Here is a 230,686-nt window from a genome sequence, read left to right as displayed (position 1 = left end):
CCGCACGGCGGCGGACGGGCTGGCGGTGGGGCGCGCCTCCGGCTTTGTCGGCCGGGCGATGGAACGTCTGCTGAACGCGTTTTACACTCTCAGCGATGAAGAGATGTTTGCGCTGCTCGGGTTGTTGGACCGGTACGAGCATATCCAACTGGAGCCGTCCGCGTTGGCGGGCATGGCCGGACCGTGGCGCGTTGCCGCCCATGCGAAGGCGCTCAGCGAGCAAGGCATTAGCGCCGAGCACCTGGCGCAGGCGACGCATCTGGTGTGGGCGACCGGCGGCGGCATGGTGCCGTCGGCGGAAATGGCGACGTACCTCGCCGCCGGGCAGGCGGCGGAGTAAGGCACAGTAAAAAGGGGCGAAAATCGCCCCTGATTGTCTGTCGTGCGGTTACAGCTGTTCGCCGTTGCTGGCGATCACCTGGCGATACCAGTCGAAGCTTTTCTTGCGCGAACGTTCGAGCGTGCCGGTGCCGTCGTCGTGTTTGTCGACGTAGATGAACCCGTAGCGTTTGCTGTACTCACCGGTGGTGAACGACACGCAGTCGATGCAGCCCCACGGCGTGTAGCCGATCAGATCTACACCGTCTTCAATCACCGCTTTCTTCATCTCTTCGATATGGGCGCGCAGATAGTCGATGCGATAGTCATCGTTGATCTGGCCGTCCGCCTCCACCTTGTCGAAGGCGCCGAAGCCGTTTTCCACGATAAACAGCGGCTTCTGGTAACGTTCATACAGCACGTTCAGCGAATAGCGCAGCCCGACCGGATCGATCTGCCAGCCCCAGTCGGAGGCCTTGACGTGCGGGTTCGGCACGTTGCCCGGGAAGCCGAACATGCCGTCGCTGCCGTCCACCGCGTTGGCCTGCAGCGCATTGCTCATGTAGTAGCTGAAACCGATGTAGTCGGTGCAGCCCTCGCGCAGGATCTGCGCGTCCTGCGGCTGCATCTCGATCTTCAGCCCTTTGCGTTCCCAATCGCGCAGCAGGTAGCTTGGGTAGTAGCCGCGCATCTGCACGTCGGTATACAGATAGCGCTGGTGCATCGCTTCCACGGCGTACATCACGTCGTCCGGTTTACAGGAATAAGGATAGAACGGCACGCAGGCAAGCATGCAGCCGATTTTGAATTCCGGGTTGATCTGATGGCCGAGTTTGACCACCTGCGCGCTGGCGACGAACTGGTGGTGCAACACCTGGTACAGCGCCTGTTCCGGGTTGTCTTCCTGGGTGTAATCCACGCCGGAACAGCAGTAGCCGAACAGCGGGTAGCGGTAGTTGCTCTGGTTGTTGATCTCGTTGAAGGTCATCCAGTACTTCACTTTTTCGCGGTAGCGACGCATCACCACCTCGCTAAAGCGCACGAAGAACTCCACCACCCGGCGATTTTTCCAGCCGCCGTAAGCTTTCACCAAATGGTAAGGCATTTCGAAGTGGGACAGGGTGATCACCGGCTGGATGCCGTATTTCAGCAGTTCGTCGAACAGGTCGTCGTAAAACTGCAGGCCGGCCTCGTTCGGCGTCGCTTCGTCGCCGTTCGGGAAAATGCGCGTCCAGGCGATCGAGGTGCGAAAACACTTGAAGCCCATCTCGGCGAACAGTGCCACGTCCTGCTTGTAGCGGCCGTAGAAGTCCACCGCTTCGTGGTTGGGGTAACGATAGCCGTCGAGCACGCCGTCGGTCATCACGCGATCCACGCCGTGTGAGCCGCCGGACAGCACGTCGGCGATGCTTGGCCCTTTGCCGCCCCGATCCCAACCGCCTTCAACCTGGTGCGCGGCGACCGCGCCCCCCCACAGAAAATCCTTCGGCAACTGTTTCATCGTCAATGTCTCATCGGTTTATTTAATGAAGGGTAATAACGCTGCGTTGAGAACAGAGTAGCAAGACCGAAAGAAATGTCACGATATAACAAATCACCGTGAAAAGTGATTTGTCACAATAAAAAAACAGCCTGTTTTATTTTTCCGAATTAATATGCCCGAGCCGTTTGCCGATGGTTTCAATAATGTAAAGTACGGGGATCTGCGTGGTAATATTGTGATGCCCGCCGATCAAATGCTGCGGAACGTGGTAGGAGAGGTTGAAGTCCGCCAGCCGCGCCAGCGAAGAGGTTTCGTTGTTGGTGATGCTGATGATCTTGCAGTGGTGCAGGCTGAACTGGCTGGCCAAACGCAGGATCTCTTCGGTCTCACCAGAAACCGACAGCATGATCGCCACCGCGTTTTTATACATATCGCTGTTGACGGGATAATAAGGATCGTCGATATGGGTGCTGAATTTCCCGACGTTGGAAAAGAAACGCGCGCCATATTTCCCCAATGCGCCCGACGTACTGATGCCGACGAAAATAATTCGCTCGGCGGCGGCGATATGTTGCACCGCCTGATCGATCAGCTGATTAAATTCTTCGTTGCTGACGCTTTTAAAAAAGCTGAGGATTTCGCCGATGCCAGAATCGACCGGTGGCGCATCGGTTTGTTCCAGATACAGCTTGAAACGGATGCGAAATTCCGAATAGCCGTCACAGCCCATTTTCTTGCAAAACCGCAGCACGGTGGTGGTGGAGACGCCGGCGGCCTCGGCCAGCTCGCGGATGGTCATGTACATCACTTGATTCTTGTGTTTGCTGACGTAGGTATAAACCATCAGCTCCAGGGCGTTGAGCTCGGCGATTGCTTTATGGGTAAACATGAGTCGGTCCGGCGGCTGAAAACGGGAAGCTTATCTGCGGGTTAACATAGCAAAATTCACCGCCGCTGGCACTGCCGGGCAAAAAGAAAAGCCGCACCAGTCAGGCGCGGCCCAGGGTTCACGACGAACAAATTAAAGCAAAACGTTCCGGAAGACATGCCATGAAAACGCGTTTCATCACACAGGGTTAGCATAGGTCAGCTTATTCCGGTGGCAAAATGCCGGTTTCTGCTTTCTAAAGCCAAAGCGCGGCAAAGGCTATGGCGTCTCGGGTTTATCTTCGGACCAGCGGGCGGCGTTGACGTCCACCTTAACCGGCAGCAGCCCGATGGCGGTGAATTTATCCGCCAACTGCTGTTGCTGCCTGAACACCTCCGGCGACATGCGCTGGCTGCCGAACGGCATGCGGGCGATGGCTCTGGCCCAAATGGCCTGATCCAGGCCGGTGCTCTGCGCGAGGATCGCCGCCGCTTCCTGCGGATGGCCGTTGGCCCAGTCGCTCAGCACGCCGAGCTGTTGAATCACCTGCTTGGCGCTGTCCGGGTAGGTTTCGGCAAAGCGGCGGCTGGCGAGATAGAAGGTGTAGTGCGGCACGAGGCCTTCCGCGTCTTTCAGCCGACGGGCGTTGGCATGGGTTTCCACCTCGGCGTAGTAGGGATCCCAAATCACCCAGGCGTCGACGCTGCCGCGCTGGAAGGCGGCGCGGGCATCGCTCGGCGGCAGATAGACCGGCGTGATGTCCTTGTAGCTCAAGCCGGCCTGTTCCAGCGCGCTCACCAGCAGGTAATTGACGTCAGACCCTTTGTTCAACGCCACGCGTTTCCCTTTCAGATCGGCCACGGAGCGGATCGCCGAATCCTGCGGCACCACGATGGCTTCGGTTTTCGGGCTGGGCGGCGAATGCGCCAAATAAACCAGATCGGCCTTGGCGGCTTGCGCGAAGGCCGGCGGAGCGTCGCCGGTCGCCGCCAGATCGATGCTGCCGACGTTCAACCCTTCCAACATCTGTGGGCCGGCGGGGAATTCTATCCAGCGAACCTTGATACCCTGCGGCTCCAGGGTTTTTTCCAGCGTACCGCGGTATTTCAGCAGCGCAAAAATGTTGGCTTTTTGGTAACCGATGGTGATTTGCTGCAGTTTCTCCTGCGCGCCGGCCGGCAGGCTAAACAGCCCGAGCAGCAGGGCGGCGATCAGCGGCGTTGTGAGTTTTCTCATCATGATCTTCCGATAGGCGAAGTGAACGGTAGCGATGACGCGCTGGGCGTAACGCCATGAAACGGCATTTAAATTTTCCTGCGGCGGGATAAGGGCGATGATAATGAGCGGCGCAGTGGCGTGTAAAGCGCCCGCTTATGCTGAATAATGCCTTGCTTAGCCATAAATCAGCTTAATCGGGAGAGGGTGAGCTCGACGCTACGCCGCGTCACGCTCACGCGAACGCGCCAGCAACAGCGGAACCAACAGATACAGGGCGGCGGCCAACGCCCAGACCAGGCCGGGCCAGACATCGCGCGTGGCGGCGTACAGCGCCGTCGCGACCAGCGGCCCCGCGACGCCGATCAGGCTGCCCATGCTGGCCAGCGTCCCTTGCAGCTCGCCCTGATGATCGTCGTCCACCTTGTGCGCCATCAACGCCTGCAGCGCCGGCAGCGCCATACCGCCCGCGGCGAAGAACGGCAGCAGCGCAAAGGGCGCCCAGCCGCGGGTGGCGATCGATAACAGCACCAAACCCAGCGCGTCGGCCGCCAGGCCGATCAGCAGTGCCTTGCGCTCGCCGAGCCGTGCGACCAGCGGGCCGATGGCGAAGGCCTGCGACAGCGCGTGGCAGGCGCCGTAACCGGCCAGCGACAGGCCCGCCACCATCATGCTCCAGCCGAAACGATCCTGACCGTATAAAATCCACAGCGTGGCCGGCGCCTGTGAAACCAGCGCCATGATCAGGTAAATACCGGCCAGCGGCAGCAGGCCCGGTTTGCCGTGCAGCCGACGCAATGACGAAAACGGATTAAGGCGGATTTTCTCGGCGGCGCGGGCGCGGGGTTTACGCGATTCCGGCAGCAGGAAAAACGCCATGATCAGGTTGAGGGCATTCATCGCCGCCGCCGCCAGGAAGGGGGCATGCAGATGCCATTCGCCCAGCGATCCACCGAGCAACGGACCGACGATAAAACCGACGCCGAACACCGCGCCCACCAGGCCAAAACGCCGCGCGCGCTGGCCGGCGGGGGTAATATCGGTGACGTAAGCGGTGGCGACCGCCATGTTGGCGCCGGTGATGCCCGCCAGCAACCGGCCCAGATAGAGCCAGGCCAGCGTCGGCGCGAACGCCATCAGCAGATAGTCGGCCGCCGCGCCGGCGAGCGAAATCAACAGCACCGGACGCCGGCCGAAACGATCGCTCAGTGCGCCGAGGATCGGTGAAAACAGGAATTGCATCAACGCATACGCCGCCAGCAGTGCGCCGTAATGCACGCTGCCGGCGTCGAGGCCGCCCAGTGAGCGCAACAGCGCCGGCAGGATAGGCATGATCAGGCCGATGCCTACCGCATCCAGCAATACCGTCAACAAAATAACCAGCATAGGTTTTTTCAAAATTGCGACTCTAACAGTGATAGAGTATTGAGTATTCCATAGTAACCCTATCAGTGATAGAGAGATGAGCGAAAAAAATACCGCGACGCGTTTAACGCGAGAGACCGTCCTGCGCGGGGCGCTGGCGTTGTTGAATGACATCGGCATCGATGCCCTGAGCACCCGTCGCCTGGCACAACATTTGGGGGTGCAATCTCCCACGCTCTATTGGCATTTCAAGAACAAGGCCGAACTGCTGAAGGCGATGGCGGAAACCATCATGTTGGATCACCGTGAAGAGGTGCCCGCCGACATGCCCTGGCAGGATTGGGTCGTTACCAATGCGAGCCATTTCCGTCGGGCGCTGCTGGCTTACCGCGACGGCGCGCGTCTGCATGCCGGCACCCGGCCGCAGGAACCGCAATTCGCCATCATTGAGGCCAAGGTGGCGCTGCTGTGTCGGGCGGGGTTGACGCCGGAACGCGCCGTTAATCTGCTGTTCGCCGTCGGACGTTTCGTGGTGGGCTGGGTGCTGGAAGAGCAACAAATGCAGTCGGACGATGCGCTGAATGACGCCGATCGCCGGCGTTACCCGCTGCTGTGCGAAGGCTGGGAAACATTGCAGGATAAGGGCGCAGACGCGCTGTTCGAAGCCAGCGTGCGGCTGTTGGTTGACGGCGCCGAGGCCGAATTGACGATCGACAATAATCACGGCCAGCAATCATAAAACCGAGCTTATCTATAGGAAATTTATAGGAAATACCCACTTTTCGTTAAAGCCATGGCGGCTACATTCCCTTAACATCATCATGTCTTTTGATGATAATTATTAGCACGCTGCTCAATTGTTCTTCGCAGTGATGTTACGGATTAAATCCGTTTGTTTAAGGGATAGTTTCACCATGGAAATCAATGTTAATGGCCGGGTGGTTCCACTCGGCAATCTCGCGCCCGACACGCCGCTGCTGTACGTTTTACGCAACGATCTGCAATTGAATGGCCCCAAATACGGCTGCGGCCTGGGGGAATGCGGCGCCTGCACGGTGCTGATCGACGGCGTCGCCGCGCGCTCTTGTTCAATGCCGCTGTCCGCCGTAGGAAGCAAATCCGTCACTACCCTGGAAGGCTTGGGCACACCGGACGCGCTGCATCCAGTGCAGCAGGGGTTTGTCGATGAGCAGGCGGCGCAGTGCGGTTACTGCACCAACGGCATGATCATGACGCTGGTCGCGTTGTTCGAACGCGAGCCGGAGGCGGACGAGCAAACGATCAAGAAAGCGCTGGCCTACAACCTGTGCCGCTGCGGCACTCACCTTGAGATCTTGCACGCCGCCGAGCGCGCCCGCGATCTGTTGGCAGCACGGAGGCAAGCATGAGCCGCCTCGAACTGACTCGCCGCCAGTTGTTGCAGGCCGGCGGGGTGGTGATGGTCAGCAGCCTGCTGCCCGCGCCGTTTAACGCCTTCGCCGCCGAGGCGGTTGTAGCGCCTGCCGATCTGCCGCTGGATCGGGTGGACAGCTTTATCAGCCTCACCGCCGACGGCCGGGTAACGGCCTTCAATGGTCACGTCGATCTGGGTACCGGCATTCGCACCGCGCTGGCGCAGATCGTCGCCGAAGAAATTTGCGTGCCGTTCGAGCACGTCACGATGATCCTTGGCGATACGCAGCGCACGCCGGATCAGGGGCCGACCATCGCCAGCGCCACCATTCAGGTCACGTCGGTGCCGCTGCGACAGGCGGCGGCGCAGGTGCGGCACATGCTGACGGCGTTGGCGGCCAAAGCCTTCGAACTGCCGGCCGACCAGCTGACGGCGGCGGCGGGGCAGGTATTTGTGACCAAAAAACCGGGGCGCTCACTGAGCTATGCACAGCTGGCGAGTGGGCAGAATCTGCACGTGATGCTGGATAAAAACGTTCAGTTGAACAGCGAACACCAGAATCGCTACGTCGGCCGCGCCGTTGCCCGGGTCGACATTCCGGCCAAAGTGAGCGGTGGGCTGACCTACGTGCACGACCTGCGCTTGCCCGGCATGCTGCATGGCCGGGTGGTGCGCCCGCCTTACGTAGGCGCCGACAGCAGCGCCCCGCTGGGCGACGGCCTGCTGTCGGTGGATGAAAATTCGATCGCGCACCTGCCGGGCATCGTGAAACTGGTGGTGATCAACGATTTCATCGGCATCGTGGCCGAGCGCGAGGAGCAGGCGATCGCCGCCATGCGCCAGCTGAAAACCAAATGGCAACCCTGGGCCGGGTTGCCGGATCTGTCGCCGGAAGCGCTGCCCGCCGCGCTGGAAGCCAACCCGAAAACCGACCGCGTCCTGCGCGACGATGCGGGAACGGACGCCGCGCTGGCGGCGCTGCATACCGAAGTGCAGGCCGACTATGTCTGGCCCTACCATCAGCACGCCTCGATCGGCCCTTCCTGCGCGGTGGCGGAGGTTAAAGACGGACGGGCGCAGGTGTGGTCCGGCACGCAAAACCCGCACGATCTGCGCAAAGACATCGCCACGCTGCTGGAATTGCCGCCTGAGCAGGTGCACATCACCCGCATGGAGGCCTCCGGCTGCTATGGCCGCAACTGCGCCGACGACGTCTCGGCGGACGCGGCGCTGTTGGCACGGGCCACCGGCCGCCCGGTGCGGGTGCAGCTGATGCGCGAACAGGAATCTGGCTGGGAGCCGAAGGGCACCGGCCAGCTGATCCGGGTACGCGGCGGCCTCGACGCGCAAAACCGGGTGGCGGCCTACGAATTGAAAACCAGCTATCCCTCCAACAATGCGGTGACCTTGCCGCTGGTGTTGACCGGCAAGGTGGCCAACCGGGCCGACGTGCAACAGATGGGCGATCGCACCGCCATTCCGCAATACGCGTATCCGCACATGCGGGTGATCTGTCAGGACGCCGCGCCGATCGTGCGGGCGTCGTGGATGCGCGGCGTTTCGGCGCTGCCCAACGTGTTCGCCCATGAATCCTGGATCGACGAACTGGCCTGGCACGCCGGCGAGGACCCGATCGCGTTTCGCCTGCGTTACCTGAGCGATCCGCGCGCGGTGGCCTTGATTGAGGCCCTGAAGCGGCAAGCCAACTGGCAAGACGGCCCGGCGTACCGGTCGCACGCCGCCGGCGCCGAAGTGGTGAGCGGCCGCGGCTTCGCCTATGCCCGCTACTTCCACAGCAAATTCCCCGGCTTTGGCGCCGCCTGGGCGGCCTGGGTGTGCGATCTCAGCGTCAACCGCCTTTCCGGGCAGATCACGCTCGATAAAATCTTCGTGGCGCATGACTGCGGGCGCATGATCAACCCGGCCGGGGTGCGCCATCAGGTGCACGGCAACATTATCCAATCCGCCAGCCGGGTACTGAAAGAGTTTGTGACCTTTAACGAGACGGGGGTGACGTCATTGGACTGGGGCGGCTATCCGATCCTGCGCTTCGACGAATTGCCGCAGATCGATATCCAGCTGATTGACCGCCCGGACGAAGCGCCGATGGGTGCCGGCGAGTCCGCCTCGGTACCGAGTGCGGCGGCGATCGGCAACGCGCTGTTTGACGCGCTCGGCGTGCGTCTGCGCGAGGTGCCGTTTACGCCGGCACGGGTGCTCGCCGCGCTGCGCGTCCAGGCCGGCCATTAATCCCCCGTAACGAACAAGGACAGCAAAGATGAGTAAGATGAAAAAAATCGTCGGGTGGGGCGGCGTCACGGTGATCGCCGTTGTGGTGGCCGGCGTGGTCGCCAGTTGGCAGCCGGAAATCGCGCCGCTCGCCGCCGATGCGACCCACCGTTTCAGCGAGGCGCAGATCGCGCGCGGCAAAACGCTGGCCGACCTCGGCGACTGCGCCGTGTGCCACACCCGTGCGGGTGGTGAGCGCAACACCGGCGGGCTGGCGATGGAGATCCCCTTCGGCACCATTTACACCACCAACATCACGCCGGACGTGGAAACCGGCATCGGCAGCTGGAGTTACGCGGCGTTCGAACGCGCCATGCGCCACGGCGTCGATCGCCAGGGCCGCTATCTCTATCCGGCGTTTCCCTATACCGCCTTTACCCGCACTCGCGACGAGGATCTGCAGGCGCTGTATGCCTATCTGATGTCGCAGCCGCCGGTCAAGTACCGGCCGCCGGCCACCGATTTGCACTTTCCGTTCAATATTCGCCAGGGCATCTTTGCCTGGAACCTGCTGTTCCTGACGCCGGGCGCGATGCCGGAACAGGCGGCCCAAAGCGCCGACTGGAACCGCGGCGCGTACCTGGTCGAAGGGCTGGGGCACTGCAGCGCCTGCCATTCGCCGCGCAACGTACTGTTCGGCGAGAAAACCGGTGACGAGCACCTGGCCGGCGGCGTGGCGGAAGGCTGGACGGCGCCAGCGTTGACCGGCCGCTCACCCGCGCCGCTCGCCTGGACGCAGCAGGATCTGGTCGATTTCATGCGCACCGGCTACTCGGCCAACCACGGCGTCGCCGCCGGCCCGATGGCGCCGGTGATCGAAGAAGGGCTGTCGCGCTTGCCGCAGGCCGATCTGCAGGCGATCGCCGTCTATCTGCGCAGCTATCATCCTGAAACGGCGGCGGGCGCTACGGCGGCAACGTTAAACGCTCAGGCGGAACGGCAGGTGGAGCCTCTGAGTTCGGAAGGGGCACGGCTGTTTTCCGGCGCCTGCATGGCTTGCCATGCGCAGGAAAAAGGCGCGCAGATGGCGGGGGTGCGGCCGTCTCTGGCGCTGAACACCAACCTGTTCGCCGATGCGCCGGACAACGCCATTCGTGTGGTGCTGGACGGCATACAGCGGCCGGCGAACGCCGAGCTGGGCTATATGCCGGGTTTTCGCCATAACCTGAATGACGCGCAGATCGCCATTCTGCTCAACTACCTGCGGCAACATTACGCCGGTCAGGCGCCGTGGCCGGACTTGGCGGCGCAGGTCAGCCGTTTGCGCGCCGAAACCGCGCAGAAATAGCCGCCTGGGGCTGGACAGCCGCGCCGCGGTGACGACAATAGACCTTTTCACATGGACAGAGGCAGTAAAATGAATACGTTAGACGCAATCCGCCAGCGCCGCGCCACCAAGCAGTTCGATACACAGCACGTGATGACGCTCGAAGAGAAAAAAGCGTTGCTGACTATCGCGCTGCAGGGCGCACCCAGCGCGTTTAACCTGCAGCACTGGCGCCCGCTGCTGATCGAAGATCGCGCGCAGCGCGAGAAAATTCGCGAAGCGGCGTGGGGGCAGGCGCAGGTGACCGACGCATCGATGCTGGTCGTGCTGTGCGGCGATCTGTCGAGCTGGGAGTCACAGGTTAAAAACGTCTGGGCCGAGGCGGCGGAGCCGGTACAGCAGTTCATGATCCCGGCCGTCGATCAGTATTATCGCGGTAAGCCGCAGGTGCAGCGCGACGAAGTGATGCGCAGCAGCGGCATCTTCGCCCAGACGCTGATGCTGGCGGCCAAGGCGCAGGGCTACGACTCTTGCCCGATGGACGGATTTGATTTCGACGCGGTGGGTGAGATTATCAATAAGCCGGCGCACTATCAGATCGCGCTGATGGTCGCCATCGGCAAGGCGGCGGGGCAGCCTTATCCGCGCATCGGCAAACTGCCGTTCGACGACGTGGTGAAAACCGACCGTTTCTGATCTGAGCGGTGAATGACAAAAGGGAAGGCTTGCGCCTTCCCTTATTTTTTGGTGACGCACAGTTCGTTCCAGTAGCTGAAACGGATGCGCCGTTGCAGGCGGTGATGCCACATAGAAAACTCCTTCTACCCTACACGGTTTAAATAAATAGCACCGCGCCGGACACAAGGCGAATGCCTTATTGTGCATAGCTTGCCCGTCGGGCGGGATTAACCGATTTTACCGGCCCGATGCACGGCGAGCGTCCATCGCCAGCCGAAGTTCATGCCCGCTGCCGCGCCGAGAATGGCCAACGTGCCCAGCAATTGCAGCAGGCTGAGGCGGTGGCCGAACACCGCCCAGTCCACCACGATCGCCACCGCCGGGTAGATGAACGACAGGGCGCCGACCAGGGCCGTGGGGATCTTCTGAATGGCGCCATATAACAACGTGGACATCAAACCGGTATGCACCAGGCCGAGGGTCGCCAGCAGCAGCCAGTCGAGGGGGGCCGCAGGCGGCGTGGCCAGGCCGGCGAACGGCGCCAGCGCCAACGTGCCAACGGTCAGTTGAATCAACACGATGAGCTGCGGCGGCAACGCGGCCAGCCGTTTGACGATCGCCGCCGCAATGGCGTACATCAGGGCCGCACCGAGCGCCAGTACCACGCCGAGCAGGTAGTCATCGCCGCTGCCGCCGCTTTGCCGGCCGGCGACGATCAACACCATCCCCGCGAACGCCAGCAGAAGCCAGCCCAGCCGGTTAGCCGTTAGTTTTTCGCCGAACAGCAGCGCCCCTAGCGCCACCAACATAAACGGCTGAACATGGTAGGTCACGGTGGCGACAGCGATCGAAGCATGCTGGTAGGCAGCAAACAATAGCGTCCAGTTGAGCACCAGCGCGATACCCCCGAGGATGGCGACAGCCAGCTGCCGCCGGTTGATCGCGCCGAGCTCCAACTGACCGAGTGCGGCGCAGGTCGCCAGCATCGCCAGCGCGCCGAACGCGCAGCGCCAAAACACCACCGTTGTGGGCGGCTGCCCTAAAACGAGTACCGGCCAACCGACGGTGCCTGAGATGGTCATGGCGAGGATCATTTGCACTGCGCCGCGCGTCTTTGTTTTCATGTTGTTGCCCTCGCTGCCTGACCATGCTTGTGGTGAAGCCGCTTAATCATTAAAATGAACAATTGGACATTATGATGAACACACATGCGGCTGTTCGTCAAGTCGAACAAACGGATGATATAACGAACGATGAGCAATAACCTGATGCAGAACATCACGCCGATCGGCCTCTTGTCGGCGGCGATCCGCCGCGAGCGTGAGCGATTGAACCTGTCGGTGACCGAGCTGGCGAAGCGCGCGGGCATCGCCAAGTCCACGCTGTCGCAGCTCGAAGCCGGCAGCGGTAATCCCAGCCTGGAAACGCTGTGGGCGTTGGCGATGGCGCTGGACGTGCCGGTCAGCCGACTGATTTCGCAACCCAGCAGGCCGGTGCAAGTGATCCGCGCCCATGAGGGAACGCCGGCGCTGTCGGAGCAGGGCAACTACGCCGCCACGCTGTTGGCCACCTGCCCGCCGGGCGCGCAGCGCGACATTTACCGGCTGCGGGTGCAACCCGGAGAGGCGAAACTTTCCCGGCCACATCCCCCCGGCACCGTCGAGCATGTGATCATCAGCAGCGGGCGAGCGCGCCTCGGGCCGGCGGAGCAGCCGCTGGAGCTGAGCGCCGGCGATTACATCAGCTACTCCGCCGATCGCGAGCACGTTTTCGAAGCGCTGGAGCCGGAGACCACCGCCGTGATGTTGATAGAACAGGGTTAGCCCGGGCGTTGAAGGTCCGTTTATTGAAAATGATTCTCAATTATATTAGTGTGCCCGCCTGTTTTGACGCCGGGACGGGCGCGTAGCCCGGCGTCGCCGTTTATTGCCCTTCAAGGACCGAAGATGAAAATCGCTATTCCTTCCCTGCTGTTATTCGCCGGTTTGACGGCAACGCACCCGGCCACCGTGTTGGCCGCTACACCGCCCGTCGCGGCGGATCAGGGCCAGAACGACACGGCCAACAACGATTTCAGCTTCGTGCGCTATCGCGCGGATTACCGCGTCAACGCCAACGCCACCAACGTGAAGACGGAAAGCTACGAAGTGCTGCTGAAGACCAAGGCGGCGGTCGAAAAATTCAGCCAGATCCGCCTGAGCTACAGCGAAAAAATGGAAACGCTGGAGGTGGTCGCCGCCTACACGCTGACTGCCGACGGCCAGCGGCACGACGTGGCGCCCGATCGCATCTATACCCAGGAGAGTTACTCCAGCGCCACGGCCCCGCTGTATGCCGACCGCAAAGTGCGCGTCATCGTGTTCTCCAACCTGGCGCCGGGCTCGCGGGTGGTGTATGAGCTGCGCCGCACGCAAAACACCCCGTATTTCCCCGACTACTTCGGCCTGTGGGAGACGTTCAGCGTTTTCGATCAGTTCGACGACGCCGAAGTGACCCTGCAGGCACCGGCCAAGCTGCCGATGCATATCTTCACGCGTGGCGTGGAAGGCGGGGACAAGCCGCAGATCCGCAACGGCCAAGCGCACTGGCGCTGGCATTATTCGCGCAGCGCGCCGATGAAATCACAAAACTGGGCAGCGGACAGCTGGACCTTCAGCCCGACCATCATGGCGAGCACCTACCGCGAGTGGCCGCAGTTGGCCAAGGCCTATCAGCTGAAGGCCGGTGCGGCGGCGAAGGTGACGCCGGGCATCCAGGCACTGGCAGACAACATCACCGCCGGCATCAGCGATCGGCGCGAGCAGGCGGAGGCCCTCTATCGCTGGGTGGCGCAAAACATTCGCTACGTGGCGGTGTATCTTGGCAACGGTGGGCTGGAGCCGAATTCGGCGCAGAGCATTCTCGACAACCACTACGGCGACTGTAAGGACCACGTGGTGATCCTGGAGGCGCTGCTCGCCGCCAAGGGTATTGAAAGCTCACCGGTGCTGATCGGTATGGATGAAGGCCCGTTACTGCCTAAAGTGCCGCTGCTCAGCCGCTTTAATCACGCCATCACCTATGTGCCGGAGTTCAAACTGTACCTGGACTCCACCAACCCCTGGGCGCGGTTCGGGCAACTGCCGCAAGGCGATCTGGGGGCGCCGGTGCTGCTGACGCGCGACGCCAAGCTGGCGCGCACGCCGGGCAGCGATGAGCAGCCGGTCAAGAGCGCGCTGAGCGTCGATTTCGTGTTTGACAAAGCGGGCAATCTGCACGGACAAACCGAGCGTCGGCTGAGCGAAGTGGAAGAAATTGACCTGCGGGGCTATTTCTCGCAGATCAACCGGCAGAACCGGGCGCAGGCCGAAGCGTCGATCATGTCCGCCTCCGGTATCGACGGCAGCGGCGAAGTGGCGATGAACAGCGATCCGCTGGATCTCAAAAAACAGTTCGGTTACCGCTTCCGCTTCAAGGCGGACGACTACGTCGATTTCGGCGTGGTGGGCGGCATGACGCTGCCTAATCCGCCCGGTGGCAAATCGTTCCGCACGCTGTATACCACCACGACGGCACCGGACAACGAAACGCCGTTCTACTGCAGCGCACAGCGCTACGACGAAACCTACCGTCTGCAGCTGCCGGCCAACGTGCCGATCATCGCCATTCCGCAAGACAGACAGTTCCGCAATGCGGCGGGCGACTATCGCGTGGCGTGGCGGCGCGACGGGCAGCAGGTGACCGTCAATCACCGCCTGCAGGTGAACGCCATTCGCGGCAAGGAAGCGCTGTGCCAGGCGCAGGATTACCCGGCGTTCCGCGAGCTGTTCCAGCAGGTGCGGCGCGGTTTCCGCGGCCAGGTGGTGTACGGCGAATTGGCCAACGGCAAATAAGCCGCTGCCCCGTCGCGCTTAGCGGCGGGGCGCACGCCTCAGTTGAACTCGCCCGCGACCTCAGACCACAGGCTGACGCGGCAGCCGCGTGCGGCGAAAGCGTCCATCTCGCGCTTGATGCCGCCGCTCTCTTGCCAACCCGGCAAATCGAGCACGATCAACTCATCCATCGCCGCCATGAACAGGGCGTCGATCGGCGCCCACAGCTTGCCGATGGCGGTTTTGTCGAGCTCTTGCAAACACAGGTTGATCGGATGTGACATGCTGACCTGGCTAAAAACGGCGCTGCCGGCGCGTACGATAGCGGCGGCGACGTCGTTGCACGCGATAAAGCGTTGCTGCACGACGTTGGCGTCGGCGTGGCTGTAGGGGCAGGCTAAAAATATTTTTCTCATTAGCGTTTGTTCTCTCAATCATTGATGTCCGGGGCGAAAAAAGGGCGCAGCTTCCCCGTGAGGCCGCGCCCCGTTTATTTTTATGGCTTAGGGATAAATTTAGCGAGCGGCGGCGGCGATGGCCGTCGATTGCCTTTGCGTCTGTTCTTTTTCCAGCAATTCGGCTTCCGGCACCGAGATCTTGATGGCGATCAGGACAGCAATCATGCCACCGAGGAATTTGCCCATCATGATCGGCAACACCAGCGAAGGTTGGAAGTTGGCGGTAAAAGCTAGGTGATCGCCCAGCGTGGCCTGTGCGCAGATGCCGAAGGCCACGCACAGCACCTTATCGCGGGCGCGCATGCCTTTGAACAGGTGATAAACGGCGATGATATTGGCCAATACCATAATAAAGCCCAGCGCGCCGGTATCCGATAAACCGAGCTTTTTACCGATGAAATGCATCGGCTTGCGGCAATAGCGCTGGAATAAATAACAAATGGGGAATGTGCCCGCCAACATAATGCCGATATAACCGGCGATCTCGATAGCGCGGAATAATTCGTCTTTGTCGGCAAATAACGGATCGAATACCCAGCCGCCGAACACCTTTTTAAACACACCGGTGAAATGCTCGATGATGCACAGCGCCAACACCAGCTTGATAAAGGCATCCGCCGCCTTGCCGAAGATCAGGAACCCTTTCACCATCGCCGCCGGCCGCAGCTTCAGCCCCAACGCCAACAGGAAGCACAGGGCGAACAGCGGGGACAGCAGCCGCAGCGCCTGCAGCAAGTCCAACTGCAGATAGTGCGCGGCAGGTGACGTGGTGGAGATAATCTCCCTGACCGGCAGGTTGTTGAAGGTGATGGTCACCAGGGCGATCAGCACGGCGAACGGAATGCTGATCAGGCCCGCCATGGCGCCCAGCGCCAGATATTTATGGTCGTCGCGGTTCAGCATGATAAGCCCGACCGGGATCAGGTACACGATGCTGGCGCCGGAGGTGTAGCCCACCAACATGGCGACGATCCACATGTCGCGGTTGGCGGCGATGGCGTCAGCCAACTGATAGCCGCCCATGTCCACGGCGATCACCGCCAGCGCCGCGATCGAGGCGTCGGAGCCGAGCGCCGAGAAGAAGGGGCCGATGCTGTACATGATCAGGTAAGAGATGATTGGGATCGCCGCCATGATGCCCGCCTGGGCGAGAAACACCGGGCCGATGGCGTGAATGCCGTTGACGAACTCACGTCCCAGTTCGCCTTCCGGTTTGACGATCGACGCCAACGCCCCGATCAGAGTGCCGGCCATGATGATATAGATGATGAAATTACCGAACTCAGCCATGGTGTTCCTCCTGCGATGAACGTAAGCCGCGCGAACGCGCGATGATTTCCTGATAGCGGGCAAACCAGACCGCCATATCGACCTCGGTGGGCTCCGTCACTTCATAGCGGTTGAGCACCTTGAGCGGCTGTTCCACGCCCAGCCCTTTACGCGCCAACAGAGCCACGCCCTGAGCGGTGATCTCTTTATTGGCGGGCGTAACGATGCGCTTTTGGATCAGGTTGGCGAGGAACTGCGTGAAATAGCGGTTGGCGGACAGACCACCGTCCACCGAAATGCTGTCGCCGATCGGTTTCAACTTATCCATGGCGTTGATCACCTCGGCGGAACGCATGGCGATGCCTTCGAGTATTGACTGCAGCAGATCCTTGCGTTCGGTTTCCAGCGACAGCCCGGCCCACATCCCGGCGGCGGAGCGATCCCAGTACGGGCAGGCCAGCCCGGAGAGCGCCGGTACAAAGGCCAGGCCGCGCGCGATGGCCGGCTGGGCCGGGAAATCGCCGAATTCATCGAAATCGTTGAACAGGCCTATCTTTCTCGCCCAGTTAATGGCGGAGGCCGCGTTATAAACGCCGCCGTCCAGGCCATACACCGGCTCGCTGCCGGGCAGCTTCCAGCACAGCGTGGGCAACAGGCCGGACTCGCCGGCATCGATCGGACGCGGCCCGGTGATCGCCTGTAAAAAAGCGCCGGTACCGAAGGTGATCTTCATCTGCCCAGGTTGATGGCAGCCGTGGCCGTATGTACCGGCAAACTGGTCGACGATGCAGGCCGTCAGCGGCACCGGTTTGCCGTTGAGCACGACGTCGCCGAAGTGGCCGATGTTGTCTCTGACCTCGGGCAGGCTGTCGATCGGCACGCCGAACAAACGGCACAGCTCCTCGTCCCACTGCAGGGTATGAATGTTGAACAACGAGGTGCGCGAGGCCGAGTTATAGTCGGTGAGATGCCTGCCGCACAGGTGGAACAGGAAGAAGGCGTCCATGGTGCCGAGCCGCAGGCGGCCGCGTTGCGCCAGCTGCCTGGCCCCCGGCGCGTTGTTCATCAGCCAGCCCATCTTGCTGGCGGAGAAGTAGGTATCGAGCGGCAGGCCGGTTTTCGCCATCACCAGCGGTTCGACGCCTTCGCGTTTCAGGCGCTGGATCTCCGGCTCGGTGCGCTGATCTTGCCAAACGATGGCGTTGTACAGCGGCAGGCCGCTGTCGGCGTCCCAGGCCAGCAGACTTTCGCCCTGATGCCCTAAACCGATGGCGTCCACCATGTCGCACTGGCTGAGACAGCGGCGGATATTCGCCAGAATCTCCAGGGCGTCGTGTTCCACCCAGCCCGGATTGGGGGTGATCTGCTTGTGCGGCATGCTGGCCGGCGAATGGTGCCTGCCGTCTTCGCCGAACACCACGACCCGGGTGCCGGTGGTCCCCTGATCAATCGCGGCATAACGTTGATTCATCATTGCTTCGCTCTCTTATAGGTTTTGTTTTTTATTGTGCCTGGTGTTGGTTGTGTGACTGTTTTAATAATCTATCTTCAATTTCACACATTAAAGCAACATAAATCACAAGATAAAATAACCCCGCGTGATCGACCTCATACTTTTTGCTTATCACCGCGTTCTGCGGCTTTTTTTTGGGAGTTATGTTGTTTTTACCATTTCAAATGCGGTTATTGTGTGGTTTTATTGTGGTTATCACATCAAAACGGGACATCAGCATGATGGAAGAACAAACGGATTGGGACATTGTCGTGATTGGCGGCGGTGTGGTCGGGTGTGCGGTATTCCGCCAATTCTGCCTGATGGGCGCCCGAACGCTGCTGTTGGAAAAGGGAGGCGATATCCTGTCTGGCGCCAGCAAAGCCAACAGCGCGCTGCTGCACACCGGCTTCGATGCGCCCAGCGGCAGCCTGGAACTGCATTGCATGCAGGCCGGGTACCGGGAATTTATCGCCATCCGCGAACGGATGAATTTGCCGCTGTTACCCACCGGCGCCTTGGTTGTGGCCTGGGATGAGCAGCAGTTGGCGGCGCTGCCCGCGATCGTGCAGCAGGCGCACGACAATGGCGTGCTGGACGTGGCACAGATCGACGCCGCCGAGCTGTATCGCCGTGAGCCACAGCTGGCGCCCGGCGCGTTGGCGGCGGTCGAGGTGCCGGGAGAGAGCGTGATCGATCCCTGGAGCACACCGCTGGCGTACCTGACGCAGGGCGTCAAACACGGCGGCAACTATCGCTTCAATACCGAGGTGACCGGCGCCGAACGCTTACCGACCGGCTGGCGGCTAACCAGCAACCGGGGCGAGTTTCACGGCAAAATCGTCATCAACTGCGCCGGCAATCAGGGCGACCGGGTAGAAAGTTTCTGCCATCAGCCCGAGTTTGAAATCCGCCCGCGCAAAGGGCAGTTTCTGGTGTTCGACAAGGCCGCCGCCGGGCAGGTCAACGCCATTATCTTGCCGGTGCCGACGGCCATCACCAAAGGGGTGCTGCTGTCGAAAACCATCTTCGGCAATCTGCTGCTGGGGCCGACCGCCGAAGAACAGCAGGATCGAGAAACGGCAACGGTAGACGAAACCAAAATGCGCGAACTGATCGAACAGGGCACCCGGCTGCTGCCCTCGCTGGCGAATTACAGCGTGACCGCTAGCTATGCCGGATTACGCCCGGCGACCGAACAGAAACACTACCGCATTCAGCACTATCCCGAGCGGCAGTGGATCTGCGTGGCGGGCATTCGCTCCACCGGCCTGACGGCGGCGCTCGGCATCGCGCAATACGTGGAGCAGCTTTACCGCGACCATTTTACGCCGTGCTTCACGCCGACGGCGCCGCAAACCGTGCATTGGCCGCAGATGCCGATGCTCGCCGACTACGCGCTGCGCGATTACGCGCGCCCGGATAACGGCGGCATCGTTTGCCATTGTGAGCTGGTGACTCAGCGGGAGATTGAGGCGACGTTCGATTCCGCCGTGCCACCGGAGTGCATCGGCGGGCTGCGGCGCCGCACGCGCGTGATGATGGGGCGCTGCAACGGGTTTTATTGCAGCAGCCGGGTGGCGGAAATGGTAGGCGATCGTTTTGGCCAGACGCTGGCCGTAGGGAGCATTGATGAAAACTGAGTATCAGGTGGCGATTGTCGGCGCCGGGCCGGCCGGGATCGCGGTGGCGACCGCGTTGCGGCAGGCGGGCATCGAGGATGTGGTGATCCTGGAACGGGAGCAGCAAGCGGGCGGCGTGCCCAGGCACTGTCGGCACCCCACCTTCGGGCTGCAAACGTTTTACCGGCCGATGTTGGGCTCCACCTATGTCGATAAGATACTGGCGCGCGCCGGGCAGGTGGAAATCCGTACCGGCGTGACGGTGCTCGCCATCAAGCCGGACGGCGAGCTGACCATCACGGATCGCCGCGGCGTCAGCACCTTGAAAGCGCAGCGGGTGATCCTGGCGACCGGCGTGCGCGAGACGCCGCGCCATCCGCGACTGGTGAGCGGCCTGCGGCCGCAGGGCGTACTCACCGCCGGTGCGCTGCAGCAGTTCGTCTATCTGCGCGGGCTGCAGCCGGGCAAGGCGCCGGTGGTGATCGGCACCGAGCTGGTCAGTTTCTCCGCGCTATGGACGCTGCGTAACGCTGGCGTGCGCGCCGTCGCCATGATTGAAAGCGGCGGCAGACCCGTCGCCTGGCGTCTGAGCGCGCTCTATGCGCGTCTGATGGGGGTGCCGATCCACTACTATTCGCGCGTGACCGATATTGCCGGCCGCGATCGGGTTGAGTCCATCGAGGTGGAAAACCGTCAGGGGGAGAAGCAGCGCATCGCCTGCGACAGCCTGATCTTCACCGGCCGCTTCACCGGGGAGTATACGCTGATCCGCCAGAGCCACCTGGCGCAGCGGCCGGAGAGCGGCTGCCCGTTGACCGATCAGTTCGGCCGCTGTTCCGACGCCGCCTATTTCGCCGTCGGCAACATGCTGCATCCGGCGGACATGGGCGACCAGTGTTATCAGGAAGGGCTGCGCGTCGGCGAGGCCGTTGCCCATTCGCTGCAGTGCACGCTGCCGCCGGCGCGGCAAATCCTGCCGGTGCGGCACGACGAACGGATACGCCTGACTGCGCCCGCCCGTGTGGCGCTGATCGGCAAGCCCACCACGGTCACGATCAATATGCGCGTGGAACAGGCGGTGTCCGGTTCGGTGGTGGTGCGGCTGGGCGACGAAGTGCTGTATCGCAAAACGCACCGCTGCCTTCCGGAACGGCGGATCCTGCTGCGCAACATCGCCTTGCCGCCCGACGGCGAGCGTGACGCACTGCACATCAGCATAGAATCCGCCGGGTGAACGATGGCAACGGCTTGCGTCTAACGCCCTGAAACCCGTAGTATTCCGTCAGTTAACGCCGCAAGTCTCGGCGGAGGCAGTCACTCTTACTAAAGGCAGCGAGTGTAATGTGAATGGATATCTCTAATTCCGTGGAAAGGCGCAATGAAATACTGGCGCTGATCCAGGCCAACGGCCGGGTTTACGTGAATGAGCTGGCGGATAAATTCCAGGTTTCGCAGGAAACCATTCGGCGCGACCTGAACAAGCTGGAAGACTATCGGCTGATCAAGAAGATCCACGGCGGCGCGGTGAGCAGCCAGTTTAAATTCGAGCATGAATTCAACGAGCGGGCCAAAATCGCCGAGGCCGAGAAGCGCGCCATCGCGGAGAAAGCGGTGACGCTGATCCAACCGGGCGATACGGTGTTCGTGGATTTCGGCTCCACCACGCTGGAGTTTGCCCGGCAGTTGGCGACGGTCGATCAGTTAACGGTCATCACCAACTCGCCGTTGATTGCCAACGTCTGTCTGGAGAATGACTCCATTGACGTGGTGCTGATCGGCGGGCAGTTCATCGGCTCCAAAATGGCGTGCCTGGGTGCAATCGCGTTGAATAACATTGAGGCGTTTTTCGCCGATTACGCCATTATCGGTGCCGGCGCGGTCAACGTGCAGACCGGCGTAATGGATCAGAACGTCAATGAAGCGGCCATCGCGCGCAAAATGATGGCGCAGAGCCGCAAGTGCATCGTGCTGGCCGACGAAAACAAGCTGCGCGGGCATGCGATGACCCTGGTGGCCAAATGGCCCGAGGTCGATTATCTGGTGACCTCCGACAGCGGTAACGCATTAGAAGGCTTGGTTTTCCCCGCCAACGTTAATGTGTTGGTGGCGCAGGTCTAAAGGGGGAGAAGCCTTTCTCCATGCGGAGAAAGGCTCAAACCGCTTCCGTCAGGCGATATCGACCGCGCGCACCTCTTTGGATCTCAACTTCACGCGGATCGGCACCGATTTATACGACGGCGTGCCGCTCTCCTCATCGATGTAATGCAGCGGCACCAGCACGTTGGCCTCCGGGTAGTAGGCGCCGACCGAACCGGCTGAGATGTTGTAGGCGATCACCGTGATGCCTTCCAGGCGCTGGGTGCTGCCGGGCAGCGCCGTTTCCAGATCGACCACGTCGCCATGTTCCAGCCCCAAACGTTGCAGATCGCTGTCATTCATGAACAGCACGTCGCGCCGGCCGAAGACCCCGCGGTAGCGATCGTCCAGAGCATAGATGGTGGTGTTGTACTGATCGTGGCTGCGCAGCGTTATGAGCCGCAACGTGTCTTTGTCTGTCGTTATCTCGTCCTCATGCAGCCCGCTGAACACGGAAAACATCGCCTTGCCCGTCGCCGTCGGCCACTGGCGTTCGGTCGGCGGCAGCGGCATGCGGAAGCCGCCGGGTTGGCGAATACGCGCGTTGTAATCGTCGAAGCCGGGAATGGTTTTTTCGATCAAATCGCGGATCACGTCGTAATCTTCGATCAGCTCATCCCAGGGCACCTTGCTGGCGGGCATCACCGCTTTGGCCATGCCGGCCACAATGGCGGGTTCCGAACGCAGCAGTTCCGACGCCGGTTTTAATTTGCCGGATGACGCATGCACCATCGACATTGAATCCTCCACCGTCACCGATTGCCGCCCGCCGGCCTGCATGTCCAGTTCGGTGCGGCCCAGGCAGGGCAGAATGAGGGTTTCTTTTGCCACCAACAGATGGCTGCGGTTGAGTTTGGTGCCGATATGCACGCTTAACTCCAGGGCTTTCATCGCCGGGAAGCTCTGCTCGGGGTCCGGCAATGCTACGGCGAAGTTGCCGCCCAGGCAGATCAACGCCTTCGAGGCACCATCGATCATCGCCTGCATGCATTTCACGGCATCGTGACCGTGGGCTTTGGGCGGCGTGAAGCCAAACACCGTTTCCAGCTTTGCCAAAAAATCGGCCGACGGTTTTTCGGTGATGCCGACGGTGCGGTTGCCCTGCACATTGGAGTGGCCGCGCAGCGGGCAGATGCCGGCGCCCGGTTTGCCGATGTTGCCGCGTAGCAGCAGCAGATCGGCGATCAGGCGCACATTGGCCGTCCCTTTATTGTGCTGCGTAATGCCCATGCCGTAGGTCACGATGGTGGCGTTGGATTTTGCGTAGGCGGTGGCGACCCGTTCCAGGTCCTGGCGCGCCAGGCCGCTCTCCGCTTCGATAGCCTCCCAATGGGTGGCCGCCAGATCGGCGGCGAAAGCGGCAAAGCCTTGCGTGTGCTCGGCAATAAAGGCGTGATCCACGGCGTTGCCTTGTGTTTCATCCAGCTGCAGCAGCGCTTTGGCGATGCCTTTGAGCGCTGCGGCGTCGCCGCCGGCCTTGACCTGATAGTAGGTGGACGCGATAGGGGTCGAACTGTAGGTCGCCATTTCGATGACGTTTTGCGGATCGGTGAAACGCTCGAGCGCCCGCTCGCGCAGTGGGTTAAACACGATAATCGGCACCTTTTTACGCGCCAGTTCATGCAGCGTGCCCATCATGCGCGGGTGATTGGTGCCCGGATTGTGCCCGATGGAGATAATCAGCTCCGCGCTGTCAAAGTCGTCCAGCGACACGGTGCCTTTACCGATGCCGATCGACTGGGGCAGGCCAACGCTGGTCGGCTCATGGCACATATTGGAACAGTCGGGGAAGTTATTGCTGCCGAACTCCCGCGCAAACAGCTGGAACAGATAGGCCGCCTCATTGGACGCCCGGCCGGAGGTATAAAACTCCACCTGCTCCGGCGGCAGCGTTTGCAAAACGGCGGCGATGCGTTGAAACGCCTCATCCCAGGCCAGCGGGCGCAAGGTGTCCGTCCCGGCGTCATAGCACAGAGGGGTTGTCAGGCGGCCATAGTCTTCCAACTGGTAATCGGTTTTCTGCAGCAGCGACGTTACGGTGTTCTGCGCCAGAAATTCGGGCGTCACGCGCTTGCTGGTCGCTTCCCAGGTCACGGCTTTGGCGCCGTTTTCACAAAACTGGAAGGTAGATCGATGTTCTTTATCCGGCCATGCGCACCCCGGACAATCAAAACCGTCGGGTTGATTGGTGCGCATCAGCGTCACCGGCGCTTCTAAGGTGTCCATCTGCGTGCGCACGGCGATGGCCGTCGCTTTTAGTGCGCCCCAACCGCCGGCGGGCCCATCGTAGGGATGCACCCCGGGTACTGCTCGTCTTTTCGCCATTGTTGATTGCCTCCGACATCGCTTACGATAAATGCAGGTGATTGATTTACTGAAAATATTATTTTTATCGTCCAAGATGGAACGCAAGCGCCGTCGCCGTTAAACGCGAGCCTGTCGATTCAGTATAGATGAGTGAAAAAGGGAGCAACGTCAGTCTGTGCGGGGAGAACGGCGGCCCGGCGTGGCTGAAGCGGGCCGCCGGCGCGTTACTTTTTCACCACCAGTCCGACGCCGCGGCCGCGCGGATCTGATGCGGTTTCCGGCGTGCGGCCATCGATGCGGATAGCCTGAATATCCCCCATGTTCCAGCCCTGGTCTTCGAGGGTGTAACCCATGGCCTTCAGCTCGTCCGCCGGTTTGCCGGTCAGCGGCGCAAAGCTGTCATAGTAGACGGTGTCCTTCGGCAACAGCTGATGGTGCACGCGCTGGGCGGCCACCGCCTGCGCCAGCGGCAGGTGGTAATCGTAGAGGTTGTTGATCACCTGGAAGATCGACGTGAAGATGCGTGAACCGCCCGGGGTGCCGATCACCAGGGTGACGTCGCCGTCGCGGGTGATGATGGTCGGGCTCATCGAGGAGAGCATGCGCTTGCCCGGCTCGATGGCGTTGGCGTCGCTGCCCACCACGCCGAAGGCGTTGGCGACGCCGGGTTTGGCGCTGAAGTCGTCCATCTCGTCGTTAAGCAGGAAGCCGGCGCCTTTGACCACCACGCCGCTACCGAAGTCCCAGTTGAGCGTATAGGTGTTGCTGACCGCGTTGCCGGCGGCATCGACGATCGAGAAGTGGGTGGTTTGGTGGGTTTCCAGCCCCGGCAGCACCTTTTCGGTCGGCGAGATCGCCGTCGGGTTGATCTCGGCGGCGCGTTTTTTCAGGTAGTCGGGGGCGATCAGCTGCGCTTCCGGCACCTGGGTGAAGTCCGGATCGCCGAGGTAGTCGGCGCGATCGGCGAACACGCGTTTTTCGATTTCCGCCAGCAGGTGGATGTAGCGCGCCGAGTTCAGCGGCACGCCCTTGAAGTCGGCGGCGCGATCTTCTTTGATCCCCAGCAGCTGCGCCAGCGCGATGCCGCCGGAGCTGGGCAGCGGGGCGGTATACACGGTGTTGCCGCGCCAGCTGATGCGCATCGGTTCACGCCATTTCACCCGATAGTCGGCCAAATCCGCCGCGCCGATCAGCCCGTTGTCGCGCTGCATTTGCGCCACCAGCAGGCGAGCGGTTTCGCCGTGATAAAAATCGTCGGCGCCCGATTTGGCGATGCGCTCAAGGGTGGCGGCCAGCTCCGGCTGCTTGAACACCGTGCCGGGCTTCATGGCGCCGAAATAGTCGCCGAAGTTGGTTTTACCGGCGAACAGCTTGTTGGCATCTTCGCGGTACTGATACTGCTGATCCGCCACGATGAAACCTTGCCGGGCGTAACCGATCGCCGGCGTCAGCAGCTCGGCCCAGGGCAGCTTGCCGAAGCGTTTATGCGCTTCCCACAATCCCAGCACGGTGCCCGGCACGCCGGCGGCGCGGCTGCCCACCAGGCTGAGATTCTCGATCACTTCGCCTTTCTCGTTCAGATACATAGTTTTGCCGGCGGCCTTGGGCGCCACTTCGCGGTAGTCGAGGAAATAGGGTTTGCCGTCGACGTACAGCGTCATAAAGCCGCCGCCGCCGATATTGCCGGCTTCAGGGTAGGTAACGGCCAGGGTAAAGGCGGTGGCGACCGCCGCATCGACCGCATTGCCGCCGGCCTGCAGAATGTGCGCGGCGACCTTGGCGCCATACTGATCCGGGGCGGCGACCGCGCCGGCGGTCAGTTCGGCGGCAAAGGCAGCGGGAACGGTGCAGGCAAGGGCCACGCTCAGAGCTATCGTTTTCAATAAACCGGCAGACATAGAAGATCCTTTTAGCGATGTTCAGTTATCAGGTGAATTCAACTAATTATTTTGAAACAGCAGGTTAGCGCGTTTTCTTCGGGCTGTTGCGACGCTTTATTGAAAGTAGCAGCGGTCAGGCGGGGCCGCCTGACCAGAGTAGCAAATCGTGACGTGGCGCGTTATGCGCCGGCGGGCAGCGCCGACTGCAGCCATTGGCAGAAGTGCCGGGCGAGCGGATTGTGTTCGCTGTCGCGGTGCAGCAGCCACGCCCAGTTGGCGCCGCGCACGCGTTGCTCGGTTAACGGTTGCAGCAGCCCGGCGTCGCGCGCGTGTTGCGCCAGCAATTGGCTGACCAACGCGATGCCGAGGCCATTGCAGGCGGCGTCCAGCAGCAGACCAGGATCGGAGAAGTTCAGCCCGCTGTCGCGCTGGCCGACGTGCGCGCCGCCCGCCACTGCCCAGTGGCTCCAATCCATCTCGCGTTCGCCGTGCAAGGTCACGCGCTGCTCCGGCGTCAACGCCAGTAGGCTGGGGTGGCAGGCGGGGTAGAGTCGGTCGGTGCAGAGAACGTTAAAGGTGCAGTCCGCCTGCGCGCTGAGATCGTCACGGATCGCCAGATCGATGCTGTCCGTCGCCATATCCGGCGGTTCAAAGCTGGTGAACAGCCACAGATCGATCTGCGGATGCTGCCGATTGAAATCGCCCAGCCGCGGCGTCAGCCAGTGGCGGGCAAAGGCCGGGGTGGTGTTGACGATCAGCTGGTTGGGTTTGCGGTACTGATCCAAACGGCGAATGCCGACGGCCAGCTGTTGCAGCATCACCTGTGCGGTGCTGAACAGATCGTGGCCGGCGTCGGTCAGCGCCACGCTGCGGCCGGTGCGGAAGAACAGCGGTTGCTCCAGAAACGCCTCGAGGCTGCGGATTTGCTGGCTGATGGCCGACTGAGTCAGGTGCAGCTCTTCGGCAGCCTGATGAAAACTGCCCAGGCGCGCCGCCGCTTCGAAACCGCGCAGGGCGCTCAAGGGGGGCCAGTGTTTTAACATTATCGATAAGCCTGTCTAATCAGATATCCGCTAAATATATCGTTTGTCGCGGTGGCAGGGGAAGACTAGCATGGGATTCAAGCGCCGGAGCGTAAAAAAACCGGATAACAGTTTGAATTTAAATCAATTTAAAGAGGCTATTTATGTCAACGCGTCGCACCTTTATCAAGCAGCTTTCGGCGGTGGCCGGTGTGAGCTTGACGGCATCATTGGGCATCCCGTTACGCGGTCACGCGAAAGCTGCGCTTAATCCGACCTGGCGGATGCCCGACGAAGGGGAACCGCAACAGCGGGCGTTTCTCGCTTTCGGCGCGCAGCGTGCGATTTGGGGCGGGTTCACCGCGGACGTGCAGGCAGCGCAGGGGCGCATCGCCCGCGCCATCGCCGACTTTCAGCCGTTGACGGTTTTTTGCCGCGGCAATGAACGGCAATTGGCTGAGGCCACCTGCGGCAGTCACAACGTCAGCTATGTTGTCACTGAGCTGGATGATATCTGGATGCGCGACATCGGCGCCAATTTCGTCGTCAATGACGCCGGCGAACTGGGCGCGGTGGATTTCAACTTCAACGGCTGGGGCGATAAGCAGCAACATGCCAGGGATGCGCGTCTGGCAGGGTTTGTCGCCAGGCGATACGGCGTCGCTCAACCGCGCTGCAGCGCGCTGGTAGGCGAAGGCGGCGGCATCGAGGTGGATGGGCACGGCACCGGCATCATGACCGAGAGCAGTTGGGTGAATGCGAACCGCAACCCGGGCTGGAGCCGAGACCGGGTTGAGCAAGAGCTGAAGGCGATGCTCGGCCTGCGCAAAATTATCTGGCTGCCGGGCATTAAAGGCCGAGACATCACCGATGCCCACGTCGATTTTTATGCCCGTTTCGTGCGGCCTGGCGTGGTGGTGGCCAACCTGGATACCGATCCGGCCTCTTATGATCATGCGGTTACCCAAGCGCATCTGGCGATCCTCAGAGCAGCGACCGACGCCGACGGCCGCACGCTGCAGGTACATACGCTTTCGCCGCCGCGGGCACCGCGCGAAAGCCGATTCAGTCGCCGCAACCCCGATTTCGCGGCGGGCTACATCAACAATTTCGTCATCAACGGCGCGGTGATCGCCCCTGAATTTGGCGATCCGCAGGCGGATAAGGCGGCGTTTGCGCTGCTGTCGGCGCTCTATCCGCAGCGCAAGGTGGTGCAGCTGGAGATCGACGCCATCGCCGCCGGCGGCGGCGGCATTCACTGCGTGACCAGCCAATTGCCGGTGCATGGCAAGCCAGACCAGTGAATGTTCAAAAAATGCGCACGCGGTTGTTTGTCGCCATAGGGTGTGATTGGCTGAGTGGAAACATAAGGAGGCCATAATGAACGACTCACCCTTGAGCATTCCCACCTGGTATCGCGATCCGCACGCAGAACAGGCCATGGCCGAAGGCCATGCGCCCATCTGGCGGCATCTGCTGAGCCTGGTGCCGGAACACGAATTGTCCGGCGTCAAGGTGCTGGACTTCGGCTGCAATCAGGGCGGTTTTCTGCGTCTGTTGCACCAAATCCGGCCATTTCGTGAAGGACTCGGCGTCGATATCGCCCGCCAGTCCGTCGAACAGGCCAACCGCCTGAAAGGAAACCTGCCGATCGGTTATCAAACCGACACGCGGTTGACGGGTTATGAGAACCACTTCGATATCGCCTTCAGCCATGAGGTCATCTACCTGATCGAAGATATCGCGCAGCATGCCGCCGATATGCTGCGGGTGCTGAAGCCGGGTGGCGTTTATTATGCGGTGACCGGTTGCCACACCGACAACCCGCTGTGGCCGCAATGGCGTGAAAGGGTGGCTGAACAGACGCATACCGTGGTGCAGGATCGCGCTCTGGACGACTATGCGCGCATTTTCTCCGCCGCGGGATTCCAGGTCTCTGCCCGCCGGCTGGGCTTTTCCGGCTTCGTGCCCTATGAGCCGGACGGCTGGATGCCGAATATCGCGGCGGCGATCGACTACTATTGGCACACCAAAACGGTGTTTAGACTGGTTAAACCCTAAAAATCCCCACGCGGCGCTCGGTACGCCGCCGCTGACGAGATAAGATGGCGAGATTTATGATGGATGAGGATGCGAAAACAATGGACTTTCGTTTGAACACCCGGTTATCCCTGCTTATGGTCTCGCTCTTGGCGCCCGTTGTTGGGGCCAGTGCCGCTACGCTTACGCTCGATAATCAGGATCCGGCGGCGGTGTATCTCATTCCGGACGCGAAGCTGATTCAAGAACGCGAGGGGGTGAAAATCGCCGGGCAGTCATACCGTTATTTCGTACTTCAGCTCGCCGACAATCTCCAGTATGAAGGCTATATCACCCGATGCGCCGACGACGATGCCGATAAATTGAATGAACAAGCGCGGCGACAATTGAACCGTTGTACCGAACAGGTCATCGACGACCTGGATCGGTTGATGGAAAAGACCGCCAACTTGACATTCGACTACGGCGGTACGCAAAACGTTTATCGGGGCGAAGAACATTCAACGCCTTATTATTACTATTCATTCGCCCGCGTGGCCCACTATTATCAGACCGAAGACGGACGTCATCCCCTGTATGGTCTGGTTTATCGTTGCAAACAGCCGGCGAGCGATGCTCATCGGGAGCAAGAGCCTGATGCGACTGAAACGACGCAGCCGCCGGCTGAAGTGGAACGCTTTATTGCATTGGCAAAAAATCGCTGCGCCAATGTGCTGAAACCACGCTGAACGATATTGCTCCACCGTTTCCCGCTTCGACAAGATTTTACGCTATCCTTACGCAACCCTTTCAGAAGCGAATGTCTGCATTCGATATATTGAGAATAGTCATTCTCAATGGGATCGTATTGCAATGCAGAGAAAAACGCTTTTGGTGCTTGGGCTGTCGCTGTTGCTGGCTGCCTGCGATGGGCAAAACGCCGGTGCGCCGACGGGCGCAGGCGGTGAGCAGGAGGTCGGCGTCGTCACGCTGCGCGGCCAGTCAGTGACCCTGAGCAGCGAGTTGACCGGCCGGGTCAACGCCACCATGACTTCCGACGTGCGGCCGCAGGTCGACGGCATCATCAAGCAGCGGCTGTTCACCGAAGGGGCCGAGGTGAAAGCCGGGCAGGTATTGTACCAAATTGACCCCGCCAGCTATCAGGCCAACTACGATCAGGCCGCCGCCCAGCTGAAAAACGCCCAGGCCACGGTGCAATCCACCCGGCTCAAATCACAGCGCTATGCGGCGCTGGTGAAAGAGAACGGCGTTTCTCAGCAGGATGCGGACGATGCCAAAGCCGCCTATTTGGCGGCCGTGGCGTCGGTGTCCCAGTATCAGGCAGCGCTGGAGACGGCGCGCATCAACCTCGCCTATACCCAGGTGCGGGCACCGATCGGCGGTCGCATCGGCATCTCATCGGTGACGCCGGGCGCGCTGGTCACCGCCAGCCAGACCGATGCGTTGGCCACCATCCGCGCGTTGGATCCGATCTATGTCGATCTGACCCAGTCCAGCGCCCAGTTGCTTAAACTGCGCCGTCAGCAGGCCGCTTTGCAGCGCGGTGCGGTCACGCCGGTCGCCATCAAGCTGGAGGACGGCACGCCTTATGCCCACGCCGGCAAGCTGGAGTTGACCGAGGTGGCGGTGGATGAGGCCACCGGTTCGGTCACGCTGCGTGCGGTGTTCCCCAACCCCGAGCATGAGCTGCTGCCCGGCATGTACGTCCACGCCACGGTGGATAACGGCGTCGATCCCAAAGCCATTCTGGCGCCGCAGCAGGGCATCACCCGCAACGCCAAAGGGGAAGCCACCGCGTTGGTGGTGGACGAGCAAAACAACGTGGCGCAGCGCACCGTCAGCGCCGAACGGGTGGTGGGCAGCAACTGGCTGATCGGCAGCGGGCTGAACGAAGGCGATCGTCTGATCGTCGAAGGCACCGGCAAGGTCACGATCGGCGCCGCGGTGAAGCCGGTTGAGGTTTCAGTCGACAAAACCCAACGCGGGGAGCAGTGATATGGCGCAGTTCTTTATCCGGCGGCCGGTATTCGCCTGGGTGATTGCCATCATCATCATGCTGTGCGGCCTGATGTCGATCAATTCATTGCCCGTCTCGCAGTACCCGGATGTCTCACCGCCGCAGATTTCCATCTCCGCCACTTACCCGGGCGCGGACGCGGAAACGCTGGAAAACAGCGTCACGCAGGTGATTGAGCAGCAGCTCACCGGCCTGGACGGCCTGCTGTATTTCTCTTCGACCAGCAGCTCCAGCGGCTCGGTCAGCATCAACGTCACCTTTGATCAGGGCACCGATCCGGATATCGCTCAGGTGCAGGTGCAAAACAAGGTGCAGCAGGCGGAAAGCCGTTTGCCGAGCGCGGTCACTGCGCAGGGCGTGACGGTCAAGAAATCCCAGAGCAGCTTCCTGCTGATCGTCGGGCTGTATGACGAAAGCGACAAGGCGACAATGGCCGATATCTCCGACTATCTGGTCAGCAACCTGCAGGATCCGCTGTCGCGCATCGAGGGCGTGGGGGACGTGCAGGTGTTCGGCTCGGAATATGCGATGCGTATCTGGCTGGATCCGACCAAGCTGGCGAGCTATGCGCTGATGCCTTCCGACGTGCAGACGGCGATCGAAGCGCAAAACACCCAGGTGTCTGCCGGCAAGGTAGGCGATCTACCGGCCGCCGCCGATCAGCAGCTGACCGCCACGGTAAAGGCGCAGTCGCGGCTGCAAACGCCGGAACAGTTTCGCAATATCATCCTGAAAAGCGACAGCAGCGGCGCGCTGGTGCGGCTGGGTGACGTGGCACGGGTTGAGCTGGGCAACGAAGACTACTCCGCCAGCGCGCACCTCAATGGCCACCCGGCGGCGGGGATCGCGGTCAAGCTGGCGGCGGGCGCCAACGCCCTCAACACCGCCAAACTGGTTAAGGCCAAGGTGGCGGAATACCAAAGCGCGATGCCGCAGGGCTACAAGGTGGCCTACCCGAAAGACAGCACCGACTTCATCAACATCTCGATCGAGGAGGTGGTGAAAACGCTGTTTGAAGCGGTGGTGTTAGTGGTGGTGGTGATGTTCGTGTTCCTGCAAAACCTGCGCACCACGCTGATCCCGACCATCACCGTGCCGGTGGTGTTGCTGGGCACCTTCGGCGTCTTGGCGGCGTTCGGCTATTCGATCAATACCCTGACGCTGTTCGGCATGGTGCTTGCGATCGGGCTGTTGGTGGACGACGCCATCGTGGTGGTGGAAAACGTCGAACGTGTGATGCGTGAAGATAAACTGCCGCCGCGCGAGGCGACGGAGAAATCGATGCGCGAGATCACCGGCGCGCTGGTCGGCATCGCGCTGGTGCTGTCGGCGGTGTTTCTGCCGATGGCGTTCTTCGGTGGTTCCACCGGGGTGATCTACCGTCAGTTTTCAATCACCGTCGTCTCCTCAATGGTGCTGTCGGTGGTGCTGGCGTTGACGCTGGCGCCGGCGCTGTGCGCCACATTGCTGAAATCGACGCATGAAGAACAGACCGACAAAGGGCTGCTGGATAGATTCAACCGCGGTTATAACCGGCTGCAGGAGAAGTACGCCGACAAGGTCGGCGCAGTGATCCACCGGCCAACGCGCTATCTGCTGCTGTACGGTCTGCTGCTGATCGCCGCGGCCGTGATGTATCTGCGTTTGCCGACCGGTTTCCTGCCCAATGAGGATCAGGGTTCGGTGATGGTGCAGTACACCTTGCCGGCCGGCGCCACCAACGCGCGCACCTCGGCGGTGAGCGAGGCGGTGACCGCCTATTTCCTCGATCAGGAAAAGGCCAACGTCAGCACCATTTTCACCATCAACGGTTTCGGTTTCAGCGGCAGCGGGCAAAACGCCGGCATGGCGTTTGTCAGCCTCAAAGACTGGAGCCAGCGCAGCGGCAGCGAGAACACCGCCGACGCCATCGCCAAACGCGCCATGGCGCACTTCGCTTCGCTGCGCGACGCCCAGGTGTTCTCCATGAGCCCACCGGCGATCGACGGTTTCGGTCAGTCCGACGGCTTCACTTTCGAGCTGCAGGCCAAAGGGGCGACCACCCGCGCCGAGCTGCAGGCGATGCGCGACCAGATCGTCGCCGCCGCCGGCAACAATCCGGCATTGCTGGCAGTGCGCGCCAACACCTTGCCGGACACCCCGCAGCTGCAGGTGGAGATCGACAACGGCAAGCTGCAGGCGCTCGGCCTGAGCGCCGGTGACGTCAACAGCACCCTCAGCAGCGCGTTCGGCAGCACCTACATCAACGACTTTATCGACCGCAACCGGGTGAAAAAAGTCTATATGCAGGGCGACGTGCAGTACCGCGCCAAGCCGGAAGACCTCGACCGCTGGTTTGTGCGCGGCACCAATGCGTCGGGCGCCAGCAGCATGACGCCGTTCTCCGCCTTTGCGTCTTCGCACTGGATCTACGGGCCGGAGAACCTGTCGCGCTATAACGGGCTGTCGTCGTTCGAGATCACCGGGCAGGGCGCCGCCGGCGTCAGCTCCGGTACGGCAATGAGCGAGATGGAGAAACTGGCGGCGAAATACTCCGCCGGCAGCAGCTATTCCTGGAGCGGGCTCTCCTATCAGGAACGGCTGACCAGCGGCCAGGCGTCGTCGCTGTACGCCATTTCGCTCATCGTGGTGTTCCTGTGCCTGGCGGCGCTGTATGAGAGCTGGTCGATTCCATTCGCGGTGATGTTGGTGGTGCCGATGGGTGTGGTGGGCTCGCTGCTGGCGATCACGCTGCGCGGGCTGGAAAACGACATCTACTTCCAAGTGGCGCTGCTCACCATCATCGGCCTGTCGGCGAAGAACGCCATTTTGATCGTCGAGTTCGCCGAGGAGATGCACCAGCGGGGGGAAACGCTGATTGGCGCGGCGGTCCACGCGGCACGCATGCGCCTGCGGCCGATCCTGATGACCTCGCTGGCGTTCACCGCCGGGGTGCTGCCGCTGGCGGTATCCAGCGGCGCCGGCGCCAACAGCCGAATCGCCATCGGTACCGGCATTATCGGCGGTACGATCACCGCCACCGCATTGGCCATCTTTTTCGTACCGCTGTTTTATGTGTTGGTGCGCCGCATGTTTACCCGCCGGCCCGCCAACCCGCCGTCACAGGCAGGAGAATAACGTGTTGCAACGAGTCATGATGTTAACTTTACCGCTGCTGCTGACCGGCTGTCTGTCGCTGGATCCGCACTACCAGCGCCCGGCGGCGCCGGTGCCCGCCAACCTGCCGCAGGGCGAGGCCGCCGGCAAGCAGGCGTTGAGCTACCCGGACGTCGCCTGGCGCGACTATGTGCAGGACGCCAGGCTGCGGCAGGTGGTGGCGCTGGGGCTGGACAGCAGCCGCGATCTGCGCGAGGCGATCGCCAATATCGCCTCGGCGCGCGCCCTGTACGGTGAGCAGCGCTCGGCGCTGTTCCCGACGATCAACGCCACCGCCGACGGCAGCCGCGGGCGTTCGCTGACCGGTAGCGGCAATGCCACCGCCATCAGTCAGAGTTATGAAGCGCAGGCCGGCGTCAGCGCGTTCGAGCTGGATCTGTTCGGCAAAAACGCCAGCCTGTCGCGCGCGGCGTTCGAAACTTACCTGGCCAATTCGGAGGCGGCGAAAAGTACTCGCCTGACGCTGATCGCCGATATCGTCACCGACTGGGTGGCGGTGGCGGCCGAGCGCAGCAATCTGGCGGTGGCGCAGCAGACGATGGAAAGCGCCAAACGTTCGCTGGACGTGACGCGTAAGAACCAGCAGCACGGCATTGCGTCGCTGGTTGACGTGGCGTCGGCGGAGACCGTTTATCAACAGGCGCGATCGGACGCCGCCAGCTATGCGACCAGCGCCGCGCAGGCGAAAAACGCGCTGGATTTGGCGGTGGGGCAAAGCGTGCCGGAAAATCTGCTGCCGAGCGGTATCGATGGGCTCGGCGAAATCATGCGCAATCTGCCGGCTGGGGTGTCTTCGCAGGTGCTGCTGACGCGGCCGGACGTGCTGCAGGCTGAGCATAACCTGAAATCCGCCAACGCCAACATCGGCTCGGCGCGGGCGGCGTTTTTCCCGTCGATCAGCCTGACCGCCAGCGGCGGCGTGGGCAGCGGTGAACTCTCCTCGTTGTTCAGCCACGGCGCCGGCGTCTGGTCGTTCGCACCGAGCATCAGCCTGCCAATCTTCAGCGGCGGCTATAACACGGCTCAGCTCAACTACACCCAGGCGCAGAAAGACCTGTATGTCGCCACCTATGAGAAAGCGGTGCAGACGGCATTTCAGGAAACCGCCGACGCGCTGGCGCGCAAAGCCACGCTGCAGGAACAGCTGGCGGCGCAAACCGGCTATGTGGCGGCGGCACAGCAATATTATCGCCTGGCCGAGCTGCGTTACCGCCAGGGCGTGGACAGTTATCTGACCTTGCTGGACGCGCAGCGCACGCTGTACACGGCGCAGCAGTCGCTGATCGCCGCGCAGCAGACCGCGTACGACAATCAGGCCACCCTGTATAAAGTGTTGGGCAGCGGCGTTACCGCCGAGCGGCAGGGGGACGGCGTCATCGCCGATAAGGCGACGCTCAGCCGCTAACCCTGGACCGCGCGCGCCAGGTGTTTGGCTGCGCGCGGTTTTTTTATGGAAAGTGTAAAGAAACAGAAAACCCGGCCGGCGGGCAGAACTCGCTGCGGTGAGCAGAGTCAGACAGAGAACCGCATTCATCTTTTATTCATATCGGCTCGAGGTCGTCATGGCAGAAGATATTCAGCAACAGGTCATCGCGCTTATCGCCGCATTCAACACGCCAGGGCGGTTGAAGAAGGGCGTGGCCATCACCCCGGAAACCGAGATCAACACCGCGCTTCACCTGTCGTTCAGCGATTCCAATACGCTGATGCGCCGCTACTTCGATACCTTCGGCGTCGACAGCGGCAACTATAACCACGAGCTGTATTTCCAGCCGCCGGCCAACACCGGGCGCTGGTTTTCTCCCTCCGCCTGCAAAGAACACCCCCGGCCGCTGTGCGTGTCGATGTTGGTGCGCTCCGCGCGCGCCAAACGCTGGCTGTACGACATTCACTTCCTGATCGAGCAGCTCCGCTAGCGCCGCATTACTGCTCCAATACCTCGGCGAACTTCGCCAGCCACTGCGGGTGCGCAGGCCAGGCCGGGGCGGTGACCAGATTGCCGTCGACGTGCGCCTGATCGATGCCGATCTCCGCATAATGGCCGCCGCCGAGCCGCACCTCCGGCGCGCAGGCCGGGTAGGCGCTGCAGGTGCGGCCTTTCAATACTCCGGCCGCTGCCAGCAGCTGCGGGCCGTGGCAAACGGCGGCGATCGGTTTTTTCGCGGCGTCAAACGCCTGTACCAGCGCGATCACCTCGGGGTTCAGGCGCAGGTATTCCGGCGCACGGCCGCCGGGGATCAAGAGCGCGTCGTAGTGTTCTTCTTTGACGGCGGTAAAGTCGGCGTTCAGGATGAAACGGTGCCCGGGCTTCTCGCTGTAGGTTTGCGCGCCGTCAAAGTCGTGGATCGCGGTCTGAATGTAGTCACCGACGGTTTTACCGGGGCACACGGCATCCACCCAATGGCCAATCATCTGCAATGCCTGAAACGGCACCATGGTTTCGTAATCTTCGGCGTAGTCGCCGACCAGCATCAGGATCTTTTTCTTGCTCATGATCACAACTCCTGCGGGATAGGGACTGCCTAAGGTATAGCCCAGCGCTCCAGGGAATGCGAACCGCAAAGCGCCTATCTATACTCGTGATACTGCGGCGCTTTTCTCGCCGCTCATTCCCAGGGAGGATCCCCGATGCTGAATCTGGCTACCTTGCTTGAAGAGAGTGCGCGCACCTGGCCGGAACGGCCGGCGGTGATACAGGACGATATCCCACTCAGCTATCGGGCGCTGAACGAAATGGCCAACCGGGTGGCGAATTTGCTGGTCGCGCGCGGCGTGCAGCCCGGCGAACGGGTGGCGCTGGCCTGCCCAAATCGACCGGAGTTTGCGGCTATCTATTACGGCATTCTCAAAAGCGGCGCGGTGGTGGTGCCGCTCAATATTCTGCTTAAAAGCGCAGAGTTCGACTACTACCTGGCGGATTCAGCGGCGGTGGCGCTGTTCTGTTTCGAGGGCAGCAGCGGCTTGCCATTGGGGGAAGAGGCGCTGCGGGCGGCGGCGAAGGCGGAGCAATGCCGCGAGGTGTTTATCATCGGCGATCGGCTACCGCTTGAGGGGGAACGTTTCAGCGCGGCGATAGCCGAGCAGGCTACCGAATTCGCTTCGGCCGCGACGCTCGAAAACGACACGGCGGTGGTGCTCTACACCAGCGGCACCACCGGCCGGGCCAAAGGCGCGGAGTTGACCCACGCCAACCTGGTGCTCAACGCGCTGGGATCGGTACGGCTGTTCGACGGCTCAGAGACGGAGCCCGATCGCCATTTGGTGACCCTGCCGCTGTTCCATACGTTCGGCTCGACGGTGCAGATGAATGCCGGGTTTTCCGCCGCCGCTACCCTGGTGCTGGTCGAGCGCTTCGACGCCGCACAGGCCATCGCGCTGATGCAGCGGCACGGCATCACCTTCTTCGCCGGGGTGCCGACCATGTATTGGGCGCTGTTGAATGCGCTGGATGAGCACACGGATATCGAGCGCTTGCGCAGCACGCTGCGTATGGCGGTCTCCGGCGGTGCCAGTTTGCCGGTGCAGATCCTGGAGGATTTTTCGCGCCGCTTCGGCGTCAACATTCTCGAAGGATATGGGCTGTCGGAGACCAGCCCGGTCGCCACCTTTAACCATCCGCACCGCGTGACCAAACCTGGTTCCATCGGCCAACCGATCTGGGGCGTGGAGGTGCGCTTGCTCGACGTCACCGGGCAGCCGATCGACGGAGTCGATCAGGTGGGGGAGATCGCGGTACGCGGTTACAACATCATGAAAGGCTATCTGAACCGCCCCGAGGCGACGGCGGACGTGCTGGAAAACGGTTGGTTTCGCACCGGGGACCTGGCGCGCCGCGACGCCGACGGCTTCTATTTCATCGTCGATCGGGCCAAGGATATGATCATCCGCGGCGGGTTCAACGTCTATCCGCGCGAGATTGAAGAGGCGCTGATTCGCCATCCGGCGGTGTCGTTGGTGGCGGTGATCGGCGTCGAGCATCCGTCGCTGGGCGAAGAGATCAAAGCGGTGGTGGTATTGAAAGAAACGGAGGAGCCCATCGAGGAGGAAACGCTGATCGCCTGGAGCCGGGAGCGGCTGGCGGCGTTCAAATATCCGCGTATCGTCGAGTTTGTCGAACGCTTGCCGATGACCAGCACCGGTAAGGTGTTGAAACGCTGTTTGCGCTGAGGAGAATCCGGCCTGCCGGGGCAGGCCGGGATACGGGCATCAACCTGGGTAGATGCCGCGCTCTTTACGTGCGGTCAGGATGCGCTCACAAGCCACGATGTAAGCCGCGGTGCGCAGGCTGCACTCTTTCTCTGCGGCCTTGTTCCAGACGTGGACCATGGCGTCGGTCATGATCTTGTCCATACGCTCGTTGATCTCGGACTCGCTCCAGAAGTAGCTCGCCATGTCCTGAACCCACTCGAAGTAACTGACCGTTACGCCGCCGGCGTTACAGATAACGTCCGGAACCACGGTGATGTTACGGGAGCGCAGAATGTCGTCCGCTTCTGGGAAGGTTGGGCCGTTAGCCCCTTCCAGCACCAGCTTGGCGCTGAGGATTTCGGCGCGTTGACGGGTGATCTGGCCTTCCAGCGCCGCTGGGATCAGAATGTCCATGTCAACCGACCAGAACGCTTCGCTCTCGATCTCGCTGGCACCCGGGAAGCCGGCGATCTGCTTGTGCTTGGCCTGGTATTCGGTCAGCGCCACCAGGTCAATGCCGTCGGCGTTGAACAGGGTAGCGGAGTGGTCCTGGATGGTGACGACGCGCGCGCCGACGCCGACGAACAGACGGGCCGCTTCGCTGCCCACGTTACCGAAGCCTTGTACCGCCACTTTGGCGCCTTCGATCTGCACGCCCAGACGCTTGGCCACTTCGCTGCCGGTGACGAACACGCCGCGGCCGGTCGCTTTCTCACGGCCCAGGGAGCCGCCGAGGTGGATGGGTTTGCCGGTGACCACGCCGGTGATGGTGGTGCCGTGGTTCATGGAGTAGGTGTCCATCATCCAGGCCATCACTTTGGCGTTGGTGCCGACGTCCGGCGCAGGAATGTCTTTCTGTGGCCCGATGATGAAGCCGATTTCGCTGGTGTAGCGGCGGGTCAGTCGCTCCAGTTCACCTTCAGACAGTTTGAACGGATCGACGCGGATGCCGCCCTTGGCGCCGCCGTACGGCAGGTTGACCGCGGCACACTTGATGGTCATCCAGGCGGACAGGGCCATCACTTCGTTCAGATCGACGTCAGGGTGGAAGCGGATACCGCCTTTACCCGGCCCACGCGACAGGTTGTGCTGTACGCGGAAACCTTCGAAGTGACGGATGGTGCCATCGTCCATCTGCAGCGGGATATCAACAATCAAAGCGCGTTTAGGGTGACGCAGCGTATCAACCCAGCGTGAGAGGTCGCCGAGGTAAGGGGCGACGCGATCGATTTGTTGCAGATATGTAGCCCAAGCGGTGGTGCTGCTGTCTGAAGCGTAGGATAGCTTTTCCATAACCAACCTTTATATTTTAGAGGTATTTATTTCGTTTAACCGTGGATTAGCAAGCGCATAACACTTTGCGACGCTAAATTTACCACTAATTATGCCGGTTGTTAGCCCCCCTCTCATCGGGCCAGCGGACGGTTTTTCGCCGCCTGCAGGGCGGCAAATGAATAGTTAATTACTTTTTGTCGACGGTGAGCGAGCTCATGCATATTTTATGCATATAAAGCGCATAAAAACCATTTTTATCTATTTTTCAGAAGCTTGAATGTGATCAAAAAGTTTCATTTTATTTAACTGCCATGTTGACAATGGCATTTCCCCTCGCCAGAGTTAAATTAATGTTAAAACGACTCCGGCGTCGTTTTTTTGTTGCACAGGGGAAAGCATAACCATTTGATATTGTAGTGTTTACCCACCACGCTCAGGCTATGTTCGCCAAACGTGGGCGATACGACGGCTCACGAGAGCATTTTCTCGGTACCCATTATTATTACCTCCCTGTTACAACGGGGCGGGCAGCGTTCGGTCTCACTTTTTTGCCGGTTAGAACGCTCACGGGCGTTTCACTCCTGCTGCAGCCGCATATCGGTTGCTTAATCGCCTTAATGACGGACAGGTAACACCATGACAAAAAATCACTGCGATCGGCTGAACCCAGGTTCAGCCGAGGGGCCAAACTGTGCCCAAACCTTGCAGCGCGGGCTGAGCGCGCGCCACATTCAACTGATTTCGATCGGCGGCGCCATCGGCACCGGGCTGTTTATGGGCGCCGGGAAAACCCTCGCGCTGTCGGGCACCTCCATCGTACTGACTTACGCCATCGTCGGCTTTTTCATGTTCATGGTCATGAGGGCGATGGGGGAGCTGCTGCTCACGCGGCTCGATTACCGTTCGTTCGCCGATTTCGTCTCCGAATACCTGGGGCCGCGCGCCAGCTTTTTTCTCGGCTGGTCCTACTGGCTGAGCTGGGTCGTGACCTGCATTGCCGACGTGGTGGTGTGCGGCGGCTACGTGCAGTATTGGCTGCCTAACGTCTCGCCCTGGTTGCCGGCGCTGCTGACGCTGGGGTTTCTGTGTCTGTTCAACATGCTGTCGGTCAAGATGTTCGGCGAAGCCGAATTCTGGTTTGCGATGATCAAGGTGGTGGCGATCGTCGCGTTGATCGCCACCGGCGCCTGGATGGTGTTCAGCGGATGGACCTCGCCGGACGGCGTGACCGCTTCGCTGCATAACGTCACCGATCCCGCCATTTTCATGCCGCACGGCATCTTCGGCTTTTTCGCCGGGTTCCAGATCGCCATTTTCTCCTGTACCGGCATCGAGCTGCTGGGCACGATGTCGGCGGAGACCAAAAACCCGCAGAAGGTGTTGCCGAAGGCGATCAACGCGATCCCGGCGCGCATCATCGTCTTTTACGTGTGCTCGATGCTGACCATTATCGCCGTCACCTCGTGGAGCCACATCTCGCCGGACAGCAGCCCGTTCGTGATGCTGTTCGATCGGGCGGGGCTGCCGGCTGCCGCCGCGGTGATCAACTTCGTGGTGCTGACTTCGGCGATGTCCTCGGCCAACAGCGGGGTGTATTCCAGCACCCGCATGCTGTACAGCCTGTCGATGGAAAAGCACGCCCACGGTCAGTTCCGCATTCTGTCTCGCACCACGGCCATTCCGATCCGCAGCCTGCTGTTTTCCTGCTTCTGCATGGTGGCCGGCACCTTGCTGCTGATACTGGTGCCGAACGTCATGACGCTGTTCACCATCGTCTCTACCGTGGCGGCGATCCTGGTGGTTTACAGCTGGGGCATGATTTTGGTCGCCTACCTGGTGTATCGCCAGAAGCGACCGGATCTGCACGCCGATTCCAATTTCAAAATGCCGGGCGGGGTCGCGATGGCCTGGCTGACGCTGGCATTTTTCGCCTTTACGCTGGTACTGATGGTGTTCGATAGCGATACGCTGATCGCGCTGTGCAGCATGCCGCTGTGGTTTACCACGCTCGGGCTGATCTGGCGCTATCGGGTCCGTGACAGCGTGGCGCGCGAGAGCTACGTGTTTTATCGGCGTGGCGCCGAGGCGGAATAACCGGCGAAGGATACGCCGCTTGCCGCCGCTCCACTCGGCAAGCGGCGGCAACTGCGGTATGCTAAGCGGCTGAACAGCAAACCAAACCGGGCCATACGGAGACCCCCAGCGTGCCGAACTCTTCTTCTCAACTCGAACTTTTGCGCTCGGTCGCTGACGGCATCGCGGCGCTGTTTTTCCCGAATGCGGAAGTGGTGATCCACGATCTGGCCACCAACAAGATTGCCTATCTGGCGAACAACCTGTCGAAGCGTAAACCGGGCGACGACGCCGGGCTGGAAGACTTCGAGCTCGATGGCGGCGCCGGCGTGACCGGCCCCTATGAGAAGCTGAACTGGGACGGCAAAAAGATGCGTTCGGTGAGCATTGCCGCACGCGACGAACAGGGCAAGCCCAGCTATCTGCTGTGCATCAACCTGAGCACCGCGATGTTCGAGGACGCCCGCAACGCGCTGGACATGTTCCTGTCGGTCACGCGATTGCAACCTCAGCCACAAGAGCTGTTCAAAGACGACTGGCAGGAGAAGATCAACACTTTCCTGCACGATTGGCTGCGGCGCGAAAACGCCGCGCTCGGCGCGCTGAGCCGCGAACAAAAACGGCGACTGGTCAGCGATCTCTACCATCAGGGCGCGTTCAAGGCCAAAAGCGCCGCGGACTACATCGCCAACGTGCTGTCGATGGGGCGCGCCACGGTGTACAAGCACTTGCGGGAATTGAAGCAGGAGTAAAGGCGGCGGGAAAGGGCACGACGCCCCAGGGCGAATGCCGAGGTAGCGCAATAGCTGCGATGATCGTTTATGAACGGTCTGAGACGACGTCCTGAAGAAGCCAGTCGTGGAAAATTTTCACTTCATCACGCATGACATGTTGCTGCGGGGTGACCAGATAGTAGGACCATCTAAGTGGCCAGCGATGGTCGGGATGGAGATGAACCAACTGCCCGGTCTCGATAAGCTGCTTTACCAGAGCGTTTCGAACGATGGCCACGCCCCTGCCGCTCAGCGCCGACAGGATCACTGCTGAAGTAGAATTGATATGCAGCCCGCTTTCCCGCGTTTCGGGCGCACCGACCGCTCTCAGTGCATCACCCCATGATGGAAAATCGGCACCAGGATGCGGCGTGTCATCGTGAATGAGTTTTTGCGTGGCGAGCCATTCACTGCAGGCCATTTTCTCGGGGGGAGCCAGGCGTGGACTGCAGACCAGCACGGCTTCCTCATCCATTAGCCAGGTTTTACTCACGCCGGGCCACTCTCCCTGTCCACAGCGAATGCCGATATCTGCCTCGCCATACGACACGTCCATCAGCTTTTCCGTGACGTTAAGCCGCAGATCGATATTCTCATGCGTTTCCGCAAACCGGTTCAGGCGGTCCATCAGCCAGTTCATCATCAGTACCTGGGACGCCGTCACCACGACCACCGAGCGTGACCGGCGACCACGAAGCTTACTTAAACCGGTTTCCAGTTTATCGAGACCTTGAGTGATATCTTGTAGGGCCTCCTGCGCTTCGTCTACCAGCGTCAGTCGCTCCTTGCCGGAGCGGGTGCGGTGAAGAAGCGGGTGTCCGACCCAGTCTTCCAGCGAACGGACCAACTGACCCACGGCGGCGGGTGTGACACCCAGCTCCTGTGCCGCGCCGGTAAAACTGCCATGCCTGGCGGTGGCTTCAAAAGCGTGCAGCCATTTAAGTCGGTTTAACGATCGCATTGTGATCATCCTGATTCATTCTTTTCCTCAGTATACGCCGGCGAGAAAGATTTTCTTTCCTGTGTCGCAATTTCTTCTCAGTCGTCAATCGGTTTTCAGGGTGGCAATCTGGTTTCACACGATGAGAAGCCAGGCTTCTTATTAATGACAACCAGATGAATGTAAAGAGGTTAGCGATGAATACATCTTTTGCTGGCAAAAAACTGTTAGTGGTCGGCGGTACAAGCGGTATGGGCTTCGAAACGGCGAAGCGGGTCCTGAAAAGCGGCGGCAGCGTGGTGCTTGTTGGCCATCGTCAGGACAAAGCCGAGCAGGCCCGTCAGGCGCTGGCTGCAGACGGCCAGGTTTCCGTCATCGTTGCAGACCTGATGAAAGAAGAAGGTCTGCAGCATGTAGTGAACATCATTAACAGCGAACACAAAGATATCAGCCTGCTGGTCAATGCGGCTGGCGTGTTCTTCCCGAAACCGTTTATAGAACACGAAGCGTCAGACTATGACATGTACATGAGCATTAACCGCGCCACGTTTTTTATCACCCGCGACGTAGTGCGCAATATGGTCGAGGCCGATATCAAAGGCGCTATCGTCAATATTGGCTCTATGTGGGCACGACAGGCCATCGGTGCCACACCGTCTTCAGCCTACTCAATGGCCAAAGCCGGTCTGCACGCGCTGACCAAAAACCTGGCTATTGAACTGGGTGAAAAAGGGATCCGTGTGAATGCGGTTTCTCCAGCTGTCGTTCACACGCCGATTTATGAGGGCTTCATTCCGAAAGACGACGTCAAGGATGTGATGAACAGCTTCGACAGCTTTCATCCGATCGGACGCGTGGGTTCACCGGTCGACATCGCGGAAACCATCACTTTCCTGCTTTCTGACAAGACTGGCTGGGTGACCGGCGCTATCTGGGATATCGATGGCGGCGTGATGGCGGGGCGTAACGCCTGATGACCATGCCGCACGAGTTAACCCGCGGGCGGCATGGGGATTGGACAAAGGCGTGGGTTGCAAGGGGCAGCATCTTACGGCCCCTTGCTCATTTTCATTTATCGCCCGAAAACGTCATCAATACCTTCAGAAAAACGCTAACTGACAAACATTACGATGTTGGCCACCCCTTTTTGTTACCAGCGGTAGTTGACCGAAGCGATGATGCTGCGGCCGCTGCCGTAGAAGCAGGCGTACTCGCCGCTGCAGGATGAGACGTATTTCTTGTCCGTCAGGTTCTGCACGTTGAGCTGGAGCGCCGCACCGCGCAGCGCCGACGAAGCCTGGCCGAGGTCATATTTCACCATGGCATCGTACAGCGTGTAGTGCGGCACGTCGTACTGGCCGGTGGCGTCGGCTGGCGCATCGCCGATGTAACGCACGCCGCTGCCGACGGTCAGGCCGTTCAGCGCACCGCTCAGGACGCTGTAGCTGCCCCAGGCGGAGGCCGCGTGGCGCGGGATGCCCGCCGGGCTGTGGCCAATTTCATCCGCCGAGTTGGAGTCTTTGGTCACTACGTCGGTGTAGGTATAAGCGGCGGTCAGCGTGATCTCCGGCGTAGGCTGAGCGTGCACTTCCGCCTCAATCCCTTTGGATTTCACCTCACCGATCTGCTCGTAGGCGGAGGTGAGACGGTTGTAAGACGCCACATTGCGCTGGGTAATGTCGAACCAGGAGAGGGTCAGCAGGGTGTTGCCGCCCGGGATCTGGTACTTCACGCCCACCTCGGTTTGTTTGCCGGTGGTCGGCTTGAGCGGATCGGCGCCCGCGGCACTTGGGTACAGGTTAGGATCGAACGAGGTACTGTAGCTGACATACGGTGAAATGCCGTTGTCGAAGGCGTAGAGCAGGCCCGCGCGGCCGGTGAACTGGGCATCGTTATAGGTCTGCTCTTTGCCGCCGCTGGTGCGATCGCGGGTGTTGACCTGCGACCAGTCCTGACGGCCGGACAGCAGCAGGTTCCAGTTATTCCACTCCAGCTGGTCCTGCAGATACACCCCGACCTGATTCAGCGTCTTCAAATCGCTGGAAGCCAGCGCCAACGTGCTGCCATCGATGCTGGGGCGAACCGGATTGGCCCAGTCGATCGGGTAATCGTTACCGCGATCGCGATACATCTTCGAATCGATATGGCTGTAGCGGTAATCCAACCCGCCCAGCACCGTGTGCTTCACCTCGCCGGTGTCGAACAAACCCTTCAGCTGGTTATCCACGCCAAACTCGTTGGTCATCTGCGTTTCATGCTGTGCCATGCGGGTGACGGTGTGGTCGTTGACCGTCGAGTTTACGTTATAAACCAGATATTTATAGTCTTCATCACGGTGGGTGAAGCGCAGGTTCTGGGTAAACGACAGCGCATCGCTGAAGTTATGCTCGAGGCTGTAGCCGATCGACGCCTGTTCGCGCCGCGACTTGTTGAAGCTGGGCTCGCTGATGTTGAAGTCATAGGGTACATAGCCCGCGCTGGTCGGGAACAGCGTGCCGGCGCGCGGCAGGAAGTTGCGCGATCCGGCTTTCGGATCGTTCTGGTAGCTGGTCAACAGCGTAAAGCTGGTGTCTTCGTTCGGCAGCCAGGTGAAGGCCGGGGCGATGGCCACCCGTTGCTGCTTGCTGTCTTTGACAAACTCATGTTCGGTTCTGGCGATACCGTTCAGGCGGTAGAACAGGGTGTTGTCGTCGTTAAGCTTGCCGCCAAAATCAAACGCCGTTTCCGCCAGATGGCGGTTGCCGGTGCTGAATTTGACTTCGTGAATGCTCTGGGCGGTAGGGCGCTTGCTGGTCATCACCACCACGCCGCCGGGGCTGACCTGGCCGTACAGCACGCCGGCCGGGCCGTGCACCATCTCCACGCGCTCCAACAGCCAGGGATCGATCTGCCCGGCGCCGCCATTTTGGCTCGAGAGGCCAAAGTGCAGGCCGTCGAGCAGCTTGGGCGCATAACGGAAGCCGCGGCTGATCACTTCGTCATTGCGGTTGGAGTTGCCGCGGTAGGTGGTGATCACCCCGCTGGTGTAGTTCAATGCGTCGGCGACCGACGCCGGCTCCTGGTCGTTCATCTGCTCGCGCGTGACCACCGAGATGGCCTGCGGCGTCTTACGCAGAGCGGTGGCGGTCTTGGTGCCAGCGGCGCTCTCTTTAGCGACGATCCCTTTGGCCGGTGCGGTCACGCTGTTTTGTGCGTCGGCGGTCACCAGAATCGTCTCGTCCGCTGCGGCGGACGCGTGTGGCGCGAAGGGCAGTAAGGCCAGCGCCGATCCCAGCAACAGACGCTTGGCGGACATCGCCTCCGCACTTCCGTTTGCTATCCCTTTGTTTTTAATCTTCATTATCTCTCCTGAATACCTGCTTTTGTGTGTCATGCCACCCTGATAAACCCCGAAATGCCGGCAAGCGGTCTTCACCCGTCGACGCGGAGACGTCGTGTTTGCACGACGGTAAAAATCCGACAAATAGTATTGAAAATGATAATGAGTATCAATACGATTGTCAGGTTTTGTAAAAGACACTCATGTTATGTAAGGGGCGCTATGGAGTTTTTGCCGGAAAAGAGGCCAGAAAACGGTCGTGAGGGATTGGCGGCGCAGTGGCTGCGTGAAGAGGCGGCAGGGCAATCCGCGTGGTGGCAGAAGGTTGCCGCTCACGGCACACCCGTGGTCGAACCGCACGATGACAGCCACGTCAAAATGACCTGGCTGTGGCGCGATCCCGACGGCGATGAACGGCACTCGCCGATATGCCGCGTTTACGCCGATATCAACGGCATTACCGATCACCACAGCACGTCCCCCAGCAGCCTGACCCGGCTCCCCGGCACCGACGTTTGGTACGGCGCGGCCGTTATCGATCGCCGCTGGCGCGGCAGCTACAGCCTGATCCCCATTACCGACCGGGATCTTCCCCCCGTCTTTAGCGACGACGAAACGTTGCGCGATCGCCAACAGCGCGCCTGGTGGGTATCGCTGTTCCCGTTGGCCATCGCCGATCCGCTGAATCGCGTATCGCTGGGGCCGTCTCATCGCCCGCGGCCCGTCTCTCTGGCGCAAGGGCCGGATGCCGACGATCAAAGCGCCTGGCAGGCCGCCGATCGGCCGCTGGAGGAGGCGCGGCTGCAGCTTTTCCAGTGGCAGAGCGAACGGCTCGGCACGCAGCGGCGCGTCTGGCTGTATGCCAGCGGCGACGCGGGGGTGAAAGCGAATCGCCCGCTGGTGCTGCTGCTCGATGGCCAAAACTGGGTCGAAAGGCACGCGCTGTTGCCGGTGATCGAGCACGAAACCGCAAAAGGGCACCTGCCGCCTGCATGTTGGCTGCTGATCGATGCGATCGACGGCGAACACCGGGAAAACGAGCTGCCTTGCAACGCCGCGTTTTGGCAGGCGGTGATCGACGAACTGTTGCCGCAGGCGCAGAAGCGCGAACCGTTCAGCGAGGCAGGGGCGCGCACCGTCGTCGCCGGCCAGAGCTACGGCGGGCTGGCGGCGTTATATGCCGGTTTGCACTGGCCAGAGCGCTTCGGCCACGTGCTGAGCCAGTCCGGCTCCTTCTGGTGGCCTACGGTGCAATTCGTTACCCAATTCGAAAAACGCCACGAGCTGGAAGAAGGCTGGCTGATACGCCAGGTTCGGCAACGCAGCCCGGCGGCGCCCAAGCTCACCGTGATTCAGCAAGCCGGCGATCGAGAGGCGGACATCGAATTCGTTAATCGCCAGATGCATCAGGCGCTGGCGGCGGCAGGGCACCGCGCCGAATACCGCGTGTTTTCCGGCGGACATGATGCGCTCTGCTGGCGCGGTGGCCTGGTGGACGGCGTGCGCCAGCTGCTTTCCGCAATGAAGTAATCCCACATTTTGACAGACAGGTAAGGCAAATGACTCAGGAACAACAAAACCCGTTCGATGACGAAAATCTCCGTTTCTCCGTGCTGATCAACGCGCAACAGCAGTACTCGCTGTGGCCGCAGTTTGCCGATACGCCGCAGGGGTGGCGCGTGCTGATGGGGCCGGCGTCGCGCGGCGAATGCATCGACTACATCGAAACGCACTGGCAGGACATGCGGCCGGCGGCGCTGAAAGCGGCGGATGCGGCGCGTTAAGCGCCAGGCAGCCACATCGATACATTCCGTTTGAGGGAAAGGACAGACACCATGTCAGAAACGCTTTCTTTGCCGGATACTCAGGTCGAGTATCGGGATTATCCGCTGGTTGCGGCGCAACCGGGGATCTGGATCGCCGACCAAATCGCGCTGCGGCGCAACAGCTTCGCGGTGGCGCACTATACCGAACTGCACGGCGCTATCGATCGTTCGGCGCTGGAGCGCGCGATCCGTCAGGGGCTGGCCGAAGCGGATACGGTTCAGGCGCGGTTCTTTGAGGCGCAGGACGGCCAGCCGGTGCAGCGTCTCCCGTTGATAGCCGACCCTGCGCGCGTACAGGCGCCGGAGTGGTTCGATTTCAGCGCGCAGCCGGACGCCGAACAGGCGGCGCTGGCGCTGATGAACGACGATCTGGCGCAGGATTTGCCTGCGGACGGCGAACGGTCGCTTTATCGCCATGCGATAATCCGCGTCAGCGCCGATCGTTGGTTTTGGTACCAGCGCTTTCATCATCTGACCCTGGACGGCTTCAGTTTCGAAGCCATCACCCGCCGGATCGCCGATATCTATCGCGCGCTGCGTCACGGGCTGTCGCCCGCGGCTTCGCCGTTTACCCCGTTCGGTAAGGTAGTGGAAGAGTTTCAGCAATGGCAAACGTCGCCGGCGCGCCAACGGGCGGCCGAGTTCTGGCGCCAGCATCTGCGCGAACTGCCGTCGCCGCTGTCATTATCGACGGAAAGCCGGGAGGTTGAACCGGGCGCCCGACCGCTCAAACAGGTGCTGGTGCTGCCGGAGTCACTGTTTGACGAAGCGCGGCGCGACGACGCGTTGCAGGCGCTGCAACCGGCCGACATCGTCACGGCGGCGCTGGCGATGTATCTGGCGCGCATGAGCGGCGAAACCCGCTTCTCAGTCGGTTTTCCTTTCATGCGGCGGATGGGGTCGCAGGCGCTGGCGGCGGTCGGCCCGGTGGTCAACGTGCTGCCGCTGCTGCTGAACGTGACGCCGGAGCTGTCGCTGGCGGACGTCTGCCAGGCGACCGTAGCGCAGATCAAACAGGCGCGCCGCCATCAACGCTATGAGGCGGAGCAGATCAAGCGCGATCTCGGCCTGGTCGGTGGCCATCAGGAACTGTACGGGCCGGTGATCAACGTCAAGGTCTACCACAGCGCCTTGTCGTTCGACGGCCAAGCGGCCGTTACCCATACGCTGGCGATGGGGCCGGTCGATGACCTGGAGTTTGAGATCGGCTTTCGCAACGGCGTGCTGACGCTGTCTTTGGTGGCCAACCCGGCCAAATACTCGCCGCGCACCTTGCATCATCACGCGGAGCGCATCGGCCATTGGCTGCAGCAGTTGGCGCGACAGCCGCACCAGCCGAACGCTCAACTGGCGCTGATCGGCGAAGGGGAGCTAAGGCAACTCGCGGCCTGGGGGCGCGGCGCCGATCTGACGCCGCCGACGGGCATGGTGTCAATCATGGATGCGTTCCAGCGCCAGGTTGAACGCCAGCCTGAGGCGTTAGCGGTGGCCTGCGGCGACGAGCGCCTCAGCTACCGGCAGCTCTCCGAACGGGTGATGCAGTTGGGGCGAGTGCTAATCGAAAGCGGCATCGGCGCCGAAGACGTGGTGGCCATCGGCATTCCGCGCTCGGTGGACACGCTGGTCGCGCTGTTCGGCGTTCTGGCCAGCGGCGCGGCCTATATGCCGCTCGATCTGGACTATCCGCGTGAACGTTTGGCGCTGATGTGCGACGACGCGCGGCCGGTAATGTTGCTGACCCACCGCGCCACGCTGACCAACATGCCGGACCTGCCACAGGTATTGTGCCTGGACGACGCAGCGTGCCTGGCGCGCTGCGCGGCTGCCGAGGCCACGCCGATAACGGACGACGAGCGGCGCATGCCGCTGAGCGAGGCGCATCTCGCCTACATGATTTACACCTCCGGCTCGACCGGCAAACCCAAGGGCGTCATGTCCACGCATCGCGGGCTGCTGAACCTGTTCCTGTCGCACCAGGCCTCTCTGTTCGGCCCGGCGATCGAAAAATTCCAGGCTCGCCACGCGCGCCGCTTGCGCGCCGGCCATACCGCCTCGTTTTCTTTCGACTCCTCCTGGGAACCGCTGTTCTGCATGATGATGGGCAGCGAACTGGTTATCTTCGACGAGGAGCTGCGCCGCGACCCCTGGGCGCTTCTGGAACAAACCCAACAGACGCCGATCGATCTGCTGGACATCACGCCGTCGTTCTTCTCACAACTGGTGGACTGCGGCCTGCTGAAGGGGCAGTTCCCGCTGCCGGCGTTCGTGATGATCGGCGGTGAGGCGGCAACGCCGACGCTGTGGAACCTGATGCAGCAGCATCCGGAGGTGGAGATCCACAACTATTACGGCCCGTCAGAATATACCGTCGATACCCTCGGCGCGCCGGTCACGGCCGCCGATCAGCCGGTGATCGGGCGTCCCCTCGCCAATACCGCCGTCTGGCTGCTCGACAGCCGGCTGCAGCCGGTGCCGATCGGCGCGGCGGGCGAGCTGTACATTTCCGGCAAAGGCATCGCGCGCGGTTACCTGCGGCGCCCGGATCTGACGGCGGCGCGCTTTGTCGCCAACCCGTTCGCCGAAGGCGAGGTGATGTACCGCAGCGGCGATCTGATGCGCTGGAGCGCGGAGGGTCAGCTGGTATTCATTGGCCGTACCGATCACCAAATCAAGGTGCGCGGCTTCCGCGTCGAGCTGGGTGAGGTGGAAAGCGCCTTGGCCGCCTTGCCGGACGTGGGGCGGGCGGTGGTGATCGCCGAGCCGATCGGCGCCACCTATCGTTTGATCGGTTACTGCTCGGTGCAGGATGACGCGCGGCGCGCCTCACCCACGCTGCAAAGCGAACTGCTGGGGCAACTGGCGCAGCGTCTGCCGGATTATATGGTGCCGGCGATCCTGGTGGTGATGCCGGAGCTGCCGCTTAACGTGAATGGCAAGATTGACCGCCAGGCGCTGCCAAAACCGCAGGAGACGCTGGCGCAAAGCATTCGCGAGCCGGCCACCGAGCAGGAAAGGCTGATTTGCGGCGCCATGGCGCAGCTGCTGGGGATGGATCGCGTCGGTGCCGACGACGATTTCTTCGCGCTCGGCGGCGACAGCATCTCGGCGATGGGGCTGGGTACCGCCCTGCGGCGCAAAGGGTATCTGCTGCGGCCGCGCGAGATCTTCGCGCTGCACACCCCCGCGCGCATGGCGCAGGCGATGCAGCCGCTGGCCATAGACTCTCAGGCTACACGCAGCGTACAGCAAGGCCCGATCGACGGGCTGCCGATCCTGCACTGGTTTGCCGAGACGGGCGATATGCATCGCCGCTTCGCGCACGGCGTTTTCCTGCGTGTACCTGCCGAGCTGCAGCCGCAACAGCTGCGTTATGCGTTGGAACAGCTGCACACGGCACACCCGGCGCTGGGCGCGCGGATCCGCGACGGTCAGTTGGTGGTTGAAACCGCCGCCGCCGGTGAGCTGATGCAGGTTAATACCGTGTCCGGTGAGCTGGAATCAGCGGCAGAACAGGCGTTTGATGCCGCGCTTGACCATCTCGATCCGGCGGCCGGCGCCATGATGCAAGCCATCCTGTTGCAGCGCGACGAGCAGAGCCTGGGGCTGGTGCTGGCGATCCACCATCTGGTGGTCGACGGCGTTTCCTGGCGCATCTTGCTCGACGAACTGCGGCAAGTGGCCGACAGCGCCATGCAGGGGCAGCCGATCATGCTGCCGCCGGAAGAAACCTCGCTCTATGAGTGGTCTGCACGCCTACGAGCCGACGTCGAACGCCGCGAAGCCGAGCTGCCGTTCTGGCGGCAGATGCTGGCGGACGAGGTGCCGCGTTTGGGGCGGCGCGCGCTGGATCCGCAGACCGATCGCCTCGCCTCGGTGAGCGAACGGCGCACGCTGATCGACAGCCGGCTGACCGCCGCGCTGCTCGGCACCTTGCCGCAGGGATACCGCGCGCAGGTTGAAGAGATCATGCTGTGCGCGCTGGCTCAGGCCTGCCGCCGCCGTTTCCAGGCCGCTTCGCTGCGTTTCTCTCTGGAGTCGCACGGCCGCGCCGAACTGGACGACGGCCTCGATCTGGCCCGCACCGTCGGCTGGCTGACGGCGGAGTATCCGCTGCGCATCGAACTGCATGACGCCGAACACAATGAGGCCGTGCGTGCGGTGAAACGGGCGACGCGTGCGGTGGCCGATCGCGGCGTCGGTTACGGCCAGCTGCGTTATCTGCACCCGCAGCGTGACGAACTGGCGGCGCTGGCGCAGCGCAATGCGCCGGAGATCTTGTTCAACTACCTCGGGCGCTTCAGCCAGGACGAGGGGAACTGGGCGCCGCAACGCAGCCAAACCCGCTTCCGCGACGCCTTCGCCGTGGCGCAGGATGCACAGCAGGCGCTGTCGTATGGCCTGGAGGTGAATATCTTTGTCGAAGAGCGGCGCGACGGCGCGTGCCTGGCGATCAACTGGAGCTGGCTGGAGGGGATTTTCAGCGAGAGCGACATTACGCAGCTGCACAGCGGCATCGAGCAAGCAGTGCGTGCACTGTGCGAATTTGCCGAACGGCATCCCGATCGCGCGGCGGCGACGTTGGTAGCGGCCGAGATCGCCCAGCCGAACGTTGACGATGAGACGGTGCGCGCCTGGGAACGGGCGTATGGGCCGTTAACCGCAGCGCTGCCGCTGTTGCCGTTGCAACACGGCCTGCTGTTCCATGCACAGACGGCGCAGCAGGGCGGCAGCTATAACTCGCTGACGCGCCTGAGTCTCTGCGGAGAATTGGACGCGCATCACCTTCAGCAGGCGCTGGATGCGGTGATCCGCCGCCATCCGCAGCTGGCCGCCCGATTCAACCGCGAAGGCGAACCGCTGCAGCTGATACCGCAGGAAAGCCATTGGCCGCTGGACAGCCACAGGCTACCGCCGCTGGCCGAAGAACAGGAGGCACAGGCACTGCACCGGCTGGAGCAGCAGGAACTGCAGCGCGATCTGTTCAACCAGCCGGGCGCGATGCTGCATGCGCTGTGGGTCAAACACGGCGATAGCGAACGCTACACGCTGTTCCTTAACGCGCACCACCTGATCGTCGACGGTTGGTCGACGCCGGTGGTGCTCAACGATCTGATGCTGGCCTTGCGTGAAGGCGAGCAGGCGCTGCCGCCGCTGCGTTCGAACTACGCCGATATCGTGCGCCGCCTGACCGCGCGGGATGCCGAAGCCTCACGCCGCATCTGGCGCGAGACGCTGCAGGATGTGCGCCCGACGTTGCTGTTCGGTGAAACGCAGGACGATCGCGTGCATGAGCTGGAAATGACGTTGCCGCCGGCCGAGGAAAGGCGCTTGCTGACCCTGTGCCGCGAACGCGGGTTGACGCTCAATACCGTGATGCAGGGCATTTGGGCGCTGCAGCTGGCCAGCTGTTGCGGCCATCAGGACGTGGTGTTCGGCTCGCCGGTTTCCGGCCGCTTTGGCCAGATAGAAGGGGTCGAGGAACACGTTGGCCTGTTCAGCAACACGCTGCCGGTGCGGGTTCGTCTGCAGCATGACCGTTCGTTGACGGAACAGCTGACCGAACTGCAGCACCGGCAGATTGAACTGCTGGAGCACGACGATTTGGGGTTGGGGGAAATCCAGCACCTGGCCGGGGCGGGCACGCTGTTCGATACGCTGTTGGTGGTAGAGAACTACCCGGACAACGACGCTCTGCTGGGCGGCGCAGGGGCGCTGCGCTGCGACGCCATCCGCAACAAAGGCTATACCCACTATCCGCTGACGCTGCTGGTGCTGCCGGGCGAACGTCTGCGCCTGCTGATAGAGTACCGCGCCTCAGTGCCGCAGCCTGAGCGCTTCGCGGCGCGGCTGATGGCGCTGCTGCAACAGTGGATCGCCCAGCCGGATCTGCCGCTGCCGCGCTGGCAGTTGCAAACCCCGCAGGAGCAGACGCTGATCGCGGCGGTCAACCGCACCGGGCAAGCGGTGGCGGACACCACCTTGCATCAGGCGATCGCCGATCAAGCGCGGCGCACGCCGGAACGCATCGCGCTGCAGGATGCCGGGCACAGCCTCAGCTACCGTGACATGCAGCGCCAGGCCGCGCTGTTGGCCGAGCGGCTGACGGCGGCCGGCATTCAGCCGGGCGATATTGTCGCGGTGGCGTTGCCACGCTCCGTGCGCCTCAGCCTGGCGCTGACGGCGATTGTGCAGACCGGCGCCGCCTGGCTGCCGTTGGACACCGGCTACCCGGACGAGCGGCTGGCCTACATGGTGGAGGACGCCAAACCGCGGCTGATTATCACCGAAAGCGCGTTGAACGCCCGCTTTGCCGCGCTGGCGCCGACGCTGCTGTTCGATGCGCTGGACGACAGCGGGCGCGAACCGGCAGCGCGCCCACCGGCGGGGAACGGCGATTATCCCGCCTATGTGCTGTATACCTCAGGCTCTACCGGGCGGCCGAAAGGCGTGGTGGTGAACCACCGGGCGATCGTCAACCGCCTGTTCTGGATGCAGCACGAGTATGCGCTCGATGCGCAGGACGTGGTATTGCAGAAAACGCCGTGTAGCTTCGACGTTTCCGTCTGGGAGTTCTTCTGGCCGCTGATGGTCGGCGCACGCCTGGTGATGGCGCCGCCGGAGGCGCACCGCGATCCGCAGGCGCTGACGACGTTGATCGACGACTATGGCGTGACCACGCTGCATTTCGTTCCGTCTATGTTGGCTATCTGGGTGGAGTCCTTGAACGAGCGCGCGCCACAGCGCGCCGCCGCCAGCCTGAAACGCGTGTTCTGCAGCGGTGAAGCGCTGTCGTGCGAACTGGCTTCTCGCTATCAGGCGTTGGTCGCGGCGCCGCTGCATAACCTGTATGGCCCGACGGAGGCGGCGGTCGATGTCACCTACCAACCAGCGTCCGGCGCGGCATTGGCGGCGGTGAACGGCGCCGGCGTGCCGATCGGCAAACCGGTCTGGAACACCCAGTTGAGCATTCTCGACGCCATGCTGCGGCCGGTGCCCGTCGGCTGCGCCGGCGATCTCTACCTGCGCGGCATTCAGCTGGCCGATGGCTATCTGCATCGGCCGGGGTTGACGGCACAGCGGTTTGTCGCCGATCCCGCCGGCAACGGGGCGCGCATGTATCGCACCGGCGATATCGCCCGCTGGCAGGAAGACGGCAGCGTCGAGTATTTGGGTCGCAGCGACGATCAGCTGAAGATCCGTGGCCAGCGTATCGAGTTGGGCGAAATCGAACAGGCGCTGCTGGCACAGCCGGGAGTAGCGCAAGCGGCGGTGCACGCCATCGAACTGGGCGAGGGCGCGACGGGGCTGGGCGGCGCCGATATGCGGCAGCTGGTCGCCTGGCTGATCGCCCAACCGGGCGTGACGCTGGATACCGCCGTGCTGCATCAGGCGCTGGAGGCACGTTTGCCGGCGCACATGATGCCGGTCAGCTATGTCATGACCGACAGCTTCCCGCTCAGCGCCAGCGGCAAACTGGATCGCAAGGCATTGCCACGGCCGCAGCTGGCCCTGCAAGCCGGGCGTGCGCCGCAGAGCGACAGCGAGCGCCTGCTGGCGGCGCTGTTCGGGGAACTGCTGGGGCGCGAGACGGTGTATGCCGACGACGACTTCTTCGCGCTGGGCGGCCATTCGCTGCTGGCGATGCGTCTGGCGGCAGAGCTGCGCCGGCGCGTCCCGCGGCCGTTGAGCGTCGGACAGATCATGTTCGCCCGCAGCCTGGAGAAGATGGCGCACCTGCTCGATGACGCGCAGGCCGCCAACTCGGCCGAGAGCCGTGGCGTCGGCGAATGCCTGCAGCTGCGGGCCGGTCAAGGCCCGGCGCTGTTCTGCCTGCATCCGGCTTCCGGTTTCGCCTGGCAGTACTCGGGGCTGAGCCGTTATCTGCCGGGGAACTACCCCATCATCGGCCTGCAGTCGCCAAGACCGGATGGTGCTATCGCCACCTGCGAGGATATTGAGCAGATGGTCGATCGTCATCTCGCCCATCTGCGCCGCCTGCAGCCGCAGGGGCCTTACTACCTGCTGGGCTATTCGCTCGGCGGCACGCTGGCGCACTCGATGGCCGCGCGCCTGCAGCAGCAGGGCGAAGAGGTGGCGTTCCTCGGCATGCTGGATACCTATCCGCCGGAAGGCCAGGATTGGACCGGCCCCAGCGAGGAAGACGCGCAGAAAGAGGTGGCGCAGGAACAGGCCGAGTTTATGGCGGAAGATCATGGCGATCCGGCGCTGATGGCGGAGAAGGCGGCGATGTTCGACAGCATCGTCGCCAACTACCGCGATGCGGTGCGCATTCTGTCCCAGGCGCGCAGCCGGCGTTTCCACGGCACGGCGACGCTGTTTGTCGCCGACCAGACGCTGCCGCCGGAGATGGACATCAATGCCGTGTGGGCACCGTATCTGGATGGGTTGATCTGCCATCATCAGCGCTGCGAACACGCGGACATTCTGTCTCCGGCCTCGCTGGAGACGCTTGGGCCGCTGTTGCATTCGCTGCTGACGCGGCAATACGGGTTGGTATAACGCAACCGGGCCGGGGGGCGTGCGTCCCGGCCCGCACTAAAACATGACATGCAGGACACTATGGCCAGACCTTCTTTTTTTCTTGATTTCAGTTTGCTGAGAAGCAATGCGCATTTCCGCGCGATTTTCTGCGCCCGCATGCTGTCGGTGTTTTCCCTCGGCATGTTGGCGGTAGGGGTGCCGATTCAGATCCAGGCGATGACCGGATCCACGTTGCAGGTGGGCGTGGCGGTGGCGCTGGACGGCGTAGGTATGTTTATCGGCCTGATGCTGGGCGGGGTGCTTGCCGATCGCTACGATCGCCGCAAGCTTATCCTGTTTGCGCGCGGCACCTGCGGGCTGGGCTTTGTCGCCCTGAGCCTGAACGCCTTCGCCCCGGCACCGTCGCTGTGGGCGCTCTACCTGCTGGCGGCCTGGGACGGCTTCTTCGGCGCGCTGGGTATGACGGCGCTGATGGCGGTGATCCCGCTGCTGGTCGGGCGTGAAAACCTGGCGGCGGCAGGGGCCTTGAGCATGGTGACGGTGCGCATCGGCGCGATCCTCGCACCGGCGCTGGGCGGGATTATCATCGTGTTCGGGGGGGTCGGTCTCGCCTTCGCCGTCGCGGCGGCAGGGACGCTGGGCACCCTGGTCCCGCTGGTGCGCTTGCCGACGCTGCTGCCGCAGCAGCAGGAGCCGGAACACCCGCTGCGTGCGCTCGCCAGCGGCTTCCAGTTTGTCTGGCGCAATAAGGTGGTCGGCTCGGTGGTGCTGCTGGGGATGCTAATGAGCATCGTCGGCGCCGTCAGGGTGCTGTTCCCGGCGCTGGCGCAGGACGCTTACCACGTTGGCGCGTCCTCTATCGGCCTGATGTACTCCGCGGTGCCGCTCGGTGCGATGCTGGGCGCGCTGACCAGCGGCTGGGTGGGGCGATACGCTCGCCCTGGCGTGCTGATCCTGGTCGCCGCTATCGTCGCGTTCACCGCCATCGCGTCACTGGGGCTGTTCAGCCACCTGGCGCCGGCGCTGCTGGCGCTGGTGTGCTACGGCTACGCCAACGCTATCGCCTCACTTCTGCAGTTCATGCTGATCCAGAGCAACACGCCGGATCATTTGCTTGGGCGGGTGAACAGCCTGGGCACCGCGCAGGACGTGACCGGCGACTCGATCGGTGCGCTGGGGCTCGGCGTACTGGGCAGGGTGTTCACCCCGTTGATGAGCGTGCTGTCGTTTGGTGCATTCGCCGCCGTGCTCGGCGTGCTGGTGGCTTTCAGCGTACGCACGCTGCGCCAGTGCCGGCCGGCGGACGCGTTGGTTGAGCACGACGATCCCACTCCGGCAACCTCAGCGGTGGCGGACAACTAACCTCTCAGGGCACCGGCTGTTCCGGCCGGTGCTGTTCCCCCCAGTTACACATCATGTCGATCACCGGGATCAGCGAACGCCCGCGTTCGGACAGGCTGTACTCCACCTTGGGCGGGATCTGCGGATACTCCTTTCTCACCACTAGCCGGTCTTTTTCCAGCTCTTTCAGCGTCGAACTCAGCGTTTTGTACGAAATGGTGCCGATGCAGCGCTGCAGCTCGTTGAACCGCAATACTGGCTTATACAGCGCCAGCCAGTAGAGAATAATCATTTTATATTTGCCGTTGATCACCGACAGGGTGTAGCCATAGCCGGTGTCTTCGAGACTGATGCCCGTTGGGCTGCAGTGAGATTCGGCGGTCATTTTATACTTTCCCCAAGGTAAGTATGTGTCGTGAGTGTGCGTATTTTACATTCTGTCAGCATACCCTAAGATGCGTCGAAACACCTGACTGGAGAAATCAGTATGAAAACCTTGGTGATCGTGGCCCATCCCGATATGGCGAACTCGGTGGTTAACAAACGTTGGCTGGAGGAACTGCGTCGCTATCCGGAGCGGTATACGGTGCACGAATTGCATCAGGCCTATCCGGACTGGCAGATCGACGTCGCCAAAGAACAGCAGTTGATTGAAGCGCATGACAACATCGTGCTGCAGTTCCCGATTTACTGGTTCAGCAGCCCGCCGCTGCTGAAAAAATGGCTGGACGACGTGCTCACCTACGGCTGGGCCTACGGTTCCCGCAGCGGCTATAAGATGCAGAACAAGAAACTGGCGCTGGCGGTCACGGCGGGCGTGCGCGCAGAAGATTACGCGCGTGAAGGGCGTTATCGCTACTCGCTGGAGGAAATCTTCCGGCCGTTTGAAGTCACCGCCGGTTACGTGCGGGCCGACTATGCCTCGTTCTTCGCCTTTTATGGCAAGGAGGCCGCTTCGGACGGGGTGGCAGAGCAGGTTCAGCAGCATGAGCTGGACAGCAGCGCACAGGGCTACCAGACATTTCTCGCCGCCCTGAATTAACGCCACGCCCCGGATGCGCCAGGGCGTGCGCCTCCGGCTACTCGATGTGAACGCCGAAACCGTCCTGACCCGGCGCGAGATGCGCTTTCAGCGTCAACTGCGGGATCAGGTAGTCACCGGCGTTCTGTCGCCGAAACGGAATGGGCTCGGTGTGCCACAGGGTATCGAGCCGTTGCCCGAGCTGCTCGCACAGGGCGGCGAAGCGCGTCTCGTCGGTCTTTCCGGCGCGGTAGGTGACAAACGGCGGCAGCACCTCGAAGCCTGGGTAATGCAGCATGCCGTGCTGGATCGGAAACAGGATATCGTCGATCGGCCCGTTGACACCGCGCGGGGCGTAATGGGATTCCCACCCGCCGGCGCTGACGATCAGCATCGCCCGTTTGCCCGCCAACATACCCTCGCCGTAACGGTCGCCCCAATGCGTATCGGAATGCTCACCGACGCCATAGGCAAAACCATAGGCATAGACACGCTCGAACCAGCCTTTCAGAATCGCCGGCATCGAGAACCACCACAGCGGAAACTGTAGCAGCACCGCGTCCGCCCAGCGCAATTTTTGCTGCTCCCGTTCGATATCGGCGCTCTGCACGCCGTTGGCAAACGCGCGCTGGGAATCCAACGAAGGATCGAAACGGGGCCCTGATGCACCTTCCAGGCTGTCGTTGGCGTCAAGTGCCGCTTTCCACTTCATGGCGTACAGATCGGACACCTGTACCTGATGACCGGCCTGCGTCAGGCGCTCAACGGCGAAGTTTTTCAGTGAGCCGGTCAGCGACTGCGGCTCCGGGTGGGCGTAAACAATCAGCACATTCATAGCAACTCTCCTTGGTGTGAGAGCTGCAGGTTAGGGCGTCACAAGGTATATTAGAAATGAATTACCGTTATCCCAGGTATAACCATGAATAATTTAAGGCGGCTGGATCTCAATCTGCTGGTGACGCTCGACGCGCTGCTGGCGGAGCACAACGTTACGCGCGCGGCGCAGCGGCTCAATTTCTCTCAGCCGGCGGTCAGCGTGCATCTCGCCAAACTGCGGGCGATCTTTGACGATCCGCTGCTGTTGCCCGGCCCGCGCGGCATGCGTCCTACCGCCAGAGCGGAGCAGCTGCGGGAACCGCTGCGCCAGGCGCTGGCGGCGCTTGAGTTGGCGGTAACGCCGGCGACGCCGTTCGATCCCGCCGTGGCGGCCGATACCTGGCGTGTGGCCGCCTTCGACTACGGCGAATCCACCATCGTCCTGCCGGCGCTGAACGGTTTGCGCACGGCGGCGCCCGGCACCCGGCTGGCGGTGCTGGAAACCGCGCCGTCACGCATCGCCAAACTGGCGGAACAGGGAGAGATCGATCTGGCGTTTCACACCCGTGAAGGGGCGCCGCCCGGTTTGCGTCAGCGCACGCTGTTCAGTGAACGCTATGTGCTGGTGGGCAGAGTCGGCCATCCTAAACTGCATGAAAACCTGACGCTGGCGCAATTTTGCGAATTGGAGCAGGTGATGGTTTCGCCGGACGGCGCCGGTTTCTACGGCATCACCGACCAAGCGCTGGCGGACGTGGGGCTGACGCGGCGCGTGGTGCTTTCCGTGCCGCATTTTCTCTTCGTGATCTCGGTGCTGGCGCAGTCCGATTTGGTGGCGATGCTGCCGGAGCGGCTGGTGCGCAACCAGCCTTTATTGCAACAACTCGAGCCGCCGCTGGCGGTGCCGGGGTTTGAAATGACCATGCTGTGGCACGAACGATCGCATCGAGATCCCGCTCACCGGTGGCTGCGCGAACATATCGTGCGGTCAGTGTAAGCGGGTTAAACAGCGCGGGAAATTACATGAACAGGAAGCGGTCGGCCAGCGGAACGCCGCGTTCGAGGCGCGGTGGCAACGCGTCGTCGCGATCGTCTGGCTGAGTAGCCTGTGGCGCGACATCGTCGGCTTTTTCGATCATCAGCTCGCCGAGCAGGGCCAGAAAACGAGTGAGCTTTTGCATATTCCCTCCGGATCGTTGATTACGTTGAGGGTGATAGTAATCGCCGCTAAACCGAATGGGAAAAACTTAAAACTCATATCCTAAGAACCGGATCGCATATCGCATGACCGGGCGACGGTTGCCCATCGCCCGGTGGATGGCTTAGAAGGTGACGTTAACCTTGGCCCACAGGGTGCGGCCCGGTTCATTCACCGCGCTGTTGGCCGAATAGCCGAAGGCGCTGTTGCCCGCCAGGTTAAGGTGCTCGCTGTAGGTCTTGTTCAGGATATTATCCAGACCGGCGCTCAGCTTGACGTTTTTATTCACCTTGTAGGCGGCGTTGGCGGAGAGCACGCCGAAGCCGGCGCTTTCGGCAAAGTCTTTGCCCACCACGTTGCCTTCGTTGATCGCCACACGGTGCTGGCTGCTGACCAGACGCCACAGACCGGTGCCGCTCCAGTCGCCGTACTCATAGGTCAGCCCCAAGCGTGCCTCCAGCGGCGGGATCTGCGGCAGCGGGCGGCCGTCGCTGGTGTTTTTACCCCAGGAGTAGGCCAGGCTGGCGTCGGTTTTCCAGTGCTCGCTCAGTTGGTAACCCATGCCCATTTCGCCGCCCATGATGTTGGCGTTGACGTTATCGGCCTGGCTGAGACGCGCATTGTGCGGATCGTATTTGAACAGGATGAAATCATCGACGCGGCCCACATAAGCGGAGACCCAGCCGTTGAAGCGCTTGCCGTTGTATTGTGCGCCGATGTCGAGCTGCGTGGTTTTCTCGCTCTTGACGCTGGAGAACGGATCCTTGCTGCCGTTCGGGCCCAGCTTCGGCGAGAATAACTCCCAGTAATCCGGGAAGCGCTCGGTATAACCGACGCCGGCATACAACATCAGCGGCAGGTCGGCCAGCGTATGCTCAAGACGCATAAAGCCGCTAGGCAGGGTGTCTGAACGCTCCCCATCGCTGCCGCTGCGGAAATTCTCCACCAGGGTGCGATCGAGCCGCGCGCCACCGATCAGTTTATCCTGCTCGCTGGTGGACCAGGTCAGCTCACTGAAGGCGCCGTAGCTGTTGAACTGGGCGTCTTTTTCCCAGCTGCCGCGGCTCATGCTGCGGTGGGTGTTGGTCTGCGTGTCCAGGCCGCTTTCAAGCTTCACGTCCTGCCACTGCCAGGTGCCCATCACGCGGCCGCCGACGGTGCGGCGATCGAGCTGCATCGTCATGCCGGAAGACATCATGTGCCCGCCGTGGCCCCCCATGCTCATACCGCCATGGCCGCCGTGCCCCCCCATGCCACCGCTGCCCGGCGAGCGCAGGGTGACGTTGTCCATCACGTGGTTGGCGTAGTTGTAGTAGACCTGAGCTTCCAGCTTATCCAGCACCTCGCCGATGTTGGATTTTTCCACCCGCATGCCCAGGCTTTCGCGTTTGAACTGCGAACCGTCCATGCTGCGGCCGGCATAGCGCGCTTCGCCGTTGCCGCGGCCCATGGTCACTTCCAGCAGCGTATCGTTGTCCGGCGTCCAGCCGAGCGCCAGATCGCCGTTCCACTTGTCCCAGCGCGACGGCACGCGCGTATTGGTGCCGTCCTGATAATCGTTGGAGCGGGATTTGTTGGCCATCACCCGCAAGTAACCTTGCTCGGCGCCGAGGCTGACGTCGATATTCTCGTCCCAGCGGCCATTGGAGCCGGTCAGCACGCTGGCGTTGCCCTTGATACCCGGCTCGTCGAAGCGCGGACGTTCACGTTCGAAACGCACGGTGCCCGCCGACGAACCCGGCCCCCACAGCACCGTCTGCGGCCCTTTGGTGATGGTCAGCAGATCGAAGCTTTCCGGCGAGATGTAAGAGGTGGGCGCATCCATTCTCGATGGGCAGGCGCCGAGCATCTCTGAACCGTCGGTGAGGATCTTCAACCGCGAACCGAACATGCCGCGAAATACCGGATCGCCGTTGGTGCCGCCGTTGCGGATCTGAGAAAAGCCGGGAATGGTTTTCAGGTAGTCCGAGCCATCGCTGGCCGGCACCGGCTGACGCGGGGTTTTCGGTGACGTCACGATGGTCAGCGGAGAGTAGAGCGGTGCGGTAACGGTGATCACGTCGCCATCATTAACTTGTGCGCCGGTAGGGGGCTGATGCGCCTGCGCCGCGTAGCCGGCCAGCAGGAACAGCGGCATGGCGGCGGTGATGGCGCGGGTAACGGCGTTCTTTTTATAAGTCGGTTTAAACATCATCTTTCCTTAAGCTAACTCTTTTCCGTTCTTGGCCGAGGGATTATTCAGGCGTGGGGCGGCCTGGCGAAAATCACCATCGGAAAATACGGGGGTTAATTCCATCAACGTGGAAATAACCGGACTAATAATGTCGTCTCGATGATTAACCGTTGGGCGAATTAATTCCGCCGGGTTGAAGCGATCAACGGCAATACAGAGAACGGCAATGGGCTTATTGTTAAATCAGAGGAAAGAAATGGGGGGCGCGCGCGGCTGTAATTCGGTGTGAACAACGTGGGCAAACAGGGGAACGAGGTAGTGGATCGGCGGCGGGCGTGAAGCCAGCGACTGGGACCAGAACAGCGGGGCGTGGCTCACGTCCAGCAGCGGCGCGTGCAGCAACAGCACGCAGTAGCCGCAGGCGCTATCGTCCATCATCATCGCCATGTTGTGGTGGCCGCCGCCGTGCTGCATCAGCGGCTGTGAGGCTTTTTCAGGCTCAGGCGGCGGCGAGTGCATCCCATGATGCATCGGCATCGCCATGCCGCAATCCGCCATGGCGGTCGTTCCAGCACTTCCGGCGCGTACATGCTCCAGGGATCGCGAGACCACCGGCGCAATGAACAACATCAGAATGGCAAACATCCCTAACCAGGCGGCGGCCCGATTTCGCGATGCAGAGCGCTGAATTAACGACACAATCAACCTAAAAAAAGGGTTAACACAGGGTAGGGAATTGTACTGGTTTATGTAGAAATGTTAAAACCTTTTATTTCTGGTCAACGGTCTGTTGATGAATATATTATCGGATAAGCGCTTTAATTCTGACCAAAGGCTATTTTTTGGCGCCAATAACGTGATGGGGACAATATTAATGACGGAAAAACTGGCGAGCTCCATTATCCCACTTTATGACGAACATGCCGCCACCTGGGAACGCCTCAGACCCACCACGCTGTTTGAGCGGCCGTGGCTCGATCGCTTTTTGCAGCTCACCCCGGCCAATGCGCGGCTGCTCGATCTCGGCTGCGGCAATGGCGTGCCGATTGCCGCCTATTTTATCGAACAGGGGCATCGGGTGACCGGCATCGACGGTGCGCAGGCGATGATCGCGCGCTGCCGGCAGCGTTTTCCGCAGCAGGAATGGCGGCAAATGGATATGCGCCAGCTGGATTTAGCGGCGAAGTTCGACGGCCTGCTGGCCTGGGACAGCTTCTTCCATCTGGCGCGCGACGATCAACGCCGCATGTTTCCGCTGTTCAGACGTCATGCCGGGCAGCATGCCGCACTGATGTTCACCAGCGGCCCTGCAGACGGCGTGGCGATTGGCAGCTTCGAAGGCCAGCCGCTGTTTCACGCCAGCCTGGCGCCGGAGGAGTACACGCGCTTGCTGCAGGAGAATGGCTTCCGCGTGGTGGATCATGTGGTGGAAGATCCCGCCTGCGGGGGAAGAACGGTCTGGCTGGCGCAAGCCGTTGAGTGACAATGTCACGAGCAGGTTCATCGGAACCTGCCCGTTAACGTTATTTAGCGCTGACGCGCCAAACGGTGTTACCCACGTCATCCGCAATCAGCAGGGCGCCGGACGAGTCAATCGCTAGCCCTACCGGTGCGCCATAGAGTTCTTTCTCGTCGTCGGAGACAAATCCGGTCACCACCGCTTTCAGTTTGCCGACCGGCTTGCCTTGCTCGAACGCCACGTAGCTGACCCGGTAGCCGTTCAGCGGCGAGCGATCCCAGCTGCCGTGTTCGCTGACAAAGGCGCCGCCGCGATACTCGGCCGGCAGTGCGCTTGCGGTATAGAACAGCAGCCCCAGCGGCGCGACGTGGGAGCTCAGGGCGTAGTCCGGCTTGATGGCTTTCGCCACCCGATCCGGCCGCGCCGGCTGCACCCGACGATCGACGTGCTGGCCGAAATAGCTGTAAGGCCAGCCGTAGAAGCCGCCGTCCTGCACCGAGGTCAGATAGTCAGGCACCAGATCGGCGCCGATCTCGTCACGCTCGTTGACGATGGCCCACAGCTTGCCGCTGTGCGGTTCCCACTGCAGCCCGGTCGGATTACGCAGGCCGCTGGCGAAGATGCGGCTGGCACCAGAGGCGGTGTCCACTTCCAGTACCGCGGCGCGCCGGTACTCTACGGCCAGGCCATTTTCGGTGATGTTGCTGTTGGAGCCGACGCCGACATACAGCTTTTTGCCGTCCGGGCTAGCCAGCAGGGCCTTGGTCCAGTGGTGGTTGATGGTGTCCGGCAGATCGGCCAGCTCTTTACCCGGATCGCTGATGCGCGTTTCGCCCGGCTGATAGGCGTACTGCATGATATTGCCGGTGTTGGCCACGTACAGGGTGTTGCCAATCAACTGGACGCCGAACGGGGAATCGAGCCCCTCGAGGAAGATATGCTTTTCCCAGCCGCCGTCGGCAGTTGGGCGCAGCAGGGTGATGCGGTTGCCGCCTTTGCCGCCTTTACCGGATTGGCCTTTCACCAGCCCGGCGATCAGCTGCTTGGTCGTGCTGACCGCTTCGGTGCCCGGGCCGTTGGCTTCCACCACCAACACATCGCCGTTGGGCAGGGTAAGCAGCTGGCGCGGATGCAGCAAACCGTCCGCCACCTTGTCGATTTTCAATCCTTCGGCCACTTTCGGCATCTGGTTCTGTTGCCAACCCACGCCCTTAGGCACCTGCATCGGCGGAATCAGAAAGTTTTGCGCCGGCGGTAATGTCGGATCCGGGCCCATTTGTTGTTCCGGCGAAATGACGGCGCTGTTATCGCAGCCGGCCACCGCCAAAACGGCAGCAAGAGTGAGCGCCAGGGATGATAGCTTCATGAAAACCTCCTTATTTTGCACGGGTGGCAAGGGCCAGCAGAACATTAGCCACGCTCAGCAGCGCGACCACGATGGCAGATAGCACCAGGCCTTCCGGCACCACGGCGTACGCATCCCGGCTATGCACGAAAGCGTTGATGATGGCGAAAACGATGGCGATCAGATTCAACCAGAAATGGAGTTTGACCGATGAACCCTGCCGCCGGCCGCTGCCGAACCACACCTGCACCAGGTTAATCAGCCGGGGAATAATGGCAAAAACCAGGCCAATGGCGATCAGCCAGCCGGCACCATTGACCCACTGAATGTTCGCCGTGCAGGCATAGATGATGTCGAAGATCAGCGCCGCGGTGAAAAATCCATAGGGTATCGGGTTGAGCCATTCATAGACGGCCACTGCGGCCGCCGAGGGCCTTGCTGTCGTTTGCGTGGTCATGCAGGTATCTCCATGAAAAATGATAGGTAAAAAGGGCATTGGCCCCTTAAAGCTTTGTTCAGATTTACCGATTTGAACAATTTTGATTCTCATTTTTAGCATGCGGTGTTAAAACCGAAGCCATCACTGCGGCATTATCAATGGCTTAGCAACATCAGGAGGAAGGGCATGAGTATAGAGCGCGTTCAGCGATTTCTGGCCGAGCACGCACCGGAAACGGCGGTGACGGTGCTGGCAAAGAATACCGCTACGGTGGCGCTGGCGGCGGAAGCCTTTGGGGTGGAGAGCGGGCAGATCGCCAAGACGCTGTCGTTTCGCGTGAACGACGGCGTGGTGCTGTTGGTGATGGCGGGAACCGCCAGAATCGACAACAAGAAGTACAAACAATTCTTCGGCGTAAAGGCGCGTATGCTGCCGGCAGAGGAGGTGGAGGCGCTGACCGGCTATCCGCCCGGCGGCGTTTGCCCCTTTGCCGCACCGGAAACGGTGAGAATTTACTGCGACCGCAGCCTGTGCAGCTACGGTGAAGTGCTTCCGGCAGGCGGCAGCGATAACTCAGGCGTGAGAATTGCGCCACTGCGGCTGGCCAGCATCACCGGAGCGGAGTGGATTGACGTGACAGGGTAACTAAAGGTGACCGCGTCACAATTACGTTATGTTAAATAGATTGTATCAATTCTTAATTAATAGACTGTTTTAACAGGGAAAATCACTAATCCATCGGGTGATGGCAAACCGCCTCGATATTGTGGCCATCCGGGGCGATCACAAATGCCGCATAGTAATGGGCATGGTAATTGGGCCGCAAGCCGGGCGTGCCATTGTCTTTGCCGCCGGCGTTTAACGCGGCGTGATAGAACGCATCGACCTGTTCACGGCTGCTTGCGGCAAATGCCAGGTGCAGATGCGCCGGTTTTTCATCGGTCTGAAACAGGCATAATGACACGTTATCTCGATCGCGGCACAGCTCAACGCCATAGTCGGGTTCGCCTTCGGCAACGATCTTTACGCCCAGTGGCGCCAGCGCATTGAGGAAAAACGCTTTGCTGAGGGCAAAGTCGCTGACGCCAAATTTCACATGATCAAACATGGGGAGGCTCCTTGAGCGTGAAAGAATGTTCCCATTCAGTATAGCCAACGCCGTGTTGGACGTAGAAAGCGATGCAAACGCACGCCAATGCGCATTTAACAGGCAAATACTGCCCGTTTAAGTGACGCGTTTGGATGAAATCTGCAGTATCGTAGCCGCCAGGTTTTATCAGATTTCACGTAGCGCGATCAAAAAAGCAGGGGATTTCTGGCCAATATCGGCAGGTCGCCATTGGAAACCATGCCTGGTCATCATTATTGGAGTGGAAAATGTCAGCACGCATTATCACGATCGAAGCTTATGATCCGCAGTGGGTGGAACGTTATAAAGATGAAGCGCTGAAACTACGCGAGATATTGGCTGGCGTTTTAACGGCCATTCATCATATCGGCAGCACAGCAGTACCGGAACTGGCAGCCAAACCAACGATTGATATCTTGCTGGAGGTTGAAAGTCTGGCGGCGTTGGATGGCTTGAATGACGGGATGCGTAACATGGGATATACGCCGCGTGGCGAGAACGGCATTGCTGGCAGACGTTACTACATCAAGGGAAACGGCGATCGCACGCATCACGTACATGCATTTACTACAGGAAGTGAACAGGCGATCAGACATTTGGCGTTCAGAGATTATCTGCGCAAGCATCAGGGGGTTGCTCAGCAATATGCGGCAATCAAACGCCAGGCAGCAGAAGACAGCCGGCAAAACCCGGCGGCTTATGGCCGGTTGAAAAACGAATTTGTTCAGCGGCATGAGCAGCTGGCGCTGGCATGGCTGGCCGCAGGAGAAAGCCCATGATCAGGCCTGGACGGCAGAATCCACATATCACCACCAAGGTGCGCATAATGTATATTATGTTAAATGTAATTACTGGGTACGCACCGGGGTTATCCTGCCCGTCCTTTCTCACCTCACCTTCAAGGCTTATCAGGCTGACATCCTTTTTTATGTTTTAAGCCCATCTGTCAACCCATCTCAGTTTAGCCCTTAGTCGGCGTACCTTGATGAAAGCGCATCTGCCAACCCGCCTTTTCCGTCAGGAGCCAAATCGATGAGCGTTCGGTGCAACGAACGACGCGGCCCTGCGCGTCACGCTGAAAACTTTTATACGTCAGCAACACGGCGCCTTCACTGATTTTCGCCAGCTTAAACCCTTCGGCGAAAATCGGCGGATAATCCGTTTCCATCTCCAGCGCCGCAACGGTTTGGCATTTGTCATAACGTAGGCCTGAACGACCAATCTCTTCAAAGTCTTCATGCAACAATGCCGCGACATGTTTCGGATCGCAGCGCGTTGTTGGCTGGTGCAGTTCAACCTCAAGCGCCTGAATTTGGCTAAGCCACTGTGCAAAATGGGTCAAAATGCCCTCCTTTTTTGATCGCGCTACGTGAAATCTGGCAAACTTCGGCAGTCAATCTACACCAGAATGACACTCGTGAAACCTGACTATTCCCAGGATTCCTTCTCATAGGGTTTTTGCCAGTTCTTTTCCGTGACGGGTACGAGTTCCCCGTTGAACGTATAGGTACAACAGCGGCATCTCACCGGCACATCTTCTGCGGTGAATGCCGGGTTCACTTTCTGCAGTATCCCGTGATCATCTATGCATAGTCCGCTGTAATAGCTCGACTCACCACAGCGGACATAGCTCTGCCAGTTTTTACGGTGCAGCGCCACCAGGTAAAAAATAGGCGCTTCTTTATCCAACCGACTTACCGCTTCGCTATGTACTTCATTCCAGGGTTGGCCCACTTTACTGAGCAGAAATTGAAATAGCGGCGTGTAATCCATGCCATGTTGTATCTGCCCATGCATACTTTCACGCAGTGGCAACTGCTCATCGTCTGCCTGTTTGCCATGGCGTTCCCAGCGGTACTTACCACCGCTGGCGATGGGCCCTCTGGATGTAACGCTTTCTCTTCTATAGAGTTTCTTCTTTACATCTCGATGTGCTCTCATCAAGCCTCAATAGTGACATTGTCACACAAAAAGCAATCCTTACGCCGGTTTCCCAGCCAAATGCGACCGCCGAACTCGCAACTCTCCATGCCGCCAGGCGCCGTCTGCCGTGGTGCGATTGTCGATCAGGCGATTCAAGGCCTCCTCGACTAACCGGTCAATGCGTTGGCTGTAGCTGGTCAGCGCCCAATTGGCTGAGCCGGCTTCGTCGATATCGTCGAAACCTACCACGGCCATGGCTGACGACGGTGCTACTTGCCTGAGCGCTTCGAGCGCCCCCAGTGCCAGCACGTCGTTCTCGCAGAACAGCGCTTCAACCCGCTCACTTTCCGGCGTTGCCTGCAGGTATTCACTCATCAGTTGGAAACCGCGCTGGCGATCGTAGTGGCCAGCGGTGAGCACCCGATCCAGCTGAAAACCGGCGGCCATCAGTTTGTCGCGGTAGCCTTCCATGCGCAGCAAATGGCTGCTTTGCGTATCCGGCCCCTTCATGTAGCCAAAGCGCCGATGACCTTGCTCTATCAGCAGCGTGGCGATCTCTTCGCCGGCGCGGTAACCGTCTATGTTCACCACATCAATGTGTTCGCTTTCCGTATTGCGGCACACCTGCACCAGCGGGATCTGATGCAGGTCTTGCGCGATCGCCGCCCACTCTTGGGTTAACACCGTCGCCAGGAACAAAATGCCATCGACCTGCAGCTGATCGGCCATCGCCATCACCGCCCGGTAGTTTTCCCCCGCGGTGATGTTCAGCAGCAGCGCCATATAGCCGCGGGTTTGCAGCTGTTTGGTGACCATATCGAGCATCATCATCGAATGCGGGTTCTTCATCTCGTCGATGGCTACGCCTATGATGTGCGTGCGTTTTTGCGACAGGCTGCGCGCCAGCAGATTGGGTCGATAGCCCAGCTCGGCCGCCGCCGCCAGTACGCTTTCACGCGCGCTGTCTGAGATCGACGCGCCGGGCGTAAAGGCGCGCGATACCGTCCATTTGGAGACGCCGGCCTTTTCGGCGACGTCGCTGGCGGTGGCTTTGTGGTGTTTCGTCATGGTTGCGTCGATCTCTGCTTCGGTGAAGTCACACTATACCCTGCTCGCTCAGATCCCCTAAGCGCCTGCCGGCATGCCTGCTGCAATTATGTCCCGTTTTTGCACCCGATTGCAATTTGTTATGCAACCGGGTGCAAAAAGTAAAGAGTTTGTGATCGTCCGCGCTGTTTTCACCTTTCCCCAGTTGACCAAATTTTATCCATGGCCGACATTCACGGTGGCATTCAGAGACTCACGGCCGTTTTGCCTTCTGCTTTGCACCCGGTTGCAAAAGAACTGTTTTTACATAACACCTCTCTTCTCAACAGGATACCGTAATGAAAAAAACCAGACTGCTGTTGATGTTAGCCTGCTCGCTGTTTGTCGTGACCGCCCAGGCCAAGACCTACCAGGTCGGCGTGGCGCTGGCCAACTTCGATCTCAACTTCGTCTCCATCCTGCGCAGCCAAATGGCGCGAGAACTGGCTGCGCAGCAACTGAAAGGCCAGTTCGTCGATGCCAAAGGCGATGTCGCCCTGCAGGTGCAGCAGGTAGACGATCTGATTAATCAGGGCGTGGACGCCATTATCCTCAACCCAGTCGATACGCAAGGCGTCCAGCCGATGATAGCGGCCGCCCAACGCGCCGCGGTCCCCCTTATCTTCGTCAACCGCAAACCCGAAGTGCCGCTCAGCGGCGCGACGGCCTACGTCGGCTCCGACTCGGCGCTCAGCGGCCGCCTGCAGATGGAGGCCCTGGCGAAAAAAATGAATTACCGCGGCAACGTGGCGATCCTGATGGGCGCCCTCTCCAACGAAGAAACTCGCGAACGCACCCGTGCAGTGGAAACGGTGATCGCCAAACACAAAGACCTGAAAGTGGTAGAGAAACAGACCGCCAAATGGCAACGCAATGAAGCGGTCGACGTGGTTTCCGGCTGGTTGCTGAACGGCACGCCGATCGATGCGATCGCCGCCAACAACGATGAGATGGCCATCGGCGCGATCATGGCACTGAAGCAGGCCAAAAAGAATGGCGTGCTGGTTGCCGGTATCGATGGCACGCCCGACGGCCTGCAATTTATCAAAAACGGCGACCTGGCGGTGACCATTTTCCAGGATGCCAAAGCCCAGGCGATCGGCGCGGTGCAGGTGACCCGAGCGATGTTGGATCACGCCAAAACCGAGCCCTATAACTGGGTACCCTACGCCACCGTGACGCGAGAAACCTACCCGCAATTCGCGCAGATGAATCAGAAATAAGCCGTTGCCACTCTCTTTTTCAACCCACTTTGCACCCGAGTGCAAAACCACAGTATCAGGAGTCAGCATGTTAAATGGTGAAAGAAGCATCCCTCGCCCGCTGCGTTGGGCGATGATCGGCGGCGGCCGCCTCAGCCAGGTGGGCTACAAACACCGTTCCGGCGCACTGCGCGACAACACCGCCTATCGGCTGGTTGCCGGTGCCTTTGATATCGACGCGGCGCGCGGACGTGAGTTTGGCGTCAATCTCGGCGTGCCCGCCGAACGCTGCTATGACAACTATCAACAGCTGCTGGAGCAAGAAGCTAACCGCGAAGATGGCGTTGAGGTGGTAACCATCGCCACTCCCAACGGCACCCACTATGAAATCACGCGCGCCGCGCTGAATGCCGGCCTGCATGTCATCTGCGAAAAGCCGCTGTTCTTCACCACGGCGGAGGCGAGAGAAATCAAGGCGCTGGCGGCGGAGAAAGGCCTTATCGTCGGCGTAACCTACGGCTTCTCCGGCCATCCGCTGCTGATGCAGATGCGCGCCATGATCGCGAACGGCGACATCGGCGAAATACGCATGGTCGAATTGCAGTACACCCACGGCTTCAATGCCAACGAAAGTGCGGACACGTTCGAGGCACAAAAGTGGCGTGTCGATCCGAAAATCGCCGGCCCCTCTTTTGTGCTGGGCGACATCTCCACCCACACCTTCTACATCTCGCAGCTGGTGATGCCCGATATGAAGATTGCCTCCCTGCTGTGCGATCGCCAAAGCTTTATCTCTTCCCGCGCTCCGTTGGAAGACAACGCCATGGTGCTCATGCACTACGAAAACGGCGCCGTCGGGCGCATGTGGGCCTCCGCCATCAACGCGGGCGCGATGGACAGCCAAAGCATCCGCGTGGTGGGCTCACGCGCCAGCCTGCAATGGAGCGATTCCACGCCCGGCGAATTGCGCTATGAGATCCAGGGGCGGCCCAACCAAACGCTGCACCACGGCATGCCCTATCTGGACGACAGCGCCCTGGCAGAAGAGCGGCTTGGCGCGCTGCATACCGAAGGGTTGGCCGAATCCTGGGCCAATATCTACCTCAAGTTCGCCATCGCCATCTGCGCCAGTCAGCGCGGCGATCGGCAGACGCTGGCCGCGCTGATCTATCCGGATATCGATGCCGGATTGGAAGGCGTGCGCTGGATTGAAAACTGCGTTCGTTCCGCCGACAACGGCGCCACCTGGGTCAATTACCAATAAGGAAAGCACCATGAAACTTTCGTTCTGTACCGACAGCCTTGGCCATTTACCCTTCGAGCCGATGCTGGATCGGCTGCTGGAGCTGGGGGTGCGCGGCGTGGAAATGACCACCGGCGGTTGGTCCCCGGCGCCCCATCTGGATGCCGACGATCTGCTGGCCAACCCCGCCAAACGCCGGCAGCTGCAGCAGGCGCTGGCCAGCCGCGGCATGGAGATCGCCGCGCTCAATGTCTCCGGCAATCCGCTCGATCCGGGCGAGCTGGGGCAGCGCCATCTGCGCCAAACCGACAATACGCTGGAGCTGGCCGGCCTGTTGGGGGTGAAGAAGATCGTCATGATGAGCGGCCTGCCGCCGGCCAGCCCGCATGACACCATCCCCAACTGGATCACCTATACCGTCAGTTGGCCGCCGACGGTGAAAAACTGTCTGGATTATCAATGGAATGAGGTGGCGATCCCCTATTGGCAGGCACTGGTCGCCCGAGCCAAAGCGTGCGGCGTTGAGCGCTTTGCGCTGGAAAACTTCAGCGCCATGCTGGTGTGGAATCCGGAAACGCTGTTCCGGCTGCGCGCGGCCGTTGGCCCGATGGTGGGCCTGAACCTCGATCCCAGCCACTTGATCTGGATGGGCGCAGATCCCATCGCGGTGGCCCGCGCCCTTGGGCCCGCCATTCACCATGTGCACGGCAAAGACGTGCGCCTTGAGCGCGGCGTCGTCGAGGTTAACGGGCTGCTGGAGACCAAACCGATCGACGACGTGGCCGGCCGCGCCTGGAACTATGTCGCCGTCGGCTGCGGCCGGGATCTGCAGTGGTGGAAGGAGTTCTTCTCGGTGGTGCGCATGATGGGTTACAACGACTGGGTGTCGCTGGAAATGGAAGACCTGACCATGTCGGTCGATGCCGGCATCGCCTCTTCCGTTCAGGCGCTGCAGCAGACGATCAGCCAATAACCCCCTGCGCGGCGGCTACGGCCGCTGCGCAGAGTTCATCACGTTACGGGGTTATCGCCAACTTAATCACGCCATCGCGCTTTTCGGAGAACAGGTGGTAAGCCTCGGCAATATTCTCCAGTTGAAAACGATGCGTCACGAACGGCGTGAGATCCAAACCGCCATGCTGGATCACGTTCATCATTCTGCGCATCCGTTCCTTACCGCCGGGGCACAGAGCCGACCGAATCGTATGATCGCCAAGCCCATAGGCAAACGCCTCGACAGGCAATTGAATATCGTCGCTATAGACGCCAAGGCTGGACAATGTGCCACCGGGTTTTAAGACTCGCAGCGCCTGATTAAAGGTGGCCTGCGTCCCCAAACACTCGATGCTGGCATCCACGCCGCGCCCTGCCGTAATCTTGAATATTTCATCAATCACATCGGTTTCCTTGTAATTCAACAAGACGTTTGCCCCCATTTTTCCCGCCATCATCAGCTTTTCGGGAGAGCTGCTGATGGCAATAATCAGGCTGGCGCCCCGCAGGCGAGCCCCCGCGGTGGCACATAAGCCGATCGGGCCCTGGGCGAAAATGGCTACCGTATCGCCAATGTTAATGTTGGCATTTTCTGCCCCTTTGAAACCGGTAGACATCACATCCGGGCACATCAGCACCTGTTCATCCGTCAGACCGTCGGGGATGAGCGCCAGATTAGCTTCCGCATCAGGCACCAAGACATATTCAGCCTGAGTGCCGTCGATAACGTTGCCGAAGCGCCAACCCGCCGTGGCTTTATAGCCATGGCAGCGGCATTCGGGTAAATAGGAACCGTCCTGCGCGGGAAAGCCGTCCTGACATGAATAGGAGGTAAAAGAGGGGCAAATAGCCCCAGCCAATGCCCGCTGCCCCTCTTGAAAGCCTTTAACATTGCTTCCCAACTTTTCAATAATGCCGACCGGCTCATGGCCAATGGTCAACCTACGCGGCACCGCATACTCTCCCTTGAGGATATGAATATCCGTGCCGCAGATTGTCGTCGTGGTTATTTTGAGCAAGGCATCGTTGGGGCCAGGGGAAGGAATAAGTTTTTCAATGAGTTCTATTCGCCCCTTTTCGATAAAGGCAGCGGCTTTCATCATGCGCATGGCGGAAGATCCTTTGGTTTCTGCCGAAGTGGCTACAGAAAAGAATAATCCAATCGGTCATTTTTTCCGATTTTACCGCCTTGGGAAATAATTAAACACGCCAGTAATCCTTATCGGTAAATAATATAAAAAATATAATTCAATAAAATAACATCCAATAAACTCTGCTTTGTCACGCTGCCGAAAAACACGGTCGATTTATATCGACAGACGCTGCATCATTTCTCTTTCCAAATACTCTACGCTCAGCGAAAATATACGTTATCTGATTGATAAGTCATGCAGGAAATGCCATGTCACGACTCACCCTCCTCCCGCTGAGCCTGGCACTTGCCGGCTGCGTGCCAATGCAGCCTGATGGCTGTGAAAAAGCCAGTGCGGTGAATGATTGCGTTTATGCCTGGCGTGCAGGCAGCGATGTTCCAACGGCAAAGCAACCGCCTAACCTGGGATGCGACGGACAAGTTTTTTATGAGCGGCCGCACTATTCCGCCTCTGCGAAGGCAGAAAAACGCGAAGGCGAAGTGAGCGCAACGTTTGATGTTGATGATAAGGGTAAAGCCAGAAATATCGTGCTGACGGGCACCCCAGAGTTCTATCGCGACACCAAAAGCGCCATCGCACGCAGCTGCTGGACACCGGGCCGTGTTCATGAAACGGCGTTGTTTACTTTTAAACTCTCTGGTGATGCAGATGCCAACCGATAAGCGAATCTCGGCCGGCGATCAACGCCTTGTTCACTTCGGCGCGTAAATCTCTCTGAGCGTGGCGATCACTTTCGCCACGTTTGGGTTATCGATGCGGTAAAACAAGGTTTGCGCTTCGCGTCGGTACGTCACCAGACCTTCATTGCGCATTTTCGCCAGGTGCTGCGACAGCGCCGATTGGCTTAGCGGCACCAATTGTTGTAGCTCCCCCACGGCAATCTCATCGTGTTTCAATAGCAGGCAAAGCACCAGCAAGCGGTGTTCGTTGCCTATCGCTTTCAACAGCCTGGCGGCTTCAATCGCCCCTTCGATCAGAAAGGGATCTTGGCTAGCTTTTGCATTCATGGTCAATCACGGCCCCGTCATCATTCAGCCGCATTATAGCGGCTTTCAGACGCTGGCACAGCATTATATTAGCACCATTTAAATTAGATATTGCTAATTTACACAAATCTAATATAACCTTGTATTCATGCTAAGTGGCTCTCCCTGAGGCCGCAGGCCTTCCCCAACACAAGTGAGAATGCATTATGAATATGCCAACCCTGGTACTGCTGGCGTTTGCCGGCTGGACCTTATTGATTCTATTCGGCACCGTCGGTGTTTATCGCTGGTCCAGAATTTTAACCGGCCGTGCCACGGTGAGCGAATGGCAAGCGAACAAACCACAGGGCAGCGATAGCTACCAGCGCGCCATTGCGGCGCATCGCAACTGCATTGAAAATTTGCCGGTTTATACGGCCCTCGTCGTGGCGATAGCTGTATTTCAGGTGGAAAGCACGACGCTGAATGTCTTGTCTCTGGTGCTGCTCGGCGCGCGCATGGCGCAGAGTCTGGTTCACATCGGTTTCGAGCAGACGGAAAACGTCGCCACATGGCGTTTCGCTTTCTTTTTCACACAAATCGTCACGATGTTTTGGATGGGGATAGAGATCGTCGGGAGCCTGCCATGACGATCACGAACCTGGCAGAGCCCCATGAGGTGGCCCATTTCCTCTATGATGCGGATAAACCCAAGGGGCAGCGGGCCATCCTCTACTTTTCCGCCTCCTGGTGTCGCCCCTGCCAGAATATGCAGGGGATCGTTGAACAGCTGCACCGTCACACCAACGAGATCGCCTTCGGCAGCATTGACGTCGCGCAGGCGCCGACGCTCGCCCCTGCATTCGGTATTAAATCCGTGCCCTCCCTCGCCCTGTTTGAGGATGCGCGCCTCGTTGCGATCATCGCGGGCGAGGTTCCCTTGCAGCGGTTGACTCAACAGGTGTTGGCGGCCTTCGCCGGCGTTACAACATCCACTCGATAGGCAACCAGCCGGCCACGGTAAGAACGATGCGTTTTACCCAGCCGGCACCGGGTTCTTGCTGGTGTACCTCGGTATAGCCGTCTTCGAAGGCATCTTTCCACACCATTTTGCCTTCGGGCGTCAATACCGGCCGATAGGCGGCGTACTCAAGCGGGCCATCAAACAGTTGGCGGGTGTCGGCCGCCAGCGCCGGGCTGTCGATCAAGAATCCCATTTCGCAGTTCAGGTGCGCCGAGCGCGGATCGAAATTGAACGATCCGATAAACACCCGCTTATCGTCGATGGCGAAGGTTTTGGCATGCAGCGCCGCGCCGGACAGCCCCAGCGGCTTGAGCTCCTTGCGCCCGGACGGTTGACCGGCGCGCAGCTTCAGCTCGAACAGTTCGACGCCCGCCTGCAGCAGCTCACGTCGGTATTTGGCGTAGCCCGCATGCACCACCAGCACGTCGGTGGTGTTCATCGCGTTGGTCAGCACGCGAATGGATTTCCCCTGTTTGGCAAGCGATTCAAAGAAAGTCGCCCCTTCTCGCCCCGGCACGAAATAGGCGGAGACCAGATCCAATTGCTGGCTGACGCCGCCGATGATCTTACCCAGTTGCGTCACCATCAAACGATCGCGCGAAGCCTTGCCCAACCCTTTCGCCGGATCGTCGGCCACCAGCTCTACCTGGGTGAATTCCGGCTGTACGGCGCCATCGCGAAAGCGCACCGCGCTGGTTTCCAGCTGCACCGCCAGTTTACGGGCGCGCTCGCTGGTTTCGATGGCGGCGGCCTGCGTCAGGAAGGCGGAAAGATCGCCTTTTCCCCGAATAATCTGCTCAACGCCGAACACCGAGGCGCTGTTCCAGTAGCGATCGAAGACCTCGGCGGTCTCCGCCACCACGTTGCCGACGCTCAACACGTCGAGATCGAGGAAATAGTTTTCGTCACCGACCTGAAAATACTCGTCGCCGATGTTGCGGCCGCCGATGATCGCCACGGCGCCGTCGACGATGTAGGACTTGTTATGCATGCGCCGGTTCATGCGCATAAAGTCGAAGGCGTAACCGGCCAGCTTCGGCGTACGTACGGTGGACGGATTGAACAGACGGATCTCGACGTTTTCCTGGGCGTTCAGCGCCGCCAGCGTCTCATCCATGGCGACGCCGTTATCGTCCAGCAGCAGCCGCACGCGCACCCCACGTTGGGCCGCGTCATACAGGGTTTTCAGCAGGATCTGCCCGGAGGTGTCGTTATGCCAGATGTAGTACTGAGCGTCGATAGACCTTTCCGCCATCCGCGCCAGCGCCAGGCGGCTGGCGAACGCATCGTGGCCGCTGACCAGCGGCACCACGCCGCTCAGGCCGGAATGTGCCGCCATCTGTTCGGCGGCCCGCGCCGGCAATAGCGCGGTAGGATCCGCCGGCAATGCCGCCTGCGGCAGACGCTGCGAAATATCCGGCAAACGAAAGATGACTCTTGCCGCAATAATGGCGATCGTCACGGCGATAATCAGATACACGACAATTTTTATCACGGGAGGCGGCCTCGGAGGTTGACTGCTTTGCTTTATACGTCATTAGGTTGCTTCAATCTATAGGAGAAGCGCGCTATGCCATAAGGCTATAGCGTAAAGCGCGAAGGCGAAACGCCAAACAGTTTTTTGAATGCCACCGAATAGGCGCTGTGGCTCTCATAACCGCTTTCGAAGGCGGCGTGGATGATCGAGTTGCCCGCCAGCAGCAGCGGGATGGACGACAACAGCCGTAGACGCTGTTTCCACTGACCAAAGGTGATGCCGGTTTGTTGAGTGAAGTGACGCTGGAAGGTTTTCGCGCTGATCGACAATGAATCCGCCCAGATCTCAATGCCGCGATCGTCGGCCGGCGTGATGACCAACTGCCGGCAAATGTCAGCCATTCTCGCTTCCATCGGCCAAGGGAGATGCAGCGCCAGCTGCGGCTGCAGGCTCAGTTCCTCGAGGAACAATGATCTGAGCAACGCGTGGCGTTTGGTCTCCTCGCCCTCGGGCGCCAGCGTCGCCAACTGGGCGATCAGCTCGCGCAGCAGCGGCGACACCTGCAAGACGCCGTCGCGCAACGGCAACCGCGCGGCGGTGAATTCATCAACAAAAATCCCGTAAACGCAAATGTTGCTCTGCATGACCAGCTGATGTTCTACCCCCGGCCGCAGCCAGACTGCGGTGGTAGGCGGTACGATCCAGCGTCCGCAGCTCGCCTCGACCGCCATAACACCCTGTTGCGAATAGAGCAAATGGCAGCGTTTATGCGAGTGGTAAGGAATGACAAAGCCCGCAGGGTAGTGTTTCACCAGCCCCGTCACCTCGAACGCAGAGTTTTCGTGGCTGCTGAGGTCGATGCGTTTCGTTTCGGCGTTGTCGACGTCGAATCCCATGGTCGTTTGTCCCTTTTGATAACGCGAATGTCTTTTATTTGATAGAGAGGCCGCATGATCCTCCATATAGTGACGTTCTCGCAAGCCACACCAGGGGCCTTATGCGAAGAAACTCACTATTTACACCAAAATTTCATCGTTCTGCTTAAAACGAAGGCGATGACGTTGCGCATGCGCTGCGCAATGGCGGCTCGTTGCGGGGGCGACGCGGCCGAAAGTGATGGAAAGGGAAAGCGCGGTGGCTTAAATCAGGAGGTATGCGCATCAATCAGCAGGTAGCTCAGCCTGGGGGGCGGCTTAATGCTAAAGGGATAGGGAGAGCGCCTAGGCTCTCCTCCATCCAGAATGGTTATCTCGTCAACGGGCCAACTCGGCGCCGTCCAGCTCGGAAATCGCCAGACAAATCACTTCCGTGATGGCCTGTACCGTATAGGCGGTCTTGGCAGGAATGATTAACATCTCATGGGGTTGCAACGTCTGATCGTCAACCTTCAGTTCACCGCTCAGCACCATCAGTTTCACCCAGCCCGGATGAAAACGCGCCGGTTGTTGGCTGCCCGCATCCAGCTTCAGCAACGCCGTATGGCCAGGCGTCTCCCGTTTCAAAATGTGAAAGTGTACCCCATCGTAAGGCATGTTTTCGTAATGCAGTGACGCCAGTGTTCTCTTATGCATGGTAAGTGTCCTCGTGACCTGTGAGTAGCTGCTCCGCCTTCGGTCGCCGTAAAAACGATTGGCGGCTGTCCCTACCGAAAGCACCGGCTCGCAGCCTCTTGGCGAACGGATTAACTGTCGTACTTGCAGCGGCCAGATCGACCGCCGTTTCATGCCTAACCTGCCTCAGGCATGCTACTAAATATATAAGAGCCTCGCCGACGGCGCAAAAAACCGCTGCAGGGTTGAGCGTATTACGGTGCTGATCCGTAGTCGGAAAACCTGAACGGCGAGACCAAGGCGCCGTCTGCCGGAGATCGCGATGGTCTCCCCCTTCACACCCCATCATTAATAAATCGCGCCGGGCGATAAGCGTGCGGAATGGCGGAATTGACGCCATGCAGCAGCTCGTCTCCGATCAGCCGGCCAAGCGTCGGTGCGCACATCACGGCCGGATGCATCACCGCCACATAGAGACAGGTGGCGCCCAGCGGCCCAACGATGGGATAACCGTCGCGCGGCCGGGGGCGCATCCCCACCGAACACGCCTGCAGTTGCAAGGGCGCCGTGCCTGGCAGGCGCCCTTCAATCGCCGATTGCGCTTCGCCCTCCACGCGATTTTCATCGCCGTGCGCAGGATAATCTTCCGCCGCCAGCAGATCGCCATTTTGCGCATGACGCACTTCGATGTCGTCGCCCGCAATCAGCGTGTTCACCACCTGCGCCGCCGCGTGATAGCGTAACAAAATGGCCGGCGACGCCTCGATCGGCAGTGAGAATCCGCTGCCGTCCAGCAGCGCCGAGATCCCCGTGCCGCAGGCGAGCACCACCCGATCGGCGGCAATCGCGCCTTCCTCGGTAACGATGCCAACGATCTGCCCGTCTTCACGCAAAAATCCGGTGGCGGTTCGCCCCAGGAGCAACGTCCCTCCCCACGCGCGAACGCATTCGAGCAACCGCTGTGTCACCTCTTGCGGATCGACGGCGCCGTCACGCGCCGCAAAATAGGCTTGGCTATCGGGCTGCCTGAGCCCCGGTTCCAGCGCGGTCACCTCGGCGGAGGGCAAAAGCCGATTATCGGGGTTTTGCGTCGCCGGCGCCTGACCATAGCTGAGCGCGCCGGACCAATTCACCCAGAGATCCGGGATCTCCTGCGCCAGGCGTATCCAGTCAGCCACGATCTCGCGCCGCAGAAACGCGTCGGGCGCGCCCTCAGGCACGCCTTCGCTGATCCAGCCGAACGAGCGGCCTGTGGCTCCCGCCGCGGGATGCGCCTGCTCAACCACGATAACGTCCTGCCCTTGGCGCGCGAGATGATAGGCGATCGATGCGCCGACAATCCCGGCGCCCACGATAACCATGCGTGATGATGTTCCATTCATTTAATGATGTCCGAACCTCATTTCAAGTGTTGTCGCCAAAGCAATCCTGCCGCCAGGCAGGCTACCCCGCCGCCGCAGGCCAACACGGCATAAGACGTGCCCCAGCTCTGGGTGGTATCCATCACGATGCCAAAGGATAACGGGGCGAACGACCCGATGCCGAACCCCAGCAACGATCGCCAGCCCATCACGCTGCCGAGCTGTTGCGGCGGCACGTTGTCCGCCATCGCCGCCGACAGCACGCCGGAGTCGCCAAGAATAAAGAAACTGCCGATGCTGACGAACAGCAGCGTCCAGCCCGGCCCCCAGTTCGCCGACCACCCCATCAGCAGCGATCCCAACGCACCGGCGGCGCCCACAAACGTCAGCACCGAGGCACGATTGAAATAGTCGGAAACGGTGCCGACAATCAGCGTGGCGATCATGCCGGCCAGGTGGATCACCGCCGCGGCGATCAATCCGGCGCTGAGCGGATCCAGAGAGAAACCGCTCAACGCCTCGCTGACCAGGCTGGGTGCCCAGGCCCAGTTACCGAGCAGTTCCCAGCTGTGAGCGATATACCCGATCAGCAACAGCAGGGTCGCATAGGTGATAGCATAGCTTTCTCGTTTCGTCTTCCTCCCCAGCGTGCGCGGTTGCGGTTCCTGATAACCGACCAGGGCCAACGAACCCGCCAGCGCCCCCAGTAGCGCACCGGCGGCGCACAGGGCAAACGCCACGCCGGCGCCCCAGCGCATGGCGCTCCAACCGGCGATGAAAACCGACAGAAAATACCCCAACGAACTGGTCGCCAGGATCATACCGATGGCGTAACCGCGTCGGGCCGGGCCGTTCATCCCCATCGCTAACAGCAGCGCCGGCGTATAGGCGCCGCCCTGCGTCAGGCCGACGAAGGCCATCAACACCAGTGCGCCGATATACGAATGGGCAAACACGGCGAACAGCATCAGCGCACCGGCACCCAGCCAGGAAAACAGCAGATACACCCGACGCGCGCCCAGCGAATCACACCACCAGGAAGCCACCAGCAACGCCAGGGCGTTGGTCAGGCTGAACACCGTCTGCACTGTACCGGCGGAGGCGGCGCCGAGCTGCCACTCGCTTCTGATGGTCGGCAGCGCGCCGGCGAACATCATGGTGCCCAGGCAGAGGCCGGCCCGGCTCACGCAAAGCAAAAAGAAAGCTCGCATCTCAGGGGCGCCTCCCTGTCAACCGCAGGGTGAGGATAACGCCATTAACACGCATGACCGATAGCCAAAAGATCCGCATCATAAACTCAGCAATCAGAAGGAGATGCCTCATCATAGTGAGCAAAATCAACGGCTGACAAACGATCTTTCCTCCCTCACTTGGTTGAGCTAGACTCAACCTATGAAAAAAATTCACTCCCTGCCGCACCTGTCCGCTTTCGAAGCCGCCGCCCGTCTCGGCAGCTTCAGCGCCGCTGCGGATGAGCTGTTTCTCACCACCGGCGCGGTCAGTCGCCACATCCGCAGCCTGGAAGAACAGCTGGAGCTCAAACTGTTTTATCGCGGACACAAGTCCGTGCGGCTGACGCAGGCCGGCGAGAATTTTTCCCGCACTGCGTCCCGAGTGATAAGCGAATTGTTTTCGGCGGAAAGCGCACTGAAAGCGAGCGCCGGCCGGCAGCGGCTGGTGGTACACAGCCTGCCGACGTTCACCATGCACTGGCTGATGCCGAAATTGGCAGCGTTCAACGAGATTCATCCGGAGGTCGCGATTGATATCACCACCGCCACTGGGGCCGTCGATCGCAATATGCCGTTTGACCTGGCGATCCGGCGCGATCCCGCGCACTTCTCCGGACTGAAAGCGATCCCTTTTTTGCAGGAAGACAGCCTGCTGGTCTGCAGCCAGAGCTATTTGCGCACCATGCCGATCAGCGCGCCAGACAATCTGGCCGAGCATACCGCCATTCGCATCCGCGCCCGTGAGGATTTATGGCACAGTTGGTTGAATACCTATCCGACGGCGCTGGACGCCTCGCCGCCGCCGCTGACGCTCGACCATACCTTCGCCGCCATTCAGGCGGCCGAAGACGGCCTGGGACTGGCCGTCGTGCCTTACCTGTTCTGCGCCAAACATCTGTCGTCTGGCCGGCTGGTGTCGCCTTTCCCAGCGTTGACTATCCGAACCGGCGTTTATTCCCTGCTGCTGCGCGATCGGGACGATGAGGTCGTGAGCCAATTCGCCGCCTGGCTGCAAACGTTCCAGGCGTAAGCGCCGTATCGGAAACGCGTCACCCTCCTGGACATGCGCGAGCGTTTCGCGCGTCCACTCGGTAAACCAGGCAAAGACATTCTCAGGCGTGGAGCGTCAGGCCTTTTATCGCCTTATCCACCGCTTTCTTCGGCCCGCGCAGCGCCAGGCCGACCAAATCCAGATTGTCCGCGTCTTCAGCGAGAAAAACCTGCCGGTTGGCTGCATCGTGCCCGGTCGCAAACATGGCGTGCACATAGGGAACCAACGTCAATTCCCGCTCCAGCCCTTTGCGATGCACATTTTGCAGGCCCGGCAGATCCGCGGCAAAAATCAGCATCGGCTGCCCGGAAATGCCGCCGTAGCGTCTGCCTTGCGCATCCACATAACACTCGCCGATGATTTCCGGGGCGGCGGCGGCGATGCCCGTCGCCAGAAAGGCCACCACATTCAGCCGCTGCCAGGTCTGCAGATCGTCGCGTACGATAAACGCTATCTTGGTATCAAACATGTTTCGCTCTACTCCGTTGTGCTCTTAAAATAAAAGCGCATCATCGGCGATGGGCGAATCAGCGGTATAGAACGTTTGTGCACTGACGTTGATAGGCCGCCGGCGATAAACGGTAGGCGCGCTGGAACCAGCGGCCCAAGTGGCTCTGATCGGCAAAGCCCACCTGCATCGCGACCTGCGCCGGTTCTGCCCCCTGCGCCAACAACAAGCGTGCAGCCCGCAGCCTCAGCCGGACCAGGTAAGCATGCGGCGACTGGCCGAAGGCCCGGGTGAACTGGCGAGTCAGGCGGAAGCGGTCCAGGCCGCACTGAAGCGCAAGTTCATCCAAGCTGGGGTTACCCGCCATGTGCTCGTGCAGGTAGTCTCGTAAGCGATTCATCACAATCAAAGCATCATCGCTTTGGGAAGTCGGCCTGACGCGAATATGCCGCGCCAAAAGCGTCAGCAGTTGATCCAGGCTTTGATCGCGCGCCAGCCGGCCTTCCCCCTGATGCAACGCAAAAAAAGCCTGTTGTATCGCGGTCGCCAGCATCGGATCGTCGGTCAACGTGCTGTGGAAGGCGCCTTCCAGCACAGAAACGTCCCCTAATCCGCGGCGGTTCATCGCATCGGAAACCCAATGCTGCGGCAGATAAAGCATGGCATAGGTAAACCCTTCGGCCTGCGGCGCATGACCATCGTGCACCGCGCCCGGCTCGATCAGCATGGCACGTCCCGGCCGGCTGGTATGCAAGGAACGATGACAGTTGAAACGTTGTAAACCTTGCTGCGTCACGCCCACCAGCATTTCGTCATGATCGTGGGGATCGTAGGCATGCCCCTGAAAGTGGGCATTGACGCTTTCGATGCCGGTTTCGTCATCGCGCCGCAGTTCCAGCCAGTCTTTGTGTTGATGATTAGACGCCATGCAGTCAGTCCGGAGTTCTGCCCATAGGAAAGAAGAAAACAGCTTACCCTGAGACGGTCACCGTTTCACGCTCATAACTCGCAGATGGCATAAGTGCCCTTACCGGCCGATTTCGCCTGATACATCGCGCCGTCGGCGCGGGTCAACAGCATCTCCTCCGTCACGTCAGTGTGTGAGGAAATCGCCGCCCCCAGGCTGGCGGACAGGCTCACCGTCTGCTGCCCGATCTGCGAAATATCAGCCAGCCGCGCCAACACGTTTTCGCAAAATTCGCTGACCTCGCGCTGCGGTTCCGCCAACGGCCACAGGATGACCGTGAATTCGTCACCGGCCAGGCGCGAAACGCTATGGCGCTCGCCGGCGCAGGCGCTGAGCAACCTGGCGAACGTCTTGAGGATCAGATCGCCGAAGTCATGGCCATAGCTGTCATTGAGGGCTTTGAAACCATCGAGATCGATGAACACCAGCGCCATTTGCCGCTGTTCGCAACAGGCCTGCACCGTGCTGGACAACCGACGCAGAAAAGCGCGGCGGTTGGTCAATCCGGTCAGCATGTCGTGCGTAGCATCGTACTCCAGCCGTTGCTGCAGGCGCTTCAACTCGGTAATGTCCATGGACAGAATGTAAAACCCCTGAGCCTCGCACGGCACCAGCGTAGTGTGGATCATCAGCAACCCCTTCTGGGTCTGGAGCTCATTTTCGAAGCTCACCATTTCCCCCGCCAGGGCCCTGTCTATCATCGGTTTCGCTATCTGATAAACGTTCTCCCCCATAAAATCGAGCACCGTCATTCCTCTAAGGCGGCTTTCTTCCAGGCCAAACCAGGTTTTATAGGCGCTGTTAGCGAACAGGTAGCGTTCATTACCGTCGATTTGGCTGATCAACGCCGGCATGTTGTCAGTAATGGCCCGCAGGCGTTCCTTCTCCGTGCTGAGCTGATATTCGGCGAGTACCCGGGTTTCAATCTCTTCGTTGAGTTTCTTGACGACCACGTTCAGCTCCCGCGTGCGGATTTCGACGCGTTGTTCCAGCTCGTGTTGCAGAGCGAACAGATCGGCCTCCGCCGCCTTGCGCTCGCTGATATCGACGATAACCGAGATGAAATGATCCGGTTTGCCGTTAGGCAGCCGGTTTAACGCCACCGTCAGCTGCACCCAGACGATCGAGCCATCGGCACGGAAATAGCGTTTCTCCAGCGAGTAAGTACTGATCTCGTTTCTCAGCAGTTGCTGCAGTTTTTCTAGATCGGTGTTGAGATCGAGCGGATAGGTAATGTCCTGAAAGGTGCGATCCATCAGCTCGCGCTCGGAATAGTGCAACATTTCGCAGATGCGCGGATTGACCCGCAGCCAATACCCCTGCAGCGACACCAGCGCCATCCCTACCGCCGCCTGGGCGAAGGTCTGTTCGAACAAGGCTTCCGAGCGTTGCAGGTTGGACTTCAGGTTTTCGGTATAGACATGGCGTTCAATGCTCTGCAGGTACTCTTCCACCACGGCGGCGAAGTCGTGCAGGTCGGCCACCTGTTCCGGAGAAAACGGCTGCGGCTGGCTGTCGATAATGCACAGGGTGCCGAGCGGCAAACCGTCGAGCGACAGCAGCGGTTGCCCAACGTAGAAACCGATTCGCGGCCCGCCGATCACCAGCGGATTGTCGAAAAAACGCGGGTCGTTGGCGGTATCGGGCACCAGCAGCGCTTCACGTTGCAAGATCGCATGGCCACAAAATGAGATGTTACGCGGCGTTTCCCGGACATCCAGACCGTAGCGCGATAGAAACCATTGGCGATCCCGGTCGATCAATGACACCAGCGCAATGGTGACGCCGAAGTATTTCGCCGCCAGCCGTGTAATACGATCCAGTTTTTCCACCGAGTTCGAATCCAACACGTTCAGCGAGTTCAGTACCGACAGACGTTCGGCTTCGTTTTCGGGGAAGCAGGGTTCAAGCATGTTGTCTCCCATTGTGTCACCCACGGATCCGGCGCAGCCAGCCTGCGTGATTCCGTTCAGCCTATCCGTCGGTTAGCGGCAAATATCCTTGCCCATCATAGACTCACTCAGTATCAATCCGATTGCGCATTCTCGCCAGCTTTGCCGGGCGTTGCGTTTGCCACCGCGCTGCGCTACAGTCGTTCACAAGGTGATGGTGTTCCACCTTTCCCAACCGCCGCGTTCGCTCGAACCGGATGATGACGCCTGATATACAACTTCGCTTTATTTTTTAGGCAGGTATGTCAGGAGTCGCTATGAATGAAATCTCACGTCTTACCCCTTTTCCGTCCCAGCCTGATCTCGCCGTGCGGGAAATGCCGCTGTACGTTTTCGGCCATAAAAATCCCGACAGCGACAGCATCTGCAGCGCGCTGGTGGTCGCGGACTGGCTCAATCACCTCGGCAAACCGGCCGTCGCTTTCCGCCTTGGCGAATTGACGCCGGAAACCCGCTACATACTGGCCGCCGCCGGCGTACAAGCGCCTGCGCTGCTGAAAGGCGATCTCCGTGACCGCAAAGTCTGGCTGGTAGATTTTACCGACGTCGAACAAGGGCCGGCCTCATTGCCCGACAGCGATGTGGTCGGCGTTATCGATCATCACCGGCTGGGCACCTTGATCACCCGCAACCCGCCCGATGTCTGGATCCGCGCCGTTGGCTGTTGCGCCACCGTGATCCTGTCCATACTGGCGTCAGATACGCCGATGCCGCTTTCTTCCGCCCAGGCCACGCTGCTGCTGGGCGCGATTTTGAGCGATACCGTTGCGCTGAGCGCACCGACCACCACCGAACAGGATCGGGTGGCGGTCGCGCGGTTATGCGCAATCTCTCACGTTGACTATGACGCCTTCACCGCCGGATTGCTTGCCGCCAAAACCGATCTTTCGGGGCAATCCGCCCCGCAGTTGCTGTACCGTGACGCCAAGAATTACCGCATCCATAGCGTCTCGCTGCTGCTGTCGCAGATAGAAGTGCGGGCTATGAGCGATATCGATCCGCTGTTGCCCGCGCTGCAACAGGCGCTCGAGCAGGCTAAGCAGGAGGCCGGGCTGGAGATGGCCGCGCTGCTGGTTACCGATATCACCCGCCACCGCTCTACCCTGTATTTCTCGTCGAACCGGGTGCTCGCCATTCGGCAGGTGTCGCTGCCCGGCATGACGAGCCGGAAAAAAGAGGTTTTACCGTGGTTAACCCTACAGATTGCTAACGCAGGGAGATAAGTCATGTCGCTCTATCAACATGCTTTACTGCTGGTGCAGGATGAACGCGACGGCCGGCTGCTGTTACGCCATGCCGAACGCCTCAATCAGCAGATGAATACGCGCATTACCGTGGCGCACATCAGCGCCGACTATGCCGAGCTGGACTACCTCAGCGATGCACAAACCAAAGATCGCCAGTCCAGCGAGGTGATCGCTGCCAAAGCCATGCTCAGCCGGCTGGTGGAAGACTGCACAATCCCCCTGGAGGTGCGCGCAATTGTCAGTATTCACCGCTTCAAAGACATCGAGGCCCTGATTGCCCGTGAAGGCGTCGATCTGTTGCTGCTCGGCCATCAGAACCGTCCGTTCGGCGTCTTTGCCTCCTTCGGCTTCGAGTTCATTAACCATTTGTCGATCGACGTGCTGATAAAGCACGTGCCCACTCCCTAGAATGAGGTGATCATCCATGAGCTATGAAATTGAAAACGTAACCGCCAGAGAGATCCTGGATTCGCGCGGCAACCCCACCGTCGAAGTTGAAATGACTGCGGCGGGCGTCGTGGCACGGGCTTCGGTTCCCTCCGGCGCCAGCACCGGTTCACGCGAGGCGGTGGAACACCGCGACGGCGATCCGCACCGTTACGGCGGTAAAGGCGTTCAGGAAGCGGTGCAAAGCGTCAAAACGGCGATCAATGAAGCGCTGCGCGGGGTGGATGTACGTCAACAAGGGGAGATTGACCGCCGGTTGATCGCACTGGACGGCAGCGAGAACAAGAGCCGATTGGGGGCCAACGCCCTGCTCGGCGTTTCTCTGGCCGCCGCCCGCCTCGCGGCGCAATTGTCGCAGCTGCCGCTGTATCGTTATCTGGGCGGTCTCGGCGCCAACCTGCTGCCGGTGCCCTGCATGAATATCATCAACGGCGGCGTGCATGCCCGCTGGCAAGGTGCGGACTTTCAGGAATTTATGATAGCGCCGCTGGGCGCGCCGTCGCTGCGCGAGGCCGTGCGCTGGGGCAGTGAAGTTTATCAGGCGCTGCGCCAAATTCTGTTGGAGAAAGGCCTGTCGGTCGGCGTTGGCGACGAAGGCGGTTTTGCGCCGGCGGTTGCCTCGAACCGACAACCGCTGGAGCTGATCGTACAGGCGATAGAGAAAGCCGGTTATCAACCGGGAGACGATATCGCCATTTGCATGGACCCGGCCTCGAGTGAATTCTATGCCAACGGCAAATACCGCCTGCGCAGCGAAAACGCTGAACTGGATGCCGAACAGATGACGGCCTATTACCAGCGGCTGGTGCAAGATTTTCCCATCGTGCTGATTGAAGACGGTTTGGCCGAGGACGACTGGGCGGGCTGGCGCATTCTCAGCGACGCCCTGGGCGATCAGGTGGAACTGGTCGGTGACGATCTGTTCGTCACCAACGTGAAATACATCCAGCGCGGGATTGATGAAAGATTGGCCAATGCGGCGCTGATCAAGCTGAACCAGATTGGCACGCTGAGCGAAACTTTCGCCGCCGTGCAGCTTTGCCAGGCAAATGGCTGGGGCGCCTTTATCTCACACCGCAGCGGCGAAACCGTCGACAGCTTTATCGCCGATATGACGGTTGCGATGCGAGCTGGCCATGTGAAAACCGGCGCGCCGTGCCGCGGCGAGCGGATCGAAAAATACAATCAGCTGATGCGCATCGAAGACCAATTGGGCATCGCGGCGGTATATGCCGGGCGCGCCGCCTTTAAACACCGTTAATCTTTGCAGGCCGGCCACGCACCGGCCTGTTTTTCATTTTTTGCGCGGCATAATCCCGCCACGCCGGATTCCAACAGAATACGCCGCGTCGCCATCAACGTCTCACGCTGCTCGTTCAGCGTCGCCATCATCCGCTCGATTTCCGCCAACCGGCTGTCGACGCCCTGTATCAACCCATCCTGATAGGCGCTGCCCTGCAGCGCCAATACCCCGCGGATCGCCTGCAGCGAAAACCCCAGATTCTGGCCGATTTGGATCAGGTGCAGCCGCTCCAGCGCGCTTTCGCTATACACCCGATATCCGTTAACGCCGCGCACCGCTTTGGGCAGCAGACCCTGCTGTTCGTAGTAACGTATCGCCGAGGCGGCCATGCCGGCGCGCTCCGCCAACTCTCCGATTTTCATGCCCTATTGACCTTAAAGTTAACTTTAACCCTAGTATAGCGCCATTCCCCCTGCGACAGGAACGTACCCGATGTTTACCCCACTGATTCTGCCCAACGGCAGCCGCTTACCCAACCGTCTGGCCAAGGCCGCGTTGGAAGAAAATCTGGCCGATGAAGGCCAACTGCCCGGCCCCGCGCTATGGCGCCTGTATCGCCACTGGGGTATCGGCGGTGCCGGCCTCATCATCACCGGCAACGTGATGATCGACGGACGCGCCATGACCGGCCCCGGCGGCGTAGTGCTGGAACAGGATACGCCGCTCGAGGCGTTCAAAACCTGGGTGGCGGCCTCGCGCCAAGAAGGCGCACAGGTATGGATGCAGCTCAGCCACCCGGGCCGTCAGGTGATGGCCAACATGGGCGGTAACGCCTGGGCGCCCTCCGCCATCCCAATGGCGATGGGCAAGTACAGCAAGCAGTTTGCCCCGCCGCAGGCCATGAGCGAAGCGCAGATTGCCGAGGTGATCGCCCGCTTCGCCGCCAGCGCGCACGCCGCCGAACAGGCCGGGTTTACCGGCGTGCAGATCCATGCGGCGCACGGCTACCTCATCTCCCAGTTCTTGTCGCCGTTGTCCAACCAGCGCAGCGATCGTTGGGGGGGCGAGCTGGCGAATCGCGCCCGCCTGCTGCTGGAGGTGGTGCGCGCGGTGCGCCAGCGTGTCTCGCCAGGCTTTTGCGTGGCGGTCAAACTGAACTCCGCCGATTTTCAGCGTGGCGGCTTTTCGCCGGACGAGGCCCGACAGGTATTGTTGATGCTCAACGAACTGCCGGTCGATCTGGTGGAGTTGTCAGGCGGGAGTTATGAGAGCCCGGCGATGCAGGGCGAAGCGGCGGACGACAGCACCCTGGCGCGCGAAGCCTATTTTCTGACCTTCGCCCGCGATCTCGCCGCAGTGGCCCGCATGCCGGTGATGACTACTGGCGGCATCGCCCGCCCGTCGGTGGCGCAACGGGTGCTGAACAGCGGCATCGCGGTGGTCGGCATCGCCACCGCCATGGCGGAAATTCCCGATCTGCCGCACCGCTGGCAAACCGGCGAAGCCCCTCATGCGCTGCCCGCACCGGTAAAATGGCGCGATAAAACGCTGACGCTGCTCGCTCGTATGGCGCTGATCAAGCGCCGCATGCACGCCCTGAGCCGCGATCGGACGCGCAACGTGCGTTACTCCCCGCTGTGGTCGCTGCTCATCGACCGGTGGCGCACCCGCCGCACTCTGCGGCGCTATCACGCCTGGTTACGACAACGTTAATAACCGCGGTGCCGGCAGACTCGCCGGCACCGCACAAAAATCCCGCTTTTTTGATCGCGCTACGTAAAATCTGCAAGAAATCACCACTCTGGGTACTGCGCTTTTAACGCTCGACCGCTTATATTCATCACAAATTTTGTGTATATAACCGCTATAGGACTTAAGGTGGTGAATAGATGAAAATAAGCCGCTATTTTCTATTTATGTTATTAATCGGAAATTCACCTTAATAATAAATGCATTAAAGAAGTAGCCAAAGGAAAGCAGAAAAGGATTTTTACGCAATGTTAAAGAAATGTTATTTTTTGCTGGCAAAACCAACGGTCAACAAATCAACAACATATTGATGAGCCTAAGAAAAAACTAAACAATTCAAAACAAAATCGGCTATTGAGTCCCAGGCAAAAAAGCCATATATTGGTCGCGCTTTTCACAAGGCAGTTACTTTTCTAATTCATTAATTCAATCGTTGCGTCTTGAGACCTTCGGTTGTAGGAGAGATATGATGACGGATAAAGTCCGTATTGATACTTTAGTTGCAAACTCATTAAACGGAAACAATGAAACCTATTTGGCGCGTCAAGCCGAATTTGAGTCGAATGTTAGGAGTTATCCGCGCAAATTGCCGTTGGCAATTGCGAAAGCCCAGGGCGTTTGGATCACTGATGTTGAGAATAATCAATATCTTGATTGCCTGGCCGGGGCGGGAACGTTGGCTCTTGGACATAATCACCCCGACGTCCTGCAAAGCATCCAAAATGTCATTACCAGCGGCTTGCCGTTACATACTCTCGATCTCACGACCCCGTTGAAAGATCGTTTCTCCGATTACCTGCTCTCTCTGTTGCCTGGCGAAGGCAAAGGGTATTGCCTGCAGTTCTGCGGCCCGTCCGGCGCCGATGCGGTGGAAGCCGCGCTGAAGCTGGCGAAAAAGCACACCGGCCGTTCCGGCGTGATCAGCTTCTCCGGCGGCTATCACGGCATGACCCACGGCGCGCTGTCGGTCACCGGCAACCTGTCGCCGAAGGCGGCGATCAACGGCATGATGCCGGAAGTGCAGTTCATGCCTTATCCGCATGAATACCGCTGCCCGCTGGGCATCGGCGGCGAAGCTGGCGTCAAGGCGCTGACCTACTACTTCGACAACCTGGTTAACGACGTGGAAAGCGGCGTGCGTAAACCGGCGGCGGTGATCCTGGAAGCCGTTCAGGGCGAAGGCGGGGTTAACCCGGCGCCGGCCGAGTGGCTGCAGCGCATCCGCAAAGTGACGCAGGAGCATGGCATTCTGCTGATCATCGACGAAGTTCAGGCCGGTTTCGCCCGTACGGGCAAGCTGTTCGCCTTCGAACACGCCGGCATCGAGCCGGACATCATCGTGATGTCGAAAGCGGTCGGCGGCGGCTTGCCGCTCGCGGTGCTGGGCATCAAAAAAGAGTTCGATGCCTGGGAACCGGGCCACCACACCGGCACCTTCCGCGGCAACCAGCTGGCGATGGCCACCGGCCTGACCACCCTGCAGTACCTGAAAGAGCATAAGGTCGCCGATAAAGTGGCCGCTCAGGGCGAATGGCTCAAAGGCAAGCTAACCGAGCTGCAGAAACGTTATCCGGTGATCGGTCACGTCCGCGGTCTGGGCCTGATGATCGGCATCGAGATCGTCAAGCCGAACGAAGCGCAGGATCACATGGGCTGTTACCCGGCCGATGGCGAGCTGTCCGCGCTGCTGCAGAAAAAATGCTTCGAATCCGGCTTGATCCTGGAGCGCGGCGGGCGCAACGGCTGTGTGCTGCGCCTGTTGCCTTCCCTGCTGATCACCAATGATGAGCTGGGTATTTTCCTGGATAAATTTGAGCAGGCGCTGTTGGCCGCCGGCGTCAAGCCAGTCTGATTGGAGCGAATGACCGCGATGTCCAAGTTAAACCCGATTCTGGCTTCCTCGGCGCACAGCGCCGAGGCTTACCGCCAGGCGATCGCACAGAGCAGTGAAGCCGTCGTGCAGTGGCTGCAACAGCCCGAGATGTATCAGGGCAAAAGCGTTGCCGAACTGCGCGAGCGCATCCAGCTAGACTTTACCCCGCAAGGCCTGGGCAACCAGGCGGCGATCGAGCGCGCCATCGAGTACTTTTTGAAAGACAGCCTGTCGGTGCACCACCCGCAGTGCGTGGCGCACCTGCACTGCCCGAGCCTGGTGATTAGCCAGGCTGCCGAAGTGCTGATCAACGCCACCAACCAGAGCATGGACTCCTGGGATCAGAGCCCGTCGGCCACGCTGATCGAAATGAAATTGATCGAGTGGCTGCGCGCCCAGGTCGGTTACCCGTCCGGCGACGCCGGGGTGTTCACCAGCGGCGGCACCCAGAGCAACCTGATGGGGCTGATGCTGGCGCGCGACGCGTTCTTCGCGCGTCAGGGCCACTCCGTGCAGCAGGACGGTCTGGTGGGCGATCTGCGCAAGCTGAAGGTGTTCTGTTCTGAAAACGCCCACTTCTCGGTGCAGAAGAACATGGCGCTGATGGGCCTCGGCTATCAGTCCGTCACCCTGGTGAAAACCGATCGCTTCGCCCGCATGGACGTGAACGATCTGGCGGAAAAACTGGCGCAGGCCAAGGCCAACGGCGAGCAGGTGATGGCGATTGTCGCCACCGCCGGCACCACCGACGCCGGTGCCATTGACCCGCTGCGCGACATCGCGCGGCTGGCGGCGGAGCAGCAGATTTGGGTGCACGTGGATGCGGCCTGGGGCGGCGCGCTGCTGCTTTCCGAGCAGTACCGCGACTACCTGGACGGCCTGGAGCTGGTGGACTCCATCACCCTGGACTTCCATAAACAGTTCTTCCAGACCATCAGCTGCGGCGCCTTCTTGCTGAAAGACGAGCGCCACTACGAGCTGATGCGCTATCAGGCGGCCTACCTGAACTCCGAGTTCGACGAAGCGCAAGGCGTGCCGAACCTGGTGTCCAAGTCGCTGCAGACCACCCGCCGCTTCGATGCGTTGAAGCTGTGGATGGGGCTGGAAGCGCTCGGGCAGAAGCAATACGCCGAGATCATCGATCATGGCGTGACGCTGGCGCAACAGGTGGCGCGCTACATCGCCGATCAAGAAGCACTGGAACTGGTGATGCAGCCGCAGCTGGCCAGCGTGCTGTTCCGCTACCGTCCGGCGCAGCTGGCGGCGAACGGCGATGCGGCCGTCGCGCTGTTCAACCAGCGTATCGGTGACGCCCTGTTGGAATCGGGCCGCGCCAACGTCGGCGTGACCGAGTTCGATGGCGTGACCTGCCTGAAGATGACGCTGCTGAACCCGATCGTGACGCTGGAAGACATCAAGCTGTTGCTGGCGCTGGTCGAGAAAACCGCCCAGCAGCTGCCCGCGTAACCCTCTGCCACTGCGCATTAAAAGCCGATAACCCCAGGTTATCGGCTTTTTTATCGCGCTCACGCCGTGCGCGTATTCAATCCGTTGACATGTTTTCCCAGGATGTCGCTTGTAGGTCCAGATCGATTTCCAGCGTTTCCAAAAAGCGCGCCGTCATCATGTAGTGCCCAATCATTAATGCCAGTTCAGCCAGTTGAACCTCGTCATAATAGCGCCTGACCGCGTTAAATGTGTCGGCAGAGACCTTCACCTGCTTCACGCATTCATCGACAAAATGCAAGATGGCCGTCCCTCTGGCGTCGATGCCCACACCCTGCTCTATTTTCTCGATGTCGTCATCGCACCACCCCGCAAGGATCGCCAGCGGATAGTGTTGCATACGCTCATAAGCGCTGTGGCTTAACGCGCCAACCCTTAATATGATCATTTCCCGATCTTTATCACACAGTCGCCCGGCCGGAAAAGAAGCGCCCAGGGACAGATATCCCTGCGCCGAACGGCTGGTTTTCAACAGACCCAGCGTAAGATTGGCGGGAAAACGGGCATATTGCTGCTGCTGCTCAGCCGTTAATTCACTCACTGCCGGCAGTTTTATTCTGGCCATCGCTTATTCTCCCGCTTGAGCTTCGATAATTGCAACCGGCCGAGCCCAGCCGGCGGATGCCTTATAAACCTTCACCGGCAGACTGATCACGTTAAATCCACAGGGCGGCAGCAATTCAAGATTGCACAGTTTTTCAATCTGGCAATAAGGATATTGACTGCCGGCATAGTGCCCTTCCCAAATAAGCGAAATATCGCCGCTTTGTTCAAATTTGGTGCGCGTATGGCTGAATGGCGCGTCCCAGCTCCAGGCATCGGTGCCCACCACCCTGACGCCGCGTTCAGTAAGATACAGCGTCGCTTCACGGCCCATGCCGCAACCGCGATGAATAAAATCTTCGCTGCCGTAACGCCCGCCGGCCGCCGTGTTGACCAAGACAATATCGCCGGCGGCGATAGGATGGCCGATCCTCGCTAATTCACGCTCAATATCATGCGTAGTGGCCACATAACCGTCGGGAAAATGCCGGAAATCCAATTTGACGCCAGGGCCGATACACCATTCCAGCGGTATTTCATCAATGGTTTTTGACGCCGATCCGTCATCCATATGCGAATGGTAGTGATAAGGGGCGTCCATATGCGTTCCCGCGTGGGTGCTCATGCGGACAAATTCCACCGCCCAGCCCTCCTGACGCGGCAGCGCTAAGGGATCCAGGCCGGGAAATGATTCCGCCAGCTGCAACGCTCCGCGCTTGTTGTCAACATACTCGATTTCCGGCAGAAACCGCTCCGGATCGGAAGCGATCCCGCTCATCAGCGGCACCGAAAGATCAATGATTTTACCGTACATATTGTTACCTTTATCCAGGGGAATGACCTGCCCAGAGTAAGCTTTCCCCATAGAATAGAAATGCCGATTATCAGACAACTTATTGTTATAATAGGAAGACGCAGCCATGAACGGACAGGAAGGCATCATGAAACCGTCAGAATTGACCGGGGAAATCCCAATATCGATTTGGTTCAGAAATAAATCCTGGCCGGCAGGAACGCAATTCCCTTTACAGGCGTTGCCATGGGGCAAACTGATGTATTCCATGAAAGGGTTGGCGGAAATAAATATTGAGAACAATATTTATTTATCCACACCAGAATATGCCATTTGGCTCCCCGTTAATACCGAACATGAATCCGTAGCAAAGAGTGCAATTGACTATGTCATTCTTCATGTCAGCCCCTCGCTATGCCAATCCTTACCGAGCAGACCGCAAACCCTGCGGCTGAATAAGATCGTCAAAGCGGTGCTGGCCGATTTTTCAGAAAGGCTTATTGGCTATCCGCACACGCCTCAGGACCAGACGCTGGTTACCGCGTTGCTTGAGCAGCTGGCGCTGTCGGAGCGTTTTGACAGCTACCTGCCGCTCGGCAGCGATGACGTTGTCAAGATCATGACCGAAAAGATGAGCGCCGCGCCGCACGATCTCAACACCCTGACACAATGGTCGGGCATGCTGGGCTTGAGTGAGCGTACGCTGTCGCGGCGATTTCTCGCCGCTACCGGCATCTCTTTCAATGAATGGAAGCTGAGAAGCAAAACCCTCATGGCGATGACGCTGTTACAGGAAGGGAAAGCCGTCAAATATGTCGCCTCTACCCTGGGATATAACGATCCGTCCGCGTTTATCGCCATGTTCAGACGGCAAACGGGCCAGTCCCCCTCCGGTTTTTTAGCGGTAAGTCATGGCACAGCGAAAACAGGCTCAGGCATAATGCATGGCGACTGATGCAGCATTCGCACGCACAAACTGCATCGAACGCCTTCCCCCCTATTCAGCACGACAGGATGCGCACGCATGACCGACCCTGATTTCAACCTGCTGATCGCACTCGACGCGCTGCTGACGGCGGGCAGCGTTGCCGGCGCGGCGCGGCGTCTCGGTTTAAGCGCCTCGGCGATGAGCCGCACCCTCAGCCGGCTGCGCACGGCCACCGGTGATCCTCTGTTGGTGCGCGCCGGCCGTCATATGGTGCTGACGCCCTATGCCGAAACGCTGCGCGAGCGGGCGCGGCACGCGACGTTCGAAGCCCGCGCTGTGTTGCGTCCGGCGCAGGGAGCATTGGATCCCGCCGCGCTGGATCGTACCTTCACGCTGCGCGCCAATGACGGCTTCGTCGAGGCCTTCGGCCCGGCGCTGATCGCCGCCGCCGCCGAACAGGCGCCGCGGGTGCGGTTGCGCTTTGCGCCCAAGCCGGAGAAAAGCGACCGCCCCCTGCGTGAAGGTCTGGTCGATCTGGAGATCGGCGTATTGGGTGACATGGGCCCGGAAATCCGCCTGCAGGCGCTGTTCCGCGATCGCTTCGTTGGCGTGATGAGAACCGCACATCCGCTGGCGCAACAGCCAGAGATTGGCGTCGCCGACTACGCCGCCTGCGGCCACGTGGTGGCCTCGCGCAGCGGGCGCATTCTCGGGCCGGTAGATGCCGCGCTGGCGGAGCTGGGGCTGGCACGCCATATCGCCGCCGTGGTGCCAAGCTTTCCCGCCGCGCTGGCGGTGGCGCAAGCCTCGAACCTGTTGGCGTTGCTGCCCACCTCTTTCCTGCAGGCTCAACCTGCCGATGGCCCGCTGCGCGTCTTCGAGCTGCCGGTGAAAACGCCGCCCATTACCGTCTCGCAAATGTGGCACCCGCGCCTGGACGCCGAGGCGGATCACCGCTGGCTGCGGCAGTTGGTGTTGTCGGTTTGTCATTAAAGAAAAACGGAGTGACATCGTCACTCCATTCATAGCCGTAGGGTAAACAGCGAAGGTTTAAACAGATAATGGGAATTTCAGGAGGAATATCCCTGAAATCCCACGGGCAAGGAGCATTAGCTATCGCAACGGCCGCCCTTGGCAAGCTTTACCGCAGCTTTAGAAATAACACGTTTGCCTTCATCCTCTGTCGATTGACTCAGACCGGCACCGCCGACGAATACACCCATCTTAATATATTGTCTTACGAAGTAATTTTTCCCCGCTTCGGTATAAATGGAAAGATCGTTAGGAGAAAATTCAGATTCGGTAGAGATTTTATGCTGTTGTCCGCCGTCAACCTGGGTATAGAAAAACGTTTTATCCGCGGTCTCACCCACGCATTTGCCGTCAAGATAAACATCTTTCTTCAACGCCTTGCCGACAAAACTGTCACGATAAATATAGAGGCCCGCTTTGTTTTCATCCAACGCAGGGAAGCTTTTGGCATGCGCTGATTCTTGATCTGTTGCGAGAGGGATGCTTGCACACCCGCTTAATAATAATGCGCTCGCCAGTGAGGCGGAGAGGAGTAGTCTTTTGGTCATGATCAATCCTTCGGTATAAAAATGTAGCAAGGAACAACGCTTAATTCACTGTGAACATTTAATTATCACATTAAATATAACCAACAGTTATTATATTGATAGTGGTGAAATTCATTTTCAAACAGTGAGTTAGGGGGGCGGCGTGCCCAACACACAAGCGATAACGATATTGCCACAAATAAAATTTGATTCAAGAAATCAATATCTAAAATATTACAGAACCATCAATTTTATTGGCATAATCAACGCTGATCCACACGTTTAAATTACCTTGACCGCTGGCTGAAAATAATTTCGGTCAGGTTAATCTCCGTATGTTCACTGCATTCGAATCTCCCCATCGAGCGAGGGTTGTTCCCCCTCGCTCGATGGGAGAACATAGCGTTCACGATGCCTGACTCAGTGAAACGCCCATGACGCTTCCCCCTCTCTGGCCGGTCTTCGACGGCCATAACGACCTGCTGCTCAATCTGTGGCTGCAGCATGACGACGATCCGGTCGCCGCCTTTTATTCCCGCGTCACGCCGGGCCACCTCGATTTCTCCCGCATGCGGCGCGGCGGATTTTTCGGCGGGCTGTTCGCGGTATTTATTCCTCCGGTCAGCTATATCGCCCAGATGCGTAATCAAACGCAGGACGAGGCGCAGGCCGCCTTCGATCCGCTGGCGATCGCCGAACGGCAGATCGCCATCCTGCAGCAGCTGGAACAGGCTTCTCAGGGGCAGCTGCGCATCTGTCGCACCGCCACCGAAATAGAACAGTGCCGCCTCAACCGGCAAATCGCCGCGGTGCTGCATATCGAAGGCGCCGGCATGATCGATGCAGAACTGACGCAGTTGGAGGCCTTCTACCGGCTGGGCGTGCGCAGCATCGGGCCATTCTGGAATCTGCCAAACGCCTTTGGTACCGGCGTCAGCGGGTCGTTCCCCGGCTCACCTGATACCGGCCCCGGCCTGACGCCGGCCGGCGAGGCGCTGATCCGTGCCTGCAATCAGCGCCGCATCATGATAGACGTCTCGCACATGAACGAGAAAGCCTTCTGGCAAACCGCCGCGTTGAGCACCGCACCGCTGGTCGCTACCCACTCCAATGCCCATGCCCTCTGCCCGCAGCCACGCAACCTGACCGACGCGCAGCTGGACGCCATCGCCCAGAGCGGCGGGATGGTCGGCGTCAATTTCGGCACCGCCTTCCTGCGGGCGGACGGTAAACGTGACAGTGCAACGACCGGCTTAACAGAAATTGTTAAACACGTTGAGTATTTGATCGCTAAACTTGGTGAAGATCGCGTGGGGTTTGGCTCTGATTTTGACGGGGTCAACGTACCGCAACCGTTGGAGGACGCCGCAGGCCTGCCGCGCCTGACGCAAGCGCTGGCGCAGGCCGGGTTCGATAACCGGCTGCTGGAGAAGCTGACCTGGCGCAACTGGCTGAACGTGCTCGCCGCCACCTGGGGTGAATAACCCGGTTACGCTTTAAAGGTTGCGATCTCCGTCACATTTCGCCAACATTGTGCCGGCCGAATGCGAACGTTTCTCATTGGGTTCGACATATTACGATGCATGCTAAGGAGCACCGCTATGACTACCTGGACTAAACCTGAGTTTGTTGACTTGCGTCTGGGGCTGGAAGTAACGCTGTACATTTCCAACCGTTAATCGCCCGTCTGCCCGCCCTTCGCGCGGGCATTTCTTTCCCTCTCTTTCTGGTTTAGACATGCAGATAAAAGTTCTCGGCTCGGCGGCGGGCGGCGGCTTTCCCCAGTGGAATTGCAACTGCGACAACTGTCGGGGCGTTCGCGACCACAGCATCAGCGCCACGCGCCGCACGCAGTCTTCCATCGCTATCAGCGACGACGGTAAAAACTGGGTGCTGTGCAACGTTTCCCCGGACATTTGCCATCAACTGTTGGCCTCGCCCGCATTGAATAACCCCGACGTGCTGCGTGGCACCGGCATCGGCGCGATCGTGCTGACCGACAGCCAGATCGATCACAGCGCGGGCTTACTCAATTTGCGTGAGGGCTGTCCGCACCAGGTCTGGTGCACGCCTGAAGTACATGACGATCTCAGCACCGGCTTCCCGGTGTTTCCCATGCTCTCCCACTGGAACGGCGGGCTGATTCACCACCCGGTGACGCCCGGCGAACCGTTCCACACGGCGGTCTGTCCGACCGTGCGCTTTACCGCCATTCCGCTGCTCAGCAACGCGCCGCCCTATTCGCCGTACCGCGATCGTCCGCTGCCGGGCCACAACGTGGCGCTGTTTATCGAAGATACCGCACGCGGGGTCGGGCTGCTGTACGCACCGGGCCTGGGTGAGCCGGACGAGGCGCTGATGCCGTGGCTGCGCCGCGCGGACTGCCTGCTGATCGACGGCACGCTGTGGCGCGACAACGAGCTGGCCAACGCCGGCGTGGGCCGCAATACCGGCAAGGACATGGGGCATCTGGCGCTGGCGGAAGAACATGGGCTGGCGGCCCTGCTCGCCACCTTGCCCGCCAGGCGCAAAATCCTGATCCACATTAACAATACCAACCCTATCCTCAATGAAGACTCGGTAGAGCGACAAAGCCTGACCGCCGCCGGCATTGAAGTGAGCTGGGACGGCATGAATATCGAACTGTAGGGAACCGCCATGACGCAACCACTCCCCCTTGACCCACAGGCGTTTGAAGCGGCGCTGCGCGCCAAAGGCGCTTATTACCATATCCACCACCCGTACCACATCGCGATGCACAACGGCGAAGCGACCCGCGAGCAGATCCAGGGCTGGGTGGCCAACCGGTTCTACTACCAGACCAGCATTCCGATTAAGGATGCGGCGATCATGGCCAACTGCCCGCAGCCGGAAACACGCCGCAAATGGGTGCAGCGCATTCTGGATCACGACGGTTACGGCGGCAGCGAAGGCGGCATCGAGGCCTGGCTGCGCCTGGGCGAAGCCGTTGGGCTGCAGCGCGACACTTTGCTCTCTGAAGAGCGGGTACTGCCGGGCGTGCGCTTCGCGGTGGACGCCTATGTCAATTTCGCGCGCCGCGCTTGCTGGCAGGAAGCGGCCTGCAGCTCGCTGACCGAACTGTTCGCGCCGCAAATTCACCAATCGCGCCTCGACAGCTGGCCGCAGCACTACCCGTGGATCGACGCCGCCGGCTACGACTATTTCCGCAGCCGCCTCGGCCAGGCCAACCGCGATGTGGAACACGGCCTGGCGCTGGCGCTGGACTATTGCGACACCGTTGAAAAGCAGCAGCGCATGCTGGAGATCCTGCAGTTCAAGCTGGACATTCTGTGGAGCATGCTGGACGCCATGAGCATGGCCTACACCCTGAACCGCCCACCTTACCACAGCGTGACCGCCGCGCGGGTATGGCACAACCAGAGGCTGGTGTAATGACGCTGAACCCTGAACACACCCCAGTCTTCCGCCGCGGTTACCGCCTGCAATGGGAGCAGGTGCAAAACAGCCATGTGATCCTCTACCCGGAAGGCATGGCCAAGCTGAACGACAGCGCCGCCGCCATTTTGCAACTGGTCGACGGCCACACTACGCTGAACGGCATCATCGCCCAGTTGAACGCCCGCTTCCCCGGCGCCGAAGGGTTAGCGGACGACGTGCTGGAATTTTTCCAGCGCGCCTACGAACAAAAATGGGTGACCTTCCGTGACTGAACCACGTGCGCCGGCGGTGAATCCGCCGCTCTGGCTGCTGGCGGAGCTGACCTACCGCTGCCCGCTGCAGTGCCCCTATTGCTCTAACCCGCTCGATTTTGCCACGCAGGAAAAAGAGCTGACCACCGCGCAGTGGATCGAGGTGTTTCGCCAAGCGCGGGCGATGGGCAGCGTGCAGCTCGGCTTCTCCGGCGGCGAGCCGCTGGTGCGTAAAGACCTGCCCGAGCTGATCGCCGCCGCCCGCGATCTCGGGTTTTACACCAACCTGATCACCTCCGGCATCGGCCTGACCGAGAAAAAGCTGCAGACCTTCGCCGACGCCGGGCTGGATCACATTCAGATCAGTTTTCAGGCCAGCGATGAAACGTTGAACGCCGCGCTGGCGGGCTCCGCCAAAGCATTTCAGCAGAAGTTGACCATGGCCAAGGCGGTCAAGGCGCTCGGCTATCCGATGGTGCTCAACTTCGTGCTGCATCGCCATAATATCGGCCAGATCGACCGCATTATCGAACTGGCGATCCAGCTGGACGCCGACGACGTCGAGCTGGCGACCTGCCAGTTCTACGGCTGGGCGCACCTGAACCGTGAAGGCCTGCTGCCGACCCGCGAACAGATCGCCGATGCGGAAACCGTGGTGAAACGCTACCGCGAACGCATGGCCGCCGACGGCAAGCTGGCCAACCTGCTGTTCGTCACGCCGGACTACTACGAGGAGCGCCCCAAAGGCTGCATGGGTGGCTGGGGCGCCATCTTCATGAGCGTGACGCCGGAAGGCATGGCGTTACCCTGTCACAGCGCCCGTCAGTTACCGATCGCCTTCCCGTCGGTGCTGGAGCACGATCTGCAGCATATCTGGTACCACTCGTTCGGTTTTAACCGCTATCGCGGCTATGACTGGATGCCGGAGCCCTGCCGTTCCTGCTCGGAGAAAGAGCAAGACTACGGCGGCTGCCGCTGTCAGGCGTTCATGCTAACCGGCAACGCCGACAACGCCGACCCGGTGTGCGGCAAATCGCCGCACCACGGCACCATTCTGGCGGCGCGGGAAGCGGCGAACCGTTCGCAGATCGGTATCGATCAGCTGCGTTTTCGCAATCAGACCAACTCCCGTCTGATCTTCAAGGGTTGACGATGGCACTCGCCGGCGCCTCTTGGCAGCTCGAGAACGGTTTGGCCGTCAAGGCGATAAGCGACCCTGCTGTCGGCTGCGCCGCCGCGCTGGTGCGCATTGAGGCGGGCAGTTTTCAGGCGCCCGTCGCCTGGCCGGGCCTGGCGCACCTGCTGGAGCATATGTTGTTTCGCGGCAGCGCGAACTTCAGCGCGCAAGAGGGCCTGATGAGCTGGGTACCGTCGGTCACTGGCCGACTGAACGCCACCACCCAGGCTACGCAAACCGCGTTTTTCTTCGAGGTGGGCACCGAACATTTGGCGCAGGGGTTGGCGCGGCTAAGCGATATGCTCGCCGCCCCACAGCTGGCGACCGAGGCGATTGAGCAGGAGATCGAGGTCATCGACGCCGAATACCGCCTGCTGCGCGCCGAGGTAGAAACCCGCTGCGAAGCGGCGCAGCGGCAGATGTTCGGCGGCCTTGGTGCAATGCATCGCTTTCATATCGGCAGCCGCGCCGCTTTCGGCAACGACATTTCCGCGTTGCAGCAGGCGCTGCGGCAGTTTCACCAGTGCTATTTTCGCGCGCCAAACATGACGCTGTGGCTGCAAGGCCCGCAATCGCTGGCGCAGCTGCATGCGCTGGCACAGCGCTACGGCAGCCGCTTGCCATCGGGCAGCGCCATACCGCACGAAGCCTCACCGTCGCTGACCGCCGCGAAAGATTACACCCTGTCTCTTCCCGGCACGCCGCAGCTGAGGCTGGTGTTTGCCCTGTCGCGTTCCCATTCACGCGGTTGGCTGCGGCGGCTGGAGCGCCTGCTGTTGGACGAAGCCCCCGGCGGGCTGCTGGCGCGGCTGCGCGCTCAGGCGTGGTGTGACGCCGTTCGGCTGGATTATTCGCGCTGCAGTGAGAACAACGCCCTGCTGAGTTTTATCTTTACCGTTAATCACGGTTCAGCCGCTGAAGCTGCCCACATCGAAAGCGCCCTGCTGGCGTGGCTACAGGCGCTGCAGGTGCTGACACCGGCTCAGCTTGCGCATTACGAGCGGCTGGCAAATCGCGATTTCCACCGTTTGGCGCCGCTCGATCAGCTGCGGGCCAGAGCGCTTGGGCTACCGCCGGTGAAGTCGAACGACGATTGGCCGCGGCATATTGCGGCGCTGATTAGCGCGCCGCGCCGTCGCCTGGCCGTGCGGCCTGATGGCCACGGCGAAACCCGTGAAATTCAAGGGCTGCCGCTGGCGCTTGGCCTCTTCGCCAGCGCCGCGCTGACGTCTGCCGCGGAACCTTTCCGCTTTTTCGCCACCTCGGCGGCGCTGCTTAGTCCGACCTTGCCTTCCGGCCTGGCGCCGCTGCGGCATCTGCTCCCCGGCGAAGCGCAGCCTGTGCTGCTGCTGCGGCCGGCGCCGTCGAGCCGCTTCAGCGATGGACAGGCCTACGGCTTACAGGCGGCGCTGCGCACCGGGGCGGCAGAACTGGCGCATCGGGAGGGACATTTGAGCTTCGAGCGCCATCAGGGCGTGTGGCTGCTGCAACTGGCGGGCAGCCACGCGCTGATCTGCCACGGGCTGAGTGAGGTGAACCGAGCGCTGGCGGTGTTGCCGCCGACCGTTCTCAGCGAAGCGGCGAGAAACCTGCGCCATACGCAGCTGAAAGAACAAAGCGATATCGCCATTCGCCGCCTGTTAGCTCAATTGCCGGCGGCGCTCAGTGCGCCAACCGAAGCAGCACAATGGCATGCCACCTTGATCGGCGGCGATGGCGAGTTAAAACGGCAGCTGTCGCACCTGCTGTACGACTTCCCCTATTTCGTGGCCGCGGAGCCGCCGCTGCCGACACATCAACATCATTGCCCCATCACGCTGACGGAAAGCGGCGCCGAAAGTGCCTTACTGCAGTTTTACCCGCTGCAAAACGATGAAGCCGAAGGCCGTTGGGCGCTGCGCGTGCTGGCCCAGCTTTACGCGCCGCGCTATTTTCAGCGGCTGCGCGTGGAACGCAACGTGGGTTACGTGGTGCAATGCGCCTTCCACCGCTGCGCCGATGCCGAAGGCCTGCTGTTCGCGCTGCAATCCCCGACGTTCACCGTTGAACAGCTGAGGCAGTTAACCGACGAATTCTTATTGCAGATGCGTCATGAGTTGCCGCACGTTAGCTCGGGTGAACTGGCGCAAATACAACAGGCGACGCAACAAAACTTGCAGCGCCTCAGCATCGAATCGTTGCAGCGCGCCCGAGAAATTGCGTTGGAAAATCGCGTGGCCATGGCTGACGCGGCGCCAGTCACGCTGACCCAACTGTTGCACTGGCAGCAGCGGCTTTTCCAGGGCGATGACATTTAAAGCTGCACTGCCCAGTTAGCCCGTCGTGAACAACACAATGGGTATGCGATACCGGTCAGCACCATGCTGATCACCCAGGAAATGTCTGCGCCCGGGATCAGATTGGCGTAAGGGCCGGAGAAGAACGCGTTCTCAACAAAAGGCACCTGCACCGCAATACCGCCGAAATAAACGCCGAGCGCGCGGGTGTTAAGCAGGCCATAGCGCCCGCCGTCGGCGCTGAAAATGGCCGAAATGTCATAGCGTTGGCGGTTAAGCAGGTAAAAATCGATCAGGTTGATCATGCACCACGGGATCAGCACCGAGATCAAGGCAAAGATCAGGTTCAGGAACAGATGTACAAAGTTGGCCGAGGCGACCAACGCCACCCATACCGATCCCAGCAGAATCAATGTCGAGAACAGCGTACGTATACGCGCATTCGGCATCCACTGCGGCAAGAAGGTTTGTACGGCGGTAATCAACGAGAGCACCGCACCGTACAAATTCATCGAGTTATGGCAGATGATGTTGATCAGAAACAGCACCATCAGCACCGGCCCCAACCCTCCCGTCGCCTGACGCACCGCCTCCATGACATCATCGCTGCCGGCGACCAGATTGACCGCCACCATGCCGAACACAAAGGCCAAAATGGTGCCGCTGCAGGCGCCGAAGTAGGTATACAGGAACGGTTTGGCAATGCCGACTTCCGCCGGCAGGTAGCGCGAATAGTCTGACGTGTAGGGCGAGAAGCTGATTTGCCAGACGGCGCCGATGCAGAACGTGGCGAACCAACCGGCAATGCTGAACGATCCCCGCAGCCAAAAATCCGCCGGCAGCGGTTGAGAAAACATCAATACCAGCCCGAGGATCAACGCGCTGCCCATCACCCAGGCGCCGATTTTGTTGATCTTATGGATGAAACGGTAGCCCACCACCCCGATCAGCGTCGCCAGCACCGCGCCAATCACCGTCGCCGCGCCCATGTTCAATGACGGGATGACGTTATGGATGACCTTGCCCGAGAGCGTGATGTTAGAAATGAAGAATCCCAGATAGATCACCGTGGCGAACACGATCACCAACAGCGACCCATAGCGGCCGAACTGCGCCCGACTCTGCACCATTTGCGGTATCCCGACCTGCGGCCCCTGGGCCGAGGTCAGCGCCAGAAAAATGCCGCCGAACAGGTGGCCGGCGATAATCGCGCTCAGCGCCGAGAGAATATCGAGATGAAACGTCTGCGTGGAGATGGCCCCGGTCACGACCGCCAGCGGCGCAATGTTGGTGCAAAACCACAGGGTGAACAGGCTGCGGGCATGGCCATGACGCTCCCCGGCGGGAACAAAATCGATCGACTTGTCTTCAATAAACGCGGTCTGCTCTGGCTGAGAATTCATATATCCCCCGGTTAACCTGGATTATTATTTTTTACAGCGTGTAGGGTGCCAATACGTCGAAAAAAGCGTGCGTTTGCCCCGGCGACATTGCGGTCGCCGGTTTCAACGCGATGAAAACTGGGTTGCCGGCGCGATCCGAGATCGCGCCTGATTGCGCTGGCTCAGCGCATGACGAAGGGATCGTCTATCGGATCGTCACTGGTGCGCAGCCATACCGTCTTGCTGGTGGTGTATTCCAGCGCGGCGTCAATCCCGCCCTCGCGGCCAAACCCCGACTTGCCGTAACCGCCGAACGGCGCCAGCGGCGATACCGCTCGATAGGTATTGAGCCACACCACGCCCACCCGCAGGCGACGGGTCACCCGGTGCGCGCGCGTCAGATTCTGCGTGAAAATACCGGCCGCCAGGCCATAGGCAGAATCATTGGCGAGCTGAATGGCTTCCGCTTCGTCCCTGAAGGTCAACACCGACAGCACCGGGCCGAACAGCTCTTGCTTCACGCACTCGGCGTCGGGTTGCGCGCTGCAATCGACGATCGTCGGCGGGTAGTAAAAGCCTGGTGAAGCGATCGCCGCATGGCCAATCACCAGTTTCGCCCCCTGCTCCAGCGAGCGGCTGACGATGGCGGCGATCCGCTCTTGCTGCTGCCGGGTGCAAAGCGGCCCGAACTGAGTGTCTGGGCGATCCGGCGGCCCGATGCGAATGCTGCGTATCTTCTCCGTCAGCCGGGCCAAAAACGCGTCTTTGATGCTTTCCGCCACCAGCAGCCGCGAACCGGCCACGCAGCTCTGGCCCGACGCAGCGAAAATAGCCGCCACCTGCGCATTCGCCGCGCTGGTCAGATCCGCGTCGTCGAAGACGATAAACGGCGATTTCCCGCCCAGCTCCAGCGAGGTGCTGGCGAGATTTTCCGCACTGCCGCGAACGATGTGCTTCGCGGTTTCCGCGCCGCCGGTAAAAGCGATGTGGTCTACCTGCGGATGCGCCGTCAGCACCGCGCCGCAGTCGGCGGCAAATCCGGTGATCACATTGCACACGCCGCGTGGAAAGCCGGCCTCGTCTATCAGTTTGGCGAACGCCAGCAGTGGCACAGGCGCAGTTTCCGCCGCCTTGACCACCAGCGTGCAGCCGGCGGCGATCGCCGGGCCGATTTTCACCGCCGCGAGAAACAGCTGGCTGTTCCAGGGCACGATCGCCGCCACCACCCCAATAGGTTCGCGTCGAACCCAGGTTTCCATGTCGGGTTTGTCGATCGCCAGCACGCTGCCTTCCATCTTGTCGGCCAGGCCGGCGTAGTACCGGTAGTACTCCGCCACATAGGCGATCTGCGCCCGGGTTTCCCGGATGATCTTGCCGGTATCCAGCGTCTCCAGCCGCGCCAGCTCGGGGGCGTGCTGCTCAAGCAAGTCGGCCAGCCGCAATAACAGCTTGCCGCGCGCGCCGGCGGTCATGTCGCGCCATTCGGCCCCCTGAAATGCCCGGTGCGCCGCCGCAACGGCGCGATCCACATCCTGGGTGCGCGCTTCCGCCACCTGCGCCCAGGGTTCACCGGTCGCCGGATTGAGCGAGGCGAAGGTCGCCGATCCGCCATCAAATCGGCCATCAATGTAAAGTTCGAACGACTCCATTAGCGCCTCCGTCAGTGAAATTCCGGCATCACGCAGCGAATGAACCGCTCCAGAGAGGCCTTTTTACGCGCAAAGCTCATGCCGCTGTCAATCCACAACGCAAACTCGTCATAACCCAGCGCCTCATATTTTTTCAGTCGCGTAATGACCTCATTGGCGGTGCCGATAGCCAGGTTGCTACGCATCATGTCGGCGGAGTAATAGGTATTGGCGGCAATCTCCTCGTCGCTGAGCGGCTGAATCAACCCTTTTTGAACCGGACGTTGATTCTTGAACCAGGCGCCGAAGTAGTGGTAGAAACGGTTGAGTTCTTCCGCCGCCAGACGGGCGTCCGTCTCGTCTTCCGCCACGTAGCCATGCTGCAACAGCATGATCTTCAGCGGCTGCTCGGCGGCGAAACGCGCGCGAGCCTCGTTGAAACAGGTTACCAGCCTTACGATCTCCTCTTCCCCCTGATGCAGCGGCGTAACCTGAACGTTGCAGCCGTTTTGCACCGCAAATTCGTGACTGTTGGGATCGCGCGCCGCTACCCAAATCGGCGGATGCGGCTGCTGTTTCGGCAGCGGCGAAGAGGTGGTCGCCGGGAACGACCAGTATTCCCCCTGATGGGCATAGTCGCCCTGCCACAGTTTTTTCACCGCCGGGATCAGCTCGCGCATGCGCTGCCCGGCATCCCAGGCGGTTAAACCGGGCATCAGCCGTTCGTATTCATAGGAATAGGCGCCGCGCGCGATACCCAGCTCCAGCCTGCCGCCGGTGATGATATCGGTCATCGCCGCCTCGCCCGCCAGACGGATCGGGTGATTGAATGGCGCAATGATGGTGCCGGTGCCGAGCCGCACCCTGGACGTGCGCCGGGCGATATCCGCCAGATTGATGAACGGATTCGGCGCGATGGTGAAATTCATGCCGTGGTGCTCACCGGTCCAGATGGCGTGCATGCCACCACGATCGGCGATTTCACACAGTTCGATCATCTCCTGGTATAGCTTTTCCTGGGATTCTTCGGGTAACGTTCGTTCCATATGCACGAATAAAGACAGTTTCATTACACTCTCCCGCTTAGCTTCAACCGGCGAATTGCTTGATGGCACCGCTGTGCTCATCGCCATAATAGATACCGTAATTCCCCACGGCGTTTTCTTTGACGAACCGGCCCATCATCGACCGCAGCGCCGGATCCTTGATCGGCAACCGTGCCAGCGTCGGCATGTCGAACCATTCCGCCGTGCTCAGCTGCGGCGTCAGGCTGCCGGCGTCGGTCGGCAGCGCGCACAGAAAAACGATGTGTTGCTGGTTCTTCTGCCGGTCGTCGTAGACGGAATAGACGAAACCCGGATGGGCATTGATGCCCAACTGCTGCAGTAAATCCCCCAACGTTTCGCTGACGCTGCGTTTCTCCACCGGGCTGGACGGCAGCTGATAGCCGCCGTCGTTTTGCCGCACCATCACGGCGTGCCCCTCAAACTCGATCAGCGCGCTCACCACCACCTGCGGCCCGCCAATCAGCGACTGCGCGTTTTGATAAGGCGTGAAGTATGCACCGCGGTAATACCCCAGACCGGCGGTCGCGTTGGACTCGAACCCCTCTACTTTGCCGATCAGAATGGCATGGTCGCCGGCGTCCACCACCTGATGCAGCGCGCAGTCGAACCACGCCGAACTGTTATCGATAAGCGGCACCCGTGACGCGCTCCAGCGCCAATCGATCAGCGCAAAGCGGTCTTCGTTCTTTTGCGCAAAAATGGTTGAAGCCTCTTTTTGCCGTTCCGCCAGAATATTGATGGCGAAATGGCTGCACTGGGTAAAGTGCTCCAAGTTCGCCGAACGCTTATCGATGCTCACCAACAGCAGCGCCGGATCCAGCGAGACCGACGAAAACGAATTGGCGGTGAAGCCAATCGGCCGCCCGTGCTTGTCCACCGAAGTCACAATGGTGACGCCGGTCATAAAGGCGCCGAAAGCGTCGCGCAACTGCCTGCGTTTATCCGCGTCCATTAGCCGCTCCTAAAGTCAAAGGTTGCTCTGCGGTCAGAAAATCGAGCATCAGCGCGTTGACGCGTTGCGCATCGGTCAGGCTGACCATGTGTTTGGCGTTCTCAATGATCACTGCGCGCCCGTTTGGGGCGGCCTGCGCCATTTGCCGCGCCATCTCAGGGCTGGAGTTGGCGTCGTGCTCGCCGGTCAGCACCAATACCGGGCAGCGGATAAGGTGCCAACGCTGGGCATACACCCGATCGCCGGTTGCAAATGCCTGATACGCGCGGGCATAGCCCGCAACGTCCACCTGTTGCAACCAGCCGCCCACCTGCCGGCGCAGATGCTGTTCGACAGGATCGGCGCCGAACCACCGGCTCAGCGGCGAGTCGAGCTGTGTCTGGCCGTTGGCCAACGCGCTGGCGCGTTGCGCGACCGCGGCGCTGGCTTGGGCCGTACGCTGGAACACGCCGCTCATCACCACGGCACGATTAACCCGCTCCGGATAATCGATCGCCAAACCGGCCGTGATCAAGGCTCCCATCGAGTGCCCCGCCACCGCAACGCTCGGCGCATCCAGGGTGTTTAAGAAAGCCGCCATCCAGCGCACGTAATCCTCCAGCGTCGCGGCGTGGGAGAAGCCTTCGCTTTCGCCGTGGCCCGGCATATCGACGGCGATAACCCGAAAGCGCGCGCTGAGCGCATCGAGCTGGGGATACCAGACCTCCGCATTCATGCCTACGCCGTGGATCAACACCAGCGGCTCGCCACGCCCGGCCTCCAGATACCCCACCCGCAGAGCGGGCTCAGACAGCTGCCGGATTGTTCTGATCATGGCCCAACTCTTTCAGATCCAAATAACGGTTTCCGATACGGTGATGCGGCCGCCCCCCCAGCGCCGCGCCCAGTGCAATGACGATTTCGTCGTCGAAAGGCGCGTCGTTGATGTTGAACTGGAATGTCAGGTAGTGCTCACGGCTGCCTTCGTCGTTTTTCCCCATCATCGGGATCAGAATCGGCGCGTTGGCCGGCCCACGGGTATTGTTGAACGCCAGATAGCTTTTGCCGTTGACCGCCGAGCGGTAGTGGTTGCCAAAATGCAGCGTGTGGATCAGCGCCGAGGCGTGTTCCAACTCGCCGCCCAGCCCCACCACCGCGCTTTTGCCGAAGGCTTCCACCCGCTCGCCGGAACCGGCCTCCTTGAGGATCAAACCGGTCAGCAGCTCACCCAGCACCGGCGCCATTTCTCGAATCTTTGGCGCCAGATCCTCGACAAAGCCTTGTCTGGCCCAGGGGTTTTTGATGACCGCCGCAGCGGCGATCATCACCAGCGGTTTGCCCGCCGATTTGCCGCCGTCGGTGTAGATCGTTTCGGTAGAGACCAGGGTCTTGCGAATGTCTTGATGCATAAGGGACCTCGAAAAGTAAATCGAATGTTAACCATGTGTCACGATTCGAGGGTATAGCATCGGGCAGATTGGCATGTCAAAATTTGGTATACCATAATACGGTATTCTTATTTTACGATGAGACGGCAAAAATAAATTGAAAATAACACTTATTAATCAATGCATTAATAAACTCGATTGGGCTTTGACTGGGGGCAAAACGCCGGCCATGACCGCCCCCACTCGGCAACCTGTGCCGATGCCGAACCCGTTGAGCCAGCGGGTATCGGCAACGAAAAGCGTTTTTTTTAGGCTATCTTTCGATTTTGTGAGCTGCTGCAACATTCACCGTTTTGGCGATGCGGCGCGAAATCGGCCGCCGTTGCTTTGCGGGTTGGAAAGATGTTAATAGTACCGGGCAAACGGGAATTCGCGTCGTTATCCGGATTAATGATGATCCACAAAAAATAGAGACAATTATGGTTCAGGCATCATTGAAGATTGAGAATGCACCGGTCACCTTGCGCGAATTGGCATTGGCGAAAATTAGGCAGGCGATTATCTCAGGGTATTTTCAGGCCGGCGATCGTTTGGTGGAACGCAGCCTGTGCGAGGAGCTGGGCGTCAGCCGCAGCGTAGTGCGTGAGGTGATCCGTTATCTCGAAGCGGAGGGACTCATTGAGACGCTCGGTAAGAAAGGGCCGATTGTCGCTATTTTAACCTGGGACATTGCCGAGCAGATTTATACTATTCGTCTGCTGCTTGAACAGGATGCCGCTCACGACTGCGCCTTGAACGCTGGGCCGGAAGATAAAAAGAAACTGCATGAAAAATTAATTGCAATTAATCAGGCTTCGGCCGGGCAGGACGATATTCAGCGCGTTGAAGCGTCGCAGGCTTTTTATGAAACCATTTTCCAGGTGGCCCATCACGCCATCGCCTGGGAAATCGTTCAACGCCTGAATAGCCGCATCAGTCGCCTGCGTGCCCTGACCCTGAAAACCCCGGAGCGTCAGCTGGCCGGTTTCGAGCGCATGACGCGGATCTATCACGCCATCGAGCAAAACAACCCGACGCAGGCCAGGCAAGAGGTCATCGAACATCTGACCGAGGCTGCCGCACTGGCCAAGCGCATTCTGCAGCAGGAGTCCTGAAATGCCCGCGTATTGGATTGCCCATGTCACCGTAAGAGATCCGCAGCAATATCAGCATTATATGGATTTGGCGCCCCAGGCGTTTCGCCAGTTCAACGCCCGTTTTCTCGCCCGCGGCGAACAGGCGCAAACGCTGGAAGGCCCGGCGTTCATAAAGCATGTGCTGATCGAATTCGACGACTACGCTACCGCGTTGGCCTGCTACCATTCACCGGCCTATCAATTGGCAAAACAACAGCGGCGCCACGTGGCGGAAGCCATGATTACCATCGTCGACGGCTTGCCGCCCGCGCAATAAAAAACCCCCATCGTCACGATGAGGGCTGAATAAAGCGAAGCACGCTAACCGCGATCAGAAGCGCCAGGTCAGACCGGCGTTGACGCTGTTATCCTGGTGGTTGGACGACAGCTGCCCGCCGTAGCCAAGGGACAGGACGGCGTTTTTGTTAATCGACACATCGACGCCCGCTTTCAGAATCGCGCCATCGCGGGAAACCGGCACGCTGTTTACGTCGAACGCCGCATCAGTGCGTTTGAACATCAGCTGCGTTTTGCGTTCCAGCTTGCCGTATTGATGCTGCCAACCCAGCTCGCCGCGTAGCGCGATCGCCACACTGTCGGTTTGCCACTCGGTGTCGGCGCGGAGACCCAGCGTCGAGGCGGTGGCGGACTGACTTTGTTTGTCGCCGCGCAGTGCCGCTGCCCCGCCTTGCTCGTTGATCTCCTCGTTACGGTAATGGGTATACGCCAGGTTGGCGAACGGCTCAAGGTTGACCGCATCGCTCGACCAATCGTAGCCGCTTTCGATGAACAGCTGACCGGTACGCGCGTTATACTTGGCCTTCTCGCGATCCGACTGCGCGCCGTAGTTCACCGAGCGCGAGGTGTCGATGCGATGCCAGGTATAGGTGCCGCCTGCTCGCAGGGCCAACGCGCCGAAGCGTTTGTCGCCGTACAGCCCCAGATGGTAGTTGTCGCTGTGGGCATCTGACTGATAACCGCCATCCAGCGAAGTGCGGGTATACCCGGTCATCACCCCAAGCCGGCCGTCGTCAAACAGTTCGCTGTCCAGACCTAACAGTACGCCATAGGTAGAGGTCTGGTAGCCGGTGGCGTTGTCGTTGCCGGAAGCATGCCCCCAGTTGCCCAGCAGTTTCGCCCAGGCCCCATTATCATCCGCCTTGATATCGGAAGCGATACGGCGGCCTTCCGCCTGGCGCAAGCGCTCGGTGGCGGCATCGCGTAGGTAACGGCTTTCGTTAATCTGGGCGGAAGCCATATCCGCGTGGATCTGGCCGGACAGTTGACGGGTCGCCTGTTGCAGCTCTCTGGCCGACGTGAAGCCGAGGAAGCTTTCATACACCGGATGGCCGGTTACGACGCCCGCATCTTCGGTAGCGGCTTGCGCTTTGCCTTCATCACCTTGCAGTGCGCTTAGCGCCTCAGCGGTAGGGGCAGCCACGCTGCGCTTCACCGTTTCCGTGACTGGTTCCGTCGCGTTGAGCGTCTCCACCGCACGAGCTACCGCTTTCTCGTTCTCAGTGCTGGCCAGGCTGTCAAAGCTGGCGTCGGTGCGCGTGATGCCAAGGCCGACGTCATTGCCCTGATAATCCAGCGCGACTTTAACAAACGGATACGATGGGTTGGCGTTTTCGAACCGGCCGTTGACGCCGTCCGTCGTGGTCAGGATGGTGTACTTGTTGCCCAGCAGACTCTGCGCCTCATTCTGCGACAGCAGGTTTTGGCTGCGCTCCAGGCTGACATTCACACTGCCGCCGTTGAGGAAAGCGCGCCGCGCGGCGATCTTATCGCTGCGGCCATTGTCCGCCACTTCCACGTTATACTGCGAACCGCGATCAAAAATGGCGTCGTGCAACACATGCAGCGTGCCGATGCCGTTACCCGGCGCGACGCTGCCGCCCCGAACCGCTCTGAAGGCGCCTACGGTACCCTCACCGGACAACGTGCCGCTATTTTCGATATAGACGTTGGAGGCCACCGAACCGTTGATCGCCAACACGCCCTGTTTCACCCAGGTATCACCGCGATAGGTGTTATTACCCAACAACGCCAGCGTACCGGCGCCCGTTTTGGTCAAGCCGCCGTGCCCGCTGATGTCGTTACTCCACGAATCGAAGTCGCATTCGCTCGACGTGCAGCGCCGCTCAACAGAGGTACCGGGTTCGACGATATTTCCCAGGCCGGGGATATTCACCACGAACTGTTTTTCACTGTAGGAGCCCGGTACATAATATTCCTGCGGGATATCCTCTTGGGTAATAAACATTTTCGGACCGTTGATCGCATCGCGTAAATTGACACGTCCCCAGCCTAACAGATTATCAATACCGGCAACACCCAAATCGGTGGCGGTGGTTTTAATTACCGCGGATATTTGATCGGCGCTCATATAAGGGAAACGTTGCATCAATACGGCGGCAACGCCGGTAACGTGCGGCGCCGCCATTGAGGTGCCGGATTTATTGCCGTAGCCGGGATTAACCGACAGCTCGCCCTTATTATAAGCTTCGCGATTCACGGCACCGCCGGTATTGGATTCCAGCCGGCCAACGGTGCTGTAAATATCAGAACCCGGCGCGGAAACGCAGTAGCTGGCCGTTTGTCCGCAGCTGGTCGAGGAAACGCTTAACTGATTTTCGTCACTCAGGTTGGTCACAATCAGGTAATTATTCAGTACGTCCGGGAAAGCGTAAGGCAGTGACTTTTGCGCTTCCGGGATATTGTAGTTGTTGTAATTTCCTGCCGAGAAGACGATCAGCTTGCCGTGCCTGGCCGCCCGCAGCAGCGTCGACATGGCGCTGTGCCCGCCGGTGGGCACCGGTTGTTCGCTGCCCCATTCCACGCTGGATTTGCTGCGCATCATCTCGGCGATCACTTCGCTTTTTACAAATGCCACGTAGTCCGGCCTGCCGTTCGGCAACCAGATGATATCGCCTTTGGCGTCTCGCCGTATATCTGGCGCGATCCCCCAGCTGTTATTGATGACGCGGGCTGCGCTCTGAATCAGCTCTTCACGGCCGTTGCGATTACCGTAATCATTCAATTTGGTGCCGATAATATCCGCGTCGAAAGCAACGCCGTGCATACCTGCGCCATCTCTTTTAGCCGCCGCGATACCGGCTACGTGCGTGCCGTGATCGCCGAAAGACATATTATCTTGTTTATCATACGAGAAGTTATAACTGCCGTTATCCAGGCGCGTCAGTTTACCGGCGAATTCAGAATGGGAAAGAATGGCGTTATCGATAATGCCGATGGTTATACCTTTTCCGGTATAGCCTCTGGCATAGGCGAATTCGGCGGAAATAGCCTTAAGCCCCCATTGGCGATTAAACTCCGCGGTTTTCCAACTGTCAGGCACGCCCAATCGACCGGGATCCTGATAAGCGGCAAGAGAAGAATGAATGGATAAGCCATAACAACCCAGAAAAACGCAATACGCTAACTTCAATCTTTTATTAAGTATCATTTTACGCTCCATGTTTATTTATACCCAGAAGAAAACTTACGTTTTAACCGCGCTGAAACCTCCTATGATCGTGAAACGACGGATAACACATGCGGGCCCGACGCGGGCCGCGCGAACAGACAGGCTGAGAGATGAAAATGGGCGCAGACAGACAAAGAGATGCCATCGCGCCGGGCGCCTATGGCGCAGACGTTTGGAGAGGAGGCGAATGTACGCTTGCCGGCGCCGTTGCGCCGAAATGCCCCGACCATCGGGTGCGGGCGTAAGGATCAGGCTGTGGGTGCATTTCGCCTCACTATCCAGTTTTGCTAATGATTATCATTCGCGAGGCTATCTTATACGTAAGCAAAGTGTCAACAGATGAAACAAAACATTTCTTGATTTGCATCATAACTTTTCTCTAAACGCCGGGCGACGGTGCTGCGACAACCGCTGAAGAGTGCATAAAATGGCGGTTATTGCCGCCATAAGTGAGATTTTCGTCAGTGAAGACGCATAGCGCCGGCAGAGCAGCCGGTGGAAGAGCATAAAAACACCTGAACATTTCATCAAATAGAAACATCAGATTGATTAACTTTTATGGCAAAAACCCATCGTGGTCCGATCACTTATTTTTCGTTGCAATATAAGGGGGGCTTATAAATAACAGGAGTATTCCTAATGCGTTCACGCTGGATGTATTCCATGCTAGCGGGCTGATTTTTAGCCGCGCCCGCTGGCTATTCCCAATTTCATTGGCAAGACTATATTGAAAGAGGCTCTGCTAGAGAGCGAGAATATGGGTAATTTTCCGAGGAAATGCCGCATGACCCTGTTGCCCAAGCAGACCAATAACAAAAATCCGATTGATCTCTATAGCGAAATCGTAGACGACTTGCCCGGTCTGATTTGCTTCGGCAACCGCCTTGGCGGCTACTTCAATAAACAGTGGCGCGACTATACCGGCGCAATCGCCGGTGAACACGGCGCCGCTGATTGGCTCGATACCCTGCACCCCGACGATCGCGATCGGCTGGCCACACAATGGCGCCAGGCGATCGTTGCCCTCTCCTCATTCGCCGGCGAGGCACGCCTACGCGATCGCAGCGGCGCCTACCGTTGGTTTATGCTGGCGTTTAACGCCCGTCAGGACGGCATGGCACTGGAGCCCAGCTGGTACCTCACCGCTACCGACATCCACCCGCAAATGCTGCAACGTCAGCAAAACGTTCAGGCGCTCTCTATCCAGCAAGACATGCTGGACGCCAGCGTCGACTGCATCAAAGTGATCAATCGCGACGGCACGCTGCGGCACATGAACCGCTCCGGCAGCCTGGCGCTCGGCCTGGATCCGGCGCAAAAAGAGTTTGGCATGCCCTGGCTGGGCCTGCTGTCACCCGAGATCCGGCGCCGCGGCCGCAAGGCGCTGCGCAGCGTCAGATCAGGAAAAAATGCGCGCTTCACGGGATTGAGCGTGACGCCGCAGGGTAAAAAACAGCATTGGGACAACATTCTCACGCCGGTCAGCGATGAACGCGGTACCGTGGCCGAGATCTTGTGCGTCTCGCGCGACGTGACGTCGCAACGCGTGATGGAACAGCGTCTGTTGCTCGCCAGCGAATATGACGAATTGACCGGCCTGCCCAACCGGCGCTTATTCAAGAAAAAGCTGAAGCAAGAGATGAAGCGCGCCCTGCATGGCAACAAGTCCCTCGGGCTGATGCTGCTGGATCTTGACCACTTCAAGCTGGTGAACGACACGCTGGGCCACGCGGCGGGCGACCATCTGCTGCGGGTTCTGGGTAAAAGGCTCAGCGCCTGCATGAATACGCATTCGTTCGTCTCCCGCCTCGGGGGGGACGAATTCGCGGTGGTAATCAGCGACGTTGAAAACGAGCAGGATATTTTCCGCATCGCCAACAAGTTTCTGCTGCAATTGGAGACGCCGATCACCCACGGTGGCAAGACGCTGCATTGCGGCATGAGCATCGGCGGCGCCATCTACCCCAAAGATGCCCGCGACGCTTCGGAACTGATGAAATGCGCCGATACCGCGCTGTATGAGCTGAAAGACGGCGGCCGCGGCGGCGTCTATATGTTCGATCGCAAGATGATGGACAAGGCCCGCGCGCGCGCCAGCCAGCTCAACTACGCGCGCCAGATCGTGCGCGACAACTGCATCCGTCCCAGCTACCAGCCGAAGGTCAGCCTCTCCGACGGCAGCATCGTCGGCTTCGAAGCGTTGCTGCGCTGGCATTGCCCGCAAAACGGCATACAGCTGCCGGCGACGGTCAGCGAAGCCTTCAACGACTACGAGCTGGCGACCAAGATCAGCGAAGCCATGCAGCTGAAGGTCTTCGCCGATATCGCCCGCTGGCGCGCGGCCGGCGTGGCGGTACGCCCTATCTCGCTGAACGTGTCGCCGATCGAATTTTTACGCGACAACTACGCCGAAACCTTCCTGCAGCGCCTGCTGAAATTCCATATTCCCCACCACCTGATCGAACTGGAAGTGACCGAGCACGCGTTCAACAAACATGGCTCCAAGTACGTGCTGCGCGCGCTGCAAATGCTCAAAGAGATGGGCATCCGCATCGCACTGGACGACTTCGGCACCGGCCATTCCTCATTCAGCCATATCATGGATTACCCGCTGGACTGCATTAAGCTGGACTGCGATTTCGTTCAACGCATGAACACCGAACCGGCGATCCTGGCGATCGTGGAAAGCATCGGTATCCTCGGTCAGAAGCTGTCGATCGATATCATCGCCGAGGGCGTGGAAACCGAGCAGCAGCGGCAAACGCTGTGCGAAGCCGGTTTCCATATTGGCCAGGGTTTTCTGTTCAGCCGGGCGGTGGAATCCCAGCGGGTGCCAGAGCTGCTGCAAGCGGTGCCGCAATCTGTCGAGGGCCGTTAAGCCCCCTGCCGTGCGCCAAACGGCGCCAGCTGCATACCGATAAGCGTCACTACGCAGATGAGTGACCCGGCGTAGAAGGTGGAGGCGGAACCGAACAGCTCCCACAAGGTTCCAGCCCCAAGACTCGCCAGCAGCAGCGCCACGCCGCTGATCAGATTGAACATGCCAAACGCGGTGCCGCGCAGATGAGCCGGCGCTGTATGCGCCACCATCGCCGCCAATAGCCCCTGGGTCATGCCCATGTGCACCCCCCACAGCGCTACGCCAAACAGCACCCCGCTCCAATGATCGCTCAGCGCCAATACCAGGTCGGCGGCGATCAGCACCAGCAACCCGGCTTTCAGCAATCCTTCATGGCTCATGCGGTCAGACAGTTTTCCGAACGGATAGGCCGAGCAGGCGTAGACCAGATTCATGGCGACCATCACCAGTGGGATCAGCGCCAGCGGCGTGCCGCCCTGCTGCGCCTTCAACACCAGGAACGCTTCGCTGAAGCGCGCCAGCGTAAAGATCGCGCCGATGCTCACCACCCACCAATAGCTGCGCCCCAGCAGCCGCAGGTTGGCGCGGGTGATCGGGTTGGTGCGCTTGTGGGTTATCGCGGCGGTCGGCTCTTTCAGGCCGAAAAACAGCAGCGCAATCGCCAGCGCCGCCGGGACCGTCGCCACCCAAAAGATGGCGCGAAAATCGTTGTGCCACAGCAGCATCAGGCCGACGGCCAGCAGCGGCCCTAAAAAGGCGCCGACGGTATCCAGCGACTGCCGCAGCCCGAAGGCCGCGCCGCGAATTTCCGGCGGCGTCACGTCGGCCACCAGGGCATCGCGCGGCGCCCCGCGGATGCCTTTGCCCACGCGATCCAGCAGGCGCGCGCTCATCACCATGCCGGACGACGATGCGATAGCGAAAAACGGCTTGCTGATGGCGCCCAGCCCGTAGCCCAGCAGCGCCAGCCCTTTGCGTTTACCGAGGTAATCGCTGAGCACGCCGGAGAACACCTTGACGATCAATGCCGTCGCCTCCGCGAGCCCTTCGATCAGCCCGATGACGATCACGCTGGCACCGAGCGTCGTCGCCATAAACAGCGGTAGCAGGCTATGGATCATTTCCGAGGAAACGTCCATCAGCAGGCTCACGCCACCCAATACCCACACGCCGCGCGGTATGCGACCCAACGTAGCGAAACGCGACGACATGCTTCATCCTCGATCGATTCAGCGCCGCCAGAGGCGCCTCATGATTTTTCCAAGATTGGTTAGTTGATTTTGTTCGTTCACAGATCTGCAGCCTTTAGAGATAGTGCAACGACCGTGTGACACCCATAATAATGAAGGTAATTAACATAATGATATATAGCAAAAAGATGATAGTGATTGCGGCGCTGCTGAGTTTTTCCGCCGCCGCCGCACCGGGCGTGGATCTCGTCGCTAACGAAACGCCGATCCACACGGTGAAGAGCGCCGAAGCCGTGGCCAAAATCCCCGCCGGCTTCCGGTTCGTGGAACCCGGCACGCTGACGGTGGCCATTTCCCTGCTGGGCAGCGGCCCGCCGTTCGGCCTGTACGCCCGCGACAATAAAACGGTGATCGGCAGCGAGGCGGACATCGCGCGCCTGGTGGCCGACGGTTTGGGGTTGAAACTCAAACTGGTGCCCACGTCGTGGGAAGACTGGCCGCTGGGGGTGGCCTCCGGCAAATATGACGCCGCGGTTTACAACATCACCGTAACCAACGAACGCAAGACCAAATTCGATTTCGCCACCTATCGGCAGGATACGCTGGGCTTCTACGTCAAGTCCGACAGTAAAATCACCCAGATCAAAACGGCGCCGGATATCGCCGGCAAAAAGATCATCGTCGATTCCGGCACCAATCAGGAAGCGGTGCTGCTGGCCTGGGACAAGGAGAACCGCGCCAAGGGACTGGCACCGCTGCAGCCGGTGTACGTCACCGATAAGGCCGCCTCCACGTTGGCCATTCAGTCTGGCCGCGCCGACGCCACCTTCGGGCCCAACGTCTCCGGCGCTTATCAGGCGCGGCTGACCGGCAAAACCCGGCTGGTGGGCATTGTGCCCGGCGGCTGGCCGAAGACCGCCAACATCGCCGTCACACTGAAGAAAGGCAACGGTCTGGTGGACGCGGTGCAGGCTTCGCTCAACAGCGCCATCGCCAACGGCAGCTATCTGCAGGTGCTGGATCGCTGGGCGGAAAGCGACGAGAAGATTGCCCATTCGGAGATTAACCCGCCGGGACTGGGGGACTAGAGCATGAACCGGCCCCGCATCGAGGGGCCGGTTATTGATGAGCAATCATGACGTTTCATTCCGCCACCGCTTTCTGCCTCCCCAACTTGCGGTACAGCGTGCTGCGCGAAACGCCCAGCGCCTTCGCCGCCCGGCTGAGATTGCCGCCCGCCCTGTCGATCGCCGTCTGCAGATCCGCCTGGCCGGTATCGGCGTTCTCCTGACGCGGCGCCAGCACCGCGATGGACTGAGGCAGATCGTCCAGGGTGAGCACCGCATGATCGTCCGCCAATGCCAGCAGCACCTTGAGCGTACTCAACAGCTGCCGCACGTTGCCGGGCCATGGATAGCGCGCCAGCATCGCCAGCGCCTCCGGCAACAGGCGAATGTCGCGCCGCTCGCCGCCCAGCTCTCGCCACAACTGCAAAATGAAGGTCTCCAGCTGCGCCCGCTCTCTGAGCGGCGGGATGCACAGGCTGTATTCCTGTATGCGGTACAGCAAATCCTCACGAAACGCCCCCGCCTCTACCTGCCGATGCAGATCGTGGTGCGTGGCGCAGACCAGCGCGAAATCGACCGGATAAGCGCTGCGGCTACCGAGCGGCGTGACCGTTTTTTCCTGTAACACCCGCAGCAGGCGCGTTTGCAGGCCCGCCGGCATGTCGCCGATTTCATCGAGGAACAGCACGCCGCCGTCCGCCTCGCGGATCTTGCCGATATACCCTTTCGGGTTGGCGCCGGTAAACGCCCCCGGCGCATAGCCGAACAGTTCGGATTCGATCAGCGGCTCAGGCAGCGCCGCGCAGTTGATCGCCACGAAGTTGCCGTTGCGCCAGCGGCTCTGTTGAAACAAGCGTCGGCTGAAATGCTCTTTACCGCAGCCGGTTTCGCCGGTCACGCACAGGGAAAGGCCGGCATTGAGAATGCGTAGCGCCTTCTGATGCTGTTCGTCATGCCGTTCCGCCGGCGGCGGAACCGAACGCAGGGCGCTAACGCGGCGCTGCGGCGCCTCGAGCAGCGAATAATAATGCCGTTGATTGCCGGCCAGCGTCTGGTGCGGTGCGCCGGAGGGCTGTCGCAGCAGGTCGGGAAACAGCTGGGCAAACTCAACCGAGCCTAATGCGGCCGGTGAAAGCCGGAACTCCAGCATCGCCAGCCGATTGGCGGCGACCAGCACTTCGTCGTGAAACACCAGCAGCAGCTCCTGCGCGCTGCCCAGGCTCCCGGCGTTGGCGTGCAGGCGCAGCGTCCAGTGACGGTCGGCGATCGCGCTTCTGACCCAGCGGTGTTCGATATGCCGCACCGCCTGCATGATCAGGCGCTGTGCATCGCGGTACGGGCGCTGCGCGGGGGCGGAGAGATCCAGTATGCCGGCAATGCGGCCATCCGGCCGATAGATCGGTGCGGCGGTGCAGTTCAATCCGGCATTTTGGTTGAGGAAATGCTGGTCGCCGCGGACCTCGCAGAACGCGCCGAGTGCCAGCGCGGTGCCGATGGCATTGGTACCCCGATCCGCTTCGCCCCACTGGTTGCCCGGCGCCAGCGCAAAGCGCGACGCCTTGTGCAGAAAGTCGGTATTGCCGCGGGTTTCCAGCACCAGTCCGTCGGCGTCGGCGATCACCACGATGGCGGGCTGGCGCGTAATTTGCGCGCCCAACTGCTCGATCAGCGGCTGTACCCGTTGCGGCACCCAGTCATTGCGGCTGCGTAGCTCTTCGAGTAATCCGGCTTTGATAAAAGGGATATGTTGATCGGCGCGCGTCAGGCCGTAGCCCCGGCTGCGCTGCCAGGATTCCGCCAGCGGGCGGGTCAACAAACTGGCGCCCTCGGTGGGCAAGCGGTCATCAGGCAACATGCGTTTCTCCCCCCGTTTACGAGTGTTGCAAATATGTATCACAGATGTGTATCAGGCGTTGCGACACGGAACACAAAAACCCATCGCCAGCGGCGGTACCGCATGATTCGTCACGTCATATCAACTTTTAACGCGTTAATAAATAAGATCTTTTAACGATCATCTTCGCCATTCATCAATCTGGCACGGGCCGTGCTTCTCCGTGCTGCGGCGACATGCCGCACTCACAGGCGCAGCCCAATAGCGCCGGTTATCATCTGCAGAGAGGTGCTTCACATGAAATATGTCCACCCCGGTTTGCCTGGCTCGCTGGTTTCGTTCCGCAAACGCTATGGCAACTACATTGGCGGTAAATTCGTCGAACCGGTATCCGGCAACTACTTCACCAACACCTCGCCGGTGACCGGCCAGCCGATCGCCGAATTCCCACGTTCCGACGCCAAAGACATCGAACTGGCGCTCGACGCGGCGCATGCGGCGGCGGACGCCTGGGGCAAAACCAGCGTGCAAGAACGCGCCAACGTGCTGCTGGCGATCGCCGATCGCATCGAGTCGCGGCTGGAGATGCTGGCGCTGACCGAAACCTGGGACAACGGCAAACCGATCCGCGAAACCCTGAATGCCGATTTGCCGCTGGCGGTCGACCATTTCCGCTACTTCGCCGGCTGCCTGCGCGCGCAGGAAGGCACTGCGGCGGAGATCGACCAAAATACCGTGGCCTACCATATCTATGAACCGCTGGGCGTAGTCGGTCAGATCATACCGTGGAACTTCCCGCTGCTGATGGCCGCCTGGAAACTGGCGCCGGCGCTGGCGGGCGGTAACTGCGTGGTGCTGAAACCGGCGGAACAGACGCCGCTCGGCATCAGCGTGCTGATGGAAGAGATCGGCGATCTGCTGCCGCCGGGGGTGCTCAACGTGGTGCAAGGCTTCGGCGCCGAGGCCGGCGAAGCGCTGGCGCGCAGCAAACGCATCGAAAAAATCGCCTTCACCGGCTCCACGCCGGTCGGCCGCCACATCCTCGCCTGTGCGGCGGAGAACATCATCCCCAGCACCGTCGAGTTGGGCGGCAAATCGCCGAACATTTATTTTGAAGACATCATGCAGGCGGAGCCGGAGTTTATCGACAAGGCGGTTGAGGGGCTGGTGCTGGGCTTCTTCAATCAGGGGGAGGTGTGCACCTGCCCTTCACGCGCGTTGATCCAGGAATCCATCTACCCGCAGTTTATGGAGAAAGTGCTGGCACGCATCGCCACCATCCGCCAGGGCGATCCCTTCGACACCGAGACCATGATCGGTGCCCAGGCGTCAAAACAGCAGTATGACAAGATCCTGTCGTACATCGACATCGCTAAAAACGAGGGAGGCAAAATCGTTGCGGGCGGCGAACCCGCTCAGCGCGGCGACGAAGTGCAAAACGGTTTCTACCTGCAGCCGACGCTGATTACCGGCAACAACAGTATGCGTTTCTTCCGCGAGGAAATCTTCGGGCCGGTGATTGGCGTCACCACCTTCAAGGATGAGGCCGAAGCTCTAGCGTTGGCCAACGACACCGAGTTCGGACTGGGCGCCGGGCTCTGGACCCGCGACATCAACCGCGCCTACCGCATGGGCCGCGCGATCAAGGCCGGGCGCGTGTGGACCAACTGCTACCACCTGTACCCGGCGCACGCCGCGTTCGGCGGCTACAAGAACTCCGGTATCGGGCGCGAAACCCACAAGGCGGCGCTGTCGCACTATCAACAGGTGAAAAACCTGCTGGTCAGCTACGACGCCAAACCGCTGGGCCTGTTCTAAACCGGGCATAACGACAAGAAGGCCACCCGCGGGTGGCCTTTTTTAGCGATGCTTATTTCGCCATGCCGAGATCGATCACCATGCGACCGCGAATGGTGCCCGCCTTCATCTCGTCGAAGATGGCGTTGATATCGCCCAATGGCCGTTTGGTCACTTTCGGCGTCACTTTGCCTTCGGCAGCGAACTGGAACGCCTCTTTCAGATCTTCGCGTGTGCCGACCAGCGACCCCACCACCTGAATGCCGTCCAGCACCAGGCGCGGAATGCTCAGATCCATGCTCTCCGGCGGCAGCCCCACGGCCACCACTTTACCGCCGGCGCGCACCGCATTGACCGCCGAGTTGAAGGCGGCTTTCGCCACCGCCGTCACCACCGCCGCGTGAGCGCCGCCGGTTTGCTGCTGAATGATCTCCTCCGCATTTTGCGTTTTGGAGTTGATGGTCAGATCGGCGCCAATCTGTTTGGCGAACTCCAACTGGCCGTCGTTGACGTCGATGGCAATCACTTTGGCGTTAAACACGTTTTTGGCGTACTGCAACGCCAGGTTGCCCAGCCCGCCCAGGCCATAGATGGCGATCCACTGCCCCGGCTTGATATCGGAAATTTTCACCGCCTTGTAGGTGGTGACCCCGGCGCAGGTGATACTGCTGGCGGCGAAAGAATCGAGCCCGTCCGGCACTTTCACCGCGTAGTCCGCCACCACGATGCACTCTTCCGCCATGCCGCCGTCAACGCTGTAGCCGGCATTTTTCACCGAGCGGCACAGGGTTTCGTTGCCGCTGACGCAATATTCGCAATGGCCGCAACCCTGGTAAAACCAGGCGACGCTAGCGCGGTCACCCACTTTTAACGAGGTAACGCCCTCACCGACGGCGGAGACCACGCCGATACCCTCATGTCCCAACGTAATGCCCGGCACCTCGCCGAAATCGCCGTTTTTCACGTGCAAGTCGGTGTGGCACACCCCGCAACACTCCATTTTTAACGCCGCCTCGCCGTGCTTCAGCGGGCGCAGCACTTTATCCTGAATGTCTACGGTATGGTTTTTCGTCACTACGGCAGCTTTCATGCTGTATTCCTCCAGCCGGATTATAAAAACGGTCTTGATCACGGTCGTTACTGTCACCCAGGGCGACAATTCACATTCTCTTTTTCCGCTAAACGGTTAGCTTTAAAATATAGCAGAGAAATTTTTTTTATTGAATTAATTGCACGGCATTGCAGAAGCATGAGTGCCATTCACTTAACACAATAAAAACAACGCTCTCTAATTAATGTAACATCACCTGTCACAGAAATACCCTTAGTTCAATAACGACTGAATAAGATTATAATTAACACGCTTAATATCATTGATAAAAAAGTTATTTTATTTATCATCATGATTTTGAAATGGTTTAATTTTATTTATACTTGCATTGACAGAATCAATTACCTCCCCTAGTTTTAACTATGCTGTTTATCTCTGATAAGACTTTTCTTCACCTTCTATTTTTCATCGCCGCTATTTTTAGCGGCGCTACCCACAGCTGTCTAAAAATTCGAGGTTATATATGTCGACGACACAATTTAAAGTTATTAGCGTCAGTTCCGGCTCCACTCAAAGTTTGGATTTTGGTTCACGGGTGATTAATGCTTCCGTCGCCGTTCAGGGGTTTAACGTTTCTTACGGCAACACCGACCACCACCTGAAAACAATCGACGTCTCCAGCGCGATCGCCGGCCTCAGCGGCAGCAGTGTCACGGTGTCCGCCACCTGCTTTATGGAGGACAAATCCAACAATAAAACCTCAGGTACGGTAAGGGTGCTGGTGATCGCCGAATGCGAATCCTGAGACGTTGAGCGGCCGCTGGCCCGCCGTTTGGGCGCAGAGGCGCATCGCCTGGCTTTCAATCGCCCCTGGCGATTGAAAGCCATTTTGTTTCCCTGCGCTTTATCGATGAGGGTATTTAAAAATGAGTGACAAAACCAACGGTCAGATCCCGCCAGTACGGCCAAGCCAATTCGAAAGCAATGAAAAAAACATATTCGAAGACAGCGTCAATCTGTTTCGCGGCGATGTGAATTTATCGCTTGATTTGGTTGCGTTAACCGGAAGGAATCAACTCGACGTCAAAGTCACTGCATTTTATGGCAGCAACATCAAAAATGAAATTTATCAATCAAATGTTAGCGCACCAACCGGAATTATGGGGTTAGGCTGGCAATTGCCTTTCGAACGCATTGAAGTCGATCACCGGGATAATGCAACACCCGGTGACAACCTTTATCGAATTTATACCAACAACGCCTCATCAGAATTAATTCGCGCGCCCAACGATTGGCTGAGAGCGAAATTACCAATCGCCGCCACCACCGCGCTCAATAGCGGCAAAGTGGACACCGAAATCCAATCCGCTTTCATCGCCGCCGGCCTGCAGTTGGGTTGCCATGCTCAGGTCGTCACGCGGTTCGACGATCGACAATGGGAAATTATCGACCCAGTCTATCAGCGCACCTTCAACGTGCTGCGCCAGGACGCCGAACTCGCCGTCTTCTCCGGCGGTGAAGCGTTTGAGTGCTTCCACTATGATTTCAGCAAGGTCCTGTATTATCCGCAGTTCGAACGCTGGGAGCTGGTCAAGGACAACGGGGTCAGCTACTTCTACGGCGGCAACGCGCAGGATGATCAGAGCATTCAATGGAAAGTGCGCTGGGGCAACTGGTCGGGACAATCCGCTTTGACCCACTCGCCCCAGGGCGATGCCTTGCAGTCTCGCTTTGCGGCAATCTGGAATCTGGCGCAGGTGGAAAGCCTGTGGGGCGATCGGATCGCCTTCCATTACGAGGCCGTTGAACAGCCGGTTGGCGAACGAGGCTTAAGTTTTACCAAAGCCTGCTACCTGACGCGCATCACCGACATGTTCGATCGCACCGTCGATTTTGGCTATCAGGAGAAGCGGTACGACACGCAGTCGCCCGCAGGCCCACGGGAATACCTGTCTCCGCATTGGGATACCCCCTACAGCAAGGCCCCCGGCAACGCCGCTTCAGCCTATCAGGATCGCTACGAAACGCGCTATCTGGACAACATCGTCGTCAAAAACTCGCAGGGCACATTGCTCTATGCGGTGCAGCTGAGCTATGACACGCAGAGTAATTTCAGCGGTTACCCGCAAAGCGATCCGCTTTACGGTGATACCGTCAAACGCACGCTCACCGGCGTCCAGCGGCGCTATGCGGAAAATTGTGCGCTGCCGCAGATGCAGTTCAGCTACTGGCCGGCGGGTACGGTCAATGCCGGCGCGCTCAGTGGCGCCGTCACGCCGGACGGTGCGAAAATCGCCTACCGGTATAAGCAACAAACGCTGCCGCTGTGCGATCGCCAGCGGCAGATCGTCAGTCCCTGGCCGCGCAGCGCCAAACCGCGCGTATGGTTCGGCGGCGATTACGCGGTCTGCCTGTGGCTTAACGAGTCGAGCGACCAAATCCACGTCACATTTTACACCTGGCTTGGGCGCTGGCAATGCTGGGCTCCCGAGCAGCAAACGATCAAGGCCGCTTTCGACATCAACAGTGTCAACGTCGTCACTGCCGGTGATTTCGCCTGCCTGACCTATGCCACCCCGCAGAGCGGCAAATCCTATGCGCATGTCTATCACAAGGATAACCGCAAATGGGGCGAGTGGTTCGACAGCGCGCCAATCGCCGCCAACACCACCCAACTGCAGCTGGCCGCCGGCGACAACTTTTTTGTGGTCTGCGACAAGGATCAACGGACGCTGCTGCGCTACACCTGGGATAACTTCACCAAACGGTGGGCGATCGCCGATAGGTCTGGCGATCTCAACGCCACCGCCCGCCCCTACATCGCGGCGGCCAACGGCTATTACGCCGTCCTGGATTATGCCCCCCTCACCGGCGGCGAACACCGTAATCGGCTGGCGCTTTATTATCAGGATAGCCAAGAGCAATGGCGAAACGGCGCCTCACTCCCGCTGGTGTTCACCCTCGGCGGCGATGCGTCGGCCACCCGTTTCGGTTTTGCCGCCGGCGCCTCGTTTATCGCGCTGACCTACATCACGCAGGAGGTTTCGCTCAGCGTTGATTACACCGTCAAGGTCATCGGATGGGACGCGGCATTCGGCGCCATGACCAGCACTGACTTTCCCTGCCGCCTGCCGAAAAGCGCGCCGTCGCAAACCCTCACCATTCCGTTCCTGGCAAAATTCGTCAACAACGCCATGATTGCGTCCGGCCCCTATCTGCTGCGCTATAACGGCGCAGACTGGCTGCGTAACGACAGCCTGCTGTTACGCAGTACCTGCAGCGATCAGGACATCAACTGGTTCGCCTACGGCGCCGATTACGCAATCGCCGTCAGCAACCGCGAATTCGCGGCTCAGGCGCGCATGGTAGCCTACGATCCCAACCGACAAATCACCGCCTGGAACGATGCGGCGCGCGATCTCTATACCCGTGACGATCCGACTTCGGAAAGAAAAAGACACTACTTCCCGACGGCAGGCGCGGATATCGCCACCATGGGCAACCGCGTCTATCACCGCGGTTCCTGGTGTAATTGGTTGGACGCGGCAGCCGGATATGCCGAAGTGCCCTACGCGATAGACAGCACCACCATGATCAATCAGGGACCGCGCTTTATCTCTTATCTGAACCTGGACGGCACGGCAGCCAAAAACACCACCGTGAAAACCTTCCGCAATCAGGCCTTCGCCGGCGATGACACGCTCACGCAACGTTATTTCACGCAGATTGGCGTCTCCGGCATGGTCAAACCCAATATCAACGGCCAATATCCCGCCGGCCTGTCCGCGTTCGTTACCTATCTACCGCTGAACAAAGACTTCGATAATGCGGAAAGCCTGACGCTGAATCGCTACCTCGACAACACGCTGCAAGGCGCACTGGTGGATTACTGCGTCGACACGGTCAGCATCGATGACGGCTACGCCGTCAGCACCACCTGCTACGTGTTCGACATTGCGACAGCGACCTGCGACCCTACCGGCGCGGTCTTCAAGTACTACAAGAGTGCCAGCTATCCCGGCAGCGAGAGCATGTCCGCGCCGCGCTTCGGCTATCGCGAGAACTATTACTTCAATGGCCTGACGCGCCAGGATCCGCAGGTCGGCGAGCGAGTTCGCGCTGCAGATCAAGCGTCATCCGGGCTGTTGGACGGCCAATTGATCGAGCAAAAGGTGTTTGACGCCGACGGCAATCTGTTGGTTCACGAACAAAAAAACCTGATGGCCTTCACCTCCGTAGCGATCGACGGCGTCGAGCGACCGCTGTTCGGCGGTTATACACGCTGCATCGCCGACAACAGCCTTAATGATGGCCTGGCGATACGTACCGATTATCGCTATGACTCACGCTTCGGCAAATTGATCCGCGAGCGCTTTGACAATGTGACCGCCACCGGAGAAACGCAGGGCGTTGCCAAACTCTACGGCTATGCGTTCGAAGCCTATCCCTGGTTCTTACTGAAAAATGCGATCGACGCGCCCTTCAGCCAATTCGACGCAGCGGGGAGCGCGGCGCTGGGAGAGGCGCTGCCAATCTACGCCGGCAGTCTGCAACGCTACGGCGCTCTGCAACGGCAACAGCCGCTTGCCGATGAAGCTGCGCCGACAGTGTGGGCCGCCACGCAAGCCTATGTGCTGCAAGCCGCGATTGGCGCCCAGCCCCCCAGCCCGCCGGCGCTGGCAAGCGATCCGGGTGACGCGTGGTTGCCGGTAGGCACAATACTGGCCAGAACATTCTATGGTGCGATCCTCTCCCAGAAAAACAGCGAAAGCCAGGTCGAGAGCACGCTGTGGGACAACAACCAGATCCTGCCGGTGGCGGCGTTCGTCAGCGGCGCGGCGGATGAGTGCGATTTCATCGGTTTCGAACCCTATCAACACAACACCGATCCCTGGCGGTTCGACGGCGATACGGCGATCGTCGACGATGACGCCTATGTCGGCAGCCGCAGCCTCAAACTCGGCGTCGGTGCGACCCTGACCCGAACGGCGCCGCTGCGGCAAACGCAGCCGGTCGTTGTCTCCGCCTGGATCAAAACCTCGCCCGGTTTCAACGCGGCGCCCGGTGCGGCAAACTTGATCAGCCGTAGTGGCAACGCCGCGCCGCACACCACGCCGATCGTCCCCACGGCAGAAGGCGCTTGGGTTTACTGGCAAAGCGTCATCCCCTATAGCGGCGATCCGGAGCGTCCGCTCGCGCTCGCCTTCGACAACCAAAAAACGGTCGGCTATGTGCTGTTCAACACCGTCAGCGTCACGCCGTTGGCCAGCAAGATGGAGGCCCGCTGCTACGATCCGCTGTATCTGGATGAGATCGCCGTTATGGGTAACAACGCCGATGTCCTGCGCTGCGGCTACGATCCGCTGCGGCAAAAGTTCGTTGAGACCGGGCCACAAGGCGAAAGCAAGAAAGGCGTGGTGAACTATGCGCCACGCAGTTGGCACGACACGCTGCCATTCAGCTACCCGCAGCACGATCCCGCCAGCAGCTGCGAAATTCTGGCCGCCGACGGCGGGCAATACGAAACCTTCACGCAGGGCGAACAAACCTGGACGCGCTGGCGGCGCGACGACGACAGCGCCTGGCGTCTCAGCCAGGGCCGGCTACTGCATTGCGGTACGACGCTCAACCGCCTGCGTTGGTTGGCCACCGCCGGCCGCTACGCGGTGGGCTTCACCCTTTCGTCGCCGGCGACGCAGAACCTCGCCTTCGGCCTGACGATCGGCGACAGTCTGAGCGCCCAGTGGGACGCCATCGCGGGATGGCGGCTGACGCTGGCGGGCAACACCTACACTGACGACGCGACCAACGGCTGCCTGCCCACCTCGGTGCTGCTGGTACCGGGCGACGATGCCGTTCTGTTATATGCCGACGGTCGTCAGGTTTTCGCCCTTCAGACCGATGCGAGGATCGACGGTGAATTCAGCCTGCAGGCACAGGGGGAAATCTATTTTGCCAATGCGGTTACCTTCCGTTCGCCACAGCTGGCCATCACGTATAAAAACGCCAACCGGCAGGAAACGCAGCATCAGGTGCTGAACGAAGGACGATGCCTGGTGCGTGAAACGCTGTACGACGCGCTGGGCAATACGGTTGCCGAAACCAAGATCGCCGCCTTTGAACGCACGTTGTTCGGCTACCGGGCGGCCTTTGTCCGCACACTGGACGCCGCAAACGGCGTGATGACCGGTGAAGTGAGTGATTATTACCCGCAGGACGAAGGTTACCCCTATAGCGGCACCCGTTATGAGGCTTCCTCGCTGAAACGCCCGGTGGCCAAAGGCATGCCAGGCAAAATCTTCGCCATTACCGGCGACAACCCGCATATTACGCGATTCATTTACGCCGTCACCGATCACACGCAGGTGGCAGGTATCGCCTGTCGCCCTGGAGAATTGCGGGTGAGCGCCCTGTACGATGCCGATGGCACCGGCGTGCTGTCACTCAACGATCGCCGTGGCCAGACGCTGAGCAAGCAGACCGAGGCCGGCGGCGTTGTTCGCGACGCTGTCCAACAGATCTACGACGCGGCGGGCAATATCGTGCAGGTTCGCCACCCGTCGTCTTCCCCGGCTGATGACGCCTTCATCAGCCACAATCGCTACAACTTCCTGTGTCAGCTCGCTGCACGCGTCACGCCGGATGCCGGAGAAACGACGTATATCTACGATCCCGCCGGACGTCTGCGTTTCAGCTCAACGCCGCTGAGCCGCGCGAAAGACCGCGTGTTGTATAAAAAATATGACGTTCTGGGGCGCCTGAGTGAGGATGGCGAAGTGGCGCAAGCCTGGGGTGACGGTTCGGCGCTGCAGGCGATCGCCGATAACGATCCGCACTACCCGCACCATGATGACTGGCAAACGCAAAACGTCTATGACGGCGAAGGCGACGAGCCGACTCTGCGCGGCCGCCTGTGGAAAATGTACCGTCGCGCCGCTGACGGACTCTGCGTCGAAAACTGCTATGGCTACGATACGGGAGGCAATGCGACCCTGTCGCAACTGCGTCTGCCGGACGCTGGCGATTACATCACGGGCTATGCCTACGACAACCTCGGCAACGTCATCCGCATCGATTATCCCGCCGGCGCGCCGCTCGCCAGCGTGGCCTATCGCTATAACGACATGGGACAAACCGCCGCCATCGGCACGCCGGACGATCCGGAGAAGTTCGTTCGCTACCGTTACCATGCCGACGGCAGCCTGGCTGAAGAGCAGTTGAATTCACAGGGGGGGCGGGCGCTGCGACGCACCATGAGTTATAACTCTCCCGGCTGGTTGAATGAAATCAACAACCACTATGCCGACGGCGCACCGCTGTTGAAACATCGCTTCAGCTACACCGACGGCGGCTACGAGGGCGCCGGTTACTTCAACGGCAATATCGCCGGCGTAGTGCACGACAATGCGGTCAGGCCCGAAAACAGCTTCGCTTATCGCTATCGCTACGATCCGCGCGGCCAATTGACGGTCGCCGAGCACAGCGTCACTTCCGCCTACAGCCTCGGCGTCGGCGCGCCGCTGACCTTCGACGCCGGCGGCAACATCCTCCGGCTGCAACAGGGAGACACCCTCTTCAGCTACGAGTATCAGCCGAACAGCGGCAAAGTCGCCGCCGTGCTCGCCAATGACGCGGTCGCGCAGCGTTACGAGTATGACGTCGTCGGTAACGTCACGCTCTCCGCCAGTCGCGGTATTCAGCGTATCGATTACAACCCACTGAATAATCTTCCGTTAACGATCGCACTGGATGACGGCCGCCAGCTTGCGCTGTGCTACAACGGCATCAATCAGCGGGTGCAAAAGCGGTTCGCCGACGGCAGCAAACTCGCTTACGTACACGGCCTGAGCGACGCGCCGCTGATGGAGTTCGGCGCTCGTACGACGCAATATCTCTATGGCGTCGGCGGATTGCTGCTGCTCATCGACGGTGGTGAGGCCCAGTACGTGCTGAAGGATCAGCAAGGTTCGATCCGTGCCGTAGTGGCGGAAAACGGTCAGGTCAACGCATTGCTCGACTACATGCCCTTCGGCCAATCGTTGCCGACTGGCGTCGGCACGTCCTCGTTACTGCGCTATCGCTACACCGGCCAGGAGTTGGACGAAGATTTGGGACTCTATAACTATCGGGCGCGCTTCTACGATCCGCAATTGGGGCGCTTTTACTCCTGCGATCCTAGATTCCAGTATGGCGGCCCTTACGTCTACTGCGGCAACAACCCGGTTAATCAGACCGACCCTTCCGGTGAGATCGCCCCAATCATTATCATCTTGCTGATCGGGGCCGCCGTCGGCGCCGTGCTGGGCGGCGGGGTCGCCCTGTACAGCGGCTATCAGTCCGGATTGCGCGGCGGCGCGCTAGCCGGTTATGTATTCGCCGGCGCAGGGATAGGAGCCCTCGCCGGGGCTCTGTCCGCCGCCGGCGGAGTCGGCGCCTTTGCCGCAGGGTCGGCAGCGGCGGCGGCAGCTTCCACCACCGCCGGCGGCATTGCGGCGGGCCTGGCGGCCGGCGCAGGGGTCGGAGCCACCGTAGGCGCGGCAGTAGGTGCGGCGCAGGGAGTGAGCCAATTCTTCATCAACGACGCCTTTGGCGTCGCCAACAGCGGCAGTTGGCAACAGTCGCTGCTGAAAGGCGCCGTTACCGGTGCCGTCGGCGGCGCGATCAGTGGCGGCGCCGCAGGGGTTGGCGGTGCGGCCGCCTTCCAGCAGGCTGCGCGTTTCGCCGAGCTGACCGGCGGCAACGGCTGGGCCTTCAGCCCGACCTCGCTCACCCAGGTCAGCAACGCCTACAACGCTTTCGGTAGCCTGGGCATCGTGCCGTTGCCAGCCTTCGTCAGCCGCATCCCCAACTACAACCTGCCACTGGTCGGGGGAATGCAAAGTTTCGTCCTGGGGAAATTCAGCCTGCCAACTTTCAGCAGTCTCGGCGGTGCGGTGGCCAAGCAGGCCGTCTCGCCGCTGCTGCCGAGCGGCGGTGGCACGGCGACAGGAACCCCGCCGACGGCCTTCTATGGACAACAGGCCTACAGCCCGGCGATGACCGGCAGCATCGGGCTGCAAACGGCGCTGGTATTGGATCCCGCCGGCTGGAGCAACGGCAAAGCATAACCCACGCAGGGTGCGGGACTGCGCGTCCCGTCCCTGCGTCTTGATGAGAGGCAACGTCATGAATGATGCAACGATTCGCTACCATCAGGTGCGGCAAAAGAGCACCCACAACTCGTATCAACGCACGGAAAGCTACCCGGCTCAGGCGCTGTACTGGCGCATCCGTTCCCTTGAGATCGATATCCACAACAGTAATAACGCCGCCGGTTGGCCGCAGTTAAACGGCAACTGGTACGTTTATCATCTGGCGGCCATCGATCAGGTCAGCTCAGTCAACACCTTGGCGGATGCACTGGACGCGCTGTTGGCGTTTCATCGCGCGGTGCCGCAGCACGAAGTCGTCACCCTGTGGCTGGATTTGAAAGACGACTTCAACGCCGCCCGAGATCAAACACCCGAATCGCTCGATCGTTTGTTGGCCGAGCGCCTGGGGCGCGAACACATTTGGGGACCACCCGATCTGATCGGCGACTGCACCGATCTGCAAGCAGCGATCGCCGCCTATGGCTGGCCGTCGCTCGACACCCTGCGCGGCAAGTTCATTGTTGGCTGCACCACCGGCGATCTCGCCTCGCCGAATTCGGTGCTCAATCAGTATGTGCAAAACGGCGCCACCGCCAATCAACGGCTGGCGTTCGTCACGCCGGAAATCACCCAGGCGCAACAAATCGACCAACACGCCTGCGCCGTGATGTTCAACCTCTCGGCCGCCCACACCGCCCTGGCGAACGCGGTGTTTACCGCCGGCTTTGTCGGCCGCGCCTACGGCCTGAACGACGCAAACAGTTGGGCTACCGGCTGGAACAGTCGCGCGCACCATCTGGCCACCAACAAGGTTAACGCCGATTGGGACGGGTGGGCGCGCACCGATCTGCCGATGACCGGCTATCCGTTTACCGGCATCGACGTCACGCTACCGCCGGATCTGACCGAATCCGGTGCACTCTGCGCCATCAAGGTCGACTCCGGCGATATCTGGAATAAACGCGACAGCGGCTATTTTCGTTTCGATCGTGCCACTATCGGTGCCGAACGCACGCTCAGCGCCTTCGTCGCCAACCCGCAGTCACATACCGACGGCTTTATCAAAGGCGGAGTGATGGCGCGGGCCACGACCGCCGATGACGCCGCCTATATCGCAATATTTCAAACCGCTGCTCGCGAAATCCGCATGCAGTACCGGCGGGATAACGGCGCCGGTACGGAAAAAATCGATGCCCGTCTGCCAAATGGCGTCAACGGCAAGCCCGTCGTCAGCAGCAATACGCCGATATGGCTGAAGCTGACGGTTCGGGCCGATGGCCACCAGGCACAAGGCAGTTATTCAATCGACGGCCTGATCTGGCACGCCGTAGGGGAGATCGGCGTCAGCCAAACGCTGCCGCTGCAAGGCTGGGCGGCCTCTTCACACGGCGCCGGCTCCGTAAAATGGCTGTTCGGCGGCGCAAAGGCGCCGACAGAGAGCACCGTCTTCGGCAACTCGGCCACCGGCGAATTCATCGCCGACAGCGCCCCTGCCGCGAGCCTCGGCCCCTACCGTTAGGAAAATTGACAACGGCGGTGCGGCAGCTGATGATGCAAGCACCGCTTCCTACTCGATCCGCCAACGATGAAAAATGCCCCCGCAGTGACGATCCACTACTGTTCGCAATGCAACTGGCTGCTGCGCGCCGGCTGGATGGCGCAAGAGCTGCTGAACACCTTTGGTGACGATCTCGCCTCCGTCACCCTGATGCCGGGCACCGGCGGGGTCTATCAAATCAGCGTCGATGGCGTGATGATTTGGGATCGCAAGATTGACGGTGGCTTCCCCGATGCGGCGCAGTTAAAGCAGCGGCTGCGCGATCACAGCTTCCCCGATCGCTCTCTCGGCCACAGCGACGGTAAAAAAGCCAGGCACTGAAGGCCGTCAGCGCCCCGTCGGCGGCTGCGCGCCGATAATGCGCGGCATCGTTTCTTTCATCATTTCCATGAATTTGCGTAAACGCGCGGGATAATAGCTGGCGTAGGGATACAGCAGGTAGATAGGCAGTGGCTCGGCTCGCCACAGGGGCAACAGCGTCTGCAGAGATCCTTGCGCCAACTCTTCTTTCACCACCCAAGACGACACGATCGCTACGCCCAGCCCTTCCAGCGCCGCTTTACGCGCCGCATAAAGGCTGTCGGTGCTCAACCTGGGTGCGATGTCGAAACGCCGCTGCTCGCCGCTGGTCGCGTGGGTCAGGACGACCTCATTGCGATAAAAACTGTTTACCGCCAGCCACGGCAATGATGCCAAATCGTCGAGATCGACGATCGCCGGTCGTTCAGTCAACAGTGCGGGTGACGCCACCGTGCTGCGCGGCACTTCCGCCAACAGCACCGCCACCACCGAAGGATCGGTCACCGCGCCAACGTGAATGGCGCAGTCTACGCCTTCGGAAATGAAGTCGGGAGAGTGGTCGTTCAGCGTCCACTCCACGCTGGTTTGGGGATAGCGCCGCAAATACTCCCCGAGCGGCCCGATCAGCTGATCCTGCCCAAAGGCGTGCGGAGCGCGCACGCGCAGTGCGCCAACCGGTTCGTCGCGCGCGCCGCGCAGCGCATCTTCCAGGCTTTGCCATTGCGCGAGCAAGCCGCGCGCTTGCTGATAGCAGCGTTCGCCGTCATCGGTAAGATGGAGCGCATGCGTCGTCCGTTGGATCAACCTGGTGCCCAACAGCTGTTCCAACGCCCGCAGACGTCGGCTGATGGTCGGCTGCGAGGTGCCCAGCTGCTGCGCCGCCGCCGACAGGCTCCCGCTCTCGACAATACGCACCAGGGTTTGCAGCAGGATTATACGGTCGCCGTTGGGTAAATTAATTTTATTCATACGTGTTACGTATAACAGTTCTACCCATATCGGGTCTACCCGCCGATAACATTCACGACAAAAATAGCCGCACATCCACCTTGTCAGGAATTATCGAATGAGCCTCTCACCCACCGGCGGTGCGCTTTCCGCCAAAACCGTTTTCCTGTTGGCCACCGGCGCCGGCCTTAGCGTCGCCTCTATTTACTACAGTCAGCCGATGTTGAGCGTCATGGGTGCCGACTTCCATGTCGGCGTTGGCGATACCGGATTCGTGCCGACCCTGACCCAATTGGGGTATGCCTTGGGTATTCTGTTACTGGCGCCGCTGGGCGATCGCCACGATCGCCGCGGGATCATTCTGGTGAAGGGCGTGCTGCTGGCCATGATGCTGCTGTTGTGCAGCCTGGTTTCCTCTTTTTCGCTGCTGTTGCTCAGCAGCCTGACGCTCGGCCTGGCCGCCACCGTCGCGCAGGACATCATCCCCGCCGCCGCGGCTCTGGCTCCTGATGCCCGACGCGGTAAAATCGTCGGCACCGTGATGACCGGGTTGCTGGCCGGTATTTTGCTGTCGCGCGTGTTCAGCGGGCTGGTCGCCGATTATTTCGGCTGGCGCAGTGTTTATGCGTTAGCCGCGCTGGCCGTTTTACCGATCACGCTGGTGATAGGGCGAGCTTTACCGCGCTTTCAGCCACACAGCACGCTGAGTTATCCCGCCTTGCTGCGTTCGATGAGCCGGCTTTGGGCCACCTACCCTGAATTGCGGCGCGCGGCGTTGTCTCAGGCCTTTTTGTCCGTCGCCTTCAGCGCCTTCTGGTCCACGCTCGCGGTGATGCTGGCCGATCGCTATCAGCTGGGCAGCGCAGTCGCCGGCGCGTTCGGCCTGGCCGGCGCAGCGGGTGCACTGGCGGCACCGTTGGCGGGCAGTCTGGCTGACCGATACGGCCCAGACGCCGTCACTAAAATCGGCGCTGCGCTGGTAACGGTTTCTTTCGCCCTGATGTTTTTACTGCCGTTGCTACCGCAATCGGCGCAATGGGGGCTGATCGCGCTGAGCGCCATCGGGTTTGATCTCGGCATTCAGGCCACGCTGATCGCGCACCAGACCATTATTTACGGCCTCGATCCGGCTGCCCGCAGCCGCCTTAACGCCATTCTGTTCACGCTGGTATTCATCGGCATGGCCACCGGCGCCGCACTGGGCAGCCGCGTACTGGAACACCTGGAATGGCCGGGCGTAGTGGCGCTGACGACGGCCGCGGCGGGTGTTGCTTTGCTGATCCGCATGACGCGCCACTCTTTGCGTGCAACAGCCTGATCCGCGCCGTGATAGGCGCTCGGATAACGCAACCGGTTGATTTCGCCCGGGCCACCTGCGCTATACTGAGCGCCCTTTTTGCCACGCATTTAAAACAATTTTATGATGGAACGCTTGCTAGAAAACGCGATGTACGCCTCCCGCTGGTTGCTCGCACCGGTTTATTTCGGCCTTTCACTGGCCCTGGTTGCCCTGTCGATCAAATTTTTTCAGGAGATCCTGCACGTCCTGCCCAACATTTTTTCTGTCGCGGAAGCCGATCTGATCCTGACCCTGCTGTCGCTGGTCGACATGGCGCTGGTGGGCGGGTTGTTGGTGATGGTGATGTTCTCCGGGTATGAAAACTTCGTCTCGCAGCTGGATATCACCGAAGGGAAAGAAAAACTGAGCTGGCTGGGCAAAATGGACGCCACCTCGCTGAAAAACAAAGTCGCCGCGTCTATCGTCGCCATTTCCTCCATTCACCTGCTGCGGGTGTTTATGGACGCCAAGAACGTGCCGGACAACAAGCTGATGTGGTATGTGATCATCCACCTTACCTTTGTGCTGTCCGCCTTCGTGATGGGCTACCTGGATAAAGTGACCCGCTCAAAACACTAAAACGTACTGCCACACCCGGTCGTCATGATCGGGTGCCTCCCTCACGCGCCCTTCTTCGCCTGTTTCCCCGCCGTCGTTTTTTTCATCTGGCACATCTGATGATAATTTTATTATAATGTTATTACACTCATCTCATGGACTGAACGCCGGCCCTTGCACCGGTTTCGCCGCAGACAGGATCACGCTCTCTCATGCCATTGACTGGTCACCCCCTGCAATTCAACGATATTCAGGCGATTTTGCCTCATCGTTATCCCTGCCTGTTGGTCGATCGCGTGCTGCCCGCCGGCACCTGCATTGCCGAAGGGAGGCTGAGCGCCATCAAGAACATCACCGCCAATGAGCCGACGTTCTGGAACGGCCACGCGCACTTCGCCGGTTTTCCCGGCGTGCTGTTGGTGGAAGCGCTGGCGCAAAGCACCGGTCTGCTGGCGCATTACTATCTCGGGGCGCTAAACGAGGGGGAGCATTACTATTTTGCGGCCATTCAGCGTGCGCGGTTTTATCGCGCCGCCCGCCCCGGCGATCAGGTGCTGATGGAGGTGGCCTTTGTGCGCCGCCGCGGGGCGATCGCCCGCTTTACCGGCCGCGCCAGCATCGATGGCCAGCGCATTTGCACCGCCGATTTCATGTGCGCCCGTAAATAGGCCGCTTGCCGAAGGAGCCCTGCGAATACCATGTCTCTGGTTGACAGCTTACTCAAAACCCTTGATTTCTCTCCGCGCGGCCAGGTGATCGCTCGCGAAACCGACGCCTGGGGCGAAATCATCGTTTCCGACCACAAGGACTACCGCACGCTGCGGTTTGACGGCATCTGCGAACAGAGCAAGATGAGCCTCAGCAACCCCGTGCAGCCGATCCACAACTACATCAAAGCGATGCTGATGGCGGTGGCCTGGCAGCCGCCGGCCTCGGCGTTGATTTTGGGGTTGGGCGGCGGCAGCTTGCTGCGTGCGCTGCACGCGCTCGATCCGGCGATGCGCCTCGACGTCGTCGAGCTGCGCGCTGCGGTGATCGCCGTCGCACGCCGCTATTTTACACTGCCGGCCACCGACACCATCAGCCTGCGCACCGCCGACGCCATGGACTTTGTGCGCCCGCCCGCCGAGACGCGTTACGATCTGATCTTCTCCGATCTCTATTCGGCGTTCGCCATGGATCCGCAGCAAGGCACCCAGACATTCCTGGAAAACTGCGCCGCGCGGCTGAACGACGGGGGCTGGCTGGTGCTGAATTACCACGATCTGCCCGACGAAAACAGCCTGCTGTACCACAGCCTGCACCGGATATTCGGCACCGTATTGTTTTGCGTCGCCCCCAGCGGCAACGTGATCATTTACGCCACGCCGGCCCAGGTGACGTTGCCGCTGAGCGCGCTGCGCAACCTGGCCGCCGGCAGCGGCGAGCTGTTCAACTGCGAACTCGGCTACCTGTCACGCAAAATAGAGCGGCTGCATTTCCGCTAAAGACGAGCGGCGACGCGGTCTGGCTGGCCGCTTCGCCCACGTGGTATTATCATTCAGTTATCATTCTCTGGAGGATCCTGATGGAAAAGAAAACGGCGCGGCTAACGGTGCTGATTGACCCGGACAAGAAGAAAGCTCTGGAAGAACTGTGCCTACAGCAGGACGTCACTCCTTCCCAGGTGGTACGCCAGCTGATCCGCGATTATCTGCACAAGCATCAGGTTGACTATCCCAGCCAGCCGACTCACGCCAATCCACGCGTCGAAAGCAATTGAGCGGCTGCCTGTTCCGCCTACTGTGAAGCGCGCGTTGCTCCTGCGCGCGTCCCTAATCCGAATCCTCCGTTACGGTCTGTCCATTCTGCAATATCGCTGCTACTGTTTGCGTTCATACTCTCTCTTCGGAAAGGAAGCGCCATGTTCAGCCATATTACCGTCGGCGTCAGCGATCTGGACGCCGCCGCCGCCTTCTACGACGCCATTTTGTTGCCGTTGGGATTACAGCGGCGGGAAGTGACGCCGGACGGCGGTCCCGCTGCCCGCTGCTGGGTGAAGCCGGGCCAAACGCTGCCGCGTTTCTATGCTTACCAACCCTTCGACAGGCAGCCAGCCAGCGCTGGCAACGGCAGCATGCTGGCCTTTCTCGCCGCCGATGAGCTGGAGGTTAAACGCGCCTACGCTGCTGGCCTGCTGGCGGGCGGCAGCAGTGAAGGCGAGCCCGGCGAACGCGCGCATTACGGCAAGGGCTATTACGGCGCTTACCTGCGCGACCCCGACGGCAACAAGGTCCATGTGGTGTACCGGGGAGATCTCGCCTGATGAAATGTTCGGTTTATATCGCCACCAGCGTAGACGGATTCATCGCCGGCGCGGACGGCGACATCGACTGGCTGCTGCGCCCCGAGTACGCGGTTTCGTTGCTAAACGGCCTGAGTTATGAGGCATTTATCGCCGACATCGACGCACTGGTAATGGGGCGCCATACCTATGAAAAAGTCCGCGCCTTTCCCGAATGGCCCTATGGTGACCTGCCGGTGGTAGTGCTGTCGACGCAGCCGCCCTCGCCGCACGAGACAGGCCACGTTCGCTGGATGAATGGCGAACCGGCGGCCATCGTGGCGCAGTTGGCCGAGCAAGGCTGCGGTCACCTGTATATCGACGGCGGCCAGACCGTACAGCGTTTCTTGCAGGCCGGATTGATCGACGAACTGACGATTACCCGCGTGCCGCTGCTGCTGGGTGGCGGCATTCCCTTGTTCGGCGCCGATGGCCCGGAGCAGCGCCTGCGCCTGCTCGCCGTCACCCAGTCGGACAATGGTTTCGTGCAAGAACGCTACGCGGTTCAGCGCGCATCGTAACGCAGCATCCGTCGGCGGCCGCCGAAGGCGATGAGCAACGCAGCCAGCGCCAACAGCGCCGCCACGCCGTAAGTCACCCGCATGCCGTCAACCGCGGCCGCCGCCGCAGTACCCGCCACCTGCTGCGAAGCCAGATAAAACAGCGCCCCCATCGCCGAAGCGCCGGTGATCGCCCCGAGATTGCGCGCCAGGTTCACCATGCCGGCGATCAGCCCGCGCCGTTCAGGAAACAGATCCTTCATCAGCATGGTGTTGTTGGCCACCTGAAACAGCGCATAGCCGGCGGTCAGCAGCGCGATGGGGGCGATATAGCCGAGCACGCCCCAGCGGTTAAGCAACGACAGCAATGCCGCCCCGGCTGCCACCGCCGCCAGCCCAAACTGGGCGATGCGCTGCGAGCCAAAACGATCCACCAGATAACCGGCCGGTATGCCGGTCAGGATCGCCACCGCCGGCCCCGCCGACATCACCAGCCCGACCTGCGCAGCGCTTAACCCCAGCGCGCGTGACAGATAGAACGGCCCGACCACCAGCGTGGCGGTCATCACCGTCATCACCAGCGCGCTGGCCGCCAGCCCCGCCGTCAGGGCCGGATGGCGGAACAGCGTCGGCGCCAACAGCGGCGATACGGCGCGGCGTTCCACACCGATGAACAGCGCCCCCGCCAACAGCGCCCCCAGCATCAACGCCAGGTTGAGCGAGCCAAAATTGCCGCGCCCAAGGGTCATCGCCAGTGAATAGCAGAGCAATGCGCCGCCCAGCAGCAGCGTACCGGCGCGATCGAACGGTTCCGGGGGCGCTGCCGCGCGCGGCCCATTCGGCAAGTATCGCCAGGCGAGCCACAGCGCCAGCAGCCCCAGCGGCAGGTTGATCAGGAACATCGCCCGCCAGCCGAAACCGACGATCAGCGCGCCGCCCAACGACGGCCCCAGCGCGGTGCCCACGGCCGACATAGTGCCGAGCAGCCCCATCGCGCGGCCGATTTTTTCCGTGCCCAGCGCCTCGCCCGCCAGCGCCATGGCAATTGACATCATGACTGCGCCCCCCAGCCCCTGCGCCAGGCGCGCCGCCAGCAGCAGCCAAAGCTGCGGAGCCAACGCACAAGCCAACGAAGCGGCGGTAAACAGCGCGATGCCCGCCAGCAGCAGGCGGCGGCGATTGAGGCTGTCGCCCAAGCGGCCGATGCCGATGATGCAGGTGGTGACGGCCAGCAAATAACAGAGCAATACCCACTGCACCGCTTGGAACGAGGCATGGAACGCGGTGGCGAGCGCCGGCAGCCCGACATTGGCGATGCTGATGCCGAGCGATGACAGCAGCATGCTCAAAGACAGTGCGGCCAGTATGCCGCGGACGCCCTGCGGCGAAGGATGGGATAACATGATAAGCACTCCTGACATAGACTGAGGATTAGCCTATGTCAGGAGGTAGGATGGCGGAAGACGCACGGTGTGCACTGTATCCATGCGCCTGACGCCTTATCTGACGCGAGCCGTTACCAGGCGGCGATTTCCGCCTCGGTGAGCGGCAACGGCTGAGTCACACCGGTTTCCGCCGCCAGGGTGGCCGCCTCCAGCACCGCCATTACCGCCAGCGCCTGCGGTGCGGTAACCGGATTGCTGCCGGCGCCGCGCAGCGCGTCGCGCACCTGGACGTAATATTGACGCTGGTCGCCATCCGGCGTCGGCAGCGTACGCACCGGCTCCGTGCCGATAAACAGGCTCATCGCATCGTCGTCTTTGCCCCACTCCGCCGAGCCCGGCGTCACGCCAGCCAGCAGTTGGCTCTCCTGCCCGTCGGCGCGCGCTTTGACCACGCTGCCTTTCTCGCCGTGCACGGTAAAGCGTGAGACGCCGCCCGCCACCAGCATGCTGCCGTGCAGGATCACGCGGTGCGTCGGGTAGTTGAGCACCACGTGGGCCCAGTCGTTAATCTGCGCGTTGGGGCGCAGCGTAGCGATGTTGGCCTGCACGCTGTGCGGTAAACCGAACAGCTGCAGCGCCTGATCGACCATGTGCGGCCCCAGATCAAACCACAGCCCGCTGCCCGGCAGGTTCTGCTCGCGCCAGCGCACCCGCACTTCTGGGCGGTAACGATCGATGTGCGACTCAAAGTGCGTCACCTTGCCGATCAGCCCCTGTTCGATCACCTGCTTCACGCCCAGGAAATCGCTGTCCCAGCGGCGGTTCTGGAATACCGACAACAGGCGATCGTGTTTTTCCGCCGCCGCAATCAGCGTACGCGCCTGCGCCAAATCCAGCGTAAACGGCTTATCCACCACCACGTGCTTGCCCGCCTCCAGTGCGGCCAGCGCCAGCGGCGCATGGGTGTCGTTCGGCGATGCGATCACCACCAAATCCACCTCCGGCCGGCGGATGGCCTCCAGCGGATCGGCGATCACCTGCACGTGCGGCAGATCGGCATGCACCTTGGCGGCATCGCGCGAAGCTACCACGCTCAGTTCCAGCCCCGGCACCGCGTTAATCAGCGGCGCGTGAAACGCCTTGCCGACAAAGCCGTAGCCAATCAGCGCCACCTGCAACGGTCGAGCAGTATCGTTCATCAGTGTTCTCCTCTAGCGGTCGTCGGCGACGACACAAAGTTCAATCAATGATTGTTCGTCCAGGTTGTCCCACGGGCGATCGGTAAACAGACGTTGGATCTGCGCCAGATCCGCAACGTGATGCGGCTCGCAGCGGTCCAGTTTCATATGATCGGCCACCAGCCAGCGCTCGCCGCTGTTGGCCAACATGGCGCGTTTGACCTCTGCATCGGCCTCTTCGCCGGCGCTCAGTCCCAGCTGGGGATGCACCGCACAGGCGCCCAGTAAGGCGATGTCCGCGCGGTAGCGCGCCAGCAACGCCAGCGTGGCACTGCCGGCGAATAGCCGCTGACGCACATCCCACTGGCCGCCAAGCAGGATCAGGTTAATCTCCGGCCTGTCGCTCAGGCACTGCGCGATATCCAGCGAAGCGGTGATCACCGTCGCCGGGCCGCGCAACGCCTGCGCCACCGCCAACAGCGTACTGCCCGCATCCAGCATCAGGGTGCTGCCGGACGGGATCTGCGCAGCCACCGCGCGGCCGAGCCGCTGCTTGATCTGCGGCAACAGCGCCGCGCGCGCCTGACGTGGCATGCCGGACGGTTCGAGCGCGATCGCCCCGCCGTGATTTTTCTGCGCCAACCCTTGCCGCTCGAGATCGGCCAGATCGCGGCGCACGGTATCGACCGAAACGCCGATGGCGCCGGCCAATTCCGCCACCGCCGCCTGCCCGCGTTCGCTGAGCAAATCCAGTAAATGGCGCTGTCGTGCCGCTTTGTGCATGGGCTTATTCCGCCGTAAAAAGCATAAAACAGCAATATACAGCAGATAACAGCAATGGAGAAGCCGCAATTGTGCGCACCGGCGATCAAACATCTTTTCGCCTGTGGGACGATGATGATGAAGACATAACGCATAACAATCCGGAGAAACGCATGAACATCGATCTGACGTTTGAACACCTGAGCGCACGCGCCGTGCAATACAATGCCCGCGCTTCGGTGGAGGATTTTGACGCCTGCATGGTGGAATACGCCGCGCTGGCCCAGCGCGCCAAGGCGCAGACGCCGGGCATTTACGATCTGCACTACGGCATGAGCGCCGCCGAGCGCCTCGACCTGTTCCCGGCCAGCGCACAACCCGCCCCGCTGCTGATCTTTATTCATGGCGGCTATTGGCATTCACAGCGCAAAGAGGAAGCCTGTTCGATGGCCGCCGCGTTTGCTCGCCGCGGCGTGGCGGTCGCCACGCTGGAATACACGCTGGCGCCGGAAGCGACGCTCGCGGAGATCGTACATGAGGTGCGCAGCGCCGTCGCCTGGCTCTATCATCACGGGGCACCCTTCGGCATCGATCCGGCACGCATTTTCGTCAGCGGCAGTTCGGCCGGCGGTCACCTGTGCGGCATGCTGATCGCCGACGGTTGGCAGCAACGCTATCGCCTGCCGCCCGACGCGATCAAAGGCGCGCTGGCGCTGAGCGGCCTCTACGATCTGCGCCCGCTGTGCGATATCTACATCAACGACTGGTTGCACCTGACGCCCGAGCAGGCGCAAACCCTCAGCCCGCTGTTTTTACTGCCGGCGAAAGACCATGCGCCGCAGATCCTGCTCGACGTCGGCCAGCGGGAAACGCAAGGTTTCAAAAACCAGACGCAGGCCTATTATGACGCTTGCCGGGCGCATGGCCTCGACGTCTAGCTGCTGGCCGACCGTCACTGCAATCACTTTACGCTGGTCAACGAGCTGGCGGATGCGGAAAGCGCGATGTTCCGGCAGGTGATGGCGATGATCGACGCAACGCAACGGTAGCCTGCCGCTGCAACCGCAGCCTCGCGGCGATCGTAATCACCGCCAGCGCGGCGAACAAGGCTCCGCACAGCAGGCTGCCCTGTAGCCCCCACGCGGTAATAAACCCGCCGCCCGCCAGCGAGCCCAGCGCCACGCCCAGATTGATAAAGGCGATATACAGCCCGGTGGCGAACGCCGGCGCTTGCGGGGCTTCGGAGGTCAGCCAAATCTGCGTGACAATCAAACCGCTGGTGTGCGCCGCTCCCCAATACAGGCAAAGCGCCGTCATCGAGCCAATATTCACGCTGCCATAGCGATACAGCAGCGCATAAGCCGCAATCAAGGCTATCGGATGCAGCAGCACCGTCACCGCACGATGGCGGCTCAGCCATCTGCCGGCCAACAGGTTGCCCACGACACCGCCCACACCGAACGCCACCAGAAGAAAGCCGATGACGCCGCCGCTGAGACCGATTTCGCGGCTGAGGTACTCGGCCGCGTAAGCATAGACGGCAAACATGGCGGCAAAGATCAGCACGCAGGTAGTGATATTCAGCCACAGCGTACCGCTGCGCAGTATCGCCAACTGTTTGCCATAGCTGAGGCGCTGTACGGCCGCATCAGGCAAACGCCACAGCAATCCCAGCGCCGCCAGAAGGTTCACCCAGGCACAGAACCTGAACGACGCTTCATAGCTGAACTGTCCGGCGATCCATTGCGTCAGCGGTATCCCCAGCACCATGCCCATGCTGGTGCCGATGAACGCATAAGCGGTTGCTTTGGTAGCTTGATGCGGCGGATAAAGCGCCGCGGCCGCCACCATGGCCAGTGAAAAATAGATCGGATGAAACAACGCCGGCACAATGCGCAGCAGCATGAGCATGGAGAAGCTGTCCACCTGGGCGGACAGCGCGCTGGCCGCCGCAAACACGGTCAACGCGATCAACAACATGCGTTTGCGATTGAATTGCGACGCCAACAGCACCAACAGCGGCCCGAGCAGCGCAATGGTCAGGGCGAAGATCCCGACCAGCCAGCCTGCCTGCGCCGTGGAGATGCCATACCGTGCAATGATCAGCGGCAAAATGCCCACCACGCCGAACTCGATGCAGTAAACGCCGAACAGCCCCAGCGCGAGGAAGAAAATCGGTGGCATCAGACCCATCACCTCTCTCCCGTCGCGGCATAAACCGCCTGACAAATCTCGCCGACAAAGGCGCCGGACATCCCCTCCAGCGCCGTGTTGGTAAACGCCACCACGCTGAGCTGTCGGGCAGGATCGACGAACCACGAGTGGCCATAGGTGCCCCCCATCCGCCAGCTGCCTACGGACTCCGGCGTTTGTGCGGCGACGGGATCTTTCAGCACGGTGATGCCCAGGCCAAACCCGCGCCCTGGCCAAAACGGCATCGTTAAATCGCCGATTTGGTTGGTGGTCAGCGCCGTCACCCACTCGGTTGGCAGTACCGGCTTTCCTCCCTGGCGCAACGCTTCCAGCAAGCGCAGGAAATCCTCGGCCGATCCGACCATACCGGCGCCGCCTGAAGCGTAAGCCTGCGGATCCAAGGCTCGCGCCGGCGACAGAAGAAAACCGGCGCTGCCATCGATGAACGGTAAACGATCCGGTTGGCGCAGGCGGCGTGGCCCACCGGGATGGTCGGCGTAAGCGGCCGCCAGGCGCGCGGCGTCCACCGCCAGGAAGTCGGTATCCGTCATCGCCAGCGGCCCGGTCACCCATTTTTTTACTGCCTGCGCCAGCGGCAGGCCGCTCGCCTGTTCAATAACCGCGCCCAACACATCGGTGGCGATAGAATAGCGCCACGCCGCGCCGGGCAGAGCCAGCAAAGGGGCGCAGGCAATACGCCGCACGTTTTCCTGCAGGCTGACGGACGCGTCATCCATACCGTCGGAGACCGCCGACTGAGCGTAGAATCCCCCTTCCGGCTGGAAAAATCGGTAGCTTAATCCGGCGGTGTGGGTCATCAAATGCCATAACGTCATCAACGGTTGGGTGCCATCCGCCAGTCGCGGACGAAAATTCGGTAGCCAACGCGTGATCGGATCGTCTAACCGCACGGCGCCTTGCGCCATCAACGCCAGCGCCGCCGTGGACACGATCGGTTTGGACACCGAGGCCAGACGAAACAGCGTATTGAGCGCCATCGGCCGGCCGGCTTCGCGATCCGCCATGCCCGCCGCGCGTCGATAAACGATTTCACCGCCCTGCGCCACCAAAACGACCACACCAACCAATCGTTTTTCGCGTAAGGCTTTCTCTATCGCGCCGTCAATCGCGTTGGCGGTGGATCCGTATTCATTCATCTTTATTACCCCAGGTAGTCAGCCCATGCTGTCGCCACCGAGCATAGGGCGTGGCGATTAACGAAAAAACAGGCTAGATTTCCTTTCATAGCGGACACTCACGTCCGTAATGGGGCAAGCAATGGATAATCTGTCTGGGGTGAGCGTCTTTGTGCAGACCGCGGAGACGCTGAGTTTCGTTGAGGCCGGGCGCGTGCTCGGCATTTCCGCTTCCGCGGTGGGGAAAAGCATCGCCCGCCTGGAAAACCGTCTGGGCACGCGCCTGTTTCACCGCAGCACGCGCAGCATGACCCTGACCGCCGAAGGCCGGCTGTTTCTGCACCGCTGCCAGCGCATTCTGGAGGAATTGGCGGCGGCGGAACGGGAAATCAGCGATACGCACAGCGCGCCGCGCGGCAAGCTGCGTGTCAGTTTGCCGCTGGTGGGCGGCCTGCTGAATCCGGTGCTGGCGGAATTTGTTCGGCGTTACCCGGAGATTGAGCTGGAAACCGATTTTTCCGACCGTCGAGTCGCGGTGATTGAAGAAGGGTTCGATGCGGTGATCCGCGTGGGCGATACCGAGGACTCTCGCTTAATGAGCCGCCAACTGGGCACGTTTCACCTACAGCTGGTGGCGGCGCCGGACTATCTGCGCCGGGCGGGAATACCCCGCCAGCCGGCAGAACTGCGCGATCACGCCTGCCTGTTATACAGATTCCCCACCACCGGCAAAGTCGAGACCTGGCCGGTGGCGGGCGGAGATAAACTGCTCGACGAAGGCCTGGGCAAGCGCACGGTATGCAACACCGTCGATACGCTGATTTACCTGGCGGAACAGGGCCTGGGCATCGCCTGCCTGCCCGATTTCGCGGTGCGGGAGGCGCTGGAGCAGCAGCGGCTCCAACCCGTGCTTGGCGACCAATGCCGACACAGTGGCAGTCTCAAAATCCTCTGGCCTTCAAGCAAACATCTTACACCGCGTCTCAGGGCATTTATCGACATCATGAGCGTTCGCCTTTTCTCAGCCTAAGTCCTCTACCGTGTTAGAACAAATTCAGCTTTGTTTTGCACAAAAATAGCTAAAGCGCAGCCTGCCGCGCCTGCCAGCAGCCCTGACGGCGGCGCAGTGCCGTCGTGATATTCCATTCAGCGATATAGAAGCGCCGTTCGTTCTTTCGGGACAAAGAAAACCGCCACACAATACCTTTTACCCCGCACTCGTGCATAACCATCTATAAATTCAGGTGTTAACGCCTTGTCATTATCGATAACCGCCCAATTCGCTCATCTGATATTGAACAGCCAGCCGGATCAAACCGCCCTGTCAGCCGCTCGCCGCGGCGTGAAAGATTACTTCGCCTGCGCATTGCCGATTGCCCGCGGGGCGTTGAGCGATGCCGGTCTGGCAGCGATCGGCACGACGTTTCCGCCGACCAGCAGTGAGAACCGTGCACTGCGCTATGGCTATGTCAGCCACTCGTTGGACTTCGATGATTACCATCCTGCGCTGCGTGGCCATCCTAGCACCGTAGTGCTCTCCGCCCTGCTGGCGCTGAACGGTGAGAGTGACAATGTCACTGAGCTATTAACCGCCTATGTCATCGGTGTAGAGGCCGCGGGCCGGCTGGGATTGGCCGCTGGCACGCAACATTACGTGCAGGGTTTTCACAGCACCGCCACCCTGGGCGCGGTCGCCGCCTGCGCCGCCGTGGCGCGTTATCTGCAGCTTGACCAGCGGCAAACGCAGATTGCTCTCGGCCTGGCGGCCACCCAGGCGGCGGGCCTGCGCAGCCAGTTCGGTTCGGCGGCCAAACCGCTGCACGCAGGGCTGGCGGCACGCAACGCGGTCAATGCCGCCCTGCTGGCTCAGGCCGGTTTCATCGGCCAACCGGAGGGCGTGCTGGACAGCCTGCTGACTTCCCACGGCGACGGCCGGCAAAAACCGGAATGCCTGACCGCCGACTGGGGCACGCCCTGGCGCATCCTGCAACCAGGGCTGGAGTTCAAGCGGTATCCGACCTGCGGTGGCACTCACAGCGCGGCCGAGGCGGCGCTCGCCCTGCGCGCGCGGCTGCTGGAACAAGGCGACGCCCTTGCGGAGATCGCACTGGTTGAGGTCAGTTTTCCGCCCGGCGCAGATACCGCACCCTATATTCGCCAGCCGGCCACCGGTGTGGAAGCGCGCTTTAGCCTCGAATACGTCATAGCCGATGCGCTATACCACGGCGAGGTCCCGCTGACGCATTACGGCGAACAGCCGGTCGATGCGGCTATCGCCGCCCTGGCGGCAAAAGTTGAGCGCCATGTCGATCCCGCAGCCCCGCCGGACGCGCTCGATCCGGAGATGCGCTTCCATCGCCTGACCCTGACGCTGCAGGACGGAAGGCAAATAAGTGACATGGTCACAAGAAAGCAAACCGCCGCCCGGCCGACAGACCTCGACGCCAAGCTGCACGCCATTCTGCAGCTGCTTCCGGGCCTCGAAGGCGAAAGCGTTATCCGCGACTGCGCCCTCATGTCCCCTGGCGCGCTGCCGCGACTGATTGCATTGTTAAATTAATAATAAAACAGGAATAATTATGAGTACTTCACCTTCAACACCATCGCGCCAACTCCGTCTCGGCCTGTTCGTTCAGGCGCTGGGACACCACATCGGAGGATGGCGCGCACAAGGCGCCAGCGGTTCACCGACCGATATCGACTGGTTCACCTGGATCGCAAAAAAAGCCGAAGAAGGCACCTTCGATATGTTCTTCGTCGGCGACGCGTTGGCCACCAGCGTGCACCGCCTGCCCTCGACGATGTCACGCCTGGAGCCGCTGACGCTGCTGGCGGCGCTGGCGGTTAACACCCGCCATATCGGGCTGGCGGCGACCGCCTCCACCACTTTCGATCAACCTTTCCACCTGGCACGCGCCATGGCCTCCATCGACCATATCAGCCACGGCCGCGCCGCCTGGAACGTGGTGACCTCTTTCTCCAGCGATGCGGCGCGCAATTTCAGTCGTGAAGACCTGCCGTCGCACGCCGAACGCTATGAAGTGGCGCGGGAATTCCTCGAGGCCAGCTACAAACTGTGGGACGGCTGGGAAAAAGACGCCATCGTGCGCGATAAGCAAAATGGCGTATACGCCATCGACGAGAAAATCCACGCCGCCAACCATAAGGGCAAGCATTTCTCGGTGCAGGGCCCGCTGAATATTTCCCGCTCGCCGCAGGGGCGGCCAGTGATCATTGAGGCCGGCTCTTCCCCGGCCGGCCAACAGTTGGCGGCGGAAACCGCCGAAGTGGTGTTCACCGCCGCCGCCAGCCTGGAAGAAGGACAAGCTTTCTACCGCAGCCAGAAAAAATACGTGGCCGACGCCGGCCGCAACCCGGACCACCTGCTGATCCTGCCAGGTGTGATGCCGATTGTCGGCCGTACCAAAGAAGAAGCGCAGGAAACCTGGTATCAGCTGAATCAACTGGTGGATATCGATAACGGCATTGAGCAGCTGTCGGCGCGCTTTGGCTTCGATTTGAGCGATTACCCGCTGGACGGCCCGGTGCCGAACGTGGGCGCCACCGAAGGCGGCCAAAGCCGCGTGAAACTGCTGACCGATCTGGCCGCGCGGGAAAACCTGACGCTGCGCGAGCTGGCGGCCGTCGCGGCCGGTTCGCGTGGCCACCGCGTGGTGGTAGGCACCGCCGCAGAGATCGCCGACGACTTCCAGCTGTGGCTGGAACAGCAAGGCGCAGACGGCTTCAACATCATGCCGGCGGTGTTGCCCAACCAACTGGAACTGTTCGTCGAGCTGGTGATCCCGGAGCTGCGCCGCCGTGGCCTGTTCCGTGAAGAGTATCAGCATGCAACCCTGCGTGAAAACCTGGGCCTGCCGGAACCGGCAATCAACTTCGCTAACGTAAAATCGGCTTAATCCGCAGGGAAATCATGATGAAAAACACATTCAAACGCACCGTACTGTCCCTGCTGTTGGCTTCCTCCACGCTGGCGCCGTTGGCCGCCGGTCATGCCGCTGAAGGCGATGTTCCCTTCAAGGCGGCGGTGAAAGCTGCCGCCGATCCGGCGCTGCACGACAGCCTGCCTGACGCTATCAAAAAGGCCGGCTATATCGTTGCCGGCACCAACCCGAACACCCCGCCGACCACCTTTTACCAGGCGGACAACAAAACGCTGGCTGGGCGTGAAATCGACGTGATGAGCGCAATTGCCGATCGCCTGGGCGTGGCGATCCACTGGAAGGACACCGGCGGTTTCGACAACATCATCCCCGGCCTGAAGTCCGGCCGTTATGACGTCGCGCTGGCCAACATTGACGCCAACAAAAAGCGCTTCCAGCAGGTGGACTTCGTCGGCTATTACAACGCTTCCAAGCTGGCTTTGATCGCCCGCAAAGACGCTGCGCTTGGCCCTTACACCGAGCTGGCCCAATTGTGCGGCCAGACCGTCGGCGCCGGTGCAGGCACCTCACAGATAACCCGCCTGCAGCAGGCCAGCGATCAATGCGTCGCCGCCGGCAAGCCAGCCATCACCATGCCGATCTTCCCGGATCGCCCGGCCGGGGTGCAGGCGGTGATCAGCGGCCGCGTGCCGATGTTTTTCGGCCCGTATGAAGGGCTGCGCTACCAGGCCACCCACGTCAAACCGCTGACGCTGGCCGGTGATATCAACATCGACGGTACCACGGTGGCCATCGCCCTGCCGAAAGGCTCCGAACTGGTGAAACCGGTGCAGGCGGCACTAAATTCGCTGATCGCCGACGGTAGCTACCAGAAAATCCTCGACGGCTGGGATATCGGTTTTGGTGCCGTGAAAACCGCCGGCATCAATGAAGAGATCGCAAAATGAGTGGGCAATACCCTGTCGACGACGCGGAACTGAGCATCGTTGGCCACCGGCATTACGGGCGCTGGCTCAGCGCCCTGGTTGTACTGCTGATCGTCGGCGTTATCGTCAATTCCATGCTGCACAACCCGCGCTTTGAATGGTCGGTGGTGGCGGAAAATCTTACCGAGGCGTCCATCCTCAACGGCGTGCTCATGACGCTGAAGCTGACGGTAATTTCGGTGGTGTTCGGCTTCGCCGGCGGCGTGCTGCTGGCGCTGATGCGCCTGTCGGCCAATCCGGTATTGGTGGCGGTAAGCTGGTTCTACACCTGGTTCTTCCGTGCAGTGCCGATGCTGGTACAGCTGTTCCTGTGGTACAACATCGCCGCGCTTTATCCCCGCATCAGCTTGTGGATCCCGTTTCTGGGCGAAGTCGCCAGCGCACAGACCAATACCCTTATCAGCACCTTCAGCGCCGCGGTGATTGCGCTGGTGATGCATCAGTCGGCCTATGCGGCGGAGATCGTGCGCGCAGGCATCCAAAGCGTCGGCAGCGGCCAGTTGGAAGCCGCCAAAGCACTGGGCTACCGTCGTGGGCAAATCCTGTGGCGCGTGGTATTGCCGCAGGCGATGCGCACCATCCTGCCGCCGGCGGGCAATGAGGTGATCGGGCAGTTGAAAACCACCGCGGTGGTGTCGGTGATTGCCCTGCAGGACGTGCTGTATTCGGCGCAGATCATTTACCAACGCACCTACGAGGTCATCCCGCTGCTGCTGGTCGCCACCCTGTGGTATCTGGCCATGACTTCGATTCTGTCGATTGGTCAATACTACGTGGAGCGCTATTTTGGCCGCGGCACGCAGGCAACGCGCAGCGGCCGGTTCTTCCTCAACCGCAAAGCCCCTCAGGGAGGTGAACAATGAGCGCATCTATCCACATCAACCGGGTGCGGAAATCCTTTTCCGGCACCGACGTGTTGAAAAATATCAGCCTGACCATTCCGGCAGGTTCGGTAACGGTGATCCTCGGCCCTTCCGGCTCCGGCAAATCCACCCTGTTGCGCTGCATCAACCACCTGGAAAAGCTGGACGGCGGCACCATTCGTGTTGGCGAACAGCTGATCGGCTATCGCCAAAAAGGCCGGCATCTGTACGAGCTGAAAGAAGCCGAGGTGGCCGAACAGCGTAAAAGCATTGGCATGGTATTTCAGCAGTTCAACTTGTTTGCACACCGCACCGTGTTGCAAAACGTCAGCGACGCGCCGCTGCGGGTGAAAAAGGAAAAAAAAGCCGAGGTGCAGGAACGGGCGAAACAGCTGCTGACCCGCGTCGGGCTGGAACATCGCATCAACGCCTGGCCGCGTGAACTGTCCGGCGGCCAGCAGCAGCGCGTCGCCATCGCCCGCGCGCTGGCAATGAACCCACAGGTGTTGCTGTTTGATGAACCGACCTCCGCCCTCGATCCTGAATTGGTTGGCGAAGTGCTGCAGGTGATGAAAGACTTGGCGCATTCGGGCATGACCATGGTGGTGGTCACGCACGAAATCGGCTTCGCACGCGAAGTGGCCGACCAGATTGTCTTTATGGATCAGGGAAAGGTGGTTGAAACGGGCAGCGTGCAGCAGGTTCTGGATGCGCCGGGACATGAGAGGACGCGCAACTTCCTGGCGACGGTATTGTAACCCTCCGTCAGGGGGCGTTGCGTCCCCTGACGTTCAAATTCAGCCGTTATTTTTTCTGCCGATAGCGGAAAAGACGTTGAACACTTCACCCAGGCCGTAAATCGCGCCGAGCAAGACGGCCACCATTACCGGCACCAGGACCACCACGGTGGCCAAGCTTTCAATCATTTCTAACATCGTTCTCTCCTGGTTTATAAGCACAGCGAACCTACGCCGGAAGAAAAGGTTTCCGGCCAATCGATCGATTATCGTGGGGAGGCAGTCTAAAACGTGAGCTACATCACACTTGATGCGAGCTAATGTAACTTACACAATTACATTAACGCAATGCAAAAAATGCTCTGCGCGTAGCGGGAATTTGCGTGGTTTTTTATTGCGTATCCGCTTGATATTGCGGTGAACAAGGGACAAAAGGATAGCCTGCGCACCGTTCGACCTGCCCGGCCATTTCGGCGATGCTGGTTTGCGCCAGGCTGGCTTCCAGCGCGTGACCGACGCGTGCAAATTCTTGCTCCAGCACCGGGGTAATGGCGTGGCCGATATAGCACGCATCGTTAGGCCGGGTACGGTGCAGCATGAAATACGGTTGATCCTCTACCGCGCGATACACGTCCAGCAGCGAGATCGTTTCCGCCGGCCGCGCCAGCAGCGCCCCACCGCCTTGTCCCATCTGTGAATAGGTCAGCCCGGCCTCTGCCAGCGCGCCGAGGATGCGCCGTACTACCGTCGGATTCGTGTTGACGCTGCGCGCGATGTCTTCGGAACGCACCGTCTGGCCACGACACAGCGTGATATTGGTCAGAATATGGATGGCAACGGCAAATCGCGTAGAGGTAGACACCTTGGCACCTGCTCAGAGTTTCGTTTATGTCGGATTAAAACATAAGGAAAGCGTATCAATTTACGGTAATACACATAATGAGTAGGGATAATGAGAATGTCAACCTGCCCCGCCCGATGGCGGCGGCGGCTCACGCTTCTGTGCGGATCTCCGTCACTTTATCGGGATAAAATGCCAGATGATCCTTGATCGCTACCACGGCGTTGTAGGGCATTTCATAACTCCAGGCCACATTGGCCTCCTGCTCGCCGTTAAGCACAAGGGAGAAATAACTGCAGTCGCCCTTATAAGGGCAGTAGCTGACGTGCTCGTTTTTCTGCAACAGCGCCCGATTCACATCCTCACGCGGAAAGTAAAACACCGGCGGATAGGTGGCTTCCTGCAGGATGAGCACGTTGCGGCTGTCGGCCAGGGTCTGACCGGCTGCACGCACGACAACCCGCGCCGGATGGCGGGTCAAGGTGATTGGGTGGTCCGGGCCGGGGATTTTCACCGGTTTGCCGGATGCGGAAACGAGATCGGACATGGCGGCCTCCAGCGTGTGCGCCCCGCACCCCGCGAGGCGTCTTTCCAGTATAGACCCACGATTTTACCGGCGGCCGCACATTCGGCGAGCAATCGCTTTTCACCGCCGCAAAATTAAGAATTTTTACCTGTTCGATTTTCTTACGGCGGAATACATTCATCCCAACTTCTACCGGCAGGTTAATCGGATTATTTTTAATCCATTAATCAGTCAATTTACCAGGAACTCATTATGAATATTAAACGTGCCGCAGGTGTGTTGGTGGTGGTGATGGCAACGCTTTCCGTTACCGCATGTGGGCATATGTCCAATCGCGATCGCAACACGGCGATCGGCGCGGGCGTCGGTGCAGTCGGCGGTGCGGTGCTGACCGACGGCAGCACGCTGGGTACCCTCGGCGGCGCGGCGCTGGGTGGCATTATCGGCCACCAGACCAGCCGTTAATCATCGCGTTAAAATAATCTCTGCAGGCCGGCACTTTTTTAATCCATAAGCGCCGGTCTGTTTTTTATTTATCGAAATAACGTCCCTCAGCGGTGGAAAATAATAAATAACGTTTAGCGCAGCTTTATTATTCATTAACCTGCGTCAGGGTTATTTATTGCACAGGCAGCCTGAAACGCGCCATCGCTTTTTCCAACCGTTCCGATTCGCCCTGCAGCGACTGAGAAGCGTCGCTCACCGCGTTCACCACGGCGCCGGTTTGTTGCACCACCTGATTCAGCGCCGCAATGCGCGCCGTCACGTCCTGAATGCTCTCCCCCTGATTGAAAGACGCCTGCGAGATTTCCCCCATCAGGGCACTGCATTTGTTCACCAGATCGATAATCTGGCGCAGGTTGCCGGTCAGCAGATCCACCGCCTGCGAACCTTGATCGATTTGCTGCAGTGAACGGTTGATCAACTGCTGAATATCGCGCGTCGAATGGCTGCTCTTTTGCGCCAACAGACCCACCTCTTTGGCTACGATGGCAAAGCCGCGGCCGTGAACGCCGGCATGCGCGGCCTCGATCGCCGCATTCAGCGCCAGAATATGGGTCTGGAACGCCACGCTGTCGATCAGCGCGACGATGCCACGCATCTCGGCCGATTGGTTGACGATCCCTTGGATTGAAACATTGACGGTTTCCATCATCTGCTCACCGGCGCCGGCGTACTGCCGGGCTTGTTCGGTTCGTTGGCTGGCCTGCTGGGCGTATTGGCCGTTTTCTTCCACCCGCGCCGCCAGCTGCTGCACGTGCTCGGTCGCCAACTGCAATTCGCCGTCCTGCTTCGCCGACTGTGCCGTCAACTGGCGATTGCCGTCCGCCAGCCGGCCGACGCCACTCAGGATCCCGCTCGCCGCATCGCGCACCTCGCTCACCAGCCGCTGCAGGCCGTTTTGCATATGGCCAATGCTGGTCTGCAGCTGACGCATCTCGCGGTTCAACGCCCGCTCAGGCGGCAACGGCCGCGAAAGATCGCCGGCGGCCAGCACGTTGAGGTGCGCGATTGCCCGCTGCAGCGGTGCGATAACCCAGCGAGAGACACCGACCCAGACCCCCACGGCAATCAGCGCCAGCGCCGCCAGCGCGCCAAACGCAAAGATCTTGGCCTGCTCCAGCGCCGCCAATTGCCGCACGTTGACGTCATCGCCACGCCGCTCGTTCAGCGTCTGGTAGGCAAGATACTTCTCGTTGAAATCCGCCTGAAACGCCTGGATCGGCACGGCGAAAAACGCATCGACGCTGGCGCTGCTTTGCAACCCTTGCGCCTGTTCCTTCAGGCCGTCATAGAACAGACGATAGCTGTCTTTCAGGGCGCCCGTCGCTTCGGGCGCAGCCGCGCTCAAGCGCTCGAACCGGGCAAAGGCCTGCTTTGAAGCCGCCAACGCCGCCAACGATTCATCCAGCAGGCTATGCCAACTGCCCTCGGAGCCGGTGGCTTTATCCTGCAGATAATAGATGCCCGCACGGTTCAGGGTATCGCTGGCCGTCAGCAGCGACAGTCTGGCGCGATCCATTGTCGCCTGCTGGCGATGCAACGCATCGCCCGTCACCAGATTAACCTTGGCGTCGCGCAAAATATTGGAAATAAATAGGGTGGAAAACAATTGCAGCAGAGAAAATAGCGCGATAACGCAAATCACCCCGCTTAATAAGCCCATGCTCTTGCCGAAGCCAAACGCACGCGGTAGCGCTGCCGCAGGTTTTACCCTGTGGCCCAGTGTCAGTTTTATGTTCATGATTTTTAGTCAGTCATACCAGGATGCCGCGAGTCTAACGGGCATTGATGACACGACTATTTCAGCCTGCTCTGCGTCGCCCCCGCCGGCCAAGATCCCCTAATAATCGGTATTGCCCGTCAACTCTCATTTTTATTTCTTGACTTGTTTAATACCGGATTTATAGTTTTTACATTAAAAAAGAAACAAAGTTTCATATATTAACCGGCGCGGAATTTAATATATTAAACGCTCAATAAAATCGTCTCAAATATAAAACCGATGAGCGTAAATGCCCTGTTCACAGGTGAAACTCGCTCGCCTTAATAAACAGTCTATTTTCTTCAGGGGCCTGCTATGCGCAAGATCACGCTTTGTTTTTTCCTTGTTTCACCAGTGAGTTATGCAACCGTCGCCGCATTACCCAACGATGCTGCCACCACCGCAGCGCCGGTAAAAAAAAGCCGCCCGGCATTTCCGCATATTCATTGGCAAAGCGAGGATAATAAAAAGAATATTGATATCGGCGGCGCACTGCGCGCCAATTATCGCTATGAAGACTGGCACAGCAGCAATTATCGTAATCCTCCGCATTTACGCTTTGACGCCTTTCGCATCGATGCCGCCGGCCAGGTAAACGATGCATTTTTCGATGGCGGATTCTGGTTTCAGGATCGGCGCAAATACGCCATCGACCGCGCCTATGTCGGCTATCACCTGTCTGAACGTTCCGCCGTGCAACTGGGCGCGCCGTTCAAACCGTTCGGCCTGATGCCCTACCCGCAGTTCGGCTGGTCGTACGGCATTCCGTTTTACCTCGGCTTTGGCGTCAACACCGGGCTGGGCGCCAAATACCAATATCAGCATGACGATTGGGCCTTCGACGCCGCCTATTACCCGCGCATGATGCCGACCGGCGTGCGTTACGCCCCCGACGTCGCCAGCTACGACGATTTGAAAAACACCAACTATGCGTCACAGCACCTGCAGCGCAACGAAAAACGCGATCAGATAAACCTGCGGCTGACGCGCGCTTTCCACCAGGGCGGCTGGGACAATGAGCTCGGCGGTTCGCTGGCGGCCTCGCGGCTCTACAACCAGGCGACCGGCGATAACGGCAGCTTCTGGGCGGCGGGCCTGCATACGCTGGTGAATAACGATCCTTGGCATCTGTCCGGCCAGGTGATCCGCTACGGTTACGATGCCAAAGGCCCGGCCGGGGCCAACAATTCGGTGATCCTGATGGGCGGCAACGGCCTGACGCCGGCCTATCTGATCCCGTCGCAGGCCACCACCGCCGCCATCAACCTGGCGCGCGACGTCGACGTACCTTGGGGGCCGGTGAAAAAGCTGCGGTTCTACAACGATTACAGTGTGCTCTGGAAGGATAAGCACGGCGGTTCCGACTCCAAAATGAATACGCTGGGGGTGCAGGTGTTCGCCATGCCGGTGATGCTGTGGGTGGACCTGACCTGGGCGCAGAATGCCAACCCGTGGGGCGGCGTGGAAAACGCCACCGGTTGGACCGGCACGCAATCCTCCGGCAGCAATAAATGGTATTTTCGCACTAACGTGAACATCGGTTACTACTTCTGAGCACGGCGAGATCTACACTGAAGTATCACCGCCAACCGGAGAAGCCACGATGTTGAGCGCGCAAACGCTGCATATTGCCATCAACCGCCCCTGTGACGAGGTGTACGCCTTTCTCAGCCAGCCGGAAAATTTCCCCTTGTGGGCCAAAGGGTTGGCCAACAGTTTACGGCAGGAAGATGAAGAATGGGTGGCAGACACCCCACAGGGAAACCTTCGTATTCGCTTCAGCGCGCCGAATGCCTTCGGCGTGCTGGATCATTGGGTGACGCAGCCGAACGGCGGCGTGGTCTACGTGCCGCTGCGCGCGCTCGCCAACCGGCACGGCACCGAGGTGATCTTCACCCTGTTCCGCCAGCCGGACATGGACGACGCGCTGTTCGCCCGCGACGCCGGGCTGGTGAACGCCGATCTGCAGGCGCTAAAGCGCCTGCTGGAATCGCGCTAATCCCCATCAGCTCTTGACCGACGACACCACGTTAAGCGGTTGGGCATCCGGCAGGATATTCATGTGCTCCAGCACCTGGGCCATGATCTTGCCGAACACCGGCCCCGCCACCGAACCGCCGAAGTGCTTGCCGGCTTTCGGGTTGTTGACCATCACCACCAGCGCCACCTGCGGATCGCTGGCCGGCGCCACGCCGGCGGTGTAGTTGATGTAGCCGCCGTCGTATTTGCCGCTGGGGCCCATTTTCTCGGCGGTACCGGTTTTGATCGCCAGCCTATAGCCCGGTACCGCGGCGCTCACCCCGCTGCCGCCAGGCAAGGCGTCGCTCTCCATCATATGCACCACGGACCGTACCGTATCCGCCGGCAGAATACGTTGCCCCATCACCGGCGGCGTCACCTTGGTGATCGACAGCGGCCGATAAATGCCGAAGGAACCGATAGCAGCATATTCGCGTGCCATCTGCAGCGGCGTCACGCGCAGCCCATAGCCGAAGGAGAAGGTAGCGCGTTCGATATCGGCCCAGCGTTCACGGTGCTGCGGCAGATAGCCGCTGCTCTCGTTGCCGATGCCAAGCTCGGTCGGCCGCCCCAGGCCAAAGCTACGGTAGACCGCCGGCAGCACGGTGGCCGGCAGCGCCAGCGCAATGTGCGATACCGCGATGTCGCTCGATTTTTGCAGCACGCCGGTGATGGTCAGTTTCGACCAGTGGCCGACGTCTTTGATCAGGTGACCGTTCACCCGATACGGCGTGGTGTCCAACACGGTATCCGGCCGGATCAGCTTATGTTCCAACCCCACCATCACCACCACCGGTTTCACCGTCGAACCCGGTTCGAAGCTGTCGCTGCTGCACACGTTGCGGATATCTTTCGCCGGCGTGCTGCCATAGTTGTTCGGGTTGAACGACGGATAGCTGGCCATGCCGAGGATTTCGCCGGTGTCGATCTTGACCAGTACCGCACAGCCGGAGTCGGCCTGGTTAGCCACCACGCCGTCGCGGATCTGCGCATAGAGCACGTACTGGATAAATTTGTCGATGCTGAGCGTCACGTTCGGCGGTGGCACCGGATCCACGCTTTTGAGCACGCCGATCACCGCGCCGCTGCCATCCTTCTGATAGACCCGCAGGCCGTTTTTTCCCTGCAACAGCGGGTTGAAGCCCAGCTCGATGCCCTCCAGCCCCTGATTGTCCTGGCCGACGATACCGATCAGCCCGGCGGCATCCTGGCCCATCGGATAAAAGCGGCTGAAATCCTGCTCGGCGCTGACGCCGGTCAGGTGCAGTTTGCTGATGTAGGCGGCGTTGTCGTCCTCCACCTTGCGCGCCAGGTAGACAAAACGTTTGTGCGCGTTGCTCTGGATCAGATGCTGTACGTCCGCCAGCGGGATCTTCAGCACGTTGGCCATACTCTGCCAGCGTTCGTTACCGGTATCGGTCTGGGTATCGAGAATATGCTTCGGGTCCAGCACGATGTCTTTGGACGACACGCTGACCGCCAGCGCCTCATCGTTGCGATCGGTGATCATAGCGCGGTTGGTCGGCACCACCTGGGTGCGGATCGAACGCTGGTCGGCCTGATCCGCCAACTGCTGGTGTTCCAGCAGCTGTAGGTAGCCGACCCTGAACGCCAACAGAAAAAAACAGACCAGCATGCCGGCGCAAATCCAGCCGAAACGAACTGTGGAATAGGTTTTACCGCTCTTTTTGGTCGATGGCGCCACTGTTGTGTTAACCCTACGTTTTTATTCGGTTTATGGTGTTATTTCAGTCTACCTTGCCGGAAATGGTCAGGAGATTGCAGTTTGTAAGAAAGTAAAAACAAACCGCATCACCGTTGCACATCTGCACTGTCGTTTAACTGCGGTTTACTTTGCGGCATATCACCGGGCTGTGGCGCGTTGGCCGGGTCAAAAATATGGTCGAGGATCGCGCGGGCGGTCGGCCCCGCCACCACGCCGTCGCCACCGCCGTTTTCCAGGATCAGCGCCATCGCCACCCGGGGGTTTTTGTAAGGCGCGAACAGCGTATAGAAGATGTGATCGCGTAGCCGCACCGGGATCATTTTGGCGTTGTAGGTCTGGTTTTGCTTCAGGCTGAACACCTGCGAGGTGCCGGATTTGGCGGCGATCTGGTACGGCGCGGTATGGAACAGCTTGTAACCGGTGCCGTTCGGCAGGTTGGCCATGCCGTACATGCCGTTGCGCACGATGCCCCAGTAAGGCGAGTGGGGATCGCCGATCTGCGCCGCTTGCGCCGGCGGCTGGTAGCGCGTCACCCGGTTGCCCTGCTGCAGCGAATACAGCAGGTGCGGCGTTTTCACCTGGCCGTTGTTGATCAGCGTGGTCAGCGCTTTTACCATCTGGATTGGCGTCGCCACCCAATACCCCTGGCCGATGCCCACCGAAACCGTATCCCCCTGATACCAGCCTTTTTTGTGCACCTTCAGCTTCCAGTCGCGGCTCGGCAGCACGCCGCGATACTCTTCGTTCAGATCGATGCCGGTGGACTGGCCGTAGCCGAACTGGCTCAGCCAGTGGTGAATACGATCGATGCCCATCTCATACGCCACCTGATAAAAGAAGGTGTCGGCGGACTCCTCGATCGCTTTGGTGACGTTGAGCATGCCGTGGCCGGTTTTCAGCCAGTCGCGGTAGCGGCGCTCAGTGCCGGGCAGCGTCCAGGTCGGCGCGCCGAAAAAGGTGGTGGTGGGCGTGATCACCCCGGCGAACAGCGCCGAAACGGCCATGTAGGGCTTCACCGTCGACGCCGGCGGGTACAGCCCCTGGGTGACGCGGTTGATCAGCGGCAGATCCGGGTTGGTCAGCAGCGCCTTATAGGCCTGATAGCCGATGCCTTTGACGAAAGGATTGGGATCGTAGCTGGGGCTGGAGACCATCGCCAGGATGCCGCCGTCGCGCGGATCTTCCACCACCACCGCGGCGCGCTGCCCCTTCAGCACCGATTCGATGTACTGCTGCAGCGGCAAATCCAGCGTCAGGTAGATGTTCTTGCCGGCCTTCGGCGGCTGCTCCTTCAGCAGGCGGATCACGCGCCCATGGTTATCCACCTCCACCTCCTGATAGCCGGTGGTGCCGTGCAGCTCGGACTCGTAATAGGCCTCGATGCCCTGTTTGCCGATGTTGCGATCGGCGGCATAGTTCTCGCTCAGCCCGGCCTTGTCCAGGCGCTTGAGATCGCTATCGTTGATCTTCGACACATAGCCCAGCACGTGCGCCAGCTGAGCGCCGTAAGGATATTCACGCTGTTGATAGGTATCGATGGTCACCCCGTCGAAACGGTATTGATTGACGGCAAAGCGCGCCACCTCGGTGTCGCTCAGACCGGTTTTTAGCGTCACCGGCTTGTAACGGCTGTTGTGGTGCATGTCATCGCGAAACGCGCTGATGTCCTCCGGCGTCAGGTCGACGATCGGCGTCAGCGCCTGCAGCAGCACCGCCATGTCGGTGATTTTGCTGGGCGTGATCTCGATACGATACAGTGTCACGTTTCGCACCAGCGGAGTGCCATTACGATCAAAGATCAGCCCGCGGCTGGGGGCTAGCGGCAGCATCTTGATGTCGTTCTGGTTGGAGCGCGTCTGGTAAAAGCCGTGCTGGCGGATTTGCAGCCGGTAGAGGTTGACGATCAATACGCCGAAGCACACCACTACCAGCGCCAGCGCCACGCCTGCCCGGCGGATAAACAGCCTTTCTTCCGCAGAGTGGTCGCGAATTGTTTCTTTTAACAGGGCCATGCAGTGCCGGTACCTTTTGCGTCACATTTCCCCCGCAAAATCAGGGAGCTGAAAAGCCGGCAAGCATAGCGTTATCGGGCGCGACGCCCCATGAAAAGGTTGCTAATGAAATGGCATAACTGTTTCAGCATATTGGAATGTTACCGGCGGCGATTTTTTCACCGCGATCCCCATTGAGCCCCCGTTCGCCCCAATGCTACAATGTGATCTTAATCACACTATTACCGATATTCCCCCGCATTTCCCTGTCGGCGCCCTGCCGGATGCGGCTTTTTGTTACATAGGATCGAGTTCGATGAGTACCATTGCCACCGGTTTAGTCATGATGCGCTGGGAGTTGCTGAGCGCCGTGATGATGTTCTTCGCCAGCCAGTTAAACGTCGTTTGCCGTAAAACCAGCCGCAATGGCATGGCGTTCATGTTCAGCAGCCTGGGCCTGTTTACCGCTTGCTGGTTCGTGATGGGCCTGATGGGCATCCACCTTACCCTGGAAGCCTTCACCCAGTTCTGGTCATCGGCCTGGGATCGCTACGTGGACGTGGTCAGCACCATGCCGGCCGATTGGCCGATGCCGTAACCTCGCTGCACGGGCGGCGCACCGGCCGCCCAGCGATTATTCCGCGTCCGTTGACGGCGCCGCCGCCAGCCGCGCCATCAACGCCCCCGCCTCAACCAACAGCGCCTGTTCTTGCTCCGTTAAACAGCTCTCCATCGCCGCCAGCAGCCACGCCTCACGCCGGCTGCGGCTTTGCTCCAGCAGGCCCAGCCCGGCGGACGTCAGGCGCACCCGCACCCGGCGTTTGTCTTCGGCATCCGGCGTGCGCACCAGCAGCCCGTCGGCCTCCAGCTCACGCAACGCGGCCGCCAGGTTAGAGGAACGCATGCGCTCCGATTCCGCCAGCAGCGACGGCGTCGCCTCGCCGCCGTGGCGATCGATAGCCCCCAACAGCATCAGCTGGGCCCAGGATTTTTCGTCGCTGCGCGACTCGCGCCGCAAACGGCGCACCAGCGACATTAACTGCGTGCGCAGCAGCGACACGTCTTCAGGGTGATCTTTTTTCATTGGCATCAATCTAGCGTTCAGTTTATCCCTGCTTTCACACCGCCGGATCGCGCGGTGCCCTTCCTGGCTACCGCGCCGCTCTGGCTTAACCTAGTTACCTATGATAATATAGCTATTAATATATAGCAAAAAAGACACTGCATCGGCAGGGTTACGTTTGCTCACGCATTTGCTCCTCGCCGATTAATTTGCAGTGTTATTATTATTTTGCTTAATAAATCCCTCCTTATTCAACGTGGTACGGTAAGCCGATGGAAGCGTGGAAAGTCAATCTGATCTCGGTCTGGCTCGGGTGTTTCTTCACCGGGCTGGCGATGAGCCAAATCCTCCCTTTTCTGCCGCTGTACGTCGAACAGCTCGGCGTCAGCGATCACCAATCCCTCAGCCTGTGGTCCGGGCTGGTGTTCAGCGGCACCTTTTTGGTCTCGGCGGTGGTCTCGCCGCTGTGGGGCAGCCTGGCCGACCGCAAAGGCCGCAAGCTGATGCTGCTGCGCGCCTCGCTGGGCATGGCGATCGTCATCGCGCTGCAGGGGCTGGCCACCAACGTCTGGCAGCTGTTCGCGCTGCGCGCCCTGATGGGGCTGACGTCCGGCTATATTCCCAACGCCATGGCGCTGGTCGCCTCGCAGGCGCCGCGCGATAAAAGCGGCTGGGCGCTGGGCACGCTCTCTACCGGGCAGATCTCCGGCGTGATCGCCGGGCCGCTGTTGGGCGGGCTGATGGCCGACCATCTGGGGCTGCGGGTGGTATTTTTCGTCACCGCCGGGCTGATGTTCGTCAGCTTCCTGGTGACGCTGTTCCTGATTAAAGAGCGGCGCATCACGGTGAAAAAAGCGGATCAGCTGAGCGGCAAGGCGGTATTCCGTTCGCTGCCCTATCCGACGCTGATCGTCACCCTGTTCGTTTGTACCCTGATGATCCAGCTGGCTAACTCGTCCATCAGCCCGATCCTGACGCTGTTCATTCGCGAGCTGTCGGGCGACGTCAGCAATATCGCCTTTGTCAGCGGCATGATCGCCGCCGTGCCCGGCATTGCGGCGCTGATCTCGGCGCCACGCCTCGGGCGGCTCGGCGATCGCATCGGCACCGCGCGCATCCTGATCGCCGCGCTGCTGTTCACCACCGGCCTGTTCGCCGTGATGGCCTGGGTCAATACGCCGCTGCAGCTGGGCATTCTGCGCTTCCTGCTGGGTTTTGCCGACGGCGCGCTGATGCCGGCGGTGCAGGCGCTGCTGCTGAAGTATTCCTCCGATCAGGTGACCGGGCGCATCTTCGGCTATAACCAATCCTTCATGTACCTGGGGAACGTGGTTGGCCCGCTGCTGGGATCGGGCATTTCGGCGATGATGGGGTTCCGTTGGGTGTTCGCCGTCACGGCAGTCTTGGTGCTTTGCAATGCGCTGCAGCTGCGTCATCAGTTCAAAAAAGTGGAAAATCAACGTGCGGGATAACGGGAAATGCGGGGAAACGCCTCAAGCAGTGGCGGGACAATGACGCCCATCAACCGTACCACCACTGCCAAAGGCGGCCGTAGCCTACTCGACGCGGCGGTCATTTAATATTTATGTAAGTAAATAAAGTGTTGCAGGCGCGTAGAGGGCCGCCGCAGCGGCCCTTGTGGCTCAGAACATGGTATTGTCGTTAGCCGATTTTTCCGGCACATCCTGATTGACGTCCCAATGCTCGGTGATTTTCCCCTGATCGTTCACCCGATAAATATCCACGCTGGCGGTGCCGCGATCCTGCGGGTTATTTTGGTATTTGACGTGAACGTAGACCAGATCGCCGTTGACCGCGCTGCGGTATATTTTGGCGCTGTATTGCGGATTGTCTTTGAAGGTCTGGCTGAAGAAATCGAGGAACGGCTTGATGCCGTCGCCGACGAACGGGTTATGCTGCTTGTAGTTTTCCACAATCAGCCTCTGCGCCACGCCGATGTCGTGGCGGTTGAAGAAGCCCGCGTACAGATCTTCCACCACCTTCAGCTTTTGCTGGGCATGATGATAGCCGCCCTTGCCGGCCGACTTTTGCGACGCCGCCTGATCCGTTGACAACGCCGGGTAACTCGCCAGCAAGCCGCCGACGATCGCACAGGCGATCAATGCCTTTTTCATAACTGCTCCTTAGTTTCCTGAGTGACCTACGATTTTCAGCTGCCCTTTCAGATGGGTGAAGCTGCCGTCCTTGGCGGCGATGTTGGTGTACACCTCGCCGCGCTCAAAGTCCTCGATATGCGTCACGTTGTCGCCGGACTGCGGTTCGTGCCAATAAACCATGTAAACCTTCGGCCGAATCTCCACTGCGGTGTACTGCACCGTATCGGTGATGCCCTGCGACGCCTCGCCGATACCGGTGAAGGTCATGGTCTTGTCATCGGTAAAATCCAGCTTGAAGGCGAAATCGCCGAAGGTCACCTGCACCACTTTACCGACCGCAATAAACTGCCCGTGTTTTTCCGTCATCGTCGCCGCCTTACTGTTTGTCAGGGAGGGTTGCGCCGCCATAGCGGCAGGCAATGCCAGGGGGAAAGTCAGGGCTATCGCCAACGCGATGCCCGTTCGTTTCACTGTTTTCATCGTTCCTTCTCCTTTCCGTGGTTGAAAACGAGAATCATTATTATTTCTTAAGCATTGATGGAAATATAAGAATAATCTCTATTCCCATCAGGCACCTGGCGACAAAAAAAGACGAGGGAAAATCGCCGTAAAATGGCATGGCAATAGCGCGTTCTGGCCCTTGGTTTTTACGCAATAAACGGGATTACTGCTTTCAGGGAAGGAAACAACTCGGGGATTCGATAGGTCTATAGCGCAGATCGCTTTAAGCTAATGCGTATTTGTTCTTAGGCCGCCCGCCGCTGCGAAACGGCGGCGAACGGCACGGCGTTTAACGCAACCAGGGCGTGTAGGTGACGCCAACCAGCAGTCCTTCCGGGCTGAGCAACCGAGTAACGCTTTGCCCCCACGGCTCTTCGCGGTTGGCGACCAACAGCCGATAACCGCGATCGACCAGCCTCTGGGTGGCTACCGCCATGTCGGCCACGTCAAACTCGATCCATGCCTGCGGCACTGCGAGATCCGCCGGCCAGCGATCGCCGCCAAAACAGGACTGCGCCGCCTGCGCCAGCGGCCACAGGGCAAAATGCTTCACCCCGTCCAGCGCGCCTTGCTCCGACAGCAGATAGGTTTCGTTGCCCAGCATCGGCTTGAGCGGCAGCCCCAGCGCCTCGACATAAAACGCCTTGCTCTCGTCGCTCTCACGCGTGATGGGCCCGAATCCGGCGACAAACAACACGCCCAGCCCGGCAAATTGTTGATCCATGCTGCACTCCCTTTCGGTTAGCGCCCCTGCCGCACCTGCAGCGGAGCAAATCCATAGGCCGCCTTGAAGCGGTTGCTGAAATGGCTGGCGGAACTGAAGCCGCACGCCAGCGCGATCTCGGTGATCGGCTGTTGGCTATGCCGCAACAGCTGTTCCGCCCGCTGCAGCCGGGCGCGCATCACGAACTGGTGCGGCGCCAGGCCGGTGGCGTGCTTGAACATGCGGGCGAAATGGTATTCGCTCAACCCGGCCTGCGCCGCCAGATCCGCCAACAGCAAAGGCCGATCGAGGTGGTTTTCGATATATTCCCGCACCCGCCGGGCTACCGCAGGCGCCAGGCCGCCGCGCACCGGCGGCAGCTTCCACTGCAGCTGGCTGTAACGCTGGATCAGGTGTGACATCAGCAGGTTCGACGCGCTGCTGAGCGCCAGCAGATTGGCGCTGTCTTGCCAATCGCAGTTGAGCAAAAACTGGCGGTACAGCAGCGTGATCTGCGGATCTTCGCCGAAGCTGCGCGGCTCCACGTTGATCGCCGCCGGGCTGCGATCCCAGGTTTGCTCCGCCAGCTGCCGCAGATGCCCATCGGTGCAATACAGGTGCACGAACGACAGATCGCTGCGCACATCCCAGGTGGAGGCGTATTGGCGCGGCATGATGCAGAACCGATCCGGCCCGCCGCCGTTGCGCCAGCCGCCCGGCACCTGCTGGTAGCACTCATAGCCGTCGGCGACGTACAGGCTCAGGGTATGGTGGTCGGCGCTTTCCTGCGTGACGCGATCGTTGCAGTTGGACCAGGCCGCCAGCTCCACGCCGGTGCCCAGCAGCACGCTGCCGTGCAGCCGCGCCTTGTGCTCACGCAGTGTTTCAAACGCCTGATAGTTGGACATCGCCGGCCCCGTTGTTCGACATGCCGACAGTGTAAAGAGTGACGCCGCGGCATGCCAGCCGCCGCGGCGCGCTTTTGGCAAAAAAAGCGCAAGAATATGCAACTGGGCGCAAAGCGCTGCAAGCGCCGCCGCGCGCCAAAGCGGATACTGCGCCATCGGTTTTTTCGGAGTAACAAATAGAATGAATGCGCTGTTGTACCTCGCCGTGGTGCTGATTTGGGGCACCACCTGGATTGCGATCACCCTGCAACAGGAAGGCCCGGTGGCCATTCCCGTCTCAATCGCTTACCGCTTCGCCATTTCCGCCGCGGTGATGTTCGCCGTGCTGTTGTTAACGCGCCGCCTGCGCCGTCTCGCCCCGCGCGATCATCTGTTCTGCGTGCTGCAGGGCTGCTGCGTGTTCGGCTTCAACTTCTTCTGCTTTTACCACGCGGCGGCTTACATCAGCAGCGGGCTGGAATCGGTGATCTTCTCGATGGCGGTGCTGTTCAACGCCCTCAACAGCCTGCTGTTCTTCCGCCAGCGCCCCAGCCCCAACCTGCTGCCGGCGGCGCTGCTGGGGTTGACCGGCATCGTGGCGCTGTTCTGGCAAGATCTGGCCGCCACCCGCATGGCGCCGGAGCTGCTTAAAGGCATCGGCCTGAGCGCGCTCGGCACCTACGGCTTCTCGCTGGGCAATATGATCAGCGCGCGCCATCAGCGCCGCGGGCTGGATATCTTTTCCACTAACACCTACGCCATGACCTACGGCGCGATGCTGATGGCGCTGATCGCCCTGGCACAGGGCGCGTCGTTCCAGATGGAATACAGCAGCCGCTATATCGGCTCCCTGCTGTACCTGGCGATCTTCGGATCGGTGATCGCCTTCGCCGCCTACTTCAGCCTGCTCGGCCGCATCGGCGCCGGCGCGGCGGCCTACAGCACCCTGCTGTTCCCGCTGGTGGCACTGACCATCTCAACGATCTACGAAGGCTATCAGTGGCACTTCAACGCCGTGCTGGGCCTGTGCCTGATCCTGCTGGGCAACCTGGTGATGTTCGCCAAGCCGGGGCTGAAGTGGCGACGGGCAGATATCTCAAAACAAAACTCAACCCTTTGAAGCCATTGGCGAATATCGTTATCATCAGGTTTTGTTGATAACGGATGATGGCCAATGCTCAGAAGTGATGATGTGGCACCCCGCGCCTACAAACAGGTGGACGTTTTCACCGCCACGCCGCTGCTCGGCAATCCTGTGGCGGTGGTGCTGGAAGCCGAAGGGCTGAACGACGCGCAGATGCTGGCATTGGCCCGTTGGACCAACCTTTCGGAAACCACCTTCGTGCTTAAACCGACGCACCCGGCGGCGGATTATAAGATGCGCATCTTCACTACCGAAAAGGAGCTGCCCTTCGCCGGCCACCCGACGCTGGGCACCGCACACGCCCTGCTGGAAGCCGGATTGGCGCCTAAACGCCCCGGAACGGTGATGCAGGAATGCGGCGTCGGCCTGGTGGCGGTCAATATCCTGCCGGACGGCACATTGGCGTTCGCCGCGCCCGAAGTTGAGTTCCGCCCAATGGCGGCCGAGGAAACCGAACGGTTGACGGCCGCTTTACGGCCTGCAGTGATTGCAGCAGGCACCCCGCCGGTGATTGCCGAGATGGGCATTCGCTGGCTGATGGTGCGCCTGCCGGACGCGCAGTCTTGCCTGGCGGTAACGCCGGATCAGGCCACGATTAAACAGCTGCAAACCGCGTGTGATGTGGATGGCGTGGTGATCTATGGCGCCTGCTCCGCAACCGAACCGGCCGATTACGAAATGCGCGCGTTTATGGTGGAATGCGGTGTTTTGATTGAAGATCCGGTGACCGGCAGCGCCAACGCCTGCCTGGCGCGCTTGCTGCAAACCAGCCGCTTCCCCGACGGCGGCCAGACCGCACAGGGCTACCAGGTGCGCCAGGGCACCCAACTGAATCGAGATGGCCGCGTGAGCGTGCGCTTTATTGACGGCGAACCCTGGATCGGCGGGCACTGCCGCACCCTGATTGATGGCACATTGGGTATTTAGTTTGGGGGAGGAATAAGAGGATGGTGAGCATCTTTTGGGAACGTCAATTAGCAACTCTCAAAGTCTATGTTTAGCTGTTCTTCATTACATAGGTCAACAAACTGCTGAGAGACAATTATCCTTTCACAATAGATGCTATCCCTAGCAATAAAGAACTCCCTGTCACACTTGTAAGCAGGCACATCAATGAGCTTGCTTCCATCCCCAAGCTCTCTGAACGTCGAGGCTTCCTCATCAATAATTGAAAAATAATTATTCACTTTACACAGAAGCATCGTTTCAGTTACGTTTTCTACCGCACATTCATAGAATAACATTTCAGACGAAACCTTGCGTTCAAATACAGCCTTAGCTTTTTTTGAAAAAATTGGAATTCCGAGACTGGCAGGAAAATAGTCATGCAAATTAAAAATGTCGCTACTCAAAGCGCTTGGCACTTTCCCTTTTGGCAGTGAGTAGGATAGGAACTTACCATCACCTTCATTCCAAATAAAAAAGCTGGACAATCTTGATTTCGGATCGGGAAAACAAATCAAGTTATCGCCAAATGTAAAGCTACTGAAAGTATAGAAGTTCATGTCACTCTCACTCAACCTAATTTAACGATGTTGCATTTTATTCTCTTTCTTGCCAAGCACTCTTTAATTAGAGAAAAAATAGCATCCCAATCACCACCTCCCAATCCTGCACCAATCATAGGAAATTGTATACTAAGCCTTTCTTTTAATGCATAATCAGAAACCAGACTCAGGTATTCTTTCAGTGCTTCATATGAAACATACTGAGCATTATCATCTTTACTTTTCTTTAGTCCATCCTGAGCCAACATATTTGCAACATATATCCGCTCGTTTCCGTTCACACAGATGAATTGTACATTCCCGAGAAAAAAATCCTTTTTTTCAGAGAACCACTTTAAATATCCTTCCTTTACTGCTGGATAGCGTTTTGATAGAGGAACAACAAAGCCTTTTCCCCACTTACCCTTATTATTCACAATATGAATGATCATTTTAGATTTTGACAAAGGAATAGACGCATCACCATAACTAAAACTGACATAATTATTCAAAACATCAGGGGTGATTGTCTTATCCCATTCATTTTCAAATTCAAGACTAGTTATCAACTTTGACTCAGAAAGATCAAGCTCACTTTTCTTACCATCATAAAGTAAAAAACCTATATCTTCGTGCCAATCTTCCAAAGATGAGGATGAATAATACAAATCATTTATTATAGTTATTTGTCTTGTTGCAACATCGCCATTAAACTCAGTATAGATCCTCCCCTCGCCAGAAATGAGTTCACATGTGCCTTTATAATAATTCTTATCGGATTCCACAGTTTTTCCTCCTCCCACGGAAAATAGAATAAGTCATTTCCAACAGTTAATTAGCATTTTATTTAACAATCTCCAAATCCTTTAAGCTATGAAATAAGAAAGCCGAAAAAATTATTTGGTTCTAAAGTCAATAACCGCTCATCGTCACCCTCCTTATATTCTAAGAAAACCCCTGAGAACGGAACGTCACTATGATTTACTCCAACTATCCTAACCTCTTGCTCAGTTTTAAATGATTGAGAATAAATTGACATCATGGAAAATTGATCATCCTCATCCACCTCAAACCACGGAGCGATGTTTTCAACCAGATGTGAGTTAACAACCCCATCATCATTGATGTAAAGTTCAAATATAGCTTCATCTGATATAAAGTAAATCCTGTCATACATCGGGTGAAAAACCGGCGGCGTATCCGAGCCTATGTAGCCAGTGACAACTATATCACTCACCCCAAATTTAATTACATGCCCACTAAACTTACTCATATATTCCATAAGCTAACGCCAGAATGAAAAATCAGATACGAAAATTTCGTTTATTATCAGACCACTAGGAATATGATTTATCGCATCGGAAATCTCATCATATGGGGATGGGAGGATAAACGAAACACCAAAATCATCATTAATAATGATGGAGCCATTGTATATTTTCTGCGACATCGTCAGCTTTATTATATCTATCACACTCATTCCGGGAAATATGATTCCATTGTAGCCCCTTGATAATGAGCATTACATCCAAGTGACAAAATGACACCGTCTTTATCAGTTACGATGGTCAAGGTATTGTCGACTGTATATGACTTTCGATCACTCCCGTCAGGTAGGAAGTGGTTTTTAATCTTAACACTAAATCTGGAGTGCATCTCATTAATATATAGTGAAATATTTTCATTTAGAACGACATTCCCTATGGAAACACCCGACACAATCCTCGCGTTAAAATCAATCATGTTAGACACCGTAATATTAAATGATTTATCAATGTGTACGGATGGATATTTCAAAATTATCAAACCTGCTCTTTTAGATACTTTTCATTCTAGACATTCAGAACCGACTGAGAATTGTCGGCTCTAGCAACATCACTTATTTTAATCATTAAAAACTAGAGTGTTTCTCTCAAGATTGTGATCTTTTATATAACTATCTTCCCATTCAAAATAATCATTCGGTGCTGTACGAGGAAAACCCTTCTCAAAATATCTATCACCATGTGACATTACCATACCCCAATAATATTCATCCTCATGACCTAACATACAGGCCTCCATGAAATTCTTGGGTGGTGTTGTAAACATAGGCGTATTGTTAATTATGTAACTTGCTTCCTCTTCACTTTTTCTTCCATAAAAAACAATCACTCCATAAATAATATGGACCCAAGAATAAAAATTCATAATGACACTTTCATTTTTACTAGATTCATTCAAAAATACCAGATTGTCAATTAATCTATTATTTTCAAACATATTAATAATTACCCACCTAGATTATACACCGTGTCACTTACTTCCAATAACGCACTAATCCGATCAATGTAACACCAGAAAATATTCGCCGAACAGTCGCCGTTGTCACATCACTCCTGCGACAACCGACGGTGCTGCCACAGGAGGCTTATAAACTCTTCGAACTATGTGGTTAGTAAGAGAGAGTATTACCCTCCTATTAAGATACTTTATCTTGGTTTAAATGGATGAAGACATTGTTTAAAGACTTCCCTCATAGTCTCGTCACTCATTTTATTTAAAGAATCATGTTGATATTTATTAATTTTGTTCATTACTGCAATCTCATTGTCCGGGTTTTGTATGTCATAAAATTTTCGCTCAAACTCTCCAAGATAATCAATAGCAATCAACTTATCAAAGAAACTATTGATTGCATAACTACCAGCATACTCTAATGATTCAACATCATCACAAGAAAACTTAACATACATTATAAGCTTCTTCAGTGCACTAATTTCAGCCTGAGTAACAATTATTTTCTTTTCATTTTCATCCACCACAGCTCCCCCTTGCCTTAATCTGATTAAAGGTTAATTTACTTCTCGTTTCATAATTCATTTTAGATACTATGGAATAAGGATTCCCCCCAGAGTAAAGGACATCTTTTAACTTCAACCTTCCATTATGAATGTATTCAAGGGCAGATGACTGTTTTATGTTACTCATTTGCACAGGATCTGCTTTAAAGATAATAGCATAATCACCTCTTCCTACATGCTTAGGATCATTAATAAGAATGTCCCGCATGACATCGTTAGGTGACATAAGTATATCTGTTATATAAACCTTCCCCTTGGCATTAGCCTCGAGAACTCCTGTTTTCATTATACTCTCAAAACCGCTTTTATCCGTATAATGTATAAAGACACTTTCACCACTCAACCCCAGCGGATCCACCCACATCAGCGGGTTCGGCGCATACTGATAAAGGTTCAATCCGCCGCGCAGCCCTATCGGATCCTGCGTGGTGAAACGCCCCACCTCGGGTTCGTAGTAGCGGAACAGGTTGTAGTGCAGGCCGCTTTCGTCGTCCTGATATTGCCCGGCGTAGCGCAGCGGCTGCTGATATTGCGCGCCCTGCCGCTTCGCCGCGCCGGCCACCGTCTGGCCCTGCAGCTTGCCGAAGGTGTCGTACTGCCCGGACCAGCACAGGTTGCCCGCCGCGTCGGTCACCTCCAGCGGCGCGCTGTTCAGATCGGTGTGATACCAGTAAATATCCGCCGAGCGGCTGTCGCCTGCCTGCTCCAGCGCCGCCAGCGGGCTCCACGGGCTGGCCGGATCGTAGCTCCAGCTGCGGCGGCTGCCGTCGTCGCGCTGCTCCTGCAGCAACCGATAACCCTGCCACAGGAAACGGGTCGTCTGTTCGGTTTTGCCCTTGTAACGCACCGCCTTGCGGCTGCGGCGGCCCAGCGCGTCGTAATGATACTGCGCTTCGAACTCGCCCTGCGGGCCGCGGCCGTGCGCCTGCACCAGCCGGTTGTCGGCGTCGTAGCGGTAGTGCTGTTCGTACAGGCCGTTGCGCCGGCTGATCAGGTTGCCCCAGGCGTCGTAACGGTAAAACAGTTTTTGCCAGTGCGTCAGGCGGTTGTCGGCAATCGGCGCCAGCGGCAGGTGCGCGTCGATGTCGCTCTGCGGGCTGCGCTCGCCCAGCAGGTTATCCGCCAAATCGTACACCAGCCGCGAGCCCGGTTTGCCCTGATTGGGCTCACGGTGTTGCAGCAGGCGGCCTTCGGCGTCGTAACCGTAGTGCACTTCGCCGCGCAGCGCGTCGCTCACCCCGGCCAGCTCGCCGCGGCCGGTGTAGCGATAAGCGCGCCACAGCACGCCGTCTTCCGGCCGGGTCAGTTTGTCGTGGCCGAAGGCGCTGCTCTGCCAGATGCGGCGGCCCAGGGCGTCGTAACGCCGCTGCTGCTGCAGCGCGCCCTGGCTGCGGCCGGTTTCCCGGTGCAGGCGATCGCGAGTGAATTCGCTCACCACCTGCTGGTTGAATTTAATGGCGCTGGCGTGGCCGGAACCGTAATACAACCACTGCAGGCGATCGCCCTGCGGCAGCGTCAGCGCCTGCAGGTTGGCCAGCGCATCCCACTGGTATTGCAGCTCGCCGTTCACGCCCTGCTCGCCGAGCAGCCGCCCGGCGGCGTCATAGCGCATCTGCACGCTGTCCGGCTCGATCCCCAACGCCACGCCGCTCGCCGTCGGCAGGCGGTTCAGCTCACGCAGCCGCCCCATGGCGTCGAAACGGTAATGCCATTCCGCACTGGCGTTACTGCGCCAGACCAGCTGCCCGGCCTCGTCGAAGCGGAAGCGCTGTTCGCGCTGAGTCAGCTCGCCCGCGCCGCCCGGCAGGCCGACCTCACGGTGCTCTTCCAGCAGCCCGGCCGCGCCGTAACGATAATAGTGGCGGGTGTCGTCCGGGCGTTCTTCGGCCAGCACGCGGCCCACCGCATCGTAGCTGAAGCGGTAGTCGCCGCCGTTGCCGTTCTCCAGCCGCGTCAGCCAGCCCTGCGGGCTGTAGTGATAGCGCCGGGTGCGGTTGATGCGGTCGGTGATGCTGACCGGCAACCCCAGGGCGTTGTACTGCCAGCGGGTCAGGCTGCCCAGCGCGTCCTGATGTTCGGCCAGCTGGCCGTGCGCATTCCAGTTAAAACGCTCTTCGCCGCCGTCCGGGTGGATCAGGGTGTGCAGGCGCCCGCCGTTATCCCATAGGTAGCGCGTCTGGTGGCCTTCGGCATCGGTCTGCGCCGTCAGTTGCCCCAGCGCATCGTAGGTATAAGCCGTGACGCTGCCGGAACAGTCGGTGTAGCGCGTCAGCTGGCCGCGGGCGTCCCACTCCAGCTTCACTTCCCCGCCCAGCGCGTCGATCACACTGGCCGGCAGGCTCTCTTCGTCATCCGGATAGCGGTACAGCGTGGCATTGCCCAGGGCATCGACATAACGCGTCGGGCGCCCCAGCGTGTCCCAGTGCTGCGCCTCGCTGCTGCCATCCGGGTACGCGACGGCGAACAGCCGGCCGCTGTTGCGCGAATATTGATAGCGCGTCACGCGGCCGAGCGGATCGGTCTCCGACAGCAGGCGGCCATAAGGATCCCATTCGCTCTGGCGCTGCGCGCCGCCGGGCAGCAGCACGCTGCACAGCTCGCCGCGTTGGTAGATAAAACCGTAGCGGCGCTGGTCGAAATCGGTGTACTGCGCCACGTTGTCGTCGTCATCCAGCCGCCACTCCGCGCGCTTGCTGTCGCCGCGCACCGCGCTGCGGCGCCCGCCGGCGAAGTCATAGCCGAACTCAAGGGATTCTCCGGCGCTGTTGCGATAGGCCGTCACGCGCGGCACGCCGTCGATCTCTTGCCATTGGTATTCGTTCAGCAGCCCGGCGGCGTCCTGGTGGCTGATCATCAGGCCGTCGCGCCAGCCAAAGCGGCGCGTTACCTCACCGGCGCGGTTGCTCACCGTCGTCAGTTGGCCCTGCTCATCGTAACCGTAGCGCGCCAGCGTCCGTTCGCCTTCGGCGGTTTGCAGCGCCACTTCGCGCAGGCGGCCCTGCGCATAGCGGCACATCAGGCGCTGCCCGGCGCTGTCCACCAGTTCGCTCAGCAGCCCCTCGTCGTCGTAAAACAGCGAGGTGGCGTTGCCGATGGCGTCGGTGATCATGCTGAGCCGGCTCGGCTGCTCGCCCGCCAGCGGCGGGTAGTGGAAAATCTGTTCGCCGACGTCAAACAGCTGCCAGCTGCCGTCATCGTTGTGCATCAGCCAGCATTTTTCGGCTTCGCAGTAAGTTTTGTGGCCGCGCGGCACCATAGGGAAAGCGACGAAGTCGCCGGAAGGCGCGCGCCACACCAGGCCGTCCTGATACGGCTGCAGGCTGCTCTCCCAGAACAGATTCCAGCCGCGGCCCAGTACGCTGTCGCCGGGGTTGCCGCTGCGCCAATAGCGCTGCCAGGCGACCGGCAGGCGCGATGGCAGCACGAAATCGAGATCGTCTTCGCCGTCGAGGAATTTCTGGCCGCTGACGATATCCACCGGCCGGGCGATAATGCCGACCGCGGCGGTCGCGGTCATCAGGGTGCCGGCGCGGCAGGCGATGCGCGCCAGTTTGTTGATGCCGGGCAGTTTGCCCAGCAGTTTGCCGAGCGCCCCCAACTTGCCGGCGGCGCCGCCCACGCCGCCCACCAGGCCGGCGAACAGCAGCGTCAGGTCAGAGACCTTATACAGCCAATCCGGCACTTCGGGCTTGATCGGCAAGGTGGTGACGGTGCCGCCGCCGATAAACACGTTGGGCGAACCTTCCATCACCTGCGCGTCGCAGTTGGTTTTGTCCCCCACGCGCGAGGCGGGCTGGCCGTTGATGCTGACCTTGTCGGAGCCCTGCGCCATCTGCATGCTCGGGCCGTCGTCGCTGCAGGCCACCTGGCTATTGGTGGCGAGCGCGGCGGGTTTGCCGTTGATGAAAACGTTGGGGGAACCGGTGACGATATTGCCTTTGGGGGTCAGGCTACCGGCACCGGCGTCGGCAATGCCGTCGCGCGCCGCGGTGGCCGCCTCCCCGGTGAGATACCCCACCGCCAGGCTGGCGCCGATAAGCAGCACGCCGACGCCGATACAGGAGGCCGCCAGGCCGGCGACGAACAGCGCCCCCGCCGCCACCGCGCCTGCGGCGGCGATCAGGCCGCCGACAAGGGTGCCGGCAATCATGCCGGCCAGGGCATGGGAATGCCCGATAATATCGCCGACGCGAGCCGCTTCGGTCATCGTAAGGTCCTTTTACGCAAAGAGTTCATCGTTAGGCCGCCCGGTAGCTGCTCAGCACCTGCTGCAGCAGCGCGTCGTCTTGTGGCGTCAGCTTGCGCGCCATCGCCAGGGTGAACACCAGCACCCGGCCTTCCGCCAGGGCGAACACCGCCTGGTTCTGCCAGATGCGTTTGCCGTCGCGCAGGTAGCTGGCGCGCACCCATTCACCGGCGGCCAGCCCATCGCCCAGCGTCGCCGGCTCGCGGCTTTTGAACGCCCAACCTTTCAGCCCCTGTGCCAGCGCATCGAGCTGGCGGGTGACGTAGCCTTCCAGGTTCTCCGCCGGCTGCAGCGCATCGCGGGAAATATTGACTGAGGGGGAAACATCATCGCCGGCCAACAGGACGTTGACCGTGCGATCGGCATAGCCTTCCGGCAAAGCGACGCTGCCTTCGCTGAAAGCGCAGCGGGATAAAGCGGACATGCGAGGATCCTTTTGCATAAATAATGCTTAAGCATCGCATAACTTAGCCTTGAAATAAAACCATCAGGCGCCGCCAATGTTGCGCGGCGTGACCGCGTTCACTGTGAAAAAGAGCGTTGCCCGGAATCTGGCCGGGAATCAAACCGTCATATACAGAATTATCTGAAACCACTGGCGCGCCGCCGCGCCGATTATGGCTATACTCGGCTCTCGTCCGTTTTCAGGAGATCAGGATGCTGAGATTCACCCGTAGTACGCTGCTGTGCGCCGCGCTGGCCGCGTTCAACGCCGGCGCCGCCGAAACGCCGACGTTCGGCCCTGAGCTGCAGGGCTTTCACTACCCCTACCCGTTGCAGCAGTTCAGCTTCACCTCGCAGGGGCAGCCGTTAAAAATGGGCTATATGGACGTGCCGCCGGAAGGCGCCGCCAACGGCCGCACCGCGCTGTTGCTGCACGGTAAAAACTTCTGCGCCGCCACCTGGCAGGACACCATCAAGGCGCTGAGCAAGGCCGGCTACCGCGTGATCGCGCCGGACCAAATCGGCTTTTGCTCCTCTACCAAGCCGGCGCATTACCAGTACAGCTTCCAGCAGCTGGCGCAAAATACCCACGGCCTGCTGCAGAACCTGAACATCAGCAAGGCCATCGTCATCGGCCACTCCACCGGCGGCATGCTGGCCACGCGCTACAGCCTGATGTATCCGCAGGCGGTGGAACGGCTGGTGATGGTCAACCCGATCGGCCTCGAGGACTGGAAGGCGAAAGGCGTGCCGTGGCGGAGCGTCGATCAATGGTTCGCGCGCGAGCTGAACACCACCGCCGAGGGCATCCGCAATTATGAGCAGCACACCTACTACGGTGGCCGCTGGAAGCCGGAGTACGATCGCTGGGTGGATATGCTGGCCGGGCTGAACAACGGGCCGGGCCACCGCCTGGTGGCGTGGAACTCGGCGCTGATCTACGACATGATCTTCACTCAGCCGGTGTATTACGAGTTCAAGGATCTGCAGACGCCCACCACGCTGATGATCGGCACCGCCGACACCACCGCCATCGGCAGCGATATCGCCCCGCCGGCAGTCAAGGCCAAAATCGGGCATTACGCGGTGCTGGGCAAACAGGCGGCGAAACTCATCCCGCACGCCACGCTGATCGAGTTCGCCGGGCTGGGCCATGCGCCGCAAATGGAGGAGCCGGCGCGCTTCCATCAGGCGTTGCTCAAGGCGCTGCAACCCTGAGCGGCCGGTTGGCGCAGCCGCCGCGCGGCGGCTAAACTTTCAGCTGGCACTCAATTGCAGGAGACAGCCATGCGACAGATTATTGCCAGCGCGTTCGTCAGCCTCGACGGCGTGATGCAGGCGCCCGGTGGGCAGGACGAAGACCGCAGCGGCGGCTTTCGCTTCGGCGGTTGGACCGCGCCGTATTGGGATGACGCCGTCGCGGAAACGATGAGCGATCTTTTCTCTGCGCCTTTCGATCTGCTGCTCGGGCGGCGCACCTACGATATCTTCGCCGGCTACTGGCCGCATATCACCGACGAGGCCGACCCGTTTTCCGCCGACATCGCCCGCGTGTTCAATCAGGCCACCAAGTACGTCGCCACCCACCACGGCGAGACGCTGGCGTGGGAGAACAGCCAGTGGCTGGGGCGAGACATCCTCGCCCGGCTGCGCGAGCTGAAGCGCACCCAGGGGCCGGTGCTGCTGGTGCAGGGCAGCAGCACGCTGATGCAACAGCTGCTGGCCAACGACCTGGTGGATGAACTGCGCTTGCTCACCTACCCGGTGCTGCTCGGCGGCGGCAAGCGGCTGTTCGATGACAACGCGGCGCCGGCGGCCTTCACGCTGACCCACTCGGTGGTCTCGCCCGGCGGCGTGATCGTGGCTCACTACCGCCGTTCCGGCGAGGTGACGACCGGTTCCTTCGTGGCGGAAAGCGCGGCGGCAGCCCAGCCGTAAAAAAAGGGCCGTTCGGCCCTTTTCTCTTCCCCTTCATCACCTCAGGCAAACAAGATATCGCTCTGCTCGACCTGCCCGACCACGTGGATCTTGAAGTCGGCGGCGTAGCTGTTGCTCTGGGTGTTCATCAGCAGATCGGTGGTGCCGTTGAAGGCGTCGAAGTTGAGCTGGATCTCGCCTTTCTGGCCGCTGAAGGCGCTGCCGCTGTCGATAAAGCGCAGCTCGCTCAGGCTGTTGTTGAAGCGCAGGCCGGAGAGATCGATCTTGTCGATGCCGTGCTCGAAGTCTTCAATCACGTCGAACGCCGCCACCGTGGACTCTCTGGCGTTGAGATAGACGAAATAGTCGGTGAAGTTATTGGTGTCTTTGCCGCCCCACAGATGATCCGCTCCCAGGCCGCCGTACAGGATATCGGAGCCGGCGTTGCCCGCCAGCAGGTTGTCCTGATCGTTGCCGATGATCACATCGCGCCCGCTGCCGCCGATGGCGTTCTCGATGATCGCCCCGCGCGCGATGGCGACGTTCTGCGTGCCGCCGCCGACGCTGGAGAACGCGCCGTCGTTCAGATTGATCATCTGCTGCTGGCTGTAGCCAGAGAAGTCCAGCGTGTCGTTGCCGCCGGCGTCCCACACCGCGAAGTTGACCGGTTTGCCGTTGTCCGCCGTGGCGGTCAGGAAATCGCGCCCGGTGTTGGAGTTGAAGCCGTACACCGTGTCGCCGGTGCGGGTGCTCATGTTGGCGCCGTACAATTTTTGGATCGCGGCGATGTCATCCACCATCGGGCCATAGCCATAGACCCCTTTGGTGTCGGCGCCGGTGTAACCGGCGTTGAAATAGCTCATGATCGAGTATTGCAACGAATCCTGATAATAGGCGGCATCGTTCTGGTAGCTCGGGTTGCCCAGCGACGCGTCATAAGATCCCGGGTGTGCCAGCCCCAGGGCATGCCCCAGCTCGTGGGTGAAGGTCTGGCTGCTGAAGTCACCGCTAACCGGCGCCTGATGGGTGGCAAAGTTCTTGTTGAACCACACCGTGCCCGCAAAGGCGTTATCGCTGCCCGGTTTGGCGCTCGGCGGGTAATAGGCGTACGCGTTGATGGCATTCGGGCCGCTGCCGGCGGCGGTGCTGCCGTCGGCGCGCTGGGTGAAGTAAGCGAAGGTGATGTCCGCGCGGTGGTTGATATCGGTGGACGCCGCCTCGGTAAAGGTCACGTTCGCCACGTCGGCCCACGCCTGCATCGATTTCAGCGCCTGAGCCTGCGCCGCCTGGGTCAATGGCTGCAGCCCCTTGTCGCCGTCACCGGTCTGGCCGATGCGGTTCAGCGCGCTCTGCGTCAGGAAGGAATAGGTCAGCGCGACCGGCTGGTGATACACCTGGTCGCCGTTGTGCGTCAGGCCCGGCCGCGTCAACTGATCGGCGGCGCGATCGAAGCTGAAGTTATCGCGGATTTTACCCAAATTATTAATCGCCGCCCCGCCGCGCTGGTTGCTGTACAGGTTAGCGTTGTCCAGCGTGAACAGCGCGCCGTAGCCCAATCCGTCATAGGGGCTGCCGGGCTGGTGATAGTAAAACTGATAGTTATGATCGTTGGGGGATGTGGCGGCCAGGCTGGTGAACTCATCGTCATCTTGCAAAATGTCGTTGTGGCGACTGCGCATTGTATTCTCCTTTTACACAATAGGAACCCACTCGCTTTGTAAGACTATTCATCAGTCGTTCTAATCTAAGCCAAGGCTTAGGAATGACCAGTATAGTGACTCACCCCGCTGGCGCGAGCCCACCCGGCCTGGCTTCACCGCGCCGGGCATAGAGATGGAGATACGCGTAACAATTTGTATTCTCACTATATTAATGAGAAAAATGAGCGCATTAACGGGTTAATTATTCGTCTTTTTGCGTATTTTATCACCGATCAGATCAGAATAATCGAGGATTAAAAAACCTAATCCTTCCCTCATCATCAAGATAGGTACGTGCTAAAGTGTGAACGGACAGTCGAAAGGAGTGACCCGATGCCAACCCATTTCCTTATGCGCGCTTTGCGCCGCGCCAGCCTGACAGGAGTCGTTATGAGCATATTGTGCAGCAGTGCCCTGGGCAGTTCACTGCCGTTGCTGGAACCCGCCGCGCTGAAGGGCGACTGGCAGCTCGCCGCCATCGGCGACGGTAAAACCGTCTGCGAGGTGCAGCTGAGCGACGAAGCGGTCGCCAACACCAACGCTTTCCGTTTCAGCGCCTCCGCCCAATGCCTGCAGCCGCTGGCGCTGCACGCGCTGCCGGTCGCCTGGCGGCCGACGCCGGACGGCATGACGCTGACCGACGCCGAAGGGAGCATGGTGGCGTTTCTGGCCCTGACCGCGCCGAAGCGCTATGAGCTGATCGACCGCAACGGCCCTTCGCGCTTTGTACTGATCCCGCGCTAACCCTTCAGGCGAACAGTAACCCGAGCAGCGCGCCGCCCGCCAGCACCCACAGCGGATGGAGGCGCTTGCTCATGCTCAACCCCGTCGCCAGCGCCACGATTGCCGCCAGCCGCCAGCTGGGCGCGGAAGCCTCGGCGATCAAGATACCGCTGGCCGCCACCAACCCCACGGTCAGCGGCACCAGTCCGGCCTGCACGATGCGGCGCCACGGGCGATCCTTAAAGCGCCGCCAGGCGCCCATCACCAATAGCGTAACGATGGAAGACGGCCCGAACTTGGCGATCGAAGACACTAACAGCCCCGCCCAGCCGGCGACGTGCCAGCCGACCAGCGGCACGATCATCATGTTCGGCCCCGGCGCGGCCTGCGCCATGGCGAACAGCGCGCTGAACTCCTGGGCGCTCATCCACTGATGCACCTCCACCACCTGCCGCTGCATTTCCGGCAGAATGGTCATGCCGCCGCCGAACGCCAATAAAGAAAGCTCGGTGAAAATCAGCGCCAACGCCATCAACACCCCGCTCATGACGGCCACCGCCACATCAGCAGAATGCTCAGCGGCGCCAGCACCAGCATGGTCGGCAACAGCGGCAGGCGCAGCCAGGCGATGGCGATCAGCGCCAGCGCGACGATCGCCAGCGCCGGCCATTTACCGCGCAGCGGCAGCAGCATCTTGAGCCCGGTCGACAGCAGCAGCCCGGCGGCGGCGGCGGCCAGCCCGGCGAACACATGCTGCACATGCGGATCGTTTTGGAAGCGGGCGTACACCACGCCCAGCCCCACCACGATCGCCGTCGGCGCGCTGATGAGGCCCAGCAAGGCGCACAGCGCGCCGCGCAGCCCGCGAAACTCCATGCCCACCGCCACCGACAGGTTGATCACATTGCCGCCGGGCAGGAACTGGCACAGACCGAGCAGCTCGGTAAACTGTTCGCCGCTCAGCCAGCGCCGGCGCTCCACCAGCATACTGCGCGCCATCGGCAGCACGCCGCCGAAGCCGATCAGCCCCAGCCAGAGAAAGCCCAAAAACAGCTCCGCATTACCCGGCGCTGCCGCCGGGTGCGGTTTTAACGTATTGATATCTGACATGACATTGCCGTTCCACATCGCTTGTTTTGATGTCTGGTATCATGCGCGCCGCCGTGCCATGATGTCTAATGCATTCCGGAGAAACTAACAATACCTTTGAGGTATGGCTATGATCGAACTGCGTCGCCTGCGGGCATTCGTCACCGTGGTGGAAGAAGGCAACATCACCCGCGCCGCCGAGCGGCTGTTTATCCAACAGCCGCCGCTGACCCGCCTGCTGCAGGGGCTGGAAGACGAACTGGGCGTAACCTTGTTGCAGCGCCTGCCGCGCGGCGTGCGCGTCACCGAAGCGGGGGGCGTGCTGTTTGAAGAGGCTCGCGCCCTGCTGGCGCGCGCCGAACGTCTGCGCGAAGCGGTACAGCGCGCCGCCCGCGGCGAGCAGGGCCACATCGCCATCGGTTTCACCAGTTCCGCCGCGCTGCATCCGTTCGTGCCCAACCTGCTGCGCCGCTACCGCGACATCCTGCCGGGTATCACCACCCAGTTGGAAGAAGCCGGCAGCGGCGAACTGATGGAGGCGTTGCTGGAACAGCGCCTCGACGCCGCCTTCGTGCGTTCGCCGGCCAACGGCATTCCCGGCCTGAGCGTCGAGCCGGTGCTCAGCGAGCCGATGATCGTCGCCCTGCCGCTGGGCCACCGGCTGGCGCAAGAAACGCAGCAGCCGCTGCCGCTGGCCGAACTGGCCCACGAGGCGTTTATTCTCTATCGCCGCCCGGCCGGCCAGGGGCTGTACGACGCCATCCTGGCCGCCTGCCACCGCGCCGGCTTCAGCCCGCGCATCGTGCAGGAAGCGCCACGCCTGCCGGCCACCCTCAGCCTGGTCGGCGCCGGGCTGGGGTTGTCAATCGTGCCCGGCTCGATGCGGCGGCTGGGCGGCGACGGCATTGTCTACCGCACCCTCGCCGAAGAAGCGCAGCTCAGCGCCCCGCTTTACCTGGCGCTGCGCCATAGCCCGGCCTCACCGATCGTCGAGCGCTTTCGCGAACTGGTCGCCGAGGCGGTTCAGGCCTCGGGCTGATCGGTGATGCGCGTCAGGTGGATCATCAAATACAGCAGCTCATCGTTCGACATCTCCATTTGCAGCAGATTCTTCACGTAATCGCGGATCAATAGCGCACCACGATAGGCATGCGGGTACTCGGCCATCATCTGGGCAAACAGAAAGTCGGCCTTCGAGGTCATCTGTTTGCCGTCGAGCATGCGCTGGATAAAGAACTGCATATGCACTAAAAAGCGCGCGTAGTTCAGCGAATCGGTGTCGATATTGAGGCGAAAGTGATACTTGATGATATTGAAAATATCTTTCAGCATCTTCACCGCCAGCAACGTGTGCTCCATGTTTTGCACTTCGGTCTGGCCGTTGACCAGGTGAAAGGCGATATTGCCCGCTTCCTCTTCAGGCAGTTGGATACTCAGCCGCTGGTTAATGTAGGCCAAGGCTTGCAGCCCCACCGCAAACTCTCGCGGGTAGAAACGCTTCACCTCGAACAGCAGGCGGTTTTGGATGGCGATACCCTTGTGATGACGTTCGATAGCAAAACTGACGTGATCCGCCAGCGTAAAGAAAATCTGTTCATTAATGTTGCCGTTCAGTTGGCGGTTGGCCTCACTGAGGATCATCTGCACAATTTCGATGTGTTCCGTCGGGGCAGTTTCAATCAGCCGCAGGTAATCGCGCCCCTTTTGCCCCTCCTGCACCACATACACTTTCTCAATGGCGGCCGGGTTGATCTCGTCTCCGGTTTTGCTGTTAAAACCAATTCCCTTGCCCATGACGATAACCTCACGGTTATCGTCGTCCGCGGTTAACACCAGACTGTTGTTGAGCACCTTAATGACTTTCATCGTCTCGGCCGTCACCTTGCTTATTTGCCTAACCGGCCATTGGCGGCGATAAGCTGCCGATACCAGTCAAAACTGCGTTTTTTGATGCGCCGCAGATCCTTAAGATCCCGTTCTCCGCGGTTCACGTAGATAAATCCATAGCGCTTGGCGTAGCCCTGATGCGTGCTGACGACGTCAATCGCCGCCCACGGGCAATAACCGAGCAGCTCGACGCCATCGTTGATCGCCAGCCGCATCTGTTCGACATGCTGCCGCATGAATTCAATGCGATAGTCGTCGTCGATGGTCTCATCCGCCCGCAATTCATCCGGCGCGCCAATGCCGTTCTCCGTGATGAGTATCGGCAGGTGATAGCGTTCGAAGGTCTTGCGCAGCGTTAAGCGCAGGCCAACCGGATCGATCACCCATCCGTAGCGCGTCTTGCCGACAAACGGGTTTTCCGCCGCACGATACACACCCGGTTCGCCGAGCATAATTTGCTGATCGCCGGCGCGTGCGCTCACGTCTGCACCGTCGCCGCGGCTGGCGGCGATCGTGGCGGTGGAATAGTAATTGATCGCCACATAATCCGGTCGTGCCGCCAACAGCAGCGCCGCGTCCTCCGGCTCCCTGTCCGGCGACCACCCCCGATCCTCAAGGTAACGCCAGGCCAGGGCGTTGTAGCGGCCATGCACCGCCACATCGAGAAAACTCCAACAGCGCAACGTCTCCCAGTTATGAGCGGCAATGGCATCCAGCGGATTGCAGGTCTCCTGATACATCGAGGTGGTATTGATCGCCGGGCCAATTTTCCCGCCGGGACAGCGCTGATGGCATAATGCCATGACTTTGGCCTGAGCGACCAACATATGATGACTCTGCTGATACAGCGTCCGTTTGTCAGGCAACGCACCGCCTTTGGGCGTGCCGATAGCGCCGGGGTGCAGGATCATGGTGTTCTGTTCATTGATGGTGAGCCAATACTTCACCCGATCGCCGAAGGCGTCGAACAGCACGCCGGCGTAAGTGACAAAAGCCTCGATGGTGGCGCGATTGGACCAGCCGCCCTGCTGCTCCAGCACATAAGGCAGATCGAAATGATACAGCGTCACCACCGGCTCGATGCCGTGCGCCAGCAATTCGTCGATCAACTGCCGGTAAAACGCCAGCCCCGGCGCATTGACTTCGCCGACGCCATCGGGCAACACGCGCGTCCACGCAACCGAAAACCGGTAGGCCTTTAACCCCAGTTCTGCGAACAGCTTCACATCCTCGCGAAAGCGATGATAGTGATCGCTGGCCACCGTAAAATCCGCCGTGCCTGCGGGATGTTCAAGCATATCGACGATCGACGGGCTTTTTCCGTCTTCATTCCATGCGCCCTCCACCTGATAGGCGGAAGTCGACGCGCCCCAGAGAAACTCGGCGGGAAAATCGTGCAAGCGTTGATAAATCATGCCGGCTCCTTATTGGCCTTCAGCGCCATAATCGTCTCACCGGCATGAACGCCATGCGGCTTAGGTAACACCTGAACCTGAAACGCTTCGCTGTTGACGATCAATACCGGCGTCGTCAGATCGAAGCCCAATGCGGCGATCGCGCCGATGTCAAAACGCACCAGCTCGTCGCCGACCTTCACGCGATCGCCAATCTGCAGTCCGGAGTCAAAGTGTTGGCCACCCAGGTTTACCGTGTCGATGCCGATATGCAGCAACAGCTCCGCACCGTTGTCCCCCTTGATGCCGACCGCATGTTTTGACGGCAGGAAAGTCACTATCTCGCCGTCCAGCGGCGCACGCAGCACCCCTTCCGACGGTATGATCGCCATGCCCTGGCCCAACAAGCCCTGTGAGAAGACGTCATCGTTGACCTGATCCAACGTCACGGCTTTGCCAGTCAGCGGGCTGAAAACCGGCGATACCTCGTCGGCCGCCACCTGAGTCACTTCGGTCGCCTCCTCGACCGGATCGTCGAAGCCAAGGATCCAGGTCAGGGCAAAGGTCACGACGATGGCAATGGCGCAAGTGATCAGCGCATGCACGATATTCATCGGGTTCTCACCGATAAACGCCGGCAAAGCAGCCAGGCCAGGAGAAACGAAGGCATAGCGCACCAACCCGCTCAACCCGGCGTAAATGCCGGCGCAGCCACCGCCGATCATCGCTGCGATCAACGGCTTGCGCAGTTTCAGCGTCACCCCGTACAGCGAGGGTTCAGTGATCCCCAACAACGCGGTAAAACCGGCGGAGGACGCCAACTGGCGCAAATTCGTGTTCTTGGTGCGGAATGCCACACATAGCGTCGCCGCACCTTGCGCAATATTGGACGCCAACATGCCCGGCCCGTTAATCATCTCAAAACCATTCTTGGTCAATTGGCCGGTGGCTATCGGTGTCATCGCCCAGGCGGTGCCGGTGATCACCAAAAATGGCTGCAGCCCGCCCATCAACATAGGAATCAGCCAGCTAGCCCTACCATCGACGATCGCCGCACCGGCGGCCACCATGTCATTGAGGAAAATGCCGAACGGCCCGACCACCACCAATGCCAGCGGCGCGGTGACCAGCAACACAATCATCGGTTTGGTGAAGAACTTGATCATCGTCGGCGAAACTTTCTCGGCAAACCGCTCGATATAGGACATCAGCCACACGGTAAAAATGATCGGCAACACCGAGCCGGCATAATCCGCCAGCCGCACCGGCATGCCGAGAAAATCAATCGCGGTGCCTGCCGCCAGCATCTGAGCCAGATTAGGGTGCAGCAACGCGCCGGCGAGGGTCATCGCCAGGATGGGATTGCACTCGAATTTTATCGCGGCACCGTAAGCCAACAGCACCGGCAGGAAGAAAAACGCCGCATCGGCGACGGTATCCAGCAATCGATAGGTCGTGCCGGCGGGATCTATCGCCCCGGCCAGCTTGAGGATCGCCAGCAGCGCCTTGATCATCCCCGCGCCGGTAATGGCCGGGATCACCGGGGTAAAGGTCGTGGAAATCACACTGATAATCCGTGACACCACGCCACCTTTCGGCTGCTGCTTTTGAGCGCCGGTTTGCGGCTGGCCAATCTCCTTTTGCAGCACGCGGAACGTTTGCTGCACGTTATTGCCGACCACGATCTGAAACTGGCCGCCGCGCACCACCACGCTGATAACGCCCGGCAGGGCTTCGATCGCCTTCGAATCCACTTTAGCGTCGTCGTTGAATTCCATACGCAAACGGGTCGCGCAGTGCGTCAGCTTGCTGACGTTGCCTTTACCGCCGACCCGCGCCAATATTTCTAAGCCAAGTTTCTGATAGTCCATCGTTTTCCCCGGTAAAATGCAAAAAAAAAGACCAAAATGGAAATGCGCCTCGTCACAAGGAGAAGTGCATTCCTATTTTGGTCTTGCCTGCTTTAGCAGTAACACGCCGCAATAAAAATGGTGTGCGGTCTTCTCGACCGCGCTAAAAGTATCACCATACTCGCGAATACTCGGCAATAGCCATACGTCAGCGTTGTGAAAGGCGTCACGATTTAGCGTAAATGCACTGCAATGTCGCCGCTGCACGCTTTTTGCGCACACCCATAGCGCAATCGGAAGGAAATAACCCAAAATAATGCGCTTTATTGTCACTTTGTTTATTTAATTACGGGGGAAGATTAATTCAGATCCATGACTATTCAACTTCCGGGCAATTAATTAAACCTGCACTCACTTAGTAACAAACGCAAACAAATAAGCGCCTACGCAATACATTCCAGCCGCTAGGATTTAAGGGTCACAGCCTATTCCCGCCGATGACAAAAAATCATTTCAATGGCGATCGCGCCTTCCCCGTCGCCTGCTGCTGCAGGCGCACGGTTTATATTGGAGAAAATGCTATGCTATCGCGTCGTGATATATTGAAAGTCTCCGCCGTCAGCGCGGCCGCCGCCGGCATGATCGGCGGCATCGCCAAAAATGCCGCTGCCGACGACCATCGTAATATCGTGCCTCCCAGCAGCTATCAGCCGCCTGCCGATGCGCAGCATCTCTATAAATACAAATTCACCGACAGCAAAAAACGCAGCCTGCCCAACGGCTGGGCACGCGAAGCCACCGTCGAGCAATTCCCGATCTCCGAAGGCGTGGCGGGCGTCGACATGACGCTGGAGCCGGGCGGCGTGCGCGAACTGCATTGGCACGCCATCGCCGCCGAATGGGCATTCATGCTGGAAGGCCATGCGCGCATCACCATCCTCGATCCCGAGGGAAAATGTGAGGTGGCGGATTTCGGCCCCGGCGACGTCTGGTATTTCCCGAAAGGCTATGGCCATTCCATTCAGGCGCTGGCGGACGGCGCGCATTTTATTCTGGCATTCGATAACGGGCATTTCTCCGAATTCGGCACCTTCAGCATCACCGACTGGGTGGCGCATATGCCGAAAGAGGTATTGGAAAAAAGCGTCGACATGCCGGCGGCGGTATTTTCCAAGGCCAAACATGGTGAAGCTTATATTGTCGGCGGCGCCGTCCCGCCCACATTACCATTGCCGAAAAACGACGGCGGATTAAATAATGCCCCGCTGACCCACCGCTATGAATTAATGAAGCAAAAGCCGTTCTTTGAAAATGACGCCGGCAGCGTCCATTTGGTGTCGTCGAAAGAATTTCCTATTTCCACCACCATGACCGGCATCATCGAGATCGTGAAACCCGGCGCGATCCGGGAATTGCACTGGCACCCCAACGCCAACGAATGGCAATACTATATTGCCGGCAAAGGCCGGATGACGGTGTTCAGCTCGCACGGCCACGCGCAGACGGAAGAGTACGCCCCTTCGGACGTCGGTTACGTGCCGCAGGGCTTCGGCCATTACATCGAGAACATCGGCGATGAGGATTTGAAGGTACTGATCGTGATGGACAACGGCATTTATCAGGATATTTCGTTGTCCGACTGGCTGGCGAAAACCCCGGCTTACCTGCTGGCGGACAACTTCAATAATCAGGTTGAGGACTGGCAGGATAGACCGAAAGACAAACGGGTGATGTCGCGGCGCAGCCGCTGACGCCGCGGCGAGGGAGAATCTCCCTCGCCGCTTTCTTTACTGCTTGCGCTGCTCCGCCACCTGTTTGGCGGTGACCTTGCCCTGTTTGTCGCCGAAATGGCCGACCACGAAGTTGGCGACCGCCGCCACTTCCTCGTCGGAATAGGCGCTGCCGAACGACGGCATCATCTCATGCCGCTCGCCGACGCTGATGCTCGTCCCCTTCAGGATAGCCTGCACCACGCTGCGCCCCTGCGGATCGTTCACCGCCGTGCTGCCCACCAGCGACGCGTACTCGCTCTGGCGGCCCGGCCCGTTCCACTGGTGGCAGCCGCTGCAGTCGTTGGCGAACATCCGCCGCCCGAGCGAGCTGTCTTGCCCGCCCGGCAGGATCGGGGTGGAAGCCCCCGCGCCCTTCGGCTGCAAGTTCACCGCTGCCGCGCTGTCGCCGGCGATGGGTTCGATGTCGCGCAGGTATTTCACCAGCGCCAGATTATCTTCCGGCGTCAGGAACTGCAGGCTGTTTTCCACCGCTTCCGCCATCGGGCCGGCGGCGCTGCTGCGCCCCGGCGCATGGCCGGTGGCCAGATATTGCGACAGTTGCTGGTCGCTCCAGCCGCCGATGCCGGTCTGTTTGTCCGGCGTGATGTTGGCGGCGAACCAGCCCTGCACCACTTCACCGCTCAGGTGCTTGCTCTGGTTAAGACCAAACCCCAGATTGCGCGGCGTATGGCACTCGCCGCAGTGGCCGAGCGCCGTCGCCAGATAGGCGCCGCGATTCCACTGCTCATCCTTGTTGAGATCCGGCGCGAAACGCTGCTCCTGGAAGAACGCCAGGTTCCAGAATTTCATGCCCCAACGCTGGTTGAACGGGAACGACAGCTCGTTTTGCGGGTTGGCCTGTTTCACCGGCGGCAGACTGAACAGATAATCCTTGATCGCCAGCACGTCATCGCGGCTCAGTTCGGTGTACGAGGTATAAGGCATCGCCGGATACAGGTTGCCCTGTGGGCCGATGCCCTCACGCACCGCGCGTACGAACTGATCGTCGCTCCAGTTGCCGATGCCGGTTTCCTTGTCAGCGGTGATGTTGGTGCCGTAAATGGTGCCGAACGGCAACTTGAAGGCGAAGCCGCCTGCATAAGGCGCGCCGTCCGGCGCGGTGTGGCACGCCACGCAGTCGGCGGCACGCGCCAGGTACTCGCCGCGCGCCAGTTTGTCGGAGATGCCGGCCGGCGCCCCGGCGATCGGCGCCGCAGGCTCAGCGCCGGTGGGCCGCAGCAGCGTATACAGCGCGTATCCTCCCGCCAACACCACCACGGCGATAATCAGCCATAACAGCCCTTTCAAGGCATTGCTCATCGCATCTCTCCCTAACCCAACGCCTTGGCGGCCTGGTGGATGGCGGCGCGAATGCGCACATAGGTGGCGCAACGGCAAACGTTGCCGCCCATCGCCGCGTCGATGTCCGCATCGCTCGGGTTCTTGCTTTGCGCCAGCAGCGCGCTGGCGCTCATGATCTGGCCGGACTGGCAGTAACCGCACTGCACCACGTCCAGATCAAGCCAGGCTTCCTGCACCGCCTTGCCTTCCGGCGTGGCGCCCACGGCTTCGATGGTGGTGATTTTTTTGCCGACGGCGGCGGAGACCGGCGTCATGCATGAACGCACCGGCACGCCGTCCAGATGCACGGTACAGGCGCCGCACATGGCGATGCCGCAGCCGAATTTGGTGCCGGTCAGGCCGGCTTCGTCACGCAAAAACCACAGCAGCGGCATGTGCGGATCGCCCTCGAAGGTCAGCGGCTGCTCGTTTACGGTTAATTGAATCATCAGGTTCTCTCCTTGTCAGACGCCGGATTCGCAGTGGGATTATGCAGCGGCAGGCTCAGCGAGGTGCGCGGCCGCCCGAGCAGCGCCAGCGCGTTGCCAACTGCCGGGGCAATGGTCGGCACCCCCAGCTCGCCCACGCCGGTCGGTTTCTCGGTCGAGGGCACAATGATCACCTCGATCTCCGGCATCTCATCGATGCGCAACGGGCGGAAGTTATTGAAGTTGGACTGTTCGACCACGCCGTCTTTCAGCGTGATATTGCCGTACAGCGCCAGGCTCAGGCCGTAACCGATGCCGCCCTCGATCTGCGCGCGGATCACGTCGGGGTTCACCGCCACGCCGCAATCCACCGCGCACCACACTTTATGCACTTTCGGGATGCCGCCTTCGCCGATCGACACCTCGGCCACCTGCGCCACATAGGTGTCGAACGCCTTGGCGACGCCCACGCCGCGCGCGCGTCCGTCTACCACTTTAGCGCCCTGCCAGTCAGCGGCTTTCGCTACCGCCCGCAGCACGCCCGCCGCGCGCGGCGCATCGCCCATCAGCGCCAGCCGCCCTTCGACCGGATCCTGGCCGGTTTCCTGCAACAGCTGATCGATAAAGCTCTCCACCGCGTGGCCGGTGTGGGTGCTGGCGACCGACCGCAGCGAGGTGGTCGGCACCTTGCCGGGCACGATATGCGCATCGCAGCGGAAGGCTTCGAAGGTGTATGAGACCTCGCTGGCGCCCTCGACCATCATCTGATCGAGGCCGTTGACCACCAGCGCATCCATCGCGCTGTGGCGCGTCCAGGAGTGGCCGACCACGGTATCGGTCCAGCCCACCACCTTGCCGCCCCGAATGGCGCCGCGCAGGCGGTGCAGGATCATCGGGCGATACCAGCCGTTGCGGATGTCGTCCTCGCGCGTCCACACCACCTTCACGCCGTGGCCGGGGCCGATGCCTTTGGCCGCCGCCGCCATGTCGGCCGCCAGATCCGGCCCCAGCGTCGGGTTGCCTAAATCGATGCGCCGGCCGAAGCTGCCGCCCGCCAGAATGGTTTCAATCTGCACCTTGTCCGGCGGCAACTCGAACAGATCGCACAGCTGCTTGTGGTCGAGCGTTTGGATTTGGCAGCCGTAGCGCGCCTTGACGCTCTCGCCGTCCCAGAACAGATAGCCGTCCAGCGGCTCCATCGGCGCGTGCGCGACGTACGGGAAGGTGTATTCGGCCTCGATCACCTTGTCGGCCTTGTCGAACACCTCGTCCGGCTTGCCAAGACTCTTCGCCACCACGCCGGTTTTCTGCGCCACCTGGCGGAATTCGGCGTAGATTTCCTCGGTGTTGCGTCGCTCCGCCTGCGCGTCGTCCCAGGTGACCCGCAGCCGGTCCCGCCCCTGGATCGCCGCCCAGGTATTGTTGGCGTAAACCGCCACGCCGGTGGCAACCTGTTTCACCGCCACCACGCCCGGTACCGCCAGCGCGCGTTCGGCGTCAAACGTCGCCACCTTGCCGCCGAAACGCGGCGGTTTTTTGATGGTGACGGTCAACATGCCCGGCTCGTGGATATCCTGCGAGAACTGCGCGCTGCCGTTGGTTTTCGCCAGCGAATCGACGCGGTGCAAACCGCGCGTTTTGCCGATCAGGGTGAAATTGGCCGGATCCTTCAGCGTCAGGCTGGCGGGATCGGGCGGCGGCAGCGTGGCGGCCAGCGCGGCGAATTCGCCGAAGCCCGCTTCGCGCCCGCTGGCGGCATGGCGGATCTTGCCCGCCTGCACGGTGATTTCCTGCGCCGAGGTTTTCCAGCTCTGCGCGGCGGCCTGCACCAACAGCGCGCGCGCCATGGCGCCCATGCGCCGCATTTGCTCATAGGCATTGGCCACCGAGCTGGAACCGCCGGTGCCCTGGAATCCGAAGGCCAGGTTTTTGTAGACATTGGTGTCCACCGGCGCGGCCACGACCCGCACCTGTGCCCAGTCGGCATCGAGCTCTTCGGCGACCAGCGTCGCCATGCCGGTATAGACCCCCTGGCCCACTTCGGTGTGTTTACTGATGACGGTGACGACGCCGTCGGCGCCGATCTGAACGAAGGCGTTGGCGTCTAACGCCGCCGCGCCGGAGGCGATCGGGGCAGCCGAACGCGCCAGCGCGCCGGTGGACGGCAGATAGGCGCCGATCACCAACGCCCCGGCGCCGACGATAAACCGCCGCCGCGAAAGCGGAACTTGGGATATGCTCATTGCTCATGACTCCAAAAAAACCGAAGGCGTCACTGCCTTCGGCGAAACAAATCTTGTTATGGGAATGGCTTGTTGCGCCCGTCAGGTGATATAGCGCAACAGAGCAATAATTAGCGTAGCCTATTATCCAGTAGACTTAATGTTGAAGAGGGTTTTTCTATTGGAGAATCGTGCGGTGCGGGCAGGCACCCGCACCGGGGTCAACTCTGCGTCGTCGCCAGATAGGAGAAAACGCTGAGCAGGTTGATTTGCGCCGCCATGTTGTCGCTGTCGAAGGCCACGGTCAGCGCGTCCTGGCGCTCCACGCCAGGCACCAGGCTGAACAGATCCGCCAGCACCGGTTTGGCCGCCATCAGCGTCAGCCGGTAAGGCGGCATAAAACGGCGCTCCACCGGCAGTCTGGCGCCCTGGCGCACCTGTTGCATCGCCCGCTCGCGGATCTCCGCCCGCGCCCGCTGTGGGCTGAGCGATTCGGCGGCGGTTTGCGAGAGGGCGCGTTTTACGCAAACATAGCCAGATTGCGGATAACGTTCAGCGATCCAACGTTGCAGCTCGTCGTCACCGCTCACCAGCCACAACGGCACGTTCAACTCCGCCGCCATCGCCGCATACAGATCGCTTTCGCCTACCACTTCGCCGTTCAGGCTGACGCGATAAAAGGCCCGACCGTTGATGGTATGCGCCAGCACGCCGCGTTCGCCGGCGGCGCTGTGATAACCGATAAACATCATGCCGTCGTAACGTTGATGCTGCAGCCCTTCCACCATCGACAGCCCGCGCGGCTTGCCCTGCACCAGGCGCGCCCGCGCATCGATGCGATCGGCGCGCAGATTCTGCATCATGGCGTGGCTGTCGGCCACCGTCACCTCGGTGGCGCCGCCGGCAAAAGCGCCGTCGATGGCGGCGTTGACCTCCTGCTCCATCAGCTCGCGCGCCACCGCATAGTCGGCATGGGCCGGGTTGCACTGCTCCGGCCGCATCACGCCGGCAATACCCTCGATATCCGCAGAGATAAAGACTTTCACATCACACTCCCGTTATTCAATTTGCCGCCAGCCGATCGAGCAGCGGGCCCAACGCCATACGCGCGTGCTGCTGGAAACCGCTGACGCCCTCGGCGCTCAGCAACGCATCCAATACTGCGTATTCGGTGGCATCCGCGGCAGCCGCAAACAGCGGCTCCAGCCGTTCGTCCGGCAGCGTGGCCCCCAGCAACCGGGTGGAGAACGCCAGCGCGATGTCGCCGGAGCCGTGCCCCCAATGGCTGCCCACCCGCCCCAGACCCGCGCCCGCTCGGCGGGCGATACGGTTCAGTTGCCGGCTGTCCAGCGCCCGATCGCAGGCGATGATGATAATGACCGAACCGGCGTCCACCTGCGGCGGTGGGTCCGCCAGCAGCTTGCCCAGCGCCGGGCCGACGCGCACGCCGCTCAGCGTCAACGAGTCGAGGGTACCGAAGTTGGCCAGCACCAGCACGCCGAGCGTGGTGCCAAGCCCCGGGCAATAACGCGAGGCGGTGCCGATGCCGCCCTTCAGGCCGAAGCTGCTCATGCCGCGCCCGGCGCCGACGCTGCCGCGCGCAAAGCGGGTGGAATGGTTATCCAGCGCGCTGAAGACGTGCTCCTCACGCACCGCCATCGCCTGAATATCGTTGAGGTAGCCGTCGTTGCACTCCAGCACCAGCGGGTTGATGGTGGCGCTGCCGCGGCCGATCTGCGGGTAGCGCAAGCAGCTGCGCCGCACCATGGCGTTGAACAGCGTGCCGACGGCGAAGGTGTTGCTCAGCAGGATCGGCGTTTGCAACTCCCCCAGCTCATTCAATTGCACCAATCCCAGCGGCTTGGCGAAGCCATTGAGCACCGCGCTGCCGCACGGCAACGGTTGGTTGAACAGATCGCCCGGCGGCACGATGGCGGTGACGCCGGTCTGGCATTCGCCGTCGGCCAAGGTGTGATGCCCGACGCTGACGCCCGGCACGTCACACAGGCTGTCTGTCGGCCCGGCCGGATAGCGCGCGCCCGGCAGGCGGCGATGGCGCCGCCAATAGCTCAGCAGATTGTCGAGGCTTTGTTGTTCAAACACCTGGCTGTCAATCATGGTTCCCTCATCCGCCGTTAGCCCATCAGAAAACCAGAATATCGCGCAATGCGCCGCGCCGTAAATTGAAAGCGGAAGCGGGCAGCAAAAATCGCCTTGCCCCATCGCCGTTCAGACCCACTCGCAGGGCATCGAAGACACCCTGCTGCGTTATCAAGATCTGGTGCTGAAGGCACGCAAACGCTGCGACGTGGCGCACGGCAAAGACATGGCTATCACCCACGGCGGGTATGAAGACTGAAGAGCGAAATCGGCAAACGCATTCTCGCCGGCATGTGGGAGACCATTTTGGGCGGCCCGCAGGCCTGAGCCTTATTGGGTTTTTAGCGGGCAATCGGATAGTATAAAAAAATGAATGATTCAAAACTGGATTATGGCTCAATTGAATAAATAAACCATGACCATAACAATGACGCAAACAGAGCAAAACAATAAATCACCGGAAAAATTTCTCAATGAGTCCAAATAGTCATTGCTGTTCTTATTTAGTTGGTTAATGGCATCATTTTCGTTCTCAGCTTCTACTTCAATATGATGCTTTCCGAACCCTTTCTGCTTCATATCTTTAATTATTTCTCGTGTAACCACTTCCTTTCTCTGCACCCTTGATTCATCGCTCTTTATAAAAACAACATATTTATTCATCATATACCCCATAAAAGCACAGAATTTTACTTCTGTGCTGGGATTGCAGCTGTTAATTAGCGTTTGGTTCTGGATTCTCTGGCCTCTCTCGGTCCAGTGCCATTGCCGCCATAACCATTTCCTGTAGAACTGCCATTCCCCAGAAACCACTGGCGCAGGAACCGCTGTCATAAGGGCTATTTTTTGACAAGAATGACTGAAGGTGTATTCTCACTGCTGAAAATAATTATATTGGAATAAAATCCAGAATAATATACCGAACCTAATTACACGCAGATGCTATCGATTCAATTAATTGAATCGCCAAATAATCTCAACGCCCAAGATTAATAACCCAATAAAGAAGAGGCGACGGAACAGCTGCGGGCGACAATGACGACGCACCCTCTCCCCCAACCACATGCCGGCAAGCGCCGGCAACAACGCCAACAGCGAACCGCCGAGCAGCGTAGCGGGCAGCGCCTGATGCCAGGCTAATCCGGCGGCCAGCGCCAGCGTCGAGACGGTGAACGACAGCCCCAGCGCCTGCACCAGATCGTCACGCGCCAGGCCCAATGCGTTCAGATAGGGCACCGCCGGTATGACGAATACGCCGGTGGCGCCGGTCAGCACGCCGGTCACCAGGCCGCACAGCGGCCCCAGCCAAGGCTCTGCCGTGACGGAAACGCGCCAATCGAAACGGGTGAATCCCAACAGCGCATAGCCGATCAGGCAAACGCCCAGCGCCAGCGGCGCCAGGCGGCCGTCGGTGGCGGTGAGCGCGCCGGCGCTCAGCAACGTGCCCAGCGTGACGCACAGCATCATCGGCCAGAGTCGACGGCACAGCGCCCCCAACCTCGGCCCGCACAGCAACTGCCACAGATTGGTGATCAACGAGGGTAACAGCAGCAGCGCGGCGGCCTGCCCCGGCGGCATCATCAGGCTGAGCAGCCCCATCGAGACCGTCGGCAACCCCAGACCGATCGCCCCTTTGACCGTGCCGGCCAGCGTAAAAATGCCCGTCAGGGCGATAATCTCGAGTAACGTCAGCGACATGCGTCTATCCTTATGGCGAATCAACGGCCCGATTGTGGCCGGCGCCGCGCCGCGGCACAATGCGGCAATGGCAGAGCCTGCCTGCGGCAAAGACAGAGGAAGAACGCATGCATTTTGACTTTATCGATCTGCGACTGTTGGTGGCGGTGCTCGAGACCGGCAGCATCACCGCCGGCGGCGAGCGCGTCGGGCTGTCGCTGGCCGCCGCCAGCGCCCGCATGCGCGGGCTGGAACAACAGGCCGGCGTGGCGCTGTTGACGCGCAATCCGCGCGGCGTCCAGGCGACGCCCGCCGGTGAGCGCCTGTTGCAACACGCGCGCGTGCTGCTGCAACAGCGCGACCGGCTGCGGGGTGATATGGCCGAGTTCGCGCCGGGCCAGCGCAGCCAGCTGCGCATCGTCGCCAATACCGTCGCCGCCGACGCTTTTCTGCCGGAGCTGCTGGCGGATTTTCTGGTGCTGCACCCGCACACCGACATCGCGCTGGAGGAGCTGCCCAGCCCGGCCATCGCGCAGGCCATCGCCGAACGGGCGGCGGATATCGGCATCGTGGCGGACCACGCCGATCTGCGTGGGCTGGCAAGCTACCCTTTTCGCCAGGATCGTCTGGTGCTGGCGCTGCCGCCGGGGCATGCGCTCAGCGGCCGCCGCACGCTCAGCTTTGCGGACGCCCTGCCTTTTGATTTCATCGGCCTGCCGGAAGAGAGTGCCCTACAACAGCATCTGGAACAGCTGGCGATACGCAGCGGCGGCCCGATGCGGCTGCGGGCGCGCGCGGCTAATTTCGACGCCATCTGCCGCATGGTGCTGCGCGGCGCCGGGTTGGCGGTGGTGCCGGAAGAGAGCGCCCAACGCCATCCGGAAATTCGACACGCCGCCCTGCCGCTGACGGACGAGTGGGCGACCCGGCGTTTATCGATCGTGGTACGTGAGCAGGCGCAGCTGCCGCTGCCGGCGCAGCGGCTGGTAGCGTTCCTGCGCCATGCCTGAGGCGGCTCAGTGCGTGCCAGGCTCTGCGCGCAACCGCGCCACCTGAGCCTCCACGTCGCGCCAGGCCGGTTTGTCGCCGGCATAGCGTTGGCGCAGATAATTCACCAGCGCCGTCACCTGCCGATCGGAAAAGCTGTCCTTAAAGCCCGGCATAAAGCCCAATTCGGCGGTGGCCGGCTTGGGGATCCCTTGCAGGATCACCTTGATCAGGTTATCGGGGCGATCGCTGAAGATATTGGTGTTATTGGCCAGATCCGGGCTGACGCCGAACAGCTGCGGCCCGCCGGCGGCGGCGCTGTGGCAGGCCTGGCAAGCGCCCTGGAACAACCGCTCGCCCGCCAGTTGACCCGCAGGCAACGCGCGGGCCGCCAACTGCGCCTGCGGTTCCACATTCAGCGTCGCCTTGGCGCTCAGCGACATCACATAGTTGGCCATCGCCCGCAGATCGCTCTGCGGCAACGTCGCCAGTTCGCTGACCACCGGCCCCATCGGCCCGGCCGCCACGCCGTGCTCGGCGGAATGCCCGGTGCGGAAGTACTGAAACAGCTGCTCCTCAGTCCAGGGCTTGTCCGCATTGGCCAATTGATTCAGCGCCGGCGCTTCCCACCCGTCCACCATCCCTCCCGCCAGGAAGGCCGCGCCGCCCTTTTCCGCCCCCAGCAGATTACGCGGCGAATGGCAGGCGGCGCAGTGGCCAAGGCCGTTGACCAGATAGGCGCCGCGGTTCCACTGCGCGCTTTGCTGCGGATCGGGTTGATATTCCCCCTGGCGCAGGAATAGCGCGTTCCAGCCCGCCATCAGCGGCCGCAGGTTAAACGGGAAGCGCATCTGATTGGCCGGATTGCTCTGGCGCACCGCCGGTTGCGACATCAGATAAGCGTACAGCGCCTGCATGTCGCCGTCGGTCATTTTACTGAAGGCGGTGTAAGGAAATGCCGGATAGAGGTGGCGGCCGTCGCGGGCGATGCCCTGACGCATCGCCCGATCGAATGCGGTAAACGACCAGTTGCCGATGCCGGTTGCCACGTCCGGGGTAATGTTGGTGCTGTAGAGCGTGCCGAACGGCGTCGCCATCGCCAACCCACCGGCGTTGGTCGCCCCTTCCGACGCGGTATGGCAAACCGCGCAGTCTCCGGCGGCGGCCAACTGACGGCCGCGCTCCAGCGTGGCGGCCGACCAGGTGCCGGCGCCAGGCGTCGCCACCGGCGCGATCTCCGTCCGCCATGGCAAGGCGCTGCCGGCGATGCCCAGCACCGCGCCGAACAGCCCCGCCGCGCCGCCGAACCACCATTTACCGCGCTTCTTTTTCTTGGGCGGCGCGGCCTGCCGCTCGGCATCCGGCCCGTTCAGCGCCTCACGCAGCTTGTCCGAGGTGATCGGCAGCTCGCGAAAACGAATGCCGGTGGCGTCGAACACCGCGTTGGCGATGGCCGCCGCGCTGGGCACCGACGCCGACTCCCCGGCGCCCAGCGGCGGATCGTAAGGGCGCGGCATCATCACCACGTCCACCTCCGGCACCTCCGGGAAGGTCAGGATCGGGTAAGCCCCCCATTCTTTGGCGGAGACCGTCGATTCCTCAAAGGTCACGCGCTCTTTCAACACCCGGCTGGTCGATTGCAATACGTTGCCATGAATTTGGTGGCGCACGCCGTCCGGATTGACCATCATGCCTGCGTCGTGGCCGACCACGATGCGCGTCACCGCCACTTCGCCGCTGGCTTTGTCGATCGCCACGTCGGCCACCCAGGCGGCCCAGGCCGCGCCAAAGCCGGGAAACTTGCTGTGGATGTAACGGGCATAGGCAAAGCCGCGCCCGCGCAGCACGCCGTCTTCCGCCGGGGTCTGCATCGGTTCGGTGTGCGGCGTCCAGCCGGCGCGTTCTGCGGTGCTGCGCATCAGTTCACTGGCGCGTTCGTCATGGATATAGCGCAGCCGATATTCCAGCGGGTCGACGCCGGCGGCGTGGGCCAGCTCATCGATATAAGATTCGTGGGCGAAGGTGTTCGGCAAGGCGGAAACGCCGCGCATCCAGGAGGCGCGCACGATCGGCGCCATGTCCTCGATGCTGACGCGCAGCGCCGGATACGCATAAGGCGGCACCGAAGTGCGGTCGCCCATTTCATAGGCCACCGGCAGCGGTTCGACCCGGCCGGTCAGCAGCAGCGCCAGCGTCGGCGCGCCGTTGGAAGGGTAATAGGTGCGAAAGTCATAGGCGACCGGGTGCCCGGCGGCGTCCAGCCCGCCGTCCACTTCCATCAGCTGCGCCGTGCCCTTCGGTTCCCACACATGTTCTTGTTCGCGGGTCAGCTGCACCCGCACCGGCCTGCCCACCGCGCGCGACAGCAGCGCCGCGTCGGCGCAGACGTCATCGGCGCAATTGCGGCCATAGCAACCGGCCGCCTCCATGCGAACGATCTCGATCTGCGCTTCCGGGTATTCCAGCAGCCAGGCCAGATCGGCGCGCAGCAGGTGCGGGTTCTGGCTGCCTGACCAGACCTGCAGGCGCTCCGGCCGGTAGTCCGCCAGCGCGCAAGAAGGGCCAATCGAGGCATGCAGCTGATACGGCCACAGGTAGCTGCGGGTGAAACGCCTGTCGGCCGCCGCCAGTGCCGCGTCCACATCGCCGGTATCGTGCACCACCCGGGTCGAGTGCGGATTGTCGCGCAGCGCCTGCGCCACGTCGGTCATCTGCGGCAAATTGCGGCGCCAGTCTTTCCAGCTGGCCTGCAGCGCCTGCGCCGCCTTGATCGCCTGCTCTTCGCGCTCGGCGACGATGCCGATGAAATCGCCGATCACCACCAGTTTGACGATGCCGGGAATATGCGCGATCGAGGTTTCATCCACCGCCAGCAGGCTGGTGCCGACAAATTCGCCGCTGTCGTACCCGGCATAGGGCGGCCGCACCACCCGGCCGTGCAGCATGTTCGGCAGGCGCATATCGTGTACGTAGGTGGTTTCGCCGGTCGCCTTGGCCGGAATATCGACGCGCGCGGCGCTGGTGCCCACCAGGCGATACTCCGCCTGCGGTTTCAGCGGCGCGTCGCCGGAAATCGACAGCTCGACATGACCGCCGGCCACCAGCTCGGCGTAGCTGAGCGCCTGCCCCTGCGGGCTGCGGATCACGCCCTCCTCCAGCGTCAGCTGTTCCACCGGCGCATCGAAGCGCTGCGCCGCCTGGCGCAACAGCCAACGGCGCGCTTCGGCGGCGGCGTTGCGCAGCGGCACGGCGGAGATCTGCAGCGTGGCGCTGGCGATGGTGGCGCCCTGATTCGGCGCGCGTTCGGTATCGCCCAACACCATTTGCACCTGATCCATGCGCAGGTACAACTCTTCGGCGACGATCTGCCCGAGCGCGGTGCGCACGCCGGTGCCAAGATCGACATGGCCGTTAAAGGCATAGATTTCGCCGCTGCCGCACAGGGCGATAAACAGCCCCTGCTCTTTGGGCTTCAGCACCGGCGTTTGCCCTTTGGGCACCAGCCCCGGCGGCGGTTGCACGCTGTCGACGATCAGCAGCACGCCGTCGCGCTGCAGCAAGTCGGCCTGGCTCGGCGATGGGACACGGGAATCAGTCATGGGCGTGGGCGTCCTCATCGCGGCAGAGAATGATGGCGCGCTGAACCGCACGCAGGATTTCGAGATGGGTGCCGCAGCGGCACAGGTTGCCGGACAGCGCCTGACGGATCTCCGCCTCGCTCGGGGCGGGATTACGATCCAACAGGGCTTTGGTGGTCATGATCATGCCATTGAGACAGTAGCCGCATTGCGCCGCCTGCTCTTCGATAAAGGCACGCTGCACCGGGTGCGGGCGCTGGCGATCGCCAAGGCCTTCCAGGGTCACGATCGCCCGGCCGGACACGCCGAGCGCCGGGATCACGCAGGAGCGCGCCGCCACGCCGTCGATCAACACGGTACACGCACCGCATTCGCCCAGGCCGCAGCCGTACTTCGGGCCGTTGAGCGCCAGATCGTTGCGCAGTACCAGCAAGAGCGGCGTATCCGCCATCACCTGCGCATGAAGCTGTTCGCCGTTCACCGACAGCATCAGCGGATGCTCCGTCAGCGTGGTTTTCGCGCCATCCCTGAGCGATTGCACTTCAGATATCGCCATTGTTCGCGTCTCCGCCTGCACGTGATGATCTTATGGGCTGGCCTCTCGCCGCCGACCACCAGGCAACCGACGTTGCGCGGGCGAATCAGCCGGTGGGCGGATCTTCCAGCATTTTATTCAGCAGGAATATCAGCGCTATCCGTTCGGCCGGGTTGAGCGTTCCGAACGTCAGCTCTGTGATTTTCGCCGCCTGCGGCACCGTTTCCGTCAGCAGCACGGCGCCGGCGTCGGTCAGGCCGACCACCACCTTGCGCCGATCGATCGGATCCGGCGTCACCGTGATCAGATCGCGCGCCTTCAGCCGTTCGACGATACCGCGTATGGTGGCCTGATCCACCGCCGTCACCTGCACCAGCTCGGTCAGCGAGCTCGGCCCCATATCGCGCACCGCGCACAGGGTGATGAACTGCACCGCCGTCAGCTGCGAATCGCCGACGTTTTGCTGGAAAATCGCCAGGTGGCGCTGATAAACCTTGCGCAGCAGGTGCCCGACTTGCTCGGTAAAATGATAATTTTCGGGTTGGCCGCTCACGGCTGACGGGTATTCGGGGGGCGTCATTGCGTTACTCTCACCATCTATGGAATCCACGAGAATAGTACAAACCCCCGCCGTTGGCAGCAACGATTACGCCCGGCGCACGCGCGAGGCCTCCGGCGCCACCACTTCCCCGTCCGCCACCACCGTTTGCCCGTCGAGGCGGATGTCGCAGCGGCGCAGCGCGATGTCCATATGGCAAGGCGTTTTGCGCGTGCCGCCCACTTCGGTGTTCGGCCCGGTGGAGAACAGGAAGTTGCCGTAGAACGCGCGCGCGTCCATGCACATGCCGTCGTTCTTGTCGTGCAGACCCATCGCCGTCCACTGGGCGCGCGGCTGCAGGCCCCAGCCGATGTGCGAGATGCCGTACACCTCCGGATCGTCGAAGTATTTCATGTATTCGCGCAGGTATTCCGCCTCGAAGCCGCCGTGAATGCGAGTAACGAACCCTTGTTCGATCTCCAGCGTGATGCGTTCACGCGCATAGCTTTTGAACGGCAGCAAGATATCGCCGACCTCCAGCACCAGCACCCCTTCCGCCTGCTCCTCATTCGGCCAGGTGAACAGGAAACCGCTCGGCCAGTGATCCCAGCGCCCCGGTTCATCGGCATAGCCGTACTCGGTCACCGTCGGGTATTGCCCCAGCGGCGCGCGGAAATCGCTGCCGGCGGCGGAGGTCACCTGCATCAGCTTCGCCTGCTCCAGCACGGCGGCGGCGGCCAGCACCCGCGCCTTGTCCTCCGCGTTGGGCAACATGCGCGCCAGCACCTCCGGCGGCTCCACCGCCAGCAGGATGCGGGTGCCAGTTTTCAGGATCTGTTCCTGCTCCGGCGAATGCAGCAGCATCATGGTATCGACGATCAGGTCGGCGGCCTCCAGCGCACGCTGCGCCGCCAGATTGCCGGTCAGCGCGGTATCGCCGCAATAGGCGGTCATGTCGTTGCCCATCGCTCGCGGATGGTTGAACGCCGGCAGTTCGACGGCATACACCTTGGCGCCCAGCCGCAGCGCTGCGTCGGTCGCGGCGCGCACCGTGCGCGCATCGGAATAATGGCTTTTCAAAATCGCCACGCTCTGCGAAGCATCGACCTTCGACAGCGTGAGCACCTGCTCGAACAGCTGTACCAACTGGGTTTCATTGACCGCCATGGCCTGTCTCCTGTCTCGTCAAGGGTGACCGACGCCCGCAAGGCGGCGGTGATTTTTCAAACAATTTAAAGTGAACACACTCATTTTATCTAAGTCAAAAAAGCAAAGGAAAGCAAGCTGCGAATATCCACCATAAGAAAGTCCTATTTCATCCCGCATCAATCCTGTGATTAACATGAGTTTAACAGTAATACGCCGTCAATTAGCGTGAGCAAGATCTGATTTAACACTTTTGCAACTTTGCGTTATCTAGTGCATACACTATAAATCGATCGTCCAGCCACGCGTTGGGCCTACGCTGAAAAAAGCCAACAGACAGGGGAAACATGATGAGCAAACAACCACGCATCGCCGTCGTCGGCGCCGGGCTGGGGGGCGCCGCCGCCGCCGGGCTGCTGCAAAAAGCCGGCTTTACCGTCGATCTGTATGAACAGAGCCCGGCGTTCTCACGCCTTGGCGCCGGCATTCACATGGGGCCGAACGTACTGAAGATTTTCCGCCGTCTCGGTATTGAGCAGCGGTTGGAGCAGATGGCGTCTCATCCCGATTTCTGGTTCAGCCGCGACGCCGAAAGCGGCGACTACCTGTCGCGCATCGAACTGGGCGCCTTCGCCCGCCGGGAGTACGGCGCCGCCTATGTGACGGTGCACCGCGGCGATTTGCAGGCGTTGCAGCTCTCCGCGCTGCAGCCCGGCACCCTGCACTTCGGCAAATGCCTGAGCAAAATTGAAGATCGCGGTGACGAGGTGGTGCTGAACTTCGTCGACGGCACCTCGGCCCACGCCGACATCGTGATCGGCGCAGACGGCATCAATTCGCGCATTCGTGAGCACCTGCTGGGCGCTGAAGCGCCGACCTACAGCGGCTGGGTGGCCCACCGCGCGCTGATCCGCGGCGAGAAGCTGGCGAAATACAACCTGACGTTCGAAGACTGCGTGAAGTGGTGGTCGGCGGATCGCCATCTGATGGTCTACTACACCACCCAACGGCGCGACGAGTATTACTACGTCAGCGGCGTGCCGCACCCGGCCTGGGATTTCCAGGGCAGCTTCATCGACAGCAGCCGCGAAGAAATGTTCGAGACCTTCGCCGGCTACCACCCGATCGTGCAGGCGCTGATCGAATCCAGCGAACAGGTCACCAAATGGCCATTGCTGAACCGCAAACCGCTGCCGCTGTGGAGCGAAGGCCGTCTGGTGCTGCTCGGCGACGCCTGCCACCCGATGAAACCGCACATGGCGCAGGGCGCGGCGATGGCGATCGAAGACGCCGCCATGCTGACCCGCTGCCTGCAGGAAACCGGCCTCGGCGACTACCGCACCGCTTTCCAGCTGTATGAAGCCAACCGCAAGGAGCGCGCCTCCCGGGTGCAGGCGGTGTCCAACGCCAACACCTTCCTGCGCACCCAGGAAGATCCGGCCTGGGTCTACGGCTATGACCTGTACGCGCAAGCGCTGAAATCGGAGAACGCCGCATGAGCACCTTCCTCTACGGCGCCCACGTTCACGCCAACGACATTCGCCAACACTATCTGCGCTACGGCGGCCACGGCCCGGCGCTGATCCTGGTCCCCGGCATCACCAGCCCGGCGATCACCTGGGGCTTCGTCGCCGAGCGGCTGGGGGAAAAATACGACGTCTACGTGCTCGACGTGCGCGGCCGCGGTCTGTCGTCCAGCGGCCCGGAACTGGCTTATGACGCAGAGACCTGCGCACAGGACGTCAACGCCTTCGCCGCTGCGTTGAACCTGGGCAGTTACGCCCTGCTCGGCCATTCGATGGGCGCCCGCTTCGCCCTGCGCGCCGCCGCTCTGCAGCCCGCCGGCGTGCGGCGGCTGGTGCTGGTCGATCCGCCGGTTTCCGGCCCCGGCCGCCGCGCCTATCCCGGCCAATGGCCGTGGTACGCCGACTCCATCCGGCAGTCGCTGCCGGGCATGAGCGCCGAGCAGATGCGCGCCTTTTGCCCAACCTGGAGCGAAGAGCAGCGCCGGCTGCGCGCCGAGTGGCTGCACACCTGCTACGAGCCGGCGATCCAACGCGCCTACGACGATTTTCATCAGGTGGACAGCCACCGTGACTACCCGCTGCTGACCATGCCGACGCTGCTGATGGCCGCGGGCAAAGGCGGCGTCATTCAGCCCGAAGACCGGGCAGAGATCCGCGCGCTGCAACCGGAGATCGCCATCGTCGAGGTCGAGAACGCCGGACACATGATCCCGTGGGACGATTTCGACGGCTTCTTCCGCGCCCTGGGCGATTTTCTGGATTAACTGAGGAACACCGACATGAGCAACCACTACCGCATCGGCCAGATCGTGCCCAGCTCCAATACCACGATGGAAACCGAGATCCCGGCGATGCTGGGCGCGCGCCAGCTGATACGCCCGGAGCGTTTCACCTTTCACTCCAGCCGCATGCGCATGAAACACGTCAATAAAGAAGAATTGGCGGCGATGGACGCCGAGTCCGATCGCTGCGCGCTGGAGCTGTCCGACGCGCGGGTCGACGTGCTCGGCTACGCCTGCCTGGTGGCCATCATGGCGATGGGGCTGGGCTATCACCGCGAATCGCAGGCCCGGCTGGCGCAGGTGACGAAAGACAATCAGGCCGCCGCGCCGGTTATCAGCAGCGCCGGCGCGCTGGTCAACGGCCTGAAGGTGATCGGCGCCAAACGCATCGCGCTGGTGGCACCCTACATGAAACCGCTGACCCAGCTGGTGGTGGACTACATCCAGCACGAAGGCATCGAGGTCAAGGTGTGGCGCGCGCTGGAGATCCCGGACAACCTCGAGGTCGGCCGGCACGATCCGGCCAGGCTGCCGGGGATCGTCGCCGAGATGGATTTACGCGAGGTCGATGCTATCGTGCTGTCCGCCTGCGTGCAGATGCCTTCGCTGCCGGCCGTCCCGACGGTGGAGGCCCAAACCGGCAAACCGGTGATCACCGCCGCCATCGCCACCACTTACGCGATGCTGACCGCGCTGGAGCTGGAACCGATCGTCCCCGGCGCCGGCGCCCTGCTGTCCGGCGCCTATTGAGGAGGCAGAATGAACGACACCCTCAGCGACAACTATCGCGGCGTCTGGGGCCAGCGTATCGGCTTCGGCCGGCGCCCGGCGTTGCTGGCGATCGACTTTATGCAGGCCTACACCACCGAAGGCGCGCCGCTGTTCGCGCCGGGCGTGGTGAGCGCGGTCGAGGAAAGCCGCGAGCTGCTGGCCTGCGCGCGCCGCACGGGAATTCCGGTGATCCACACCCATATCCGCTATCATGCAGGCCATTTTGCCGATGGCGGCCTGTGGGTGAAGAAAGCGCCGGTGATGAAAGACATGGTGGCGGGCAACCCGCTGGCGGCGTTCTGCCCGCCGGTGGCGCCGCTGGCCGATGAGGTGGTGCTGAGCAAGCAATACGCCAGCGCCTTCTTCGGCACCGCGCTGGCGCCGCTGCTGGTGGCGCAAGGGATCGACACGCTGCTGATGATCGGCTGCTCCACCAGCGGCTGCATCCGCGCCAGCGCGGTGGACGCGGTGCAGCACGGCTTCCGCGCCATGGTGGTGCGCGAGTGCGTCGGCGATCGTCACCCCGACCCGCACGAAGCCAACCTGTTCGACATCGACAGCAAATACGGCGACGTGGTGCACAAACGGGAGGCGCTCGACTACCTGAACCGGTTATGAGTCAACGATTCACCTGCAACGACAATAACGAAGGCGCAGACAGCGCCTCACGCGACCGCCCGAAACAGGGCGGCGCCCATGCAACGCAAACACAACAGGCGCCTCCTGCGGAGGCCAACACGCACCACCTGGAGACAACATCATGGCCATTGTCGACACCCCGCTGGCGGGGAAAGCGGACGCAGAATCGCTGCTGCTGTACCGCAAAATCACCTGGAAACTGATCCCGTTTCTTTGCCTGTGTTACCTGGCGGCCTACCTCGATCGCATCAACGTCGGGCTGGCCAAGCTGCAGATGGCCGACGCGCTGCAGCTGAGCGAAGCGGCCTTTGGTCTGGGCGCCGGGCTGTTCTTCGTCGGCTATATTCTGTTCGAGGTGCCGAGCAACCTGATCCTGCAGCGCGTCGGCGCCAAGATGTGGATTGCCCGTATCATGATCACCTGGGGGCTGCTGTCCACCGCCACCATGTTCGTCACCACGCCGACCCAGTTCTACGTCATTCGCTTTCTGCTCGGCGTGGCGGAGGCCGGTTTCCTGCCCGGCGTGCTCTTTTACCTTACGCTGTGGTTCCCGACCTATCGCCGCGGCCGCATCATCGCGCTGTTCATGATCGGCCTGCCGCTCTCCAGCGTGATCGGCGGGCCACTCTCCGGCTGGATCATGGGCCATTTCGACATGCGCCACGGGCTGCACGGCTGGCAGTGGCTGTTTTTGCTGGAGGGCATTCCCAGCGTGCTGTTGGGCGTGCTGACCTTCTGGCTGTTGCCTAATACCTACCAGCAGGCCAAGTGGCTGACGCCCGAGGAGAAACAGCGCATCGCCGACGATCTGGCGCGCGACGACGCCGAGGCCGATCACGGCAAGCACAGCTTCCGCGACGGCTTCTTCAACCTGAAGGTGTGGATGCTCGGCGGCATCGACTTCGCTATTCTGCTCAGCGCCTACGCCATGGGCTTTTGGATGCCGACCTTCATCAAAACCGCCGGCGTTACCGACATCACCACCATCGGTTACCTGACGGCGATCCCCAGCGTCGCCGCCCTGCTCGGCATGCTGCTGATCGGCAGCAGTTCCGACCGGCTGCGCGAACGGCGCTGGCATATCATCGTGCCGTTTATCATCGGCGCGCTGGCGATGGCCGGCAGCACCTTCTTCACCCACAATGCGCTGGCCACGGTGCTGCTGTTCTCCATCGCCCAGGCGGCAATCATCGGCGCAGTGCCGGTGTTCTTCAGCCTGCCGGCCACCTTCCTGCGCGGCACGGCGGCGGCGACCGGCTTCGCGCTGGCCTGTTCTCTGGCCAACATCGCCGGGCTGGTGAGCAATTCGCTGATGGGGTTGGCGCTGGATCTGACCGGCAAGAGCGGCGGCGCGCTCTGGGCCTTCGCCGGCTGCCTGCTGCTCAGCTCGCTGCTGGTGGTGGCCCTGCCGGCCAAGGTGGTGAACCGCTGAATGTCGGCCACGCCAAAAAGACGAAGGGCGCATAACGCGCCCTTTTGTTTGCTTACCGGGAGTGGCCGAACTTATTCGTCCTTCAACCCGCGATTGATCAGCATCGGTTCGATGCTCGGCTCTTTGCCGCGCCAGTCGATGTACAGCTTCTCCAGATCCTGGCTGTTGCCGCGCGACAGGATCATGTCGCGGAAGCGCTGGCCGTTTTCGGCGGTCAGGCCACCGTGCTCGGTGAACCACTGGAAGGCGTCGTCCGCCAGCATTTCCGTCCACAGATAGGCGTAATAGCCCGCGGCGTAGCCGTTACCCCAGATGTGCTGGAAATAGCTGGAACGGTAGCGCGGCGGCACGTAGCTGAGATCGACCTTGTCTTTTTGCAACGATTCGGCCTCGAACTTGTCCACGTCTTGCTGCGGCTGGTCGGCGGTCAGCATGTGCCAGTGCATGTCCAGCAGCGCGGCGGACAGCAGCTCGGTCATGCTGTAGCCCTTGTTGAACTTGTCGGCCTTCTTGATCTTGTCGACCAGTTCCTGCGGCATCGCCTCGCCGGTCTGATAATGCTTGGCGAAGTGGCTGAACACTTTCGGATCGCTGACCCAGTGCTCGTTGAACTGCGACGGGAACTCGACGAAATCGCGCGCGGTGTTGGTACCCGACAGGCTCGGGTATTCCTGATCGGCGAACATGCCGTGCAGCGCGTGGCCGAACTCGTGGAACATGGTGATCACGTCGTCATACGACAGCAGCGCCGGCTGCCCCGGCGCCGGTTTGGTGAAGTTGGCGACGTTGTAGATCACCGGCTTGGTGCCGTTGAGCTTCGACTGATCGACGAAGTTGCTCATCCAGGCGCCGCCGCCCTTGTTGTCGCGCTTGAAGTAGTCGGTGTAGAACAGCGCCAGCGATTTGCCGTCCTTGTCGAACACTTCATACACCTTAACGTCCGGCTGGTAGACCGGAATGTCCTTGCGTTCTTTGAAACTGATGCCGTACAGCAGGTTGGCGGCGTAAAACACGCCGTTGTTCAGCACGTTGTTCAGCTCGAAGTAAGGTTTGATCTGCGATTCGTCCAGATCGTACTTGGCCTTGCGCACCTGTTCGGCGTAGAACTGCCAGTCCCAGGCCTGCACCTTGAAGTCGCCTTTCTGCTGATCGATCACCGCCTGAATGTCTTTGGCTTCACGCTCGGCGCGCGCGGTGGCCGCCGGCACGATGTTGCGCATAAAGCTCAAGGCGGCATCCGGCGTCTTGGCCATCTGGTTTTGCAGCTTCCAGGCGGCGTAGTTCGGGTAGCCCAACAGCTTGGCCTGCTCGGCGCGTACCTTGGCCAGACGGGAAAGGGTCTGGCGGGTATCGTTGCCGTCGCCCTTCTCCGCGCGCGTCCAGGAGGCGTCGAACAGCGCTTGGCGGGTGTCGCGATCTTTCAGGCTCTGCAGCAGCGGCTGCTGGGTGGTGTTCTGCAGCACCAACAGCCACTGTTTCTCCAGCTTGCGCTCGGCGGCCGCCTGCGCTGCCGCGGCCAGCTCACCTTCGGACAGACCGTCCAGTTTCGCCTGGTCAGTTATCGCCAGCGCGCCGTTTTTGCTCGCCGCCAGCAGTTTGTTGGTGAACTGGGTGCTCAGCGTCGCCGCTTCCTGGTTCAGCGTCTTCAGCTTGGCCTTGTCGGCGTCCGACAGGTTGGCGCCCGCCAGCTCGAAGTTCTTGTAGGTCACTTCCACCAGCCGGCGCGATTCCGGATCCAGCTTCAGCGCATCGCGATCCTGATAGATGGCCTTGATGCGCGCGAACAGCTTGCCGTTGAGCATGATGTCGTCGTTCAGTGCCGCCAGCATCGGCGAGGTTTCTTCATCCAGCTTCTGCAGCGCATCGCTGGTGTTGGCCGAGGTCATGGCGCCGAACACGTTCATCACCCGCGTCAGCAGCGAACCGGCCTGCTCCAGCGCCACGAAGGTATTCTTGAAGTTGGGCTTGGCCGGGTTGTTGGCGATCTTCTCCACCTCTTCCCGCTTTTGCTTGATGCCCGCCTCGATCGCCGGCGCGTAGTCGCTTTCCTTGATCAGGTTGAACGGCGGCGCCTGGAACGGCAGACGGCTTTGATAGAAAAACGGGTTTTGGGTCTTTTGCTTATCGTGCTGATTGGCTTCACCGGTCACGGTAGCCTCCTTCGCCTGGCCGCTGGGCAGCGCACTATGGTCGGCGTGAGGTTGGGTTTCTGCTGCCTGTGCCTGCGAGCCCAGCGCCATGCCGATCGCCAGCACCAATGTGGATAAACGCATCAAATCGAAACTCCTCCATGTTCACGGAATAAGGTCTCGGGGAATGGCTCCCTCAGAGTCATCACCTAGCTTAGGCGCAGTTGGCAGTTTGAGCAAAAACAAGTGATTAGAAGTTAACCGCCTCGCCGACCGCGGCCAAACGCTTCTTTGACATCTTTATTTTTCATCATCGACACATAGTCACAAAAGGTAATCATTTTATGATTAATTAATTCAATACTATGATAAATAAAGAGGAATCATAAAATACCCTGTTGACTTATCAGGTTACCCAATGTAACTTGATGTAAATTTTGATTAATGGAGCTAATCAAATTGTATCTTATAACGGAAATAGTTCTTATTGTCATTTTCATCCTCATTATCAGTGCGATCTATAAAAACGCGAAGAAAAAAGGCGTGCGCACGTACCACATCGTTATGCTGTTCTTGATATTTCCCCTTGCCGTATTTTTAGACTACTGCCTGCAGCGCCAGGCGATCCTTTTGGATACGGCCGCCCTTAAAACCACGGCCAGTTATGGTTTGCCGATGGCGATTATTTTTTCGCTTGTTTTATCTATCACCTCTCGCAAGAAGGAGTTTAAATGAGAGCCTTAACGGAAGTTGAATTGTCATGTATTAACGGTTCTGACGGCAACGATTCTTATAATCCGACTTCGCTCATTGTCGGTAGCCTGAGCACAATAGCGAAATTACCCACCCCCGTATCCTTAGCCGTGGGCGTCGGGACGGAAATAGCTATTCAAGCCGCACCACACATGCCGGTTAACGTTGCTATTCCACAGGTTCCTATGGGCCCAACCTGGAATGGCAGTGGCGGTGGCCGCCCTTCACCTTCGTCTTCACTTTCAACACCGGATTCATCAAATTAAAAAAACAGTCTTATTATTCCTTGTGCAATAAGGCCGGGATTTAACTTACTCTGCACCAATAAAAATAACGATTAAAAAATGACAAAACTCGCCATGCTTCACGAAAGCTTGATCCCTTTCGTCGCAAAAAAGACAGGTTCTCAATTACTCTGGCACAATGCATTAAGCCCTGCTGAACAAGACGAACTGAAAAAAGAGACCAGCTATCTCATCGAAGAAAATAATCGCCATGCTATTTTTGATGATGGTACGCCGCGCTTAAACGATGAAAAAGTCTTTTTCGCCGAACGTTATGGCGGCGGCGCTATTTCGCGCAACGGCGGCGGAGCACGCTGTGGCTTTGATGGGCGTTGGCAGGTTAAAGGTATTGGGGCTAATGCGTTAGTCGGTCAAGGGGCAAAGCATGTCGATGGCGAGTTGACGATGACCGGCGCAGTATTGGAGGCATTATGGGGGAACGTCATGGCCAAACTGCTGCCTTACGGTGCCGTGCCCAATAAAGCGATCTTGGTGACCGATAGCCCCTTAGCCGCCATTTCTCCTGAATCGGCGAGAAGTCCCCATAACCGTAAGGCGTTGCTGGTGCGTGAGCCCGTCGTGCGCCCTGCACATTTTTGCCGCGCACCCTACTATCATCCTCATGATGCGATGCAAAGGCAGCCTTCGGATATTCAGCGGGTCGAAAAGCTGATTGTCACCGCACCGGCTTTTCTACCTCGTCCCCCGGAGTTTGACGCCGCAAGCTGGTTGGCATTGCCCCAGGAAGAACAAGCATTCTACGGGCTCTGCGAGCTTGCCCGGCGTCTCGCGACGCAGATCGCGTACTGCCGCACCCGGCATTTGGTGATGATGACCTCACCCTCCAATTGCGATATGGCCGGTAGGCTGCTGGACTTTCATGGTGTTCGCAGTGTTTTTCCCGCAGAACGTCGCGATTCCGGGCGCAGCTACATTCAACACAACAAGCTCAATGAAGACGCCCCTTTGTTGCTGAGAGGCTTGCAAGATCTCGCTTTTTATTTAGCCAAGCATCAATTCGGCCCGGCATTTCTCGCGGCAGCGCACCAAGGCATCGGTGCGGCCTTCAACATGGCCTATAAACGAGCCTGCCTGCTGGATAATCTCGGTATGGCGGGTTTTGACCCTGCATTTTTACAACGCCTGCCTCTCACCGCCGAGTGGTTCGCCTTAGGCGAACGCTTGCAAAAAATGTTCGATTTGGCTCCCGGCGTCTTTACCCGTCGACAAGGTATTGGCCTGGGGAATGCTCATCCGGCGATTGCCCTATTGCACCGGCTCATCGACGCACCCGTAAGGGTTCCCGCCGAACAACAGGGTACGACCGCGGAGGAGAGATTTTCTCTGGCGTTCCGTCGGTTATACGCGCAATACCTTCAGGAAACATCAGCAGCTCAAACCTCCGCCGGATTACAACTGGCGATGAAGCAGACCGTCACCAGAAGGTTGGGTTCCCGCACGTTCATGCGCCGTGAAGTGATTTTTCAAGAAATTTCTGGCTGGCGCGGCGAAGTCAGCGAGATCACCGAACAATTGCAAACCTATCTCGACCGTTTCGAGCGCCAGGCGATCAACGTATTACAATAACAACGCTGAGGATATTTCGTGAGTTTTATCAAAGAAAACCAGCAGGGTAAAAGTAGGTTCAGTCAATACGAGAGCCTGGGCTTCGCCGTTAACTGTATGTTGATGAATAAAAATTACAGTTTGTACCATATAAAAACGTTGCAGCTATGGACTCAGGAAGCGATTAATCAAAACCAATTTAAAATATTATTCGACCATTTGGATAACCCGATAGGGTATATAACCTGGGCCTACCTGAAAGATGAGACGCTGAGTCGATTTATTAACGATCCGCAGTTTCTTCTCCATAACTCAGAATGGGATGAGGGCGGTACGCTGTGTATTTTAGATTTTTGCTGCAAGCCAGGCAGCGCGCATTTATGTTTGGAACACCTTAAAAGAGTTCACCCCATCGTAGAACGCCGCACGGTTGTGTGGCGCTCCCGCCGAACGGGCAGACTGATGACTGTAAAAAATAAAGAAAAATAATTGTCAGGGATGAGGCAATGAGCAAACATCAATTACTGGATTCACAGGCAGGATTTTACTATGGCACCAAGATCGGCGATGATAAATCGAGCTATAATATCGCGGAATATGTCGAAATAAATCACACTCTCGATATCGCAAGAATGAAACGTGCTATTCATCGTGTCATCAGCCAAACCCCTACGCTGCACGTTCTGTTTGATGAGAATAACGGCACGCCTTATCAATATTCCGTCACCGCCAATATCTCAGTGGAATGGGTAGATCTTTCGCAGAGCGCCAACGATATGGCCACCGCTATCGAATTAATGGAAGCGGATGCTAAGCGCCCCTTCTCGCTGAACGCAGCGCCGTTATTCAGACAAAAAATCATCAGGCTGGGTGAGAAACGCTTTCTGTGGTATTTCTGCAGCCACCATCTGCTGCTTGATGGTTACGGCACTTATTTGCTGATCCATCAAGTGGCGCAGGCCTACCGAGACCAGACACAACAACCGCAAGACGTACCGGCGATCGATGCCTTGCTCAGGGCTGAATCTGAGTATAAACAGTCAGCCGCCTATCAAGCAGACCGACATTTTTGGCAAGCGGCCAGCGCCTCACTGCCAGACCCGATGACATTAGCCTGCGCCAATATTCCCTCGGGACAGACCATCCGCCATGTGACGTCGTTGCCCTATCCTGCCGAGCGCCTTGCGCTGCAAACCGAACATCCTTCCTGGCTGGCGCGCACTTTTGTAGCGGTGATGGCGTATTTGTACCTATGTACCGGCGAGAAGCAGCAAACGATCGGCGTCCCTATGATGGCGCGAACAGACGCCCTGTCGAGGCAGGCGCTAACCTGCAAGACCAACGTTGTTCCTTTGACTCTCGATATTGAGGACACCGCTTCATGCCGACAGTTGGCGCAAACCATTGAACACGCGCTCAAGCAACTCAAGAAACATCAAGCGTTTCGTTACGAAGAGATAAAAAGTCTGAGGAGCGTCGCCAGCCGCTCGCCGTTGTTCAACATCGTGGTCAATATCATTCCCTTTGAAGCGGCAGCCTCATTCTCTCCCGCTCAGCGTAGTGAAATCCGTAACTTACGCTCAGGAGGCGCGCAGGATCTGGTCTTCAACATGCGTCCCGATCTCGATAACCAAACGCTGCGGCTGGAGATCGATGCCGACTCAGGGCTTTACGATGCGGCCAGTCTGGTGCGGCACAGCCAGGGGATACAGACCTTGTGCACCTTGCTGTACGACGATCCGGAAAATCTTTCCGTCGCGGCATTGCGACAACGTTTCCCGCTCTCGCTGCTGGGTAAAACAGCCAACGACAACGTGGTCGATATCATGCAGCGTATCGATCGTGCCGTCGTTCAAGCGCCGCAACGCACGGCGATCCTCACGCCTGAACACGCTTCGTCATCGCTCAGAACGCTGTCTTATGCCGTTTTGCAGCAGCAGTGGCGTGCGCTGGCCGATGTCCTGGCTCCCGTTCGCGCCGCACATACCGTACTGTTGCTCGACTTGCCGCAAGGGCCGGAGGCCATCATCTGCATGCTTGCTGCGTTGCAATTGAAAATGCCCTTCGTCAACCTGAATGCCAAAGGGGATGGAGCGGCTTACCGTCAACTGCTTGAACAGTTTAGCGACGCTATCCTGATTACCGATCGCACGCGTCCCTCCGTTCATTCCGAGCCTGGCGCATTGGCGCATTGGCGCGCATCGACACTCAATATGCCGACGGATTTCGCACACTTCACCGTGTTTCGCCGGCAAACATCGACTGAGGCGCCGGCGTTCCCGGTCGGTACCAGCTATATCATGTTTACCTCCGGTTCGACGGGAATGCCTAAAGGCGTGATAGGCGCCCGACATGCTCTCAACGTTTTTGTCGATGCGGCGATAAAATGCTATGGCATTCAACCGCACGAACGCGTGTTGCAATTTGCGCCCTTGCATTTCGATGCCTGCATCGAAGAAATTTTCATGACGCTGGGGGCCGGCGCCCACCTGTGTATCGCCCCCGAGACCGTCAAGCACAGCTTTGCCGCTTTCTTCACATTCTGCGACGATCATCACATCAGCCTGTTGGATCTGCCGACCGCCTACTTTAATGAAATGCTGTTCGCCTCCGGCGGTGAACAGACGCTACCGCCGGCCGTCACTACCGTTATCATCGGCGGCGAAAGCCTTTCACCGCGAGCCAAAGAACGCTGGTTCGCGCACTACCCCAAAGGCAGGAAGTTATTCAACTCCTACGGCCCAACCGAAACAACCGTGGTGGCGACGGTCGCAGAAATCAAAAACGATGGCGCCGCCGTGACGATAGGCACACCGCTGGATGGTATATACACGGCGATCGTCGGCGAGGATCTCAGGCCGTTGCCGCTCGGCTGCAGCGGCGAATTACTGATAGCCGGAGCGACCGTCGGCCTGGGATATTGGCATCAGCCAACGCTGAGCGCGGAAAAGTTCGTCACCCTTGAGGCCAACGGCCATCTCATGCCCGCCTTTCGTACCGGCGATATCGCCTGCCAGCGCCAAGATGGGCAGTTGGTGTTCCTTGGCCGCAAAATTCGTGAAGCGAAAATCGCCGGGCAGCGCGTCAATATGGGTGAGATAGAAAGCTGTCTGGCCCGCTTGCCCTCCATTGTCGAGATTGCCGTACTGGCCAAAAGCGGCGACGCGGGAACGGAACTGTACGCGCATTATCACAGCCGGCAGCCGCTCAGTGAGGCAATGCGCCGCACACTGTACGGCGAACTGCCCAATGCCCATATTCCTCAGCGCTTCGTGCATCATCCAACGCCGCTGGTCAAACTGGCTAACGGCAAGATTGATTATCGCACCCTGGAGAGACAATCCCGGATGCCTGAACCCACACGGGAGTTGCGTTCGACGACATTCAACACCCTGGTGCATGAAGTTTGGCTGGCGACGCTGGGCAGTGACGATGGTGACTTCTTCACGCTCGGCGGCGAGTCCCTGCAGGCCATAAAAATCATTAACGTGCTTAACGCCCACTGTCGGTTGGATCTGAACCTGAGCGACATTCTTGAACATCCAAGACTCGCCGATTTCTGCCGACACCTGACGCAGTTGGCCCATGCACGCTATGGTCTGGATCCGCAGCATCTGGACATCCGTTGCGCTATCGGCCGCTGTCTATCAACCGAGGCGCCGACCAGCAGCAGGCTGTTTATTCAATCTCCCGAAGGCACAGATGAACGGCTTTTATTGGCCGCCCTCGCCGACAAACGCGGTGTGGACATTCTGTCACCGCAGGCGCTGCCGTTGCCTGCTGAATGGTCGCTGAACGCGGCCATATTCAACGTACCGAACGAAACCACTCAATATGCCAGTTGGCTCGATGCACTTTCGGCCCTGCTGCACACCCTGCCCGGCCGAGTTAACCACATGATCTTTATGCATGATACGGCCGGCGGAGCCAAACTCACGCAAGGCCTGCTACGCGATTTCCGGCATGAGCGACTACTGTTGCTGCATAAAGTCGATGCGCGCCGCCAAGCCGTCGACGCCGGTGTTACAGAGTTGATAGCCCTCTCTGCGCGGCTGGGTTATTTCCCGCACATTCGGTTCGATACGGCCAATGAGCGATTGAACGGCTGCGTACTGAGGATCTTCGGTTTCGATGATGGCGAGAATATCGACCATCGCGCCGCCTTCACAATGGCGCAGCGGAGAAACCCGGGAGTGCAGTTGTGTAGCTTAGCGCATTGGCTGAATTTGATTTCCGCCCACAGCGGCAAACGCCCGAATAAAAGCGGTCGAACAGCGAAAACTATCGACGTCAACATGGAAGGAGCGCACTGATGAGCGTCATCGGCTTGATCAATCTGATGGAAATGGCGAAACAGGGAGCAAAATTCGGCGAGCTGTCGCCTCGACGCCAAACCATCGAGCATGTTGACGCCGCCGCACTCAGTGCGGTGCAGGAAGACATTACCGCATTTTTATCTGTCTGTACGCCAGACAATTCAGAGCGGCACACCGGCGAGAAGCCTTGTTACACCGTCAATCACTACGCGGGCCAATACCTGTGGCTGTATGAAAACTTCACCAAGAACAGCCCGCTGTATAACATTCCGATCGCTAAAGAGATCCTGGGGCCCTTTGAACCCGAGCGTTTGCTCGCCGCGTTGAAAAAACTGCTCAAGCGGCACGGTGCGCTTTGCGGCCGCTACCGGCTAGACGGTGAAGCCATCACCGTTGACATCGTGCATCCTGATGAAACCATTTTCGAACACAGCCTCGAGGACATCAGCAGGCTGAACAGTGAAGAGCAGCAAGAAAATATGCTGGCGGCGCTTAACGCCCAGTGTACGATTCCGTTTGACCTCGCGGCTGAGTATCCCCTGCGCTGCCGGATCTTGAGAAAGAGCGCGCAGCACCACTATCTGTTCTTGACCTTCCACCATTGCGTGGTCGACGGCTGGACGGCCAATTTGCTGGTGGATGAACTGAGCCGTGACTATCAAGCGTACGAAGAGCATTGGCATTATGACAACGGTCAGGCGTTTTTCCGCTATCTTGAAGACCCTTTCCTCGCCGTCGCCAATGTCGATGACAGCATGGCGTTTTGGCGCGATGAACTGGATGGTGCGCCGGAAAAACACGCGCTTGAATACGATATCGCCATCACCGCGGCAGGCAAAACACAGAATATCGTCAGAACATCGCTGACGAACGAACTGCAGCCGGCCCTGGCCCAGTTAGCCAAACATAACGGTACGACGCTGTTTACGCTGTTGCACTCCGCCTTCGCGTTACTGATTGCCAGAGAATCGGCGACGGATCGCGTGGTCATCGGTAGCCCGATCGCCAACAGGAACGAGCCGACGTTAAACGACGCCGTTGGCAGCTTCGTCAACACGATCGCTCACCAATTTATCATCACTGGCGACGACAGTTTCACCGCGCTGCTGCAAAAGAACGCCAATAAATTTGCGCGCGCTTTCAAACATCAGGGATTGCCCTTCTCTTACCTGGTTGAACAACTCAAGCCCACGCGCGGCAAGTTCCACCCCATTTTTCAAATCATGTTCGTCTGCCAACATCGCAAAAGCAACGAGCTAAATCTTGGCAGTGCGCAGGTTAACACCCTGCCAAGACGCTATGCGCCGCCCAAGTTTGATCTGGTTCTGGAAGTAATTTCTGGCGCAGAGGGCATTCAGTTGGAGTGGCAATACAACGCCAAGCTGTTTACGCCGGAGCGTATTAACGGATTGGCGCAAGCTTACGCATTGCTGTTGCAGCAAATTGCCTGCGATCCTTCGCGGGCCGTCGACCACTATTCGCTGGCGCCAATGGCCGATAACCGGCAATTGCGGCAGCTCTCCGTCGGGCAGGCGATGCCGGTATGCTTGCGGCAACCTCTTTCCGATCGGCTGTTACGCGCTGCCCACCAGCATGGGGATCGCCCGGCGTTGTTCGAGGGAGATCAGGTGTGGCATTACGATCGGCTATTGCGGCACGCCGGCCTCGTGGCGCATTGGCTGAACGCCCATACCGCCCCTGGCACACTCATCGCCATCGATCTTCCACGCGGCGCTCATCAAGCTATTGCGGCGCTCGGCGTGATCCTCGCCGGACGCGCCTACTTGCCGTTGGCCGAAGGATTACCGGATGCCCGCGTAGCGGCCATTATGCGAATATCAGGTTGCGCCTGGGTTTTGAGCAATCGGGCTCACCATCGTGCCCGCTATCCGCAGACAACCCGCGTTCAGGACCTGGAGGCGCTGTTTTCTCCCCCTGCCGCAGGCACAGCAACCTTCCCATCAGGCGAAGCGGAAGCACTCGCCTATGTCATTTATACATCGGGGACGACAGGCACGCCAAAAGGCGTGGCGATGGAACACGGCGCCGTCACCAATACCTTGCTGACCATGAATCAACTGTTTAACGTTTCACATCGTGACAACGTATTGGCGCTCGCCGACCTGGCCTTCGATTTATCGGTCTATGACCTGTTCGGCAGTTGGCTAGCCGGCGCATCGGTAACCGTGTTATCGCCGCACGACGCTAAAGAGCCGTCAGCATGGCTACATGCGATACGCCAGCGGAAAATCAGCATCTGGAACTCGGTTCCCGCCATCTTGCAAATGCTGGTGCAATACTGCGCACAAGAAAACATCCTGTCGCTGCCTCAACTGCGGCATATCTGGCTGAGCGGCGATCGTATCTCTCCGCGGCTGATCGCTGAAGCACATCGGCTTTGCCCCAACGCCACCATCACCAGCCTTGGCGGTGCCACCGAAGGGGCAATATGGTCAATTTATCATCCACTTACACGAGATACGCACTACAGAAACGCCATCCCCTATGGAACCGCATTGCCGAATCAAAGCATGTGGGTGTTGAATGAAAAACTCGAGCCGTGCGGTTTCGGCGTTACCGGCGACATTTATATCGGTGGCGTTGGCGTTGCCCGCGAGTATTGGCGCGATAGGCAAACCACCGCCGGCAGCTTTGTTCTTCTCCCAACCACCGGAGAACGCGTGTACCGCACCGGCGATCGTGGCCGTTGGCATCGCAGCGGTTACATCGAATTCCTCGGCCGCGAAGACCAACAGGTGAAACTGCAGGGTTTTCGCGTCGAATTGGGTGACGTCGAATTCGCGCTCAAAAGCAGCGAACTGGTCGCTGAAGCGTGCGTCGTCTGTCGCGATGAAACCAGGAACGGCACACCGTATCTGGAAGCCTATATCACATTGACCGAGGCGGGGAAAGCCAGCGTCCAGGCGGAGCAAAGAATACGCGAGCAGGTTACGGCCGCATTGCCCGCGTATATGGCGCCATCCCACTATCATCTTATTGAACGTTTCCCGCTTTCACGCAACGGCAAATTGGATCGCACCTTGCTATCGCCAGGCACCGAACGGAGCCAGGCCAGCGATGCTGTTCCCGCCGCGTCCGCGGAACTCATGCTGCTACGTGAGTTGTTGGCGGATACGTTAGGCTGTGCTCCAGACAAGATCGACCCCTATGCCAGCTTCTTCAGCAATGGCGGCAGCTCGCTTTCCGGCATTACGTTTTTGGGTAACATCAAGCGCGCCCTTAATGTGGAATTAACCCTGGCGGAAATCCTTGGCTACTCACAGCTCGATAAACTTGCCGAGCGTCTGCGCGATAACGCGCCCCTGCCGTTATCGATGTTGTCCGGCGCAGCCGATCGCCCCTCTCTGCCCACCTTGTATTTGGTGCATGGTGCCGGTGGCCAGGTACATCAATATGCAAAGTGGACAAAACAACTTTTCGCCTGCGCCAACATCATCACCATCGCCAGCCCGGGGTTGGCCGCGCCAGGCGCAGACGACACACTCACCCTGCAGCGATTGGCCGCCTCCCATTTGGCGGCCATACCGCGTGCCAAACGCGACACTGCCGTTATCGCCGGCTGGTCATTGGGCGGCCAATTAGCTGTCCATATGGCGGCGCAGGCTACGGAACAAGGCGCGCCCTTTGCGCATGCGGTGCTTGTCGACAGCGGTTTGCCCGCCCAGCCCCCCTCAGTGAATCGAGGTTTCAGCGTGGCGCAAAGTTACCTCAGCCTGTTCGACTCTCTCGGTATTGCGCGCCATTTGTGTCGGCATCAAGAAACGAACGCGATAGACAGCTTCGCCAACGAGATAAAAATGCACTATGCGCTGAATCAGAGCGTGCTTGCGGAGAAGATCACGCTGGAACATGCCGAAGCCTTTTGTTGGGCGCTGAAAAAATCCTTTGATCTGACGAATAACGCCGGCCCTCTGCCACAGATAGCGATACCGCTGACGCTTTGGCTCAGCCAGCAACGTCAGCGTAAACACCCCAATCTTGCACAACGCTGGGAGAGGCAATCCTCTCATGACGTTCAACTCAATTATTGTGCAGAAACGCATTACAGCATTTTAAACAACGCTCAACTTCTTCGAGCGCTGACGCGGATGCTGCGCGCGTTGTCCACATCATTGGAATAACGCGAGAAGATACCCCTGGCCAATCAAATCTATCGAGGCACTGATGAAATTACCCAGCAGTTGGATTTTTTTGTTCTGCTTTTACTACACATTCATGGATATTTTTTATTCGTTATTTTTTTCCGAAGACAGGAGGTTTACCAGCACAATCATTCAATCCTTTATCTTTTCAACCTTGCTAGTGGCATTTTTCTGGTATCGGAAAACTGCAAAAACCAAAAACCAATAATATAAGGAAGTCGTTATGAGAGAACTTACGATTAATGAAGTGAACTTTATCGCAGCCGCTGGGGATTTCAGCTATGCGGAACTGGGCGGGGCCGTCGCGGCCGGCGCTGTTGGTGGCGCGATGACCGGCGCCATGGCTGGCGGTGTCGGTGCCGGCCCAGGCGCTGTTGCCGGTGCCGTTATCGGTGGTGCCGCCTATACCGCAGGCAAAATGGTGGAATCCATGTTGGGTGGCAATAAACAAACATCGACGAACAATCCTGCCGACAGTAACTAATACAGGACGATTCGTGTTCATCATATGAAAAAGTCACTTATTGTATTGTTCGCCATTTTAATTGGGCTTGTTGCTGGCACGATTGCGGATTATTTCACCCTCAATCGCTTCTTGAAATACGCCCTTATCGCCGTTGCCGTTATCGGCACGCATAAATTGCTCAATAGCGATCGCGGGCAACGCTCGGCATGATAAACGTGGCTTATTTTAAAATTTAATGATTAAGGAGCAAATATGCGCAATCTTACCTCTGAAGAATGTTCAATCATTTCCGGTGCAGGAGATCGCAGCGGTACATTGACGGTTTCCGCGGAAACGGTCGGCGCAGCGATCGGCGGTGGCATCGGCTCTATCGGTGGCGTGGCGGGCGGCGTTGTCGGCACCATTGTCGGCGGTGCTGTCGGTAACTATGTCACCGGCGATCGTGCCCCCGGCTCTGTTGGCCCATCAGGCATTCCCTGGGGCGGGAGCAACGGCGGCGGTACCATGTGGGGGAACAACAACAATACCGATTCGAACTGATCGGGGCCCTGCCAGCCACACGGCTGACCTCCCCGGTTAACGTTGGCTTCAGCGCCTAAAGCGTCATTTCATGCCAGGGTTATCGTTATGATAACCCTTTTTGTCATGGGCCCACCACAGGGTGAGCAGCGCGGTTGGCGTAGCGAAAATGTCGAGATGAAGAAGCCAGGTGAAGCGAAGCTGACGTTACCCGAGTTGAATGACTCTATCCGCAGAGGCAATCGTCGATGGACGGTGCGCAATAATCACGCGGGTAATGTTCAGTTGTGAAATAGCGCGGTTAATATGTGTTTCATTATCGAGATCCAGGTGGCTGGTCGCTTCGTCCATAAACAGAATGCTGGGGCGACGATAGAGCGCACGGGCTATCAATAAACGCTGTTTCTGTCCGCCAGAAAGGCTTCCCCCCAATTCGCCGATCAATGTTTCGTAGCCCATCGGCATGTTTTGAATATCATCATGCATATTGCAACGCCGTGCGCACGCCTCGATACGTTTCAGATCCATTTCGGCGTCAAATCCTGAAATATTTTCAGCGATAGATCCCGCCAGCAGCTTGTCATCTTGCAGCACGCAAGCGATACATTGGCGATAATTATTAACGCCAATGTTGCTGATATCCATACCATCGACCAGCACGGCCCCTTCATCCGGCGACAGCAACCCACACATTAACTTCATCAATGTGGTTTTACCCACGCCGGAGGGGCCGACAATCGCCACGCTTTCTCCCGCGGCAATGCTGAGATTCAAATCCGTGATAATGGGTTTCGCCAAACGATCATACTGGTAGCGCAGATTCCGCACCTGAAGCTCTGCGGCGTTGCCTTTTGTGAAGAGCTGACGCGCGGGCATTTGCGGTTCCGGTGACGAAAGCACAATGTCCGCCACCCTTTCATTGTGCAAGCTTAACATTCGCAGCTGAAGCATCATGTCGATCAAGCTGCTGGCACGCTCCGAGAACTGCCCACGGTAGGCGTTAAACGCGATAAACATGCCGATCGTCATTTGATTGTCTATGACCAATGCCGCGCCGAGCCAAAGGATGATCACCTGATCGCAGGTGGCAATAAACGCCCCCAAACCGCCAAACATCATGTTTAACTTGGTCAGCTTGATACCCGCATTGATCGTTTCTACGTTTAGATTCAGCCAATACTGTGAACGGGTTTCAGATAACCCCAACGCCTTTAACGTACTGATGCTATATAACGTCTCCATGAAATGAGACCCGGCCCGCGCGCCCTTCACCAACTGCTCTTCCGACAGCTGCCGATAATGTTGATAAGTCGACAGCCTGAGAATGACGTATATCGCCGTAAAGCCGAGCACCACCCAAACTAACCAGCCGCCATAGAGCAGCATCATGACAAATACCCCGACAGACATGATGCCATCAATAATGCTGCTGACGATGCTGGTAGTGAAAGTCGCTCTTATCGTATCCAATGAGCCGAAACGGGATTGAATATCACCCAACTTGCGCTTCTCAAAGAAGGAAAGCGGCAATTTCATCAGATGATCAAACACTCCCGCCTTCCATTGCACGTCTATCAACGCGCCCATGACGATAGAGATCCACGAGCGCAACATGGATACGCCGGTGCGGAATAAAATAAAGAACAGCAATCCTATACATATCAGCGCTAAAAGATCATGATCGCCGGCCAAAATCACATGGTCCATGACCAACTGCGTACCAACGGGCAACAGCAGATTAACCGCTTCAATCACGATCGACAGACAGAAGATCTTTAGCAAGGCTCCCTTGAGGCCGCGCACATTGCTCATCAGCTTACGAAAGCGCAATCTGCTTTGCTGTTTGATCGGCTGAAATTCACTGTCTGGCCATAGCTCAAGCGCTACGCCGGTAAAATGCCGCGACAGTTCATGCAACTCCAGCACTTTACGGCCAAAGGCAGGATCATGGATCACCGCCCGCCCTCGGCTGACACTGACAAGCACCACGAAATGCTTCATGTCCCAATGCAGAATACAGGGCATTTTCAACGCTTTAAGCTCATCGATATTCAGCGATAACGCTCTGGATTGCAGCTTGAGTGCGCTCGCGATGTCAATCAACGCGGAGAGCGTCGCCCCGCGTGAAGAAAAGCCGTAGCGGCTGCGCAGATTAAACAGATCGATTTGCAAACCATGGTAATGGCATACCATCGCTAAACTGGCCAGCCCGCATTCCGAGGCTTCAGTTTGCAGGATCTGCGGCACTTTGCGGCGCAGCGACAAATTGAGTTTGCCCTTTAGCGCGTCTAAATAAGATTCAGTCATTGATTGGCCCCATCAGGCTGTTTTTCATATCGTAGAAAGGTGAGAACATCCATTGATATAGAGGCCTTTCTTCCAGAAACAGCGTGGATTGAGCCCGCATGCC

Annotated in this window: 196 protein-coding genes, 2 pseudogenes and 1 riboswitch (2 of these 199 running past the window's edge); of the genes and pseudogenes, 104 read left to right on the top strand and 94 right to left on the bottom strand. The window is 60.0% G+C overall.

Translation table 11 applies throughout. The features are described 5' to 3' along the window. Positions 1–340: the final stretch of a D-serine ammonia-lyase gene (locus tag FOT55_RS17845; protein WP_049205680.1), read on the top strand. The gene continues 998 nt to the left of window position 1, outside the view; 340 of the gene's 1,338 nt are visible here — the last part of the coding sequence; its start codon lies off the left edge, out of view; its stop codon occupies positions 338–340. Between the two features lie 48 nt (positions 341–388). Here the strand turns inward: FOT55_RS17845 and FOT55_RS17840 are convergent, their stop codons facing one another. From FOT55_RS17840 to tet, 4 genes are all read right to left on the bottom strand, one after another. Then, on the bottom strand, positions 389–1,825 hold the full coding sequence (locus tag FOT55_RS17840; RefSeq protein ID WP_099817256.1) for a 6-phospho-beta-glucosidase: 1,437 nt from the start codon (positions 1,823–1,825) through the stop codon (positions 389–391). Between the two features lie 130 nt (positions 1,826–1,955). Next, positions 1,956–2,690 (bottom strand): MurR/RpiR family transcriptional regulator, encoded by a 735-nt coding sequence (locus tag FOT55_RS17835; protein ID WP_025302900.1) that lies wholly within the window; start codon positions 2,688–2,690, stop codon positions 1,956–1,958. A 258-nt stretch (positions 2,691–2,948) separates the two neighbouring features. Beyond that, on the bottom strand, positions 2,949–3,905 hold the full coding sequence (locus tag FOT55_RS17830) for a sulfonate ABC transporter substrate-binding protein (RefSeq protein ID WP_147824220.1): 957 nt from the start codon (positions 3,903–3,905) through the stop codon (positions 2,949–2,951). Between the two features lie 198 nt (positions 3,906–4,103). Beyond that, positions 4,104–5,423: a Tet(A)/Tet(B)/Tet(C) family tetracycline efflux MFS transporter gene (gene tet / locus FOT55_RS17825; RefSeq protein WP_127145938.1), complete on the bottom strand. Its 1,320-nt coding sequence runs from the start codon at positions 5,421–5,423 to the stop codon at positions 4,104–4,106. On the opposite strand from tet, the gene tetR reads away from it, so the two are divergent. From tetR to FOT55_RS17800, 5 genes are all read left to right on the top strand, one after another. Further along, complete coding sequence (gene tetR, locus FOT55_RS17820; protein WP_043143511.1) at positions 5,347–5,988, top strand: tetracycline resistance transcriptional repressor TetR; 642 nt, start codon at positions 5,347–5,349, stop codon at positions 5,986–5,988. The two genes, tet and tetR, sit on opposite strands and share 77 nt — an antisense overlap. A 175-nt stretch (positions 5,989–6,163) precedes the next feature. Then, positions 6,164–6,637 (top strand): (2Fe-2S)-binding protein, encoded by a 474-nt coding sequence (locus tag FOT55_RS17815; protein WP_025302897.1) that lies wholly within the window; start codon positions 6,164–6,166, stop codon positions 6,635–6,637. Continuing rightward, positions 6,634–8,892: a xanthine dehydrogenase family protein molybdopterin-binding subunit gene (locus FOT55_RS17810; RefSeq protein WP_147823827.1), complete on the top strand. Its 2,259-nt coding sequence runs from the start codon at positions 6,634–6,636 to the stop codon at positions 8,890–8,892. Before FOT55_RS17815 ends, FOT55_RS17810 begins: the two co-directional genes overlap by 4 nt. Before the next feature lie 28 nt (positions 8,893–8,920). Then, positions 8,921–10,219, top strand: a complete 1,299-nt coding sequence (locus tag FOT55_RS17805; protein ID WP_147823826.1) for a c-type cytochrome — start codon at positions 8,921–8,923, stop codon at positions 10,217–10,219. Positions 10,220–10,288: 69 nt separating this feature from the next. Next, entirely contained in the window at positions 10,289–10,894 is a 606-nt protein-coding gene (locus tag FOT55_RS17800) for a nitroreductase family protein (protein WP_038871554.1), read from the top strand. Positions 10,895–11,103: 209 nt separating this feature from the next. Here FOT55_RS17800 and FOT55_RS17795 read toward each other — a convergent pair whose 3' ends face one another. Next, positions 11,104–12,000 carry a DMT family transporter gene (locus tag FOT55_RS17795; RefSeq protein ID WP_147823825.1) on the bottom strand — a complete coding sequence of 299 codons (897 nt, stop codon included), beginning with the start codon at positions 11,998–12,000 and terminating at the stop codon, positions 11,104–11,106. Between the two features lie 129 nt (positions 12,001–12,129). On the opposite strand from FOT55_RS17795, the gene FOT55_RS17790 reads away from it, so the two are divergent. Both FOT55_RS17790 and FOT55_RS17785 read left to right on the top strand, forming a co-directional pair. After that, positions 12,130–12,699, top strand: a complete 570-nt coding sequence (locus FOT55_RS17790; RefSeq protein WP_043143518.1) for a helix-turn-helix domain-containing protein — start codon at positions 12,130–12,132, stop codon at positions 12,697–12,699. Between the two features lie 123 nt (positions 12,700–12,822). Further along, entirely contained in the window at positions 12,823–14,748 is a 1,926-nt protein-coding gene (locus FOT55_RS17785) for a DUF3857 domain-containing protein (protein WP_147823824.1), read from the top strand. 38 nt (positions 14,749–14,786) lie between these two features. Here FOT55_RS17785 and FOT55_RS17780 read toward each other — a convergent pair whose 3' ends face one another. The 3 genes from FOT55_RS17780 to FOT55_RS17770 form a co-directional block, all read right to left on the bottom strand. Next, entirely contained in the window at positions 14,787–15,143 is a 357-nt protein-coding gene (locus FOT55_RS17780; RefSeq protein WP_049205691.1) for a DUF1937 family protein, read from the bottom strand. Positions 15,144–15,242: 99 nt separating this feature from the next. Continuing rightward, the gene (gene eutH, locus FOT55_RS17775; RefSeq protein WP_033643135.1) at positions 15,243–16,475 is read right to left on the bottom strand and encodes an ethanolamine utilization protein EutH; all 1,233 of its coding nucleotides are present in this window, start codon (positions 16,473–16,475) and stop codon (positions 15,243–15,245) included. Then, a complete protein-coding gene (locus FOT55_RS17770; RefSeq protein WP_049205692.1) occupies positions 16,468–17,928 on the bottom strand; it encodes an FGGY-family carbohydrate kinase in 1,461 nt (486 codons plus the stop codon). The genes eutH and FOT55_RS17770 overlap by 8 nt, the downstream gene beginning before the upstream one ends. 257 nt (positions 17,929–18,185) lie before the next feature. Here FOT55_RS17770 and FOT55_RS17765 point away from each other — a divergent pair, with 257 nt between their 5' ends. From FOT55_RS17765 to FOT55_RS17755, 3 genes are all read left to right on the top strand, one after another. After that, positions 18,186–19,589: an NAD(P)/FAD-dependent oxidoreductase gene (locus tag FOT55_RS17765; protein WP_060447142.1), complete on the top strand. Its 1,404-nt coding sequence runs from the start codon at positions 18,186–18,188 to the stop codon at positions 19,587–19,589. Next, positions 19,579–20,802 carry an NAD(P)/FAD-dependent oxidoreductase gene (locus FOT55_RS17760; RefSeq protein ID WP_147823823.1) on the top strand — a complete coding sequence of 408 codons (1,224 nt, stop codon included), beginning with the start codon at positions 19,579–19,581 and terminating at the stop codon, positions 20,800–20,802. The genes FOT55_RS17765 and FOT55_RS17760 overlap by 11 nt, the downstream gene beginning before the upstream one ends. A gap of 113 nt (positions 20,803–20,915) precedes the next feature. After that, positions 20,916–21,686, top strand: a complete 771-nt coding sequence (locus FOT55_RS17755) for a DeoR/GlpR family DNA-binding transcription regulator (RefSeq protein WP_147823822.1) — start codon at positions 20,916–20,918, stop codon at positions 21,684–21,686. 48 nt (positions 21,687–21,734) lie between these two features. Here FOT55_RS17755 and FOT55_RS17750 read toward each other — a convergent pair whose 3' ends face one another. From FOT55_RS17750 to FOT55_RS17740, 3 genes are all read right to left on the bottom strand, one after another. Then, a complete protein-coding gene (locus FOT55_RS17750; RefSeq protein WP_147823821.1) occupies positions 21,735–24,029 on the bottom strand; it encodes an FdhF/YdeP family oxidoreductase in 2,295 nt (764 codons plus the stop codon). Between the two features lie 206 nt (positions 24,030–24,235). Next, positions 24,236–25,909, bottom strand: a complete 1,674-nt coding sequence (gene ggt, locus FOT55_RS17745; RefSeq protein WP_147823820.1) for a gamma-glutamyltransferase — start codon at positions 25,907–25,909, stop codon at positions 24,236–24,238. 161 nt (positions 25,910–26,070) lie between these two features. Then, positions 26,071–26,934 (bottom strand): LysR substrate-binding domain-containing protein, encoded by an 864-nt coding sequence (locus FOT55_RS17740; RefSeq protein ID WP_025302888.1) that lies wholly within the window; start codon positions 26,932–26,934, stop codon positions 26,071–26,073. Between the two features lie 143 nt (positions 26,935–27,077). Here FOT55_RS17740 and FOT55_RS17735 point away from each other — a divergent pair, with 143 nt between their 5' ends. The 7 genes from FOT55_RS17735 to FOT55_RS17705 all read left to right on the top strand — a co-directional run bounded on the left by FOT55_RS17735 (position 27,078) and on the right by FOT55_RS17705 (position 36,042). Beyond that, on the top strand, positions 27,078–28,217 hold the full coding sequence (locus FOT55_RS17735; RefSeq protein ID WP_147823819.1) for an agmatine deiminase family protein: 1,140 nt from the start codon (positions 27,078–27,080) through the stop codon (positions 28,215–28,217). Positions 28,218–28,293: 76 nt separating this feature from the next. Beyond that, positions 28,294–28,974: a class I SAM-dependent methyltransferase gene (locus FOT55_RS17730; RefSeq protein ID WP_147823818.1), complete on the top strand. Its 681-nt coding sequence runs from the start codon at positions 28,294–28,296 to the stop codon at positions 28,972–28,974. Between the two features lie 56 nt (positions 28,975–29,030). Continuing rightward, the gene (locus tag FOT55_RS17725) at positions 29,031–29,681 is read left to right on the top strand and encodes a hypothetical protein (protein WP_049207561.1); all 651 of its coding nucleotides are present in this window, start codon (positions 29,031–29,033) and stop codon (positions 29,679–29,681) included. A gap of 124 nt (positions 29,682–29,805) precedes the next feature. Further along, the gene (locus FOT55_RS17720) at positions 29,806–30,948 is read left to right on the top strand and encodes an efflux RND transporter periplasmic adaptor subunit (protein ID WP_147823817.1); all 1,143 of its coding nucleotides are present in this window, start codon (positions 29,806–29,808) and stop codon (positions 30,946–30,948) included. A 1-nt stretch (position 30,949) separates the two neighbouring features. Further along, positions 30,950–34,087 (top strand): efflux RND transporter permease subunit, encoded by a 3,138-nt coding sequence (locus FOT55_RS17715; RefSeq protein WP_147823816.1) that lies wholly within the window; start codon positions 30,950–30,952, stop codon positions 34,085–34,087. A gap of 1 nt (position 34,088) precedes the next feature. After that, positions 34,089–35,531 (top strand): efflux transporter outer membrane subunit, encoded by a 1,443-nt coding sequence (locus FOT55_RS17710; RefSeq protein WP_147823815.1) that lies wholly within the window; start codon positions 34,089–34,091, stop codon positions 35,529–35,531. A 157-nt stretch (positions 35,532–35,688) separates the two neighbouring features. Continuing rightward, positions 35,689–36,042 carry a DUF1493 family protein gene (locus tag FOT55_RS17705; RefSeq protein ID WP_060433101.1) on the top strand — a complete coding sequence of 118 codons (354 nt, stop codon included), beginning with the start codon at positions 35,689–35,691 and terminating at the stop codon, positions 36,040–36,042. Between the two features lie 7 nt (positions 36,043–36,049). Here the strand turns inward: FOT55_RS17705 and FOT55_RS17700 are convergent, their stop codons facing one another. Next, complete coding sequence (locus FOT55_RS17700; RefSeq protein ID WP_147823814.1) at positions 36,050–36,619, bottom strand: DJ-1/PfpI family protein; 570 nt, start codon at positions 36,617–36,619, stop codon at positions 36,050–36,052. A 135-nt stretch (positions 36,620–36,754) separates the two neighbouring features. Between FOT55_RS17700 and FOT55_RS17695 the strand changes: the two genes are divergently transcribed. After that, complete coding sequence (locus FOT55_RS17695; protein WP_147823813.1) at positions 36,755–38,293, top strand: long-chain-fatty-acid--CoA ligase; 1,539 nt, start codon at positions 36,755–36,757, stop codon at positions 38,291–38,293. Between the two features lie 39 nt (positions 38,294–38,332). Here FOT55_RS17695 and FOT55_RS17690 read toward each other — a convergent pair whose 3' ends face one another. Next, on the bottom strand, positions 38,333–39,607 hold the full coding sequence (locus FOT55_RS17690) for a Glu/Leu/Phe/Val family dehydrogenase (protein ID WP_025302877.1): 1,275 nt from the start codon (positions 39,605–39,607) through the stop codon (positions 38,333–38,335). A 618-nt stretch (positions 39,608–40,225) separates the two neighbouring features. Here FOT55_RS17690 and FOT55_RS17685 point away from each other — a divergent pair. Together FOT55_RS17685 and FOT55_RS17680 are read left to right on the top strand one after the other, a co-directional pair. After that, entirely contained in the window at positions 40,226–41,683 is a 1,458-nt protein-coding gene (locus tag FOT55_RS17685; protein ID WP_147823812.1) for an amino acid permease, read from the top strand. Positions 41,684–41,793: 110 nt separating this feature from the next. Beyond that, a complete protein-coding gene (locus FOT55_RS17680; protein WP_016927684.1) occupies positions 41,794–42,414 on the top strand; it encodes a helix-turn-helix transcriptional regulator in 621 nt (206 codons plus the stop codon). Positions 42,415–42,481: 67 nt separating this feature from the next. On the opposite strand, the gene FOT55_RS17675 is transcribed toward FOT55_RS17680, so the two are convergent. Further along, positions 42,482–43,396 (bottom strand): LysR substrate-binding domain-containing protein, encoded by a 915-nt coding sequence (locus FOT55_RS17675; protein ID WP_060433893.1) that lies wholly within the window; start codon positions 43,394–43,396, stop codon positions 42,482–42,484. A 176-nt stretch (positions 43,397–43,572) separates the two neighbouring features. Here FOT55_RS17675 and FOT55_RS17670 point away from each other — a divergent pair, with 176 nt between their 5' ends. After that, a complete protein-coding gene (locus FOT55_RS17670; protein ID WP_060433096.1) occupies positions 43,573–44,349 on the top strand; it encodes an SDR family NAD(P)-dependent oxidoreductase in 777 nt (258 codons plus the stop codon). 176 nt (positions 44,350–44,525) lie between these two features. Here the strand turns inward: FOT55_RS17670 and FOT55_RS17665 are convergent, their stop codons facing one another. Beyond that, positions 44,526–46,715 carry a TonB-dependent siderophore receptor gene (locus tag FOT55_RS17665; RefSeq protein ID WP_147823811.1) on the bottom strand — a complete coding sequence of 730 codons (2,190 nt, stop codon included), beginning with the start codon at positions 46,713–46,715 and terminating at the stop codon, positions 44,526–44,528. A gap of 201 nt (positions 46,716–46,916) precedes the next feature. Between FOT55_RS17665 and fes the strand changes: the two genes are divergently transcribed. Genes fes through entS form a run of 4 tightly spaced genes read left to right on the top strand, consistent with a single transcriptional unit; the run spans position 46,917 to position 58,384 of the window. Further along, the gene (gene fes, locus FOT55_RS17660; protein ID WP_238476118.1) at positions 46,917–48,224 is read left to right on the top strand and encodes an enterochelin esterase; all 1,308 of its coding nucleotides are present in this window, start codon (positions 46,917–46,919) and stop codon (positions 48,222–48,224) included. 29 nt (positions 48,225–48,253) lie between these two features. Continuing rightward, positions 48,254–48,478, top strand: a complete 225-nt coding sequence (locus FOT55_RS17655) for an MbtH family protein (RefSeq protein WP_049295632.1) — start codon at positions 48,254–48,256, stop codon at positions 48,476–48,478. A gap of 51 nt (positions 48,479–48,529) precedes the next feature. Beyond that, entirely contained in the window at positions 48,530–57,040 is an 8,511-nt protein-coding gene (locus FOT55_RS17650) for a non-ribosomal peptide synthetase (RefSeq protein WP_147823810.1), read from the top strand. 60 nt (positions 57,041–57,100) lie between these two features. Further along, entirely contained in the window at positions 57,101–58,384 is a 1,284-nt protein-coding gene (entS, locus tag FOT55_RS17645) for an enterobactin transporter EntS (protein WP_147823809.1), read from the top strand. A gap of 4 nt (positions 58,385–58,388) precedes the next feature. Here the strand turns inward: entS and FOT55_RS17640 are convergent, their stop codons facing one another. After that, positions 58,389–58,748, bottom strand: coding sequence for a winged helix-turn-helix transcriptional regulator (locus FOT55_RS17640; RefSeq protein WP_025302868.1), 360 nt, complete (start codon positions 58,746–58,748; stop codon positions 58,389–58,391). Between the two features lie 102 nt (positions 58,749–58,850). Between FOT55_RS17640 and FOT55_RS17635 the strand changes: the two genes are divergently transcribed. Continuing rightward, positions 58,851–59,405, top strand: coding sequence for an NAD(P)H-dependent oxidoreductase (locus tag FOT55_RS17635; protein ID WP_147823808.1), 555 nt, complete (start codon positions 58,851–58,853; stop codon positions 59,403–59,405). 37 nt (positions 59,406–59,442) lie between these two features. On the opposite strand, the gene FOT55_RS17630 is transcribed toward FOT55_RS17635, so the two are convergent. Next, positions 59,443–60,219: an NAD(P)H-dependent oxidoreductase gene (locus FOT55_RS17630; protein ID WP_147823807.1), complete on the bottom strand. Its 777-nt coding sequence runs from the start codon at positions 60,217–60,219 to the stop codon at positions 59,443–59,445. 84 nt (positions 60,220–60,303) lie between these two features. Here FOT55_RS17630 and FOT55_RS17625 point away from each other — a divergent pair, with 84 nt between their 5' ends. Then, a complete protein-coding gene (locus FOT55_RS17625) occupies positions 60,304–61,197 on the top strand; it encodes a LysR family transcriptional regulator (RefSeq protein ID WP_147823806.1) in 894 nt (297 codons plus the stop codon). A gap of 22 nt (positions 61,198–61,219) precedes the next feature. Here FOT55_RS17625 and FOT55_RS25465 read toward each other — a convergent pair whose 3' ends face one another. The 3 genes from FOT55_RS25465 to FOT55_RS17615 form a co-directional block, all read right to left on the bottom strand. Further along, on the bottom strand, positions 61,220–61,381 hold the full coding sequence (locus FOT55_RS25465) for a hypothetical protein (RefSeq protein WP_162837924.1): 162 nt from the start codon (positions 61,379–61,381) through the stop codon (positions 61,220–61,222). Positions 61,382–61,522: 141 nt separating this feature from the next. After that, entirely contained in the window at positions 61,523–63,589 is a 2,067-nt protein-coding gene (locus tag FOT55_RS17620) for a TonB-dependent copper receptor (RefSeq protein WP_147823805.1), read from the bottom strand. A gap of 225 nt (positions 63,590–63,814) precedes the next feature. Continuing rightward, positions 63,815–64,216, bottom strand: a complete 402-nt coding sequence (locus FOT55_RS17615; protein ID WP_147823804.1) for a DUF2946 domain-containing protein — start codon at positions 64,214–64,216, stop codon at positions 63,815–63,817. A 229-nt stretch (positions 64,217–64,445) separates the two neighbouring features. Here FOT55_RS17615 and FOT55_RS17610 point away from each other — a divergent pair, with 229 nt between their 5' ends. After that, positions 64,446–65,054 (top strand): class I SAM-dependent DNA methyltransferase, encoded by a 609-nt coding sequence (locus FOT55_RS17610; RefSeq protein ID WP_147823803.1) that lies wholly within the window; start codon positions 64,446–64,448, stop codon positions 65,052–65,054. A 40-nt stretch (positions 65,055–65,094) separates the two neighbouring features. On the opposite strand, the gene FOT55_RS17605 is transcribed toward FOT55_RS17610, so the two are convergent. Further along, positions 65,095–66,396 carry a PQQ-dependent sugar dehydrogenase gene (locus FOT55_RS17605; protein ID WP_147823802.1) on the bottom strand — a complete coding sequence of 434 codons (1,302 nt, stop codon included), beginning with the start codon at positions 66,394–66,396 and terminating at the stop codon, positions 65,095–65,097. Positions 66,397–66,406: 10 nt separating this feature from the next. Beyond that, complete coding sequence (locus FOT55_RS17600; RefSeq protein ID WP_060433083.1) at positions 66,407–66,832, bottom strand: DUF2231 domain-containing protein; 426 nt, start codon at positions 66,830–66,832, stop codon at positions 66,407–66,409. A gap of 168 nt (positions 66,833–67,000) precedes the next feature. Here FOT55_RS17600 and FOT55_RS17595 point away from each other — a divergent pair, with 168 nt between their 5' ends. After that, the gene (locus tag FOT55_RS17595) at positions 67,001–67,459 is read left to right on the top strand and encodes a YbaK/EbsC family protein (RefSeq protein ID WP_060433082.1); all 459 of its coding nucleotides are present in this window, start codon (positions 67,001–67,003) and stop codon (positions 67,457–67,459) included. A gap of 85 nt (positions 67,460–67,544) precedes the next feature. Here FOT55_RS17595 and FOT55_RS17590 read toward each other — a convergent pair whose 3' ends face one another. Then, positions 67,545–67,922: a VOC family protein gene (locus tag FOT55_RS17590; protein WP_060433081.1), complete on the bottom strand. Its 378-nt coding sequence runs from the start codon at positions 67,920–67,922 to the stop codon at positions 67,545–67,547. Positions 67,923–68,191: 269 nt separating this feature from the next. On the opposite strand from FOT55_RS17590, the gene FOT55_RS17585 reads away from it, so the two are divergent. Next, on the top strand, positions 68,192–68,722 hold the full coding sequence (locus FOT55_RS17585) for a GrpB family protein (RefSeq protein WP_060433080.1): 531 nt from the start codon (positions 68,192–68,194) through the stop codon (positions 68,720–68,722). Positions 68,723–68,904: 182 nt separating this feature from the next. Here FOT55_RS17585 and FOT55_RS17580 read toward each other — a convergent pair whose 3' ends face one another. The 3 genes from FOT55_RS17580 to FOT55_RS17570 form a co-directional block, all read right to left on the bottom strand. Further along, positions 68,905–69,285, bottom strand: coding sequence for a nuclear transport factor 2 family protein (locus FOT55_RS17580; RefSeq protein WP_043137323.1), 381 nt, complete (start codon positions 69,283–69,285; stop codon positions 68,905–68,907). A gap of 86 nt (positions 69,286–69,371) precedes the next feature. Continuing rightward, on the bottom strand, positions 69,372–69,884 hold the full coding sequence (locus tag FOT55_RS17575) for a hypothetical protein (RefSeq protein ID WP_043137327.1): 513 nt from the start codon (positions 69,882–69,884) through the stop codon (positions 69,372–69,374). A gap of 39 nt (positions 69,885–69,923) precedes the next feature. After that, positions 69,924–70,934, bottom strand: coding sequence for a LacI family DNA-binding transcriptional regulator (locus FOT55_RS17570; protein ID WP_147823801.1), 1,011 nt, complete (start codon positions 70,932–70,934; stop codon positions 69,924–69,926). A gap of 317 nt (positions 70,935–71,251) precedes the next feature. Here FOT55_RS17570 and FOT55_RS17565 point away from each other — a divergent pair, with 317 nt between their 5' ends. The 3 genes from FOT55_RS17565 to FOT55_RS17555 all read left to right on the top strand — a co-directional run bounded on the left by FOT55_RS17565 (position 71,252) and on the right by FOT55_RS17555 (position 74,370). Beyond that, positions 71,252–72,175 carry a substrate-binding domain-containing protein gene (locus FOT55_RS17565; protein WP_147823800.1) on the top strand — a complete coding sequence of 308 codons (924 nt, stop codon included), beginning with the start codon at positions 71,252–71,254 and terminating at the stop codon, positions 72,173–72,175. 67 nt (positions 72,176–72,242) lie between these two features. Next, entirely contained in the window at positions 72,243–73,418 is a 1,176-nt protein-coding gene (locus FOT55_RS17560; RefSeq protein WP_147823799.1) for a Gfo/Idh/MocA family protein, read from the top strand. Between the two features lie 10 nt (positions 73,419–73,428). Next, positions 73,429–74,370, top strand: coding sequence for a sugar phosphate isomerase/epimerase family protein (locus tag FOT55_RS17555; protein ID WP_147823798.1), 942 nt, complete (start codon positions 73,429–73,431; stop codon positions 74,368–74,370). A 43-nt stretch (positions 74,371–74,413) separates the two neighbouring features. On the opposite strand, the gene FOT55_RS17550 is transcribed toward FOT55_RS17555, so the two are convergent. After that, a complete protein-coding gene (locus FOT55_RS17550) occupies positions 74,414–75,499 on the bottom strand; it encodes an NAD(P)-dependent alcohol dehydrogenase (protein ID WP_049295618.1) in 1,086 nt (361 codons plus the stop codon). Between the two features lie 293 nt (positions 75,500–75,792). Between FOT55_RS17550 and FOT55_RS17545 the strand changes: the two genes are divergently transcribed. Then, entirely contained in the window at positions 75,793–76,206 is a 414-nt protein-coding gene (locus FOT55_RS17545) for an energy transducer TonB (protein ID WP_049207593.1), read from the top strand. Positions 76,207–76,236: 30 nt separating this feature from the next. On the opposite strand, the gene FOT55_RS17540 is transcribed toward FOT55_RS17545, so the two are convergent. Continuing rightward, a complete protein-coding gene (locus FOT55_RS17540) occupies positions 76,237–76,551 on the bottom strand; it encodes an ArsR/SmtB family transcription factor (RefSeq protein ID WP_049204041.1) in 315 nt (104 codons plus the stop codon). 185 nt (positions 76,552–76,736) lie between these two features. Here FOT55_RS17540 and FOT55_RS17535 point away from each other — a divergent pair, with 185 nt between their 5' ends. Both FOT55_RS17535 and FOT55_RS17530 read left to right on the top strand, forming a co-directional pair. Continuing rightward, entirely contained in the window at positions 76,737–77,159 is a 423-nt protein-coding gene (locus FOT55_RS17535) for an MAPEG family protein (protein ID WP_025302848.1), read from the top strand. Next, positions 77,156–77,512, top strand: coding sequence for a thioredoxin family protein (locus FOT55_RS17530; RefSeq protein WP_049204040.1), 357 nt, complete (start codon positions 77,156–77,158; stop codon positions 77,510–77,512). Before FOT55_RS17535 ends, FOT55_RS17530 begins: the two co-directional genes overlap by 4 nt. Here the strand turns inward: FOT55_RS17530 and FOT55_RS17525 are convergent. From FOT55_RS17525 to FOT55_RS17505, 5 genes are all read right to left on the bottom strand, one after another. After that, complete coding sequence (locus tag FOT55_RS17525; RefSeq protein ID WP_147823797.1) at positions 77,493–79,028, bottom strand: phospholipase D family protein; 1,536 nt, start codon at positions 79,026–79,028, stop codon at positions 77,493–77,495. The genes FOT55_RS17530 and FOT55_RS17525 overlap by 20 nt on opposite strands. A gap of 86 nt (positions 79,029–79,114) precedes the next feature. Next, positions 79,115–79,906 carry an AraC family transcriptional regulator gene (locus tag FOT55_RS17520; protein ID WP_049207608.1) on the bottom strand — a complete coding sequence of 264 codons (792 nt, stop codon included), beginning with the start codon at positions 79,904–79,906 and terminating at the stop codon, positions 79,115–79,117. A gap of 357 nt (positions 79,907–80,263) precedes the next feature. Continuing rightward, the gene (locus tag FOT55_RS17515; RefSeq protein WP_025302841.1) at positions 80,264–80,581 is read right to left on the bottom strand and encodes a cupin domain-containing protein; all 318 of its coding nucleotides are present in this window, start codon (positions 80,579–80,581) and stop codon (positions 80,264–80,266) included. 314 nt (positions 80,582–80,895) lie between these two features. After that, positions 80,896–81,942 (bottom strand): NAD(P)/FAD-dependent oxidoreductase, encoded by a 1,047-nt coding sequence (locus FOT55_RS17510; RefSeq protein ID WP_147823796.1) that lies wholly within the window; start codon positions 81,940–81,942, stop codon positions 80,896–80,898. A 17-nt stretch (positions 81,943–81,959) separates the two neighbouring features. Next, positions 81,960–83,132 carry an MFS transporter gene (locus tag FOT55_RS17505; protein ID WP_238476117.1) on the bottom strand — a complete coding sequence of 391 codons (1,173 nt, stop codon included), beginning with the start codon at positions 83,130–83,132 and terminating at the stop codon, positions 81,960–81,962. Between the two features lie 181 nt (positions 83,133–83,313). Between FOT55_RS17505 and FOT55_RS17500 the strand changes: the two genes are divergently transcribed. Further along, entirely contained in the window at positions 83,314–84,183 is an 870-nt protein-coding gene (locus FOT55_RS17500; RefSeq protein WP_025302838.1) for a LysR substrate-binding domain-containing protein, read from the top strand. An 82-nt stretch (positions 84,184–84,265) separates the two neighbouring features. Here FOT55_RS17500 and FOT55_RS17495 read toward each other — a convergent pair whose 3' ends face one another. The 3 genes from FOT55_RS17495 to FOT55_RS17485 form a co-directional block, all read right to left on the bottom strand. Beyond that, on the bottom strand, positions 84,266–84,673 hold the full coding sequence (locus tag FOT55_RS17495; protein WP_025302837.1) for a DUF2000 family protein: 408 nt from the start codon (positions 84,671–84,673) through the stop codon (positions 84,266–84,268). Between the two features lie 58 nt (positions 84,674–84,731). Beyond that, complete coding sequence (locus tag FOT55_RS17490) at positions 84,732–85,580, bottom strand: AraC family transcriptional regulator (protein WP_147823795.1); 849 nt, start codon at positions 85,578–85,580, stop codon at positions 84,732–84,734. Between the two features lie 71 nt (positions 85,581–85,651). After that, entirely contained in the window at positions 85,652–87,532 is a 1,881-nt protein-coding gene (locus FOT55_RS17485) for a diguanylate cyclase domain-containing protein (RefSeq protein ID WP_147823794.1), read from the bottom strand. 180 nt (positions 87,533–87,712) lie between these two features. Then, positions 87,713–87,788, top strand: a riboswitch (Fluoride riboswitch). 40 nt (positions 87,789–87,828) lie between these two features. Between FOT55_RS17485 and FOT55_RS17480 the strand changes: the two genes are divergently transcribed. The 3 genes from FOT55_RS17480 to eno are packed head-to-tail and all read left to right on the top strand — an operon-like array spanning position 87,829 to position 90,526. Continuing rightward, positions 87,829–88,794 (top strand): DHH family phosphoesterase, encoded by a 966-nt coding sequence (locus tag FOT55_RS17480; protein WP_147823793.1) that lies wholly within the window; start codon positions 87,829–87,831, stop codon positions 88,792–88,794. Positions 88,795–88,797: 3 nt separating this feature from the next. Next, positions 88,798–89,226 (top strand): adenine nucleotide alpha hydrolase family protein, encoded by a 429-nt coding sequence (locus FOT55_RS17475; RefSeq protein ID WP_025302833.1) that lies wholly within the window; start codon positions 88,798–88,800, stop codon positions 89,224–89,226. Positions 89,227–89,242: 16 nt separating this feature from the next. After that, entirely contained in the window at positions 89,243–90,526 is a 1,284-nt protein-coding gene (eno, locus tag FOT55_RS17470; protein ID WP_049204031.1) for a phosphopyruvate hydratase, read from the top strand. Here eno and FOT55_RS17465 read toward each other — a convergent pair. Next, positions 90,523–90,930: a MerR family transcriptional regulator gene (locus FOT55_RS17465; protein WP_025302831.1), complete on the bottom strand. Its 408-nt coding sequence runs from the start codon at positions 90,928–90,930 to the stop codon at positions 90,523–90,525. The genes eno and FOT55_RS17465 overlap by 4 nt on opposite strands. Positions 90,931–91,000: 70 nt before the next feature. On the opposite strand from FOT55_RS17465, the gene FOT55_RS17460 reads away from it, so the two are divergent. The 3 genes from FOT55_RS17460 (at position 91,001) to FOT55_RS17450 (ending at position 95,597) form a co-directional block, all read left to right on the top strand. Next, complete coding sequence (locus FOT55_RS17460; protein WP_147823792.1) at positions 91,001–92,221, top strand: NADH:flavin oxidoreductase/NADH oxidase family protein; 1,221 nt, start codon at positions 91,001–91,003, stop codon at positions 92,219–92,221. Between the two features lie 505 nt (positions 92,222–92,726). Continuing rightward, entirely contained in the window at positions 92,727–94,109 is a 1,383-nt protein-coding gene (locus FOT55_RS17455; RefSeq protein ID WP_072269829.1) for a diaminobutyrate--2-oxoglutarate transaminase, read from the top strand. Positions 94,110–94,127: 18 nt separating this feature from the next. Beyond that, positions 94,128–95,597, top strand: a complete 1,470-nt coding sequence (locus FOT55_RS17450; protein WP_043137457.1) for a pyridoxal phosphate-dependent decarboxylase family protein — start codon at positions 94,128–94,130, stop codon at positions 95,595–95,597. A 76-nt stretch (positions 95,598–95,673) separates the two neighbouring features. Here FOT55_RS17450 and FOT55_RS17445 read toward each other — a convergent pair whose 3' ends face one another. Both FOT55_RS17445 and FOT55_RS17440 read right to left on the bottom strand, forming a co-directional pair. After that, positions 95,674–96,201, bottom strand: a complete 528-nt coding sequence (locus tag FOT55_RS17445) for a carboxymuconolactone decarboxylase family protein (RefSeq protein ID WP_147823791.1) — start codon at positions 96,199–96,201, stop codon at positions 95,674–95,676. A gap of 3 nt (positions 96,202–96,204) precedes the next feature. Next, positions 96,205–97,122, bottom strand: coding sequence for a cyclase family protein (locus tag FOT55_RS17440; protein ID WP_238476116.1), 918 nt, complete (start codon positions 97,120–97,122; stop codon positions 96,205–96,207). Between FOT55_RS17440 and FOT55_RS17435 the strand changes: the two genes are divergently transcribed. After that, positions 97,121–97,927: a helix-turn-helix domain-containing protein gene (locus FOT55_RS17435; protein WP_226905806.1), complete on the top strand. Its 807-nt coding sequence runs from the start codon at positions 97,121–97,123 to the stop codon at positions 97,925–97,927. The genes FOT55_RS17440 and FOT55_RS17435 overlap by 2 nt on opposite strands. Positions 97,928–97,996: 69 nt before the next feature. Beyond that, positions 97,997–98,893: a LysR family transcriptional regulator gene (locus FOT55_RS17430; RefSeq protein ID WP_127145899.1), complete on the top strand. Its 897-nt coding sequence runs from the start codon at positions 97,997–97,999 to the stop codon at positions 98,891–98,893. Between the two features lie 116 nt (positions 98,894–99,009). Here the strand turns inward: FOT55_RS17430 and FOT55_RS17425 are convergent, their stop codons facing one another. Then, positions 99,010–99,480, bottom strand: coding sequence for a DUF2846 domain-containing protein (locus FOT55_RS17425; RefSeq protein ID WP_025302823.1), 471 nt, complete (start codon positions 99,478–99,480; stop codon positions 99,010–99,012). Positions 99,481–99,893: 413 nt separating this feature from the next. On the opposite strand from FOT55_RS17425, the gene FOT55_RS17420 reads away from it, so the two are divergent. The 7 genes from FOT55_RS17420 to pqqF all read left to right on the top strand — a co-directional run bounded on the left by FOT55_RS17420 (position 99,894) and on the right by pqqF (position 106,604). Next, the gene (locus FOT55_RS17420) at positions 99,894–100,943 is read left to right on the top strand and encodes a dipeptidase (RefSeq protein ID WP_049207640.1); all 1,050 of its coding nucleotides are present in this window, start codon (positions 99,894–99,896) and stop codon (positions 100,941–100,943) included. Between the two features lie 117 nt (positions 100,944–101,060). Beyond that, a complete protein-coding gene (pqqA, locus tag FOT55_RS17415) occupies positions 101,061–101,138 on the top strand; it encodes a pyrroloquinoline quinone precursor peptide PqqA (RefSeq protein WP_004937827.1) in 78 nt (25 codons plus the stop codon). A gap of 58 nt (positions 101,139–101,196) precedes the next feature. Continuing rightward, positions 101,197–102,108 (top strand): pyrroloquinoline quinone biosynthesis protein PqqB, encoded by a 912-nt coding sequence (gene pqqB / locus FOT55_RS17410; RefSeq protein ID WP_147823789.1) that lies wholly within the window; start codon positions 101,197–101,199, stop codon positions 102,106–102,108. A 9-nt stretch (positions 102,109–102,117) separates the two neighbouring features. Further along, positions 102,118–102,873, top strand: a complete 756-nt coding sequence (pqqC, locus tag FOT55_RS17405; RefSeq protein WP_025302820.1) for a pyrroloquinoline-quinone synthase PqqC — start codon at positions 102,118–102,120, stop codon at positions 102,871–102,873. Continuing rightward, positions 102,873–103,151 (top strand): pyrroloquinoline quinone biosynthesis peptide chaperone PqqD, encoded by a 279-nt coding sequence (gene pqqD, locus FOT55_RS17400; RefSeq protein WP_016927749.1) that lies wholly within the window; start codon positions 102,873–102,875, stop codon positions 103,149–103,151. The genes pqqC and pqqD overlap by 1 nt, the downstream gene beginning before the upstream one ends. Next, positions 103,144–104,280, top strand: a complete 1,137-nt coding sequence (gene pqqE, locus FOT55_RS17395) for a pyrroloquinoline quinone biosynthesis protein PqqE (RefSeq protein ID WP_147823788.1) — start codon at positions 103,144–103,146, stop codon at positions 104,278–104,280. Before pqqD ends, pqqE begins: the two co-directional genes overlap by 8 nt. A gap of 2 nt (positions 104,281–104,282) precedes the next feature. Beyond that, positions 104,283–106,604 (top strand): pyrroloquinoline quinone biosynthesis protein PqqF, encoded by a 2,322-nt coding sequence (pqqF, locus tag FOT55_RS17390; protein ID WP_147823787.1) that lies wholly within the window; start codon positions 104,283–104,285, stop codon positions 106,602–106,604. On the opposite strand, the gene FOT55_RS17385 is transcribed toward pqqF, so the two are convergent. From FOT55_RS17385 to FOT55_RS17360, 6 genes are all read right to left on the bottom strand, one after another. Then, complete coding sequence (locus FOT55_RS17385; protein ID WP_049204022.1) at positions 106,601–107,986, bottom strand: purine-cytosine permease family protein; 1,386 nt, start codon at positions 107,984–107,986, stop codon at positions 106,601–106,603. The genes pqqF and FOT55_RS17385 overlap by 4 nt on opposite strands. A gap of 161 nt (positions 107,987–108,147) precedes the next feature. Then, complete coding sequence (locus tag FOT55_RS17380) at positions 108,148–109,614, bottom strand: aldehyde dehydrogenase (RefSeq protein WP_043137398.1); 1,467 nt, start codon at positions 109,612–109,614, stop codon at positions 108,148–108,150. A gap of 11 nt (positions 109,615–109,625) precedes the next feature. Beyond that, positions 109,626–110,663 (bottom strand): LLM class flavin-dependent oxidoreductase, encoded by a 1,038-nt coding sequence (locus FOT55_RS17375; protein WP_060433046.1) that lies wholly within the window; start codon positions 110,661–110,663, stop codon positions 109,626–109,628. A gap of 19 nt (positions 110,664–110,682) precedes the next feature. Further along, on the bottom strand, positions 110,683–111,612 hold the full coding sequence (locus tag FOT55_RS17370) for a flavin reductase family protein (protein ID WP_043137404.1): 930 nt from the start codon (positions 111,610–111,612) through the stop codon (positions 110,683–110,685). After that, positions 111,599–112,426: an alpha/beta fold hydrolase gene (locus tag FOT55_RS17365; RefSeq protein WP_043137407.1), complete on the bottom strand. Its 828-nt coding sequence runs from the start codon at positions 112,424–112,426 to the stop codon at positions 111,599–111,601. The genes FOT55_RS17370 and FOT55_RS17365 overlap by 14 nt, the downstream gene beginning before the upstream one ends. Then, on the bottom strand, positions 112,398–113,000 hold the full coding sequence (locus FOT55_RS17360; RefSeq protein WP_043137410.1) for an amino acid synthesis family protein: 603 nt from the start codon (positions 112,998–113,000) through the stop codon (positions 112,398–112,400). Before FOT55_RS17360 ends, FOT55_RS17365 begins: the two co-directional genes overlap by 29 nt. Before the next feature lie 338 nt (positions 113,001–113,338). Between FOT55_RS17360 and FOT55_RS17355 the strand changes: the two genes are divergently transcribed. Next, the gene (locus tag FOT55_RS17355) at positions 113,339–114,133 is read left to right on the top strand and encodes a GntR family transcriptional regulator (protein WP_225735574.1); all 795 of its coding nucleotides are present in this window, start codon (positions 113,339–113,341) and stop codon (positions 114,131–114,133) included. A 1-nt stretch (position 114,134) separates the two neighbouring features. Next, positions 114,135–114,431: a DUF1330 domain-containing protein gene (locus FOT55_RS17350; protein WP_049204019.1), complete on the top strand. Its 297-nt coding sequence runs from the start codon at positions 114,135–114,137 to the stop codon at positions 114,429–114,431. A 54-nt stretch (positions 114,432–114,485) separates the two neighbouring features. Here the strand turns inward: FOT55_RS17350 and FOT55_RS17345 are convergent, their stop codons facing one another. After that, positions 114,486–117,521 carry an autotransporter domain-containing protein gene (locus tag FOT55_RS17345; protein ID WP_147823786.1) on the bottom strand — a complete coding sequence of 1,012 codons (3,036 nt, stop codon included), beginning with the start codon at positions 117,519–117,521 and terminating at the stop codon, positions 114,486–114,488. A gap of 907 nt (positions 117,522–118,428) precedes the next feature. Here FOT55_RS17345 and FOT55_RS17340 point away from each other — a divergent pair. Next, a complete protein-coding gene (locus FOT55_RS17340) occupies positions 118,429–120,522 on the top strand; it encodes a putative bifunctional diguanylate cyclase/phosphodiesterase (RefSeq protein ID WP_147823785.1) in 2,094 nt (697 codons plus the stop codon). Here the strand turns inward: FOT55_RS17340 and FOT55_RS17335 are convergent. Beyond that, complete coding sequence (locus FOT55_RS17335; RefSeq protein WP_147823784.1) at positions 120,519–121,715, bottom strand: MFS transporter; 1,197 nt, start codon at positions 121,713–121,715, stop codon at positions 120,519–120,521. The two genes, FOT55_RS17340 and FOT55_RS17335, sit on opposite strands and share 4 nt — an antisense overlap. Before the next feature lie 149 nt (positions 121,716–121,864). Here FOT55_RS17335 and FOT55_RS17330 point away from each other — a divergent pair, with 149 nt between their 5' ends. Next, entirely contained in the window at positions 121,865–122,782 is a 918-nt protein-coding gene (locus FOT55_RS17330; protein ID WP_021504584.1) for an ABC transporter substrate-binding protein, read from the top strand. 55 nt (positions 122,783–122,837) lie between these two features. Here the strand turns inward: FOT55_RS17330 and FOT55_RS17325 are convergent, their stop codons facing one another. Then, positions 122,838–124,616 (bottom strand): sigma-54-dependent Fis family transcriptional regulator, encoded by a 1,779-nt coding sequence (locus FOT55_RS17325; protein WP_060433040.1) that lies wholly within the window; start codon positions 124,614–124,616, stop codon positions 122,838–122,840. 276 nt (positions 124,617–124,892) lie between these two features. Here FOT55_RS17325 and exaC point away from each other — a divergent pair, with 276 nt between their 5' ends. Beyond that, complete coding sequence (exaC, locus tag FOT55_RS17320; RefSeq protein ID WP_060447184.1) at positions 124,893–126,413, top strand: acetaldehyde dehydrogenase ExaC; 1,521 nt, start codon at positions 124,893–124,895, stop codon at positions 126,411–126,413. Between the two features lie 52 nt (positions 126,414–126,465). On the opposite strand, the gene adhP is transcribed toward exaC, so the two are convergent. After that, positions 126,466–127,482, bottom strand: coding sequence for an alcohol dehydrogenase AdhP (adhP, locus tag FOT55_RS17315; RefSeq protein ID WP_004928541.1), 1,017 nt, complete (start codon positions 127,480–127,482; stop codon positions 126,466–126,468). A 556-nt stretch (positions 127,483–128,038) separates the two neighbouring features. Between adhP and FOT55_RS17310 the strand changes: the two genes are divergently transcribed. The 4 genes from FOT55_RS17310 to FOT55_RS17295 all read left to right on the top strand — a co-directional run bounded on the left by FOT55_RS17310 (position 128,039) and on the right by FOT55_RS17295 (position 138,453). Beyond that, on the top strand, positions 128,039–128,248 hold the full coding sequence (locus FOT55_RS17310; RefSeq protein WP_049207659.1) for a hypothetical protein: 210 nt from the start codon (positions 128,039–128,041) through the stop codon (positions 128,246–128,248). 355 nt (positions 128,249–128,603) lie between these two features. Continuing rightward, a complete protein-coding gene (locus tag FOT55_RS17305) occupies positions 128,604–136,550 on the top strand; it encodes an RHS repeat domain-containing protein (RefSeq protein WP_187181958.1) in 7,947 nt (2,648 codons plus the stop codon). A gap of 58 nt (positions 136,551–136,608) precedes the next feature. Next, positions 136,609–138,093 carry a Ca2+-dependent phosphoinositide-specific phospholipase C gene (locus FOT55_RS17300; protein ID WP_147823782.1) on the top strand — a complete coding sequence of 495 codons (1,485 nt, stop codon included), beginning with the start codon at positions 136,609–136,611 and terminating at the stop codon, positions 138,091–138,093. Between the two features lie 66 nt (positions 138,094–138,159). Continuing rightward, positions 138,160–138,453, top strand: coding sequence for an Rdx family protein (locus FOT55_RS17295; protein ID WP_004928553.1), 294 nt, complete (start codon positions 138,160–138,162; stop codon positions 138,451–138,453). A gap of 6 nt (positions 138,454–138,459) precedes the next feature. Here the strand turns inward: FOT55_RS17295 and FOT55_RS17290 are convergent, their stop codons facing one another. Next, positions 138,460–139,401, bottom strand: coding sequence for a LysR family transcriptional regulator (locus tag FOT55_RS17290; RefSeq protein ID WP_089195875.1), 942 nt, complete (start codon positions 139,399–139,401; stop codon positions 138,460–138,462). A gap of 97 nt (positions 139,402–139,498) precedes the next feature. Between FOT55_RS17290 and FOT55_RS17285 the strand changes: the two genes are divergently transcribed. From FOT55_RS17285 to FOT55_RS17255, 7 genes are all read left to right on the top strand, one after another. Next, positions 139,499–140,698, top strand: a complete 1,200-nt coding sequence (locus FOT55_RS17285) for an MFS transporter (RefSeq protein ID WP_147823781.1) — start codon at positions 139,499–139,501, stop codon at positions 140,696–140,698. A gap of 105 nt (positions 140,699–140,803) precedes the next feature. Further along, positions 140,804–141,298 (top strand): TIGR00645 family protein, encoded by a 495-nt coding sequence (locus FOT55_RS17280; protein WP_025302805.1) that lies wholly within the window; start codon positions 140,804–140,806, stop codon positions 141,296–141,298. A 191-nt stretch (positions 141,299–141,489) separates the two neighbouring features. Further along, the gene (fabZ, locus tag FOT55_RS17275; protein ID WP_025302804.1) at positions 141,490–141,945 is read left to right on the top strand and encodes a 3-hydroxyacyl-ACP dehydratase FabZ; all 456 of its coding nucleotides are present in this window, start codon (positions 141,490–141,492) and stop codon (positions 141,943–141,945) included. 30 nt (positions 141,946–141,975) lie between these two features. Then, positions 141,976–142,764: a spermidine synthase gene (locus FOT55_RS17270; protein WP_043142786.1), complete on the top strand. Its 789-nt coding sequence runs from the start codon at positions 141,976–141,978 to the stop codon at positions 142,762–142,764. 80 nt (positions 142,765–142,844) lie between these two features. After that, positions 142,845–143,039: a ribbon-helix-helix protein, CopG family gene (locus tag FOT55_RS17265; protein WP_004928567.1), complete on the top strand. Its 195-nt coding sequence runs from the start codon at positions 142,845–142,847 to the stop codon at positions 143,037–143,039. 141 nt (positions 143,040–143,180) lie between these two features. After that, complete coding sequence (locus tag FOT55_RS17260) at positions 143,181–143,582, top strand: VOC family protein (RefSeq protein ID WP_025302802.1); 402 nt, start codon at positions 143,181–143,183, stop codon at positions 143,580–143,582. Beyond that, a complete protein-coding gene (locus FOT55_RS17255) occupies positions 143,582–144,121 on the top strand; it encodes a dihydrofolate reductase family protein (RefSeq protein ID WP_170311432.1) in 540 nt (179 codons plus the stop codon). The genes FOT55_RS17260 and FOT55_RS17255 overlap by 1 nt, the downstream gene beginning before the upstream one ends. On the opposite strand, the gene FOT55_RS17250 is transcribed toward FOT55_RS17255, so the two are convergent. From FOT55_RS17250 to FOT55_RS17240, 3 genes are all read right to left on the bottom strand, one after another. Further along, positions 144,106–145,503, bottom strand: coding sequence for an MFS transporter (locus FOT55_RS17250; protein ID WP_147823780.1), 1,398 nt, complete (start codon positions 145,501–145,503; stop codon positions 144,106–144,108). The two genes, FOT55_RS17255 and FOT55_RS17250, sit on opposite strands and share 16 nt — an antisense overlap. A gap of 113 nt (positions 145,504–145,616) precedes the next feature. Next, positions 145,617–146,684, bottom strand: a complete 1,068-nt coding sequence (locus FOT55_RS17245; protein ID WP_025302799.1) for an oxidoreductase — start codon at positions 146,682–146,684, stop codon at positions 145,617–145,619. Positions 146,685–146,696: 12 nt separating this feature from the next. Beyond that, positions 146,697–147,446: a DeoR/GlpR family DNA-binding transcription regulator gene (locus tag FOT55_RS17240; protein ID WP_141998037.1), complete on the bottom strand. Its 750-nt coding sequence runs from the start codon at positions 147,444–147,446 to the stop codon at positions 146,697–146,699. Between the two features lie 152 nt (positions 147,447–147,598). On the opposite strand from FOT55_RS17240, the pseudogene FOT55_RS17235 reads away from it, so the two are divergent. Next, positions 147,599–148,474 (top strand): annotated as a pseudogene (locus FOT55_RS17235) (alpha/beta hydrolase). Here FOT55_RS17235 and FOT55_RS17230 read toward each other — a convergent pair. After that, positions 148,401–149,618 (bottom strand): MFS transporter, encoded by a 1,218-nt coding sequence (locus FOT55_RS17230; RefSeq protein ID WP_025302796.1) that lies wholly within the window; start codon positions 149,616–149,618, stop codon positions 148,401–148,403. The pseudogene FOT55_RS17235 and the gene FOT55_RS17230 sit on opposite strands and share 74 nt — an antisense overlap. Next, positions 149,618–150,775, bottom strand: coding sequence for a serine hydrolase domain-containing protein (locus FOT55_RS17225; RefSeq protein WP_147823779.1), 1,158 nt, complete (start codon positions 150,773–150,775; stop codon positions 149,618–149,620). Before FOT55_RS17225 ends, FOT55_RS17230 begins: the two co-directional genes overlap by 1 nt. Before the next feature lie 121 nt (positions 150,776–150,896). Between FOT55_RS17225 and FOT55_RS17220 the strand changes: the two genes are divergently transcribed. The 6 genes from FOT55_RS17220 to FOT55_RS17195 all read left to right on the top strand — a co-directional run bounded on the left by FOT55_RS17220 (position 150,897) and on the right by FOT55_RS17195 (position 157,263). Next, on the top strand, positions 150,897–151,784 hold the full coding sequence (locus tag FOT55_RS17220) for a LysR family transcriptional regulator (protein WP_060433031.1): 888 nt from the start codon (positions 150,897–150,899) through the stop codon (positions 151,782–151,784). A 225-nt stretch (positions 151,785–152,009) separates the two neighbouring features. Continuing rightward, positions 152,010–153,314, top strand: coding sequence for an MmgE/PrpD family protein (locus FOT55_RS17215; RefSeq protein WP_089180890.1), 1,305 nt, complete (start codon positions 152,010–152,012; stop codon positions 153,312–153,314). 19 nt (positions 153,315–153,333) lie between these two features. Beyond that, positions 153,334–154,671: an LLM class flavin-dependent oxidoreductase gene (locus FOT55_RS17210; RefSeq protein WP_049204006.1), complete on the top strand. Its 1,338-nt coding sequence runs from the start codon at positions 153,334–153,336 to the stop codon at positions 154,669–154,671. A gap of 17 nt (positions 154,672–154,688) precedes the next feature. Then, complete coding sequence (locus FOT55_RS17205; RefSeq protein WP_049204005.1) at positions 154,689–155,603, top strand: ABC transporter substrate-binding protein; 915 nt, start codon at positions 154,689–154,691, stop codon at positions 155,601–155,603. Then, positions 155,600–156,505 carry an amino acid ABC transporter permease gene (locus FOT55_RS17200; protein WP_060433029.1) on the top strand — a complete coding sequence of 302 codons (906 nt, stop codon included), beginning with the start codon at positions 155,600–155,602 and terminating at the stop codon, positions 156,503–156,505. Before FOT55_RS17205 ends, FOT55_RS17200 begins: the two co-directional genes overlap by 4 nt. Next, positions 156,502–157,263 (top strand): amino acid ABC transporter ATP-binding protein, encoded by a 762-nt coding sequence (locus FOT55_RS17195; protein ID WP_025302789.1) that lies wholly within the window; start codon positions 156,502–156,504, stop codon positions 157,261–157,263. The genes FOT55_RS17200 and FOT55_RS17195 overlap by 4 nt, the downstream gene beginning before the upstream one ends. A gap of 39 nt (positions 157,264–157,302) precedes the next feature. Here the strand turns inward: FOT55_RS17195 and FOT55_RS17190 are convergent, their stop codons facing one another. The 3 genes from FOT55_RS17190 to FOT55_RS17180 all read right to left on the bottom strand — a co-directional run bounded on the left by FOT55_RS17190 (position 157,303) and on the right by FOT55_RS17180 (position 158,630). Further along, on the bottom strand, positions 157,303–157,440 hold the full coding sequence (locus tag FOT55_RS17190) for an AcrZ family multidrug efflux pump-associated protein (RefSeq protein WP_016927779.1): 138 nt from the start codon (positions 157,438–157,440) through the stop codon (positions 157,303–157,305). Positions 157,441–157,633: 193 nt separating this feature from the next. Then, on the bottom strand, positions 157,634–158,104 hold the full coding sequence (locus tag FOT55_RS17185; protein WP_025302788.1) for an Rrf2 family transcriptional regulator: 471 nt from the start codon (positions 158,102–158,104) through the stop codon (positions 157,634–157,636). 130 nt (positions 158,105–158,234) lie between these two features. Next, entirely contained in the window at positions 158,235–158,630 is a 396-nt protein-coding gene (locus FOT55_RS17180; RefSeq protein WP_025302787.1) for a DUF427 domain-containing protein, read from the bottom strand. A gap of 231 nt (positions 158,631–158,861) precedes the next feature. Here FOT55_RS17180 and osmB point away from each other — a divergent pair, with 231 nt between their 5' ends. After that, positions 158,862–159,074 (top strand): osmotically-inducible lipoprotein OsmB, encoded by a 213-nt coding sequence (gene osmB, locus FOT55_RS17175; RefSeq protein ID WP_004940700.1) that lies wholly within the window; start codon positions 158,862–158,864, stop codon positions 159,072–159,074. A gap of 154 nt (positions 159,075–159,228) precedes the next feature. Here the strand turns inward: osmB and FOT55_RS17170 are convergent, their stop codons facing one another. After that, complete coding sequence (locus tag FOT55_RS17170) at positions 159,229–160,776, bottom strand: methyl-accepting chemotaxis protein (RefSeq protein WP_187181971.1); 1,548 nt, start codon at positions 160,774–160,776, stop codon at positions 159,229–159,231. 414 nt (positions 160,777–161,190) lie between these two features. Here FOT55_RS17170 and FOT55_RS17165 point away from each other — a divergent pair, with 414 nt between their 5' ends. Continuing rightward, entirely contained in the window at positions 161,191–162,429 is a 1,239-nt protein-coding gene (locus FOT55_RS17165) for a hypothetical protein (protein ID WP_043142747.1), read from the top strand. A gap of 49 nt (positions 162,430–162,478) precedes the next feature. Continuing rightward, the gene (locus FOT55_RS17160) at positions 162,479–162,874 is read left to right on the top strand and encodes an SRPBCC family protein (RefSeq protein WP_060433026.1); all 396 of its coding nucleotides are present in this window, start codon (positions 162,479–162,481) and stop codon (positions 162,872–162,874) included. A gap of 6 nt (positions 162,875–162,880) precedes the next feature. Here FOT55_RS17160 and FOT55_RS17155 read toward each other — a convergent pair whose 3' ends face one another. Continuing rightward, a complete protein-coding gene (locus FOT55_RS17155; RefSeq protein ID WP_049295574.1) occupies positions 162,881–164,599 on the bottom strand; it encodes a penicillin-binding transpeptidase domain-containing protein in 1,719 nt (572 codons plus the stop codon). Between the two features lie 107 nt (positions 164,600–164,706). Next, positions 164,707–166,632: a penicillin-binding protein 2 gene (gene mrdA / locus FOT55_RS17150; protein ID WP_147823778.1), complete on the bottom strand. Its 1,926-nt coding sequence runs from the start codon at positions 166,630–166,632 to the stop codon at positions 164,707–164,709. 295 nt (positions 166,633–166,927) lie between these two features. On the opposite strand from mrdA, the gene FOT55_RS17145 reads away from it, so the two are divergent. Continuing rightward, positions 166,928–167,209 (top strand): YjcB family protein, encoded by a 282-nt coding sequence (locus FOT55_RS17145; RefSeq protein WP_004940713.1) that lies wholly within the window; start codon positions 166,928–166,930, stop codon positions 167,207–167,209. A gap of 36 nt (positions 167,210–167,245) precedes the next feature. On the opposite strand, the gene FOT55_RS17140 is transcribed toward FOT55_RS17145, so the two are convergent. Further along, positions 167,246–167,695 carry a MarR family winged helix-turn-helix transcriptional regulator gene (locus FOT55_RS17140; protein WP_147823777.1) on the bottom strand — a complete coding sequence of 150 codons (450 nt, stop codon included), beginning with the start codon at positions 167,693–167,695 and terminating at the stop codon, positions 167,246–167,248. A 251-nt stretch (positions 167,696–167,946) separates the two neighbouring features. Between FOT55_RS17140 and FOT55_RS17135 the strand changes: the two genes are divergently transcribed. Continuing rightward, positions 167,947–169,146, top strand: a complete 1,200-nt coding sequence (locus FOT55_RS17135) for a multidrug efflux MFS transporter (RefSeq protein WP_004940721.1) — start codon at positions 167,947–167,949, stop codon at positions 169,144–169,146. Positions 169,147–169,317: 171 nt separating this feature from the next. On the opposite strand, the gene FOT55_RS17130 is transcribed toward FOT55_RS17135, so the two are convergent. The 4 genes from FOT55_RS17130 to FOT55_RS17115 form a co-directional block, all read right to left on the bottom strand. Then, a complete protein-coding gene (locus FOT55_RS17130) occupies positions 169,318–169,809 on the bottom strand; it encodes a nuclear transport factor 2 family protein (protein ID WP_025302780.1) in 492 nt (163 codons plus the stop codon). A 9-nt stretch (positions 169,810–169,818) separates the two neighbouring features. After that, positions 169,819–170,271: a MoaF-related domain-containing protein gene (locus FOT55_RS17125; RefSeq protein WP_028127408.1), complete on the bottom strand. Its 453-nt coding sequence runs from the start codon at positions 170,269–170,271 to the stop codon at positions 169,819–169,821. 310 nt (positions 170,272–170,581) lie between these two features. Continuing rightward, complete coding sequence (locus tag FOT55_RS17120) at positions 170,582–171,016, bottom strand: VOC family protein (RefSeq protein ID WP_147823776.1); 435 nt, start codon at positions 171,014–171,016, stop codon at positions 170,582–170,584. 17 nt (positions 171,017–171,033) lie between these two features. Beyond that, positions 171,034–171,903: a helix-turn-helix domain-containing protein gene (locus FOT55_RS17115; RefSeq protein WP_060433021.1), complete on the bottom strand. Its 870-nt coding sequence runs from the start codon at positions 171,901–171,903 to the stop codon at positions 171,034–171,036. A 181-nt stretch (positions 171,904–172,084) separates the two neighbouring features. Between FOT55_RS17115 and FOT55_RS17110 the strand changes: the two genes are divergently transcribed. Both FOT55_RS17110 and FOT55_RS17105 read left to right on the top strand, forming a co-directional pair. Next, positions 172,085–173,002, top strand: a complete 918-nt coding sequence (locus tag FOT55_RS17110) for a DMT family transporter (protein ID WP_147823775.1) — start codon at positions 172,085–172,087, stop codon at positions 173,000–173,002. 54 nt (positions 173,003–173,056) lie between these two features. Next, complete coding sequence (locus FOT55_RS17105; RefSeq protein WP_147823774.1) at positions 173,057–173,953, top strand: PhzF family phenazine biosynthesis protein; 897 nt, start codon at positions 173,057–173,059, stop codon at positions 173,951–173,953. 47 nt (positions 173,954–174,000) lie between these two features. On the opposite strand, the gene FOT55_RS17100 is transcribed toward FOT55_RS17105, so the two are convergent. From FOT55_RS17100 to FOT55_RS17065, 7 genes are all read right to left on the bottom strand, one after another. Next, a complete protein-coding gene (locus tag FOT55_RS17100) occupies positions 174,001–174,531 on the bottom strand; it encodes a hypothetical protein (protein ID WP_147823773.1) in 531 nt (176 codons plus the stop codon). Positions 174,532–174,542: 11 nt separating this feature from the next. Beyond that, complete coding sequence (locus tag FOT55_RS17095) at positions 174,543–175,298, bottom strand: macro domain-containing protein (protein WP_147823772.1); 756 nt, start codon at positions 175,296–175,298, stop codon at positions 174,543–174,545. A gap of 86 nt (positions 175,299–175,384) precedes the next feature. Next, a complete protein-coding gene (locus FOT55_RS17090) occupies positions 175,385–175,786 on the bottom strand; it encodes a hypothetical protein (RefSeq protein WP_230201383.1) in 402 nt (133 codons plus the stop codon). A 611-nt stretch (positions 175,787–176,397) separates the two neighbouring features. Continuing rightward, entirely contained in the window at positions 176,398–176,775 is a 378-nt protein-coding gene (locus FOT55_RS17080; RefSeq protein WP_147823771.1) for a hypothetical protein, read from the bottom strand. Between the two features lie 209 nt (positions 176,776–176,984). Continuing rightward, positions 176,985–177,314 carry a hypothetical protein gene (locus FOT55_RS17075; protein ID WP_230201382.1) on the bottom strand — a complete coding sequence of 110 codons (330 nt, stop codon included), beginning with the start codon at positions 177,312–177,314 and terminating at the stop codon, positions 176,985–176,987. Next, on the bottom strand, positions 177,307–181,563 hold the full coding sequence (locus FOT55_RS17070; RefSeq protein WP_147823770.1) for an RHS repeat-associated core domain-containing protein: 4,257 nt from the start codon (positions 181,561–181,563) through the stop codon (positions 177,307–177,309). The genes FOT55_RS17075 and FOT55_RS17070 overlap by 8 nt, the downstream gene beginning before the upstream one ends. A gap of 31 nt (positions 181,564–181,594) precedes the next feature. Beyond that, positions 181,595–182,026, bottom strand: coding sequence for a DcrB-related protein (locus tag FOT55_RS17065; RefSeq protein WP_049207056.1), 432 nt, complete (start codon positions 182,024–182,026; stop codon positions 181,595–181,597). A 233-nt stretch (positions 182,027–182,259) separates the two neighbouring features. Here FOT55_RS17065 and FOT55_RS17060 point away from each other — a divergent pair, with 233 nt between their 5' ends. After that, complete coding sequence (locus FOT55_RS17060) at positions 182,260–183,264, top strand: alpha/beta fold hydrolase (RefSeq protein ID WP_060433014.1); 1,005 nt, start codon at positions 182,260–182,262, stop codon at positions 183,262–183,264. 69 nt (positions 183,265–183,333) lie between these two features. Next, on the top strand, positions 183,334–183,984 hold the full coding sequence (locus FOT55_RS17055) for a dihydrofolate reductase family protein (RefSeq protein WP_147823769.1): 651 nt from the start codon (positions 183,334–183,336) through the stop codon (positions 183,982–183,984). Positions 183,985–184,025: 41 nt separating this feature from the next. Here the strand turns inward: FOT55_RS17055 and FOT55_RS17050 are convergent, their stop codons facing one another. Beyond that, on the bottom strand, positions 184,026–185,642 hold the full coding sequence (locus FOT55_RS17050; protein WP_147823768.1) for a serralysin family metalloprotease: 1,617 nt from the start codon (positions 185,640–185,642) through the stop codon (positions 184,026–184,028). Between the two features lie 411 nt (positions 185,643–186,053). Between FOT55_RS17050 and FOT55_RS17045 the strand changes: the two genes are divergently transcribed. Then, on the top strand, positions 186,054–186,407 hold the full coding sequence (locus FOT55_RS17045) for a protease inhibitor Inh/omp19 family protein (RefSeq protein ID WP_016927814.1): 354 nt from the start codon (positions 186,054–186,056) through the stop codon (positions 186,405–186,407). Positions 186,408–186,411: 4 nt separating this feature from the next. Here FOT55_RS17045 and FOT55_RS17040 read toward each other — a convergent pair whose 3' ends face one another. Then, on the bottom strand, positions 186,412–186,933 hold the full coding sequence (locus FOT55_RS17040; protein ID WP_028127817.1) for a chromate transporter: 522 nt from the start codon (positions 186,931–186,933) through the stop codon (positions 186,412–186,414). Continuing rightward, entirely contained in the window at positions 186,930–187,496 is a 567-nt protein-coding gene (locus FOT55_RS17035; RefSeq protein WP_127145882.1) for a chromate transporter, read from the bottom strand. Before FOT55_RS17035 ends, FOT55_RS17040 begins: the two co-directional genes overlap by 4 nt. Before the next feature lie 103 nt (positions 187,497–187,599). Between FOT55_RS17035 and FOT55_RS17030 the strand changes: the two genes are divergently transcribed. After that, a complete protein-coding gene (locus FOT55_RS17030) occupies positions 187,600–188,514 on the top strand; it encodes a LysR family transcriptional regulator (protein WP_043143219.1) in 915 nt (304 codons plus the stop codon). On the opposite strand, the gene licT is transcribed toward FOT55_RS17030, so the two are convergent. Genes licT through FOT55_RS17015 form a run of 3 tightly spaced genes read right to left on the bottom strand, consistent with a single transcriptional unit; the run spans position 188,499 to position 192,627 of the window. Next, a complete protein-coding gene (gene licT, locus FOT55_RS17025; protein ID WP_043143221.1) occupies positions 188,499–189,341 on the bottom strand; it encodes a BglG family transcription antiterminator LicT in 843 nt (280 codons plus the stop codon). The two genes, FOT55_RS17030 and licT, sit on opposite strands and share 16 nt — an antisense overlap. Positions 189,342–189,361: 20 nt before the next feature. Beyond that, positions 189,362–190,777 carry a glycoside hydrolase family 1 protein gene (locus FOT55_RS17020; RefSeq protein WP_147823767.1) on the bottom strand — a complete coding sequence of 472 codons (1,416 nt, stop codon included), beginning with the start codon at positions 190,775–190,777 and terminating at the stop codon, positions 189,362–189,364. Continuing rightward, positions 190,774–192,627, bottom strand: a complete 1,854-nt coding sequence (locus FOT55_RS17015; RefSeq protein WP_043143225.1) for a beta-glucoside-specific PTS transporter subunit IIABC — start codon at positions 192,625–192,627, stop codon at positions 190,774–190,776. The genes FOT55_RS17020 and FOT55_RS17015 overlap by 4 nt, the downstream gene beginning before the upstream one ends. Positions 192,628–193,187: 560 nt before the next feature. On the opposite strand from FOT55_RS17015, the gene FOT55_RS17010 reads away from it, so the two are divergent. Continuing rightward, positions 193,188–194,357: a cupin domain-containing protein gene (locus tag FOT55_RS17010; protein ID WP_147823766.1), complete on the top strand. Its 1,170-nt coding sequence runs from the start codon at positions 193,188–193,190 to the stop codon at positions 194,355–194,357. A gap of 36 nt (positions 194,358–194,393) precedes the next feature. On the opposite strand, the gene FOT55_RS17005 is transcribed toward FOT55_RS17010, so the two are convergent. The 5 genes from FOT55_RS17005 to FOT55_RS16985 all read right to left on the bottom strand — a co-directional run bounded on the left by FOT55_RS17005 (position 194,394) and on the right by FOT55_RS16985 (position 200,487). Continuing rightward, a complete protein-coding gene (locus FOT55_RS17005; protein WP_147823765.1) occupies positions 194,394–195,698 on the bottom strand; it encodes a cytochrome c in 1,305 nt (434 codons plus the stop codon). A gap of 11 nt (positions 195,699–195,709) precedes the next feature. Further along, on the bottom strand, positions 195,710–196,168 hold the full coding sequence (locus tag FOT55_RS17000) for a (2Fe-2S)-binding protein (RefSeq protein ID WP_025302752.1): 459 nt from the start codon (positions 196,166–196,168) through the stop codon (positions 195,710–195,712). Continuing rightward, positions 196,168–198,390: a xanthine dehydrogenase family protein molybdopterin-binding subunit gene (locus FOT55_RS16995; RefSeq protein WP_049207190.1), complete on the bottom strand. Its 2,223-nt coding sequence runs from the start codon at positions 198,388–198,390 to the stop codon at positions 196,168–196,170. Before FOT55_RS16995 ends, FOT55_RS17000 begins: the two co-directional genes overlap by 1 nt. A gap of 200 nt (positions 198,391–198,590) precedes the next feature. Next, positions 198,591–199,415 (bottom strand): M55 family metallopeptidase, encoded by an 825-nt coding sequence (locus FOT55_RS16990; protein WP_147823764.1) that lies wholly within the window; start codon positions 199,413–199,415, stop codon positions 198,591–198,593. A 16-nt stretch (positions 199,416–199,431) separates the two neighbouring features. Beyond that, positions 199,432–200,487 carry a P1 family peptidase gene (locus tag FOT55_RS16985; RefSeq protein WP_025302749.1) on the bottom strand — a complete coding sequence of 352 codons (1,056 nt, stop codon included), beginning with the start codon at positions 200,485–200,487 and terminating at the stop codon, positions 199,432–199,434. Positions 200,488–200,596: 109 nt separating this feature from the next. Between FOT55_RS16985 and FOT55_RS25610 the strand changes: the two are divergent. Beyond that, a pseudogene (locus FOT55_RS25610) lies at positions 200,597–200,796 on the top strand (FAD-dependent urate hydroxylase HpxO); the annotation flags it as partial. 69 nt (positions 200,797–200,865) lie between these two features. Here FOT55_RS25610 and FOT55_RS25725 read toward each other — a convergent pair. Together FOT55_RS25725 and FOT55_RS16970 are read right to left on the bottom strand one after the other, a co-directional pair. After that, positions 200,866–201,303: a hypothetical protein gene (locus FOT55_RS25725; RefSeq protein WP_406882330.1), complete on the bottom strand. Its 438-nt coding sequence runs from the start codon at positions 201,301–201,303 to the stop codon at positions 200,866–200,868. 120 nt (positions 201,304–201,423) lie between these two features. Further along, positions 201,424–202,167 carry a sulfite exporter TauE/SafE family protein gene (locus tag FOT55_RS16970; RefSeq protein ID WP_147823763.1) on the bottom strand — a complete coding sequence of 248 codons (744 nt, stop codon included), beginning with the start codon at positions 202,165–202,167 and terminating at the stop codon, positions 201,424–201,426. Positions 202,168–202,274: 107 nt separating this feature from the next. Between FOT55_RS16970 and FOT55_RS16965 the strand changes: the two genes are divergently transcribed. After that, positions 202,275–203,156, top strand: coding sequence for a LysR family transcriptional regulator (locus FOT55_RS16965; protein WP_147823762.1), 882 nt, complete (start codon positions 202,275–202,277; stop codon positions 203,154–203,156). Between the two features lie 6 nt (positions 203,157–203,162). Here FOT55_RS16965 and FOT55_RS16960 read toward each other — a convergent pair whose 3' ends face one another. From FOT55_RS16960 to FOT55_RS16945, 4 genes are all read right to left on the bottom strand, one after another. Continuing rightward, positions 203,163–206,732: a molybdopterin cofactor-binding domain-containing protein gene (locus FOT55_RS16960; RefSeq protein WP_147823761.1), complete on the bottom strand. Its 3,570-nt coding sequence runs from the start codon at positions 206,730–206,732 to the stop codon at positions 203,163–203,165. Beyond that, positions 206,725–207,267, bottom strand: a complete 543-nt coding sequence (locus tag FOT55_RS16955; RefSeq protein WP_025302744.1) for a (2Fe-2S)-binding protein — start codon at positions 207,265–207,267, stop codon at positions 206,725–206,727. The genes FOT55_RS16960 and FOT55_RS16955 overlap by 8 nt, the downstream gene beginning before the upstream one ends. An 85-nt stretch (positions 207,268–207,352) precedes the next feature. Further along, positions 207,353–207,826, bottom strand: a complete 474-nt coding sequence (locus FOT55_RS16950; protein WP_049207179.1) for a MarR family winged helix-turn-helix transcriptional regulator — start codon at positions 207,824–207,826, stop codon at positions 207,353–207,355. Positions 207,827–207,892: 66 nt separating this feature from the next. Further along, complete coding sequence (locus tag FOT55_RS16945) at positions 207,893–208,951, bottom strand: 2,5-dihydroxypyridine 5,6-dioxygenase (RefSeq protein ID WP_025302742.1); 1,059 nt, start codon at positions 208,949–208,951, stop codon at positions 207,893–207,895. A 326-nt stretch (positions 208,952–209,277) separates the two neighbouring features. On the opposite strand from FOT55_RS16945, the gene FOT55_RS16940 reads away from it, so the two are divergent. The 5 genes from FOT55_RS16940 (at position 209,278) to FOT55_RS16920 (ending at position 214,080) form a co-directional block, all read left to right on the top strand. After that, positions 209,278–210,429: an FAD-dependent monooxygenase gene (locus FOT55_RS16940; protein WP_033645813.1), complete on the top strand. Its 1,152-nt coding sequence runs from the start codon at positions 209,278–209,280 to the stop codon at positions 210,427–210,429. Continuing rightward, positions 210,426–211,220: an alpha/beta fold hydrolase gene (locus FOT55_RS16935; protein WP_025302741.1), complete on the top strand. Its 795-nt coding sequence runs from the start codon at positions 210,426–210,428 to the stop codon at positions 211,218–211,220. The genes FOT55_RS16940 and FOT55_RS16935 overlap by 4 nt, the downstream gene beginning before the upstream one ends. Before the next feature lie 15 nt (positions 211,221–211,235). Continuing rightward, positions 211,236–211,988 (top strand): maleate cis-trans isomerase family protein, encoded by a 753-nt coding sequence (locus FOT55_RS16930; protein ID WP_015377793.1) that lies wholly within the window; start codon positions 211,236–211,238, stop codon positions 211,986–211,988. 9 nt (positions 211,989–211,997) lie between these two features. After that, on the top strand, positions 211,998–212,627 hold the full coding sequence (locus tag FOT55_RS16925; protein WP_025302739.1) for an N-carbamoylsarcosine amidohydrolase: 630 nt from the start codon (positions 211,998–212,000) through the stop codon (positions 212,625–212,627). Positions 212,628–212,769: 142 nt separating this feature from the next. Beyond that, positions 212,770–214,080, top strand: coding sequence for an MFS transporter (locus FOT55_RS16920; RefSeq protein WP_016927840.1), 1,311 nt, complete (start codon positions 212,770–212,772; stop codon positions 214,078–214,080). A gap of 71 nt (positions 214,081–214,151) precedes the next feature. On the opposite strand, the gene dcp is transcribed toward FOT55_RS16920, so the two are convergent. Continuing rightward, positions 214,152–216,353 (bottom strand): peptidyl-dipeptidase Dcp, encoded by a 2,202-nt coding sequence (gene dcp, locus FOT55_RS16915; RefSeq protein WP_147823760.1) that lies wholly within the window; start codon positions 216,351–216,353, stop codon positions 214,152–214,154. Between the two features lie 300 nt (positions 216,354–216,653). On the opposite strand from dcp, the gene FOT55_RS16910 reads away from it, so the two are divergent. The 9 genes from FOT55_RS16910 (at position 216,654) to FOT55_RS16875 (ending at position 228,297) form a co-directional block, all read left to right on the top strand. Next, a complete protein-coding gene (locus FOT55_RS16910) occupies positions 216,654–216,944 on the top strand; it encodes a hypothetical protein (protein ID WP_025302735.1) in 291 nt (96 codons plus the stop codon). Next, positions 216,941–217,228 carry an E492 group microcin gene (locus FOT55_RS16905; protein ID WP_125460888.1) on the top strand — a complete coding sequence of 96 codons (288 nt, stop codon included), beginning with the start codon at positions 216,941–216,943 and terminating at the stop codon, positions 217,226–217,228. Before FOT55_RS16910 ends, FOT55_RS16905 begins: the two co-directional genes overlap by 4 nt. Positions 217,229–217,306: 78 nt before the next feature. Further along, the gene (locus tag FOT55_RS16900; protein WP_147823759.1) at positions 217,307–218,833 is read left to right on the top strand and encodes an MchC protein; all 1,527 of its coding nucleotides are present in this window, start codon (positions 217,307–217,309) and stop codon (positions 218,831–218,833) included. 18 nt (positions 218,834–218,851) lie between these two features. Further along, positions 218,852–219,301: a toxin-activating lysine-acyltransferase gene (locus FOT55_RS16895; RefSeq protein WP_043143242.1), complete on the top strand. Its 450-nt coding sequence runs from the start codon at positions 218,852–218,854 to the stop codon at positions 219,299–219,301. A 17-nt stretch (positions 219,302–219,318) separates the two neighbouring features. Further along, on the top strand, positions 219,319–223,125 hold the full coding sequence (locus FOT55_RS16890; RefSeq protein WP_147823758.1) for an AMP-binding protein: 3,807 nt from the start codon (positions 219,319–219,321) through the stop codon (positions 223,123–223,125). Then, positions 223,125–227,270 (top strand): non-ribosomal peptide synthetase, encoded by a 4,146-nt coding sequence (locus FOT55_RS16885; protein ID WP_147823757.1) that lies wholly within the window; start codon positions 223,125–223,127, stop codon positions 227,268–227,270. Before FOT55_RS16890 ends, FOT55_RS16885 begins: the two co-directional genes overlap by 1 nt. Before the next feature lie 244 nt (positions 227,271–227,514). Next, the gene (locus tag FOT55_RS16880; RefSeq protein WP_016927848.1) at positions 227,515–227,775 is read left to right on the top strand and encodes a hypothetical protein; all 261 of its coding nucleotides are present in this window, start codon (positions 227,515–227,517) and stop codon (positions 227,773–227,775) included. Positions 227,776–227,799: 24 nt separating this feature from the next. Then, the gene (locus FOT55_RS25460; RefSeq protein WP_016927849.1) at positions 227,800–227,967 is read left to right on the top strand and encodes a hypothetical protein; all 168 of its coding nucleotides are present in this window, start codon (positions 227,800–227,802) and stop codon (positions 227,965–227,967) included. 42 nt (positions 227,968–228,009) lie between these two features. Continuing rightward, a complete protein-coding gene (locus tag FOT55_RS16875; RefSeq protein ID WP_025302730.1) occupies positions 228,010–228,297 on the top strand; it encodes a hypothetical protein in 288 nt (95 codons plus the stop codon). 186 nt (positions 228,298–228,483) lie between these two features. On the opposite strand, the gene FOT55_RS16870 is transcribed toward FOT55_RS16875, so the two are convergent. Together FOT55_RS16870 and FOT55_RS16865 are read right to left on the bottom strand one after the other, a co-directional pair. Continuing rightward, entirely contained in the window at positions 228,484–230,583 is a 2,100-nt protein-coding gene (locus tag FOT55_RS16870; protein ID WP_016927850.1) for a peptidase domain-containing ABC transporter, read from the bottom strand. Further along, positions 230,576–230,686: the 3' portion of an HlyD family secretion protein gene (locus FOT55_RS16865; RefSeq protein ID WP_049295529.1), read on the bottom strand. Its footprint extends 1,176 nt past the window's final position; 111 of the gene's 1,287 nt are visible here — the last part of the coding sequence; its start codon lies off the right edge, out of view; its stop codon occupies positions 230,576–230,578. Before FOT55_RS16865 ends, FOT55_RS16870 begins: the two co-directional genes overlap by 8 nt.

Source organism: Serratia bockelmannii, assembly GCF_008011855.1.
GTDB lineage: Bacteria > Pseudomonadota > Gammaproteobacteria > Enterobacterales > Enterobacteriaceae > Serratia > Serratia bockelmannii.
Note: the sequence above shows the minus strand (reverse complement) of the source record. Positions and strands in the feature narration are given on the sequence as shown.

What these genes read in the sequence shown, in the direction of transcription:
- FOT55_RS17835 (WP_025302900.1), bottom strand. Translation starts at nt 2,690, where the DNA reads ATGTTTACCCATAAAGCAATCGCCGAGCTCAACGCCCTGGAGCTGATG.
- FOT55_RS17830 (WP_147824220.1), bottom strand. Translation starts at nt 3,905, where the DNA reads ATGAGAAAACTCACAACGCCGCTGATCGCCGCCCTGCTGCTCGGGCTG.
- tetR (WP_043143511.1), top strand. Translation starts at nt 5,347, where the DNA reads ATGAGCGAAAAAAATACCGCGACGCGTTTAACGCGAGAGACCGTCCTG.
- tet (WP_127145938.1), bottom strand. Translation starts at nt 5,423, where the DNA reads ATGTCATTCAACAACGCCAGCGCCCCGCGCAGGACGGTCTCTCGCGTT.
- FOT55_RS17815 (WP_025302897.1), top strand. Translation starts at nt 6,164, where the DNA reads ATGGAAATCAATGTTAATGGCCGGGTGGTTCCACTCGGCAATCTCGCG.
- FOT55_RS17810 (WP_147823827.1), top strand. Translation starts at nt 6,634, where the DNA reads ATGAGCCGCCTCGAACTGACTCGCCGCCAGTTGTTGCAGGCCGGCGGG.
- FOT55_RS17805 (WP_147823826.1), top strand. Translation starts at nt 8,921, where the DNA reads ATGAGTAAGATGAAAAAAATCGTCGGGTGGGGCGGCGTCACGGTGATC.
- FOT55_RS17800 (WP_038871554.1), top strand. Translation starts at nt 10,289, where the DNA reads ATGAATACGTTAGACGCAATCCGCCAGCGCCGCGCCACCAAGCAGTTC.
- FOT55_RS17795 (WP_147823825.1), bottom strand. Translation starts at nt 12,000, where the DNA reads ATGAAAACAAAGACGCGCGGCGCAGTGCAAATGATCCTCGCCATGACC.
- FOT55_RS17790 (WP_043143518.1), top strand. Translation starts at nt 12,130, where the DNA reads ATGAGCAATAACCTGATGCAGAACATCACGCCGATCGGCCTCTTGTCG.
- FOT55_RS17785 (WP_147823824.1), top strand. Translation starts at nt 12,823, where the DNA reads ATGAAAATCGCTATTCCTTCCCTGCTGTTATTCGCCGGTTTGACGGCA.
- FOT55_RS17780 (WP_049205691.1), bottom strand. Translation starts at nt 15,143, where the DNA reads ATGAGAAAAATATTTTTAGCCTGCCCCTACAGCCACGCCGACGCCAAC.
- eutH (WP_033643135.1), bottom strand. Translation starts at nt 16,475, where the DNA reads ATGGCTGAGTTCGGTAATTTCATCATCTATATCATCATGGCCGGCACT.
- FOT55_RS17770 (WP_049205692.1), bottom strand. Translation starts at nt 17,928, where the DNA reads ATGATGAATCAACGTTATGCCGCGATTGATCAGGGGACCACCGGCACC.
- FOT55_RS17765 (WP_060447142.1), top strand. Translation starts at nt 18,186, where the DNA reads ATGATGGAAGAACAAACGGATTGGGACATTGTCGTGATTGGCGGCGGT.
- FOT55_RS17760 (WP_147823823.1), top strand. Translation starts at nt 19,579, where the DNA reads ATGAAAACTGAGTATCAGGTGGCGATTGTCGGCGCCGGGCCGGCCGGG.
- FOT55_RS17755 (WP_147823822.1), top strand. Translation starts at nt 20,916, where the DNA reads ATGGATATCTCTAATTCCGTGGAAAGGCGCAATGAAATACTGGCGCTG.
- FOT55_RS17750 (WP_147823821.1), bottom strand. Translation starts at nt 24,029, where the DNA reads ATGGCGAAAAGACGAGCAGTACCCGGGGTGCATCCCTACGATGGGCCC.
- ggt (WP_147823820.1), bottom strand. Translation starts at nt 25,909, where the DNA reads ATGTCTGCCGGTTTATTGAAAACGATAGCTCTGAGCGTGGCCCTTGCC.
- FOT55_RS17740 (WP_025302888.1), bottom strand. Translation starts at nt 26,934, where the DNA reads ATGTTAAAACACTGGCCCCCCTTGAGCGCCCTGCGCGGTTTCGAAGCG.
- FOT55_RS17735 (WP_147823819.1), top strand. Translation starts at nt 27,078, where the DNA reads ATGTCAACGCGTCGCACCTTTATCAAGCAGCTTTCGGCGGTGGCCGGT.
- FOT55_RS17730 (WP_147823818.1), top strand. Translation starts at nt 28,294, where the DNA reads ATGAACGACTCACCCTTGAGCATTCCCACCTGGTATCGCGATCCGCAC.
- FOT55_RS17725 (WP_049207561.1), top strand. Translation starts at nt 29,031, where the DNA reads ATGATGGATGAGGATGCGAAAACAATGGACTTTCGTTTGAACACCCGG.
- FOT55_RS17720 (WP_147823817.1), top strand. Translation starts at nt 29,806, where the DNA reads ATGCAGAGAAAAACGCTTTTGGTGCTTGGGCTGTCGCTGTTGCTGGCT.
- FOT55_RS17715 (WP_147823816.1), top strand. Translation starts at nt 30,950, where the DNA reads ATGGCGCAGTTCTTTATCCGGCGGCCGGTATTCGCCTGGGTGATTGCC.
- FOT55_RS17705 (WP_060433101.1), top strand. Translation starts at nt 35,689, where the DNA reads ATGGCAGAAGATATTCAGCAACAGGTCATCGCGCTTATCGCCGCATTC.
- FOT55_RS17700 (WP_147823814.1), bottom strand. Translation starts at nt 36,619, where the DNA reads ATGAGCAAGAAAAAGATCCTGATGCTGGTCGGCGACTACGCCGAAGAT.
- FOT55_RS17695 (WP_147823813.1), top strand. Translation starts at nt 36,755, where the DNA reads ATGCTGAATCTGGCTACCTTGCTTGAAGAGAGTGCGCGCACCTGGCCG.
- FOT55_RS17690 (WP_025302877.1), bottom strand. Translation starts at nt 39,607, where the DNA reads ATGGAAAAGCTATCCTACGCTTCAGACAGCAGCACCACCGCTTGGGCT.
- FOT55_RS17685 (WP_147823812.1), top strand. Translation starts at nt 40,226, where the DNA reads ATGACAAAAAATCACTGCGATCGGCTGAACCCAGGTTCAGCCGAGGGG.
- FOT55_RS17675 (WP_060433893.1), bottom strand. Translation starts at nt 43,396, where the DNA reads ATGCGATCGTTAAACCGACTTAAATGGCTGCACGCTTTTGAAGCCACC.
- FOT55_RS17670 (WP_060433096.1), top strand. Translation starts at nt 43,573, where the DNA reads ATGAATACATCTTTTGCTGGCAAAAAACTGTTAGTGGTCGGCGGTACA.
- FOT55_RS17665 (WP_147823811.1), bottom strand. Translation starts at nt 46,715, where the DNA reads ATGAAGATTAAAAACAAAGGGATAGCAAACGGAAGTGCGGAGGCGATG.
- fes (WP_238476118.1), top strand. Translation starts at nt 46,917, where the DNA reads ATGGAGTTTTTGCCGGAAAAGAGGCCAGAAAACGGTCGTGAGGGATTG.
- FOT55_RS17655 (WP_049295632.1), top strand. Translation starts at nt 48,254, where the DNA reads ATGACTCAGGAACAACAAAACCCGTTCGATGACGAAAATCTCCGTTTC.
- FOT55_RS17650 (WP_147823810.1), top strand. Translation starts at nt 48,530, where the DNA reads ATGTCAGAAACGCTTTCTTTGCCGGATACTCAGGTCGAGTATCGGGAT.
- entS (WP_147823809.1), top strand. Translation starts at nt 57,101, where the DNA reads ATGGCCAGACCTTCTTTTTTTCTTGATTTCAGTTTGCTGAGAAGCAAT.
- FOT55_RS17640 (WP_025302868.1), bottom strand. Translation starts at nt 58,748, where the DNA reads ATGACCGCCGAATCTCACTGCAGCCCAACGGGCATCAGTCTCGAAGAC.
- FOT55_RS17635 (WP_147823808.1), top strand. Translation starts at nt 58,851, where the DNA reads ATGAAAACCTTGGTGATCGTGGCCCATCCCGATATGGCGAACTCGGTG.
- FOT55_RS17630 (WP_147823807.1), bottom strand. Translation starts at nt 60,219, where the DNA reads ATGAATGTGCTGATTGTTTACGCCCACCCGGAGCCGCAGTCGCTGACC.
- FOT55_RS17625 (WP_147823806.1), top strand. Translation starts at nt 60,304, where the DNA reads ATGAATAATTTAAGGCGGCTGGATCTCAATCTGCTGGTGACGCTCGAC.
- FOT55_RS25465 (WP_162837924.1), bottom strand. Translation starts at nt 61,381, where the DNA reads ATGCAAAAGCTCACTCGTTTTCTGGCCCTGCTCGGCGAGCTGATGATC.
- FOT55_RS17620 (WP_147823805.1), bottom strand. Translation starts at nt 63,589, where the DNA reads ATGTTTAAACCGACTTATAAAAAGAACGCCGTTACCCGCGCCATCACC.
- FOT55_RS17615 (WP_147823804.1), bottom strand. Translation starts at nt 64,216, where the DNA reads ATGTTTGCCATTCTGATGTTGTTCATTGCGCCGGTGGTCTCGCGATCC.
- FOT55_RS17610 (WP_147823803.1), top strand. Translation starts at nt 64,446, where the DNA reads ATGACGGAAAAACTGGCGAGCTCCATTATCCCACTTTATGACGAACAT.
- FOT55_RS17605 (WP_147823802.1), bottom strand. Translation starts at nt 66,396, where the DNA reads ATGAAGCTATCATCCCTGGCGCTCACTCTTGCTGCCGTTTTGGCGGTG.
- FOT55_RS17600 (WP_060433083.1), bottom strand. Translation starts at nt 66,832, where the DNA reads ATGACCACGCAAACGACAGCAAGGCCCTCGGCGGCCGCAGTGGCCGTC.
- FOT55_RS17595 (WP_060433082.1), top strand. Translation starts at nt 67,001, where the DNA reads ATGAGTATAGAGCGCGTTCAGCGATTTCTGGCCGAGCACGCACCGGAA.
- FOT55_RS17590 (WP_060433081.1), bottom strand. Translation starts at nt 67,922, where the DNA reads ATGTTTGATCATGTGAAATTTGGCGTCAGCGACTTTGCCCTCAGCAAA.
- FOT55_RS17585 (WP_060433080.1), top strand. Translation starts at nt 68,192, where the DNA reads ATGTCAGCACGCATTATCACGATCGAAGCTTATGATCCGCAGTGGGTG.
- FOT55_RS17575 (WP_043137327.1), bottom strand. Translation starts at nt 69,884, where the DNA reads ATGAGAGCACATCGAGATGTAAAGAAGAAACTCTATAGAAGAGAAAGC.
- FOT55_RS17570 (WP_147823801.1), bottom strand. Translation starts at nt 70,934, where the DNA reads ATGACGAAACACCACAAAGCCACCGCCAGCGACGTCGCCGAAAAGGCC.
- FOT55_RS17565 (WP_147823800.1), top strand. Translation starts at nt 71,252, where the DNA reads ATGAAAAAAACCAGACTGCTGTTGATGTTAGCCTGCTCGCTGTTTGTC.
- FOT55_RS17560 (WP_147823799.1), top strand. Translation starts at nt 72,243, where the DNA reads ATGTTAAATGGTGAAAGAAGCATCCCTCGCCCGCTGCGTTGGGCGATG.
- FOT55_RS17555 (WP_147823798.1), top strand. Translation starts at nt 73,429, where the DNA reads ATGAAACTTTCGTTCTGTACCGACAGCCTTGGCCATTTACCCTTCGAG.
- FOT55_RS17550 (WP_049295618.1), bottom strand. Translation starts at nt 75,499, where the DNA reads ATGCGCATGATGAAAGCCGCTGCCTTTATCGAAAAGGGGCGAATAGAA.
- FOT55_RS17545 (WP_049207593.1), top strand. Translation starts at nt 75,793, where the DNA reads ATGTCACGACTCACCCTCCTCCCGCTGAGCCTGGCACTTGCCGGCTGC.
- FOT55_RS17540 (WP_049204041.1), bottom strand. Translation starts at nt 76,551, where the DNA reads ATGAATGCAAAAGCTAGCCAAGATCCCTTTCTGATCGAAGGGGCGATT.
- FOT55_RS17535 (WP_025302848.1), top strand. Translation starts at nt 76,737, where the DNA reads ATGAATATGCCAACCCTGGTACTGCTGGCGTTTGCCGGCTGGACCTTA.
- FOT55_RS17530 (WP_049204040.1), top strand. Translation starts at nt 77,156, where the DNA reads ATGACGATCACGAACCTGGCAGAGCCCCATGAGGTGGCCCATTTCCTC.
- FOT55_RS17520 (WP_049207608.1), bottom strand. Translation starts at nt 79,906, where the DNA reads ATGGGATTCGACGTCGACAACGCCGAAACGAAACGCATCGACCTCAGC.
- FOT55_RS17515 (WP_025302841.1), bottom strand. Translation starts at nt 80,581, where the DNA reads ATGCATAAGAGAACACTGGCGTCACTGCATTACGAAAACATGCCTTAC.
- FOT55_RS17510 (WP_147823796.1), bottom strand. Translation starts at nt 81,942, where the DNA reads ATGAATGGAACATCATCACGCATGGTTATCGTGGGCGCCGGGATTGTC.
- FOT55_RS17505 (WP_238476117.1), bottom strand. Translation starts at nt 83,132, where the DNA reads ATGCGAGCTTTCTTTTTGCTTTGCGTGAGCCGGGCCGGCCTCTGCCTG.
- FOT55_RS17500 (WP_025302838.1), top strand. Translation starts at nt 83,314, where the DNA reads ATGAAAAAAATTCACTCCCTGCCGCACCTGTCCGCTTTCGAAGCCGCC.
- FOT55_RS17495 (WP_025302837.1), bottom strand. Translation starts at nt 84,673, where the DNA reads ATGTTTGATACCAAGATAGCGTTTATCGTACGCGACGATCTGCAGACC.
- FOT55_RS17490 (WP_147823795.1), bottom strand. Translation starts at nt 85,580, where the DNA reads ATGGCGTCTAATCATCAACACAAAGACTGGCTGGAACTGCGGCGCGAT.
- FOT55_RS17485 (WP_147823794.1), bottom strand. Translation starts at nt 87,532, where the DNA reads ATGCTTGAACCCTGCTTCCCCGAAAACGAAGCCGAACGTCTGTCGGTA.
- FOT55_RS17480 (WP_147823793.1), top strand. Translation starts at nt 87,829, where the DNA reads ATGAATGAAATCTCACGTCTTACCCCTTTTCCGTCCCAGCCTGATCTC.
- FOT55_RS17475 (WP_025302833.1), top strand. Translation starts at nt 88,798, where the DNA reads ATGTCGCTCTATCAACATGCTTTACTGCTGGTGCAGGATGAACGCGAC.
- eno (WP_049204031.1), top strand. Translation starts at nt 89,243, where the DNA reads ATGAGCTATGAAATTGAAAACGTAACCGCCAGAGAGATCCTGGATTCG.
- FOT55_RS17465 (WP_025302831.1), bottom strand. Translation starts at nt 90,930, where the DNA reads ATGAAAATCGGAGAGTTGGCGGAGCGCGCCGGCATGGCCGCCTCGGCG.
- FOT55_RS17460 (WP_147823792.1), top strand. Translation starts at nt 91,001, where the DNA reads ATGTTTACCCCACTGATTCTGCCCAACGGCAGCCGCTTACCCAACCGT.
- FOT55_RS17455 (WP_072269829.1), top strand. Translation starts at nt 92,727, where the DNA reads ATGACGGATAAAGTCCGTATTGATACTTTAGTTGCAAACTCATTAAAC.
- FOT55_RS17450 (WP_043137457.1), top strand. Translation starts at nt 94,128, where the DNA reads ATGTCCAAGTTAAACCCGATTCTGGCTTCCTCGGCGCACAGCGCCGAG.
- FOT55_RS17445 (WP_147823791.1), bottom strand. Translation starts at nt 96,201, where the DNA reads ATGGCCAGAATAAAACTGCCGGCAGTGAGTGAATTAACGGCTGAGCAG.
- FOT55_RS17435 (WP_226905806.1), top strand. Translation starts at nt 97,121, where the DNA reads ATGAAACCGTCAGAATTGACCGGGGAAATCCCAATATCGATTTGGTTC.
- FOT55_RS17440 (WP_238476116.1), bottom strand. Translation starts at nt 97,122, where the DNA reads ATGATGCCTTCCTGTCCGTTCATGGCTGCGTCTTCCTATTATAACAAT.
- FOT55_RS17430 (WP_127145899.1), top strand. Translation starts at nt 97,997, where the DNA reads ATGACCGACCCTGATTTCAACCTGCTGATCGCACTCGACGCGCTGCTG.
- FOT55_RS17425 (WP_025302823.1), bottom strand. Translation starts at nt 99,480, where the DNA reads ATGACCAAAAGACTACTCCTCTCCGCCTCACTGGCGAGCGCATTATTA.
- FOT55_RS17420 (WP_049207640.1), top strand. Translation starts at nt 99,894, where the DNA reads ATGACGCTTCCCCCTCTCTGGCCGGTCTTCGACGGCCATAACGACCTG.
- pqqA (WP_004937827.1), top strand. Translation starts at nt 101,061, where the DNA reads ATGACTACCTGGACTAAACCTGAGTTTGTTGACTTGCGTCTGGGGCTG.
- pqqB (WP_147823789.1), top strand. Translation starts at nt 101,197, where the DNA reads ATGCAGATAAAAGTTCTCGGCTCGGCGGCGGGCGGCGGCTTTCCCCAG.
- pqqC (WP_025302820.1), top strand. Translation starts at nt 102,118, where the DNA reads ATGACGCAACCACTCCCCCTTGACCCACAGGCGTTTGAAGCGGCGCTG.
- pqqD (WP_016927749.1), top strand. Translation starts at nt 102,873, where the DNA reads ATGACGCTGAACCCTGAACACACCCCAGTCTTCCGCCGCGGTTACCGC.
- pqqF (WP_147823787.1), top strand. Translation starts at nt 104,283, where the DNA reads ATGGCACTCGCCGGCGCCTCTTGGCAGCTCGAGAACGGTTTGGCCGTC.
- FOT55_RS17385 (WP_049204022.1), bottom strand. Translation starts at nt 107,986, where the DNA reads ATGAATTCTCAGCCAGAGCAGACCGCGTTTATTGAAGACAAGTCGATC.
- FOT55_RS17380 (WP_043137398.1), bottom strand. Translation starts at nt 109,614, where the DNA reads ATGGAGTCGTTCGAACTTTACATTGATGGCCGATTTGATGGCGGATCG.
- FOT55_RS17375 (WP_060433046.1), bottom strand. Translation starts at nt 110,663, where the DNA reads ATGAAACTGTCTTTATTCGTGCATATGGAACGAACGTTACCCGAAGAA.
- FOT55_RS17370 (WP_043137404.1), bottom strand. Translation starts at nt 111,612, where the DNA reads ATGGACGCGGATAAACGCAGGCAGTTGCGCGACGCTTTCGGCGCCTTT.
- FOT55_RS17365 (WP_043137407.1), bottom strand. Translation starts at nt 112,426, where the DNA reads ATGATCAGAACAATCCGGCAGCTGTCTGAGCCCGCTCTGCGGGTGGGG.
- FOT55_RS17360 (WP_043137410.1), bottom strand. Translation starts at nt 113,000, where the DNA reads ATGCATCAAGACATTCGCAAGACCCTGGTCTCTACCGAAACGATCTAC.
- FOT55_RS17355 (WP_225735574.1), top strand. Translation starts at nt 113,339, where the DNA reads ATGCGGCGCGAAATCGGCCGCCGTTGCTTTGCGGGTTGGAAAGATGTT.
- FOT55_RS17350 (WP_049204019.1), top strand. Translation starts at nt 114,135, where the DNA reads ATGCCCGCGTATTGGATTGCCCATGTCACCGTAAGAGATCCGCAGCAA.
- FOT55_RS17340 (WP_147823785.1), top strand. Translation starts at nt 118,429, where the DNA reads ATGACCCTGTTGCCCAAGCAGACCAATAACAAAAATCCGATTGATCTC.
- FOT55_RS17335 (WP_147823784.1), bottom strand. Translation starts at nt 121,715, where the DNA reads ATGTCGTCGCGTTTCGCTACGTTGGGTCGCATACCGCGCGGCGTGTGG.
- FOT55_RS17330 (WP_021504584.1), top strand. Translation starts at nt 121,865, where the DNA reads ATGATATATAGCAAAAAGATGATAGTGATTGCGGCGCTGCTGAGTTTT.
- FOT55_RS17325 (WP_060433040.1), bottom strand. Translation starts at nt 124,616, where the DNA reads ATGTTGCCTGATGACCGCTTGCCCACCGAGGGCGCCAGTTTGTTGACC.
- exaC (WP_060447184.1), top strand. Translation starts at nt 124,893, where the DNA reads ATGAAATATGTCCACCCCGGTTTGCCTGGCTCGCTGGTTTCGTTCCGC.
- adhP (WP_004928541.1), bottom strand. Translation starts at nt 127,482, where the DNA reads ATGAAAGCTGCCGTAGTGACGAAAAACCATACCGTAGACATTCAGGAT.
- FOT55_RS17305 (WP_187181958.1), top strand. Translation starts at nt 128,604, where the DNA reads ATGGGGTTAGGCTGGCAATTGCCTTTCGAACGCATTGAAGTCGATCAC.
- FOT55_RS17300 (WP_147823782.1), top strand. Translation starts at nt 136,609, where the DNA reads ATGAATGATGCAACGATTCGCTACCATCAGGTGCGGCAAAAGAGCACC.
- FOT55_RS17295 (WP_004928553.1), top strand. Translation starts at nt 138,160, where the DNA reads ATGAAAAATGCCCCCGCAGTGACGATCCACTACTGTTCGCAATGCAAC.
- FOT55_RS17290 (WP_089195875.1), bottom strand. Translation starts at nt 139,401, where the DNA reads ATGAATAAAATTAATTTACCCAACGGCGACCGTATAATCCTGCTGCAA.
- FOT55_RS17285 (WP_147823781.1), top strand. Translation starts at nt 139,499, where the DNA reads ATGAGCCTCTCACCCACCGGCGGTGCGCTTTCCGCCAAAACCGTTTTC.
- FOT55_RS17280 (WP_025302805.1), top strand. Translation starts at nt 140,804, where the DNA reads ATGGAACGCTTGCTAGAAAACGCGATGTACGCCTCCCGCTGGTTGCTC.
- fabZ (WP_025302804.1), top strand. Translation starts at nt 141,490, where the DNA reads ATGCCATTGACTGGTCACCCCCTGCAATTCAACGATATTCAGGCGATT.
- FOT55_RS17270 (WP_043142786.1), top strand. Translation starts at nt 141,976, where the DNA reads ATGTCTCTGGTTGACAGCTTACTCAAAACCCTTGATTTCTCTCCGCGC.
- FOT55_RS17265 (WP_004928567.1), top strand. Translation starts at nt 142,845, where the DNA reads ATGGAAAAGAAAACGGCGCGGCTAACGGTGCTGATTGACCCGGACAAG.
- FOT55_RS17260 (WP_025302802.1), top strand. Translation starts at nt 143,181, where the DNA reads ATGTTCAGCCATATTACCGTCGGCGTCAGCGATCTGGACGCCGCCGCC.
- FOT55_RS17255 (WP_170311432.1), top strand. Translation starts at nt 143,582, where the DNA reads ATGAAATGTTCGGTTTATATCGCCACCAGCGTAGACGGATTCATCGCC.
- FOT55_RS17250 (WP_147823780.1), bottom strand. Translation starts at nt 145,503, where the DNA reads ATGTTATCCCATCCTTCGCCGCAGGGCGTCCGCGGCATACTGGCCGCA.
- FOT55_RS17245 (WP_025302799.1), bottom strand. Translation starts at nt 146,684, where the DNA reads ATGAACGATACTGCTCGACCGTTGCAGGTGGCGCTGATTGGCTACGGC.
- FOT55_RS17240 (WP_141998037.1), bottom strand. Translation starts at nt 147,446, where the DNA reads ATGCACAAAGCGGCACGACAGCGCCATTTACTGGATTTGCTCAGCGAA.
- FOT55_RS17230 (WP_025302796.1), bottom strand. Translation starts at nt 149,618, where the DNA reads ATGGGTCTGATGCCACCGATTTTCTTCCTCGCGCTGGGGCTGTTCGGC.
- FOT55_RS17225 (WP_147823779.1), bottom strand. Translation starts at nt 150,775, where the DNA reads ATGAATGAATACGGATCCACCGCCAACGCGATTGACGGCGCGATAGAG.
- FOT55_RS17220 (WP_060433031.1), top strand. Translation starts at nt 150,897, where the DNA reads ATGGATAATCTGTCTGGGGTGAGCGTCTTTGTGCAGACCGCGGAGACG.
- FOT55_RS17210 (WP_049204006.1), top strand. Translation starts at nt 153,334, where the DNA reads ATGAGTACTTCACCTTCAACACCATCGCGCCAACTCCGTCTCGGCCTG.
- FOT55_RS17205 (WP_049204005.1), top strand. Translation starts at nt 154,689, where the DNA reads ATGAAAAACACATTCAAACGCACCGTACTGTCCCTGCTGTTGGCTTCC.
- FOT55_RS17200 (WP_060433029.1), top strand. Translation starts at nt 155,600, where the DNA reads ATGAGTGGGCAATACCCTGTCGACGACGCGGAACTGAGCATCGTTGGC.
- FOT55_RS17195 (WP_025302789.1), top strand. Translation starts at nt 156,502, where the DNA reads ATGAGCGCATCTATCCACATCAACCGGGTGCGGAAATCCTTTTCCGGC.
- FOT55_RS17190 (WP_016927779.1), bottom strand. Translation starts at nt 157,440, where the DNA reads ATGTTAGAAATGATTGAAAGCTTGGCCACCGTGGTGGTCCTGGTGCCG.
- FOT55_RS17180 (WP_025302787.1), bottom strand. Translation starts at nt 158,630, where the DNA reads ATGTCCGATCTCGTTTCCGCATCCGGCAAACCGGTGAAAATCCCCGGC.
- osmB (WP_004940700.1), top strand. Translation starts at nt 158,862, where the DNA reads ATGAATATTAAACGTGCCGCAGGTGTGTTGGTGGTGGTGATGGCAACG.
- FOT55_RS17170 (WP_187181971.1), bottom strand. Translation starts at nt 160,776, where the DNA reads ATGGGCTTATTAAGCGGGGTGATTTGCGTTATCGCGCTATTTTCTCTG.
- FOT55_RS17165 (WP_043142747.1), top strand. Translation starts at nt 161,191, where the DNA reads ATGCGCAAGATCACGCTTTGTTTTTTCCTTGTTTCACCAGTGAGTTAT.
- FOT55_RS17160 (WP_060433026.1), top strand. Translation starts at nt 162,479, where the DNA reads ATGTTGAGCGCGCAAACGCTGCATATTGCCATCAACCGCCCCTGTGAC.
- mrdA (WP_147823778.1), bottom strand. Translation starts at nt 166,632, where the DNA reads ATGGCCCTGTTAAAAGAAACAATTCGCGACCACTCTGCGGAAGAAAGG.
- FOT55_RS17145 (WP_004940713.1), top strand. Translation starts at nt 166,928, where the DNA reads ATGAGTACCATTGCCACCGGTTTAGTCATGATGCGCTGGGAGTTGCTG.
- FOT55_RS17140 (WP_147823777.1), bottom strand. Translation starts at nt 167,695, where the DNA reads ATGAAAAAAGATCACCCTGAAGACGTGTCGCTGCTGCGCACGCAGTTA.
- FOT55_RS17135 (WP_004940721.1), top strand. Translation starts at nt 167,947, where the DNA reads ATGGAAGCGTGGAAAGTCAATCTGATCTCGGTCTGGCTCGGGTGTTTC.
- FOT55_RS17130 (WP_025302780.1), bottom strand. Translation starts at nt 169,809, where the DNA reads ATGAAAAAGGCATTGATCGCCTGTGCGATCGTCGGCGGCTTGCTGGCG.
- FOT55_RS17125 (WP_028127408.1), bottom strand. Translation starts at nt 170,271, where the DNA reads ATGAAAACAGTGAAACGAACGGGCATCGCGTTGGCGATAGCCCTGACT.
- FOT55_RS17120 (WP_147823776.1), bottom strand. Translation starts at nt 171,016, where the DNA reads ATGGATCAACAATTTGCCGGGCTGGGCGTGTTGTTTGTCGCCGGATTC.
- FOT55_RS17115 (WP_060433021.1), bottom strand. Translation starts at nt 171,903, where the DNA reads ATGTCCAACTATCAGGCGTTTGAAACACTGCGTGAGCACAAGGCGCGG.
- FOT55_RS17110 (WP_147823775.1), top strand. Translation starts at nt 172,085, where the DNA reads ATGAATGCGCTGTTGTACCTCGCCGTGGTGCTGATTTGGGGCACCACC.
- FOT55_RS17105 (WP_147823774.1), top strand. Translation starts at nt 173,057, where the DNA reads ATGCTCAGAAGTGATGATGTGGCACCCCGCGCCTACAAACAGGTGGAC.
- FOT55_RS17100 (WP_147823773.1), bottom strand. Translation starts at nt 174,531, where the DNA reads ATGAACTTCTATACTTTCAGTAGCTTTACATTTGGCGATAACTTGATT.
- FOT55_RS17090 (WP_230201383.1), bottom strand. Translation starts at nt 175,786, where the DNA reads ATGAGTAAGTTTAGTGGGCATGTAATTAAATTTGGGGTGAGTGATATA.
- FOT55_RS17080 (WP_147823771.1), bottom strand. Translation starts at nt 176,775, where the DNA reads ATGTTTGAAAATAATAGATTAATTGACAATCTGGTATTTTTGAATGAA.
- FOT55_RS17070 (WP_147823770.1), bottom strand. Translation starts at nt 181,563, where the DNA reads ATGACCGAAGCGGCTCGCGTCGGCGATATTATCGGGCATTCCCATGCC.
- FOT55_RS17065 (WP_049207056.1), bottom strand. Translation starts at nt 182,026, where the DNA reads ATGTCCGCTTTATCCCGCTGCGCTTTCAGCGAAGGCAGCGTCGCTTTG.
- FOT55_RS17060 (WP_060433014.1), top strand. Translation starts at nt 182,260, where the DNA reads ATGCTGAGATTCACCCGTAGTACGCTGCTGTGCGCCGCGCTGGCCGCG.
- FOT55_RS17055 (WP_147823769.1), top strand. Translation starts at nt 183,334, where the DNA reads ATGCGACAGATTATTGCCAGCGCGTTCGTCAGCCTCGACGGCGTGATG.
- FOT55_RS17050 (WP_147823768.1), bottom strand. Translation starts at nt 185,642, where the DNA reads ATGCGCAGTCGCCACAACGACATTTTGCAAGATGACGATGAGTTCACC.
- FOT55_RS17045 (WP_016927814.1), top strand. Translation starts at nt 186,054, where the DNA reads ATGAGCATATTGTGCAGCAGTGCCCTGGGCAGTTCACTGCCGTTGCTG.
- FOT55_RS17040 (WP_028127817.1), bottom strand. Translation starts at nt 186,933, where the DNA reads ATGAGCGGGGTGTTGATGGCGTTGGCGCTGATTTTCACCGAGCTTTCT.
- FOT55_RS17035 (WP_127145882.1), bottom strand. Translation starts at nt 187,496, where the DNA reads ATGTCAGATATCAATACGTTAAAACCGCACCCGGCGGCAGCGCCGGGT.
- FOT55_RS17030 (WP_043143219.1), top strand. Translation starts at nt 187,600, where the DNA reads ATGGCTATGATCGAACTGCGTCGCCTGCGGGCATTCGTCACCGTGGTG.
- licT (WP_043143221.1), bottom strand. Translation starts at nt 189,341, where the DNA reads ATGAAAGTCATTAAGGTGCTCAACAACAGTCTGGTGTTAACCGCGGAC.
- FOT55_RS17020 (WP_147823767.1), bottom strand. Translation starts at nt 190,777, where the DNA reads ATGATTTATCAACGCTTGCACGATTTTCCCGCCGAGTTTCTCTGGGGC.
- FOT55_RS17015 (WP_043143225.1), bottom strand. Translation starts at nt 192,627, where the DNA reads ATGGACTATCAGAAACTTGGCTTAGAAATATTGGCGCGGGTCGGCGGT.
- FOT55_RS17010 (WP_147823766.1), top strand. Translation starts at nt 193,188, where the DNA reads ATGCTATCGCGTCGTGATATATTGAAAGTCTCCGCCGTCAGCGCGGCC.
- FOT55_RS17005 (WP_147823765.1), bottom strand. Translation starts at nt 195,698, where the DNA reads ATGAGCAATGCCTTGAAAGGGCTGTTATGGCTGATTATCGCCGTGGTG.
- FOT55_RS17000 (WP_025302752.1), bottom strand. Translation starts at nt 196,168, where the DNA reads ATGATTCAATTAACCGTAAACGAGCAGCCGCTGACCTTCGAGGGCGAT.
- FOT55_RS16995 (WP_049207190.1), bottom strand. Translation starts at nt 198,390, where the DNA reads ATGAGCATATCCCAAGTTCCGCTTTCGCGGCGGCGGTTTATCGTCGGC.
- FOT55_RS16985 (WP_025302749.1), bottom strand. Translation starts at nt 200,487, where the DNA reads ATGATTGACAGCCAGGTGTTTGAACAACAAAGCCTCGACAATCTGCTG.
- FOT55_RS25725 (WP_406882330.1), bottom strand. Translation starts at nt 201,303, where the DNA reads ATGACAGCGGTTCCTGCGCCAGTGGTTTCTGGGGAATGGCAGTTCTAC.
- FOT55_RS16970 (WP_147823763.1), bottom strand. Translation starts at nt 202,167, where the DNA reads ATGTCGCTGACGTTACTCGAGATTATCGCCCTGACGGGCATTTTTACG.
- FOT55_RS16965 (WP_147823762.1), top strand. Translation starts at nt 202,275, where the DNA reads ATGCATTTTGACTTTATCGATCTGCGACTGTTGGTGGCGGTGCTCGAG.
- FOT55_RS16960 (WP_147823761.1), bottom strand. Translation starts at nt 206,732, where the DNA reads ATGACTGATTCCCGTGTCCCATCGCCGAGCCAGGCCGACTTGCTGCAG.
- FOT55_RS16955 (WP_025302744.1), bottom strand. Translation starts at nt 207,267, where the DNA reads ATGGCGATATCTGAAGTGCAATCGCTCAGGGATGGCGCGAAAACCACG.
- FOT55_RS16950 (WP_049207179.1), bottom strand. Translation starts at nt 207,826, where the DNA reads ATGACGCCCCCCGAATACCCGTCAGCCGTGAGCGGCCAACCCGAAAAT.
- FOT55_RS16945 (WP_025302742.1), bottom strand. Translation starts at nt 208,951, where the DNA reads ATGGCGGTCAATGAAACCCAGTTGGTACAGCTGTTCGAGCAGGTGCTC.
- FOT55_RS16940 (WP_033645813.1), top strand. Translation starts at nt 209,278, where the DNA reads ATGATGAGCAAACAACCACGCATCGCCGTCGTCGGCGCCGGGCTGGGG.
- FOT55_RS16935 (WP_025302741.1), top strand. Translation starts at nt 210,426, where the DNA reads ATGAGCACCTTCCTCTACGGCGCCCACGTTCACGCCAACGACATTCGC.
- FOT55_RS16930 (WP_015377793.1), top strand. Translation starts at nt 211,236, where the DNA reads ATGAGCAACCACTACCGCATCGGCCAGATCGTGCCCAGCTCCAATACC.
- FOT55_RS16925 (WP_025302739.1), top strand. Translation starts at nt 211,998, where the DNA reads ATGAACGACACCCTCAGCGACAACTATCGCGGCGTCTGGGGCCAGCGT.
- FOT55_RS16920 (WP_016927840.1), top strand. Translation starts at nt 212,770, where the DNA reads ATGGCCATTGTCGACACCCCGCTGGCGGGGAAAGCGGACGCAGAATCG.
- dcp (WP_147823760.1), bottom strand. Translation starts at nt 216,353, where the DNA reads ATGCGTTTATCCACATTGGTGCTGGCGATCGGCATGGCGCTGGGCTCG.
- FOT55_RS16910 (WP_025302735.1), top strand. Translation starts at nt 216,654, where the DNA reads ATGGAGCTAATCAAATTGTATCTTATAACGGAAATAGTTCTTATTGTC.
- FOT55_RS16905 (WP_125460888.1), top strand. Translation starts at nt 216,941, where the DNA reads ATGAGAGCCTTAACGGAAGTTGAATTGTCATGTATTAACGGTTCTGAC.
- FOT55_RS16900 (WP_147823759.1), top strand. Translation starts at nt 217,307, where the DNA reads ATGACAAAACTCGCCATGCTTCACGAAAGCTTGATCCCTTTCGTCGCA.
- FOT55_RS16890 (WP_147823758.1), top strand. Translation starts at nt 219,319, where the DNA reads ATGAGCAAACATCAATTACTGGATTCACAGGCAGGATTTTACTATGGC.
- FOT55_RS16885 (WP_147823757.1), top strand. Translation starts at nt 223,125, where the DNA reads ATGAGCGTCATCGGCTTGATCAATCTGATGGAAATGGCGAAACAGGGA.
- FOT55_RS16880 (WP_016927848.1), top strand. Translation starts at nt 227,515, where the DNA reads ATGAGAGAACTTACGATTAATGAAGTGAACTTTATCGCAGCCGCTGGG.
- FOT55_RS25460 (WP_016927849.1), top strand. Translation starts at nt 227,800, where the DNA reads ATGAAAAAGTCACTTATTGTATTGTTCGCCATTTTAATTGGGCTTGTT.
- FOT55_RS16875 (WP_025302730.1), top strand. Translation starts at nt 228,010, where the DNA reads ATGCGCAATCTTACCTCTGAAGAATGTTCAATCATTTCCGGTGCAGGA.
- FOT55_RS16870 (WP_016927850.1), bottom strand. Translation starts at nt 230,583, where the DNA reads ATGACTGAATCTTATTTAGACGCGCTAAAGGGCAAACTCAATTTGTCG.